Source organism: Pseudomonas sp. NPDC086251, assembly GCF_044746405.1.
GTDB lineage: Bacteria > Pseudomonadota > Gammaproteobacteria > Pseudomonadales > Pseudomonadaceae > Aquipseudomonas.
Genome location: NZ_JBIVBY010000016.1, coordinates 1 through 168,200 on the forward strand (window position 1 = coordinate 1; position 168,200 = coordinate 168,200).

127 protein-coding genes and 2 pseudogenes are annotated in these 168,200 nt (G+C 61.5%); 60 read left to right on the forward strand and 69 right to left on the reverse strand.

The features are described 5' to 3' along the window. Window positions 1-149 precede the first annotated feature (149 nt). Complete coding sequence (hemB, locus tag ACIPL2_RS19365) at window positions 150-1,124, reverse strand: porphobilinogen synthase (protein ID WP_401358648.1); 975 nt, start codon at window positions 1,122-1,124, stop codon at window positions 150-152. A 243-nt stretch (window positions 1,125-1,367) separates the two neighbouring features. Further along, window positions 1,368-2,078, reverse strand: a complete 711-nt coding sequence (locus tag ACIPL2_RS19370) for a glutathione binding-like protein (protein WP_401358649.1) — start codon at window positions 2,076-2,078, stop codon at window positions 1,368-1,370. 356 nt (window positions 2,079-2,434) lie between these two features. Between ACIPL2_RS19370 and ACIPL2_RS19375 the strand changes: the two genes are divergently transcribed. Next, a complete protein-coding gene (locus ACIPL2_RS19375; protein ID WP_401358651.1) occupies window positions 2,435-3,109 on the forward strand; it encodes a histidine phosphatase family protein in 675 nt (224 codons plus the stop codon). A 113-nt stretch (window positions 3,110-3,222) separates the two neighbouring features. Here the strand turns inward: ACIPL2_RS19375 and mnmH are convergent, their stop codons facing one another. From mnmH to ACIPL2_RS19400, 5 genes are all read right to left on the reverse strand, one after another. Continuing rightward, window positions 3,223-4,326 (reverse strand): tRNA 2-selenouridine(34) synthase MnmH, encoded by a 1,104-nt coding sequence (mnmH, locus tag ACIPL2_RS19380; RefSeq protein WP_401358653.1) that lies wholly within the window; start codon window positions 4,324-4,326, stop codon window positions 3,223-3,225. Further along, window positions 4,326-5,360, reverse strand: a complete 1,035-nt coding sequence (selD, locus tag ACIPL2_RS19385) for a selenide, water dikinase SelD (RefSeq protein WP_401358654.1) — start codon at window positions 5,358-5,360, stop codon at window positions 4,326-4,328. The genes mnmH and selD overlap by 1 nt, the downstream gene beginning before the upstream one ends. A gap of 236 nt (window positions 5,361-5,596) precedes the next feature. Then, on the reverse strand, window positions 5,597-6,553 hold the full coding sequence (locus ACIPL2_RS19390; protein ID WP_401358656.1) for a zinc-binding alcohol dehydrogenase family protein: 957 nt from the start codon (window positions 6,551-6,553) through the stop codon (window positions 5,597-5,599). Between the two features lie 43 nt (window positions 6,554-6,596). After that, window positions 6,597-6,770, reverse strand: a complete 174-nt coding sequence (locus tag ACIPL2_RS19395; RefSeq protein WP_401358657.1) for a DUF1427 family protein — start codon at window positions 6,768-6,770, stop codon at window positions 6,597-6,599. 178 nt (window positions 6,771-6,948) lie between these two features. Next, window positions 6,949-7,728 (reverse strand): AraC family transcriptional regulator, encoded by a 780-nt coding sequence (locus tag ACIPL2_RS19400; protein WP_401358659.1) that lies wholly within the window; start codon window positions 7,726-7,728, stop codon window positions 6,949-6,951. Window positions 7,729-7,873: 145 nt separating this feature from the next. On the opposite strand from ACIPL2_RS19400, the gene ACIPL2_RS19405 reads away from it, so the two are divergent. Further along, window positions 7,874-8,101, forward strand: coding sequence for a DUF6555 family protein (locus tag ACIPL2_RS19405; RefSeq protein WP_059405408.1), 228 nt, complete (start codon window positions 7,874-7,876; stop codon window positions 8,099-8,101). A gap of 68 nt (window positions 8,102-8,169) precedes the next feature. Here the strand turns inward: ACIPL2_RS19405 and ACIPL2_RS19410 are convergent, their stop codons facing one another. From ACIPL2_RS19410 to ACIPL2_RS19420, 3 genes are all read right to left on the reverse strand, one after another. Then, window positions 8,170-8,337 (reverse strand): metallothionein, encoded by a 168-nt coding sequence (locus tag ACIPL2_RS19410; protein WP_150766720.1) that lies wholly within the window; start codon window positions 8,335-8,337, stop codon window positions 8,170-8,172. Window positions 8,338-8,579: 242 nt separating this feature from the next. Then, window positions 8,580-9,032, reverse strand: a complete 453-nt coding sequence (locus ACIPL2_RS19415; protein WP_401358661.1) for a DMT family transporter — start codon at window positions 9,030-9,032, stop codon at window positions 8,580-8,582. A gap of 2 nt (window positions 9,033-9,034) precedes the next feature. After that, window positions 9,035-9,529, reverse strand: a complete 495-nt coding sequence (locus ACIPL2_RS19420; RefSeq protein WP_401358662.1) for a DMT family transporter — start codon at window positions 9,527-9,529, stop codon at window positions 9,035-9,037. Between the two features lie 221 nt (window positions 9,530-9,750). Between ACIPL2_RS19420 and ACIPL2_RS19425 the strand changes: the two genes are divergently transcribed. Next, window positions 9,751-10,689, forward strand: a complete 939-nt coding sequence (locus tag ACIPL2_RS19425) for a LysR family transcriptional regulator (protein ID WP_401358663.1) — start codon at window positions 9,751-9,753, stop codon at window positions 10,687-10,689. Between the two features lie 122 nt (window positions 10,690-10,811). Here ACIPL2_RS19425 and ACIPL2_RS19430 read toward each other — a convergent pair whose 3' ends face one another. The 3 genes and pseudogenes from ACIPL2_RS19430 to ACIPL2_RS19440 all read right to left on the reverse strand — a co-directional run bounded on the left by ACIPL2_RS19430 (window position 10,812) and on the right by ACIPL2_RS19440 (window position 14,002). Continuing rightward, the gene (locus ACIPL2_RS19430; protein ID WP_401358807.1) at window positions 10,812-11,633 is read right to left on the reverse strand and encodes a methyl-accepting chemotaxis protein; all 822 of its coding nucleotides are present in this window, start codon (window positions 11,631-11,633) and stop codon (window positions 10,812-10,814) included. Window positions 11,634-11,717: 84 nt separating this feature from the next. Then, window positions 11,718-12,494, reverse strand: a pseudogene (locus tag ACIPL2_RS19435) (cache domain-containing protein); the annotation flags it as partial. 191 nt (window positions 12,495-12,685) lie between these two features. Further along, a complete protein-coding gene (locus ACIPL2_RS19440) occupies window positions 12,686-14,002 on the reverse strand; it encodes a Na+/H+ antiporter family protein (protein WP_401358809.1) in 1,317 nt (438 codons plus the stop codon). A 1,512-nt stretch (window positions 14,003-15,514) separates the two neighbouring features. On the opposite strand from ACIPL2_RS19440, the pseudogene ACIPL2_RS19445 reads away from it, so the two are divergent. Next, a pseudogene (locus ACIPL2_RS19445) lies at window positions 15,515-15,661 on the forward strand (HAMP domain-containing protein); the annotation flags it as partial. Window positions 15,662-15,763: 102 nt separating this feature from the next. Beyond that, on the forward strand, window positions 15,764-16,519 hold the full coding sequence (locus ACIPL2_RS19450; RefSeq protein ID WP_401358811.1) for a methyl-accepting chemotaxis protein: 756 nt from the start codon (window positions 15,764-15,766) through the stop codon (window positions 16,517-16,519). Window positions 16,520-16,655: 136 nt separating this feature from the next. Here ACIPL2_RS19450 and ACIPL2_RS19455 read toward each other — a convergent pair whose 3' ends face one another. From ACIPL2_RS19455 to ACIPL2_RS19470, 4 genes are read right to left on the reverse strand one after another with little or no spacing between them, the layout of a single operon-like run. Then, window positions 16,656-17,969, reverse strand: a complete 1,314-nt coding sequence (locus ACIPL2_RS19455; RefSeq protein ID WP_401358665.1) for a sensor histidine kinase — start codon at window positions 17,967-17,969, stop codon at window positions 16,656-16,658. After that, window positions 17,966-18,634: a response regulator transcription factor gene (locus tag ACIPL2_RS19460; protein WP_401358666.1), complete on the reverse strand. Its 669-nt coding sequence runs from the start codon at window positions 18,632-18,634 to the stop codon at window positions 17,966-17,968. Before ACIPL2_RS19460 ends, ACIPL2_RS19455 begins: the two co-directional genes overlap by 4 nt. A 3-nt stretch (window positions 18,635-18,637) precedes the next feature. Further along, on the reverse strand, window positions 18,638-18,943 hold the full coding sequence (locus tag ACIPL2_RS19465) for a PepSY domain-containing protein (protein WP_059405417.1): 306 nt from the start codon (window positions 18,941-18,943) through the stop codon (window positions 18,638-18,640). Further along, window positions 18,943-19,251 (reverse strand): PepSY domain-containing protein, encoded by a 309-nt coding sequence (locus tag ACIPL2_RS19470; RefSeq protein ID WP_401358667.1) that lies wholly within the window; start codon window positions 19,249-19,251, stop codon window positions 18,943-18,945. The genes ACIPL2_RS19465 and ACIPL2_RS19470 overlap by 1 nt, the downstream gene beginning before the upstream one ends. 262 nt (window positions 19,252-19,513) lie before the next feature. Here ACIPL2_RS19470 and ACIPL2_RS19475 point away from each other — a divergent pair, with 262 nt between their 5' ends. The 5 genes from ACIPL2_RS19475 to codA all read left to right on the forward strand — a co-directional run bounded on the left by ACIPL2_RS19475 (window position 19,514) and on the right by codA (window position 24,844). Continuing rightward, window positions 19,514-20,593 (forward strand): patatin-like phospholipase family protein, encoded by a 1,080-nt coding sequence (locus ACIPL2_RS19475; RefSeq protein ID WP_401358669.1) that lies wholly within the window; start codon window positions 19,514-19,516, stop codon window positions 20,591-20,593. Window positions 20,594-20,687: 94 nt separating this feature from the next. Next, window positions 20,688-21,044, forward strand: a complete 357-nt coding sequence (gene queD, locus ACIPL2_RS19480; RefSeq protein WP_059405420.1) for a 6-carboxytetrahydropterin synthase QueD — start codon at window positions 20,688-20,690, stop codon at window positions 21,042-21,044. 198 nt (window positions 21,045-21,242) lie between these two features. Then, the gene (locus ACIPL2_RS19485; RefSeq protein ID WP_401358671.1) at window positions 21,243-22,073 is read left to right on the forward strand and encodes an alpha/beta fold hydrolase; all 831 of its coding nucleotides are present in this window, start codon (window positions 21,243-21,245) and stop codon (window positions 22,071-22,073) included. A gap of 238 nt (window positions 22,074-22,311) precedes the next feature. Further along, a complete protein-coding gene (gene codB / locus ACIPL2_RS19490) occupies window positions 22,312-23,583 on the forward strand; it encodes a cytosine permease (protein ID WP_401358672.1) in 1,272 nt (423 codons plus the stop codon). Between the two features lie 13 nt (window positions 23,584-23,596). Continuing rightward, a complete protein-coding gene (codA, locus tag ACIPL2_RS19495) occupies window positions 23,597-24,844 on the forward strand; it encodes a cytosine deaminase (protein WP_401358674.1) in 1,248 nt (415 codons plus the stop codon). Window positions 24,845-24,954: 110 nt separating this feature from the next. Here the strand turns inward: codA and ACIPL2_RS19500 are convergent, their stop codons facing one another. Next, window positions 24,955-25,947 (reverse strand): diaminopimelate epimerase, encoded by a 993-nt coding sequence (locus ACIPL2_RS19500; RefSeq protein WP_401358675.1) that lies wholly within the window; start codon window positions 25,945-25,947, stop codon window positions 24,955-24,957. Window positions 25,948-26,153: 206 nt separating this feature from the next. Here ACIPL2_RS19500 and ACIPL2_RS19505 point away from each other — a divergent pair, with 206 nt between their 5' ends. Together ACIPL2_RS19505 and ACIPL2_RS19510 are read left to right on the forward strand one after the other, a co-directional pair. Continuing rightward, complete coding sequence (locus ACIPL2_RS19505; RefSeq protein ID WP_401358676.1) at window positions 26,154-26,402, forward strand: hypothetical protein; 249 nt, start codon at window positions 26,154-26,156, stop codon at window positions 26,400-26,402. Window positions 26,403-26,529: 127 nt separating this feature from the next. Further along, window positions 26,530-27,675, forward strand: a complete 1,146-nt coding sequence (locus ACIPL2_RS19510; RefSeq protein WP_401358678.1) for an MFS transporter — start codon at window positions 26,530-26,532, stop codon at window positions 27,673-27,675. A 252-nt stretch (window positions 27,676-27,927) separates the two neighbouring features. On the opposite strand, the gene ACIPL2_RS19515 is transcribed toward ACIPL2_RS19510, so the two are convergent. The 3 genes from ACIPL2_RS19515 to ACIPL2_RS19525 all read right to left on the reverse strand — a co-directional run bounded on the left by ACIPL2_RS19515 (window position 27,928) and on the right by ACIPL2_RS19525 (window position 31,976). After that, entirely contained in the window at window positions 27,928-30,354 is a 2,427-nt protein-coding gene (locus ACIPL2_RS19515) for a TonB-dependent siderophore receptor (protein WP_401358680.1), read from the reverse strand. Between the two features lie 97 nt (window positions 30,355-30,451). Beyond that, window positions 30,452-31,435, reverse strand: coding sequence for a FecR family protein (locus ACIPL2_RS19520; protein ID WP_401358682.1), 984 nt, complete (start codon window positions 31,433-31,435; stop codon window positions 30,452-30,454). 40 nt (window positions 31,436-31,475) lie between these two features. After that, window positions 31,476-31,976, reverse strand: a complete 501-nt coding sequence (locus tag ACIPL2_RS19525) for a sigma-70 family RNA polymerase sigma factor (RefSeq protein ID WP_401358683.1) — start codon at window positions 31,974-31,976, stop codon at window positions 31,476-31,478. Window positions 31,977-32,199: 223 nt separating this feature from the next. Between ACIPL2_RS19525 and tynA the strand changes: the two genes are divergently transcribed. Continuing rightward, on the forward strand, window positions 32,200-34,476 hold the full coding sequence (tynA, locus tag ACIPL2_RS19530; protein ID WP_401358684.1) for a primary-amine oxidase: 2,277 nt from the start codon (window positions 32,200-32,202) through the stop codon (window positions 34,474-34,476). A gap of 112 nt (window positions 34,477-34,588) precedes the next feature. Here the strand turns inward: tynA and feaR are convergent, their stop codons facing one another. The 3 genes from feaR to paaY form a co-directional block, all read right to left on the reverse strand. Continuing rightward, complete coding sequence (gene feaR / locus ACIPL2_RS19535) at window positions 34,589-35,503, reverse strand: transcriptional regulator FeaR (protein WP_401358685.1); 915 nt, start codon at window positions 35,501-35,503, stop codon at window positions 34,589-34,591. Between the two features lie 84 nt (window positions 35,504-35,587). Further along, the gene (paaX, locus tag ACIPL2_RS19540; protein ID WP_401358687.1) at window positions 35,588-36,511 is read right to left on the reverse strand and encodes a phenylacetic acid degradation operon negative regulatory protein PaaX; all 924 of its coding nucleotides are present in this window, start codon (window positions 36,509-36,511) and stop codon (window positions 35,588-35,590) included. Window positions 36,512-36,718: 207 nt separating this feature from the next. Next, window positions 36,719-37,315, reverse strand: coding sequence for a phenylacetic acid degradation protein PaaY (gene paaY, locus ACIPL2_RS19545; RefSeq protein ID WP_401358688.1), 597 nt, complete (start codon window positions 37,313-37,315; stop codon window positions 36,719-36,721). A 353-nt stretch (window positions 37,316-37,668) separates the two neighbouring features. Between paaY and paaF the strand changes: the two genes are divergently transcribed. The 15 genes from paaF to paaZ all read left to right on the forward strand — a co-directional run bounded on the left by paaF (window position 37,669) and on the right by paaZ (window position 53,453). After that, entirely contained in the window at window positions 37,669-38,442 is a 774-nt protein-coding gene (paaF, locus tag ACIPL2_RS19550) for a 2,3-dehydroadipyl-CoA hydratase PaaF (RefSeq protein ID WP_401358690.1), read from the forward strand. 50 nt (window positions 38,443-38,492) lie between these two features. Continuing rightward, window positions 38,493-39,284, forward strand: a complete 792-nt coding sequence (gene paaG / locus ACIPL2_RS19555) for a 2-(1,2-epoxy-1,2-dihydrophenyl)acetyl-CoA isomerase PaaG (RefSeq protein ID WP_401358813.1) — start codon at window positions 38,493-38,495, stop codon at window positions 39,282-39,284. 3 nt (window positions 39,285-39,287) lie between these two features. After that, a complete protein-coding gene (paaH, locus tag ACIPL2_RS19560; RefSeq protein WP_401358692.1) occupies window positions 39,288-40,811 on the forward strand; it encodes a 3-hydroxyacyl-CoA dehydrogenase PaaH in 1,524 nt (507 codons plus the stop codon). Then, window positions 40,798-41,247 carry a hydroxyphenylacetyl-CoA thioesterase PaaI gene (gene paaI / locus ACIPL2_RS19565; RefSeq protein ID WP_401358694.1) on the forward strand — a complete coding sequence of 150 codons (450 nt, stop codon included), beginning with the start codon at window positions 40,798-40,800 and terminating at the stop codon, window positions 41,245-41,247. Before paaH ends, paaI begins: the two co-directional genes overlap by 14 nt. Next, the gene (gene pcaF / locus ACIPL2_RS19570) at window positions 41,240-42,451 is read left to right on the forward strand and encodes a 3-oxoadipyl-CoA thiolase (protein WP_401358696.1); all 1,212 of its coding nucleotides are present in this window, start codon (window positions 41,240-41,242) and stop codon (window positions 42,449-42,451) included. The genes paaI and pcaF overlap by 8 nt, the downstream gene beginning before the upstream one ends. Before the next feature lie 99 nt (window positions 42,452-42,550). Then, window positions 42,551-43,876 (forward strand): phenylacetate--CoA ligase PaaK, encoded by a 1,326-nt coding sequence (paaK, locus tag ACIPL2_RS19575; RefSeq protein WP_401358697.1) that lies wholly within the window; start codon window positions 42,551-42,553, stop codon window positions 43,874-43,876. A gap of 364 nt (window positions 43,877-44,240) precedes the next feature. After that, window positions 44,241-45,230 carry a 1,2-phenylacetyl-CoA epoxidase subunit PaaA gene (gene paaA, locus ACIPL2_RS19580; protein WP_008032385.1) on the forward strand — a complete coding sequence of 330 codons (990 nt, stop codon included), beginning with the start codon at window positions 44,241-44,243 and terminating at the stop codon, window positions 45,228-45,230. Between the two features lie 27 nt (window positions 45,231-45,257). Beyond that, window positions 45,258-45,539, forward strand: a complete 282-nt coding sequence (gene paaB, locus ACIPL2_RS19585; RefSeq protein ID WP_003208899.1) for a 1,2-phenylacetyl-CoA epoxidase subunit PaaB — start codon at window positions 45,258-45,260, stop codon at window positions 45,537-45,539. A gap of 8 nt (window positions 45,540-45,547) precedes the next feature. After that, a complete protein-coding gene (paaC, locus tag ACIPL2_RS19590; RefSeq protein WP_401358698.1) occupies window positions 45,548-46,309 on the forward strand; it encodes a 1,2-phenylacetyl-CoA epoxidase subunit PaaC in 762 nt (253 codons plus the stop codon). Continuing rightward, window positions 46,296-46,829 (forward strand): 1,2-phenylacetyl-CoA epoxidase subunit PaaD, encoded by a 534-nt coding sequence (gene paaD, locus ACIPL2_RS19595; protein WP_401358699.1) that lies wholly within the window; start codon window positions 46,296-46,298, stop codon window positions 46,827-46,829. The genes paaC and paaD overlap by 14 nt, the downstream gene beginning before the upstream one ends. 33 nt (window positions 46,830-46,862) lie before the next feature. Then, window positions 46,863-47,939 carry a 1,2-phenylacetyl-CoA epoxidase subunit PaaE gene (gene paaE / locus ACIPL2_RS19600; RefSeq protein ID WP_401358700.1) on the forward strand — a complete coding sequence of 359 codons (1,077 nt, stop codon included), beginning with the start codon at window positions 46,863-46,865 and terminating at the stop codon, window positions 47,937-47,939. 165 nt (window positions 47,940-48,104) lie between these two features. Beyond that, a complete protein-coding gene (locus ACIPL2_RS19605; RefSeq protein ID WP_247293358.1) occupies window positions 48,105-48,413 on the forward strand; it encodes a DUF485 domain-containing protein in 309 nt (102 codons plus the stop codon). Continuing rightward, entirely contained in the window at window positions 48,410-50,056 is a 1,647-nt protein-coding gene (locus ACIPL2_RS19610) for a cation acetate symporter (protein ID WP_401358701.1), read from the forward strand. The genes ACIPL2_RS19605 and ACIPL2_RS19610 overlap by 4 nt, the downstream gene beginning before the upstream one ends. Window positions 50,057-50,087: 31 nt before the next feature. Further along, on the forward strand, window positions 50,088-51,341 hold the full coding sequence (locus tag ACIPL2_RS19615; protein ID WP_401358703.1) for an OprD family porin: 1,254 nt from the start codon (window positions 50,088-50,090) through the stop codon (window positions 51,339-51,341). Between the two features lie 57 nt (window positions 51,342-51,398). Then, on the forward strand, window positions 51,399-53,453 hold the full coding sequence (paaZ, locus tag ACIPL2_RS19620; protein ID WP_401358704.1) for a phenylacetic acid degradation bifunctional protein PaaZ: 2,055 nt from the start codon (window positions 51,399-51,401) through the stop codon (window positions 53,451-53,453). A gap of 227 nt (window positions 53,454-53,680) precedes the next feature. On the opposite strand, the gene ACIPL2_RS19625 is transcribed toward paaZ, so the two are convergent. Genes ACIPL2_RS19625 through ACIPL2_RS19635 form a run of 3 tightly spaced genes read right to left on the reverse strand, consistent with a single transcriptional unit; the run spans window position 53,681 to window position 57,138 of the window. Further along, entirely contained in the window at window positions 53,681-54,589 is a 909-nt protein-coding gene (locus tag ACIPL2_RS19625; RefSeq protein ID WP_401358706.1) for a helix-turn-helix transcriptional regulator, read from the reverse strand. Further along, a complete protein-coding gene (locus ACIPL2_RS19630; protein ID WP_401358707.1) occupies window positions 54,586-56,004 on the reverse strand; it encodes an aminotransferase in 1,419 nt (472 codons plus the stop codon). Before ACIPL2_RS19630 ends, ACIPL2_RS19625 begins: the two co-directional genes overlap by 4 nt. A gap of 30 nt (window positions 56,005-56,034) precedes the next feature. Continuing rightward, complete coding sequence (locus ACIPL2_RS19635) at window positions 56,035-57,138, reverse strand: polyamine ABC transporter substrate-binding protein (protein ID WP_401358709.1); 1,104 nt, start codon at window positions 57,136-57,138, stop codon at window positions 56,035-56,037. A 250-nt stretch (window positions 57,139-57,388) separates the two neighbouring features. Here ACIPL2_RS19635 and ACIPL2_RS19640 point away from each other — a divergent pair, with 250 nt between their 5' ends. The 3 genes from ACIPL2_RS19640 (at window position 57,389) to ACIPL2_RS19650 (ending at window position 61,448) form a co-directional block, all read left to right on the forward strand. Continuing rightward, window positions 57,389-58,558: an aromatic ring-hydroxylating dioxygenase subunit alpha gene (locus ACIPL2_RS19640; protein ID WP_401358710.1), complete on the forward strand. Its 1,170-nt coding sequence runs from the start codon at window positions 57,389-57,391 to the stop codon at window positions 58,556-58,558. 154 nt (window positions 58,559-58,712) lie between these two features. Next, a complete protein-coding gene (locus ACIPL2_RS19645) occupies window positions 58,713-60,374 on the forward strand; it encodes a choline dehydrogenase (RefSeq protein WP_401358712.1) in 1,662 nt (553 codons plus the stop codon). Window positions 60,375-60,383: 9 nt separating this feature from the next. Further along, window positions 60,384-61,448, forward strand: coding sequence for a GlxA family transcriptional regulator (locus ACIPL2_RS19650; RefSeq protein ID WP_401358713.1), 1,065 nt, complete (start codon window positions 60,384-60,386; stop codon window positions 61,446-61,448). Between the two features lie 2 nt (window positions 61,449-61,450). Here the strand turns inward: ACIPL2_RS19650 and ACIPL2_RS19655 are convergent, their stop codons facing one another. Then, entirely contained in the window at window positions 61,451-62,179 is a 729-nt protein-coding gene (locus tag ACIPL2_RS19655) for a class II aldolase and adducin N-terminal domain-containing protein (protein ID WP_401358714.1), read from the reverse strand. 203 nt (window positions 62,180-62,382) lie between these two features. Here ACIPL2_RS19655 and ACIPL2_RS19660 point away from each other — a divergent pair, with 203 nt between their 5' ends. Next, window positions 62,383-63,858, forward strand: a complete 1,476-nt coding sequence (locus ACIPL2_RS19660) for an aldehyde dehydrogenase family protein (protein ID WP_401358715.1) — start codon at window positions 62,383-62,385, stop codon at window positions 63,856-63,858. A 105-nt stretch (window positions 63,859-63,963) separates the two neighbouring features. Beyond that, window positions 63,964-64,899: a choline ABC transporter substrate-binding protein gene (locus ACIPL2_RS19665; protein ID WP_401358716.1), complete on the forward strand. Its 936-nt coding sequence runs from the start codon at window positions 63,964-63,966 to the stop codon at window positions 64,897-64,899. Between the two features lie 266 nt (window positions 64,900-65,165). Here ACIPL2_RS19665 and ACIPL2_RS19670 read toward each other — a convergent pair whose 3' ends face one another. Continuing rightward, the gene (locus ACIPL2_RS19670; protein WP_401358717.1) at window positions 65,166-65,483 is read right to left on the reverse strand and encodes a hypothetical protein; all 318 of its coding nucleotides are present in this window, start codon (window positions 65,481-65,483) and stop codon (window positions 65,166-65,168) included. A gap of 448 nt (window positions 65,484-65,931) precedes the next feature. Between ACIPL2_RS19670 and ACIPL2_RS19675 the strand changes: the two genes are divergently transcribed. Beyond that, complete coding sequence (locus ACIPL2_RS19675; protein WP_401358718.1) at window positions 65,932-67,053, forward strand: HlyD family secretion protein; 1,122 nt, start codon at window positions 65,932-65,934, stop codon at window positions 67,051-67,053. Beyond that, window positions 67,050-68,642: a DHA2 family efflux MFS transporter permease subunit gene (locus tag ACIPL2_RS19680; protein WP_401358719.1), complete on the forward strand. Its 1,593-nt coding sequence runs from the start codon at window positions 67,050-67,052 to the stop codon at window positions 68,640-68,642. The genes ACIPL2_RS19675 and ACIPL2_RS19680 overlap by 4 nt, the downstream gene beginning before the upstream one ends. Here the strand turns inward: ACIPL2_RS19680 and ACIPL2_RS19685 are convergent, their stop codons facing one another. Then, window positions 68,643-69,083: a carboxymuconolactone decarboxylase family protein gene (locus tag ACIPL2_RS19685; protein ID WP_401358720.1), complete on the reverse strand. Its 441-nt coding sequence runs from the start codon at window positions 69,081-69,083 to the stop codon at window positions 68,643-68,645. Window positions 69,084-69,295: 212 nt separating this feature from the next. Here ACIPL2_RS19685 and ACIPL2_RS19690 point away from each other — a divergent pair, with 212 nt between their 5' ends. From ACIPL2_RS19690 to ACIPL2_RS19700, 3 genes are all read left to right on the forward strand, one after another. After that, entirely contained in the window at window positions 69,296-69,802 is a 507-nt protein-coding gene (locus ACIPL2_RS19690) for a sigma-70 family RNA polymerase sigma factor (protein WP_401358721.1), read from the forward strand. Continuing rightward, the gene (locus ACIPL2_RS19695; RefSeq protein ID WP_401358723.1) at window positions 69,802-70,761 is read left to right on the forward strand and encodes a FecR domain-containing protein; all 960 of its coding nucleotides are present in this window, start codon (window positions 69,802-69,804) and stop codon (window positions 70,759-70,761) included. Before ACIPL2_RS19690 ends, ACIPL2_RS19695 begins: the two co-directional genes overlap by 1 nt. A 100-nt stretch (window positions 70,762-70,861) precedes the next feature. Continuing rightward, complete coding sequence (locus ACIPL2_RS19700; RefSeq protein WP_401358725.1) at window positions 70,862-73,279, forward strand: TonB-dependent siderophore receptor; 2,418 nt, start codon at window positions 70,862-70,864, stop codon at window positions 73,277-73,279. Window positions 73,280-73,396: 117 nt separating this feature from the next. Here ACIPL2_RS19700 and ACIPL2_RS19705 read toward each other — a convergent pair whose 3' ends face one another. The 3 genes from ACIPL2_RS19705 to ACIPL2_RS19715 form a co-directional block, all read right to left on the reverse strand. Next, window positions 73,397-74,839, reverse strand: a complete 1,443-nt coding sequence (locus tag ACIPL2_RS19705; protein WP_401358726.1) for a mechanosensitive ion channel domain-containing protein — start codon at window positions 74,837-74,839, stop codon at window positions 73,397-73,399. 200 nt (window positions 74,840-75,039) lie between these two features. Then, the gene (gene ycaC / locus ACIPL2_RS19710; RefSeq protein WP_348128206.1) at window positions 75,040-75,666 is read right to left on the reverse strand and encodes an isochorismate family cysteine hydrolase YcaC; all 627 of its coding nucleotides are present in this window, start codon (window positions 75,664-75,666) and stop codon (window positions 75,040-75,042) included. Between the two features lie 128 nt (window positions 75,667-75,794). Continuing rightward, complete coding sequence (locus ACIPL2_RS19715; protein WP_401358728.1) at window positions 75,795-76,661, reverse strand: pirin family protein; 867 nt, start codon at window positions 76,659-76,661, stop codon at window positions 75,795-75,797. A gap of 104 nt (window positions 76,662-76,765) precedes the next feature. Here ACIPL2_RS19715 and ACIPL2_RS19720 point away from each other — a divergent pair, with 104 nt between their 5' ends. The 3 genes from ACIPL2_RS19720 to dkgB all read left to right on the forward strand — a co-directional run bounded on the left by ACIPL2_RS19720 (window position 76,766) and on the right by dkgB (window position 79,357). After that, on the forward strand, window positions 76,766-77,674 hold the full coding sequence (locus ACIPL2_RS19720) for a LysR substrate-binding domain-containing protein (RefSeq protein WP_401358730.1): 909 nt from the start codon (window positions 76,766-76,768) through the stop codon (window positions 77,672-77,674). A 108-nt stretch (window positions 77,675-77,782) separates the two neighbouring features. After that, on the forward strand, window positions 77,783-78,322 hold the full coding sequence (locus ACIPL2_RS19725; protein WP_401358731.1) for a PaaI family thioesterase: 540 nt from the start codon (window positions 77,783-77,785) through the stop codon (window positions 78,320-78,322). Window positions 78,323-78,553: 231 nt separating this feature from the next. Next, the gene (gene dkgB, locus ACIPL2_RS19730; protein ID WP_401358732.1) at window positions 78,554-79,357 is read left to right on the forward strand and encodes a 2,5-didehydrogluconate reductase DkgB; all 804 of its coding nucleotides are present in this window, start codon (window positions 78,554-78,556) and stop codon (window positions 79,355-79,357) included. Between the two features lie 3 nt (window positions 79,358-79,360). Here dkgB and ACIPL2_RS19735 read toward each other — a convergent pair whose 3' ends face one another. The 6 genes from ACIPL2_RS19735 to ACIPL2_RS19760 form a co-directional block, all read right to left on the reverse strand. Continuing rightward, window positions 79,361-82,600, reverse strand: coding sequence for a transporter substrate-binding domain-containing protein (locus ACIPL2_RS19735; RefSeq protein WP_401358733.1), 3,240 nt, complete (start codon window positions 82,598-82,600; stop codon window positions 79,361-79,363). Further along, entirely contained in the window at window positions 82,597-83,226 is a 630-nt protein-coding gene (locus ACIPL2_RS19740) for a response regulator (RefSeq protein WP_401358734.1), read from the reverse strand. The genes ACIPL2_RS19735 and ACIPL2_RS19740 overlap by 4 nt, the downstream gene beginning before the upstream one ends. A 111-nt stretch (window positions 83,227-83,337) precedes the next feature. Continuing rightward, window positions 83,338-83,742 carry a response regulator gene (locus tag ACIPL2_RS19745; RefSeq protein WP_401358735.1) on the reverse strand — a complete coding sequence of 135 codons (405 nt, stop codon included), beginning with the start codon at window positions 83,740-83,742 and terminating at the stop codon, window positions 83,338-83,340. A 146-nt stretch (window positions 83,743-83,888) separates the two neighbouring features. Beyond that, window positions 83,889-86,591 (reverse strand): magnesium-translocating P-type ATPase, encoded by a 2,703-nt coding sequence (gene mgtA / locus ACIPL2_RS19750; protein ID WP_401358815.1) that lies wholly within the window; start codon window positions 86,589-86,591, stop codon window positions 83,889-83,891. A gap of 479 nt (window positions 86,592-87,070) precedes the next feature. Beyond that, window positions 87,071-88,408, reverse strand: a complete 1,338-nt coding sequence (locus tag ACIPL2_RS19755; protein WP_401358736.1) for a lysine N(6)-hydroxylase/L-ornithine N(5)-oxygenase family protein — start codon at window positions 88,406-88,408, stop codon at window positions 87,071-87,073. 148 nt (window positions 88,409-88,556) lie between these two features. After that, window positions 88,557-89,039 carry a sigma-70 family RNA polymerase sigma factor gene (locus tag ACIPL2_RS19760; protein WP_401358737.1) on the reverse strand — a complete coding sequence of 161 codons (483 nt, stop codon included), beginning with the start codon at window positions 89,037-89,039 and terminating at the stop codon, window positions 88,557-88,559. 463 nt (window positions 89,040-89,502) lie between these two features. Here ACIPL2_RS19760 and ACIPL2_RS19765 point away from each other — a divergent pair, with 463 nt between their 5' ends. The 3 genes from ACIPL2_RS19765 to ACIPL2_RS19775 are packed head-to-tail and all read left to right on the forward strand — an operon-like array spanning window position 89,503 to window position 94,051. After that, a complete protein-coding gene (locus ACIPL2_RS19765; protein ID WP_401358738.1) occupies window positions 89,503-90,675 on the forward strand; it encodes an efflux RND transporter periplasmic adaptor subunit in 1,173 nt (390 codons plus the stop codon). After that, the gene (locus ACIPL2_RS19770) at window positions 90,676-92,649 is read left to right on the forward strand and encodes a MacB family efflux pump subunit (protein WP_401358739.1); all 1,974 of its coding nucleotides are present in this window, start codon (window positions 90,676-90,678) and stop codon (window positions 92,647-92,649) included. It abuts the gene before it with no gap. Between the two features lie 7 nt (window positions 92,650-92,656). Beyond that, window positions 92,657-94,051, forward strand: a complete 1,395-nt coding sequence (locus ACIPL2_RS19775) for an efflux transporter outer membrane subunit (RefSeq protein WP_401358741.1) — start codon at window positions 92,657-92,659, stop codon at window positions 94,049-94,051. A 242-nt stretch (window positions 94,052-94,293) separates the two neighbouring features. Here ACIPL2_RS19775 and ACIPL2_RS19780 read toward each other — a convergent pair whose 3' ends face one another. Beyond that, window positions 94,294-95,913: a PvdJ/PvdD/PvdP-like protein gene (locus ACIPL2_RS19780; protein ID WP_401358742.1), complete on the reverse strand. Its 1,620-nt coding sequence runs from the start codon at window positions 95,911-95,913 to the stop codon at window positions 94,294-94,296. Window positions 95,914-96,151: 238 nt separating this feature from the next. Here ACIPL2_RS19780 and pvdM point away from each other — a divergent pair, with 238 nt between their 5' ends. The 5 genes from pvdM to ACIPL2_RS19805 all read left to right on the forward strand — a co-directional run bounded on the left by pvdM (window position 96,152) and on the right by ACIPL2_RS19805 (window position 104,394). Then, complete coding sequence (gene pvdM / locus ACIPL2_RS19785; protein WP_401358743.1) at window positions 96,152-97,531, forward strand: pyoverdine-tailoring dipeptidase-like protein PvdM; 1,380 nt, start codon at window positions 96,152-96,154, stop codon at window positions 97,529-97,531. Beyond that, window positions 97,528-98,808 (forward strand): aminotransferase class V-fold PLP-dependent enzyme, encoded by a 1,281-nt coding sequence (locus tag ACIPL2_RS19790; RefSeq protein ID WP_401358744.1) that lies wholly within the window; start codon window positions 97,528-97,530, stop codon window positions 98,806-98,808. Before pvdM ends, ACIPL2_RS19790 begins: the two co-directional genes overlap by 4 nt. A 125-nt stretch (window positions 98,809-98,933) precedes the next feature. Further along, window positions 98,934-99,797, forward strand: a complete 864-nt coding sequence (locus ACIPL2_RS19795) for a formylglycine-generating enzyme family protein (protein WP_401358745.1) — start codon at window positions 98,934-98,936, stop codon at window positions 99,795-99,797. 247 nt (window positions 99,798-100,044) lie between these two features. Next, window positions 100,045-101,694 carry a cyclic peptide export ABC transporter gene (locus ACIPL2_RS19800; RefSeq protein WP_401358746.1) on the forward strand — a complete coding sequence of 550 codons (1,650 nt, stop codon included), beginning with the start codon at window positions 100,045-100,047 and terminating at the stop codon, window positions 101,692-101,694. A 222-nt stretch (window positions 101,695-101,916) separates the two neighbouring features. Beyond that, on the forward strand, window positions 101,917-104,394 hold the full coding sequence (locus ACIPL2_RS19805) for a TonB-dependent siderophore receptor (RefSeq protein ID WP_401358748.1): 2,478 nt from the start codon (window positions 101,917-101,919) through the stop codon (window positions 104,392-104,394). A 268-nt stretch (window positions 104,395-104,662) separates the two neighbouring features. Here the strand turns inward: ACIPL2_RS19805 and ACIPL2_RS19810 are convergent, their stop codons facing one another. The 5 genes from ACIPL2_RS19810 to ACIPL2_RS19830 all read right to left on the reverse strand — a co-directional run bounded on the left by ACIPL2_RS19810 (window position 104,663) and on the right by ACIPL2_RS19830 (window position 130,860). Next, the gene (locus tag ACIPL2_RS19810) at window positions 104,663-105,619 is read right to left on the reverse strand and encodes an alpha/beta hydrolase (RefSeq protein ID WP_401358750.1); all 957 of its coding nucleotides are present in this window, start codon (window positions 105,617-105,619) and stop codon (window positions 104,663-104,665) included. A gap of 178 nt (window positions 105,620-105,797) precedes the next feature. Then, on the reverse strand, window positions 105,798-117,560 hold the full coding sequence (locus tag ACIPL2_RS19815; RefSeq protein ID WP_401358752.1) for a non-ribosomal peptide synthase/polyketide synthase: 11,763 nt from the start codon (window positions 117,558-117,560) through the stop codon (window positions 105,798-105,800). Beyond that, window positions 117,560-128,545, reverse strand: coding sequence for an amino acid adenylation domain-containing protein (locus tag ACIPL2_RS19820; RefSeq protein ID WP_401358753.1), 10,986 nt, complete (start codon window positions 128,543-128,545; stop codon window positions 117,560-117,562). The genes ACIPL2_RS19815 and ACIPL2_RS19820 overlap by 1 nt, the downstream gene beginning before the upstream one ends. 238 nt (window positions 128,546-128,783) lie before the next feature. Continuing rightward, window positions 128,784-129,518, reverse strand: a complete 735-nt coding sequence (locus tag ACIPL2_RS19825) for a thioesterase II family protein (protein ID WP_401358755.1) — start codon at window positions 129,516-129,518, stop codon at window positions 128,784-128,786. Between the two features lie 169 nt (window positions 129,519-129,687). Further along, window positions 129,688-130,860, reverse strand: coding sequence for an MFS transporter (locus tag ACIPL2_RS19830; protein ID WP_401358756.1), 1,173 nt, complete (start codon window positions 130,858-130,860; stop codon window positions 129,688-129,690). A gap of 258 nt (window positions 130,861-131,118) precedes the next feature. On the opposite strand from ACIPL2_RS19830, the gene ACIPL2_RS19835 reads away from it, so the two are divergent. Both ACIPL2_RS19835 and ACIPL2_RS19840 read left to right on the forward strand, forming a co-directional pair. Beyond that, window positions 131,119-132,945 (forward strand): glycoside hydrolase family 15 protein, encoded by a 1,827-nt coding sequence (locus tag ACIPL2_RS19835; RefSeq protein ID WP_401358757.1) that lies wholly within the window; start codon window positions 131,119-131,121, stop codon window positions 132,943-132,945. A 308-nt stretch (window positions 132,946-133,253) separates the two neighbouring features. Beyond that, window positions 133,254-134,156: an alpha/beta fold hydrolase gene (locus ACIPL2_RS19840; protein WP_401358758.1), complete on the forward strand. Its 903-nt coding sequence runs from the start codon at window positions 133,254-133,256 to the stop codon at window positions 134,154-134,156. Here ACIPL2_RS19840 and ACIPL2_RS19845 read toward each other — a convergent pair. Further along, entirely contained in the window at window positions 134,125-135,108 is a 984-nt protein-coding gene (locus ACIPL2_RS19845) for a GlxA family transcriptional regulator (RefSeq protein WP_401358816.1), read from the reverse strand. The genes ACIPL2_RS19840 and ACIPL2_RS19845 overlap by 32 nt on opposite strands. A 90-nt stretch (window positions 135,109-135,198) precedes the next feature. Between ACIPL2_RS19845 and inhA the strand changes: the two genes are divergently transcribed. Beyond that, on the forward strand, window positions 135,199-135,885 hold the full coding sequence (gene inhA / locus ACIPL2_RS19850) for an isonitrile hydratase (protein WP_401358818.1): 687 nt from the start codon (window positions 135,199-135,201) through the stop codon (window positions 135,883-135,885). A gap of 56 nt (window positions 135,886-135,941) precedes the next feature. Here the strand turns inward: inhA and ACIPL2_RS19855 are convergent, their stop codons facing one another. Continuing rightward, complete coding sequence (locus tag ACIPL2_RS19855) at window positions 135,942-136,679, reverse strand: SDR family oxidoreductase (protein WP_401358760.1); 738 nt, start codon at window positions 136,677-136,679, stop codon at window positions 135,942-135,944. Window positions 136,680-136,870: 191 nt separating this feature from the next. Here ACIPL2_RS19855 and ACIPL2_RS19860 point away from each other — a divergent pair, with 191 nt between their 5' ends. Both ACIPL2_RS19860 and ACIPL2_RS19865 read left to right on the forward strand, forming a co-directional pair. Beyond that, the gene (locus ACIPL2_RS19860; protein WP_401358762.1) at window positions 136,871-137,791 is read left to right on the forward strand and encodes an AraC family transcriptional regulator N-terminal domain-containing protein; all 921 of its coding nucleotides are present in this window, start codon (window positions 136,871-136,873) and stop codon (window positions 137,789-137,791) included. Window positions 137,792-137,967: 176 nt separating this feature from the next. Further along, window positions 137,968-138,174 (forward strand): hypothetical protein, encoded by a 207-nt coding sequence (locus tag ACIPL2_RS19865; protein WP_401358764.1) that lies wholly within the window; start codon window positions 137,968-137,970, stop codon window positions 138,172-138,174. 206 nt (window positions 138,175-138,380) lie between these two features. Here the strand turns inward: ACIPL2_RS19865 and ACIPL2_RS19870 are convergent, their stop codons facing one another. Then, window positions 138,381-138,605 (reverse strand): hypothetical protein, encoded by a 225-nt coding sequence (locus ACIPL2_RS19870; RefSeq protein WP_401358766.1) that lies wholly within the window; start codon window positions 138,603-138,605, stop codon window positions 138,381-138,383. A gap of 295 nt (window positions 138,606-138,900) precedes the next feature. Then, window positions 138,901-139,389, reverse strand: coding sequence for an SRPBCC family protein (locus ACIPL2_RS19875; protein ID WP_401358767.1), 489 nt, complete (start codon window positions 139,387-139,389; stop codon window positions 138,901-138,903). A 222-nt stretch (window positions 139,390-139,611) separates the two neighbouring features. On the opposite strand from ACIPL2_RS19875, the gene ACIPL2_RS19880 reads away from it, so the two are divergent. After that, entirely contained in the window at window positions 139,612-140,013 is a 402-nt protein-coding gene (locus ACIPL2_RS19880) for a lysozyme inhibitor LprI family protein (RefSeq protein ID WP_401358768.1), read from the forward strand. Between the two features lie 223 nt (window positions 140,014-140,236). Here ACIPL2_RS19880 and peaD read toward each other — a convergent pair whose 3' ends face one another. From peaD to ACIPL2_RS19905, 5 genes are all read right to left on the reverse strand, one after another. After that, on the reverse strand, window positions 140,237-141,355 hold the full coding sequence (peaD, locus tag ACIPL2_RS19885) for a quinohemoprotein amine dehydrogenase subunit beta (RefSeq protein WP_401358770.1): 1,119 nt from the start codon (window positions 141,353-141,355) through the stop codon (window positions 140,237-140,239). Window positions 141,356-141,378: 23 nt separating this feature from the next. After that, entirely contained in the window at window positions 141,379-141,702 is a 324-nt protein-coding gene (gene qhpC, locus ACIPL2_RS19890) for a quinohemoprotein amine dehydrogenase subunit gamma (protein ID WP_008027961.1), read from the reverse strand. 1 nt (window position 141,703) lies between these two features. Then, a complete protein-coding gene (gene peaB, locus ACIPL2_RS19895; protein WP_059407018.1) occupies window positions 141,704-143,134 on the reverse strand; it encodes a quinohemoprotein amine dehydrogenase maturation protein in 1,431 nt (476 codons plus the stop codon). A gap of 82 nt (window positions 143,135-143,216) precedes the next feature. Next, a complete protein-coding gene (peaA, locus tag ACIPL2_RS19900; protein WP_401358772.1) occupies window positions 143,217-144,797 on the reverse strand; it encodes a quinohemoprotein amine dehydrogenase subunit alpha in 1,581 nt (526 codons plus the stop codon). Beyond that, window positions 144,797-145,153: a hypothetical protein gene (locus tag ACIPL2_RS19905; RefSeq protein ID WP_401358774.1), complete on the reverse strand. Its 357-nt coding sequence runs from the start codon at window positions 145,151-145,153 to the stop codon at window positions 144,797-144,799. Before ACIPL2_RS19905 ends, peaA begins: the two co-directional genes overlap by 1 nt. On the opposite strand from ACIPL2_RS19905, the gene ACIPL2_RS19910 reads away from it, so the two are divergent. Further along, window positions 145,143-145,499, forward strand: a complete 357-nt coding sequence (locus ACIPL2_RS19910; protein WP_401358775.1) for a hypothetical protein — start codon at window positions 145,143-145,145, stop codon at window positions 145,497-145,499. The genes ACIPL2_RS19905 and ACIPL2_RS19910 overlap by 11 nt on opposite strands. A gap of 47 nt (window positions 145,500-145,546) precedes the next feature. On the opposite strand, the gene ACIPL2_RS19915 is transcribed toward ACIPL2_RS19910, so the two are convergent. Beyond that, the gene (locus ACIPL2_RS19915; protein WP_401358776.1) at window positions 145,547-145,801 is read right to left on the reverse strand and encodes a DUF1652 domain-containing protein; all 255 of its coding nucleotides are present in this window, start codon (window positions 145,799-145,801) and stop codon (window positions 145,547-145,549) included. A gap of 274 nt (window positions 145,802-146,075) precedes the next feature. Here ACIPL2_RS19915 and ACIPL2_RS19920 point away from each other — a divergent pair, with 274 nt between their 5' ends. Then, entirely contained in the window at window positions 146,076-147,566 is a 1,491-nt protein-coding gene (locus ACIPL2_RS19920; RefSeq protein WP_401358777.1) for an aldehyde dehydrogenase family protein, read from the forward strand. Between the two features lie 114 nt (window positions 147,567-147,680). Here the strand turns inward: ACIPL2_RS19920 and ACIPL2_RS19925 are convergent, their stop codons facing one another. From ACIPL2_RS19925 to ACIPL2_RS19955, 7 genes are all read right to left on the reverse strand, one after another. Next, a complete protein-coding gene (locus tag ACIPL2_RS19925; protein ID WP_401358779.1) occupies window positions 147,681-148,970 on the reverse strand; it encodes an FAD-dependent monooxygenase in 1,290 nt (429 codons plus the stop codon). Then, window positions 148,967-149,644 (reverse strand): S8 family serine peptidase, encoded by a 678-nt coding sequence (locus tag ACIPL2_RS19930; protein ID WP_401358780.1) that lies wholly within the window; start codon window positions 149,642-149,644, stop codon window positions 148,967-148,969. Before ACIPL2_RS19930 ends, ACIPL2_RS19925 begins: the two co-directional genes overlap by 4 nt. After that, window positions 149,634-151,352: an ABC transporter ATP-binding protein gene (locus ACIPL2_RS19935; RefSeq protein WP_401358782.1), complete on the reverse strand. Its 1,719-nt coding sequence runs from the start codon at window positions 151,350-151,352 to the stop codon at window positions 149,634-149,636. Before ACIPL2_RS19935 ends, ACIPL2_RS19930 begins: the two co-directional genes overlap by 11 nt. Then, a complete protein-coding gene (locus tag ACIPL2_RS19940; RefSeq protein ID WP_401358784.1) occupies window positions 151,352-153,256 on the reverse strand; it encodes a sigma-54-dependent Fis family transcriptional regulator in 1,905 nt (634 codons plus the stop codon). The genes ACIPL2_RS19935 and ACIPL2_RS19940 overlap by 1 nt, the downstream gene beginning before the upstream one ends. A gap of 247 nt (window positions 153,257-153,503) precedes the next feature. Further along, on the reverse strand, window positions 153,504-154,529 hold the full coding sequence (locus ACIPL2_RS19945; RefSeq protein WP_401358786.1) for a histone deacetylase family protein: 1,026 nt from the start codon (window positions 154,527-154,529) through the stop codon (window positions 153,504-153,506). A gap of 136 nt (window positions 154,530-154,665) precedes the next feature. Beyond that, on the reverse strand, window positions 154,666-155,895 hold the full coding sequence (locus ACIPL2_RS19950) for a Zn-dependent hydrolase (protein ID WP_401358787.1): 1,230 nt from the start codon (window positions 155,893-155,895) through the stop codon (window positions 154,666-154,668). Window positions 155,896-155,918: 23 nt separating this feature from the next. Further along, window positions 155,919-157,229: an MFS transporter gene (locus ACIPL2_RS19955; protein ID WP_401358789.1), complete on the reverse strand. Its 1,311-nt coding sequence runs from the start codon at window positions 157,227-157,229 to the stop codon at window positions 155,919-155,921. 163 nt (window positions 157,230-157,392) lie between these two features. Here ACIPL2_RS19955 and ACIPL2_RS19960 point away from each other — a divergent pair, with 163 nt between their 5' ends. Continuing rightward, on the forward strand, window positions 157,393-158,325 hold the full coding sequence (locus ACIPL2_RS19960; protein ID WP_401358791.1) for a LysR family transcriptional regulator: 933 nt from the start codon (window positions 157,393-157,395) through the stop codon (window positions 158,323-158,325). Here ACIPL2_RS19960 and ACIPL2_RS19965 read toward each other — a convergent pair. From ACIPL2_RS19965 to ACIPL2_RS19990, 6 genes are all read right to left on the reverse strand, one after another. Next, entirely contained in the window at window positions 158,322-158,933 is a 612-nt protein-coding gene (locus tag ACIPL2_RS19965; protein ID WP_401358793.1) for an RraA family protein, read from the reverse strand. The genes ACIPL2_RS19960 and ACIPL2_RS19965 overlap by 4 nt on opposite strands. Further along, window positions 158,926-159,318, reverse strand: a complete 393-nt coding sequence (locus ACIPL2_RS19970) for a RidA family protein (protein WP_401358794.1) — start codon at window positions 159,316-159,318, stop codon at window positions 158,926-158,928. Before ACIPL2_RS19970 ends, ACIPL2_RS19965 begins: the two co-directional genes overlap by 8 nt. Window positions 159,319-159,336: 18 nt before the next feature. After that, window positions 159,337-160,716: an MFS transporter gene (locus tag ACIPL2_RS19975; protein ID WP_401358796.1), complete on the reverse strand. Its 1,380-nt coding sequence runs from the start codon at window positions 160,714-160,716 to the stop codon at window positions 159,337-159,339. Window positions 160,717-160,844: 128 nt separating this feature from the next. Next, the gene (locus ACIPL2_RS19980) at window positions 160,845-161,786 is read right to left on the reverse strand and encodes a 2-hydroxyacid dehydrogenase (RefSeq protein WP_401358797.1); all 942 of its coding nucleotides are present in this window, start codon (window positions 161,784-161,786) and stop codon (window positions 160,845-160,847) included. After that, window positions 161,783-162,538 (reverse strand): class II aldolase/adducin family protein, encoded by a 756-nt coding sequence (locus ACIPL2_RS19985; protein WP_401358799.1) that lies wholly within the window; start codon window positions 162,536-162,538, stop codon window positions 161,783-161,785. Before ACIPL2_RS19985 ends, ACIPL2_RS19980 begins: the two co-directional genes overlap by 4 nt. After that, window positions 162,535-163,836 carry an MFS transporter gene (locus ACIPL2_RS19990; RefSeq protein ID WP_401358801.1) on the reverse strand — a complete coding sequence of 434 codons (1,302 nt, stop codon included), beginning with the start codon at window positions 163,834-163,836 and terminating at the stop codon, window positions 162,535-162,537. Before ACIPL2_RS19990 ends, ACIPL2_RS19985 begins: the two co-directional genes overlap by 4 nt. Before the next feature lie 159 nt (window positions 163,837-163,995). Here ACIPL2_RS19990 and ACIPL2_RS19995 point away from each other — a divergent pair, with 159 nt between their 5' ends. Continuing rightward, window positions 163,996-164,955, forward strand: coding sequence for a LysR family transcriptional regulator (locus ACIPL2_RS19995; protein ID WP_401358803.1), 960 nt, complete (start codon window positions 163,996-163,998; stop codon window positions 164,953-164,955). Window positions 164,956-164,967: 12 nt separating this feature from the next. On the opposite strand, the gene mrdA is transcribed toward ACIPL2_RS19995, so the two are convergent. Continuing rightward, a complete protein-coding gene (gene mrdA, locus ACIPL2_RS20000) occupies window positions 164,968-166,860 on the reverse strand; it encodes a penicillin-binding protein 2 (protein WP_401358804.1) in 1,893 nt (630 codons plus the stop codon). 267 nt (window positions 166,861-167,127) lie between these two features. Here mrdA and ACIPL2_RS20005 point away from each other — a divergent pair, with 267 nt between their 5' ends. Next, on the forward strand, window positions 167,128-168,051 hold the full coding sequence (locus ACIPL2_RS20005; RefSeq protein ID WP_401358806.1) for a TIGR03571 family LLM class oxidoreductase: 924 nt from the start codon (window positions 167,128-167,130) through the stop codon (window positions 168,049-168,051). Window positions 168,052-168,200 lie beyond the last annotated feature (149 nt).

Consider the following 168,200-nt stretch of genomic DNA (forward strand, 5'->3'; position numbering starts at 1 on the left):
CGTCGGCCCCCCCGGCGCCCCCCCCCCCCCCCCCCGCCCCCCCCCACCCCCCCCCCCACCCCCCCCCCCCCCCCCCCCCCCCCCCCCCCCCCCCCCCCCCCCCCCCCCCCCCCCCCCCCCCCGCTCCCACATTGGTTTTGTGTTGGGGTTTAGATCCCGGCCAGGGCCAGGTCCATGGCGAAGTAGGTGAAGATCAGGTCCGCCCCGGCCCGCTTGATCGCACCAAGGCTCTCGCGCACCACGCGGTCCTCATCGATCGCCCCGGCCTGGGCGGCGAATTTGATCATCGCGTACTCGCCGCTCACCTGATACGCCGACAGCGGCAGGCGCGACACTTCGCGGATGTCGCGGATGATGTCCAGGTACGCGCCGGCCGGCTTGACCATCAACGCATCGGCGCCTTCCTGCTCGTCCAGCAGCGATTCGCGCACGGCTTCGCGGCGGTTCATCGGGTTCATCTGATAGCTTTTGCGGTCACCCTTGAGCGCGCTGCCGCCGGCCTCGCGGAACGGGCCGTAGAGTGCCGAGGCAAACTTGGTCGAATACGCCATGATCGCGGTCTGGCTGAAACCAGCGTCATCCAGCGCCCGGCGAATGGCCTGAACCTGCCCGTCCATGGCGGCTGACGGGGCGATCACATCGGCACCGGCTCGGGCCGCCGCCACGGCTTGTCTGCCAAGGTTGATCAGCGTCTGGTCGTTGTCGACTTCGTGGTTGTGCAGCACGCCGCAGTGGCCGTGGTCGGTGTATTCACAGAAACAGGTGTCGGACATGACGATCATGTCCGGCACCGCGTCCTTGGCGATGCGCGACATGCGCGACACCAGGCCGTTGTCGCTCCAGGTGTCACTGCCGCTGCTGTCCAGGTGGTGCGACACGCCGAAGGTCATCACCGACTTGATCCCGGCCCGGGCATAACGCTCGATCTCGCCGGCCAGTTTCCGCTCCGGAATACGCATCACACCGGGCATGCTCTTGATCGGCACGAAGTCGTCGATTTCTTCCTCGACGAAAATCGGCAGCACCAGGTCGTTCAAACTGAACTCGGTTTCCTGGAACAGGCTGCGCAGGCTCGCATTGCGGCGCAGACGGCGTGGACGTGCTTCGGGGAACTGACTGGACATTGGATATTCCTGAAAATCGGAGGACGAGACGAAAGTCGTAGAGGGGGCGAAAGCTTATGCCTTGAGCGTTGCGGGGCACAAACCCCGATCGCTGAAGACTGCGTTACTGGAATGGCAATAATCTTCAAGCCAACACAAACCCCTTGTGGGAGCGGGCTTGCTCGCGAAGGCGGTGTGTCAGTCAGCACTCATGTTGACTGATACACCGCCTTCGCGAGCAAGCCCGCTCCCACAGGATCCGCGTTAATTCGAGAGGGGTTTAGGGATCTCCAGCCCGCGGATCACCGCCGGCCGCGCCAGGAATTTTTCCAGCACCCGCGTGACGTTGCGGAAATCCTTGATGCCCACCAGATCACCCGCCTCGTAGAAACCGATCAGGTTGCGCACCCACGGGAACGTCGCGATGTCGGCAATGGTGTAACGCTCGCCCATGATCCAGTCACGCCCTTCCAGGCGTCCATCCAGCACGCTGAGCAGGCGTTTGCTTTCTTCGACATAGCGATCACGGGGCCGCTTGTCCTCGTAGTCCTTGCCGCCGAACTTATTGAAAAACCCCAGCTGGCCGAACATCGGCCCGATACCACCCATCTGAAACATCAGCCACTGAATCGTCTCGTAACGCGCAGCCGATTCCTGTGCCAGCAATTGCCCGCTCTTGTCGGCCAGGTAAATCAAAATCGCCCCGGACTCGAACAACGGCAACGGCTGGTCTCCCGGACCACGGGGGTCGAGGATCGCTGGAATCTTGTTGTTGGGGTTCAGGGACATGAATTCGGGCGACAGCTGATCATTACTCTCGAAGCCCACTCGATGGGGCTCGTACGGCAGGCCGATCTCTTCGAGCATGATCGACACCTTGACGCCATTGGGGGTCGGCAAGGAGTAAAGCTGAATCCACTCGGGGTACTGGGCCGGCCATTTCTGGGTGATGGGGAACTTGGACAAATCGGTCATGGGAGGATCCACGAGGAAATTGAGAATGACGATCTTAATGCAGGAGATCTGTTGCCGGTATCAATCTCACTGATGTTCAAGATCGAGAGATTGCAGCCTTCGTCAGCGCTACTACGTGTAACGTGTCCATAAATCCGCAACATCCTGTCGATAACCTGTGCTCCAACCCGTACAAGGTTACCGGTACATTGCTGCGCTCTTTGCCGGAATCGAACCAAACGGGCTTCAGAGGACTCTGAGCACTGCCTCCTTTGAAAACGGACCGGCTGAACGACAGGGAAAACACCCGACGCAGGAAATTCGCGGTGTAAAGGTTTGTCAGCCTTAACGAAATGCGCTGAAGAACCCTTAATCCAATGATGAACCCACTGAAATTCGCCCACCGCTTCAAACATCGCGCTTATTTGCTGCTGCCCGCGTTGCTGGCAGCCAGCGCATTGTTTCTGGTGCTGGAATCCAGCGAAAGCCGCGCCCAACCGGCGGACGGCACCCAGACGCTGGTGTTCCTGCGCCACGCGGAAAAACCTGCCGGCGGCCTTGGCCAACTCAATTGCCAAGGTCTGAACCGCGCGATCGACCTGGCCACCTTGTTGCCGGAAAAATTCGGCAAGGCCAACTACGTGTTTGCCGCCAACCCGACGCGCAATGTCGAGGAAGGCGAACTGGACAATTCCTACAGTTACATTCGCCCCCTGATGACCATCAGCCCCAGCGCGATCAAGCTCGGTTTGCCGGTGAACATCAACTTCTCGGCCAATGACACCAGCGACCTGGCGGATGAACTGCTGCACGACAAGTATCACAACTCGGTCATCTACACCGCCTGGTCCCACGGCTACCTGCCCGAGCTGATCAACAAGGTTGCCGGGGAAGCCGTTGGCAAGAAACAGAACATCACCGATGACTGGGAATCCAGCGACTACGACTCTCTGTATGTGCTCACGCTGACCTGGCACAACGGCAAGGCCAGCCTGGTGAGCCACAGCTATAAGCAGGGTCTGGATAATGGGCGGGAGACTTGTCCGACTTAAGTCGTGGGGTGTCTGGTCAGGCCTCTTCGCGGGCAAGCCTCGCTCCTACAAGGTTTGTATCCACACCTCTGTAGGAGCGAGGCTTGCCCGCGAAGAGGCCGGCAAAACCACCCTCACCCTCGCTGACTGACCCGCTCCCGAAGATACTCAAGCACCGCCCCACGCTCTCCGGCAAATTCGATCCGCGAGCCCTTCTTCTCTCGCTGAAAGGCGTACATCGGGTCGTAATACTCGCGCAGCAGCCCTTCGATCCAGCCCCGGTGCAAATCCACGGCACCGCTGTTCGCCTGCTCCGCCAGCGCCTCTTCCATCAAGATCAACATCCGCCGATGGCGTTCACCGCCCAAGCGCTTCTGCACGTTATTCAGGCTCTCCAGCAAACGCTCGGAGAACAGCGCAAAACCTTCATCGCCATGCACGCCAATGAACTCGGCGCACAAGTCGACCACGTAATCACGCAGGATCCGTTCGACCCGCCCTTCCAGGCTGTCTTCCAGCCAGACCATCGGGAACTGCTGCATGCCCTGAAACAGCGGCAACGGCAGGGCGCAGCTGCCGATCGCGCGGCTCTCGTCTTCCAGCACAAACTGTTCGATGCCGTGGTCGCGCTTTTTCAGCACATCCACCGCCAAGCGGTTTTCAAAGTCGATGTTGGAGGGTTGGCCCGTGGCGTGTTTGCCGAAACTGGAACCGCGATGGTTGGCGTGACCTTCCAGGTCCAGCCCGTTGCGCAGCTGGGTGAGCACCTCGGTCTTGCCGGTGCCGGTCATGCCGCCCAGCAGCACGAAATCGCACTGGGCCACCGCCGCATCGAGCGTATTCAGCAGGAAAGTGCGCATGGCTTTGTAGCCGCCACCGACCCTTGGATAGTCAATACCCGCCTCGTCCTTGAGCCACTGCTGGACGATCTGCGAGCGCAAGCCGCCGCGAAAACAATACAAATAGCCATCCGGATGGGCTCGGGCAAACGCCGCCCAGGCCTGGATGCGCTCGGCTTTGATCTCGCCGGACACCAATTGATGGCCCAGCGTAATGGCGGCTTGCTGGCCGTGTTGTTTGTAGCAGGTGCCAATCCGTTGCCGCTCGCTGTCGTTCATCAGCGGCAGGTTGACCACGCCGGGGAATGAGCCTTTGTGAAACTCGATCGGCGCGCGGGCATCCAGCATCGGCCGGTCGTTGAGAAAGATATCGCGGTAATCGGTGCAGTCGATAGACATCAAAACACCTCGACCGCGTTTGTCTGTCGCTCGACCAGTTCACCGATCGGCTCAAGGGCAAGGCCTAGTTCCGCAGCTACTTTGAGGAAGTGTTCGTTACCCTCAGGGGTGACCGCGACTAGCAGGCCGCCGCTGGTTTGTGGGTCGCAGAGCACGCGTTTGTGCATTTCCTGAAGCCGCCCGAGTTTGCTGGCGTAGCTGTCGAAATTGCGCAGCGTCCCGCCCGGCACGCAGCCCAGGTCGAGGTAATACTCGACACCCGGCAGGCGCGGCACGCGGTCGTACTCGATCCGGGCCGTTACGTTGCTGCCATCGGCCATTTCCACCAGATGCCCGAGCAAGCCAAAACCGGTGACGTCGGTCATCGCGGTCACGCCGTCGAGTTTGCCGAAGCGGCTGCCGGGTTTGTTCAGGGTGCACATCCAGTCGCGGGCCAGGCCGATGTCGGCGTGGCGCAGCTTGCCCTTCTTCTCGGCGGTGGTGAGGATGCCGATGCCCAAGGGTTTGGTGAGGTAAAGCAGGCAGCCGGCGGTGGCGGTGTCGTTGCGCTTCATGTGGCGCTTTTGCACCAGACCGGTGACCGCCAGGCCGAAGATCGGCTCCGGCGCGTCGATGGAATGCCCACCGGCCAACGGAATCCCCGCTTCATCACAGACTGAACGCCCGCCGCGAATCACTTCCCGGGCAATCTCTGGCGCCAGTACATTCACCGGCCAGCCGAGGATCGCAATCGCCATCAACGGATCGCCGCCCATGGCGTAGATATCGCTGATGGCATTGGTGGCGGCGATGCGGCCGAAATCGAACGGATCGTCGACGATCGGCATAAAGAAGTCGGTGGTCGAGACCACGCCGCGCTCGTCATCGATGGCGTACACCGCGGCGTCGTCGCGGGAAGCGTTGCCGACCCAGAGTTTCGGGTCCAGGTTCTGCGCGCCGCTGCCGGCCAGAATCACTTCCAGCACCTGGGGAGAAATCTTGCAGCCACACCCTGCGCCGTGGCTGTATTGGGTCAGACGAATCGGCTCGCTCATGGGGGTACCTCGTGGGATCAATGGCGCCGATTCTAGCAGACGACATTGATGTCGACTGTCAGGGCCTCATCGCGAGCAGGCTCGCTCCCACATGGGACCTATGGCGAACACAGAATTGGTGCCCACTGAAGATCGAGTGTGGGGAGCGGACTTGCTCGCGAAAGCGGTCTGGCAGTCACATCAATGCTGGATGTGCCACCGTCTTCGCGAGCAAGCCCGCTCCCACATGGATTAGGTTATGGCAATAAAATCACTTTCTCGCCCCCGCCCTGATTCACCTCGGCATACCGCTCCAGCCCTTCGGCCAACGGCGATTCAAGCAGTCCCTGGGGCAACGGCAACATGCCTTGATCGAAGAACTTGCCGAACTGCTCAAGCATCGCCGCACAGGCCTGAACCCCGTACAGCAAGGAATTGATCCCCACCACCGAACCACCCTTGCGATACAACGCCAGGGCAGGCAGCTGCACCAGGCCGTCCACCGGCGCGGCGATGATTGCGATGCGCCCGAACGCCGCCAATGCCGCGACCGACGCGGGCAGCCAGAAGCCGGTGGTATCGAAAATCACATCGGCACCGCCGGCGTACACGGCATTCACCTGAGCGCCGAGATCCTCGGGTTTATCCAGCTGCAGTGTCTGATAGCCCTGCGCCTGCAACGCCTTGACCTGCTCCGGCCGTCGCGCCGCCGCCAATACCTGAGCGCCACGCACCTTGGCCAACGCCAACGCGGCACTGCCGACCGCCCCGCCGCCGATCACCAGCAATCGGGTATCCGCTGTCACCAGGCTGCGTTCCAGTGCATCCCACGCCGTGGTGTAAGGCACACCGAGACTGGCCGCCTGGGCGAAGTCCAGGTGAGTGGGTTTGCGCGCCACGCCATTGGCCGGCAATTTGACGAATTGCGCATGGGTGCCGTCGGCGAAAAAGCCCAGCTCCCGCCCGGTGCCCCAGACTTCCTGACCGATCAGCGCCTGCGGGCCTTCGACGACGACACCGGCAAAATCACGCCCCGGAATTCGCGGCAACGTGGTGTAGGGAAAACGCCCCAAGACGTTCTTCACGTCGCTGGGGTTGAGACCGGCAGCCTTGATCTGCACCAGGACTTCATTGGCGCCGGGAACGGGCGTGGGAACCTCGACGTAGCGCAGGGCCGAGAGGTCGCCGGTTTTGTCGAATTGCAGTGCTTTCATGGGAGTGTCCATCGAATGAGTGAAAAGGCGCGTCACAAAGGACTCAGGAGATCCAGCCAGCCACCAGCTGCCGACCCATCGGCCACAACTGTTCGCCGGCCAGCATGCCGAGCAGACCGACCAGCGCGATGGCCGGTGGTGCGGGGGAACGAAAATCCAGAGCGCCGTAAAGCAGGCCGACGCCCAGGCCGATGGCGATTGAGATGAGGTAGTTCATGGCAAACTCCGCCTGTAGCTGAGGTAGGCGATGAGTCTAGGGAGACGCGCCGGCGAGCATCGGCCAAGTGCTTCTGAATTTCGGTCAAAGCGCGCTCGCTCGCGATGGACGTTAACGGTAACGCGTGCTGTCTGGGTTAAACGCGTTGGCTTGGCGTTTTTCGCGAGCGAGCTCGCTCCTACAGGGGGTCGTTTTGGCTGGAGTATTGCGAGGGTGCGACACCCAGTTCGCGACGGAACATGTCGCTGAAGCTGCTCGGCGAATAGCCCAGTTCCCGGGCAATCGCACTGACCGCCACGCCCTGGATCAACTCCGCCACCGCCGTTACCAATTGCACTTGCCGCCGCCACTCGGCGAAGCCCATGCCCAAACCGTCCTTGAACAGCCGCGCCAGGGTGCGCACGCTGGCGCCGGCGTTTTCGGCATGTTGTTCGAAAGGAATGTCCAGGGAGGGCGCTGCCATGACCGCCTGGCAGACATTCATCAGGCGCCGGTCGGAATCGTCCGGCAAGGGGATTTTCAGCAGCGAGCGCTTGGCCCGTTGGAGTTCCAGTAGCGCCAGGCCGACCAGCGCTTCGTAATACTCGGGAGCGCCATCGTCGCCCTGCTCCACCAACCCGACGATCAGTTCGCGCAGCAGACCACCGACTTCGATCACTTGCACCGTGTCGTCCAGGGTTGCCGCCAACGACGGGCGCAGGTAGATATTGCGCATCTGCAGGTCCGAAACCACGCGAATCCCGTGGGGCACGCCCGGTGGCAACCACACCGCTCGCTGCGGCGGCACCACCAGCGCCTCATGGGGCGTCTCGACCCACATCACCCCACTCATCGCGTACAGCAACTGCCCCCAGACATGCTCGTGCGGCTCGATGTACAACCCGCGCGGATAGGTCCGCGCCAGCGGTTGCACCGGCACGTCGGTATCACTCAGGTCTGGCGGCGCGGCAAGGGCCATGGGCAGTGTTCATTGGGCTTTTCAGAGATTGCATGGTAACCAGCCGCAACCCTTGTCGCCACTGGCGGCAACCGTCTGACAATCCAACTGAATTTTCCGTAACCCCAACGATCCCTGTATTACCACAGGGAGGAATACGGGCTATATGAACAACGCAAAACTTTTCGTCATTGAATACACCCTTCATGGCGCCCCCAAGTCTTTCATTATCCGCCTGGACAAAATGGACAATGCGGAGGCTTGGCATTGGGCAAGCTGCGACGCCGGCGTGGGAAGAATCCCGCGCTTTGGCCGTGAAAAGGTGCAGAAGACCAGCAAGCCGATGGCAGAGAAATTCGGGGTCGAGAATGTGACCTGGCGTCCGGCGAACTGACTATCAAGGAGGATTGGAGAAGTGAAACTGAAAGTGGAGCCCGAGCGGCTCCACTTGACCTGGATAAGTTACTTGGCGTGGGCGCACTTGCAGCCCTTGCTGGCACATTCTTCGCCATGTTCGTGGTGCTTGGCGCAGGCTTCACAGCAATAGTGCTTGCCGTGGCGCGCAATCGGATGTTCGCCCAGTTTGCAGGAGCATTTGGGGCAGTCGCAGATACTTTCACTGTCGATCATGAGTCTGACTCCAGGGTTGTGGTCGTCGCGTGCGCCCAATGCGCACCTCACACTCATTGTAGGAGCTGGCCAGGATTTGTATTTGTAGCAGCTGTCGAGCTTGCGAGGCTGCGTTCGGCTGCGCAGCAGTCGTAAACCCTGAGCTCGCGGTTTTCCTGATACACCGCATTGCCTGATTTCCCGACTGCTTCGCAGCCGAACGCAGCCTCGCAAGCTCGACAGCTGCTACAGGGGATCGCGCGTCAGGCGCTTTTGGTGTTGCTGCGATACATGAACAGTAACGCTAGCGCGAGACACACCATCGCCAGGATCCGGCTGCCGGACAGTTCGATCGGCGGATTGCCCAGCCAGCCGAAGTTATCGATCAGCATGCCCATGCCCAGTTGCCCGACAATCACCGCCACCGTCGCCACCGCCGTGCCGACTCGCGGCACCGCGCCGACCATCACCATCATGTACACCACCCCGAACAACGCCCCGCTGAGCTGCCATTTCGGCACATCCAGCAGGCTCACCGCATGCGCCGGTTCGAAAAACAGGATCAGCAACCCGGTGGTCACCGCGCCCACCACGAAGGTCAACAAGCTGCTGCGCAACACGCCGACCGTTTCGCCCAGCCGGCCATTGATCGCCGCCTGAACACTCAATACCGCACCGGCCGCCACGACCACCGCCAACAAAATAATCAGATTCATCATCAACCCCGAGCAATCAGAACAAGTGCCGCGACAATCAGCAGCAAGGCCAGCCAACGTTCACCGTTGACCTTTTTGCGGGTGGCACCGAACCAGCCGAAGTGGTCGATCAGCACGCTTTTGCCGACCTGTCCGGAAAGGATCGCGATCATGGTCATCGCGATCCCGATGTGCGGCGTGGCCAAGGTCAGCACCACCACATACATCGGCCCGAGAAAGCCACCGATCAATTGCCAGCGCGGCAATGTATTCAAGGCCGGTCCCCGTTGCGGGCCGCTGAACAGCAGCAACAAAAACAGAATCGCCGAACCGACGCCGAAGATGCTCAAGGTCGCCCACAAGTGACCGACCTGAACCCCGAGCGGCCCGAGCAAACCGGCCTCCACGGAAAGGCCCATGCCGGCCAGGATGACCAGCGGCAGCAGCAACAGCCGCAGCCCCGGTTTGCTGACAGGCGTCGCGATGACACCCGCTTGTTCATTTAACGCAGTTTGCATCAGTAGCTCCTCGCGCCCGCCCCGTAGGAGCTGTCGAGTGCAACGAGGCTGCGATCTTTTGATCTCGATCTTTAAAGATCGCAGCCTCGTTGCACTCGACAGCTCCTACGGGACAGGGTGCATTTCAGTTGGAATGGCGCGCATTATCGGGTGGCATTGCTGTGCGATAAATGGGAGCATCCTGACAACACTTTTGCGCAACTCGCACAGCAGGATTAACCATGCACGGCCTCAACGAACTGGGATTCAAGGCGCTTCGGCTGTTTGTCGCGGTGCTCGATCACGGCAGTTTTTCCGAAGTCGCCCGCCGCGAGGGGCTGGCGCCCTCCTCGATTTCCCGGCAGATCCAGTTGATGGAACAGGCCTTGAGCCAACAATTGCTCTACCGCCACACCCGCGCCGTCACGCCCACCGAGGCCGGGCGGATGCTCGGGCATCATGCGCGGCTGGTGCTGGTGCAACTGGAAGAAGCCGAGCAGGCCTTGCAGGAACAGCAAAGCGAGCCAAGTGGGTTGGTGCGGATCAACGCGCCGGTGGTGTTTGGCCAGCGGCATCTGACGCCGTGGCTGGGGGCGTTGTGCGAGCGTTACCCGAAACTGCAACTGGATATCCAGCAGACCGACAGCTACGTCGACCCGTTGCAGGAAGGTGCTGACTTACTGTTTCGCATCGGCCCGCTGCACGATTCAAGCATGCAGGCGCGGATTCTGGCGCCCCATCGCTTTCAAGTCGCCGCGAGCCCGGCCTATCTGGAACGCCACGGCACGCCGCAACATCCCGAAGACCTCGCGACCCATCAATGCCTGGCCTACAAGGGCGTGACCGGCCTCCAGCGCTGGTTTTTTCGCAAAGGCCAGCGGGACTGGACGCCTTACTCGGTGAAGGGTCCGATCACCGGCAACCACGCCGATACCCTGACCCAGGCGGCCGAGCAAGGCTTGGGATTGGTGATGTTTCCGTCGTGGCTGATTGGTGAAGCGGTGCGCAACGGCACGCTGGTGCCGGTGCTGGGGGAATATCAGGTGTCCAACAGCTTCGAACCGCAACAGATCGCCGTGCTCTGGCCCGGCAGCCGACGGTTGTCGGTGAAGGTCAGGACGGTAATCGATTTCTTTGTCGAATGCTTTGGCGAAGTGCCGTATTGGGACAGACCCAATTAAGGCCTGAACTGCACAATCCCTTGTGGGAGCGGGCTTGCTCGCGATGGCGGTGTATCAGTCGAAAGAGAGGTCGACTGACACTCAGCCTTCGCGAGCAAGCCCGCTCCCACAGGTTTGTGGTATCAAATGCGGAACTGTCCGACCAGTTTACCGAGGCGCTGGCCGAGGTCGGCGAGGCTGCGGGAGGTCTGGGCGCCGAGCTGGGTTTCGTCGGCAACGTTGTCCACCGCGACGGCAATCTGGTGCACGCTGCGGTTGATTTCTTCGGCCACGGCGGTCTGCTCTTCGGCGGCGCTGGCGATCTGCGCGTTCATCGAGTTGATGGTGGCGATCAGCTGAGCCATGGTGTCCAGCGACGCGCCGGCCTGGTTGGCCTGCGCGGAGGTACCGTCGCCGGCCTCGCTGGAACGGCGCATCGCTTCCACCGCCGATTGGGTGCCGGCCTGCAAGCGGTCGATCATGCCCTGGATTTCCTGCGTGCTGATTTGCGTGCGACTGGCCAGTGCCCGCACTTCGTCCGCCACCACCGCAAAACCACGGCCGGCCTCACCGGCGCGCGCCGCTTCGATGGCGGCGTTGAGCGCCAGCAGGTTGGTCTGCTCGGCAATCGAACGAATCACCCCAAGCACGCTGACAATCGACGACACGTCTTTTTGCAGGCTGTCGAGGGACACGCCGCTGCTGCGAATGTCATCCACCAAGGCATGAATCTTGACGATACTGCCGGCCACCACACGCTTGGCGGCCTGGCCTTCTTCGTCGGTCTGCTGGGCAGCCACCGCCGCGTTTTGCGCGCTTTTCGCCACTTCCTGAGCCGCCGCCGACATCTCGTTGATCGCCGTGGCTACCTGATCGGTTTCGTGACGCTGACGCTCCATGGCCTGATCCGAGCGCTGCGCCTGATCGGACACCTGATTCACCAGCCCGGTCAGTTGCGAGGTCATTTCGGTGATCTGACGCACCAGGCCGTGGATCTTGTCGACGAACCGGTTGAACGAGCCGGCCAGTTCACCGAGTTCGTCCTGGCTGGTGATGGTCAGGCGCCGGGTCAGGTCGCCCTCGCCTGCCGCGATGTCGTCGAGGTTGGCTTTCATCAGGTTCAGCGGGCGCAGGATGGCGTTGGCCAGCAACATGCCGACGGCGGCAATCACCAGCAGCACCAGCGCGGCGACGCCGATGATGCTCAGCACCACGCCTTCCATCCGTTCCTGGATCTTGGCCTGGACCAGCGCCACCTGGGCTTCGATGCCGTCGAGGTTGACCGAGGTGCCGACCGCCATGTCCCACTTCGGCAGGTATTCGGTGTAGCCCAGTTTTGGCACCTGCACCTGAGTGTTGCCGGGCAATGGCGAGCTGTATTGCAGGTAATGGGTGCCGTCCTTCGCGACTTTCACCAGGTCGCGGTTAACGTAGACGCCGTTCGAATCGCGGTTGTCCTTGAAGCTCTGGCCCACGCCATCGGGGCTGTTGGCCTTGAACAGGCGCACGGTGTTGGAGTCGTAGCCGAAGAAGTAGCCGTCCTTGCCGTAGGTGATGCTCGAGAGCAACTTGACCACCTGCGCCCGCGCCGCGTCATCGCCGGGAGCGGCAGCGTCGTAGAGCGGTTTGATCGCGGTCATGGCCACGGCGACGTAGCTTTGCAGGGTCGCCTTGGCATCGCTGAGCAGGCGCTGGCGCGTTTCCTCGACTTCCTTGTGAGCCTGTTCTTGCAGAATGAACAATGTGGTCAGGCTGATGACCAGCGCAAAGAGCAACACCGGGAGGACGGCAAGGGACAGGACTTTAGCCTTCAGGCTCATGCGCATGACGTTCACTCTTTTGATTTTGTTGGCGTGGTTAAAGGCTATAACGGCACGCCGGATCAAAAGTTGAATAACGGCCACCCCCAATCAAATTGTGGGAGCGGGCTTGCTCGCGAAAGCGGTCTGCCAGTCACATCAATGTTGGATGTGCCACCGCTTTCGCGAGCAAGCCCGCTCCCACATTTGATCTCGGGTTACAGGACCATCGCGGCCACCCAGCCGAATGCCAGCAGCGGCAGGTTGTAGTGCAGGAAGGTCGGGACCACGGTGTCCCAGATATGGTGATGCTGGCCGTCGATGTTCAGGCCGGAGGTCGGGCCGAGGGTCGAGTCCGAGGCGGGCGAACCGGCGTCCCCCAGAGCGCCAGCGGTGCCGACAATGCAAACGATCGCCAACGGGCTGAAGCCCAGTTGCACGCACAGCGGCACAAAAATCGCCGCCAGGATCGGCACGGTAGAAAACGACGAACCGATGCCCATGGTCACCAGCAGCCCGACCAGCAACATCAGCAACGCGCCGATGCCTTTGCTGTGACCGATCCACGAGGCCGACGCTTCGACCAGCGTTTGCACCTCGCCCGTGGCTTTCATCACTTCGGCAAACCCGGACGCGGCGATCATGATGAAGCCGATCATCGCCATCATTTTCATGCCTTCGGTGAACAGGTCGTCGGTGTCGCGCCATTTCACCACGCCTGACACCGAGAAAATCAGGAACCCGGCCAGCGCACCAATGATCATCGAATCCAGCAGCAGCTGAATGATGAACGCTGCGGCGATGGCCAGACCGGCCACCATCAGGCTCAGCGGGTTGTACTGCACCGCCACCTGTTCGACTTGCTCGATCTTTTCCAGGTCGTAGACGCGTTTCTTGCGGTAGCTGATAAACGCCGCCGCCAGCCCGACGACCATGCCCAACGCCGGGATGCCCATGGCTTGGGTGACGTTGATGCCACTGATGTCGACGCCGCTACGGGCGACATTGGCCAGCAGGATTTCATTGAGGAAGATGTTGCCGAAGCCCACCGGCAGGAACATGTACGGCGTGATCAGACCGAAGGTCATGACGCAGGCGATCAAGCGACGATCGAGTTGCAGCTTGGTCAGCACATAGAGCAGTGGCGGCACCAGCAACGGAATAAAGGCGATATGTATCGGCAGAATATTCTGCGAAGCGATGGCCACCACCCACAGCAAACCGATCAGCAGCCACTTGACCTGACCACCACCGCTCGCGTGCTGACGGTCGACCATCAGCAGGGCTTTGTCAGCCAAGGCATGGGCCAGGCCGGACTTGGCAATCGCCACCGCGAAAGCGCCGAGCAAGGCGTAGGACAACGCCACCGTCGCGCCGCCACCGAGCCCGCTGTTGAAGGCTTTTAATGTCGCGTCGATGCCCAGGCCACCGGTCAAGCCACCGACCAGCGCGCCGACGATCAGCGCGATCACCACATGCACGCGGGACAGGCTGAGGATCAGCATGACGCCGACCGCGGCAATTACTGCATTAATCATCACTACCTCAAGACAAACGGAAAGAGTCCGGCCGGCAGTCTGCGAAGCGCCGCCAGCGGATTAAAGAGAGGGTTTTATTAGAGGGCGCGCACTGTGCCGCAGCCACAACACCTTGTCAAAGCGAACCGGCCCTGTAGCAGCTGCCGAAGGCTGCGTTCGGCTGCGCAGCAGACGCGAATCCAGACGCCTCGGTGTTCCAGACGTACCGCGTGTGCAGGTTTTACGACTGCTTCGCAGCCGAACGCAGGCTTCGCCAGCTGCTACGGGTTTTGTGTGAGTTCTTATTTGTGGGTGCGGATAAAGAAAGCCAAATGGCGGCCGTTACAGTGCGGAGTCTCAGATATTTATCGAATAAAGGACGTCTCCATGTCGATCAGACAACTTTCCATTCAATGGAAGATCACCCTGCTGGCCGGGCTTTGCCTGGCGGGTATCGTGACCCTGCTGGTGGGTCTTTCGCTGTATCGCATGGAGCACAGCTCCGCGCTGGTGAAAGCCTCGAGCATGGAGATGCTCACCGAAGCCGCCCAGGCGCGGATTGAATCCCAGGGTGAAAACCAGGCGCTGGGGATTCGCCAGGCATTCATGGATGCCTACCAATATGGCCACGGCTTTTCGCGCCAGGTGCTGTTCCTGCGTGATCAGGCCGAGAAGCGCTTTCTCGATGCCTTCGACCTGCGCGAAGACCTGACCCGCCAGGTCAAGTCGGCCCTGCAAGCCAACCCGGACCTGCTCGGTCTGTCCCTGGTGTTCGAAGCCAATGCGCTGGACGGCAAGGACGAGCTGTTCGCCGGTCAAAGCGAAGTCGGCAGCAACGAAAAGGGCCGCTTTGCCTTGTACTGGTCGCAACCGACCCCGGGCCAGTTGACCTCGATGCCACTGCCTGAAAGCGACATGGCCGACACCCGCACCGGCCCCAGCGGCGAGCCGGCCAACGCCTGGTTCACCTGCCCGCGCACCACGCTAAAACCGTGTGTGATCGAACCCTATTTCTACGTGATCGACGGCCAGAAGGTGCTGATGACCAGCATCGTTTTCCCGCTGATGGTCAACGGCAAGGTCATCGCTTCGCTGTCGGTGGACATCAACCTCAACAGCCTGCAAGCGGTCAGCCAGGGCGCGAGCAAAAAGCTCTATGACGGCCAGACCAGCGTCAGCATCATCAGTCCGGTCGGTTTGCTCGCCGGCTACAGCCCGGACGCCAGCAAACTCAGCCAACGCCTGGACGCCGTGGACACCACCCATGGCGCCGAGTTGATCCGCCTGCTGGCCAACAGCAGCAAAACCGCCAGCCTGCACAGCAACCAGCAATTGAAAGTGCTGGCGCCGTTCCAGCCGATCCCCGGCGGCAAGTCCTGGGGCGTGTTGCTCGACGTGCCGGAGAAAGTCCTGGTCGGCCCTGCCGAAACGCTGAAAAAACAACTCGATGAAAGCAACCGGGCCGGTACGCTGGTCGAACTTGGCCTGGGCGTGCTGGCGGCGTTGATCGGCTTGATGCTGGTGTGGCTGATGGCGCGCAGCGTGACCAAGCCGATCCTCGGCGTGGCCCACATGCTGGAAGACATCGCCAGCGGCGAAGGCGACCTGACCCGGCGCCTGGCCTACGACAAGCAGGATGAACTGGGCCAATTGGCCGGCTGGTTCAACCGTTTCCTCGACAAGCTGCAACCGATCATCGCCGAGGTCAAACGCTCGGTGCAGGACGCGCGCAGCACCGCCGACCAATCCTCTGCGATCGCCACCCAGACCAGCGCCGGCATGGAACAGCAATACCGTCAGGTCGATCAGGTCGCGACCGCGTCCCACGAAATGAGCGCCACCGCCCAGGACGTCGCCCGCAGCGCCGCGCAAGCGGCACAGGCCGCGCGGGATGCGGATCAGGCGACTCGTCAGGGCCTGACCGTGATCGACCGCACCACCACCAGCATTGGCAACCTTGCCGCTGACATGAGCGCGGCGATGGTGCAAGTCGAAGGCCTGGCGGCCAACAGCGAGAAGATCGGCTCGGTGCTGGAAGTGATTCGCGCCATCGCCGAACAGACCAACCTGCTGGCCCTCAACGCCGCGATCGAAGCGGCCCGCGCCGGTGAAGCCGGACGTGGTTTTGCGGTGGTGGCGGATGAGGTGCGCAACCTGGCGCGGCGGACTCAAGAATCTGTCGAAGAAACCCGCCTGGTGATCGAGCAGTTGCAGAGCGGTACCCAGGATGTGGTGGGTTCGATGAACAACAGCCATCGTCAGGCGCAGGGCAGCGTCGACCAGGTGGGTCAGGCGGTGACAGCGCTGCGCCAGATTGGCGAGGCGGTCACGGTGATCAGCGACATGAACCTGCAGATCGCCAGCGCGGCGGAAGAACAAAGCGCGGTGGCCGAGGAGATCAACAACAACGTGGCGACGATTCGTGATGTGACTGAATCGTTGTCGGGACAGGCGAATGAATCGGCACGGGTGAGCCAGTCGCTCAACAGCCTGGCGAATCAGCAGCAGCGCCTGATGGACCAGTTCCGCGTCTGAGTGCCCACTGCAGATCCAATGTGGGAGCGGGCTTGCTCGCGATGGCGGTGTGTCATTCAGCACAAATGTTGACTGATACACCGCCTTCGCGAGCAAGCCCGCTCCCACAGGTTGCTAGGTGGTCTTTAGACCGGTGTCAGCGTTTGGGTAATTCGATGACAACCCTTAGCCCGCCCCACTCGCTCTCTTCCAGTCGCAACACCCCGCCCCAGGTGTCGACGATGTCGCGCACGATGCCCAGTCCCAACCCATGCCCGTCAGTCTGCTCATCCAGACGAGTCCCGCGGCTGAACACCTGATCACGCTGATCCGGGGGAATCCCCGGCCCATCGTCTTCCACGCTCAACTGAAAACCTTCCGCCGTCTCGACCACACTCAACCGCACCTCGGCATCCGCCCATTTGCAGGCGTTGTCCAGCAGGTTGCCGAGCAGTTCCAGCAAATCTTCGCGGTCCCACGGCAATTGCAATCCGGGCGGCGCTGCATAGCTGAGTTCAAGATGTTCGCCATGAATCATGTTCAACGTGGCCAGTAATCCCGGCAGTTCCGCATCGCAATCAAACAACGCCCCCGGCAGCGCATCGCCGGACAACCGCGCGCGATTGAGTTCGCGATTGAGCCGTTGTTGCACCTGTTCAAGTTGCGCCTGAATCACTTTACGCAGCTCCGGCTGAGCATCGAGTTTTTCGCTTGAAGCCAGGCTCCACAACACCGCCAGCGGGGTTTTCAAGGCATGGCCAAGGTTGCCCAGCGCATTGCGCGAACGCTTGAGGCTGTCTTCGGTGTGGGCCAGCAAATGGTTGATCTGCGCCACCAGCGGCTCCAGCTCCACCGGCACCTGATCGTCGAGTTGCGAGCGCTGGCCCTGCTGCAACTGGGCAATCTGTTCGCGGGCCTTTTCCAGTGGCCGCAAGGCGCGGCGCACGGTGATCCGTTGCAGCAGCAGAATCAACAACAGCCCCGCCAACCCCAAGCCCAAACCGACCTGTTGCATGCGCAAAAAGCTTTCGCGCACCGGGGTGTAATCCTGGGCCACGCTGATCGAAATCGACTGGCCCAAGCGGCGATAGTCCGAGCGCAATACCAGCAACTGCTGACCTTCCGGGCCCAATTGCAGGTTGCTGTGCAGCCCGGGGTGATCGAGTGGCGGCATTTCCTGATCCCACAGCGAACGGGAACGCCAATGGCTGTCGGCAAAATCGATACGGAAGTAGTGCCCGGAAAACGGTCGCTGATAGGCCGGTGACAGATGTCGCTCATCCAGCTGCAAGCCTTGTGGCCCACGCACCAGCGCCACCAGCAGGCTTTCGCTGTCGTTGCGCAGCCCGGCTTCGAGGTAGCGCTGCAAGCCCATTTCAAACAACCACAAACTGGTTTGCGCCAACACCAGGCCGACGATCACCATCACGCTGATCAGCCCCAGGCTCAAGCGGCGCTGGATCGACCTCACTGGGCTTGCCCGCCGAACAGGTAACCCTGGCCGCGACGGGTTTCGATCACGCTACGGCCGAGCTTGCGCCGCAGGTGGTTGACATGGACTTCCAGCACATTGGAATCGCGCTCGGTTTCACCGTCGTAGAGGTGTTCGGCGAGGTGGCTTTTGGAGAGGATCTGTTCGGGGTGCAGCATGAAATAACGCAGCAGGCGAAACTCGGCGGCGGTGAGCTGGATGTCGGCGCCATCGCGGGTCACGCATTGCCGACCTTCGTCCAGGTGCAGGCCGGCAGCCTTGAGCGTCGGCTGATTGGCCTGGCCGTGGGAGCGGCGCAACAGCGCCTGGACCCGCAAGTGCAGCTCTTCCGGGTGAAAGGGTTTGGTCAGGTAATCGTCGGCGCCGGCCTTGAGGCCTTCGATGCGTTCGGCCCAGGAGCCGCGTGCGGTGAGGATCAGCACGGGCGTCGCCAGGCCGCCGGCTCGCCATTGGTTCAGCACTTCAAGCCCCGGCAAACCTGGCAAACCAAGGTCGAGGATGATCAGGTCATAGGGTTCGCTGCTGCCCTGGTAGACCGCGTCGCGACCGTCGGCCAGCCAATCCACGGCATAGCCCTGACGGTTCAAACCGGCCATCAGTTCGTCGGCCAGGGGCACGTGGTCTTCCACCAGGAGCAAACGCATCGGTCAATCTTCCTTGTCTTTCAGTAGTCGGCCAGTGGCGGCTTCGATGTCCAGTTCGCGGACCACGCCTTCGGTGGTCAGCAGCTCGACCTCATAAATGTAGACGTCATGTTTTTCTTCGAGCTCGGCTTCCAGCAGTTTGGAGCCGGGGTAGCGGTCCAGCGCCTGTTGCAGCAGTTGCTCCAGCGGCAGGATCACGCCCTGCTGACGCAGGCGCAGGGCTTCGTCCTGGTCGAGGTCGCGGGCCATGACGACCGAGCAAAACGCCAGCAGCACCAGCGCCATGCGTGAAACTGAAAACACCTTCATTACGTATCCTGATGATCCTTGAGAACCTGCCCGCTGACAGCGTCTAATTCCAGATCCCACTCAATGCCTTGTGAGTCACGCAGTTCAACCTGGTAGATGTACTTGCCGTACTCTTCTTCCAGCTCGGTTTCGGTGATTTTGGCACCGGGGTGTTTGGCCAAAGCAGTGGCGTTGAGCTTCTCGAACGACACAATGGTACCAGCGTCGCGCAGCCGCAGGGCTTCGTCGGGGCCCAGGTCACGAGCGTGGGCGAGGCTGACGGTCATGCCGATCAGGGCGGCGGTGAACAGGGCAGTCAAGGTTTTCATGGGGTGTCTCCGTATTTTTATGTGTTGCCTACGGGAGCCACCTTAGCGAGCTGAACTTAACTGAAGCTGAATTGCCATCATTGGATATGACGTACACATAACCTGTAGGAGTCAGGCTTGCCGGCGAAGGCGTCCTTCAAACCGCCTTCGCCGGCAAGCCTGGCTCCTACAGGATCGTGGCGCAGCATCCAATGCAGCGTGTTGCCGCGCGCGTCGTTAACACGCGTTTATAATCCCCCGCTTGCCCGACATCGAGACCGGTATGACCGCTATCCACATCAAGTTCCCTTCCCTGACCCTCAAGGCCGGCCCGCGTGCGTTTGCGCGCATTCGTGCCAACGGCTTGAGCGCCGCTGACGTGGGCACGCTGCCCGGAGCCGCCGGTGGTCCCAAGGCGTTGGGGATTCAAGGTCTGGACCTGGCGTTGTTCGGCGAGTGGTTGCCGGCCGCACCACGGGAGCGTTCATTGATCGGTGCGTCGGTGGGTTCCTGGCGCTTCGCCAGCGCGTGCCTGCCGGACGCCGTCGAGGGCATCCGCCGCCTCGGCCATCTGTATACCGAGCAGAATTTCGCCAAAGGCGTGACCATGGCGCAGATCAGCCAGAGCTCGCAACGCATGCTCGATGAGCTGCTCGACGGCCGCGATGCCTCTATCCTGAGCAATGCCGATTACCGACTGAACATCATGGTGGTCAAAAGCCACGGCCTGCTGGCGGACGATCATCGCGGTCGATTGGGGCTGGGCCTGTCATCGGTGATCGCCGACAACCTGCGCGGCCGCGCTCGGCTGTCGCGGCATTTCGAGCGGTTGATCATTCACGATCCGCGCCTCGCGCCGCCGGTCCATGCACTGAACGACTTCCCGTCGCGCTTCGTTGCGCTGGACGCCGGCAACCTGCGCCAGGCCTTGCTGGCATCGGGCTCGATCCCGATGGTGATGGAAGGCGTGCGTGACCTGCCGGGTGCCGGCGCCGGCACCTTCCGCGATGGCGGTCTGCTGGACTATCACCTCGACCTGCCCTACAGCGGCAACGACATCGTGCTCTATCCGCACTTCACCGACCGGGTGATTCCCGGCTGGTTCGACAAGACCTTGCCATGGCGTCGCGCCTGTACGACGCGTTTGCAGGATGTTCTGCTGCTGGCGCCCTCGAAGGACTACCTGGCGCGCCTGCCCTACGGCAAACTGCCGGACCGTAACGACTTCAAGCGCTTCATGGGCGATGCGCCAAGCCGGCAGAAGTACTGGCGCACCACGATGGATGAAAGCCGTCGGCTGGGTGATGAGTTTCTCGAACTGGCCGCTAATGGTCGTCTAGGCGAGCGCTTACTGACCCTTTAGTCAGTGTTTTCCCGCAAGCCCAAACGCAAACTGTTAAACTCGCCGCCTGCCCACATCGCCGCGGCGATCGCCACCTGACAGAGCTGAAACCACTGTGGAAATCTTCAAAGAATTTACCTTCGAATCCGCCCACCGCCTGCCCCACGTGCCGGACGGCCACAAGTGCGGTCGCCTGCACGGTCACTCGTTCAAAGTGGCAATTCACCTGAGCGGTGATCTGGATCCGCACACCGGCTGGATCCGCGACTTCTCGGAAATCAAGGCGATCTTCAAGCCGCTCTACGAGCGCCTGGACCACAACTACCTGAACGACATTCCCGGTCTGGAAAACCCGACCAGTGAAGTGCTGGCCAAATTCATCTGGAAGGAATTGAAGCCCCTGCTGCCGGAACTCAGCGCGATCCGCATCCACGAGACCTGCACCAGCGGTTGCATCTATCACGGCGAGTAACCAGATCTAATGTGGGAGCGGGCTTGCTCGCGAAAGCGGTCTGACATTCAACATTGATGGTGACTGACACGACTTATTCGCGAGCAAGCCCGCTCCCACAAATAAATTGCGTTTCGTCAGTGATACAGAAAACAGCCTTTTATGGCTGTTTTTTTATGCCTATGCTTTTTGGCTCCCACACGCCAAGAGGGCACACCCATGACTGACTGGCCGCTGGCTCAAACCTATCGCTTCAACGGGCACTCCGTTCGCTACGCCGTCCGTGGAGACGGCCCGCCCCTGCTGTTCGTGCATGGCACGCCCTTCTCTTCTTATGTGTGGCACCGGATTGCGCCGCACTTCATCACCACACACCGCGTGCATTACTTCGACCTCCTGGGTTACGGCCAGTCCGAGCAACGCGACAGCGACGTGTCCCTGGGCGTGCAGAACGAGCTGATGGCGCAACTCCTTGAGCATTGGGGCCTGGATTGTCCGGACGTGGTGGCCCACGATTTCGGCGGCGCCACCGCGTTGCGCACGCATCTGTTGAACGGCAAGGATTTCCGCAGCCTGACGCTGATCGACCCGGTGGCGCTGACGCCCTGGGGTTCACCGTTCGTGCAGCATGTGCGCCAGCATGAGGCGGCGTTCAGCGGGCTGCCGGATTACATTCAGCGAGCGATTGTGCCGGCCTACATTCGGGGGGCGATCAAACGGGAAATCCCCGACGACGAGCTCGCACCTTATGTGCAGCCATGGTTGGGCGATCCGGGGCAAGCGGCGTTCTATCGGCAGATCGCGCAGATGGATGAACGCTATACCCGCGAGGCTGAAAAACTGTTCCCGACGATACGCTGCCCGGTGCAGATTCTTTGGGGCGAGGATGATCAGTGGATTCCCATCGAGCGGGGCCGCGCGCTGCATCAGATGATTGCGGGGTCGCAGTTTCACCCAATCGCCAATGCCGGGCATTTGGTTCAGGAAGATGCACCGGAAGCCATCATCGCGGCACTGCTGCGTTTTCTCCCCCTGCAAAAATCCCCCTGAACAAACCGAATCAAATGTGGGAGCGGGCTTGCTCGCGAAGGCGGTGGATCAGCAGACACTTGCATCGACTGACCCACCGCCTTCGCGAGCAAGCCCGCTCCCACATTGGGGCCGTGTCTCGTCAGTTGCACCGCTTTTGTGCCGCCCCCCTCGCTCGGCTATAAGTAATGACACCACCTCACGCTTGGCATGCCCCGTGCAACACCCCGTTCATCTCTCATCCAGCAAGGAACGCCACATGACGCAGAACGATCCGGGCAACGATTACCCCCTCAGCGAAGTGCCTATGCATGCGCGCAAGGGCCTGGCCTCGACGGCCATGGTGCTGCTGGGTTTCACCTTTTTTACCGCGACCATGTTTGCCGGCGGCAAGCTCGGGGTGGCGTTCAGTTTTGGCGAGATGATGGCGGTGATCATCGTCGGCAATCTGCTGCTGGGGATCTACGCTGCGGGACTTGGCTACATCGCCTTCAAAAGCGGCCTCAATTCGGTGCTGATGGGGCGGTTCTGCTTCGGTGAAATCGGCAGCAAACTCAGCGACCTGATCCTCGGTTTCACCCAGATCGGCTGGTACGCCTGGGGCACCGCCACGGCGGCCGTGGTGTTGGGCAAGTATTTCGAATTGAGCCAGGGCAGCGTGCTCGGCCTGATGGTGCTGTTCGGCCTGGTGTTCTGCGCCACCGCGTATGTCGGCTATCGCGGGTTGGAGATTCTGTCGTATATCGCGGTGCCGGCCATGATGGTGTTGCTGATGCTGTCGATGTGGGTGGCCACGGTGAAGGTCGGCGGGCTCGACGGATTGCTCGCGGTGGTCCCGACGGGAAGCCTGGACTGGTCGACCGCGATCACCCTGGTGTTTGGCACCTTCGTCAGCGGCGCCACCCAGGCGACCAACTGGACGCGCTTTTCCCGCTCGGCCCGGGTCGCGGTGCTGGCCAGCCTGATCGGTTTTTTCATCGGCAATGGCCTGATGGTGTTGATCGGCGCCTACGGGGCCATCGTCTATCAGCAACCGGACGTGGTCGAAGTGCTGCTGTTGCAAGGTTTCGCCATGGCGGCGATGGCGATGCTGCTGCTGAACATCTGGAGCACCCAGGACAACACCATCTACAACTTCGCGGTTGCCGGTTGCAACTTGCTGCGCACGGGCCGACGCAAGACCGTGACCCTGGCCGGCGCAGTGATCGGCACGCTGCTGGCGTTGCTGGGCATGTACGACTTGCTGGTGCCGTACCTGATTCTGCTGGGCACGGTGATTCCGCCGATCGGTGGCGTGATCATGGCGGACTTTTTTTTCCGCTATCGTGGTCAATATCCACGACTGGCCGATGCCCGGTTGCCGGCATTCAATTGGTCGGGCTTGAGCGCTTACGCGGTCGGTACAGCGGCCGCTTTCAGTTCGCCGTGGGTCGCGCCGCTGGTAGGGATTGCGTCTGCCGCGTTAACGTATGTGTTACTGACTGGCCTATCGGGTACCCGCACCGCCAACGCAGCCTTACAAGATCTATAAAAGGATTCACCTGATGCACATCATCAACGCCCGCCTGCGCAACCAAGAAGGCCTGCATGAGTTGCACCTGGAAAACGGCCTGATCAGCAACATCGCCCGGCAGACCGAAGCGCCGACCCTGGGCCCCGACGATCTGGATGCCGCCGGTAACCTGGTGGTGCCGCCATTCGTCGAGCCGCACATCCATCTCGACGCGACGCTCACCGCTGGCGAACCGCGCTGGAACATGAGTGGCACGCTGTTCGAAGGCATCGAATGCTGGGGCGAGCGCAAGGCGACCATTACCCTGGAAGACACCAAGACCCGCGCAAGGAAAACCATCCAGACCCTCGCCGCCCATGGCATCCAGCATGTGCGCACCCACGTCGATGTCACCGACCCGACATTGGCGGCGCTCAAGGCGATGCTCGAACTGCGCGAAGAAAGCCGTCATCTGGTCGATATGCAAATCGTCGCGTTCCCTCAGGAAGGCATCGAGTCGTACCGCAACGGCCGGGAGTTGATGGAAGAAGCGATTCGCATGGGCGCCGATGTCGTCGGCGGGATTCCGCATTTTGAGTACACCCGCGATCAGGGCGTGAGTTCGGTGAAGTTCCTGATGGACCTGGCCGAACGCACGGGTTGCCTGGTGGACGTGCATTGCGATGAAACCGACGACCCGCATTCACGTTTCCTTGAGGTGCTGGCCGAAGAGGCCCGCAGCCGCGACATGGGTTCGCGGGTCACGGCCAGCCACACCACGGCCATGGGCTCTTACGACAACGCCTACTGCGCCAAACTGTTTCGCTTGCTCGGGCACTCGGGGATCAGTTTTGTTTCCTGCCCCACCGAAAGCATTCACCTGCAAGGGCGCTACGACAACTTCCCGAAACGCCGGGGCGTGACCCGGGTCAACGAGCTGCTCGAAGCGGGGATGAACGTGTGTTTCGGCCAGGACTCGATCGTCGACCCGTGGTATCCGCTGGGCAACGGCAACATCTTGCGGGTGCTTGAGGCCGGTCTGCACATCTGCCACATGCTCGGTTATCGCAACCTGCAAAGTGCGCTGGACCTGGTCACCGACAACAGCGCCAAGGCCATGGCCCTGGGTGATCGGTATGGACTGGAGCGCGGGCGCCCGGCGAATTTGCTGATTTTGTCGGCGGACAGCGATTATGAGGTGATTCGCAGCCAGGGCTTGCCGTTGTATTCGGTTCGCGGGGGCAAGGTGTTGATGAAAAGGACGATGCCGGTGGTGGAGTTTTTCGGCGATCAGGGCTGACATTTGCATTGATTTGACTGGCCCCTTCGCGAGCAAGCCCGCTCCCACATTGGTCCTGCGAACACAGGTCAAATGTGGGAGCGGGCTTGCTCGCGAAGGCTATCTGACAGTCAACCCATCAACCGAGCCGTACCAAACAGGCTAACCCGACTCAATTCGCCGTCCGATTCCTCCAGCAGAATCGGCGCCGTACCGCCGGGCATGACGACGTTCACTTCACCCGCCGCCACCCAACCCACCCGCCAAGCCGCACACGCCACTGCGCTAGCGCTGGTGCCCGACGACGCTGTCGGCCCTTCACCACGCTCGAACACCCGCGCCACCACTCGCCCTGCGGACTCAAGCAGCGCCCATTGCAGATTGATCCCCGCCGGGCATGGCCGCCCTGCCCCGGTCGGCATGGCATAGGCGATGCGCGTCAGCCCTTCGGCCAATCCCGCTTGGCGCATCTGCTCATTACTCGGCAAGGCACCCGCGTCATCCACCAGGGTGACGCAATGCGGGTTACCCACCCGCACGAACTGACTGCGCGCCCAAGCGGCATCCAGCAACGCCAACGGTTGCACGTGGCTGAGTTCGCGGCCGTTGAACGCCACGCTTTCAACCCCTTCGGCACTGACCGCACCGGGTCCGAAGGCAGGCTTGCCCAAATCCAGCCAGAAACCCGGCACGCCTTCGACTTGCGCCGGTTTCACCGATGTCTCGCCCGGGGAAACAACATCGGCCTTGTCGTGGTGGACCCTGAGCAGACACGCCTCGTCCTTTGGCCAGAGCCCAAGGTCACTCAGCGCCTGGGAGAAAATCGTCAGGCCGTTGCCGCTGCGCTCGGCCAGGGTGCCGTCGGTGTTCACGATCAACAGATCAAAAGGAGGCGACGCCTGAAACGGCCCCACCAACAAACCATCGCTGCAATGATCCTTGCTGCCCGGCGGTTGTGTACCGGGGGCCCAGCCACAGCACGCCTCGATAGCCGCCAACGCCCAGGTTTCGCGGGTTTGCGCGGCGTGACAGGCCTGATCGGGTATGTCGACTCCGTTGCGACGCAAGTCCTCGGGCGCCACAACCAGGTAGATATTGCCTCGTGCATCGTACATCCGCGCCATGGGTCAGTCCTGAGGTCAGCCTGGAAAAGAGCCTGTACTTTAGAGGTTGCCGAAAGCACACCGCAAACCCTCGCAACAACGATCCGGTTATTTAACCGCCCGGCTTTTATCGCAAAACAATGCCTGCGATCTGTCACAAGTGACAGCAGACAGCCCATCCAATACCGCCCAGAGTAAATCGACACCTCAAGCGTTCGGTGACGATCATGAAAAGAACTCACCTGGTGTCCCTGCTGATGGTCCTGGTAGTGGGCGGCGGCGAAGGCTACTTCTGGCACTCCTTTGATAAAAGCGGCAAAGGCTCAGGTGTAAAGGTGATCGACGACGTCGCGCCTGACCCCATGGCTGAAAACCCTCGCGACGAACCGCTGTTCCTCAGAGGCCGAAACGCCAATGCCGACAATCCGCACGTGTTCGAAACCTTCAACGCCGAATTCGTCAATCTGCGGCCTTGACCCGCAATCCGCAGGAAAAGCGCGGGATTGACTGTCACAAAAACCCTTCAAGGTCGCGATAGGCTGGCTGATATGCAAGGATGTTGCCTTTCAGATCATCAGTGCACCGCAACACCAAGGATTTTTCATGACGGTCATCAGCACCCCACCCCCTGTCGTTCCTGGACGCCTGGAACAGATGTCCACGCGCATCGCCTTTTTTATTGCCGGTTTCGGGATTGCCGCGTGGGCGCCGCTGGTGCCGTACGCCAAGGCGCGGGCCGGGCTGGATGAAGGGACGCTCGGTGTGTTGCTGTTGTGCCTGGGGGTCGGCTCGATCCTGGCGATGCCGTTGGCCGGGATTTTGTCCACGCGCTATGGCTGTCGCCGGGTAGCGACCGCCGGTACGCTGCTGATCTGCCTGGCCCTGCCGTTGCTGGCGACGGTGTCTTCGGTTCCGGCGCTGATCGTGGCGCTGTTCCTGTTTGGCGCCGGCCTCGGCACGGTGGATTCGACGGTGAACCTGCAAGCGGTGATCGTCGAGCGGGCCAGCGGCAAAACCATGATGTCGGGTTTCCACGGGATGTTCAGCCTCGGCGGGATCGTCGGTGCCGCCGGTGTCAGCGCCTTGCTCGGTTTGGAGGTTTCACCGCTGGGGGCGATGCTGGTGGTGAATGCTGTCCTGCTGATCGCGCTGTTTAAGGCTGCGCCACACCTGCTGCCGTATGGCAGCGAACGTTCGGGCCCGGCGTTTGCCGTTCCCCACGGCATTGTGCTGTTCATCGGCGGGATGTGTTTCATCGTGTTCCTGGCCGAAGGCGCGGCGCTCGACTGGAGCGCGGTGTTCCTGACACAGGAGCGCGGGATCGCCACGGCGTATGCGGGGCTGGGTTATGCGGCGTTCGCGCTGACCATGACGGTCGGGCGGTTGACCGGTGATTCGATCGTGCGGCGGTTAGGCGCCACCAAAGTGATTGTGTTCGGCGGGCTGACGGCGGCGGCCGGTCTGTTTCTGGCGACATTCGCACCGAGCTGGGAAGCGGCGCTGGTGGGTTATGCATTGCTCGGGGCTGGCTGCTCGAACATCGTGCCGGTGCTGTACACCGCGGTGGGCAAGCAGACCGTCATGCCGCAGAGCATCGCCGTGCCGGCCATTACCACCCTGGGTTATGCGGGAATTCTGGCGGGGCCTGCGGTGATCGGCTTTATTGCGCACGCCAGCAGCTTGAGTTTTGCCTTCGCGTTGATGGCGTTGTTGCTGGTGGCGGTGGCCATTGGCGGGAAGGTGTTGTAGGAGCGAGGCTTGCCCGCGAAGGCGGTGTGTCAGGCAATAACCCTGTCGAATGGGCCGGCCTCTTCGCGGGCAAGCCTCGCTCCTACAGGGATTTGTGAGTGCCGAAAATCCATTGTGGGAGCGAGCCTGCTCGCGAAGGCGGTGTGTCAGGCAATAACCCTGTCGAAGGGGCCGGCCTCTTCGCGGGCAAGCCTCGCTCCTACAGGGATTTGTGAGCGTCGCAAATCCACTGTGGGAGCGTGACTTGGTCTATCAGAACCCGACGCTGGCCTGCACGAAGAACGTGCGCGGTGCGCCGACGTACATGCCCGAGTTGTTGTCGCTGGAGCGGGTGAAGTACTGCTTGTCGAAGACGTTCTTGATCCCCGCCCCGACTTTCAGGTTCGACACCTGCGGACCAAAGTCATAGCCGCTACGCACGTTCCAGGTCACGTAGCCCGGAATGTCGCCGTACTGGCCGTCTGCGGTGCCTTCGGTGATGTAGTTGTTGGTGAAGCTGCCATCGGCATTCACCGCAACACCCGGCGAGCGCTGTTTGGACTGGGCGAAGGCATCGATGTTGTAGGTCCAGCGGTTGATGTCATAACGCAGGCCGGCAGTCGCCACCTGGCGCGAGTAGAACGGCAAGTCACGGCCCTTGAAACCCGGAATCTCGCCTTCATAAACAGCGCGGGTGTAGGTGAAACCGGCGTTGGCGGTCAGGCCGTCGAGGCGTGGGTCCAATGCCGCCATGTCGTAATGCACCGAGGCCTCGATGCCCTGGTGCGTGGTCGCGCCGAGGTTGGTCCAGCCCGCATCGTTGCTGATGTATTGCAGCTCTTTATCGAAGTCGATGTAGAACAGCGTCACTTCACCGCCCCACACATCATCGTTGTAGCGCGTGCCGACCTCGTAGGTCTTGGCCTTTTCCGGCTCCAGGCCATTGGCGGTGTTGTCACCGTCGCCCCCCTGGCCGAGCTGGAAATACTGCAGGCTGCCAAACGAGGTTTCGTAGTTGGCGAACAGCTTCCAGGCATCGGAGATGTGATACATCACGCTCAGGGCCGGCAGCGGCTCGTTGCTTTCAATGCTGCGGTTCTTTTCCGGCACCGGCTTGCCAGCGGTGTCGAGCACCGGGCGGTCGTGCCAGTCGGTGCTGATGTGTTCGAAACGGATGCCCGGCGTGACGGTCCAGTTGCCGACGTCGATCTTGTTGTCGACGTAGACCGAGTTGGCTTCAGTGCCGCCGGTGCGGTCCTGATAGACATGCCCGTCGGAACCCGGACGCACCACCGGTTCGTTGCTGCTGTTCAGTGCCAGGCGGCTGGCCGATTCGTGCATGCCTTCCTTGAGGTAGCGATAACCGACACTGACTTCCTGGGTCGTCGGGCCGACATCGAACACGTGCGACACGCGCGGCTCGATACCGAAGGTGTAGTAGGTGCGCGGGAACGAGCCGAGGGTCTTCTGATCGCGGGCGGCGATGTTGCTGCCACGGAAGCTGTCGGAATAGTAGGTCAGCACTTCGGCCTGGGTGCGGTCGTCGATCTGCCGGGCCCATTTGAACGACACGTCTTTGCGGCGACCGCTGAAGTTGTCGTTGTTGCGGTCGGACTGGAACGGGTCTTCGTCGTACTGCGCCTGGGTCAGGCCGCCGGGCATGTCGGCGCTGGCGTCGTAGTAGTGAAAATTGAGGCTGAAATCGTCGACATCGGTGGGTGCCCAGTGAGTCTTGAGGATCACGTCGTCGATGTCGTTGCCGTTGTTGCGCTCACGGTAACCGTTGCCGTTCACGCCGGAGTACAACAGCGCCACGCCGATGCCGTTGTCCGCAGTGCCGCCGACAAATGCCGTGTCGATGTGCTTCCAGCCGCCGTGCTGGGAAGTTTCCAGGGTCGAACCGATTTCAGCGGAGGCTTTTTCCGGGATCGCACGGGTCACGAAGTTGATCACGCCGCCGACGTTTTGTGGCCCATAACGCACGGAGCCGGCGCCACGGACCACGTCGATGCTGTCGAGGTTGCCGGAAGAAATCGGCGCCATCGACAGTTGCGGCTGGCCGTACGGGGCGAAGGCTGCCGGCACGCCGTCGATCAATACGGTGGAGCGTGGCGACAGACGCGACGTCAGGCCGCGCACGCCGACGTTCAAGGAAATATCGCTGCCACCGGTACCGTTGGCGTCCTGCACTTGCACACCAGGCACACGCTTGAGCACGTCGCCGACGTTCATCGCGCCCTGCTCGACCATCGCTTCGCGGCGGATCACGGTCCGCGCGCCAGGGTGGTTCTGCACCACGGCGGCATTCGCATCACCGAGCCAGTCGCCGACTACTTTGATGTCGGTCACGCCCAGCTCCAGCGGACCATTCGACGCCGAAGTCGGCGCCGGCATCAGGGTCACCGAACCTTGATCGATCTGATACTGCAGACCACTGCCTTGCAGCAACTGACGCAGGGCTTCCTCCGGCGAGAGGTTGCCGTCCACCGCCGGGGCCTGTTTGCCGGCCACCAGCTCAGGGCTGAAAAAAACCTGCAACGAGGTTTGCTGACCCAGCTGGCTCAAAGCCTGACCCAACGGCTGCGCCTGGATGTGAATGGCGTCGGCGGCGAATGCCTGGGGCAGTGCCGAGCTGACGGCCAGGGCCAGGGCGAGGCGCAACCAAGGGGATTTGTTGTTTTTAGCGGTGGATTTTTTCACGTCGAACGGAGTCCTGTGGATCGCAAGAGTGTGCGCTTGTTAATGCAAACCAGTTGCAGTTGGACAGGAAGACGATCAACTCGAAAAAAACCTGAATCTATTTTGAAATTATTTCCTGACTGCCGTCATCGAGGGTGCGCACGGCCACCGGCAGGATGCTCGGCAAGGCCTTGAGCAGTGCGTCGGTGTTGTCGGATTTGAACACGCTGGTCAGGCGCAGATTGCCCACTCTGTCGTTGCCGACCGTGAGTGGCTTTTCCCGGTAGCGCGAGACTTCAGCGGCGACCTCGGCCAGGCTGGCGTTGTTGAACACCAGTTTGCCGCTGCGCCAGGCCGTCAGTTCTGCCGGATTGACCGCGTAGGCGGCGGCCACGTTGCCTTGGGCATCGATGTGCGAGCCGAGGCCGGCAGTCAGGCTGACGAAATCACCGTCGGCGGCGCCAAGACGCTGGACCTTCACGGTGCCCTGCTCCACCGCGACACGGGTCTGGGCGCTGTCGCGGCGCACATCGAAGCGGGTGCCAGTGACCGTGACCTTACCGTTGCCCGCCTCGACCACGAAAGGCCGGCTGGTGTCATGCTCGACGCTGAACATCGCCTCGCCTTCCGTCAACTCGATGCCCCGGCGATTTTTTTCAAAGCGCACCTGCACCCGGCTGCGGCTGTTGAGGTCGATCACCGAGCCATCCGGCAACGCCACATGGCGACGCTCGCCCAACGCGGTGGCGAATTCGGCGGTGTACGTCGACGAGTGATTCAAGCCGCTGAACAGCCCCAACCCGAGCGCCACCGCCAACACACTGGCGGCCACCGCATAACGCACCAGCGGGCGCCGCTTACTGCGGGCCGGCGAAGTTTCGCACAAGGCTTTCAGTCGCGCGGCTGGCAGCAGATCGGCCGCCGTCCACAAGCCCTGGAGCAACTGAAATTCGTCACGATGCTGAGGGTGTTCGGCCAGCCAGGCTTCGAAGCGTCGATAGTCTTCGACCTCCACCGCCGGTTCCTGCAAACGCACAAACCAGCGCGCCGCATCGTCGCGAACCCTTGTTTGCCCGCACGCACAATCACGAGTATCCATCATGGAAGTTCCTGTTTGGCTGGGGGTGAGAAGGCGCGGCCGATCATGATTGCAATCCGTCCAGACGATCGCGCAAATGCCGCAGCGTGCGGATCATATACTTTTCCACCATGTTCTTGGACAGTCCCAGGCGTTCGGCGATTTCGGCCTGGGTCAGGCCTTCGATTTTCTGCCAGACAAACACCTTGCGGCAGTTGACTGGCAGCTCGGTGAGCGCCCGTTCGATGGAATCAGCCAACTGGATCGCATGCATGAAATGCTCCGGGTCGCCGGACGACGACGCACTGTGATCGATCGCCTCCGACTCCATGGCGCCCCGCCGATCCTCACGCCGATAACCATCCACCGCGATATTGCGGGCGGTCTGATGCAAATAGGCCCGGGGTTGCTCCACCGCCGCCGAATCGGACTCAAGCACCCGCACGAAGGTGTCGTGGGCCAGATCCTCGGCCTGCTGACGATTTCTCAGGCGACGGGTCCAGGTGCCAACCAACTCTTCGTAATGCTCGAAAAAGCCGTGTCTGCGGGGCAACTTGGGGGTCATTGCAGTGTGCTGTGGAGACGGGGCGTGAATAGTAATGCTTCCTATTAACTGGAAGCAACGGATTCCAGACCGGTGCCACACGTTTGCGCCGGAGGGGCCGGCGAGGGAAAAGTTGATTTAGGCACAGAGCCAAAGGATTCTGGCAGGGATCCAAAAGAAGCGATCCACAGGCTGTAGCAAAGTGCAGCAATGCCTGTCACCGGTTTTACCCAAGGAATTGCCAATGTTCATGTTTAAAAGAAGACCCCTGGCTCGACTCGCGCTGGCCATCACCTTGGGCACTCTCGGCTTGCCTTGCTGGATGTCCAGTGCCCATGCCCACGGCGGTCATGCCGAGATGGTGCCCTTGCAATCGACCCTTGAAGAGTTCGGGGCGACGGTCAAATGGGATGACTATTCCAACCTGTTCACCATTGCCAAGGACGGGGTTTACCTCAAGGTCAAGCCGGACAGCAAAGTCGCCGTGCTGAACGGCAAGCGGATGGAGCTGAGCGTGCCGGTGGTGTTCAAGAACAACACCGCGTTCATGTCCAAGGACTTCATCAACCAGGTGTTCCAGTCCGGCCTGGACAAAACCTACGTGGTTGAGACCCGCCCTAACCCGCTCAACCCGCTGAGCGCGGACGAAATCACCGCAGCGGTGAACATCGTCAAGCAGTCCGACCACTACAAGCCCGGTTTCCGCTTCACCGAAGTCTCCGTCAATGAGCCACCGAAGGACCAGGTCTGGAACTTCGTCTACACCGGCCAGAACGTCACCCAGCCGCGCCAGGCGAACATCGTGGTGCTCGATGGCAAGCACGTGATCGAGGCGCTGGTCGACCTCGACAGCAAGACCCTCACATCGTGGAAACCGGTCGAGGGCGCCCACGGCATGGTCTTGCTCGACGACTTCGCCACCGTGCAGTCGGCCATCGAGGCCAGCCCCGAATACGCCGAGGCGCTGGCCAAGCGTGGCATCACCGATGTGAAGAAAGTCGTGGCCACGCCGTTGACGGTCGGTTACTTCGACGGCAAGGACGGTCTGGCGCAGGATAAACGCCTGCTGAAAATCGTCAGTTACCTCAACACCGGCGACGGCAATTACTGGAGCCATCCGATCGAGGGCCTGGTGGCGATTGTCGACCTTGAGCAAAAGAAACTGATCAAGATCGAAGACGGCGCGGTCATTCCGGTGCCGATGAAGCCGACGCCGTATGACGGGCGTGGGCGCAAAGGCACACAGGTCAAGCCGCTGGAGATCATCGAGCCCGAGGGGAAAAACTACACCATCACCGGCAACAGCATTCATTGGCAGAACTGGGACTTCCACGTTCGCCTCGATTCGCGGGTCGGGCCGATCCTGTCGACAGTCACTTATGACGACAAGGGCAAGAAACGCAAAATCATGTACGAAGGCTCGCTGGGCGGGATGATCGTGCCGTACGGCGATCCCGACGGCGGCTGGTATTTCAAGGCTTACCTTGATTCCGGCGATTACGGCATGGGCACGTTGACCTCGCCCATCGCCCGCAGCAAAGACGCCCCGGAAAACGCCGTGCTGCTGGACGCCACGATTGCCGACTACACCGGCGCCCCGACGTCGATCCCACGCGCCATGGCCGTGTTCGAGCGCTACGCCGGCCCGGAATACAAACACCAGGAGATGGGCCAGCTGAACCTCAGCACCGAGCGCCGTGAATTGGTGGTGCGCTGGATCAGCACCGTCGGCAACTACGACTACATCTTCGACTGGGTCTTCCAGCAGAACGGGACGATCGGCATCGACGCCGGTGCCACCGGGATCGAAGCGGTCAAGGGCGTGCAATCGAAAACCATGCACGAGGCCACGGCCAAGGAAGACACGCGCTACGGCACCCTGCTCGACCACAACATCGTCGGCACCACCCACCAGCACATCTACAACTTCCGTCTGGACATGGATGTCGATGGGGAGAACAACTCACTGGTCGAAGTGAACCCGGTGGTGCTGCCCAACGACCGTGGCGGACCGCGCACCAGCACCATGCAGACTGAAAACACAGTGGTCAGCACCGAACAGCAGGCCGTACAGAAATTCGACCCGTCGACCGTGCGCCTGCTGACCAACTTCAGCAAGGAAAACAAGGTCGGCAACCCGGTGTCCTATCAGCTGATTCCGTATGCCGGCGGTACGCATCCGGTGGCCAAGGGCGCCAACTTCGGCAAGGACGAATGGCTCTATCACCGCTTGAGTTTCATGGACAAGCAACTGTGGGTGACGCGCTACAACCCAGATGAGAAGTACCCGGAAGGCAAGTACCCGAACCGCTCGGACAAAGACTCGGGGCTCGGGCAGTTCACCCACGATGACCAGTCCGTCGAAAACACCGACGACGTGGTCTGGCTGACTACCGGCACCACGCACATCGCAAGGGCCGAAGAGTGGCCGATCATGCCGACCGAGTGGGTGCACGTGCTGTTGAAGCCGTGGAATTTCTTCGATGAAACGCCGACGTTGAACCTTAACAGTCCGAAGTAAGGTAAAGATCAAGAGATCGCAGCCTCGTTTCACTCGACAGCTCCTACAGGATTACGCGATCCCCTGTAGGAGCTGTCGAGTGCAACGAGGCTGCGATCTGTTGATCCTCAGCTCAAGCGTGCTTCTTGCGGTACTCCCCCGGCGCAATCCCGAAGCGCGATTTGAACGCGGTCGAAAAATAGCTCGAATCGGAAAACCCCCACGAATACCCCAGCACCGACAACTTCTGCTCTGTGCCCGAGCGACGCAAGGATTCCGCACACAAATCCAGACGCCGGTTCTTGATGTAGCGCGCGACCACCAACCCCTTCCTGGCAAACATCCGATACAACCCACGGGTCGACATGCCCACTTCCCGCGCCAGCCATTCCGGGCAGAGTTCCTCCGAGCGGATGTGCTCATCGATAAAGCTCAAGGTCTTGCGGAAGAAACGTTCATGCACATCGCCGCCGTCGTCGGTCTGACTGATCGCCGGGCGCAGCAGGCTGACAATCGCCTCCAGGGTCGCTTCGCTTTCCTGGCGGCTGAGGTTTTGCTGGGAAGTGGCGTCGAGGATCAAGCGGTGGGACAGCATTGCGATGGGCGATGTCGCGGCAATCCGGTGACCGCATTTGACCTGATTGAAGCGCAGGGTTTGCTCGACCAACTGATACGGCAGAATCAGCGACAGCTGCCGCGAGTTTTCGCTGTAGGTGAAGTCGCTGGGGCGAGAAGCGTCGATCAGCGTGATGTCCCCGGCCGACAGTAAAACCTTGTTGTCGCCCTGGGCCATGCCGGCCGTGCCGTCGAGCTGGAACACCGCGAAGTATTTACCGCCCTCGCCGGCGGCGACTTCCTGAGGCGTGCGGTACAGCCGCGCCTGGCGGGCATCGACAAAACTGAGTTTCAGCGCGCCGTCCTGGTGCTCGCGGATCCGCCCGGCGAACTCTGCACCGAGGGGTTGTGCATTGAAGGCGCCACAGATCTGATTGATCTGATGGATCCACTGATCAAACCCATCATGGCGCTGTGCAGTTGACGAAATCATGTAGGGCCTCACGCAGGCTTATTTTTATTGTCTACGCCAATCCTCAGGTTCTCCGTAACCGCATCGCTCCTGGACAACGACGGGCTATTTCAGCCCGCCAAACCGCCGGTAGAAACTCTCGCCCACGTCCGGCAGCGGACCATCGGCGGTTTCCAGTGCACTGTTCAACCATTCCTCGGCTTTGGCGTAGATCAACCGATAAATGTTGCGGCACAACTGGCGCGCGGCACGGCCCTCCCAGTCACCGGGCAGCAACTCGTCCGGCAGTTGCGGGTCGCGCAGCAGCAATTTGCGGTACTCATGAATAAGCAGGACGCGTGCCAGGAAGCAGTCGGCCGGCTCCAGGTTCTCCTGCTCGCGAAGCGCTTGCCAGAGCGGTCGGAACAGTTGAATGAATTCGCTGTAATGGGTCGCCAGCTCCTCGATGTTCCAGCTCTCGCGCACTTGCAAACGCAGGGCCTTGGAGGCCAGTACGTCCTGGGCGGTGGTCTCGAAGACGATGGTCTCTTCCTGGGCGCCAAGGTCGAGCAAGGTGGCATTGAGGTCGGAACGGTCGCTGCGCGGACAGGCCAGCACGGCCGGCGAGATCGCACCAAAACCTTGCCATTCCAATTCTTCGCGCACTTGTTTGCGCTTGTCCTGGGTCAGTTGCGTCAGCATCACCAGGCACCAGGAACCATCCCACGCCGGCACGGTGGAGTTGTAGACCCGTTTGAACGCCTTGTCGAAACGCCGGCGACCGGTCCCGGTCAGGCTGTAATAGCTGCGACGCCCGACTTTCTCGGCGGTCAGCCAGCCTTCTTTGGTCAGACGGAAAATCGAGGTGCGGATCAGCCGCTCGTTGATGCCGATGGGCTCGAGCAATTGAATCAGGCTGCCCAGCCAGACCGTCCCGCCATGGGGTTCGATGGCATCGCCGTACAGGGTGATGATCAGGGAGCTGGCGCGGATCGGCGTCTGTTCCTGGAATCGGGTGATCAGATGGTTTAACGGTGTCAGGGACGACATGGGCGTACCGAGCTGAAAAAAAGAAAGGAATATACCGGTTTCATAACGCTCACACGTACCCGTGTAGCAGCTGCCGAAGGCTGCGTTCGGCTGCGAAGCAGTCGTAAAACCTGCGCATGCGGTGATTCAGATTGATTGAGTCGTCTGGATGGCGACCGCTTCGCGCTCGAACGCAGCCTTCGGCAGCTGCTACAGGGGATGCGTCGTTCATACGGTGCTGCCTTTGGGTCGCAGGCCGGTGTCGCTGATGCGTGGTCGGTCAGCTTCCGGTTCGCTCAGCGGTTCGCAGACTTGCATCTGCTCAAGGCAACGCTTGGCCAGTTGCTGGTATTCGCGGGTGCCGGCCTGCTTCCACGCCACTTCTTCATCGCTGAGCGTGCGCTTGACGCTGGCCGGGGCGCCCATGACCAGCGACTGCTCCGGGCATTCGAAGCCGGCTTTGACGAAGGCCGCCGCCGAGACGAATGAACGCGGGCCAATGCGCGCGTTGTCCATCACCACGGCATTCATGCCCACCAGCGCATCGGCGCCGATCCGGCAGCCGTGCAGCACGGCGCCATGGCCGATATGGCCGTTGCGCTCGACCACGGTGTCGCTGTCCGGGAAACCGTGCATCACGCAGGTGTCCTGCAGATTGGCGCCCTCTTCCAGCACGATCCGGCCAAAGTCCCCGCGCAAACTCGCTAGCGGCCCGACGTAGCAATGCGGGCCGATGATCACGTCGCCGATCAGCACGGCGGATGGATGCACGTAAGCAGTGGGATCAACCACCGGGGTCAAGCCATCGAGGCTGTAGCAGGTCATAGGACGTTCCTCTTTGCGCAAAGCGATGCCGATATTGATTCAATTTGTATCACATCACTTTTATCAGCACAAAGATAAAAAACCGTATCACTTAATCCGGCGCTGTCGAGAACGCTCGGCGATGGCGTTTGATTCGCCGTACAAGTCAATAAAACCGGGAGTGTATCGCTGAAAAGCGACTCCAAAAAACCAGTCACTCAAAACACACCGCCGATCAATAAGACACATTAAATCAGTTTTACTATTGTATTTGCGTATCACGTTATAGGTATACTCAGGCAAAACCGGCCCACCTGGCCGATCCAATAATTAATCGGCATCACCGCCGAGCGTGCACCGTGAGGACATCCGCCATGCCTCTAACCCTTGCTGTCGAGTTCCTCGAGCCGGGCGTTCGCCTGATTACGCTGCAACGCCCGCAAGCACTGAACGCGCTGACCACCGAATTGCTCGGTGAACTGGCGGATGAACTGAACGCTGCGCAAGCCGACCCCGACACCCGCGCCGTGGTCCTGACCGGCAGCCGCAAAGCCTTCGCAGCTGGCGCCGACATCAAGGAAATGGCCGAACGCAATCTGGTCGGCATCCTCGACGACCCGCGCCAGGCGTCATGGCAAACCCTCACCCGCTTCAACAAACCGCTGATTGCCGCCGTCAATGGCTTTGCCCTCGGCGGTGGCTGCGAGTTGGCGATGCACGCCGACATCATCATTGCCGGTGAAGACGCCCGCTTCGGTCAGCCGGAAATCAACCTGGGGATAATGCCCGGTGCCGGTGGCACTCAACGTCTGCTGCGCGCCGTCGGCAAATCCATGGCCATGCAGATGGTGCTGACCGGCGAGCCGATTGACGCCCGCCAAGCCCAACGCGCTGGGCTGGTCAGTGAAGTGACGCAACCGGAATTCACCGTCGATCGTGCTTTGCAGATCGCCCGCACCATTGCCGGCAAAGCACCGTTGGCCGTGCGCTTGGCCAAGGAATCATTGCTCAAGGCCATGGACACCGACCTGGCCAGCGGCCTGCGCTTCGAACGCCATGCCTTCACCGTGCTGGCCGGCACCCGTGACCGCGACGAAGGCATTCGAGCCTTTCAGGAAAAGCGGACGCCGACCTTTACCGGCGAATAGCGGCCGAAACGCCAACGAATTCGAACGACCTCTTAGAGAGCGCCATGACCATGAACTTCGAACACATCCTGTTTTCCATCGAGGCCGGCGTCGCCCTGCTCAGCCTCAATCGTCCGGACCAACTGAACAGCTTCAACGCGCAGATGCACGGCGAAGTGAAGGAAGCGTTGAAACAGGTCCGACAGCATCCAGACGTACGCGTCCTGCTGCTGACCGGTGAAGGCCGCGGCTTCTGCGCCGGGCAAGACCTCGGCGACCGCAATGTCGCGCCGGGCAGCGCCGTGCCGGACCTGGGTGAATCCATCGAGAAGTTCTACAACCCGCTGATCCGCCAATTGCGCGACCTGCCGCTGCCGGTGATCTGCGCGGTGAACGGCGTGGCGGCCGGGGCCGGCGCCAACATTCCGCTGGCCTGCGACCTGGTGTTGGCGGCGCGTTCGGCGAGTTTCATTCAGGCCTTCTGCAAGATCGGCCTGATTCCTGATTCCGGCGGCACTTGGACGCTGCCGCGCCTGGTCGGCATGGCCCGCGCCAAGGCGCTGGCCTTGCTCGGTAATCGCTTGAGTGCCGAGCAAGCCGAGCAATGGGGACTGATCTACCGTTGCGTGGACGATGCGGAACTGCGCACTGAAGCCCTGACGCTGGCCCGTCATTTGGCCACACAACCGACTTACGGTCTGGCGCTGATCAAACGCAGCCTCAACGCCAGCCTGAGCAACACCTTCGACGAGCAACTTGAGCTGGAAAAAGACCTGCAACGCCTGGCCGGGCGCAGCGAGGATTACCGTGAAGGCGTCAGCGCCTTCATGGAAAAACGCAGCCCAAGCTTCAAGGGGCGCTGAGCCATGACGGCACTGAACACCCACGCACGCATCGCAGTGATCGGCGCCGGGGCCATGGGCGCCGGCATTGCACAGGTCGCCGCACAGGCCGGCCATCCGGTGCTGTTGCTGGACAATCGTCCCGGCGCGGCTGCACAGGCGGTCGATGGCATTGACCGACAACTGGGCAAACGCGTCGAAAACGGCAAGCTCTCGGCCGCAGCACGCACTGCAACCATCGCCCGCCTGCAGACGGTGGAAGCCATCGAAATGTTGGCCGATTGCGAACTGATCATCGAAGCCATCGTCGAGAACCTCGAGGTCAAACGCGCCCTGTTCCGCCAGTTGGAAGGCATCTGCGGCGAGCACACTATTCTCGCCAGTAACACCTCGTCGCTGTCGATTACCAGCATCGCCGCGCAACTGAATCATCCGCAACGTTTGCTCGGCCTGCACTTCTTCAACCCGGCGCCGGTCATGGCGCTAGTGGAAATCGTCTCGGGCCTGGCCAGCAATCCAGCGTTGGCCGAGTGCCTATATGACACCGCCAAAACCTGGGGCAAAAAACCGGTGCACACCCGCTCCACGCCGGGCTTCATCGTCAACCGCGTGGCCCGGCCGTTCTACGCAGAGAGCCTGCGTCTGCTTCAGGAAGGCGCCGCCGATTGCCCGACCCTCGATGCGCTGATGCGCGATGCCGGTGGTTTTGCCATGGGCGCTTTCGAACTGACCGATCTGATCGGGCATGACGTCAACTATGCGGTGACCTGTTCGGTGTTCGACGCTTACTACGGCGACACCCGATTCCTGCCGTCGTTGATCCAGAAAGAGCTGGTCGACGCCGGGCGGCTGGGACGCAAAAGCGGTCAGGGCTTTTATCGCTACGCCGAAGGTGCCTCACGTGCCCAGCCCTCATCAATCAGCAGCGAACGCGCCGTTGAAACCTGCGTCGTGGAAGGCGATTTGGGCATTGCGCAGAACCTGATACCACGCTTGCGCGAACAGGGCGTCGACATCATCCAGCGCGATGGCCAAGGCCTGCTGCGGGTCGGCGATGCGGTGTTGGCGTTGAGCGACGGGCGCATGGTCAGTCAACGGGCCAACGAAGATGGCCTGCGCAACTTGATCCTGCTGGACCTGGCGTTCGACTACGGCAAGGCCAGTCGGATCGCCGTCAGTTGCTCGGCAGACATTGACCCATCCGCGTTCGAACAAGGTGTCGCCCTGCTTCAGCGGGCCGGCCTCACTGTCAGCCTGCTCAGCGACAGCCCGGCCCTCGCCGTGTTGCGCACCGTTGCCATGCTCGCCAATGAAGCCGCCGACGCCCTGCTGCAAGGCGTGGCCTCGGCCGCCGACATCGATCTGGCCATGCGCGCCGGGGTCAATTACCCCCAAGGCCCGCTGGCCTGGGCCGATGCCATCGGGTTGTCGCAGATCCTTACCGTGCTGGAAAACCTGCAAGCCAGCTACGGCGAAGAACGTTATCGACCGTCGCTGCTGTTGCGCCGTCGGGTTGCTGAAGGAAGGACATTCCATGACAAACCATGAAGCAATGAATCTGGCCAGCACCTGCGCGCAAACGATGTTCAAGCGCGACGCCGCCAGCCAGGCCATGGGCATGCGCCTGCTCTCGGCGGCGCCCGGCTGCGCCCGCGTGGGCATGAACGTGCGCGCCGAGATGATTCAGGGCCACGGCACGTGCCACGGCGGTTACCTGTTTGCCCTCGCAGACTCGGCGTTTGCCTTTGCCTGCAACAGCTACAACGAGGCCACGGTGGCCATCGGTTGCAGCATCGACTACATCGCTCCGGCCCGCCTGGGCGACACCTTGACGGCCGACTGCACCGAGCAAAGCCGTTCCGGTCGCACCGGCAACTATGACGTACGCATTGAAAACCAGCAGGGCCAGTTGATCGCCCTGTTCCATGGCAAATCCTACAAAGTGCGCGGCGCTGTGCTGACGCAGGAGAACCCGAATGAATGACGCCTTGATCATCGACGCGGTGCGGACCCCGATCGGCCGCTACGCCGGAGCCTTGAGCAGCGTGCGCGCCGACGACCTCGGCGCGGTGCCGCTGCGTGAACTGCTGCGCCGTCACCCACAGGTCGACTGGAATGCCGTGGATGACGTGATCTACGGCTGCGCCAACCAGGCCGGCGAAGACAACCGCAACGTCGCGCGCATGTCCGCACTGCTGGCCGGGTTGCCGGTCAGCGTGCCCGGCACCACGCTCAACCGGTTGTGTGGTTCCGGGCTGGATGCGATCGGCACGGCGGCACGGGCGATTCGCTGCGGCGAGGCCGGGCTGATGCTGGTCGGCGGCGTCGAATCGATGTCCCGCGCACCGCTGGTGATGGGCAAGGCCGAGCAAGCGTTTTCCCGCGACGCGCAGCTCTACGACACCACGATCGGCTGGCGCTTTGTCAATCCGCTGATGAAAAAAGCCTACGGCATTGACTCGATGCCGGAGACTGCCGAGAACGTCGCCGAGCAGTTCAACATCTCCCGCGCCGACCAGGACGCCTTTGCCCTGCGCAGTCAGCAACGCGCCGGTGCGGCCCAGGCCAGCGGGCGGTTGGCCAAGGAAATCGTCGCGGTGGAAATTCCCCAGCGCAAAGGCCCGGCCAAAGTCGTCGAGCAAGACGAGCACCCACGCGGCGACACCACGCTGGAGCAATTGCAAAAGCTCGGCACGCCGTTTCGCGAAGGCGGCAGCATCACCGCCGGCAATGCGTCCGGGGTCAATGACGGCGCTTGCGCGCTGCTGCTGGCGAGCCCGGAAGTCGCCAAACGCTATGGCCTGAAGGCCCGTGGCCGGGTCGTCGCCATGGCGACCGCAGGCGTCGAACCACGGATCATGGGCATCGGCCCGGTGCCGGCGACGCGCAAGGTGCTGGAGTTGGCCAACCTGAGCCTGGCCGACATGGACGTGATCGAACTCAACGAAGCCTTTGCCGCGCAAGGTTTGGCGGTGTTGCGCGAACTCGGCTTGAGCGACACCGATGCGCGGGTCAACCCCAACGGCGGCGCGATTGCCCTCGGTCACCCGCTGGGCATGAGCGGCGCACGGCTGGTGACCACCGCCCTGCATGAACTGGAAGAACGTCAGGGTCGCTACGCCTTGTGCACCATGTGCATCGGCGTCGGCCAGGGCATCGCGCTGATCATCGAGCGCCTTTGCGACTAAAGAACCGCGATTCCCGAGGAGCCGAGAGGTATCCTTGGGGCATGCACTCAAAGCCCTTGTGCAAAAGGGCTGGAACACAAAAATAATTCGAGTGAAGTTATGAACATGCCAATTGCCAACGCCGTGCTTGATCCCGTGCTGGACCCGCTGGAAACCGCCAGCATCGACGAACTCCGTCAGCACCAGCTGGAACGCCTGCGCTGGAGCCTGAACCACGCCTACAACAACGTGCCGCTGTACCGTCAACGCTTCGATGCGCTGGGCGTGCACCCGGATGACATCAAGTGCCTGGAAGACCTGGCGAAGTTTCCCTTCACCACCAAATCCGACCTGCGCGACAACTACCCTTACGGCATGTTTGCCGTGCCGATGCATGACGTGGTGCGCCTGCACGCGTCCAGCGGCACCACCGGCAAACCGACCGTCGTCGGCTATACCCAGAACGACATCGACACCTGGGCCAACGTGGTCGCGCGTTCGATCCGCGCGGCGGGCGGGCGGCGTGGCGACAAGGTGCATATTTCCTATGGCTACGGCCTGTTCACCGGTGGACTCGGCGCGCACTACGGTGCCGAACGCCTGGGGTGCACGGTGATTCCGATGTCTGGCGGCCAGACTGAAAAACAAGTTCAGCTGATCCGGGATTTCCAGCCGGACATCATCATGGTCACGCCGTCGTACATGCTCAACATCGCCGATGAAATCGAGCGCCAGGGCATTGATCCACACAAGCTGGCCCTGCGTTTGGGCATCTTTGGCGCCGAGCCGTGGACCGCTGAACTGCGCAGCGCCATCGAGAATCGTTTGGGCATTACTGCGCTGGACATCTATGGCCTCTCGGAAATCATGGGGCCGGGTGTCGCCATGGAATGCGCGGAAACCAAGGACGGGCCGACGATTTGGGAAGATCACTTCTATCCGGAAATCATTGACCCGGTCACCGGCGAAGTGCTGCCGGACGGGCAGATGGGTGAACTGGTGTTCACCTCACTGAGCAAAGAAGCGTTGCCGATGATTCGCTATCGCACCCGTGACCTGACGCGGTTGCTGCCGGGGACTGCGCGGCCGATGCGGCGGATCGACAAGATCACCGGGCGCAGCGATGACATGCTGATCATTCGCGGGGTCAATGTGTTTCCGACGCAGATTGAGGAGCAGGTGCTAAAAATCAAACAGCTTTCAGAGTGTTATGAGATTCATCTGTATCGCAATGGGAACCTGGACAGTGTGGATGTGCATGTGGAGTTGAAGGCTGAGCACCAGCACCTGAACGATGAACAGCAGAAGGCTGTTTGTGGGGAATTGAGCAAACACATCAAGACGTACATCGGGATCAGCTCGCGGATCGTCTTGCAGCCGTTCCATTCGATCAAACGCTCGGAAGGCAAGGCTTGCCACGTATTGGATAAACGCCCTAAAGCATGACTGCTGCACCCCTTGTGGCCCCGCTTTTGCGGGGCTTTTTTTTGCCTGGACTTACCGATTTTCAAGCCGAACCCGATCCCTGTGGGAGCCAGCCTGCTGGCGATGGACGTCAACGATGACGTGCCCTGCCTGAATGATCGCGGTATCCGGGCATTTTTCGCCAGCAGGCTGGCTCCCACAGGGAATGGGATACATCGCTGTGTAGAAACGGATACACACACCGATCTACCTCCTCCAGACACTGCCTTCCATCCAAAGCGATACAAAAAACAAATACGACACGTCATTTTGTGTTTGATATTAAATTCTGTATCGCTTATAAAGTTCTCCATGCCCTCGACAAGATTCAAGGCGGGAGACCCCCATGTACGCACAGCTCGTAGAAACCGGCGTAAAGCGCATCAAAGACCTCTCGGAGATGTCCGAGCAGGAACGCGCCTTCCAGGAAAAAATCGATTCAGAAATCAAGATCGAAGCCAAAAACTGGATGCCTGATGCCTATCGCCAAACCCTGATCCGGCAGATCTCCCAGCACGCCCACTCGGAAATCGTCGGCATGCTGCCCGAAGGCAACTGGGTCACCCGTGCGCCGTCGCTCAAACGCAAACTGCAATTGATGGCGAAGATTCAGGACGAAGCCGGCCACGGCCTGTACCTGTACAGCGCCATGGAAACCCTCGGTGCCGACCGCGACGAAGAAATCGCCAAGCTGCACAGCGGCAAGGCCAAGTACTCGAGCATTTTCAATTACCCGACGTTGAACTGGGCCGACATGGGCGCGGTGGGCTGGCTGGTGGACGGTGCGGCGATCGTCAATCAGGTGGTGCTGCAGCGCACGTCTTATGGCCCCTACTCCCGGGCCATGGTGCGGATCTGCAAGGAAGAAAGTTTCCACCAGCGCCAGGGCTACGAAATCCTCCTGACCATGATGCGTCACGGCAATCAGGCGCAAAAAGACATGGTCCAGGACGCGATCAACCGCCTGTGGTGGCCGTCGCTGATGATGTTCGGCCCGAGCGATGAACACTCGCCGAACAGCGCCCAATCCATGGCCTGGAAAATCAAGCGCCAGAGCAATGACGAACTGCGCCAGCGCTTCATCGACCAGACCATCCCGCAACTGGAGTTGCTGGGCTGCACCTGCCCCGACCCGGACCTGAAGTGGAACGCCGAACGCGGTCACTACGACTTCGGCGAAATCCAGTGGAGCGAATTCTACGAAGTGCTCAAGGGCAACGGTCCGTGCAACCAGGAACGTGTGGCCACCCGCCGCAAAGCCATTGAAGACGGTGCCTGGGTCCGCGAAGCCGCGGTCGCCCACGCGCGTAAAAAACAGAACAAGAACGCCGCCTGATCGGCCACCTGATGTGGAGTCACTGCAATGTCTGAATGGACCCTTTTTGAAGTCTTCGTGCGCAGCAAGCACGGCCTCAACCACAAGCATGTCGGCAGCGTGCATGCCGCCGACACCACCATGGCCATCGAGAACGCGCGCGAGTTGTACACCCGCCGCAGCGAAGGCGTGAGCCTGTGGGTGGTGCCTTCGGCTCTGATCACTGCCTCCTCCCCGGATGAAAAAGACCCGCTGTTCGACCCGGCGGACGACAAGGTTTATCGCCACGCCAGCTTCTACGAACTGCCGGCCGAAGTCGGGCACATGTGAGGTCGACCATGAACACTAAGACTGATCTGATCGAATACCTGCTGCGCCTCGGCGACAGCGCCCTGATCCAGGGCCAGCGCCTGTGCCAATGGTGCGGCAAGGCCCCGGCGCTGGAAGAAGAACTGGCGCTGATGAACGTCGGCCTCGACCTCGTCGGCCAGGCGCGCAACTGGCTGGACTACGCCGCTGAACTGCTGGACGACGGTCGCGACGCTGATCACCTGGCGTTCCGCCGCGATGAGCGCGCCTATCGCAACTTGCTGCTGGTAGAACAACCCAACGGCGATTACGCGGTGACCCTTCTCAAGCAATTCCTCTACGACGCCTGGCACCTGCAAGTGCTCAGCGGCCTGAGCCAGTCCAGCGATGAACGCATTGCCGGGATTGCCGCCAAGGCAGTAAAGGAAGTCACCTATCACCTGCGCCGCTCCGGTGAGTGGGTCGAGCGCCTGGGTGACGGCACCGAGGAAAGCCACAAACGCATGCTCGCGGCCATCCCCGAGGTCTGGCGTTTCACCGTCGAACTGACCAGCGCCGACGACAGCGAACAACGCCTGTGCGAGGCCGGCATCACCCCGGATACCGCGCAAGTCGCCGCAGCCTGGCAAGCCAAGGTCAGCGATATTTTCGCCAGCGCAACGCTACCCGTGCCCGCCGCGCCAAGCTATTTCTACCTGAATGCACGCAAGGGCCTGCACACCGAACACTTGGGTATTTTGCTGGCCGAGATGCAATTCCTGCCCCGAGCGTACCCCGATGCAACCTGGTGAGTTGATCGCCAGCGACCAGGGCGCACGGCCGGCACAACCGACCGACCTGGCCGCCGCGTGGGCGACCCTGGCGCAGGTCATGGACCCGGAAGTGCCGGTGGTCAGCGTGGTCGACCTCGGCATCGTTCGCGATCTCGACTGGCAGGCCGGGCACTTGCACGTGGTGGTCACGCCGACCTACTCCGGTTGCCCCGCCACCGAAGTGATCGAAAGCGATATCCGCGACGCGCTGGAACTCGCCGGGTTCAGGGCGCCGCAACTGGAGCGCAAATTGACCCCAGCCTGGACCACCGACTGGATCACCGACAGGGGCCGCGAACGCCTGCGCGCCTATGGTATCGCACCGCCCGACGGCAGCACCAGCAAACGCAGCCTGCTCGGCGAAAGCCCGGTGATCGCCTGCCCGCAATGCGGCAGCACGCACACCGAAGTGCTCAGCGAGTTCGGCTCCACCGCCTGCAAGGCGTTGTACCGCTGCGTCGATTGCCGGGAACCGTTCGACTATTTCAAGTGCATCTGAGCGGCGATCGGCCGTCCCAGCTGGAGAATAAAAATGAGTAAATTTCACAGCCTGACCATCAAGGACGTGCGCCCCGAGACCCGTGACGCGGTGTCCATCGCCTTCGAGATTCCGCAGCACCTGCAAGACAGTTTTCACTTCACCCAGGGCCAGCACCTGGTGATGCGCACGCAGATGGACGGCGAAGAAGTGCGCCGCTCGTATTCGATCTGCACCGGGGTCAATGACGGTGAACTGCGCATCGCCATCAAGCGCGTGGTCGGCGGGCGTTTTTCCGCGTTTGCCAACGAACAGCTGAAGGCCGGGCACAGCCTGGAAGTGATGCCGCCGGCCGGGCATTTTCATGTCGAACTCGACCCGACTCGCCATGGCAACTACCTGGCGGTCGCAGCGGGCAGCGGCATCACGCCGATCCTGTCGATCATCAAGACCACCCTGCAAACCGAACCGCACAGCCGCGTCACGCTGCTGTATGGCAACCGCTCAAGCTCCGGCGCGTTGTTCCGCGAACAACTCGAAGACTTGAAAAACCGCTACTTGCAGCGCTTGAACCTGATCTTCGTGTTCAGCCGCGAGCAGCAGGATGTCGACCTGTACAACGGGCGGATCAACGCCGAGAAGTGCGAACAATTGTTCAGTCGCTGGCTCGACGTCAAAGCCCTTGACGCCGCGTTCATCTGCGGCCCGCAGGAGATGACCGAAACCGTTTGCGACAGCCTGAAAGCCAAAGGCATGCCGGCAGAGCGCATCCACTTCGAACTGTTTGCTGCGGCCGGCAGCCCGCAAAAACGCCAAGCCCGTGAGGCCGCTCGCCAGGTGGATGCCGCCGTCAGCCAGATCACCGTGATCAGCGACGGCCGCGCCCTGGCCTTCGACCTGCCGCGTAACACCCAGAGCATCCTCGATGCCGGCAATGCGCAAGGCGCCGAACTGCCCTACTCGTGCAAGGCCGGCGTGTGCTCGACCTGCAAATGCAAGGTCATCGAAGGCGAAGTGGACATGGACAGCAACCACGCCCTGGAAGACTACGAAGTGGCCGCCGGCTATGTGCTGTCGTGCCAGGCGTTCCCGATCAGCGACAAGGTCGTACTGGATTTCGACCAGCTCTAACCAATCCCTGTAGGAGCGAGGCTTGCCCGCGAAGAGGCCATCAGATTCACCCTCGGTGTCGCCTGATACTCCGCTTTCGCGGGCAAGCCTCGCTCCTACAGGGGCCGGGGCATTACCCAGAACCTGCTTCACCCCACAACAAAAACAACAAAACGAGAGCGCGCCATGACCCCCAAAGACGTAGAACTCATCCGCCAGCACCCCGACTTCATCCAGTTGGTTCGCCGCAAACAGAACCTGTACTGGTCGCTGTCGCTGATCATGCTGGTGATCTATTTCGGTTTCGTCCTGCTGGTGGCGTTCTCCCCCAGCACCCTCGGCCAATCCCTGAGTGGCGGCGTGACCAGCGTGGGCATGCTGGTCGGTGTGGTGATCGTGGTGCTGGCGTTCGCGCTGACCGGTTTCTACGTCTATCGCGCCAACAACGTGATCGACCCGCTCAACGAAAAGCTGAAACAGGAGTGCGCCCGATGAGCCGGCTTCTTGGGTATTTCCTGCTGCCTCTGGCCTTCGTCGCCGACTTTGCGCTCGCCGCCGACGGTGCATCTCGCCCGCTGAACTGGAACGCGATCGGCATGTTCCTGGTGTTCGTCCTGTTCACCCTCGGCGTCACGCGCTGGGCTGCGTTGCGCACCCGTTCCGCCAGCGATTTCTACACCGCCGGCGGTGGCATGACCGGGTTCCAGAACGGTCTGGCGATTGCCGGCGACATGATCTCCGCAGCGTCCTTCCTCGGCATCTCGGCGATGATGTTCCTCAATGGTTATGACGGCTTGCTCTACGCCCTGGGCGTATTGGCAGGCTGGCCGATCATTCTGTTCCTGATCGCCGAACGCCTGCGCAACCTCGGCAAATACACCTTCGCCGACGTGGTCTCCTATCGCCTCGAACAAACCCCGGTGCGCCTGACCTCGGCCTTCGGCACCCTGACCGTGGCGTTGATGTACCTGGTGGCGCAGATGGTCGGCGCCGGCAAGTTGATCGAGTTGCTGTTCGGCATCGATTACCTCTACGCGGTGATGCTGGTCGGCGTGTTGATGGTGTTCTACGTGACCTTCGGCGGCATGCTTGCAACCACCTGGGTACAGATCATCAAAGCCGTGATGCTGCTGTTCGGTACCACCTTCATGGCGTTCATGGTGCTCAAGCATTTCGGCTTCAGCACCGAAGCGATGTTCGCCGGCGCCACCGCCGTGCACGCCAAGGGCAACGCGATCATGGCGCCCGGTGGTTTGCTGTCGAACCCGATCGATGCGATTTCTTTGGGGCTGGGCATGATGTTCGGCACGGCCGGCCTGCCGCATATCCTGATGCGTTTCTTCACGGTCAGCGATGCCAAGGAAGCGCGGAAAAGCGTGTTCTACGCCACCGGTTTCATCGGCTACTTCTACTTGCTGCTGATCATCGTCGGCTTCGGCGCCATCGTCATGGTCGGCACCGATCCCGCGTTCCGCGATGCCAGCGGCGCGATCATCGGCGGCGGCAACATGATCGCCGTGCACCTGGCGCAAGCCGTCGGCGGCAACCTGTTCCTCGGCTTTATCTCGGCAGTGGCCTTCGCGACCATTCTGGCGGTGGTGGCCGGGCTGGCGTTGTCCGGCGCTTCGGCGGTGTCCCACGATTTGTATGCCTGCGTGATGCGCAAGGGCCAGGCCTCCGAGCAGCAGGAAATACGCGTCTCGCGGATTGCCACGCTGTGCATCGGCGTGCTGGCGATCATCCTCGGCCTGTTGTTCGAATCGCAGAACATCGCCTTCCTCTCCGGGCTGGTCCTGGCCATCGCCGCTTCGGTGAATTTCCCGGTGCTGTTCCTCTCGATGTACTGGAAAGGCCTGACCACTCGCGGCGCAGTGACCGGCAGTCTGGCGGGTCTGGTTTCGGCGATTGTCCTGCTGGTGCTGAGCCCGGCGGTGTGGGTCAACGTGCTGCATCACGACAAAGCCCTGTTTCCCTACTCCAACCCGGCGCTGTTCTCCATGAGCCTGGCGTTCTTCAGCGCCTGGGTGTTTTCCGTCACCGACACCTCGCCCCGTGCAGCCCTTGAGCGTGGCCGTTATCTGGCGCAGTTCATCCGTTCGATGACCGGCATCGGTGCCTCCGGCGCCAGCAAGCACTAAACAACGACGATCAAGGCAGGGAATAAAAACAATGAAGCCCGCACGTACCGCCCCTTACGAATCACTGTTTTCGTTAGCCGCCGCATTGAGTCTGCCCATGGTCGCACCCTGCGCCATGGCCGACTTCATCGACGACAGCAAGGCCCGTATTGAAATGCGCAACCACTACATCAATCGCGATTTCCGCCAGGACAACGCGCCGCAATCCAAGGCCGAGGAATGGGCGCAGGGCTTTACCGCGCGCATCGAGTCGGGGTTCACCGATGGCACCTTCGGCTTCGGTCTGGACGCGCTGGGCGAGCTGGGATTGAAACTCGATTCCAGCGCGGATCGCCGTGGCACCGGGCTGCTGCCGTTTGGCCCGAACAGCCATGAGCCGGCGGACGAGTTCAGCGAATTGGGGCTGACCGGCAAGCTGCGGGTGTCCAAAAGCGTATTAAAACTCGGCACCCTGCAACCGTTGCTACCGGTAGCGACCTACAACGACACCCGCCTGCTGGGGTCGACTTTTGAGGGCGGCTTGCTCACCAGCCAGGAAATCAGCGGCCTGACGGTCAACGCCGGGCGCCTGACCAAGGCCAACCTGCGGGACTCCTCCAGCAACGATGACATTGGTTTCGGCGCCGCCAGCAGCGATCACTTCGACTTCGCCGGCGGCAGCTACGCCTTCAGTCCGCAACTGAACCTGAGCTACTACTACGGCAAGCTCGATCAGATCTATCGCCAGCAGTTCGTCGGGCTGGTGCATACCCAGCCGCTGGGCAACGGGTTCAACCTGCGCAGCGACATTCGCTATTTCGACAGTCGCGGCGATGGCACCGAGCGTGCCGGGCGCATCGACAACCGCAACTTCAACAGCCTGTTCAGCGTGTCCCACGGTGCCCACAAGGTCAGTGCCACGTACCAGCAGTTGTCCGGCGACAGCGCCTTTCCGTTCCTCAACGGCGGCGATCCGTACGTGGTCAACCTGGTGACCTTCAACACCTACACCCGCGCCGACGAGGACTCCTGGCAGCTGCGTTACGACTATGACTTCGCGGCGCAAGGCATTCCCGGCCTGACCTTCATGACCCGTTACACCGACGGCAACCACGTCAAGGCCGGCAGCGTCGACAACGGCCGCGAGCGGGAACGCGACACCGACATCAGTTACGTGATCCAGAGCGGCGTGTTCAAGGACGTCAGCCTGCGCTGGCGCAACGTGACCTTCCGTTCCGGCAATGGCTTGACCACCGACCTCGACGAGAACCGGCTGATAGTCGGTTACACCCTGGCACTTTGGTAATCCTGCATGGCGCGGTCACGGTCGCGCCAAAACCTTTCACAACCAGGAGCAATCGTGATGCCTCACGCCCCTACCCTGCAAAGTTTCATCGCCGGTCGCTGGATCGGTCAACACGGTGCCCAGGTGCTGCGCAGCGCCATCGACGGCCATGAGATTGCGCGTACCCACGAAGAACGCCCGGACTTCGCCGAAGCCATCGAGCACGGTCGCCGCCAAGGCGTCAGCGGGCTGATGGCGCTGGACTTCCAGCAACGGGCCCAGCGTCTCAAGGCCCTGGCCTTGTACCTGAGCGAACGCAAAGAACAGCTGTACGCGATCTCCCACCACAGCGGCGCCACCCGCGCTGACAGCTGGATCGACATCGAGGGCGGCAACAGCACGTTGTTCACCTACGCCAGCCTTGGCTCGCGGGAATTGCCCTCGGGCAACATCGTCCACGAAGGCCCGGCGATGCAATTGAGCAAACTCGGCACCTTCGCCGGCACCCACATTCTGGTGCCACGCGGCGGTCTGGCGGTGCACATCAACGCGTTCAACTTCCCGATCTGGGGCATGCTGGAAAAATTCGCCCCGAGCTTTCTCGCCGGCATGCCGTGCATCGTCAAACCGGCCAGCGCCACCAGCTACCTGACCGAAGCCGTGGTGCGACTGATGGACGAATCCGGTTTGCTCCCGGCGGGCAGCCTGCAATTGATCATCGGCAGCACCGGTGATTTGCTCGATCGCCTGCAAGGCCAGGACGTAGTGACCTTCACCGGTTCCGCCGACACCGCCGCCAAGCTGCGCGTCAACCCGAACCTGATCCGCAATTCGGTGCCGTTCAACGCTGAAGCCGACTCGCTGAACTGCGCAATCCTCGCCCCGGACGTGACCCCGGACGACGAAGAGTTTGAGCTGTTCATCAAGGAAGTCGCCCGCGAGATGACCACCAAGGCCGGGCAGAAATGCACCGCCATCCGCCGCGCGATTGTCCCGGCCAAATACATTGATGCAGTCGCCACTCGCTTGCGCGATCGCCTGAAAAAAGTCGTGGTCGGCGACCCATCGGTGGAAGGCGTGCGCATGGGCCCATTGGCCTCCCACGATCAACAAACAGACGTCGCCGAGCGCCTGGAAAGCCTGTTGCAGAGCAGCGATCTGTTGTTCGGCGCCCGCGACGGTTTCGAACCGCGCGGTGAAAACGTCAGCCAGGGTGCGTTCTTCGCGCCGACTCTGTTGCAGGCTCGCGACCCACACGCCGAAGGTGGCGCGCACGACATCGAAGCGTTTGGTCCGGTCAGCACCTTGATGGCTTACGACGACCTGGACGAAGCACTGGTTCTGGCCGCTCGCGGCAAGGGCAGCCTGGTGGCCAGTCTGATCACCAAAGACCCACAAATCGCCGCCAAGGCCATCCCGGTCGCCGCGGCCTGGCACGGTCGCTTGCTGGTACTGGATCGCGAATCCGCCGCCGAATCCACCGGCCACGGCTCGCCCCTGCCACAACTCAAGCACGGCGGCCCGGGCCGTGCCGGCGGCGGTGAAGAACTCGGCGGCTTGCGCGCGGTGAAACACTACCTGCAACGCGCCGCGGTGCAAGGCTCGCCGACCATGCTCGCCGCCGTCACCGGTGAACACGTGCGCGGCGCCAAAGTCATCGAAACCGAAGTGCACCCGTTCCGCCGCTTCTTCCAGGATTTGCAGATCGGCGAATCGCTGCTCACCCACCGCCGCACCGTGACCGAGGCCGACCTGGTGAACTTCGGTTGCCTGTCCGGCGACCACTTCTACATGCACTTCGACGACATCGCCGCCAAGGAATCGCAATTCGGCAAACGCATCGCCCACGGCTACTTCGTGCTCTCGGCCGCAGCCGGGCTGTTCGTGTCCCCGGCGCCCGGCCCGGTCCTGGCCAACTACGGCCTCGACACCTTGCGCTTCATCAACCCGGTGGGCATCGGCGACACCATCCAGGCACGCCTGACCTGCAAACGCAAAATCGACCAGGGCAAAAAGAGCCCGCAAGGGATTCCGCAAGGCGTGGTGGCGTGGGACGTGGAAGTCACTAACCAGCTGGGCGAGCTGGTCGCCAGCTACGATATTCTGACCCTGGTGGTGAAGCGCGAGGACTAACGCAAAGCGGCTGATCGTTCCCACACTGTAGGAGCGAGCTTGCTCGCGATGGACCTGAGGACGACGCGTTTATCCAGAAAACACGCGTAATCGTTAACTTCCATCGCGAGCAAGCTCGCTCCTACAGGGGGTATCCGTTCGCTTGACTGACCGGTAACAACTTGATGACCTTCTAATCCCCGCAATCTCTACTGAGCTGCCGCAGGCTGCGATCTTTTGACATTGATTCAATGCCTGCGCAACCACTCGATAAACAAAGCAAACAACTCCGCCTGCGAACCGACGTTCAGTTTCAAATACAGGTTCTTGCGGTGCATGCGCACCGTCTCCGGCGAGATGTTCAGCTGGCTGGCTGTGGATTTCACCGAGTGCCCGCGCAGCACCATGTGCGCCACTTCCCGCTCGCGTTCGGTCAGCAAGTCGCTGCCAAAATGCTCGAAAGCCGATTGCACTCGTTGCTTGAGATCGTCACGCCCGCTCGCGTCGTGATCGCTCTGGATCTCCGAACGATGCTGCAGGCCACGCTGGCCGAATTCGGCAATGAACTCGCGCACCAGCGGTTCAACGGCCCGCAACAGGTTCAGTTGTTCGACCCGCAGGCTCTCACCGCCGAAGCCTTGAAAGAGGCTCACGGAAATCTGCGTGTCATTGCCGGTATTCACCAGGTAAAAACTGTCCTCCGAACTGCCCGCCTTCAAGTAGTAAGTCTTGTAGTACTCACTGTCGAAGAAGTTGTCCGGGGCAATTTCCTCCAGGTGATAAAAGCCTTCCGCCAATCCCTGCTCCACCGCCAGGCAAAACGGGTCGAGCAGGTAGCCCCCGGAAAAATAGCGTTCGAGCAACGACACCCGATACTGCTCCGCGATGCCTTGCTGATACAGCAACTGTGGCGCACGGTCCTTGTGCTCCAGGCTGATCATCACCGATTCGATCGACACCAGATGCCCGAACGCCGACGCCAGATAGCGCAGCGCGTCGGGTTCATCGATGTGGGCGAATGCCTCGCGCAGATCACCATGCCATTTGTGCAAGGCGCCGAAGGGCAAGGCGATCAAGGTGTCGTCGTTGGGTTTGCTCATGCCCCGCAGTCTAGCGGGAGAACCGAGACCTCGTAAGCGCCCGCTGATCGAACTCATTGGCCGAAGTACTGGCCGCTCTGTTCAAGCTCGGCCGCCACCTCAAGAATGCACACCCGCAAGGTCTCGACGATTTCATCCACCTGGGCGCACGTCAGGATCAGCGGCGGCGACATCACGTTAAGGTGCATGATCGGCCGCACCAGCAACCCTCGGGCCTGCGCCCGCGAATGAATCCGCTCGCCAATGTTGATCTCGTCGGCAAACAGCGCCTTGGTGCGCTTGTCGGCCACGAACTCCACGCACGCCATGAATTTCAGGCAGCGTACATCGCCCACCAGCGGCAAATCACTGAGCGTCGCCAAGCGTTCTTCCAGATAAGCGCCCACCCCATCGACATGCGCCAGCAGGTTTTCCCGCTCGATGATTTCGATGTTCTTCAGCGCCGCGGTGCAGCACACCGGATGACCGCTGTAGGTGAAACCGTGGGTAAAGCAGCGGCCCTTGCCCGGCTCGGCGATCACTTTCCAGATTCGGTCGGAAAAGATACAGGCCCCCAGCGGCAGATAAGCAGACGTCAGCCCTTTGGCCGTGGTGATGATGTCGGGCTGCACGTCGAACACCTCATAGGACGCGAAAAACTTGCCCAGCCGGCCGAAGGACGTCACCACTTCATCGGCGACGAACAGAATGTCGTAGCGCTGGCAGACTTCCCACATGCGTTTCAGGTAGCCCTTGGGCGGAATGATCACGCCGCCGGAGCCCATGACCGGCTCGGCAAAAAAGCCCGCGACCTTGTCCGCGCCGATGGCCAGGATCTTGTCCTCAAACTCCTGCACCAGAAACTCGAGGAACTGCGTTTCGTCCATGCCGGCCGGCGCGCGGTAAGGGTTCGGGTTGGACACGTGGTGAATGAGGTCGTTGGCATAATCGAACTCCGGCACACGGTCGGCCGCCTTGTTACCTATCGACATCGTCAGCGTGGTCGAGCCGTGATAGGCATTGAAGCGCGCGATGACGTGCTTCTTGTCCGGTTTGCCGCGGCAGTTCTGGTAGTACTGAATCAACCGGTACGCCGTGTCCACGGCGGTGGAGCCGCCCGTGGTCAGGAACACATGATCGAGATCTCCTGGCGCCAGGCTGGCGAGCTTCTCGCACAGTTGGATGGCGACGTTGTTGGACATGTCGGAGAACGGGTTCGAATACGCCAGTCGCCGCACCTGATCGGCAATCGCCAACGCCATCTCTTCACGGCCCAGACCAATGTTCGTGCACCACATGCCACCGACGGCGTCCAGGAAACGGTTGCCCTGGGTGTCGTAGATATAGGCGCCGTCACCGGCCACAATGTTCAACGAACCCTGTTCGGCATGCTCGTCGAACATGTGATAGCCGTGCATGTAGTGAGCCTTATCGGCTTTGACCAAGTGCGACTCATCAACGGCGGACACTACTTTTCTGGTGGGCGTAGCCATATGAAAACCTCGAACCGAATAGTTGAATGATCAGATCCCGCTTTTCACCGTGCTCCAGACACGGGTCATGGCGCGCATGTCTTTCGCGTCCTGGGTCTTTTGCGGAAACAGGCGCTGGCGGGTTTCTTCATCGGGATAAATGGCGGGGTTGTTGCGCACATCGGCACTCAGCAACGGCGTCGCGGCCGCGTTACTGTTGGCGTAGTGGATGTAATCCGTCACATCGGCCATCACCTGCGGCTGCATCAGGTAATCGAGAAACTTGTGTGCGTTGGCGACATGCGGGGCATCGGCTGGAATGTACATATTGTCAAACCAGATCAACGAGCCTTCCGAAGGAATGAAATAGGACAGCTTGATGTTCAGCTTGGCTTCTTCGGCACGGGCCATGGCCGTCGCATAATCGCCGGACCAGGTCATGGCCATGCACACATCGCCATTGGGCAGGCTGGTCAGGTAGTTGACCGAATCGAATTTGCGGATGTAAGGCCGCACGGACAACAGCAACTCTTGCGCAGCTTTCAAGTCTGCCGGCGCGGCACTTCTCGGGTCTCGACCAAGGTAATTCAGCGCCAGCGGGATAACTTCCGTGGGTGCATCGACCAAGGTCACGCCGCAGTCGGCGAAGCGCGAAACGATTTTCGGATCGAAGATCATCGCCAATGAGCCGATCGGCGCATCCGGCATGCGCTCCTTGATCTTGTCGACGTTGTACGTGATGCCGTTACTGCCCCAGGTATAAGGCGCGGAGTACAGGGTACCGGCATCGAAGCCTTGCATGTCCTGCAGGACTTTAGGGTCGAGGTTGGTCCAGCGCGGCAGCAACTTTTTATCCAGGGGCTGGAACACTTTGGCTTTGATCAACGGCGGAGCGAGGGAGGCGTTCAGTACCACCAGGTCATAACCGGAGTGCCCGGTGAGCAACTTGGCCTGGACAGTTTCATAGGCATCGAAGGTGTCGTAGATGACTTTGATACCCGTGGCTTTTTCAAAATCAGCCAGGGTTTTTTCACCGATGTAATCCGCCCAGTTATAGAGCCGCAGCGTATGGCTGTCGTCCACCTCGGCGGCCTGGGCATGGGTTAGAAAGGGCACGAAAAACAAGCTGGAAATCACCGTGAGGGCCTTGCGCATAGCAAATTCACCTTATCAAGCGAGTTCGGCTCTGGATGAGCGGACAAGCCTACTATTGGGTGGTTTGGCGAGTGGCGCCATACCCCGAATGGGTGTGTGGATTAGGTGGTGATCATCACGCGCCCACGGGGTTGATGATTTGCTCACGCAACTGGTCGCAATCCATCAATCCAGTCCCTTCCCCGCGCCCTAGATTAACGCCCAGAACACGTCGTCGTGCCGTGCGGCCAGTCACTGTGGAGATCGCCCCATGCAAAACTTCCAAACCCGCAAACAGCAAAGCCCCGTAGAGGGTTGGGACCATCAGGATCCGGAAGAAGCCTTCACCCTGCCCTCGCGTTATTTTTTTGACGAGACGCTGTTCAAGGCTGAGCGCGACAATATTTTCATGCATGCCTGGCATGTGGCCGGGCACGTCAGCGAGTTCGCCGAGCCGGGGCAGTATGTGGTGACGGATCTGTTCGACCAGAGCGTGGTGGTGGCGAAAAATCGTCAGGGCCAGATCCATGCGTTCCACAACGTTTGCCAGCATCGCGGCAATCGCTTGCTCGAAGCGCGTCGCGGCACCACGGGCGGCGTGGTCCGCTGCGCCTATCACTCGTGGTGCTACGAAATGGACGGCAGCCTGCGCAGCGCACCCCGTTGCGAGAAGATGAAGAACTTCGAGTTGCAGCAGTTCAACATTCCGCAAATTCGCACGGAGGAACTGGGCGGTTTCATCTACTTCAACCTCGACCCGGCAGCGCCGTCGTTGCGGGACTTGTTCCCCGGTGCCGATGAGGAGATGCGCCGGGTGTTTCCGGATCTGGAGAACATGCACCTGATCGAGGAGCAGGACGTGATCGTGCCGGCCAACTGGAAGGTGATCATGGACAATTCCATCGAGGGCTATCACTTCAAGTTGTCCGGGCCGTGCCATATCGACCTGGCCAAACTGATCGACTTCAAGGGCTATCAGTTGACCAAACGCGACAACTGGTGGACCTACGTCGCCCCGGCCAACCTCACGGCAACCGAAGCCTACGGTGTGCCGCTGAAAAGCGAGGTGAACCCGGACGAATGCTTTTTCAACATCGGCATGTGGCCGAACAACACCTTCTATACCTTCCCGTTCTCGGAGTTTCTCGGCTCGTTCATCATGATTCCGCTGGACGCCGAACGCTCGCTGCTGCGCTTTGGGTATTACTCCACCAACAGCGAAACGGCGGCGGTCACCGCGTCCTGCATGAAGTGGATGAATGAGGATCTGGGGCCGGAAGACATCGCGCTGAACATCTCGGTGCAGAAAGGCCTGCATTCCCTCGGCTACGACCAGGGCCGCTACATGATCGACGCCCAGCGCAGCAACGAAAGCGAGCACTTGGTGCATCACTTCCATCGGTTGGTGTTCAACGGAATTCACGGGCCGTCGGCAGCCTGAGACCGTCAGTTCAACACGGTCAAATGTGGGAGCGGGCTTGCTCGCGAAAGCGATGTGTCAGCCAACATAGATGTTGGATGTTATGGCCCCTTCGCGAGCAAGCCCGCTCCCACAGGTTTTGTACCGACCTTTCATTGATGGAGCACAGCGAACCATGACCGACCATGAGTTTGATTACCTGATTGTGGGCGCAGGGTCAGCAGGCTGCGTGCTGGCCAACCGTTTGGGCGAAGACCCGGCGGTGCAGATCCTGCTGCTGGAAGCCGGCCCGGCAGACAAGAGCTGGACCATCGACATGCCGTCCGCCGTGGGCATCGTCGTCGGCGGGACGCGCTACAACTGGAGCTACAGCTCCGAGCCGGAACCGTATCTGGACGGACGCCGGATCGGCACTCCGCGAGGCCGGACGCTGGGCGGTTCGTCGTCGATCAATGGCATGGTTTACATCCGTGGCCATGCCCGGGATTACGACGGCTGGGCCGAGCAAGGCTGCGACGGCTGGGGTTATCAGGACGTGTTGCCGTACTTCAAACGAGCGCAAACCCATGCCGATGGCGCCGACGACTATCGAGGCGCGACCGGGCATCTGCACGTCACGCCCGGCGATACGCAAACGCCGCTGTGTGCGGCATTCCTGGCGGCGGGCACCGAGGCCGGGTATGGCTTGAGCGATGACTTGAATGGCTATCGTCAGGAGGCGTTCGGGCCGGTGGATCGCACTACCCGCAACGGCCGTCGCTGGAGTACGTCGCGCGGTTATCTGAGCGAAGCACTGGCGCGTGGCAATGTGCGGGTGGCCACCGATGCACTGGCGTTGCGCATTCTGTTTGATGGGAAACGCGCCATCGGGATCGAGTACGAACAGAGCGGTGAAATCCTTCAAGTACACGCCCGGCGCGAAGTATTGCTGACCGCCGGGGCGATCAATTCGCCGCAGCTGTTATTGCTCTCGGGCATCGGACCGGCGGCTGAATTGCGTGACGTGGGGATTAACGTAAAACTTGACCTGCCCGGTGTCGGGCGGCGGCTCAACGATCATCCGGACACCGTCGTGCAGTACCTGTGCAAGCAACCGGTGTCGTTGTATCCCTGGACCACCGCGCCGGGTAAATGGTGGATCGGTGCGCGGTGGTTCGCCACCCATGATGGCTTGGCGGCGAGCAATCATTTCGAAGCCGGGGCGTTCATCCGTTCCCGGGCCGGGGTCGAGCATCCCGACTTGCAGCTGACTTTCATGCCGCTGGCGGTGCAACCCGGCAGCGTCGACCTGGTGCCGGGCCATGCGTTCCAGGTCCACATCGACCTGATGCGCCCCACCAGCCTGGGCAGCGTTACCCTGAACAGTGCCGACCCTCGACAGCCGCCACGCATCCTGTTCAATTACCTGAAAACCGAGCAGGATCGAGCTGACATGCGCGCGGGTGCGCGGCTGGTGCGCGAAATCATCAATCAACACGCCATGGCCGCGTTCAAAGGTGAAGAATTGGTCCCCGGCCCTGCCGCACAGAGCGACGAAGCGCTGGATGCCTGGGCCAGGCAGGTCACGGAAACCGGCTACCATGCCAGCGGCACCTGCAAGATGGGGCCGGCGGGCGACGCGGAAGCGGTGGTCGATCCGCAGTTGCGGGTGCATGGCCTCGACGGCTTGCGGGTGGTGGACGCTTCGATCATGCCGGTGATTGTCAGCGGCAACACCAACGCGCCAACGGTGATGATCGCGGAAAAGGCCAGTGACATGATTCGCGGATTGACGCCTATGACGGCTGCCGAGGCGCCGGTATGGATTCATCCGCAGTGGCAGACACGGCAACGGTAGAGATCACTGATGAGTCATCAATCGTCCAATAATGCAGACACCCGTTTCACCTGGCAGCGTGGCGATGTTGCGCCGCTGCGGGTGGCGGTGCTGCTGTTGCCGTCGTTTTCCAACTTCGGCCTGGCCGCCGTGCTGGAACCGCTGGCCATCGCCAATTGGCTGACCCAACGCCAATTGTTCGAGTGGTCGCTGTTGTCGCTGGACGGCGAACCGGTTCAGGCCAGCAATGGCCTGAGCACCGTGGCCAACGACGGGCTGCGCGCCGACCAGGGTTTCGATGTGTGCCTGGTGATCGCCAGTTTCGATGTGCACAAACACAGCCGCAACCTGGCGCTCAAGAGCTGGCTGCGCAAACAGGCACTGTTCGGCGCGGTGCTGATGGGCGTCGAAACCGGCACCGAATTGCTCGCAGCGGCCGGTGTGCTCGACGGTTATGAAGCGGCCGTGCATTGGGACAACCTGCAAGGGTTTCAGGAAAGCTATCCCCGCGTTCACGCCAAGCCGCAGCTCTACACGCTGGAGCGTCAGCGCATGACCTGCGCCGGCGCAACGACCACGCTGGACATGCTGCTCGGCTGGATCGGCCAAAGCATCGACAGCGATCTGGCGCGGGAAATCGGCATGCACCTGCTGATGGGCAACGTACGCGCGCCGGCGGACAATCAACTCGATAACGGCCTGACCCATAACGGCCTGTACGGCAGCAAGATTCGCCGTGCGGTGCAGTTGATGGAAAAGGCCTTGGAAGAACCGCTCGACTGCGAAGCGATTGCCAGCCAGGTCGGCCTCTCGCGCCGGCAACTCGAGCGGCAGTTCAAGCATCAAACCGGCCTGTCACCGCTCAAGTACTACATCACTTTACGGTTGGCCAAGGCCCACAGCCTGTTGCAGCAAACCCGCCTGAGCGTCGCACAAGTGGCGGCCTGTTCAGGGTTTGGTTCACTGGAACATTTCTCCCGGACCTATCGCGCGCGTTTCGGTTGCCCACCCAGCGAGGATCGCAGCCAGGTCTGGAGCGCCCCGGTGATGCGCCAGCCGTTGCGCAAGGAGCATCGGCCGGCCGAAGCGGATTGATCTTACCGCCGGTAGCCCGGTTCTTCTTCGTCGAGAATCCCCATCAGCGCGTTGAAATGCTTGTCGGCAAAACCCGGATAATCGAGCCACTGCCGGCAAGTCTTACGCGCGATCTCATCGCTGGCGATGCGCAACGCGCGACCGGTTGAAAGTGCGGTGATGTAGGTCTCGCAGGCCCGCTCGAAGTAGTACAGATCATCGAACGCCTGGGCGATGGTGGGCGCCGCGACCAGCAGGCCATGGTTGCCCATCAGCAGAATCGGTTTGTCGCCCAACAGATGGCTGACGCGCTCGGCCTCGTCGCCCAATCCCATGCCGTTGAACCCGTCGTCGATGGCCACCCGCTCGAAAAAGCGCATGCAGTTCTGCTCGATTGGCGGCAGCCGCGAATCCGTCAGGCAAGCCAGCGCCGTCGCGTATTTCGAATGGGTATGCAGGATGCAACGGGCGTGGGGCTGGTTGCGGTGCAAGGCGCTGTGCAAGGCCCATGCGGTGATGTCCGGCGCGTCCGGCCGGTCGAGACTGGCCGGGTCATCGGCATTCACCAGCAGCAAGTCGCTGGCCTTGATCCGCGAGAAATGCTTGCCGTAGGGGTTGATCAAAAACGCCCGCCCGTCCCCCGACACCGCGACGCTGAAGTGATTGGCAATCGACTCGTGCAGGTTCAGCCGCGCGGCCCAGCGAAAGGCGCAGGCCAGGCGGATTCTCAGTTGCTCGACAGGTTGATTCATCGCGTCCCCCACAGTTCGCTTATCGGATGGTTGGCAGTGTAGAGAGACGCCGTGCGCGTACTTGACGGGAAACGACATTGGCTGCCGTTATCTCGCGGCGTTGCAACCGTGGGAAAACGGCGTGGTTATGCCGCGATTGATCAAGAGCAGCGCTGCCAACGCCGCCATAGTGACCGCCACGACCCACTTGGCTGGAGACGCACATGCTGCAGATTCCATTATTCATCGCAGGTAGTTGGCAGGCGCCAGAGACGGCGCGTTACCGCGACGTCATCAACCCCGCGACCGAAGACGTATTGGCGCACGTCGCCGTGGCCGCGGCCGTCGACGCGCAACGGGCAATCAGTGCCGCGCGCGAAGCATTTGATGCCGGGCCGTGGCCGACGATGGCAGTGACCGAGCGTGCCCAACTCATGCAACGGATCGCCGATTTGATCGAACAGGACGCGTCGAATCTCGCTCGTTTGGAAACGCTCAACGCCGGCAAGACCCTTGGCGAAAGTCTGGGCGATGTCGGCAATGTGGTGGCGACGTTCCGTTATTACGCCGCATTGCTGGAAGCCGACAGCGCCAGCGTCAACAGTCATGCCCCAGCCCATGTCATCAGCTTCAACCAACGCGAACCAGTGGGCGTGTGCGCCTTGATTGCGCCGTGGAATTACCCGTTGCTGCAAGCGGTATGGAAGATCGCCCCGGCCCTGGCCGCCGGCAACACCGTGGTGTTCAAACCCAGCAGTCTGACGCCGATGACGGCCCATCGTTTGACTGAGTTGTTGGACGAAGCCGGCTTGCCGGACGGTGTGTTCAACCTGCTCTGCGGTCCGGGTGACGTCGGTGAATTGCTCGCCGCCAGCCATGCAGTGGACCTCGTGTCGCTGACCGGTGGCGCCGGTGCCGGCGGCAAGGTGATGCGCGCGGCCAGCGGCAACTTCAAGCGGGTGGCGCTGGAACTCGGTGGCAAGAACCCGAACATCGTGTTCGCCGATGCTGACTTTGAGGTAGCGCTGGATCAGGCGCTGAACGCGGTGTTTTTCAATGCCGGGCAGATTTGTTCCGCCGGTTCCCGGTTGCTGGTGGAGGACGGGATTCACGATCGTTTCGTCGCGGCGTTGCAGCAACGCATCCTGAAGATTCGCTTGGGCGATGGTCTCGATCCGTTGACGCAAATGGGGCCGCTGATTTCTGCCAGCCAGCGTGATCAGATCCTCACCATGATTGCCGGTGCCGTCGAACAAGGTGCGACCTTGCTGGCCGGCGGGACGATTCCCGAGCAGTTCGAACGCGGCTTCTGGTTGCGACCGACCTTGCTCGGCAATATCACCGCCGACATGCGCATCGCCCAGGAAGAAGTGTTCGGCCCGGTGATCACCGTCGAGCGTTTCAGTGGCGAAGCCCAGGCGCTGCAACTGGCCAACGACACGCCATACGGTCTGGCGGCGGGCGTCTGGACCCGGGACATCGGCAAGGCATATCGCATGGCCAAGCGGCTGCGGGTCGGCACCTTGTGGATCAACGACTACAACGCCGCGTTCCCGCAGGCGCCGTGGGGCGGCTACAAGTCCAGCGGCATCGGCCGTGAACTGTCACGGGCCGGGCTGGATGAGTTCACCGAACTCAAGCACATCTACCTCAATACCGAACCGGCGGCGTTGAACTGGTTCGGTATCGATCAACCCTGACCCGGCCTGGGTCAACGCGTTAAAGCAGGTTTTGCTGCACCTCTAACAACAAGAAAACCGCACACCCCGAACCGCTGCCGACGTTTACCTTTGAGGAGTTGATCCATGAAAGCCTTGGTCTTGCTTGCATCCCTCAGCCTGCCGTTACTGGCCCAGGCCGCGGAACCGGCGTCCTGCGCCACGGTACGTTTTTCCGATGTCGGCTGGACCGACATCACCGTCACCACAGCCATCGCCAGCGAAGTGCTGGAATCCCTCGGTTACACAACCAAAACCACCTTGTTGTCGATCCCCGTAACCTACCGCGCCCTGGCCTCTGGCAAAGACCTGGACGTGTTCCTCGGCAACTGGATGCCCACCACCGAAAACGACATCAAACCCTTTCGCGACGCCGGCACCGTGGAAACCGTGCGCGCCAACCTGCACGGCGCCAAATACACCCTGGCGGTGCCCGACTATGTCTACGACGCGGGGCTGCACGACTTCGCCGACATTGCCAAATTCAAGGACAAACTCAACGCTCAGCTCTACGGCATCGAACCGGGCAACGACGGCAATCGCCTGATCCAGAGCATGATCGACAAGGACGCCTTCGGCCTGAAGGACTTCAAAGTGGTGGAATCCAGCGAAGCCGCCATGCTCTCGCAACTCAAGCGCGCCACACGCAAGCACGAATGGATGGTGTTCCTCGGCTGGGAACCGCACCCGATGAACACGCGCAACAAGATGAAGTACCTCAGTGGCGGCGATGACTACTTCGGCCCGAACTTCGGCCAGGCGACGGTCTACACCAACGTGCGCAAGGACTACCTGAAGGAGTGCAGCAACGTCGGCAAATTGCTGCAAAACATGGAGTTCAGCCTGGCGATGGAGAACCAGTTGATGGACGCGGTGTTGAATCAGAATCAGAAACCGAGGGCGGCGGCCAAGGCGTGGTTGAAGGCGAATCCGGCGGTGTTGGAGGCTTGGCTTGTCGGGGTTAGCAGTCGGGATGGGCAGGATGGAGTGAAAGTCGCCAGCGCGCGATTAGCCGGCCAATAACCGGATCTGCTGAAACAAGTCCTGGTCACAATGCCTTCAGCATATGTTGAATAGCTTTGTGGCCGGACTTGGGAGCATCTGTAAAGAAATCTGCAATACGTGACGCGAACTGTTGGGTATTCAGGAAAGACTCATTCATTGTCAAAGCAGTATCGTTAATCGACACCATGACATAAGCACTCTGACCGTTACCTATAAAACCGATAGAGGCGTGATCGCTGCCATGATGCAAGATCACTAAAAGTGAGTCCCGGGTAATCGGGTACTTATATCAGACCTGTCTCTTCAGCCCCCGTTGGAAGATCAAAGCAAAGATCATCCATGACCAATGACCTTGAGGACCGATCAAACGGCGAACCATCATTTACCCTGTTAACGTCCAACCGCTCTGAATACCCATCATCAAACTGCTCCAGCGATGCAACGAGCTGATCTCGCTGAACTGGGTCAGCCATTAGTTCAAAGAGCAACGCAGCGGATGCTTCGTAACCATTTTTTGTTTTCAGATCGGCATTGAACCCCTTCACCTCGCGAAGCACGTAGGCAAGCTCGGTCTTTGAAAGGTGGGGGCTGGCATCAGTCATAAAATTCACTCTAGATAAGGCTGAACCTTTTCATGCCATTGTTTTGCCAACGCTTTAGTCATCGGTACAACCCAGACTTTCACCTGAAAGGGATTTCCAAAGGTGTCATAGGCCGGTATGGAGGAAATGGGCCGTTGTAGCGGCATAATCGAGCTTCCTGGCGCGTTTTATTGTTGAATTCCTTGAGGATCAATTTGAACCGCCATTGGCAAAATTCCAGTTTTGCGCACGTTTCCAATCTGCGATTGAAGCTAGCACAGGCAGCAAAAGTCCGTGCCCACACGCTTTTTTCCGGATGTTTCTCAGACCATGAAATGCGCCCGCCATCGCACCTTCCAGACGTGCGACTAGACACCTGACGACCGGCAAAAAAAATCAATTGCTACCAAATATGACATGCGTCATATTACACACGTAATTAAACGCCGTTTCCCACAGGTATTCCTTCATGACCAGCATGCCCAGCCTCGACTCCGACCTTGCTGTCCCGGTGAGCACACCCAAGCCTCCCCTGCTCAAGCGGTTGATCTTGCTGACTGCGGTCATCGCGGCCGTGGTGTTCGCCGGGCTGTATGCGACTCACTGGTGGGCCGCTGGCCGCTTCATTGAAGAAACCGACGACGCCTACATCGGTGGCGACGTGACGGTGATCGGGCCGAAGGTGGCGGGTTACATCGATGAAGTGCTGGTCACCGACAATCAGAAGGTCAGGGCCGGGGATGTGTTGATTCGCCTTGATTCCCGCGATTACCGCGCCAACCTGGCCAAGGCCGAAGGCGCGGTGGCCGCTGAAGAGGCGCTGCTGGCTAACCTCGACGCTACCGAACAGCTGCAACACGCCGTTATCGGCCAGGCCCGCGCCGGGATTGATGCCACCAACGCCGAAACCACTCGTTCACGGGACGACAATGCCCGCTATAAACGCCTGGTCAGCACCAACGCCGTCTCGGTGGAAAGTGCCCAACGCGTCGACGCCACGTTCAAGACGGCGCAAGCCCAAGGTGCCCGTGCCCAGGCTGAACTGCTGGCGGCACAACGGCAATTGAACGTGATCGCCACCCAGAAACAGCAAGCCCGCGCCGCGCTGATCCAGGCCAAGGCCGAGCGCGATCTGGCGCAATTGAACGTGGCTTACACCGAATTGAAAGCACCGGTGGACGGTGTGATCGGCAATCGCCGAGCGCGGGTCGGCGCTTATGCCCAGGCTGGTTCGCAACTGCTGTCGGTGGTGCCGTCCAGCGGTCTGTGGGTCGACGCCAACTTCAAGGAAGATCAACTGTCGCGCATGACGCCCGGCCAACGGGTGGTCATTCATGCCGATGTGCTCTCCGGGCAGGAATTCCACGGTCACCTGGACAGCCTCGCCCCAGCCAGTGGTTCGCAGTTCAGCGTGCTGCCACCGGAAAACGCCACCGGCAACTTCACCAAAATCGTCCAGCGGGTGCCGGTGCGGATCCTGCTCGACCCGGCCGATGGCGTACTCGGCCATCTGCGTCCGGGCTTGTCGGTCACAGCGGAAGTCGACACGCGCAAGGAGCCTGAAACCCCAGCCGTGGCCAGCGCGCCATGAGCCGAGCCCTCGCCGCCCCCGCGCCACCGTTCAATGCCGCGAGCATGGCGACGGCGACCAAGGTCTTCGCCTTCGCCAGCATGTGCATCGGCATGTTCATTGCGCTGCTGGATATCCAGATCGTTTCGGCGTCGTTGCGTGACATCGGCGGCGGGCTCTCGGCCGGCACCGACGAAACTGCGTGGGTGCAGACCAGTTACCTGATCGCTGAAATCATCGTGATCCCGCTGTCCGGTTGGTTGTCCCGGGTGTTCTCGACGCGCTGGCTGTTCTGCGCATCAGCCGTAGGATTTACCCTGGCCAGCCTGCTGTGCGGCGCGGCCTGGAACATACAGAGCATGATCGCCTTCCGCGCCCTGCAAGGGTTTCTCGGCGGTTCGATGATTCCGCTGGTGTTCACCACCGCGTTCTTTTTCTTCACCGGTAAACAACGAGTGATTGCCGCCGCGACCATCGGCGCCGTGGCTTCATTAGCGCCCACCCTGGGACCGGTGATCGGTGGCTGGATCACCGATGTGTCGTCCTGGCACTGGCTGTTCTACATCAACCTGGTGCCGGGGATTTTCGTCGCCGTGGCGGTGCCGATGCTGGTGAAGATCGATCAACCGGAACTCTCACTGCTCAAGGGCGCCGATTACCTGAGCATGGTGTTCATGGCGCTGTTTCTCGGCTGCCTGGAATACACCCTCGAAGAAGGCCCGCGCTGGAACTGGTTCAGCGACAGCACGATCCTGACCACCGCGTGGATCAGCGGTCTGGCCGGCCTGGCCTTCATCGGCCGGACGTTGCACGTGGCCAACCCGATCGTTGATTTACGCGCCTTGAAAGACCGCAACTTCGCCCTCGGCTGCTTCTTTTCGTTTGTCACCGGGATTGGCCTGTTCGCGACTATTTACCTGACGCCGCTGTTTCTCGGCCGGGTGCGCGGCTATGGCGCGCTGGACATTGGTCTGGCGGTTTTTTCCACCGGGGTGTTCCAGATCATGGCGATTCCGCTGTACGCCTTTCTGGCCAACCGCGTCGATCTGCGCTGGATCATGATGACCGGCCTTGGGCTGTTCGCGCTGTCGATGTGGGATTTCAGCCCGATCACCCATGACTGGGGGGCTAAAGAGTTGATGCTGCCGCAAGCCCTGCGCGGGATTGCCCAGCAATTGGCGGTGCCGCCAGCGGTGACCCTGACCCTCGGTGGGCTGGCGCCAGCGCGGCTCAAACATGCCTCGGGGTTGTTCAACTTGATGCGAAACCTGGGCGGAGCCATCGGCATCGCCGCCTGCGCGACCATCCTCAACGACCGCACCAACCTGCACTTCACACGGTTGGCGGAAAACCTCAACAGCAGCAACGAAGCGCTCAATCAGTGGCTGTCCCAGGTCGGCAACAACTTCGCCGCCCTTGGCCAGAGCGGCGATGCCGGCGTCACCGCCAGCCTGCATCAGCTATGGCTGCTGACCTACCGCGAAGCCCAGACGCAAACCTATGGCGATGCGTTCCTGATGATCGGGGTGTGCTTCGTCATCGCCACGGCGATGGTGCCCTTGATGCGCAAGGTGCAACCACCGGCCGCGCCGTCAGCTGACGCTCATTGATCAGGCTTGGGGCATTTTACGGAAGCCCACAGCCAGGCGGTTCCAGGCGTTGATGGTGGTAATGGCCACGGTCAGGTCGACCAATTCCTTGGGGCTGAACTCGGACGCCGCCAGTTCGTAATCCTCATCCGGCGCATGCGTCTGGCTCAGCAGCGTCAAGGACTCGGTCCACGTCAGCGCCGCACGTTCACGCGGGGTGAAGAACGGCGTTTCACGCCAGGCCGACAGCGTATGCAGGCGGCGCGGGTCTTCACCGCCCTTGAGGGCATCGGCGCTGTGCATATCGAGGCAGAACGCGCAGCCGTTGATTTGCGAAGTGCGCAGCTTGACCAGTTCGATCAGGTTTTTTTCCAGCGGCAACTTCGACACAGCGGTTTCCAGCGCGATCATCGCTTTGAGGGCGTCAGGGGAAGCGGTGTAGAAATCGATACGAGGTTTCATGGTGGGTTCCAGTGCAAGTGGGTGTGGGGGATACGTTAGTCCCGCTGACCCATTGCACAAATAGCCAATATTTCAGAAGTCGAGGAGGCCATTGGCGGGCGCCCCAAAAGAAAGTGTGATTTGAGAATTGCCAGCGCTCGGTCTGCGCCACTAGAATGCGATCAATTCTTAATTGCACTCACGCCAGGATGGCCACCGAGTATCTGCCTCTCATGTCATCCGCCGACCAGCCTTTAAACCAGCAGATCCATCACCTTTACAGCGAACATCACGGTTGGCTGCAGGGTTGGTTGCACCGCAAACTCGGTGATCGCTGCGATGCGGCTGACCTGGCCCACGATACGTTCCTGCGCCTGTTGACCCGGCAAGTCGTCAAACCCTGGGGCAGCGAACCCCGAGCCTTGCTGACGCACATCGCCAAAGGCCTGGTGATCGACCGCTGGCGGCGCCAGGACGTCGAGCGCGCCTACCTCGACACCATTGCGCATCTGCCGGTCGCTGAAGTGCCGTCGCCGGAAACCCGCTTGCTGATACTGGAAACCCTGTGGCGCATCGAAGCGCTGCTGCGCGAATTGCCGGCGCAAACCCGTGACACGTTCTTGCTGTCGCAGATCGAAGGGCTGACCTACGGCCAGATCGCCACGCGCCTGAGTGTGTCGCTGATCACCGTCAAACGGCACATGCGCGCCGCGTTCATTGCCTGCCTGAGTGTCGCCTGATGAATTCGTCGATGATCAACCCACAAATTCTCGGCGAGGCCGCCGACTGGCTGGTGCAGCTGCATTCAGGCACCGCGACGCCGTCCGATCACCAGGCGATCGCCCAGTGGCGCAGCCGCAGCGCCGAGCATGCCCAGGCCTGGCAACGGGCCGAAGCGCTGCTCGGTGAGTTTCGCAGCGTACCGGCCAACCTGGCCATCCAGACCTTGCAACGGGCCGCACGCAAGGACGGTCTCAGTCGTCGCCAGACCCTCACCCGCTTGGGCTTGCTGCTGATGGCCGGACCGCTGGGCATCGCCTCGCAACATGTGCCGTGGCAGCAATGGACGGCCGATCAACGCACGGCGGTCGGCGAACAGAAAAACCTGCAACTGCCCGACGGCAGTCAGGTGCTGCTCAACACGGAAAGTGCGGTCGACATCGCCTTCAATCGGCATGAGCGTCGACTGGTGTTGCTGAATGGCGAAGTCATGATCAACACCGCCAAGGACCCCGGCGCCCGGCCCTTTATTGTCGAAACGCCCCAGGGCATCGCCCATGCGCTGGGCACCCGCTTTTGTGTTCGCATCAACGGCTCCAGAAGCCTGGTCTCCGTTCTCGAAGGGCAAGTGGAGATCACGCCAGAACTGCTGCAACAGGCCACCACCCTCAATGCCGGCGAGCGCCAGAGCTTCAAACTGAACCGCTTCGACGCTCCGGAAAGTTTCGACAGCAGCGCGCTGGCCTGGGACAAGGGCATGTTGCTGGCGAACAACATGCGCCTGGATGAATTGCTCGGTGAATTGAGCCGCTACCGCCCCGGCGTATTGCGCTGCCATGCCGATGTCGCGGGTTTGCGGGTGTCGGGGGCCTTTTCCCTACGCGACACCGACGCCAGCCTGCGCCTGCTCAGCGATACCCTGCCGTTGAAAATCAGCAGCCTGACCCGTTATTGGTTGTCGGTCGAACCGAAGGTCTGACCGCGCTGCGAATTATTTTAATGTCCCCTGATACCTTCCCGCGTTTCGTTCGGTGTGTGGATAGACCTCTTCAATTCCACGCGCTCGACAGGAACGCCGAATGACTTCAACACCGCTGCACCGCCCCGCCGATTTCCCGCTCAAGGCCTTGAGCCTGAGTGTTGCCCTGGCTTTCACCGCGCTGCTGCCACTAAACGGCCAGGCCGCCGACGCCATCAACGAAAGTGCCAGCCGCACCGTCAACATCGGCCCGGGTTTGCTCAGCCAGACGCTGGCGCAATTCGCCGTGGCTGCCGGGGTGCCGCTGTCGTTCGATCCGGCGCAGCTGGGCGATCGCCAGAGTCCGGGATTGCGCGGCAGCTACAGCGTGCAATCGGGTTTCGCAGAGCTGCTGGAAGGTAGCGGTTTCGAGCTGATGAGCACGGCTGGCGGCTACACGCTGGCGCCGAAAGTCGCGGCCAACGGTGCGCTGGAACTGGGCGCCACCAGCGTCAGCGCCCTGCGCGACGACAACGCCGAGACTTACGGCGGCGGCCAGGTCGCCAAAGTCGCGCAGCTCGGCATGCTCGGCAACCAGCTGTTGAAAGACCTGCCCTTCAGTGTCACCAGCTACACCGCCAAGACCATCGCCGACCAGCAAGCCCAGACCGTCGGCGATGTATTGCTCAACGATGCCTCGGTGCGCCAGTCCGCCGGTTTCGGCAACTTCTCCCAGGTCTTCATGATTCGTGGCTTGCCGCTGGCCTCCGATGACATTTCCTATAACGGCCTGTACGGCGTCTTGCCCCGGCAGATTATCGCCACCGAAGCGTTGGAACGGGTCGAGTTGTTCAAGGGACCGAACGCGTTCATCAACGGCGTGACGCCCAGCGGCAGCGGCATTGGTGGCGGCGTCAACCTGCAACCCAAGCGAGCCGGCGATGTGCCGACCCGCAGCGTCACCCTGGATTACAGCGCCGACAGTCGCGTGGGTGGGCACCTCGATCTGGGCCAGCGTTTCGGTGAAGACAACCGCTTCGGTGCCCGCATCAACCTGCTGCAACGCGAAGGCGATACCGCCGTCGACGACGAAGACCAGCGCTCGTCGCTGATCAGCCTGGGCCTGGACTATCGCGGTGAGCGTCTGCGGGTGTCGGCCGACCTCGGCTACCAGAAACAGGTGATCAACCAAGGCCGCTCGGTGGTTTACGTCGACTCCGCCCTGCAGAAAGTGCCCAAGGTGCCGGACGCCAACGCCGGCTATGCGCAGAGCTGGAGCTACTCGCAACTGGAAGACACGTTCGGCATGGCCCGCGCCGAGTACGACCTCAGCGATAACTGGACCGCGTATGTTGCGGGCGGCGCCAAGCACACCCGGGAAAACGGCGTGTACTCGTCGTTGACCCTCACCGATCTCAACGGCAACGCCCGTGGCGGCATGCTTTACCCGCCTCACGATGAGGACAATAAAAGCCTGATGGCCGGCCTCAATGGTCGCCTGAACACCGGCCCGGTCAGCCATCAACTGAACCTCGGACTGGCAGGCATCTGGGGCCAGCAGCGCTCGGCCTTCGAAACCATCGGCACGGCGGGGCGTTACAGCACCAACATCTATGACGTCACCGATAAGCCACGGCCGCCGGCGACTTCGTTCGGCAGCGACATTCATGACCCACGGATTGTCGGCAAAAACACCTTGCGCAGCGCAGCGGTGTCCGACACGTTGGGCTTCATCGACGATCGCGTGTTGCTGACCCTCGGCGTGCGGCGCCAAACGTTGAACGTCGACGGGTGGAACACCACCACCGGCGCACGCACCTCCAGTTACGAAGAGTCGATTACCACGCCGGTCTACGGGCTGGTGATCAAACCCTGGGAACACGTGTCGTTCTACGCCAACCGCATCGAAGGCCTGGCCAAGGGCCCGACACCGCCGACCAGCGCAATCAACCGTGACGAAACGTTCGCCCCGGTGCGCAGCAAGCAGATCGAGGCAGGCGTGCGCCTGGACATGGACAGCTACGGCGCCAGCCTGGGCGTGTATCGCATCGAGCAGCCGTCGAGCTACACCCAGGACGGGATCTTTCGGGTCGACGGCCAGCAACAAAACAAAGGCGTGGAGTTGAATATCTACGGCGAACCGCTCGATGGCCTGCGCCTGCTCAGCGGCGCGACGCTGATGAAGACCGAAATCGAAGGCAGTGTCAACGACGGCAACCGTGCCGTCGGTGTACCGCGATTTCAGCTCAACGTGGGGGCCGACTGGGACGTTCCGGGGATTGAAGGCGCGGCACTCAGTGCGCGGATGTTGCGCACGGGCGGGCAGTACCTGAACGCCGCCAACACCCAAAGCATTCCGGCGTGGAACCGGTTTGATGTGGGTTCGCGGTATGCCTTCAGGGTTGATAAGAAGGACATCACCTTGCGCGCCAATCTGGAGAACGTGGCGAACAAGGCTTATTGGGCGTCGGCGAAAGGGGGTTATCTGACGCAGGGTACGCCGCGGACGTTAAAGGTTTCGGCGACTGTGGATTTCTGATTGTGTGGCATGGCCGCTGCGCGGTTCGCGGGCAAGCCTCGCTCCTACAAGGTTTGCACACCCCTGTAGGAGCGAGGCTTGCCCGCGAACCGCACAGCGGCCATTCACCACCGAACGCTAAGCCCGCTTACGCAACCACTGCAAAAACCCCCTCTTCTCCACCACCTTCGGCACTTCCTGAGTCAAGGTCTGCGCCTTGTTCAAGCGGAAATCCAGCAACGCCTTCATCGCCTCACTGATGTCATGCCGCGCATCCAGGCACGGTTTGAGGTATTCCTTCTCGATCCGGTACAAGCTGCAGAACGTCTTGGCGCTGAAGTCTGCCGGCAGCGCCGTATCGGACAATATCCCGCCCTCGCCGATCACCTCGCCCGGCCCCATGCGCCCGGATTCGAACTTGACCCCGCCACGGCTCAGTTCCACCGACACCACGCCTGATTCGATGATGAACAAATGATCGCTGACCTCTCCCGCCGGCAAGATCATCTCGCCCGCGCGGAAGGTTTGCAGGGTCATGTTCTGGCTAAAGGTTTCTTTCTCTTCCTGGCGCAGGGTCGAGAAAATGCTCGAGGCGTCGAGCAATGCCCGTGACCGCGACAGGCCGGCTGGTGTGTTGGGTTCGACGCTCGACAACAGGGTCACGCCGGAAGCCTGCAAGTGCCGGTACGCCAGGTCGAACAGCAGATTGCGCACCATGCGTTTCTGGTCCATGGAGACCACGAAGCCACTGATTTCGTATTCCACGCCGGTGGCGCTGGAGCTTTTCAGCGCGACGCACGGCGCCGGTTTGTTCAATAGATAGCGGCAACCCTGCATCGCCCGTTCCAGCGCGTCGATTACCGTTTGCGGGCGCGCGTGCGGGCTCACTTGCAGGCTGATCGAGACGCCGAAAATATCGCTGGGCCGACTGAAGTTGATGATTTTGGCCTTGGCCGCCAGCGAGTTGGGAATCACCGCCATGCTGCCCTGGGACGTTTGCAGGCGCGTGGCGCGCCAGTCGATGTCGATCACCCGGCCTTCGGTGCCGTCGATGGAGATCCAGTCATCCAGTTGATAGGGTTTGGTGGTGTTGAGGACGATCCCGGAGAACACGTCGCTGAGGGTGCTTTGCAAGGCCAGGCCGACGATGATCGCCAGTGCACCGGACGTTGCCAGCACGCCTTTGACCGGCAGATCGAGCACGTACGCCAGGGCGGCAATGACCGCGATCAGGAAGATCACCGCGCCAAGCAAATCCTGCAACAGGCGCCCGGTGTGCCCAACCCGTTGCATCATCACTGCGCCGATCAGCACCGTCAGGGTGCGCGCGCCGAACAGCCACCAGCCGATCTGCAAACCGGTGGCGGCAAGGTGCAGCGGAACGTTGTCAGGCCAGGGGGCTGTTTCCAGAGGGTTCAAGCCTTCGTTGAACAGCAGGACGCTGAACAACGAGAAAATCACCAGCCGCACCAACAGCTTCCAGTTGCTGCCACTGGCTGTGATCAAGCGCCACAACACCAGATCGATCAGGATCAAGGCCAGCGCGCATACCAATGGGTGATCGGTGAGCAATGACAGCATCAAGCAACTCCAGCAAGGGCCATTGGCGCGAAGATCGCACAGATTGGGCACAGTGTAGGAGGATTTGATGACTTCAGAACAACACAAAACACTGTGGGAGCGGGCTTGCTCGCGAAGGCTGCTTAACATTCAACGAATGAGTTGACTGTTAGTCCGCTTTCGCGAGCAAGCCCGCTCCCACATTAGATTTTTATCGCCGGTTACTTGCTGTTGGTCAGGGCGTTGTAGCTGGTAAACAGGTTGCGATAGTCCGGGATGTGGTTGGAGAACAACGTGCCGAGGCCTTCCACATCGTTGCGCCAGTCGCGATGCAGTTCACAGGCCAGGCCGAACCAGGTCATCAGTTGCGCGCCGGAGGCCGACATGCGGTCCCAGGCCGATTGGCGGGTCAGCTCGTTGAACGTGCCGGAAGCGTCGGTCACCACGAACACATCAAAGCCTTCCGCCAATGCCGACAGCGCCGGGAATGCCACGCACACTTCAGTCACCACGCCTGCGATGATCAGTTGTTTCTTGCCCGTGGCCTTGATCGCCTTGACGAAGTCTTCGTTGTCCCAGGCGTTGATCTGCCCAGGACGAGCGATGTACGGCGCATCCGGGAACAGCGCTTTGAGCTCGGGCACCAGCGGGCCGTTGGGGCCGGTTTCGAAACTGGTGGTGAGGATGGTCGGCAACTTGAAGTACTTGGCCAGGTCGGCCAGCGCCAGCACGTTGTTCTTGAAACGGTCCGGTTCGATGTCGCGCACCAGAGACAGCAGGCCCGCCTGATGATCAACCAACAGAACGGCGGCGTTATCCTTGTCGAGACGTTTGTAAGAAGTAGTCATTGCAGTAGTCCTCGCGTGTTATCGATGCCGAACGGGTCGGCGTGAGTGAAATCCGATGTTTCGTTAAATCGCGGCCAGGCAAGCGTAGTCGCCCAAGCCCGGCACGCCACAGCAGCACAACAACTCATTCAGCCGTGGATCCGGCCGAACCGGCCCGACTGGAAATCGGCGAACGCCTGGTGAATCTCTTGCTCGCTGTTCATCACGAACGGGCCATGGCCGACGATCGGTTCGTCGATCGGCTCGCCACTGAGCAGCAACACGACGGCGTCGTTATTGGCTTCCAGGCTGATCTGCTGGCCACCGCGTTCGAGCAATACCAACTGCCCTTCGCGCACGAGTTCCAGACCGTTGACTTGAACCGTGCCGCGCAGCACCACCAGGGCGGTGTTGCGGCCTTCATGCAGATCCAGGGTCAACAACTTGCCGCCATTGAGGCGCAGATCCCACACGTCAATCGGGGTAAACGTGTGCGCCGGGCCGCGGTGGCCGTCGAACTCGCCGGCGATCAAGCGCAGGCTGCCGGCATTGTCCTTGAGCGGGAGGCTCGGGATGTCAGCGTCGAGAATCGTCTGGTAGCCGGCATCGGCCATTTTGTCCTTGGCCGGCAGGTTGACCCACAGCTGCACCATTTCCAGGGTGCCACCGGTTTTGGCGAAGCCTTCGGAGTGGAACTCCTCATGGAGAATCCCCGAGGCGGCGGTCATCCATTGCACGTCGCCGGGGCCGATCTTGCCGCCACTGCCGGTGGAGTCGCGGTGCTCCACTTCGCCCTTATAAACGATAGTCACGGTTTCAAACCCGCGGTGCGGATGCTGACCAACGCCACGACGCTCGGTGGTCGGGGTGAATTCAGCGGGACCAGCGTGATCCAGGAGCAAAAACGGGCTGATGTGTTTGCCCAGGTTGTCGTAGGAAAACAGCGTGCGAACCGGAAAACCGTCGCCGACCCAATGAGTCCGTGGGCTGGTGTAGATACCGATGATGTTTTTCATGGTTCCTCCGAATCAGGTAATTGACGCGATGGACAAAGCTTAAAACTGAACCCTTTGATGCACTAGACTGCAAAAATCAGCCTTAGCGTTCTATTTGGAGAACGATGGTGGAAGACCTCAACACCCTTTACTACTTCACCCAAGTGGTGGAACACCACGGTTTCGCTGCGGCCGGGCGGGCACTGGACATGCCCAAATCGAAGTTGAGCCGGCGCATCGCCGAGCTCGAAGAACGCCTCGGCGTGCGCCTGCTGCACCGCACCAGCCGGCAGTGTTCGTTGACGGAAATCGGCCAGGCGTACTACCAGCGTTGCCTGGCCATGCGCGTCGAAGCGGAAAGCGCCGCCGAACTGATCGAACGCAACCGCTCCGAGCCCCAGGGCCTGGTGCGCATCAGTTGCCCGACCGCGCTGCTGAACACCTGGGTCGGGCCGATGCTGACCCGCTACATGCTCAAGTACCCGCTGGTGGAGTTGTTCATCGAGAGCACCAACCGTCGGGTCGACCTGATCCACGAAGGTTTCGACATCGCCTTGCGGGTGCGTTTTCCGCCGCTGGAAAACACCGACATGGTGATGAAGGTGCTGAGCAACAGCACCCAGAGCCTGGTAGGCAGCCCGGCGTTTGTGCCGCGTCTGTCGTCCCCGGCCACCCCGGCCGACCTCAGCGGTTTGCCGAGCCTGCACTGGGGCGCGGCGCAGCGTGAATATCAGTGGGAACTGTTCGGGGCGGACGGCGCCAGCGCGGTGATTCGCCACGCACCGCGAATGGTCACCGACGACTTGCTGGCATTGCGTCATGCGGTCCTCGCCGGGATCGGCATCGCCCATCTGCCCACTGTGGTGGTGCGCGACGACATCGCCGCCGGACGCCTGGTTGAACTGGTGCCGGGCTGGGCGCCGAAATGCGGGATCGTCCACGCGATCTTCCCTTCGCGTCGTGGGCTGCTGCCGTCGGTGCGAACGCTGATCGACTTCCTGGGCGACGAATTCAGCCAAAGCGATATCGCTTAGGGATTACGCATCCTTTGCGTCACGACAGGGCTAGCGGAGTTTTTATTTCGGACATAATATTGGGCGAGATTACAACCATAATATCCGCTCCCGCCCGAGGACATGATCATGCAAAGCCCATCCCGCGACGCCACGCTCGCCCAATGGATCGCCCAGGAACAGGCCATGCGCGCCCGCCTTGCCGGGCCGGGCAGTTTGTCCATGGCCGAGGTCAGCGCCCTGTCGCCCGCCGAGTTTTTCGAAGGCATCGGCAACGGCGAACTGCCCTCGCCGCCCATTGGCACGCTGATGGATTTCATCCCTATCGAATGGTCGGCCGGGCTGTTCATCTTCCAGGGCACGCCGGATTCGCGGCACTACAACCCGCTGGGCAGCGTGCACGGCGGCTATGCCGCGACGCTGCTGGATTCGTGCATGGGCTGTGCGATCCATACGCAGCTGAAAAAGGGTCAGGGCTATACGACGCTGGATTTACGCATCAGCTATGTCCGCGCGTTGACCGGCGCCAGCGGACCGGTGCGGGCCGAGGGCAAAATTGTGCATCTGGGGCGCTCGACGGCGTTGGCCGAGGGGCGGATTTATGACGTGGATGGGCGGTTATATGCGACCGGCTCGACCACCTGCATGATTCTTGAGGCTCGTGGGTAATTTGCGAAACCGAGTTGCGGCCTTCGCGGGCAAGCCTCGCTCCTACAGGGGTGATGGTGTTTGGTAGGAGCGAGGCTTGCCCGCGAAGGCGTCGGAGCAAACACCAACAATGCCGCTGACACCCACCATTCATGACTTTCGGTAAACATTGCTTTGCCCCACCAGCGGTTTTTCTCACGGATGCAGGCGCGGATACTGCCGCCCATTCCCACTGCAACCCTGGAGTCATTGATGTCTATTCCGGCATTCGGTCTTGGTACGTTTCGCTTGCAAGGCCAGGTGGTCATCGATTCGGTGAGCACTGGCCTTGAGCTCGGCTACCGCGCCATCGACACCGCGCAAATCTACGAAAACGAAGCCGACGTCGGCGAAGCCATCGCCGCCAGCGGCATTGCCCGTGAAGACCTGTTCATCACCAGCAAGATCTGGGTCGCCAACTTCGCCAAGGACCGCCTGATCGACAGCCTCAAGGAAAGCCTGCAGAAACTGCAGACCGACTACCTCGACCTGACCCTGATCCACTGGCCATCCCCGGAAGACCAGGTGCCGGTCGAAGCATTCATGGGCGCCCTGCTTGAAGCCAAACACCTGGGCCTGACCCGGCAGATCGGTGTGTCCAACTTCACCATCGACCTGATGAAACAGGCGATCGCCGCCGTCGGTGCCGAGAACATCGCCACCAACCAGATCGAACTGCACCCGTACCTGCAAAACCGCAAAGTCGTCGAGTTCGCGCAGAGCCAGGGCATCCAGATCACCTCGTACATGACCCTGGCCTACGGCGAAGTGCTGGAAGATCCGGTCATCCAGAAAATCGCCGATCGCCTTCAGGCAACCCCGGCCCACGTCACCCTGGCCTGGGCCATGCAAATGGGTTACGCGGTGATCCCTTCGTCCACCAAGCGCGCCAACCTCGCCAGCAACCTCAAAGCCTGCGCCATGAAGTTGAGCGAGGCCGACATGGCGTTGATTGCCGGTCTTGATCGCGGCCATCGGTTGACCAGCCCCAAAGGCATCGCCCCGCACTGGGATTAAGCGTCAGCCCTGCCCAAGGTGATGGTCCAGGCGTGTCATGGCTTGCTGCAACTGATCGACGGCTTCGTCGATCAGTGCCGCACGGCCCTCAGCGCACGCGCGCTCAAGTTGCTCGCAACATTCGATCAGGCTGACCGCCCGGACCATCAGCGCCCCGCCCTTGATGCGATGCGCCAGCACGTTAAGCACCTGTTGATCGCCACGGGAATGTGCCTGAAGCAGTTCATCCCGGTCACTGAGGTTAGTCATGGCCAGGTCGCGCAACAACTCATCGATCAACGCACGGTCCGCCCCGACGTATCGTTCCAGACCGCTCAGGTCGATCTCAGCGATTGAAGGGTGTTCCAACGCGACGGGCGTTTCGCTGACAAATCGCGCTGCCAACCATGTGCTCAGGTCCGCCAGGCGGATGGGTTTGAACAGGCAATCGTCCATGCCCGCCTCAAGGCAACGAAGCTTCTCCTCGGGCTGCGCATTGGCGGTAAACCCCAGGATCAGCGTCGGCGACGCGCCGTCGAAATGCTCTGCATCGCGGATCGCACCTGCCAGTTCATAGCCACTGACCACCGGCATGTTGCAGTCTGTAATGACCAAGTCGAACGCATGCTCGTGCCACTGCGCAAGCCCTTGCTCGCCATCCTCAGCCTCAATCACACGATGCCCCAGGTAGCTCAGCTGCCGTGAGAGCAACAAGCGATTGGCCGGGTAATCGTCGACCACCAAAATCGTCAAGGCTCGGCTCGGCACCGGCCATTCGCCGGCCGGTGAGTCGCTGGAGATCACCGGTTGCAACGCGATCAGCTCAAGGCTGACGTCAACCTGCGTACCCCGTCCGAGGACGCTGCCCAGCTGCAATCGGCCGCCCATCATTTCGCACAGCGTGCGGCTGATCACCAGCCCCAGCCCGGACCCGCTCCGGCCTGATTGCTGACTTTTGCCGGCCTGAACGAACGGGCTGAACAGGCGCTGCTGATCGACTTCGCTGATGCCGATGCCGCTGTCTTCGACGCACACACTGACGGCCAAGTGGCCCGACAGACCGGGTTCTACCCGCAGCGTCAGCCTCACCTCGCCTTCACGGGTGAACTTGATCGCGTTGCTCAACAGATTGGACAGCACCTGCTTGAAACGCGTCGGGTCGATCAACACGTCGCAGTCGCTGTGCTCGTCCAGCTCGATTCGCCACTGCAACTGTTTCTGCCGTGCCAGCCCTTCGAACACCCGGCACACCGATTCGACCAGCACCCGCAGATTGGCCCGTTCAGGCATCAGCGATAAATGCCCGGACTCGATGCGCGCGATGTCCAGAATGTCGCCGATCAACGCCAGCAACTGCTGCCCGGCATTAGCCGCCACCTCGATGGCGGAACGGTCGGTGACGCCCTCGTCCGCGCGTTTCTGTGCCAGTTCGAGCATGCCGAGCAAGGCGTTCATCGGCGTGCGGATCTCGTGACTCATGGTCGCCAGAAATGTGGTCTTGGCCCGGTTGGCGTCGTCGGCGGCGTCCTTGGCGTCCTGCAATTGGCCCAGCAAGTGCTGGCGCAGCCGGATCTGCCGGCGCTGATAGGCGATCCAGCCCAGCGCGAGCAACAGCAAGGCGCCGGCCGCCGCGAAGGCCTGGAAAATCTCCTGACGGTGACGCAGCCAATAGCTTTGCTCCACCATCCGGTCATTGCGCCAATACTGGGTTATCTCATCGATTTCATCGGGTGCCAGGCTGAGCAAAGCCTTGTCCAGGATCGAGTGCAACTCAGGCGCGTCACGACTGGTCGCCAGGGTACTGCGGGCGGGGTCAGTGCCGACCGTGCTGGTGACTTGCAACCGATCCCGGTATTGCCGGGAAATCATGTAGCGCGCGCCGATCAATGAGTTGATGCCACCGTGTGCCTTGCCTTGGGCGACCATGTCCATGGCCTCTGCCGTCAGCGGTGCATTGACCAGCCTGATCTGTGGGTAATGCTGGCGAATGTATTCGCCGGCACTGTTGCCCTGGGTGACCGCCAGGGTTTTACCGGCCATTTCGTCCAGGGTCGTGGGGCTGTCCGGCGCTACACGAGTCACCAGCACATTCGGGCTGGTGAGGAACGGCCGGGTGAAACGCAACTCGGCTTCACGCTCGATACTGGGGCTTATCCCGGCCACCAGGTCGACTTGCCCGGTCCTGATCCACTCCAGCATCTCGGCGACTGATTTTGTCGGCCGAATGTCGAATTTCAATCCGGTGCGCAGGCTGATTCTCTCCAGTACATCAGCGCTGATCCCGCGAAATTGGCCTTCTGTGTCGAAGAACGAAATCGGCATCAAATTTTCGTTGATCGCCACCCTCAGGCGCGGATGTTGATCGAGCCACTGCTGCTCGGCCACGCTGAAATGCAGCGGTAACGCGCCCGCGATGGACGTACCGCTGGCCCCCCATCGACGCAGAATGTTCATGTGCTCGTTGGTCGTTATCGCCGCCAGCGCCCGGTTGACGATCCGCTGCAATTGTCGGTTATCGCGGGCCATGGCAAACGCGAAGCGACCGGGCTCCATGCGCGAAAAATCGGCCAGCTGGACGTTGTTGAGGTAGTTTTTACTGATCAGGTAATGGGCGCTGATGGCATCGCCCAGATAGACATCGGCCTTACGAAAGGCGACAGCCCCGACGGCCCCCAGCGTCGACGCAAACAGTTGAACGTCAGCCTGTGGATAAAACTGCTGCACGTTCTGTTCTGGTAAATAGTGGTACAGCATTGCCACTCGCTTGCCAGACAAATCCGGTGTGAGCACCTGAAGAGAATCGGTGCGTGTCACCAGGACCGGTTGATCAATGGCATAGCCACTGGACAGGCACAACTCCGGGTCTTCAGCCTCGTAACTGTTGGCCGTTCCCAGCAGGTCCGCCGTCCCTTGTTTGATCGCGTGTACCGCGTCCTTTCGCGATGGATAGCGTTGAACGTCAATCTCCACGTTCAGCAGCTGCTGGAGCAGACCGGCATAGTCCGCCGTCAGCCCCTCGAACGCGTCACCCGAGGTGGTGATGTCGAACGGTGGATAATCCGGAGCAGAAACAGCGAGCACCAATCGGCCCTTTTGTTGCAGCCAGTGTGCGTCGGCGACCAACAGACTGGCGTGATAACCCTCCACACTGGAACGTCCCAGCAACGTCAGGGCTTGCGGCTGGGCGCAGACGCTCGATACCCAGAGGCAAAGCCCCGGCAACAGCCACATTGTCAGGCTGCGCAGGCCTGCGACGATGTTCATTCAATCAGGTGATTGCGCAGGGCGAAATCCCTCAAGTGCACCGCAGACTTCACTTTGAGTTTGTCGATCACGCGGGTCTTGTAGGTGCTGACGGTCTTGTGGCTCAGGTTCATGGTCTCACCAATCAACTTGTTACTGATGCCACGGGCCAGGTACTGCAGGATGGTCAATTCGCGGTCGGAGAGCGTGTCGACCATTTGCTTTTCGCTGCGTTGCAGCGCGTTCAACGACACCGAGCTCGAGGGCAACTGGGCAAAATAGGTATAACCGGCCATGACCGCGTGCACGGCCTTGTGCAGATGTTCCAGGTCATTGGTTTTGGACACATAGGCGGCGGCGTGGGCACGCATGCAACGCTCCTGAAAAAACATCGGCTCCTGGGATGTAAAGACCAGGACCCGGCACGGCATGTCACTGCTTGCGATGCGTGCCAGTACATCAAGCCCATCCAGCGAAGGCATGACCAGATCCAGCACCACCAGGTCCGGCGAATGTTCGCGGATCATCGGCAGGACCTCGTTCCCGCAGGACGCTTGGTATATCCGCTTGAACCCCTCCTGCATGAGTACGAGCTTGACTGCGGCGCGAACCACCGGATGATCGTCCGCAATCAGCACTGACTTCATGGCAACTCCCTGTGCATAAGCACGACGTTCGGGCGAACAAATGCCCATGGGCCTGACCCAGGTTAGACGCAGCAGCTGCGCGAAGACTCTTGCATGGAAATCCGGGCGGATCTACCTGACAGAAATGACAGTGCCGACGAACGGTAGACCGGGATCAATGATTGCAATGAGCCGCTGGATACTCGGCAAATCAGGCAGCGCCCCATGGCTCACCTCGACGTTCTGTTCAACACGGATCGGCAGTCGAGCCTGTTGTCCATGGTAGATCAAGGCGTGACGAACCTGCGGGTGATCGCGCAGGAACTCGAGCAGGTCCAACGCCTCGCCTCCGAGCGATGCATTGATGACCACTGCATCGAATGGCTTACTACCGTAGTCGACCAGCGTCAGCAGCTCTTCGAGACTGTTGACCGGTGCTATCCGAAAGTAGCCGAGGTGGTTGAACAGTCGCTCGACCTTCATTCGGTGAAAATGCTGCTCGTCGGCGATCAGGATACGTAAGGCTTTGTTCGACAACGTGGGCCCCCAGCAGGGTGTCGGATTCGTAGGGGCGCAAGGCTACGGAAGACGTACCGGGCTTGATGTAGGACATTTCCTAAAAACCCCGTTCTTTTATCCGCAGGCACGTGGGATGTAGGAGCCGCGTTCGCTTAACTACCGGTTTATTGCCAGCCAAACCGGCGGATGTAGACCCCCTTCACCGCCTGGGTCAGTGCCATGTACGCCAGCAGAATCACCGGCAGGAACACGAAGTACAGCGACGGCAGCGCCTGCAATTTGAAGTAATGCGCCAGCGGCCCCATTGGCAGGAAAATCCCCACGGCCATGATGATTCCAGTCATCACCATCAGCGGCATCGCCGCGCGGCTTTGCAGGAACGGGATCTTCGGTGTGCGGATCATGTGCACGATCAGCGTCTGGGTCAGCAGCCCGACCACGAACCAGCCGGACTGGAACAACGTCTGGTGGTCCGGAGTGTTGGCGTCGAACACGTACCACATCAAGGCAAACGTGGTGATGTCGAAGATCGAACTGATCGGCCCGAAAAACAGCATGAAGCGCCCGACATCCGCCGGCTGCCAGCGCTGGGGTTGCTTGAGCATTTCTTCGTCGACGTTATCGAACGGGATGGCGATCTGCGAAATGTCGTAGAGCAGGTTTTGCACCAGCAGGTGCATCGGCAGCATCGGCAGGAACGGGATGAACGCGCTGGCCACCAGCACCGAGAACACATTGCCGAAGTTCGAACTGGCGGTCATCTTGATGTACTTGAGCATGTTGGCGAAGGTCCGCCGCCCTTCCAGAACGCCCTCCTCCAGCACCATCAGGCTTTTTTCCAGGAGGATGATGTCCGCCGCCTCCTTGGCGATGTCCACCGCGCTGTCCACCGAAATGCCGATGTCGGCGGTGCGCAAGGCCGGCGCGTCGTTGATGCCGTCGCCCATAAAGCCGACCACATGGCCGTTGGCTTTAAGCAGACGGACGATGCGCTCCTTGTGCGACGGCGTGAGTTTGGCAAAGACGTTGGTGGTCTCCACCGCCACTGCCAGCTGAGCGTCACTCATGCGCTCGATGTCATTGCCCATCAGCAGGCCTTGTTGGTCGAGGCCGACTTCGCGGCAGATCTTCGCGGTGACCAGTTCGTTGTCGCCGGTCAGCACTTTTACCGCCACGCCGTGCGCGGCCAATGCCTTGAGGGCCGGCGCGGTACTTTCTTTCGGTGGGTCGAGAAACGCCACGTAGCCAATCAACGTCAGTGCCTGTTCATCCGCCAGGCTGTAAGTCTCGCGGCCCTCGATCATCGGCCGCGCAGCCACGGCAACCACCCGCAGGCCTTCGGCGTTGAAGGTGGCGGTGACCTGACGAATACGCGCCAGCAGTTCATCGGTCAGCACTTCATCGACAACGCCGTGGCGCACTCGTGTGCACACCGCCAGCACTTCTTCCACCGCGCCTTTGCAGATCAACAGATGCGACTGGTCGCGCTCGGCCACCACCACTGACATGCGCCGCCGGGTGAAGTCGAACGGGATTTCGTCGACCTTGCGAAACGCCGTGCCGACTTTCAGTTCGCGGTGGATTTCCACGTGTTCGAGCACGGCGACGTCCAGCAGGTTCTTCAGACCGGTCTGGTAGTAGCTGTTGAGGTAGGCCATTTCCAGCACGTCGTCGGAGTCGTTGCCCCAGACGTCGACGTTGCGCGCCAGGAAAATCCTGTCCTGGGTCAGGGTACCGGTCTTGTCGGTGCACAGCACGTCCATGGCGCCGAAGTTCTGGATCGCATCGAGGCGTTTGACGATGACTTTTTTGCGCGACAGGAACACCGCGCCCTTGGCCAGCGTCGAGGTGACGATCATCGGCAGCATTTCCGGGGTCAGGCCCACGGCAATCGACAGTGCGAACAGCAGCGCTTCGGTCCAGTCGCCCTTGGTGAAACCGTTGATGAACAACACCAGCGGCGCCATCACGAACATGAAGCGGATCAGCAGCCAGCTGACTTTGTTGACCCCGGTCTGGAACGAGGTGGGCGCACGATCGGTGGCACCGACCCGCTGGGCCAGGGCACCGAAATAGGTGCTGTTGCCCGTGGTCAGAATCACCGCCGACGCCGTGCCGGACACCACGTTAGTGCCCATGAACAGGATGTTGTCGAGGTCCAGCGGGTTATGGGTGTCGTTATCTTGCTGGCGGGGGAATTTTTCCACCGGCATCGATTCACCGGTCATGGCGGCCTGGCTGACGAACAGGTCCTTGGCGCTGAGCACCCGGCAATCGGCGGGGATCATGTCGCCGGCCGAGAGCACGATCAGGTCGCCCGGCACCAGTTGCTTGATCGGCAATTCGATACGCTGCGCCTCCCGACGCATCACCGTGGCGGTGTTGCTGACCATGGCCTTGAGCGCGTCGGCGGCCTGGTTGGATTTGGTTTCCTGCCAGAAGCGCAGCAAGGTCGAGAGCACCACCATCGAGAAAATCACGATGGCGGCTTTCATGTCTTCGGTCAGCCAGGAGATGACCGCGAGTAACGTCAGCAGCAGGTTGAACGGGTTTTTGTAGCAGTGCCACAGATGGGTCCACCACGGCAGCGGCTGTTCGTGCTCGACTTCGTTGAGGCCGAATTGCGCGCGCAAGGAATCGGCTTCGAGCTCGCTCAAGCCGTCGGTGTGGCTGCCGAGGGTGTCCAGCAGTTGGCCGGTGTCGCTGTTGGCGGCGCGCACCAATGTTTGCGCCAGGGTGGGCGGCACTTCACGGCTGACCGTGGTGTCGGTGAAGTTTTCCAGCAACGCCAGGCGACGGAAGTGTCGGGCGATGTGGCGGGTGCGCAGGAATCCGGCGAAGAATTCCTTGAGCAGGGTCAGGTTCATGGCAGTTCCCCCAGGGTCAGCCGGGAAACCGTCGAGCAGGCGTGTCGGTGCGCCGCGATGACGACCAAAAAAGTCGAACATCACGCACGGTTCAGCGTCGATGAGAGGGACGTCGGGACACGGACCAGGACTGGCCGCGATCGGGATGCCGCTGCTCGCTATGCGGCGAGACAACGGCACAAAAGGCTGCGCGTTATCTTGCCGGGATGGTGCCGGTTATCGAAACCGGCCGACGACTGTCACTCGAACAAGTACCCACTGTGGGTCTCCGCTATTGATTGATTTCTGGAGAATAAACGAAGAAAGGGCAGGTAATGGGGGAATCGCGGGGTTCTTCAGGGAGGGTTCAGCTTTCAGGTTTTGTGGTGCTTTTCAGGGCCCCTTCGCGAGCAAGCCCGCTCCCACATTTGACCCGTGTTCGCAGGACTAATGTGGGAGCGGGCTTGCTCGCGAAGGCGGCCTCACAGCCGCCAAAAATCTTAACTGGCCGTCGCCAACAACAAATCCATCACCGAACGCCCATGCCCCCGCGCCTTGCCATGCTCATACAACGAACCGGCAATCTCATCCGCGCGAATCGGCAGGATCGACAGCAACGTATCGCTCAAGCCATGGCTCGCCTGGCAGAAGCCCTGCATATAGATGCCGGCCTTGCAGCGCTCGTCGGTGATCAGCTTGTAGTTGCGATCCACCTCGAAATCGCCCAGGTACTGCTCCAGTGGCGCCAGCAATTTGCGGTGCATCTGACGCTCGTAACCGGTGGCGAGCACCACGGCGTCGTAATGACGAACCGTGACTTCACCGTTGGCGTTATTGCGCACCGCCAGTTCGATGCCGCGCTCGGTGGCGGTGGCTTTTTCAATCGTGGTCAGGGTGCGGAACGCGTGGCGCGCGATGCCCGAGACTTTCTGCCGGTAGAAGATCCCGTAGATGCGTTCGATCAGGTCGATGTCCACCACCGAATAGTTGGTGTTGTGGTACTCGTTGACCAGACGCTCGCGCTCGCTGCTCGCCTGCTGGAACACCAGGTCGGTGAACTCCGGCGAGAACACTTCGTTGACGAACGGGCTGTCGTCCGCCGGCTTCAGCGCCGAACCGCGCAGGATCATGTCGACCTGCACCGACGGGAAGCTGTCGTTCAAATCGATGAAGGCTTCCGCCGCGCTCTGCCCGCCGCCGATGATCGCAATGCTCATCGGCTGGTTGTTCACGCACGGCTGCTGGGCCATCTGCGCCAGGTACTGGGAGTGGTGGAACACTCGGCTGTCACCCTTCAGCGCCTTGAACGCTTCGGGAATGCGCGGCGTGCCGCCGGCACTGACCACCACCGAACGGGTGGTGCGCACGTGCTGCTGACCGTGGCTATCACGGGAAATCACCCGCAGCGCTTCGACCTGCTGGTTGTGCAGCACCGGTTCGATGGTCAGCACTTCTTCGCCGTAACGGCTCTGCGCTTCAAATTGCCCGGCAACCCAACGCAGGTAGTCGTTGTACTCCATGCGGCACGGATAGAAGGTGCCGAGGTTGATGAAGTCCACCAGACGGCCGTGGTGCTTGAGGTAATTGACGAACGAGTAAGGACTGGTCGGGTTGCGCAGGGTCACCAGGTCCTTGAGGAAAGAGATCTGCAACTCGCTCTGGGTCACCAGGGTGTTGCCGTGCCAGCGGTAGTCGGCCTGCTTATCGAGAAACAGTACATCCAGTTCGCCCTGGCTCGGCCCGCGCTCTTGCAGGGCGATGGCCAGCGCCAGGTTCGAAGGGCCGAAACCGACGCCGATCAAGTCGTGAACGAATGGCGATGCAATTGCCTGTGTCATTTCCAGTGTCCTCTGGATGAACCCCCGAGCAACGGGGCGTAAGCCTAAGTGACCTGACCGGCCTTGAGCAGGACAGCAGATCGTCTGTTGCTATGGAACGAGGACAATGAAACAAAATTTAATACTGTTTTTTACGAAGCAGAACCGGTCAATGCGCATCCCATTGCCGCATCCGCACCCGGCAATGCTTCATCGCATTGACGATGTGCTTCTCCACCAAGGCCTTGGAAATGCCCAGGCGTTCGGCGATTTCCGGGTGCGACAAGCCATCGATCTTGCGCAGCAGGAAACTCTCGCGGCACAGCTTTGGCAGTTCCGCCAAGGCACGCTGGAGCATTTCCAGGCGCTGGCCGTGATCGAGACTGTGATGCGGCGATGGAGTGAAGTAGCGCTCTTCGTTGTCGAGCACTTCCAGCGATTCGACCTGACGCAAGGCATTGCGCCGATGGTCGTCGATCACCAGGTTGAGCGCGGTGCGATAAAGGAAGGCCCGGGGTTGCTCGATCGGCGTGTCGCTGGAACGCTCCAGTACCCGCAAATAAGCGTCATGCACCACATCTTCGGCCACCTGACGGTTGCCCAGCTTGGCGTTCAAAAAACACACCAGCTCGCGATAGTAGTTTTCCAACATGACTCCCGGCCGCACGGGTGCGGTTTCAATCCTTGAGCCACCTGAACAACCGCCGAAATAGGCAGTGGCACGATAGTGGCAGTTCGAGGCGCGTAATTTATAGTAATTCTCATATAGATTTAAAGTGTTGCTTTGGCTTACCCGATAAATAGTCAGGTTCAAGACACCATTTCACGTGTTAGACGTGTTGGACCTGTAGGAGCTGTCGAGAGAAACGAGGCTGCGATCTTTCGATCTTGGCATCCCTAAAAATCAAAAGATCGCAGCCTCGTTTCACTCGACAGCTCCTACGGGTGTTGCAGGTGATACGGTGGTTGCAGGGGTTACGAGGGTTGCAGGTGTTACGCCGTATTTCCGGGGCTAAATTCCCCATTCCTTTCCTCGTTTACAGGACAGCTCCCCGTCTCTGCCCGGACTACCCGCCGCTGAACGACGGGCCGATATTCATTGGCCGGAACCCTGCATGAAACGTCCCCGACAGACCCGACGCGCCCTGCTTGTAGCACTTTGTCTGATCCCTGTTATCGCCGTCGCCGCCTGGCAGATCATCCTGCCGGGCCGGGATCAGTTCGCCACCGTGCAGGTCACCCGCGCCGACATCGAAAGCAGTGTCACCGCGCTGGGCACCCTGCAACCGCGACGTTATGTCGACGTCGGTGCCCAGGCGTCCGGGCAGATCCACAAGATCCACGTGGAAGTCGGTGATGGGGTCAAGGAAGGCCAGCTGCTGGTGGAAATCGATCCGTCGACGCAACAGGCCAAACTCGACGCCGGGCGTTTTTCCATCGAAAACCTCAAGGCGCAGCTCCAGGAGCAACGGGCGCAGCACGACCTGGCCAAGCAGAAGTACCAACGCCAACAGAACCTCAAGGCCGGTGGCGCCACCCGCGAAGAAGATGTGCAGACCGCCGAGGCCGAACTGCGCGCGACCCAGGCGCGCATCGACATGTTCCAGGCGCAGATCCGCCAGGCTCAGGCCAGCCTGCGCAGCGATCAGGCGGAACTGGGTTACACGCGGATTTACGCGCCGATGTCCGGCACCGTGGTCGCACTCGACGCCCGGGAAGGCCAGACGCTCAACGCCCAGCAGCAAACACCGCTGATTCTGCGCATCGCCAAATTGTCGCCCATGACCGTCTGGGCCGAGGTGTCCGAGGCGGACATCGGCCACGTCAAACCCGGCATGAGCGCCTGGTTCACCACCCTCAGTGGCGGCAACCGGCGCTGGAACAGCACCGTACGGCAAATTCTGCCGGTGCCGCCCAAGCCCCTCGACCAGACCAGCCAGGGCGGCGGCAGCCCGGCCAGTTCGAGTAAAAGCGGCAGCGCCCGCGTGGTGCTGTACACCGTGTTGCTCGACGTCGATAACGCCGACAACGCGCTGATGGCGGAAATGACCACGCAAGTCTTCTTCGTCGCCGATCAAGCGAAAAACGTTCTCACCGCGCCGATCGCCGCCTTGCAAACCGGCACGCAAGCCAATAGCCAGATCGCCCAGGTCGTCGCCAAAAACGGCAATATCGAGCAACGCGACGTGCGCACCGGCATCAGCGATCGCTTGCGGGTGCAGATCCTCGAGGGCTTGCAGGAAGGCGAGCACTTGCTGATCGGCCCGGCCGACGGGAGTGGCGGCTGAATGCTGACGCCCCTGATCGACCTGCAGGACATCCGCAAAGCCTACGGCGGTGGCGACGCCCCTGAAGTTCACGTGTTGCGCGGCATCGACCTGTCGATCCACGCCGGGGAATTCGTGGCGATTGTCGGCGCGTCCGGCTCCGGCAAGTCGACGCTGATGAACATCCTCGGCTGCCTCGACCGCCCGACGTCGGGCGAATACCGCTTCGCCGGGGAAAACGTCGCCGCCCTCGACAGTGACGAACTGGCCTGGCTGCGCCGCGAAGCCTTTGGTTTTGTGTTCCAGGGCTATCACTTGATCCCGTCCGGCTCGGCCCAGGAAAACGTCGAGATGCCGGCCATCTACGCAGGCTTGCCGGCGGCCGAACGCCACGCCCGCGCCGCCGCCCTGCTCGATCGTCTCGGGCTGGCTTCGCGCACCGGCAATCGTCCGCAACAACTTTCCGGCGGCCAGCAACAACGGGTATCGATCGCCCGCGCCTTGATGAACGGCGGCCACATCATCCTCGCCGACGAACCCACCGGCGCGCTCGACAGCCACAGCGGCGCCGAGGTCATGACCCTGCTCGACGAATTGGCGAGCCAGGGTCACGTGGTGATCCTCATCACCCACGACCGCGAAGTCGCGGCCCGGGCCAAACGCATCATCGAAATTCGTGACGGGCTGATCATCAGCGACAGCGCCCGAGACAACCCCGACGTACAAACTTCAGCCAATCCCGGCGCGCTGCAAGCGGTGGACCTGCGCAAACGCCTGATCGAAGGCGCTGAAGCCACCGGTGCCTGGAAAGGCGAACTGGTCGATGCCGTGCAAGCGGCCTGGCGGGTGATGTGGATCAACAAGTTTCGTACCGCGCTGACCCTGCTCGGGATCATCATCGGTGTTGCGTCGGTGGTGGTGATGCTCGCCGTCGGTGAAGGCAGCAAGCGCCAGGTCATGGCACAGATGGGCGCGTTCGGCTCCAACATCATTTACCTCAGCGGCTCGTCACCAAACCCGCGCACGCCGCTGGGGATCGTGTCCCTGGACGACGTCGCGGCGGTGGCGAGTTTGCCGCAGGTGATGCGCATCATGCCGGTCAACGGCCAGGAAGCCGGGGTGCGTTTCGGCAACCTCGACCACTTGAGCTACGTGGGCGGCAACGACACCAATTTCCCGGCGATCTTCAACTGGCCGGTGGTGCAAGGCAGCTATTTCACCCAGGACGATGAACGCAACGCCGCCGCCGTCGCAGTGATCGGGCACAAGGTGCGGACCAAGTTGCTCAAGGACGTGGCCAACCCGATCGGCCAATACATCCTCATCGAGAACGTGCCGTTCCAAGTGGTCGGCGTCCTCGCCGAGAAAGGCGCCAGCTCCGGTGATTCCGACAGCGACGACCGCATCGCCATCCCCTATTCCGCCGCCAGTGTTCGGTTGTTCGGCACGCACAATCCCGAATACGTGGCCATCGCCGCCGCCGATGCGCGCAAGGTCAAAGAGACGGAAAAAGCCATCGAACAGTTGATGCTGCGCCTGCACAACGGCAAGAAGGATTTCGAACTGACCAACAACGCCGCGATGATCCAGGCCGAAGCGCGCACGCAAAATACCCTGTCGCTGATGCTCGGCTCGATTGCCGCGATTTCGCTGCTGGTGGGCGGCATCGGCGTGATGAACATCATGCTCATGACCGTGCGCGAACGCACCCGCGAGATCGGCATCCGCATGGCCACCGGTGCCCGCCAACGGGACATCCTCCGCCAGTTTCTCACCGAAGCGGTGATGCTCTCGGTGGTCGGCGGGCTTGCCGGGATTGCCCTGGCATTGATCGTCGGCGGCGTGCTGATCCTCAGCGAAGTCGCCGTCGCGTTCTCCTTGATGGCGGTGCTCGGTGCCTTCGGCTGCGCCTTGGTCACCGGTGTTGTCTTCGGCTTCATGCCGGCCCGCAAAGCTGCCCGACTCGACCCGGTCACGGCCCTTACCAGTGAATGATCTCTTGATGAAGCCGCAACTGAGTTTGCTGACCCTTTGCCTGTTGCTCGGCGCCTGCGGCAGTCCCGCACAGCGCCCGGACAGCGGGATTCAACCGCCCTCCTCCTGGCAATCGCCGCACACTGAAAACGCCACCCGCAGCAACCTGCAATGGTGGACGCACTTCGGCAGCTCGCAGCTTGATCAATTGATCGAACAGGCGCGGGTCGGCAGTTATGACCTGGCCGCCGCAATCGCCCGGGTCCGCCAGGCGCAGGCCGACACGGTGATTGCCGGCGGCTCGCAACTGCCGGAGGTCACCGCCGCTTTAAATGCCAACCGCCAGAAACTGCTGCGCGGCAACGGTTACAGCCAACTCGATGCCGACAGCAGCAACAAGGCGGTGGATTACTTCGACGCCAACCTCAGCGCCAGTTACGAAATCGATTTCTGGGGCGGCCAGCGCGCCTCCCGCGACAGTGCGCAATTCGGCTTGCAAGCCAGCGAGTTCGATCAGGCGACGGTTGAGTTGACGTTGCTCAGCGGCGTCGCCAACACCTATGCGCAAACCCTGTCGCTGCAGGAGCAGAGTCGCATTGCCGGGTTGAATCTGGCCAATGCGCAGAACGTTCTGAAACTGGTGCAGACCCGTTTCGACTCGGGCTCGGCGACGGCGCTGGAACTGGCCCAGCAAAAAAGCCTGGTGGCCGCGCAACAACGGCAATTGCCGCTGGTGCAACAACAGGCTCAGGATGCTTTGATCGGCCTCGCTGCCCTGCTCGGTCGACCCGTTCAGGCATTGCGCCTGGGTGACGAGCGCTTTGAGCAGCTGTCGTGGCCAACCATCGCCGCCGGTGTGCCCAGCGAATTGCTCAGCCGCCGCCCGGACATCGCCCGTGCCGAAGCGCAACTGGCGGCGGCGAAAGCCGACGTCACCGTCGCCCGCACGGCCATGTTGCCGACCGTGACCTTGACCGCCGACATCGGCTCCGGCGCCGATCGCGCCGGTGACATCTTGCGCAGTCCGTTCTACAACCTCACGGCCGGACTGCTCGCGCCGGTGTTCAACAATGGACGCTTGGGCGCTGAACGCGACAAAGCCACGGCGCGCCAGGAAGAACTGCTGGAAGCCTACCGTGGGGCGATCATCAACGGTTTCGCCGACGTCGAAAAAGCCCTCAACAGCATTCGCGGGCTCGATGAACAGCGCCAGTGGCAAGGTGAAGAACTGAACCAGGCGCAGACCGCATTCAACATTGCGCAAAGCCGTTATCAGGCCGGGGCCGAGGATTTGCTCACGGTGCTGGAAACCCAGCGCACGCTGTATGCAGCGCAGGATTTGAATGTGCAGCTGCGGTTGTCGCGGCTGCAGGCGAGTATTGCGTTGTACAAGGCGCTGGGTGGCGGGTGGCAGGTTTTGTAATGTCGGTGCCTGTGCCGGCCCCTTCGCGAGCAGGCTCGCTCCCACATGGGAATGCGACCCACTGTGGGAGCGAGCCTGCTCGCGATGAGGCCGGCACATTCAACATCAATATCGCCTGTCAGATCGCCTTCGCGGGCAAGCCTCGCTCCTACAGGATTGATGTGTTTCGCATTGCTCGGGAACAACACAAAACCTGTAGGAGCGAGGCTTGCCCGCGAAGAACGATAACGCGGTTTCCCTGATTAACTCGTAATCGTCTTGGCCTTCAAATGCCGCGCATACCAAGGCCGTTGCGGCACCTTGCGGAACAGATCCGCCAGCTTCTTCTCGTCCTCGCCAAAGGTAATCCGCAACGCCAGCTTCATGGTTTCCGGGTCCATTTCCACCGACTTGCCGGCCTGCAATCCCGGCGTGGTGGCGCAACCATGAGTACTCGGGCCGAGCCACGGGTCATCGATCTCAACCCAACGCCCCGGCGCAAACCACGCGACACCATTGACCTCCAGCCGACTGACCTCCCCCGGATGAAAGCGCTCATGCGCGCGGAACCAGTCTTCCAGGCGATCATCGATCCAGCCATGAAAGTGCCAGAACACTGGGTTCACATGGGAGGAAAACGGGTCGCCAAGAAAATCGTTTTCCGGCGCAAACCAGCGCGCGGAAAAGTCAGCCGGATCCCGGGCGAAGGGCACCGGATGGCCGTTCGATGGATCGCGCGGCACCGACGCCCAGCGCATGTGCAGCCAGTCATGCAAGCCCAATTCGACCTCTGAACCGAACTGCCCCAAGGTCAGCTTCGACAAATAACGCGGATCGCGGTACTGCGATTCCCAGACCTGGAAATTACTGTGATAGGTCTCGGCGGTCTTGATGTCGCTGACCCATTGCGAGTACTCGGCATCGTCGTCGGCCAGCCAGGTCGGTGGCAGCGACGTACCGTCGTGGTTGTCGAAGTAACGCGCAAACCCGACACGATCCCGCGCCAGTTCCGGCTGCGGCAATGGAAAATGCGGCCACGACGGCAAGTCCTGCATCGAACGCGCCTTGCCGAGCATGTGCCGGTGCATGAAGAAAAAATCCACCCCCGAACCGTTGCGATCCTTGCGTGCACCCCGGGCATCACGCTCCTTGTCCCTCGGGCCGGGCTGCCAGCCGATACCGCGCAGGGCGCCGCGCTTGTCTTCGGACAAGGTGTGCCATTTATCCCGAGAAGCGTGCCAGAGCTGGTGAAACAGCCGATGCTCGGGAGACACCAGCCAGCCCAGCAGCGTCGGATTGAGCCCGGTGCGCTCTCGGGCTTCGGGGAACACACGTTTGACGGCAACGAAGCGATTGTCCTGCGCGGTCAACATCAGCGGACGATCCAGGTTCAACACCCGACCGCTGAGCGTGCCGCTGCCAGCGTTGCCGAAACCGGCCCAGACTTCGTCCAGTGCCATGCTGAATTCATAATCGGGCGTGCCGTTGACGCTGAGCAACCGCCAGCTCAATTGCGCCGGGTTGGCCCCGGCCAGGTCGCCGAGCACCCGGTAACGCGGCGCGTCGGTCGAACGCAAACGCTCGGCGGTGTCGAGGAACCCGCACACACCGCGTCCTTTGTGGCCGATGTCGAGAAACACCTCCAACCCGTTCAGTGGCAGGCCTTCGATACCGGCGTCGCGCCCTTCGAAGCGAATCTGCCAGACACCACGCAAGGTGTTCGCCAAGTGCTGTCCGGGCACATCCGCGACATCGAACGAGGCTTCGCCGGGGGTGATCGTCGGATCCGCTTTCGTCCATTGGCGATGCCCATAAAAAGCCGCAGGCACGGCGGCGCCGGTCAGCGCCAGGCCTGCCATGAACCATCGTCGAGAAATCGTCATTGCCCTACCTGTGTCAGCCATGAAGCAGGCTTTATCCAAGCTAGAACGTTTGTTACCCCTGAAAATTTAGAAGCTTCCCGGGCAAGCCTCGCTCCTACGGGTTAGCGCAAAACCTGTAGGAGCGAGGCTTGCCCGCGAAGAGGCCCTCAGCCCCACCCTAAATTTCCAACCGGATCACTCGTCCATCCCAGATAGCAAAGCCCCCCACACCGGGGCAACGAACCTGACTGAGATGAACATGACAAAACCACGTTCGAAAAAGGCGCTTTACCTCGGCCTGGCGCTGGCGATCAGCGCCGGTGCAGGCTTTGCGGCTTGGGGTTACTGGTTCAAGGACAACCCAGGCTACCCGGTCAAGGTGATGAAACAGGCCGATGAACTGCACGAGCGCATGTTGTCCTTCGACAGCCACGTCACCGTCCCGCTGGACTTCGGCACCGCCGGCAATGAAGCGGACAAAGACGGCACCGGCCAGTTCGACCTGGTCAAGAGCGGCCGCGGACGCCTCTCCGGCGCAGCCCTGACGATTTTCGGCTGGCCGGAAATCTGGAACGGCGCCAACGCCCCGCACCGCCCCACCGCCGGCTTCGTCGACGAGGCACGGTTCGAGCAGGAAACCCGCTACAAAATCATCAGCACCCTGGTGCGCGACTTCCCCAATCAGGTCGCCATCGCCTACACCCCCGACGATTTCCGCCGCCTGCACGGTGAAGGAAAGTTCGCGATCTTCATGAGCATGCTCAACGCCTACCCGCTGGGCAACGACCTGAACGCCCTGGACAAGTGGGCTGCCCGGGGCATGCGCATGTTCGGCTTCAGTTACGTCGGCAACAACGCCTGGGCCGACTCGTCGCGCCCGCTGCCGTTCTTCAATGATTCGCGAGACGCCCTCGGCGGCCTGTCGGAGATCGGCAAGCAAGCCGTGCATCGCCTCAACGACCTCGGCGTGATCATCGATGTCTCGCAGATGTCGACCAAGGCCCTGGAGCAAGTCGCCCAGTTGAGCCGCACCCCGTTGGTCGCCTCCCACTCGGCCCCGCGCGGGCTGGTGGACATTCCGCGCAACCTCAGCGACCAGGAAATGCAGCTGATCAAGAACAGTGGCGGCGTGGTGCAGATTGTCGGTTTCCCGACGTACATCCGCCCATTGAGCCAGGCGACCCAGGACAAACTCAACGCCCTGCGTGCACGCTTCGACCTGCAACCGCTGCAAGGCCTGGAAATGGCATTGATGCCGGGGGATCCGATCATCACCGTCTGGTCCGAGCAGCGTTTCGGCGAATACGCCAGCCAGCTCTACGCCATCGTCGATGAAGAACCGAAGGCCACGCTCAAGGACTACGGCGACGCGATCGACTATGCGGTGAAGAAGATCGGTATCGACCATGTCGGCATCAGCTCCGACTTCAACGATGGCGGCGGCCTTGATGGCTGGAAGGACGTCAGCGAAGCACGCAACGTGACCGCCGAGCTGATCAGCCGCGGCTACAGTGAAGCCGATATCGCCAAGCTCTGGGGCGGCAATTTCCTGCGGGTCTGGGACCAGGTGCAGCAGTCGTCCAAACCTGTGGCGAAAACTGATCCCCACTTTTTTTGCAAAAGCGAATCGAGCTCATGACCAACCGTCGTTCATTCCTCAAGCAGGCCGGCATTCTCGCCGCCGGCCTGCCCCTGAGCAGCGCTGTGAACCTGCCGACGCTGGCCGCCACTGCGCCAGCACTGCCGCGGGACAAGTGGGCGCAACTGCGCCAGCTGTTCAATCAGGACCCGGACTACCTGCACTTCGCCAATTTCCTGGTGACCTCGCACCCGAAACCCGTGCGGGATGCAATCGAAATGCACCGCGCCAACCTCGACCGCAACCCCGGACGGGCCATGGACTGGGACCTGGGGGAAACCGAAAAACGCGAGCAGGCCGTACGCGTCTGGGCCGGTCGTTATCTCAAGGCGCAGCCTGAACAGATCGCCCTCACCGGCAGCACCACCGAAGGTCTTTCGCTGATCTACGGCGGCATTCATGTGCGCCCCGACCAGGAAATCCTCACCAGCGAACACGAACACTACGCCACCAATTACGCCCTGGATTACCGCCAGCAAAAGGACGGGGTGAAGATTCGCAAGCTGAAGCTGTTCGAGAACAGTCGCGATATGTCGGTGGATGAGGTACTCGGCACGATCGCCAAAGGCATCCGCCCGAACACCCGCGTGCTCGGCATGACCTGGGTGCAATCCGGCAGCGGCGTGAAGCTGCCGATCGGTGAAATTGGCAAACTGGTGGAGGAAAAGAACCGCAATCGTGAGGACAAGGAGCGCATTCTTTATGTGGTCGACGGCGTGCACGGCTTCGGCGTGGAGGACCTCGACTTCCCCGACATGCACTGCGATTTCTTCATTGCCGGCACCCACAAATGGATGTTCGGCCCACGCGGTACCGGGATCATCTGCGCTCGGTCAGCCGAGCTCAAGGACGTGACGCCGACCATTCCGACCTTCTCCGAAGCGACCTCATTCTCGACCATCATGACCCCGGGCGGTTATCACAGCTTCGAACATCGCTGGGCCCTGGACGAAGCCTTCAAGTTGCACCTGGAACTGGGCAAAGCCGAGGTGCAGGCGCGCATTCACGCCCTCAACACCTATGCGAAGAATCGCCTGCTGGAACAGCCACAGATCGAATTGGTGACGCCAAAGAGCCCTGACGTGTCCGCCGGTTTCACTTTCTTCCGGATCAAGGACCGCGACTGCGAAAAAGTCGCCGCCCAGTTGATGGCGAACCGCGTGGTCTGCGACTCGGTGGACCGCGACGTCGGCCCGGTGATTCGCATCGCCCCCGGCCTGCTGAACACCGAGAACGATATCGACCGCTTCATGGCCCTGCTAAACAAAACCACCTGACACAAACCCGCTTTTTGTAGGAGCGAGGCTTGCCCGCGAAGGCGCTCCCAAGGACGCCTTCGCCGGCAAGCCGGGCTCCTACAGGTTTCGTTTTCGCCCGGATTTTTCTTTAATCGAGACAACTCATGAACAGTCATCTGCTGACCCTCGCCTTGTCCGCCCTCCTGACCGGCCTGCTGCCGACCGCCGCACAAGCCGCCACTCCCCCGCCAGCGGGCAACGTGTTCAAGGACTGCCGCGACTGCCCGGAAATGGTCGTGCTGCCCGCGGGCACTTTCACCATGGGCACGCCCGATGATGAAGTCGGACGCGAACCTGATGAAGGCCCGATGCACGAAGTGACCTTCGCCAAACCGTTCGCCATGAGCCGCTTCCAGGTCACCGCCGGTGAATGGGACGCCTACGTGCGCGAGAGCGGCGTGACCATCGCCAACGGTGACACCCGGCCGGGCCGCGAGTGCGTCGCGAGCAAGCCGCGTTATCCGCAAAGTCCGCGCCAGCCAGCGGTGTGCATGAACTTCGACGACGTCAAACACTATGTCGCCTGGTTGTCGAAAAAGACCGGACAGACCTACAAAATGGTCAGCGAGGCGCAACGCGAGTACGCCGCACGCGGCGGCAGCAAAGGTCCGTTCCCCTTCCCGTTCGATGAAGGCAAGGAATACAGCATCGCCAAGCACGCCAACACTTATGGCCCGGCGGACGGCTACAGCTTCAGCTCGCCGGTGGGCAGCTACCCGCCCAACGCCTTCGGTATGTACGACATGCACGGCAACGTCTACGAGTGGGTCGAAGACTGCGAACACCCGGACTACGTCAGCGCGCCCACCGATGGCAGCGCCTGGGTCGAGCCCAACTGCGAAGCCGTGCGCATTCGCGGCAATGACTGGGGTGAAGCCCCGGTGTTCTCCCGCTCCGGCAACCGCAACAGCCAGTACCCGCAAGCGCGTGGTGACTGGATGGGTTTCCGTATCGTGCGTGACCTTTAAGCCTGGCAGAAACACCGTGTGATCGTTCTTCGCGAGCAAGCCCGCTCCCACATTCGACCGCATTCCCCTTAAAGAAACACGGTCGAATGTGGGAGCGGGCTTGCTCGCGAAGGCGGACCAGCAGCCAGTATCGCCATCAACAGGCACACCGCTATCGGGTTGCCGCCAGTCGGCGACCTTCTAAATTAAGCCCCCGACCAGACGTTCTACTGGGTATCTGCCTTTACGACCCTAGGAACTGTCTTCCATGACCCAGCCAACCCGTGGCGCCATCGGCGAATTGTTCGCCCTGTTGAAACCCTTTCGGCTCATTGTCGCCGCGTCGATCTTCCTGGGCATGGTCGGCGGCCTGAGCGTCACGGTGTTGCTGGCGACCATCAACACCGCCCTGCATTCGGAAACCGGCCTGACCCAAGGCGTCGTCGCGTTGTTCGCCGGCCTGTGCCTGTTGGCCCTGGCCAGTTCGATCTGCTCGGACATCGGCACCAACTACGTCGGCCAGCACATCATCGCCAAGCTGCGTAAACAGCTGGGCGAAAAAGTCCTGTCGGCCCCCATCGAACAGATCGAGCGCTACCGCAGCCATCGCCTGATTCCGGTGCTGACCCACGACGTCGACACCATCAGCGACTTCGCCTTCGCCTTCGCGCCCCTGGCGATTTCCCTCACCGTGACCCTCGGTTGCATGGGCTACCTGGCGATTCTGTCGTGGCCGATGTTCCTGATCATGGTCGCGGCGATCCTGATTGGCACCGCGATCCAGGCCTACGCCCAAAGCAAAGGCGTGCAAGGTTTCATGGCCGCCCGTGATGCCGAAGACGAGCTGCAAAAGCACTACAACGCGATTGCCGAAGGTGCCAAGGAATTGCGCATCCACCGGCCACGCCGCCAGCGCATGTTCGTCTCGGGCATCAAGGCCACTGCCGAGTTCATCTGCAACACCCAGGTGAGCTCGATCAACACCTTCGTCATCGCCAAGACTTTTGGCTCGATGCTGTTCTTCGTCGTGATCGGCCTCGCGTTGGCATTGCAAACCTACTGGCCCAGCGCCGACAAAACCGTGATGAGCGGCTTCGTGCTGGTGCTGCTGTACATGAAGGGCCCGCTCGAACACTTGATCAGCACCCTGCCGATCGTCAGCCGCGCACAAATCGCCTTCCGCCGGATCGCCGAACTGTCCGAGCAGTTTTCGACGCCGGAACCTCATCTGCTGCTCAGCGATCAGGGCAACGTCAAGCAAGCCGTACACGAGCTGAAACTGGCTGACGTGCGCTTCAGTTTCCCGGCGGCCGAAGGTGCCGCGCCGTTCCAGTTGGGGCCGGTGAACCTGACGATCAAGCACGGCGACATCACGTTCATCGTCGGCGAGAACGGTTGTGGCAAGACCACGCTGATCAAATTGCTGCTGGGCCTGTACACGCCGCAGCAAGGGGAAATCCGCGTCAACGGCGAGGCCATCGACGCGCAGAATCGCGATGACTATCGCCAGTTGTTCACCACGATTTTTGCCGATTACTACCTGTTCGACGATGTGGTCCAGGGCGATACGCACATCCCCGAGGACGCCAACAAATACCTGCAACGGCTGGAGATCGCGCACAAGGTCAGCGTCAAGGACGGCAATTTCACCACCACCGACCTCTCCACCGGCCAGCGCAAACGCCTGGCGTTGGTCAATGCCTGGCTGGAGGAACGCCCGGTGCTGGTGTTCGACGAATGGGCGGCCGATCAGGACCCGACCTTCCGCCGCATCTTCTACACCGAGCTGCTGCCGGACCTGAAGCGCCTGGGCAAGACCATCATCGTGATCTCCCACGATGACCGTTACTTCGACGTCGCGGACCAACTGGTGCGCATGGACAGCGGCCGCGTCATCACCGAACTCGCCCCGGCCTGAAACACCGTCCTGTAGGAGCCAGGCTTGCCGGCGAAGGCGATCTTGAGTACGCCTTCGCCGGCAAGCCTGGCTCCTACAAAAACGCGACCACATCCCCCTTCTTCCATCACTCACTAATTTATTTTTCCGGTTTCTTTCCGGTTTCTCGTTTGTGCCGCGTCTAATAATCATTCTTATTAACAAAAACTCTGCACACCACTTTTTCAGGAGCTCAGGTAAGTAATGCGACCTCAAACCCGCCGCACACCTCTCGCGTTGGCCGTACAGCGCCCGACTTTGCATCGCACCCTGTTCACCAGCGTACTGCTGACCGCCACCTTGCTGGGGAGCTCGATGGCCAATGCTGCACCTGTAAAAGTGAATATCCCTGTTCAGCCGCTTTCCAACGCGTTGACCGAACTGGGCATGCAGACCAACCTGCAAATCCTGTACAGCCCGGACCAGGTGGCCGGGATCAAGTCCCGCGCGGTGTCCGGTTCCCTGGAGCCGTCCGACGCCCTCAAGGCCCTGCTGCAAGGCACCGGCATTTCATTCCAGATCAACGGCAACAGCGTGACGCTGGTATCCGGCGGCGGTTCGAGCCTGCAACTGGGCGCGACCACTATTTCCGGGCAGGCCCTGGGCCTGACCACCGAAGACACCGGTTCCTACACCACCGGCGCCACCACCACGGCCACCAAGCTGCCGCTGACCATTCGCGAAACCCCGCAATCAGTGACTGTGGTCACCCGCCAGCAAATGGACGATCAGGGTGTCACCAGCGTCGCCGACGCCTTGCGCAACACCCCGGGCGTCTCGACACAGAAGTACGACAGCGACCGTACCGAGTTTTCCGCCCGTGGCTTTGCCATCACCAACTTTCAGTACGACGGCGTCAACATTCCCTACGACGGTGTTTACGGGGAAAACCCGAACAACAGCGACGACGCCGCCAGCCTCGACCGCATCGAAGTCATCAAAGGCGCGACCGGCCTGATGACCGGCGCAGGCGACCCGTCTGCCACCGTCAACCTGGTGCGCAAGAAACCGACCAAGGATTTCAAGGCTTCGGTCAGCGCCACCGCCGGCTCCTGGGACAACTACCGCACCGTCGGCGACATCTCCGGTTCGCTGACCGATTCGGGCAACGTACGCGGCCGCTTCGTCGGCGCCTACCAGGACAGAGATTCGTACATCGACCACTACAGCCAAAAGAAAGACGTCTTTTACGGCATCCTCGAAGCCGACCTGACCGACGACACGCTGTTTACTGTCGGCATCGACAAGTCCAGTGCCACCCCGCGCGGCAGTTCCTGGACCGGTAACGCGCCGTACTTCTCCGACGGTGGCCGTACCGATTTTTCCCGCAGTTTCAACCCGGGTGCCGACTGGAGCCGTCGTGATTTCGACAGCGTCACCTACTTCTCGTCGCTGGAACACGCACTGGCCAATGGCTGGAAATTCAAGGCCAGCTTCGATCAGAAAACCACCGATCACGATACGCAACTGGCCTCGGCCAGCGGCGGTTACCCGGACCGCGTCACCGGCGAAGGCATGTTCTTTTACTGGGGTCGCTGGGAAGGCCATCGCGTGCAGAACACCGCTGACGTCAACGTCTCCGGCCCGTTCAGCCTGGGCGGTCGCGAGCATGAACTGGTGGCAGGTTTCATGACTTCCCACTCCCGTCAGACCGGCGCGACCTACGACTCCACCGCCTTCGGTGAAGTGACGGGCAACATCTTCGATTGGGAAGGCCACCTGGCGAAACAGGACTTCCCGAAAAACGGCAAGTACGAGCGCACCCAGAGCCAGAACGGCGCTTACCTGGCCACGCGCCTGCGTCCGACCGACGACCTGTCGTTCATCCTCGGTGGCCGTGTCAGCACCTACAAGTACAACGAGGATTACTCCTACTATCCGGGCACGGGCGTCGCCGACACCCACGCCAGCTACAAGGAACATGGCGTTATCACGCCGTACGCCGGCGTGGTCTACGACCTGGACGATACGTACTCGGTCTACGCCAGCTACACCAGCATCTACCAGCCACAGATCTACAAGGACGCCAGCGGCAAGACCCTGGAGCCGGTTGAAGGCAACAGCTACGAGACCGGTCTGAAAGCCGCCTACTTCGAAGGCAGACTGAACGCCAGCCTGGCTTTCTTCCGCATCGAGCAGGATAACGTCGCCCAATACGTCACCACCGACACGGACACCGGCCAGGACGTCTACAAGCCCATCTCCGGCGCGACCACCAACGGCGTGGAACTGGAAATGGCCGGTGAACTGGCAGAAGGCTGGAACCTGTCGGCCGGTTACACCTACGCCCGTACGCGTGACGAGGACGAACAACGCATCTTCGGCTTCCCGCTGGCCACCAGCAAACCGGAACACGTCGTACGTACCTTCACCACTTACCGCCTGCCCGGCGCGCTGGACCAGTTCACCGTCGGTGGCGGTGTCAGCTGGCAGAGCGCTTTCTACGGCCAGAGCTTCAGCCCCAACGTGGGCGGCGGCGAAGGCGGTAGCACCATGCTCAAGCAAGGTGGCTACACCCTCGTGGACCTGATGACCCGCTTTCAGTACGACGAACACCTGAGCTTCACCGCCAATGCCTACAACGTCTTCGACAAGAAGTACCTGACGGGCCTGGGCAACTTCGGCACCACGTTCTACGGTGAGCCGCGTAACCTGCAGATCACCGCGAAGTATGATTTCTGAGCGCCAGGCTGAAATGAACAATGCCCGTGTCGTGAGATGCGGGCATTTTTTTGTGGGCGAGGGATTTGGGTTGAATGTGATGCCGTCTTCGCGGGCAAGCCTCGCTCCTACAGGTTTGGTGTCGACCATTTGATCCTGGCTCGACACATCCTTGTAGGAGCGAGGCTTGCCCGCGAAGGCGATAGTGGCCTCACCCACAATCCCCTTACCCGGCACAAAAAAGCCCTCCATCCCCTTTCGCAGAGATGGCGGGCTCGTTCATTTTATTTCACAACCGCGAACGCACCCACCCCGCCACTTCCGCATGAATCCCCGCCACTTCGCTCAGCAACCCACCCATGCGCATAAAGTCATGGGTCATGCCCGGTTGCTCCAGCAACGTCACGTCATTACCGGCCGCACGCAAGCGCTCGGCATACGCCAGCCCTTCGTCATGCAACGGGTCATGCCCGGCCAGGTACACCAGCGCCGGGGCCACGCCGGACAGGTCCTTCGCCAGCAACGGCGAACAGCGCCAATCCGCCAGGTCCGCTGTCGTTCGTGCGTAGTGGGCGTAGAACCAATCCAGCGTCGGCGTTTCCAGCAGATAGCCTTCGGCAAAATCCCGGTGCGAGGCACGTTTTGTCGTGGCGTCCGTCACCGGGTACACCAGCAATTGCGCCTTGGGTTTCAACGCCAGTTCCTCAGGTTCACGCAGCGCCATGATCGACAACACCGTGGCCAATGTCGCCCCCACGCTGTCACCGGCCACGGCCACCCGAGTCGCATCCAGACCACGCGTCGCGCCCTCGCGGACCAGCCAGTTGCCGGCATCGCAGGCGTCCTGCACCGGGGTCGGGAAACGCCACTCCGGCGCCAGGCGATAATCCACCGTCAACAAGGCAAAACCACCCTGTGCCGCCAGCCGCCGGCACAACGCATCATGGGAATCGAGGCTGCCCACCACGTAACCGCCGCCATGGAAATACAGCACCACCGGTTGCAACCCGGAGACCGAATTCCCGTCGCGATACAGCCTTGCCGACAAGCTATGGCCATCCCGCGCGGCAATCGTGAAGTCTTCACAGAAAACACTGTCCAGCGGCACATCGAGAAACCCCGAGGAGGCTTCGAAATCGATCCGCGCCTGTTGCGGAGTCTGTTCATGCATCGCACGGCTTTTGCCGGTCAGGCGGCCGAACTCGGCGAGTTCGAGAAAAGCTTCAAGTTCTGGCAACACAGCCATGGGACGAATCCTTTTACACAAAGAGGTGAATACAAAATCCTGAAACGAACGACACTTGTGTAGGAGCTGTCGAGAGAAACGAGGCTGCGATCTTTTGATCTTGATCTTAAAAAAAGGTCAAGAGATCGCAGCCTCGTTTTACTCGACAGCTCCTACGGGGGGGCCTATGGGGCTGCGGTTAGGCGATGGCCAATTGGCGGTCCAGCAAAGCTTCCAGCTCGTCGAGCAACTCGTCACCGCGCAGCAACTCGTAATGCCCGCCGGCCAACAAGCGATCAACGCCCTGACTGCCGACCTGCGCCTCGAACACCCGGCGCTCGTCGTCGCGCCCGGCCACCCACCAGCGATGTGCCGTGACCTGAACCTTCGGCAGTTGTCGATGGGCCAACGCCAATTGCTTGAGCGATGAGCCCGTGGCGAAAATCTGCGTGAGTTCGCCCGCGCCCAACGCCGCATGGCCATTGGCACCGTGCATGGCGGCCTCGATCACGGCGGCGGCACCTTCGCGCTCGTTCAAGTCAGCGGCTTTTAGTGCGATCAGCGCTTGAGCCTCATCCGCCGGCAGACCCAGGACAAACGTCAGGAAGTCCCGCAGGTCTTCGCGCCAGTCCCCCGCTTCCGCCGTGCCCGCCACATAACTGTCGACCAACCCGGCAAACGCGACGGTCTCACCCTGCCGCTCCAGTTCATGCGCGACCAATTGCGTCAACGCGCCACCCAATGACCAGCCCAGCAAGTAATACGGACCATCAGCCTGCTGCGCGCGAATCCGTTGCGCATAGGCCTGAGCCATCGCCAGCAACGACGCATCCTGCCAGTGCGGATCAAGCAGCATCCGGCATTGCAAACCGTACACTGTGCGCCGTCCTTCCAGACGCCGCGCCAGCGGTTCGTAGTCGAACACCGTGCCGAAACCGGCGTGCAGGCAGAACAGCGCCGGCACGTTAGGGGTGCGCGCATTCAGCGCCAATAACGGGTCCGGCGCAGACGCCGGTTCGGCAGCCTGATAACCACTGAGTTCGGCGATGCACGGTCTCTGCATCAAGTCCCGCAGTTTCAGTTCGAAGCCCAGTTGCGGCTGGCTGCGTACCCGCGAGATGACTTTGAGCACTTGCAACGAGTCGCCACCGAGTTCGAAGAAGTTGTCGTCGATGCCCACTTGCGGCACGCCGAGCACCTCTTGCCAGATCGCCGTCAGCGCCGTTTCCAGTGCGTTGCGCGGCGCGCGATAACCGCCGAGCGCCCATTCAGGTTCCGGCAGTGCGCGACGATCAAGCTTGCCGTTGGCCGACAGCGGGAAGCGTTCCAGCACCATGATCCGCGCCGGCACCATGTAGTCCGGCAGTTGCGCTTGCAGTTCAGCCTTGAGTCGGCGATCCAGCCCGGTCGTACCCGCCGCCACCACATAACCGACCAACTGCTTGCCGGTCGGCGTGTCGTGCACCACCACGGCAGCATCCTGCACCCCGACGCAGTCGCGCAGACGCGCTTCGATTTCGCCCAGCTCAATGCGGAAACCACGGATCTTCACTTGCTGGTCAAGCCGCCCCAGGTAGTCGATCAACCCGCACTCGCGCTGGCGCACCAGGTCGCCGGTGCGGTACATGCGGCCACCCGCTTCGAACGGATCGGGAATGAAGCGTTCGGCACTCATGCCCGGGCGCTGGTGATAACCACGGGCCAGGCATTCACCGCCCAGGTACAGCTCACCGCTGACACCGACCGGCAACGGGTTGAGGTCGGCATCCAGCACGTACAACCCACGCCCGGCCACACCACGCCCGATCGGCGCATACGCCGCGTCGCAGGTTTCGCTGATTTCAGCACGCCACAACAGCGGCGTGACCACGGTTTCGGTCGGGCCGTAACCATTGACCAGACGCTGCGGACGCAAGGCGCGTTTGACCTGTTCGAAACTGGCCTCCGGTACCGCGTCACCGCCAAAGCAATACACCTCGACCGCCGGCGGATTGCCCAGGCGTTCCGCCACTTCGGCCATTTGTTGCAGGTACGCTGGCGGGAAGCAGGCCACGGTGACGTGGTGGCGATGCAGCACTTCCAGGGTTTGCTCCGGGGTCCACAGACGGTCATCGCGGATCACCAGGCTGCCGCCCGCCAACATCACACTCAGCCAACGCTCCTGAGCACCGTCGAAGGCAAACGACATGAAGTGCAACTCGCGGCTGCTCGGTGCCAGTTCGTAGAGTTCGATGATGCCGCGGCAATGCCGGGCAATCGATCCGCGTGCCACGGCCACGCCTTTGGGTTGGCCGGTGGAACCGGAGGTGTAGATCAGGTACGCGAGGTGCCCCGGCAGCGGATTGGAAACCGGGCACTCGACACGGTCATCAATGGACAGTTGATCGAGCAACAAGCGTGGCGGGCTGTCAGGCAGGGTCAATCGCTCGCCCAGATCGCTGTCGCACAGCAACAGGCTGGCCGCCGAATCGTTGAGCATGTAGGCCAGTCGCTCGGCCGGGTACGCCAAGTCCAGAGGCAGATACGCCGCGCCGGCTTTTAGCACCGCAAGGAACGCAATGAGGGTGCGCTCGGAACGCGGCAACGCCACCACCACCAGACTTTCCGCACCGATACCGCGACCGATCAATTGCTGCGCCAGCCCGTTGGCCTGTGCCTCTAGCTCGGCATAACTGACGTGCCGATCTTCACAGAACAAGGCGATTTTCTGCGGCTGCGTGCGCACATGCTGATTGAACGCGTGCAGCAAATCGGCGTTATCGTCGGACGCTTGAGGCAGGCTGATTAGCGCTTCAGGCAAGCCAATGTTGCCGAGCAGGCACGTCGCATCCTCAGGCAACGCCCGCAGCAAACCTTCCAGCTGCGCACGAATCCGCTGCACGTCCACGTCACTGAAGCGATCACGCAGGAACAGGTATTCGACCTCCAGCCCTTCCTCGTTGGCGCTGACCATCAAGTCCATCGGGAAGTTGGTCACCCCGCCGCTGCCGACTTCGGCGAAGCGCAGCTCACCCTCCTCGCCTCCTTTCAAGGCGCGGTCCACCGGATGGTTTTCAAACACGATGATGCTGTCGAACAAGCCCTGGCCACCTTGCCCGGCCCAGCGCTGAATGTCCGACAGCGGCGTGTGTTCGTAGTCGCGGACCATCAGGTTGTAATCCTGCAATTGGCGCAACCACTCGCCCAACGGCTGTTGCGGATCAAGCGTCTGGATCACCGGCAAGGTGTTGATGAACAGACCGAGCATGTCCTGGGCACCGGCCAACCCGGTCGGACGCCCCGCCACCGTGGCGCCGAACGCGACGCAGCGTTGGCCGCTGTGGCGTTGCAACAGCAGCAGCCACGCGCCTTGCACCAGGGTGTTGAGCGTCACGCGCTGACGCTTCGCGAACGTGTGCAGTTTGCGCGTCGCCTCGGCGTCGAGGTGGCTGTACATCACGCCATGACCGGAGCCTTCGGCACCCGAAGCCTTGGCCAGAATGGTCGGTTCTTCAAGCAAGGCCAGGCGCTCGCGCCAGAAACCTTCGGCCTGCGCGCCGTCCTGGCGTTGCAGCCAGGCGATGTAATCGGCGTAACGACCGGTCAGGGTCGGCAGGCTGTCGTCGTGGTACAGGCGCAGCATGTCGCCCAACAGACGCGAGGCGCTCCAGCCGTCGAGCAACAGGTGATGGTAGATCCAGATCATCTGGTAACGGTTGTCACCCAGGCGCACCAGGATGAAACGCATCAACGGCGGGCAACTGAGGTCGAAGCCCTTGGCCTGTTCCGCCGCCGCCAGTTCACTCAGCGCCTGTTCGGTGTCGGCACGCTCGCGCCAATCAAGTTCTTCGATCAGCAACTCGACGTCGGCGAACACCGCTTGCAGCGGATCGGCCAAACCATCGCGCCAGCGGAACGCCGCGCGCAGCACTTCATGACGCTCTAGCAAGGTTTGCCAAGCGGCGCGGAAACGCGGCACCTGCAAACCGTCTACCGCCACGCTCAGCTGGTTGACGTAGGGATTGAGCTCCGGTGAATCGAGGCAATGGAACAGCATGCCTTGCTGCATCGGCGACAGCGGATACAAGTCTTGCAGACCCTCGCGGGCGGCGATGTCGATGTGCGGCACCAGGGCAAACGCCTCGATTTTCGGCGCTTCAACCAGCGCCGCTTCACGGCTGCTGGCCACTGCGGCGAGGGCACGGATGGTTTGCTGCTCGAACAGTTGCTTCGGACTGAACACCAACCCGCGCTGGCCGGCACGGCTTACCGCTTGCAGCGAGATGATCGAGTCACCGCCCAGTTCGAAGAAGTTTTCGGTGACGCCCACCGACTCCAGCCCCAGCAATTCCTGCCAGATCTCCACCAGCAGCGCTTCGGCCGGTGACGCGGCGGCGACTTGATCGTGGTTCTGCCGAGAGGCTTCAGGTGCTGGCAGGCCTTGGCGATCAAGCTTGCCGTTCGGCGTCAGCGGCAATGCGGCCAGGCACATCAAGTGCGCCGGCAGCATGTGCGCCGGCAGACGGCTGCGCAGGTGCAACGTCAACGCTTCACGCAAATCCTGTTCGCCGGCGAGCGGATCACGCGGCACCACGTAGCCGACCAACTGGCGGCTCACCGGGCCTTCGCGGTCGATGACAAAGGCTTCACGCACGCCTTCATGCTCCAGCAGGCAGGCTTCGATTTCGCCGAGTTCGATACGGAACCCACGAATCTTCACTTGCTGGTCGATACGCCCGAGGTATTCCACGACGCCGTCGGCACGGAAGCGTGCAAGGTCGCCACTGCGATACAAGCGCGCGCCCGGCACGAACGGGTCCGGTACGAAGCGTTCGGCGGTCAGGTCCGGTCGCTGATGGTAACCCCGCGCCACGCCCTCGCCACCCAGGTACAACTCGCCCGCCACGCCGACCGGCAACGGCTGCAAGCCGCCGTCCAGGATGTAGGCGCTGCGGTTGCCGACCGGTCGACCAATCGGCATGAACGCCGAGTCGAATTCGGTCTCCGGATACGCCAGCCAGATCAGCGGCGTGATCACCGTTTCGGTCGGGCCATAGCCATTGATCAGGCGCTTGGGTTGCAGTACTTGCTGGACTTCATCGAACGCATGTTTGGCCATGCCTTCACCGCACGGCGTGTAGGAACGGATCGGCAGATCGCGCCCTGCTTCACCCATGAAATCGGCGATCTGCACCAGGTAGCTCGGGGTGAAGCAGGCGATGGTGATGCCGTGCTTTTCGATCTCGGCGCAGGTGCGCTCCACGCTCCACAACTCGTCGTCGCGCGGCATCACCGCCGAACCGAACACCAGCGGCGTCAGCCAACGTTCATGGGCGCCGTCGAAGCTGATCGAGGCAAATTGCAGTTCGCGGTCGTCCGGGGTCATGCCGTACAACTCGCCGATCGACAGGCAATGCATGGCCAGCGGACCGTGGGCCACGCTGACGCCTTTTGGGCGGCCGGTGGAACCCGAGGTGTAGATCAGGTACGCGAGGTTTTCACCACAGGTGAGGTTGACCGGGTTGGTCTCGGCCATGAACTCCAGTGGCTCACGATCCACTTCCAGCACTTGCAAACCTTCCGGCAAGGGCAGTTTTTCCCGCAGCCACGATTGACTGAGCAGCAGCGAAATCCCGCTGTCCTCCATCAGATAGCGCAGGCGTTCCGCCGGGTAGGCCGGGTCCAGCGGCACGTAGGTGCCGCCGGCCTTGAGGATCGCCAGCAGGCCAATGATCATGTCCGGCGAACGTTGCATCGCCAGGCCGACCCGCATTTCCGGGCCGATGCCGAGTGCACGCAGGTGATGGGCCAAACGGTTGGCGCGACGGTTGAGCTCGTCGAAGCTGAGTTCCAGGTCGTTGAAGATCAGCGCCGTGGCGTGCGGTCGGGCAACCGCCTGGGCCTCGATCAACTGATGCACGCACAGCGGGTTTTCCGCCGCGGTGAACGGGGGGTTCCATTCCAGCAACTGCTGCGCGCGTTCCGGCGCGGTCAGCAGGTCCAGTTCACTCAATGCAGCGCGGGGCGCGGCGACCATCGCCGCCAGCAACGCGGCCAGATGCTCGCTCATGCGGACAATGGCTTCGCCGCTGAAGTGCGCGCACTGGTAGCTCCAGTTCAGGCTCAATTGAGCTTCAGCAGTGGCCGCCAGGGTCAGCGGGAAATTGGCGCGTTCGTGGTTCTGCGGGATCGAAAAACTCAAACCGGCCGGCGCGCCTTGTTGCAACGCTGCGGCCACCGGGAAGTTTTCGAACACCAGCAGGCTGTCGAACAGCGGCTCGCCGGCACGACCGGCCCAACGCTGAATATCGCCGAGAGCGGTGAATTCGTGTTCGCGCAGTTCCAGGTTCTGTGCCTGCAAACGAGTCAGCCACTGGCCGACGCTTTCGACCGCGTCCGGGCTGCTGATCACCGGCAAGGTGTTGATGAACAGACCGAGCTGGCTTTCAGCCCCCGGCAAGTCCACCGGCCGCCCGGCCACGGTCGCGCCGAACGCGACGCTGCGTTGGCCGCTGTAGCGTTGCAGCAGCAGGGCCCAGGCACCTTGCACCAAGGTGTTGAGCGTGACTTTTTGCTGACGGGCAAACTCGCTGAAGCGTTGGCTGGTGGCGACGTCGAAGGTCTGGCGATGGTCGGCAAACCCCGTCGTCGACAGGTTTTTACTGTCGCCATGGGCCAGGCTCTGCGCCAACAGGGTCGGGTTGTCGAGGGTCGCGAGTTGTTCGCGCCAGAACAGTTCGTCAGCCTGCGCATCCTGACGTTGCAGCCAACCGATGTAATCGGCGAAACGGCCGGTCGGCGCCTGCACGTCCTGTCCGGCATAACGCTGCAGGACTTCGCTCAACAGCAGCGAATTACTCCAGCCATCGAGCAACAGGTGATGGTGGGTGTAGATCAGTTGCTGACGCTCATCGTCGAGGCGCACCAGAGTCAGCCGCATCAAGGGCGCCTGGGTCGAATCGAGTTGCAGGCGCTCGCTGTCGATCAGCTGCGCCAGCGCTTCGGCCTGATCGCTGCGGTTGCGCCAGTCGAGGCAGGTCATCGGCAAATTCAGATGACGATGGACCAATTGCACCGGTGCTTCGAAGCCATCCGGGAAGTGGAAACTGCTGCGCAGGATTGGATGAGTGTCGAGTACTGCTTGCCACGCGCGGCCCAGCCGTTCGGCGTCGAGCCCGCGAGCTTCGACGCTGAGTTGGTTTACGTACGCGCCGGAATCCGATTCATAGAGGCTGTGGAACAACAAACCGGCCTGCATCGGCGACAGCGGATACAGGTCCTCGATCTGCGCCGGCGGTACCGGCAGACCATCGAGTTGCGCCTGAGTCAGACGCGCCAACGGGAAGTCCGCCGGGGTCACGCCGCCCGCGCCATCGCTCTGGCAATGGGCGATCAGCGCCAGCAATTCACTGCGGAAATCCGCCGCCAGCGCTTCGATCTCGCGCAGGTCGAAGCATTCGCGGCTGAAGGTCCAGTCGAGTTTCAGCTCGCCGCCATAGACTTGGCCGTCCACCGACAGCCAGTTTGGCAACGGTGCGTCCGCCGATTGCGCGGCACCGCTGGACTCAACTGCTGGTGTGAACAGTGAATCCTCGGCAAAGCTCTGGTCGAACTGCCCGAGGTAATTGAAGGTGACCCGCGCTTGCGGCAATGCAGCCAACGCGGCTTGGGTCGCGGCATCGCCCATGTAGCGCAACAAGCCGAAACCCAGGCCTTTGCCGGGGATTTCGCGCAGTTGCTGTTTGACGGCCTTGATCGAACCGCCGAGGTCGGCGGTTGGCGTCAGGCGCACCGGGAACAGGCTGGAAAACCAACCGACCGTGCGGGTCAGGTCGATGTCGTCGAACAGCGCTTCGCGGCCGTGGCCTTCGAGCTGGATCAACGCCGAGTCGTGTCCGGTCCAGCGGCTGAGGGTGCGAGCCAGTGCGGTCAGCAGCAAATCGTTGACGTGCGTGCGGTAGATCGCCGGCGCCTGTTGTAGCAGTTGACGGGTTTGCTCGCGGTCCAGACCGATGCTGACGCCTTGGCGCAGATGCCCCGCTTGACTGGCCTCAGCATTCGCCGCAGGTAGCGAATCATTGGCGAGACTGAGTTGCGCCTGCCACCCGTTCAATTCGCTAGCGGCCGCTTCGGAGCGTGCATACGCATCGAGTTTGTCAGCCCAGGCCTGGAAGGCGCTGGTCTTCGGCGGCAGGTCCTGGCCCTGATAAGCAGCCTGCAAATCTTCCAGCAACACCCGCCAGGAAACACCGTCCACGGCCAAATGGTGGATGACCAACAGCAAACGCTGCGAGCCATCGGCCTGAGTGATCAACGCCACCCGCAGCAACGGCCCATCTTGCAAACTGAGGCTGCGCTGCGCCTCATCGCACACCGACTCCAGCGAGGCATCGCTGGCCACGCGAGCGGTCCAGAGCATGTCGATGACGTCGGCGCTGTCGGCCCCGACATACCGCGCCGACCACTGGCCATCAACCTGGCTGAAGCGCAGACGCAGCGCATCGTGCTGCTTGAGCAAACGTTGCAACGCGGCTTGCAGGCGCGGCAATTCGAGGGTTTCACGCGGCACCAGCAGCACCGCCTGGTTCCAGTGCGCACGCTGCGCAATCGGCTCGTCGAAGAACCAGCGCTGGATCGGCGTGAGTTTTTGCAACCCGTCCACCGGCCCTTGTTGCGCCAGCGGTGCCGCCTGCTCTTTCACAACAGCAGCCAATGCTTGCAGAGTCTGCTGCTGGAACAGATCACGCGGTTGCAGGCTCAAACCGGCACGACGGGCACGGCTGACCACCTGAATCGAAATGATCGAATCGCCGCCCAGTTCGAAGAAGTTGTCCTGACGCCCGACCTGTTCCACGCCTAACACGTCCTGCCAAATCTGCGCCAGCACCTGCTCGTGTTCGCTGCGTGGCGCTTCGAACGCGCGCTGGCTGACCTGCGCGGTTGGCGCGGGCAGGCGTTTACGGTCGAGCTTGCCGTTGGGGCTCAGGGGCATGTGCTCGATCAGCACGGTCTGCGCCGGCACCATGTAGTCCGGCAGGCTGGCGAGCAAATGGCTTTTCAGGGTTTCACGCCACATGCCTTGTTGCCCGGCATCGACGTCCAACAGGGCGCGATCCTGCGGCACGATGTACGCGACCAATTGCTTGCCGCTCGGACCATCGAGGGCCAACACCACGGCCTCCTGAACGTCGGCATGCTCTTGCAGGCGCGCTTCGATTTCGCCCAGTTCGATGCGCAAACCACGGATCTTCACTTGATGGTCAATACGCCCGCAGTAGTCGATGGCGCCGTCGGCGCGATAGCGTGCCAGGTCACCGGTGCGGTACAGGCGCTCGCCGCTGCCGAACGGGTCGACCACGAAACGCTCGGCGGTCAGCGCACCACGACGGTGATAACCACGGGCCAGACCGATACCGCCAAGGTACAACTCGCCCACCGCGCCCAGCGGCAACGGTTGCAGTTCGCTGTCGAGGATGCAGGTACGCAGGTTGGCGATCGGGCGGCCGATCGGCACGCTGTCGCGGCCTTCTTCGACGCAGGTCCAATGGGTGACGTCGATGGCCGCTTCGGTCGGGCCATAGAGGTTGTAGAGATGGGCTTGCGGCAGACTGCGCAAGGTCTGGCGTTGCAGTTCCATCGGCAGCGCTTCGCCACTGCAAATGATCCGTTGCAACGACGTGCAAGCGAGCGCCTCGTCGGCAGCGATAAACGCCGAAAGCATCGACGGCACGAAGTGCAGCGTGGTGATCGCCTGCTCGACGATCAACGCGGCAAGGCGTTGCGGATCGCGATGCTCGCCGGGCGCGGCGATGACCAGCGTAGCGCCCTTCATCAGCGGCCAGAAAAACTCCCACACCGACACGTCGAAACTGAACGGTGTTTTTTGCAGCACGCGGTCGCTCGGCAGCAAGTTGTAGGCTTGCTGCATCCACTCCAGACGGTTGTGCAGCGCCACATGGCGGTTGCCCGCGCCTTTGGGTTTGCCGGTGGAACCGGAGGTGTAAATCACATAGGCAAGATTTTCTGCGACGGCCAGGTTGGGCAGATCAGTCCCCGGCAGATCGCTCAGCCAGTCAGCCTCGGCGTGCAGGCACAAGGTGCGCACGTTGTCCGGCGTCGGCAGTTGTGCCAGCAAATGTTCCTGGGTCAGCAACAGCGAAATGCCGCTGTCTTCGATCATGTAGCTCAGGCGATCAACGGGGTACTCCGGGTCCAGCGGCACGTAGGCGCCACCGGCCTTGAGAATCGCTAACAGGCCGACGACCATTTCAAACGAACGGTCGCAGGCAATCCCCACCAGCCCTTCCGGGCCGACACCCTGCGCACGCAGATGATGGGCCAAGCGATTGGCGCGCAGGTTCAGCTCGGCGTAACTCAGGCTCCGGCCCTGGAACACCAGCGCGGTCGCCTCACCGTTTTCAATCACGCGTTCTTCGAAATGCCGCTGAACGCAGACTTCGCCCGGATAGGCCTGAGCGGTGTCGTTGAGGTCATCCAGAATGCGCAGGCGCTCGTCGGCATCCAACAGCGGCAACTCGGCGAGCGGGCATTGCGGATTCGCCAGCACCCCAGCCAGCAAGTTGCGCCAATGTCGAGCGAGGTGCTCGATACGCTCGGCGTCGAACAGGTCGGTGGCGTAAGTCAGGCTGGCGAACAGCTTGTCGCCCTCTTCCTGCGTATCCAGTTGCAAATCGAACTGCGTGGTGTGCGCCGTGGCATTCAACGCTTCAACGCGCAGGCCGGCGAGTAAGCCACTGACCGCCGCCGGTCTGGCTTGCTGGTGGTTGAACATCACCTGGAACAATGGGCTGTGGCTCAGGCTGCGTTCACCTTGCAACGCCTGCACCAGACGCTCGAACGGTAGGTCCTGATAACCCTGGGCATCCAGCGACGCGGCGCGGGTCTGGTCGAGCAACTGGCTGAACGGCAGACGTCCATCGAGCTCGGCGCGCATCACCTGAGTGTTGACGAAAAAGCCGATCAGACCTTTGGTTTCCGCACGATTACGGTTGGCAATCGGCACGCCGATGCGCAGGTCGGACTGACCGCTGTAGCGATAGAGCAACGCCTGGAAGCTCGCCAGCAACAGCATGAACGGCGTGACGCCGCGCTGTTTGGCCAGGTTCATCAGGCCGCTGGCCAGTTTTGCATCGAGGGCAAAATCCAGACGCGCACCGCGCTGGCTCGGTTGCGCCGGGCGCGGACGGTCGGTGGGCAATTCGAGCAGCGGTTGTTCGCTGCCCAGCGTGTCACGCCACCAGTTGAGTTGACGTTCCAGCTCGCCCGCTTCCATCCAGCGGCGTTGCCACAAGGCGTAGTCGGAATACTGAATCGGCAACGCTTGCAGCGCCGCGCTCTGTCCTTGGCAATGGGCGGCATAGAGCCGGGAAAATTCCTCGACCAACACGCCCATCGACCAACCATCAGTAACGATGTGGTGCAAGGTCAGCAACAGCACATGATCGTCGGCATCGAGCTGCAACAGGCTGACCCGCAACAGCGGACCGTGCTGCAGATCGAACGGTCGGGCGATGTCCTGCTCGACGGTTTTCATCGCGAGATCGAGGCGCTGATCCTGAGGCTCGGCACGCAGGTCGACCTGCTCAATCGGCAGCGAAGTGAATTCGGCCAATGTCTGCAGCACCTGACCGTCATCTTCGACAAAACGGCTGCGCAAACTTTGATGACGCTCCAGCAGCGCATCGAAACTCTGCTGCAACGCCGCGCCATTCAGCGGCCCGTGCAAACGCAGGGCGGCCGGAATGTTGTACGCCGAGCTCTGCGGATCAAGCTGCCAGAGGAACCATTGGCGCTGCTGCGCATACGACAGTTCGAAGCTCGCTTGCGCCTCGGCGGCGGGCGGAATCGGCAGCTGGCCGAAGCTCACGCCCTGCTCTTGCATGCGTTGCAGAAACTCGCGGCGCTTGTCAGCCGGCAGGCCGGCGAAGCGGCTGGCGATACGCTGGGCAGTGGTGTGTTCCATCAGTTGATCTCCATCTCGTCGAGAAGCGACTCAAGCGCATCAAGACGTGCATCGTTGTCAGCCGGGGCGTGTTGCCCGGCCATGGCGGCATAAGCCTGAAGGTCGGTGGATTCGAACAGCGCGCGCAGCGGCAGCTCGATGCCCAGTTCCAGTTCCACGCGGGCACTGGCCTGGGCGGCGAGCAACGAATGCCCGCCCAATTCGAAGAAGTTGTCGCGCCGGCCGATCTGCGCCACGCCCAGCACGTCGGCCCAGATGACTGCCAGTTGCCGTTCGAGATCGCCTTCGGGGGCTTCGAACGGTCGTTGCCAGTCCTCGGCATCGGGCAGCGGCAAGGCCTTGCGGTCGAGCTTGCCGTTGCCGGTCAGCGGCAAGGCATCCAGCAGCAGCCAGTGGCTCGGCACCATGTAATCCGGCAGATCGACCTTGAGCGCGGCGCGCAGGTGGTCGCGCCAGGCAATCGGGTCGTGCGGGGTCTGTTCGGCGACGACATAGGCGCACAGCTGCGGCCCGCCCTCGCTGGAATGCACGCTCAACACCGCTTGGCGCACACCCGGCTGGGCCAGCAACGCGGCTTCGATTTCGCCCAGTTCGATGCGGAAACCGCGGATCTTCACTTGCTGATCGATCCGCCCGAGGTAGTCGATGCTGCCGTCGGCACGCTGGCGCGCCAGGTCGCCACTGCGATAGAGACGCTGCGCGGCGTCGAACGGGCTCGGCACAAAGCGCTCGGCGGTCAGGCCGAATCGCCCGTGATAACCCCGCGCCAAACCGGCGCCGACGATGTACAACTCACCCGCCACGCCCACCGGCACCGGTTGCAACTGGCTGTCGAGCAAGTACCAGCGCAGGTCGCGGATCGGCAGGCCGATCGGGCTTTGCGCCTTGCCGTCGAGGTCGGCCAGACGGATGGCGCGGTAGGTCACGTGCACCGTGGTTTCGGTGATGCCGTACATGTTCACAAGCGTTGGCTGCTGATCGCCGAAGCGTTCGAACCATGGACGCAGGCTCGCCACTTCCAGCGCTTCGCCGCCGAAAATCACCTGACGCAGCGCCAGGCTTCGCTCGCTGGCGCAGGCAATCGGCAACAACTGGCGGAACGCGCTCGGGGTCTGGTTCAACACCGTCACGCCTTCATCACAGAGCAAACGGTAAAACGCTTGCGGCTCGCGGCTGATGTCATACGGCACGATCACCAGGCGCCCGCCGGTGCACAGCGAACCAAACAGCTCCCACACCGAGAAGTCGAACGCGTAGGAGTGGAACAGCGTCCAGACATCGTCTGGACCGAAGTTGAACTCGGCAGCGGTGGCCGTGAGCAAACGCCCGACGTTGCCATGGCTGAGCAAGGCGCCTTTCGGCCGACCGGTGGAACCGGAGGTGTAGATCACGTACGCGAGGTTGTCCGGGGTCGCCAGCGCTGGCAGGTTGTCGGCGCTGTAAGCGTCCAGCGGCAACGACTCCAGGCTCAGCACTTGTACGCCGTCGCGGGCCGGCAAACCGTCGATCAAGTGTTGTTGGGTCAGCAGCAACGTAATGCCGCTGTCTTCGATCATGTAGCTCAGGCGTTCGGCCGGGTATTGCGGGTCCAGCGGCACGTAGGCGCCGCCCGCCTTGAGAATCGCCAGCAAGCCGATCACCAGCGGCATTGCCCGCTCGGTGGCGATGCCGACCCGCACCTCGGGGCCGACGCCCTGCTCGCGCAGTTTGCGCGCCAGTCGGTTGGCCTGAGCGTTGAGCGCGGCGTAAGTCAGTTGCTCGCCTTGGTAGACCAGCGCAACGCTGTTCGGCTGTTGAGCGGCTTGAAGCTCGAACAACTGATGCAGGGTTGGCGATGGCGCTTGCGCCTGGAACGCCGGGTTCCAATGCTCGATCAACGCAGCCTTTTGCGGCGCTTGCAGCAACGGCAATTCAGCGACCCGTTGCTGTGGATCCTCGACCACGGCGCGCAGCAGGTTCAGCCATTGGTCGGCAAGGCGCTGCATGGACGCTGCGTCGTACAGATCCGTGGCGTAGGTCAGGCTGGCATCGAGTGCTTCGCCCTGCTCCTGAGTGTCGAGCACCAGGTCGAACTGGGTGGTGTGTTGCTGCCAGTGCAGACGCTCGACCTGCATACCCGCGACGGTGCGTTCAACGCTGCCGCCCAACTGCTGCTGATGGTTGTAGAGCACCTGGAACAATGGGCTGTGATTCAGGCTGCGATCAGGCTGCAACGCGTCGACCAGTTGCTCGAACGGCAAGTCCTGATGGGCCTGTGCCGCCAATGCCACTTGTTTGACCTGTTGCAGCAAGGTGCTGAAGGATTGCTGCCCGTCGATCTCGGCGCGCAGCACTTGGGTGTTGATGAAGAAACCGATCAGGCCTTCGGTTTCAATCCGCGAACGGCCGGCGCTCGGCACGCCGACGCTGATGCTCGACTGCCCGCTCTGGCGATGCAGCAAGGTCTGGAAACTCGCCAGCAACAGCATGAACAGCGTCACCTGTTGTTCCTGGGCACGCTGACGCAAACCGGCCAGCAACGCGCGATCAACGTTCAGCACCAGGCTGGCCCCGCGCTCGGTTCGACGGGCCGGGCGGGTCAGTTCACTGGGCAATTCAAGCGGGGTTTGGTTGCCCGCCAGTTGCTCGCGCCACCACGTCAGTTGACGCGCGCCCTCGCCCGCCTCCAGCCAATCGCGCTGCCAGCGGGCGTAGTCGCTGTAGTTCACCGGCAGAGTGACAAGGTTCGCCGCTTTGCCATCGACCGCCGCCTGATACAGCGCGCTGAACTCATCGACCATCACCTGCATCGACCAGCCATCGGCGGCGATGTGGTGCACGGTGAGCACCAGCACCTGTTCGTTGGCGCTGACTTGCAGCAGCAACACCCGCCACAACGGGCCGTTGCGCAGGTCGAACGGCTGGGCGATTTCTTCGGCCACGGCGTTGTTGATCGATGACTCATCGACTGGCCGCTCACTCAACTGCAACGGCATCTCGGCATGGACACGCGGACGCGCTTGTTGGCCATCCTGTTCGAAGGTTGTGCGCAGGGTTTCGTGACGGGCCTGCAACTGGGCGAAGGCTTCACGCAAGGCTTGGCGGTTCAGCGGACCTTTGAGGCGCAGCGCAGCGGGAATGTTGTAGGCCGAACTCTGTGGGTCCAGCTGCCAGAGAATCCACTGACGCTGCTGGGCGTAGGAAAGAATCCGTGGTTGATCGGCCGCAGCCCGTTGCAGCGCCGGTTGACCGCTGATCTTCGCCAGCGCGGCACGCTCGGCAAATGCCGCCAGATTCGCGGCGGAAAACAGGCTGCTCACGGACAGTTCAAGGTGCAGTTGCTGACGCACGCGGGAGATCACCTGCAACACCAGAAGCGAATGCCCGCCCAACTCGAAGAAGTTGTCGTCGCGGCCTACTGGCTCAAGCTGCAGCACTTCCTGCCAGATCAGCGCCAGTTGCGTTTCCAGCCCCTCGGCCGGCGCCACGAATGCACGTTGAGCCTCAATGGCTTCAGCACGCGGCAAGGCTTTGCGGTCAAGTTTGCCGTTGTTGTTGAGCGGCAGTTTGGCCAGCAGCACCAGATGGCTGGGCACCATGTATTCCGGCAGAGACTGGCGCAGAACGGCTTTGAGGTTTTCGAAATAGCCGGCCTGAGAATCCATTGCACTGCTGGCCACGATGTACGCCACCAGTTGCGTCCCGTCCTGAGCGACGACAGCCGCTTCATGCACCTCCTCCCGCGCTTGCAGGCAGGCTTCAATCTCGCCCATCTCGATGCGGAAACCGCGAATCTTCACTTGATGGTCGATACGGCCAACGTATTCCAGATCGCCCTCGGCGTTGTAACGCGCCAGGTCACCACTGCGGTACAAACGCGCGCCCGGCTCACGGGCAAACGGGTCTGGCAGGAAGCGTTCGGCGGTCAGCGCCGGACGATCGAAGTAGCTTTGCGCCAGGCTCGACGGCGCGCCGATGCACAGTTCACCGACGCCACCGTTTGGCAGCAGTTGACCAGCCGAGTCCAGCACATACAACGCGCGGCCCGCGATGGCGCGCCCGATCGGGATGCCGAACGCGTCGCTGGCATCGAGCAATCGGCACTCGTGAACGCTGGACACCACCGTCGCTTCGGTCGGCCCGTAGGTGTTGAGCAAACGCACGTGGCTCAAACCGGCTTGATGCCACAAGCGCAAGCCTTCGACCGACATCGCTTCGCCGCCGACGTGAACCTGGCGCAACTGGCCCAGGCTACCCACGGCGCCGCTCGCACATTCACGGGCGAGCAAGTACCAGTAGGCGGCCGGCAAGTCCGCCACGGTCACGCCTTGAGCGACGATTTCGACGGCCAGTCGGCCGGCATCCCACAGCTCATCGCCGCGCATGACCAACGCCGCACCGACGCACAGCGCCGGGAAGCACTGCTCGACGAAGCCATCGAAACTGAACGTCGCGAACTGCAACACGCGGTCGGAGGCCGACAGCCGCGAATAGTCAGCGGCGCCCTGGCAGAACTCGCGCAGCGCGGCATGGGCGATGGCCACGCCTTTGGGTTGGCCGGTGGAACCGGAGGTGTAGATGATGTAGGCAAGATTTTCGGCGACCGCGTGATTGTGCGGATCGTGGTCGGGATAGCCGAGCGACTCGTCCAGGCTTAACAGACGCCGTTCCACCGGCAGCGGTAAATCGTCCAGCAAACCGGATTCGCACAGCAGCACGCTGAGGCGGCTGTCGTCGATCATGTAGCTCAGGCGTTCGGCCGGGTAGTTCGGGTCCAGCGGCACATAGGCGGCGCCGCTTTTCAGTACTGCCAGCAGGCTGACGATCAACTGCGGACCACGCCGCACCGCCAGGCCGACACGCTTGCCGGGCCCGGCGCCGTTGTCGATCAGCCGATGTGCCAGACGGTTGGCCTGGGCGTTCAACTGGCCGTAGCTCAAGGTTTGACCGTCGACCTGTAATGCCAGTGTATGCGGGAGGGCGGCAGCCTTAACCGCGATTTGCTCGTGCACCAACAGCGTTGTGGATAACTCAACCGTGGCCGTTTGACTGATCGCCAGCACTGCGTTTTTGCCGTCGACATCAACCAGTTCCAGCGAACCCAATGCCGCGTTCGGCAGCGCCACCAGTTGCGTCAGCAGGTGCTGCAGGTTCGCCGACAACTGCGCGACCTGAGCCGCACTGAACCGCGCCGCGTCGTAGCTGAACTCCAGGCTCAAGCCTTCGCCCAACTCAATGCCCAGGGTCAGCGGATAGTGGGTGCGCTCGTGGTTGTGCAGGTTGGCGAACGACAGCCCGGCCGGCGCGCCTTGTTTCAGCGCTTCGGCCACCGGGAAGTTTTCAAACACCAGCAGGCTGTCGAACAGCGCCGAACCTTGCTGCCCTGCCCACCCTTGAATGTCGTAAAGCGGCACGTGCTCGAACTCGCGCATGTCCAGGTTCAGGCCTTGCAACTCGCCCAGCCACTGGCTGACGGTTTGATCCGGCTTCATCGCGCACACCAGCGGTAGCGTGTTGATGAACAGCCCGAGCTGCTCTTCGATCCCCGGCAGCGGTGCCGACCGCCCGGCTACCGTGGCGCCAAACACCACGCAATCCTGGCCGGTGTAGCGTTGCAGCAACAGGCTCCAGGCCGCTTGCAGCACCGTGTTGAGGGTGACTTTCTGTTGGCGGGCGAACTCGGCCAGACGCTGGGTCGCGCTGGTGTCGAGGTTGACGCGGTGTTCTTCGGTGCCCTCGGCGCCAACTGGTGGCCTTAAGGCTTCGGCCAGTAGCGTTGGTGCTTCGAGCGGTGCCAAGGCGGCTTTCCAGAATTGCTCGCCAGCCGCTGCCGATTGCTGCTGCAACCAGCCAAGGTAATCGCGGTACTGCCCCGACGGCGCCGGCAGCGTCTGCCGGTTGGCGTAATGCTGGATCACTTCGGCGAGCAACTGCGCGTTGCTCCAGCCGTCCATCAAGATGTGGTGGCTGGTGTAGATCAGGTGCCAGTCGTCAGCGCCCGTTCGCACCAGCTTCAAACGAAACAGCGGTGCGGTTCCCAGTTGGAAACCCTGGACGCGTTCGGCATCGGCCAGCGCATCGGTATCGGTCGCTTCAAGCACTTCAAGCGGCAACGCCACCTGACGCACAATCGCCTGGTGTGCGGTGTCGAGCCCCTGCCAGTGGAAGCTGCTGCGCAGAATGTCGTGGCGCGCCACGGCCGCTTGCCAGGCTTCAGCGAATCGCAAAGGATCGAGCCCCTGGATGTCCAGGCGCAACTGGCTGATGTAGGCGCCCACTTCCGGTTCGTACAGGGTGTGGAACAGCATGCCCTGTTGCATCGGCGACAGTGGATAAAGGTCTTCGAGGGTCGAGACGGCGACCGGCAATGCATCGAGTTGCGCCTGATCGATCCGCGCCAACGGGAAGTCCGACGGTGTCGCTTGCGGTGCTTCAAGGGCGCAGCAATGTTCGATCAGCGCCTTCAATTCTTGCGCGTAGTCGTCGGCCAGACGCTGGATGGTCGCGGTGTCGAACATCTCACGGCTGAAGCCCCAGCTCAGGGACAACTCGCCGCCGTAGACCTGGCCTTCGACGGTCAGCCAGTTGCCCAGCGGCGCCGATGGGTCCTGCGCCACGCCGTTGCCTTCGGTGGACGGGACGAACAGCGCTGCGTCGTCGAATTGCCGGTCAAACTGCCCCAGATAATTGAAGGTGATCCGCGGTTGCGGCAGCGCGGCCAGTTCGGCACGGATCGCCGGGCTGCCGAGGTAGCGCAGTGCGCCATAGCCCAGGCCTTTGTCCGGCACGGCGCGCAGTTGTTCCTTGATGGTTTTGATCGACGCGCCGAGGTCGCTCTCCGGGATCAGGTTGACCGGGAACAGGCTGGTGAACCAGCCGACGGTGCGGGTCAGGTCGATGTCGTCGAACAGGTCTTCGCGGCCATGGCCTTCCAGCTGAATCAGCGTGCTGCCCTGCCCGCTCCAGCGGCAAACGGCACGCGCCAGCGCGGTCAGCAGCAGGTCGTTGACCTGGGTGCGATAGGCCGCCGGGGCTTGTTGCAACAGCTTGCGGGTTTGCTCGGCGTCGAGTTTGAGTTCGAGTTTCTGTTCGAAGCGGTTTTCCAGTGCGCCGTTCGGGCGGTCGCATGGCAGATTATTCGGTGCTTCACGCAGTTGAGTCTGCCAGTGATCAAGGCTGTTTTCGAAGACTGGAACATGCGCTTGCAGACGTGCGACCCAGCGCTGGTAGGTGCTGGTTTTCGCCATCGCCACGACGTCGCCGCGACTGTAGAACTGCTGAAGACCTTCCAGCAGTACGCGCCAGGACACACCGTCCACCGCCAAGTGATGAATGACCAGCAGCAGGCGTTGGCTGCCGTCGGCCATCGCTACGAGCAGCGCGCGCATCAACGGGCCGTTCTGCAGATCGAGGCTGCGTTGGGCTTCGTCGCACAGGGCGTTGAGTCTTTCGACCGATTGCGCCTGGCGCTGCCATAAGACCGATTCGGTGGTCGGCGCCGCGTAGGCTTGCTGCCAGCCTTCGGGCGTCTGTACGTATCGCAGACGCAAACTGTCGTGCTGGGTGAGTAACTTCACCAAGGCTTGATCCAGCGCCTCGACGTTCAACGCCTCGCGCGGCACCAGCAACAGCGACTGGTTCCAGTGCTGACGCTGAGGAATGGCGTGTTCGAAAAACCACTGCTGCACCGGCGCCAGCGCCACCGTGCCCACCGCCGGGCCTTGGTCGATCAGCTGTTGCTCGCCGCTGCGAGCCGCTTGCGCCAGGCTGCGGATGGTCTGGTGCTGGAACAGATCCTTGGGGCTCAGCACGATCCCGGCCTGACGCGCGCGGCTGACCACTTGCATGGAAACGATGGAGTCGCCGCCGAGTTCGAAGAAGTTGTCTTCCAGGCCGACGTTATCGATGGCCAACACGTCCTGCCAGACCGCGGCGAGGGATTTCTCCAGCGCACTGCGTGGCGCGACGTGTTCGCGTGGTTGTTGAATGCCGTCGATGGCCGGCAAGGCCTTGCGGTCGAGCTTGCCGTTGGGGGTCAGCGGCAGCTGGGCGAGGAACAGCAGAAACGCCGGGACCATGTAATCCGGCAAGTGCTGACGCAGTGCCGCTTTCAGAGTTTCACGCAGGCGCGCTTGCGCGTCGATATCGTCCAGCAACGCCGAATCGGTCGGCACGAGGTAGGCGACCAGTTGCTGGCCGTTGACGCCGTCCTGCGCCAGCACCGCCAGTTCGCGCACGGCGTCCTGCTGCAACAGCCGCGCTTCGATTTCACCGAGTTCGATGCGGAAGCCACGGACCTTGACCTGATGGTCGATGCGCCCGACGTATTGCAGCGTGCCGTCGGCCTGATAACGGGTCAGGTCGCCGGTGCGGTACAGGCGTTCGCCCGTACTGGAGAACGGGTTCGGCACGTATTTTTCGGCGGTCAGGCTAGGGCGCATCAGGTAACCGCGCGTGATACCGGCGCCGCTCAGGTACAGCTCGGCGGACACGCCTTGCGGCACGGGTTGCAGATCGGCGTCCAGCACATAACTGGCGGTGTGTTTGAGCGGACGGCCGATATTCGCGCGGCCACCGGCCTCGCGCCGGGTCCAGGTCGAATACGTGGTGTCTTCCGACGGGCCGTACAGATCGAAGACGTGCTCGACGCTCGACTGCTCGTACAGCACGTCCACCAGGCTTTGCTTCAGCGGCTCACCGGCCAGGTTGATGGTGCGCACACTCAGCGGGATCTGCCCGTCGCGCTGCAACGCATTGATCGCCGACGGCACGGTGTTGATCAGGCGCACCTGATCCCGCGCCGGCAGCTGCGGCAACTCCAGGGCATTGCGGGCGATGATTACCGAGCCACCGTTGGCCAGGGTCACGAACAGCTCCCACACCGACAGGTCGAAACACACCGAGGTCGAGGCCAGCACGCCCTGGATGTCGTCGCGGCTGTACACCGATTTCGACCAGTCGATCAGCGCCAGCACGTTGCGATGGGCGATGGCCACGCCTTTGGGTTTGCCGGTGGAACCGGAGGTGTAGATCACGTAGGCCAGGTTGTCCGGCCTGACACGGGTGATCGGGGCGCTGCTCGGGTAAGCGGCCAGCGCGATGTTGTCCATCAGCAACACTTGGGTGTCGGCCGGCACGCTCAATGTAGCCGCCACAGCTTGCTCGGTCAGCAGCACCAAAGCGCGGCTGTCTTCAAGCATGTAGGCGACGCGTTCGGCCGGGTAATCCGGGTCCAGCGGCACGTAGGCGCCGCCGGCCTTGAGCACCGCGAGCAATGCCACCAACAGGTTTTCCGAGCGCTGCATCGCCACGCCGACCCGGACTTCCGGACCTACGCCGAGTTCGATCAGCTTGTGCGCCAGACGGTTGGCTTGAACATCGAGTTCACGGTAAGTCAGCTGTTGGGTGGCGAAGGTGACCGCCCGTGCATCCGGGGTCGCGGCGACTTGTCGGGCGATCAGCTCATGAATGCACAGGTCCTGCGGGAAGTTTTCATCAGCGCGATTCCAGTCATGGACGATGCGCTGATACTCGGCTTTTTCCAGCAGCGGCAAATCACTGATGCGTTGCTGCGAATCACCGACCATGCCGTGCAGCAGGTGCGTCCAATGCTGCGCCATGCGCGCGATGGTGGCGGCGTCGAACAGGTCGTTGGCGTAGGTCAGCGCGGCGTGCAGCTTGCCGCCCTTCTCGTAGGTGTCGAGGGTCAGGTCGAACTGGGTGGTGCGCCCTTCCCACTCGATCACGCCCAGCGCCAGGCCGGAGGCGGTGGTCACGGTGGAAATGTCCGCGACCTGCGGCTGGTGGTTGTACATCACCTGGAACAGCGGCGTGTGGCTGAGGCTGCGCTCGAGTTTCAGCGCTTCGACCAGGCGCTCGAACGGCAAGTCCTGATGGGCTTGTGCGCCGAGGGCGGTTTCCTTGATCGCGCGCAGCAGATCGTCGACGCGGGTCTGGCCATCGAGCCGGGTGCGCAGCACCTGGGTGTTGACGAAGAAGCCGATCAGCCCTTCGATTTCTGCGCGGTTGCGGTTGGCGATTGGCACGCCGACGCGCAGGTCGGTCTGCCCGGTGTAGCGGTGCAGCAGCACGTTGAACGCGCCGAGCAAGAGCATGAACAAGGTGATGTTGTGCTGCTGCGCGGTGGCGCGCAGTTGCTCGGCCAGTTGCCCGTCGACGGCGAATTCATAACGGGTGCCGCGATAGCTCGGCATTGCCGGGCGCGGGTGATCGGTGGGCAGCTCCAACACCGGATGCTCGGCGCCCAGTTGCGCTTGCCAGTAGTCGAGTTGCCGCGTCTGCTCACCGGCCTCCAGCCAACGGCGCTGCCACAGTGCGTAGTCGCTGTACTGGATCGGCAAGGGCGCGAGTTGCGGGTGTGCATCGGCATCAAAAGCGTCGTAGCAACGGATGAATTCGTCGATCAGCACGTTCATCGACCAGCCATCGGACACGATGTGGTGCAAGGTCAGCAGGAGGACGTGTTCCTGCTCGGCGAGCTTGAGCAAGGTGACGCGCAGCAGCGGGCCTGTTTCCAGGTCGAACGGCTGCACCGATTGTTGCTCGGCCGCTTGGGCGACCGCCTGTTCGCGTTCCTTGGCGGGTAGTGCGCTGAAATCCACATGATCGATCACCAGCGGCGCCGAGGCCGGCACTTGCAGCAGAGTGTCGTCGGCCTGGCGCTGGAACACTGTACGCAGGGTTTCGTGACGGGCGACGAGGCTGGCGAAGGCCTGTTCCAGCGCAGCCAAGTTCAGCCGCCCGGTCAACCGCACCGCGCCCGGCAGGTTATACGCGCCGCTGTGCGGGTCCAGCTGCCAGAGAAACCACATGCGTTGCTGGGCGTACGACAGCGCCTGACGATCCTCGGCTTCGACATCGGCAGGAATCGGAAAACGGGCGAAATCCACGCCCTCCTTGTGCAAGGCCGCAAGGAACATCTGGCGCTTTTCCAGGGGCAACCCGATAAACCGGCGAGCAAGTTTCAAGGAGTCTTCAGCATTCATTTCTTAGCATCCGGATCGTTGGCAGGAAGCACAAAGGCACGTCGTCCCTATAAAACGAATGCAGACCGGAAAAATTAGCGAATGAGAACAAGTATCAGAAAGGAGGCAGAACGCGGAGTGTGAGGGTGACAAAAATCCCTGTGGGAGCGGGCTTGCTCGCGAATGCGGTGGGTCAGCCAACATCAATGTTGAATGATCAACCGCATTCGCGAGCAAGCCCGCTCCCACAGGGATTGCGTCAGGCGCTGGCGGCCATGGCGTGGCGCCGATGATGAACCTCAAGCTGATCCTTGATCACCCGCAGCACCTTGGCTTCATGTTCATGGATAAAGAAGTGCCCGCCCGCGAGCATGTCCACGGAGAAACTGCCGTGGGTTTCCTTGCTCCAGCCGATCAACTGCTCGGTGGTCGCGCGGTCAGCCTTGCCGCCGAGCACATGCACCGGGCACTTGAGCAAGGGCCGCTGCTGCGGTTCGAAACGCCCGCACAGCAGAAAATCCGCGCGCAGCACCGGCAGCGTCAGGCTCATCAGCTCTTCGTTGGCCAGCACTTCTTCACTGGTGCCGTTAAGGGTGCGCAATTGCTCGATCAGTTCGGCGTCGGTTTTCGGCTCGGCGAAACCCCGGTCGTAGTCGGCACGCAGCGTCGGCGCGGCCGTGCCCGAGGCAAACAGCGCCACCGGTTCCGGGCAACCCAAGGCGCGAAACGCATGAGCCATTTCACAGGCGAGCAACGCGCCCAGGCTATGGCCGAACAACGCGTACGGTGCCTTGAGCGTGGCTTTTTGTTCATGGGCCAGTTGTAGCGCCAGACGCCGCATGTCGGTGTGCAATGGTTCGCCAAACCGCGCGCCACGGCCCGGCAATTCCACCGGCTGCAGCTTGAGCCACTCCGGCAGTTTGCGCCGCCAGCGGCTGTAGACCATGGCACTCGCGCCCGAATAGGGCAGGCAGAGCAATGTCAGCTGGGTCACCGGGATTACCTCGAAAGTTGTCTGTAATAGAGAACGGACGAGTAAGGTCTTGAATTAGTCGACGATCAAAATGTGGGAGCGGGCTTGCTCGCGAAGGCGGAGTGTCAGTCAACATCAATGCTGAATGATGAACCGCCTTCGCGAGCAAGCCCGCTCCCACATTCATTCTCTATTTCAAATGGCGATAGCTTTGCAGGGCGGAACCGAGGACCACGGCCCCGGCGGCAATCGCCACCCAAAACCCGCTGCGCGCGCCGAACGCGTCTATCAGCCACCCGGAGCTCGCAGCGCCGATCGCCACGCCGATGCTCAACCCGGTGACCAGCCAGGTCAGGCCTTCGGTGAGTTTGGCCGGCGGGACGATTTGCTCCACCAGCGCCATTGCCACGATCAACGTCGGCGCAAAAAACAGCCCGGCAACGAATACCGCCAGCGACAGCCCGAGAATGTTCGCCGCCAGCAGCAACGGCAAGGTGGTCACCGCCGTCGCCACGCCGCCGTACAAAAACAATCGCGGCAGCGGCACTTTCGAGCGTAATGCGCCGAACGCCAGCCCGGCCAGGCACGAGCCGATGGCGTACACCGACAGCACAATGCTCGCCGCCGCCGGTTGCCCCTGCTGCTGGGCGAACGCCACGCTGACCACATCCACCACGCCGACGATGGTGCCCATGGCGACCATCAACAGCATCAGCAACTGAATCTCGACCGAACGAATGATCGAGCGTTGATGGTGTTCTTCATGGGGATGCACCGGTGGCTCGGTGCCGCGCTGCAGCACAAACCAGGTGACGCCGATTGCCAGCATCAGCAACGCCGCCAACGGCCCGGCCTCGGGGAATGCGACCACGCACAAGCCCACCGACAGCGGTGGCCCGACGATGAAGCACACCTCGTCGAGCACCGATTCCAGCGCATAGGCGGTTTGCAGTTGAGGTTGGCCGCGATACACCTCGGTCCAGCGCGCCCGCACCATCGCCGACATGCTCGGCATGCAACCGGCCAGTGCGGCGAAGACAAACAATGTCCAAGTCGGCGCTTGCAAGCGCGTGCAGAGCAACACCATCAGCAACGCCCCGCCGCCCAGCAGCGCCGAGGCCGGCAAAATCCGCCGCTGGCCAAAACGATCGACCAGCCGGGAAACCTGCGGTGCGCAGAATGCCGTGGCCAGGGCAAACGTCGCCGCCACTGCACCGGCCAATCCGTAGCCCCCCTGTAACTGCGAGAGCATGGTGATCAGGCCTATGCCGGTCATGGAGATGGGCATGCGCGCGATCATCCCGGCCAGCACAAAAGCGCCACTGCCTGGGGCGTTGAATAATTCGCGGTAGGGGTTTGCCATGGGGTGTGGGTCTAATCAGGGGCCTGCACGTTGCCATAAATGCTGATCGAGGGGAAAGCCGGTAATTGTTGGTTGAATGTGAAGGCCCCTTCGCGAGCAAGCCCGCTCCCACATTTGATGTGTGTACACAGTTCAATGTGGGAGCGGGCTTGCTCGCGAAGAGGCCGGAACAGCCACCGACCTTATTCCGATAAATGAACTCTCAACCGCCCAAACCAGTCAGCTGATTAGACTCTCAGTTTCCGGACTTTCGCGATAATGGCTGATCATCACCCCGAACGGCAAAGCGCCATCGACGCCCACGGCATCATCGGTGACATGCGCAGCGCGGCACTGGTCAACGACAAGGGCAGCGTGGACTTTTTCTGCTGGCCCGAATTCGATAGCCCGTCGATTTTCTGCTCGCTGCTGGACACGCCCGAGGCCGGCATTTTCCAACTGTCGCCGGACTTGCCCGACGCCCGCCGTGAACAGATTTACCTGCCCGACACCAATGTCCTGCAAACCCGCTGGCTCAGTGATCGCGCGGTGGTCGAGATCACTGACCTGCTGCCCATCGGCGACACCGAGGATGATTTGCCGATGCTGATCCGCCGGGTGCGCGTGGTCAGCGGCCAGGCGACATTTCGCATGCGCTGCGCCGTGCGCCATGACTATGCGCGCGCCAAGACCCGTGCACGCCTGGATGACAAGGACGTGACCTTCGCGGCCCCCGATCAGCCATCCCTGCGCCTGTCTTCGGATCAGCCCTTGAGCATCGACGGCAACGCGGCGGTTGCCGAGTTCACCCTCGGCCAAGACCAGAGCGCCGAGTTCCTGCTCGGCGGCATCGACGACCCACGCTTCAAGGAAGGCGCCGCTACGCTGTGCATGGAGCGCACGCTGAAGTTCTGGCGCGACTGGATCGGCCAGTCCAACTATCGCGGACGCTGGCGGGAAATGGTCAATCGTTCGGCCCTGGCCCTGAAGCTGCTGACTTCGCGCAAACACGGTGCGATCCTCGCCGCCGCGACCTTCGGCCTGCCGGAAACCCCGGGCGGTGAACGCAACTGGGATTACCGCTACACCTGGATCCGCGACGCCTCGTTCACCGTCTACGCCTTCATGCGCCTGGGCTTCGTCGAGGAAGCCAACGCCTACATGCGCTGGCTGCGCGGACGGGTCAGCGACTGCCACGGCAAATCGATGAAACTGAACATCCTCTACGCCATCGACGGCCGCCAGGAATTGCCGGAAACCGAACTGCCGCACCTGTCCGGCCATGGCGGCGCGACACCGGTGCGCATCGGTAATCAGGCGTACGATCAGATCCAGCTCGACATCTTTGGCGAGCTGATGGACGCGGTGTATCTGGTCAACAAGTACGGTGAAGCCATCTCCCATGAAGGCTGGAAACATGCGGTGGAAGTGGTCGACCAGGTCTGCGAAACCTGGGAGCAAAAGGACGTCGGCATCTGGGAGATGCGCGGGGAGCAGCATGATTTCCTGCACTCGCGCCTGATGTGCTGGGTCGCCGTGGACCGGGCCATTCGCCTGGCGTCGAAACGTTCATTGCCCGCGCCTTTCGCCCGCTGGGACCAGACGCGGCAGGCGATTTACGTCGATATCTGGGAAAACTTCTGGAACGAAGAGCGCGGGCATTTCGTCCAGTACAAAGGCGGCACCGCCCTCGACGGCTCGATGTTGTTGATGCCGCTGGTGCGCTTCGTCAGTGCCAAGGATCCGCGCTGGCTGGCCACTCTGGAGGCCATCGAAAAAACCCTGGTGCGCGACGGCATGGTGTACCGCTATCGCAACGATGACACCCGGATCGACGGCCTGCCCGGCACCGAAGGCGCCTTTGCCGCCTGTTCGTTCTGGTACGTCGAATGCCTGGCCCGGGCGGGTCAGGTGGAAAAGGCTCATCTGGAGTTTGAACAACTGCTGAGGTACGCCAACCCGCTGGGGCTGTACGCCGAAGAGCTCGACAGCCATGCTCGGCATCTGGGGAATACGCCGCAGGCGCTGACGCATCTGGCACTGATCAGCGCGGCGAGTTTTCTCGATCGGAAATTGAGCGGGGAGAAGAATTTCTGGCAGCCGTGAAACCGCGTTGCCCCTTTCGCGAGCAAGCCCGCTCCCACATTTGATCTCTGTCTTACACAAGATTTGTGTCCACCAGAGATCAAATGTGGGAGCGGGCTTGCTCGCGAAGAGGCCATCAGCCACCCACAAGACCAATAAGCTGAATCTCTACCTAAAAAGTACAGTGCGTGGGGAGTATCTGGATGTTGATTTGGATAAAGGTCACGCCCTGACATATTTGCGTACCAAAATGGTGGTGACCTTTACGCCGGATCGATCGAAGTACTTCAATCGGAGGGCAGAAGTGGAATCCTGGGAGAAAGTGTCGAATGAACAATCAAGCGTTGATCCAATATGTCCTGACCCCGAACCTGAATCTCGCCTACGAAGAACACGGCCCCGCCACCGGCGACCCGATCATCCTGCTCCACGGTTTCCCCTACTCTCCCCGCGCCTACGATGAAATCGCGCCAGTCCTCGCCGCCAGGGGCTACCGCGTCATCGTCCCGTACCTGCGCGGTTACGGCCCGACCCGGTTCAACAGCCCCGACACCCTGCGTTCCGGCCAGCAAGCCGCCCTCGCCCAGGATTTGCTCGACCTGATGGACGCTCTCTCCATCCCGCAAGCCGCCCTCTGTGGTTATGACTGGGGTGGCCGGGCGGCGTGCATCGTCGCGGCGCTGTGGCCGGAGCGCGTTCGTTGCCTGGTGACTGGCGACGGCTATAACCTGCAGAACATTCCCACATCAACCCAGCCGCGAGACCCGGAAACCGAGCATCGCCTCTGGTATCAGTTCTATTTCCACACGCCACGCGGGGTCGAAGGCCTGACGAACAATCGCCGAGCCTTGTGCGAATTGCTGTGGACGTTGTGGTCGCCCACCTGGGCCAAGGGGCCTGAGTTGTATCCGCTTAGCGCTCCGGCTTTCGACAACCCGGATTTCGTCGACGTGGTGATCCAGTCCTATCGCCACCGGTTCATGTATGCGCCCGGCGATCCGGCGCTGGAGTGGATGGAAGCAGCGCTCACCCAACAACCGCCGATCAGCGTGCCAACGATTTCCCTGTGCGGTGCCGACGATGGCGTTGGACCCGCTGCCGAAATCGACGACGACATCGAGCATTTCACCGGCCCTTATGAGCGCCGGGTGCTGGCGGGCGTCGGGCATAACATTCCCGAGGAAGCCCCGGTGGCGACGGTCAAAGCGTTGCTGGATCTGCTGGAGGGTTGACGGAAAACCGCTCGCGATAGGCTTGCGGCGTCACGCCCATGGCCCGCAGAAAACTGCGTCGCAGGGTTTCTTCGCTGCCGAATCCGCATTGCATGGCCACCCGTTTGATCGGCACGCCGGTATCGCTGAGCAACCGGCGCGCCGTCTCGACCCGAATCAGCTCGATGGCCCGCGCCGGGGTCTGGCCGGTGTCGGCGCGGTAGTGGCGGACGAAGCTGCGTTCGCTCATGCCAGCCTGCAAGGCCAGGGTCGGGATGCCCAAATCCATGGTGAGGTGTTCGCTGATCCAGGCATGCAGATCGTCGAAACGATCACCTTCTTTCTGCAACGACAGGGTCACGCTGAACTGCGACTGGCCGCCAGGCCGCTTGAGGAAAACCACCAGTTGCCGGGCCACCTCCAGGGCCATGCTGCGGCCGAGGTCTTCTTCGACCATGGCCAGCGCCAGGTCAATACCGGCGGTGACCCCGGCCGAGGTCCACACCGGGCCGTCGTTGATGAAAATCGGGTTGGGTTCGACCTGCAGTTTTGGATGCTTCTGCGCCAACTGATCGCAACGGGTCCAGTGCGTGACCACCCGCCGCCCATCGAGCCAGCCACTGGCTGCCAGCAAAAACGCCCCGGTGCACACCGACGCCACTCGCCGGCAGCCCGTCGCATGTTCACGCACCCACGCCACCAGCGACTGATCGTCCGCCGCCGTATAGACACCCCAGCCACCGGCGATGATCAAGGTGTCGCTGCCCGCCTCGGGCAACGGTTCGGCCAGCAGCGCCAGCCCCGCCGACGACATCACCGCCCCGCCACCGCTGGCAATCACCGTCGGTGCATAAGGCAGCGCCAGCCCTTGCTGGCGTGAGATATCGTTGGCCGAGGCGAACACTTGCAACGGTCCGGTCACATCGAGCAGTTGCACATTGGCAAACGCGAGCACGTGAATCGTTTTCGGCATCATTGGCGTAATTCGTGGGGATATTGGCGTATGCGCCAAATCCTACGGGCCTACAGTGAAGCCGTCCACCCACTTCATGAGAAAAAAGCCATGACGTTGCAGATCGGTTTTCTGTTGTTTCCTCAGGTTCAGCAACTGGACCTGACCGGCCCTTACGACGTACTGGCCTCGCTGCCGGACGTGAACGTGCATTTGATCTGGAAGGACCTGGTACCGGTCACCGCAAGCACGGGACTGGTGCTGAAACCCACCATGACTTTCGCCGATTGCCCGGCGCTGGATGTGATCTGCGTGCCCGGCGGCAGTGGCGTAGGCCCGTTGATGGAAGATGACGAGACACTGGCCTTCATCAAGGCTCAGGCAGCCAATGCGCGCTATGTCACCTCAGTCTGCACCGGTGCACTGGTGCTCGGCGCGGCGGGCCTGCTGAAGGGCAAACGCGCCACCACGCATTGGGCCTATCACGAACTGTTGGCGCCGTTGGGGGCGACACCGGTGAAGGATCGGGTGGTGCGCGACGGCAATCTGCTGACGGGAGGCGGAATTACCGCAGGGATCGATTTTGCCCTGACCCTGGCCGCAGAGTTGTTCGACAAGGACACGGCTGAACTGGTGCAGTTGCAGCTGGAATACGCGCCGGCGCCGCCGTTTGCTTCGGGCAGCCCCGAGACAGCGCCGGTCAGCGTGTTGGAGGAAGCGCGCAAACGTGCGGCCGGCTCGTTGAAATTGCGCTCGGCAATCACCGAGCGTGTTGCAGCGAAACTCTACCGCCAATAAACGGCATGGCTGCGGGGATCACCCCCGCAGCCGCTTAGTCAGACTGGAAAAACCGATTAGAACGGACTGGCCGTCGGCCGCACGATCAGTTCGCTGACGTCGACATCCGCCGGTTGATCGATGGCGTAGGCAATGGCCCGGGCAATCGCGACAGCAGGAATCGAAATCTTGCGGAATTCGCGCATTTCGGCCCGGCCACCGGCATCGGAAATGCTCTCGGCCAGATCGGATTCGGTCACCCCCGGAGAAATCACCGTCACCCGCACATCACCACCGACTTCCTGGCGCAACCCTTCAGAAATCGCCCGCACGGCGAATTTGGTGGCGCAATACACCGCGGCCGTCGGGCTGACGGCGTAGGCACCGATGGACGCGATGTTGATGAACTGACCGGAACGCTGGGCCTGCATCAGCGGCAAACCGGCGGCGATGCCGTGAAGGACGCCGCGAATATTGACGTCGATCATCCGGTCCCACTCATCGACCTTCAGCGCTTCGAGTTTCGACAAGGGCATGACCCCGGCGTTGTTGACGATCACATCGACCCGACCAAAACGCTCGACGGCAAAATCGATGAACGCCTGAACGTCATCGCGACGGGTGACATCGACCGCTCTGAACGCCGCGCTCTGGCCGGCCGCATCAAGCTCTGCGACCAGTGTTTCCAGGCGATCGACGCGCCGGGCACCGAGCACGACGCGGGCGCCCTGACTGGCCAGAAGACGTGCGGTGGCTTCGCCGATTCCGCTGCTGGCGCCGGTAATGACAACGACTTTGCCTTGAATGCTGGACATGATTGTTTTCCTTGATCTGGGGGTAAGGATGTTGCGACAGGTCCAGATTAGGGACGGTTTGAAGCGCCCCGTTAGCCGATTCCTCCTGGGTTCTTGCACGATCCTGTAGAGGCGAATAGCGGCGCTGGTCGCCTCACGCACAATCGGTTTTACTAGCCCGACCCCCTTATTGGCCTGGGAGAGTGATCAGCATGTCAGCATCTGTTTCCGCGAATGCCCTCGATCTGCGTCGTACCGAACTGGCGAGCCTGATGAAACGGTTTGCGCCGCAGTACGGCGTCCACGCCACGGCGATCAAGGACTTGCACCTGATCCGCAGCGATCACCCCACCGAAGACTTGCACACGGTGCACAAGCCAGGCCTGTGCGTGATCGTCGACGGGCGCAAGGAGGTGCGTCTGGCCGCCGAAAGCTACGTGTATGACCCGCTGAATTACCTGGTGGTGTCGGTCACCCTGCCCCTGGCCGGCAGGGTGATCGAGGCCAGCCCGGAACGCCCCTATTTGTGCCTGCGCCTGGACATCGACCCGGCACAGATCTGCCGCTTGATCGCCGATGTCAGTCCGATCGGTGTTCCTGCGCCACGAAACAGCGGACGCGGGCTGTTTCTGGACCGGATCGACGCGCCGCTGCTCGACGCCGTGTTGCGCTTGCTGCGGTTGCTGGAAACCCCGGACGACATCGCGCACCTTGCGCCCTTGGCACAGCAGGAAATTTTCTATCGGTTACTGCGCGGCGAGCAGGGCCAGCGCTTGCATGAAATCGCCATCCCCGACACCCAGACCCACCGCATCAGCCGCGCCATCGAATGGCTGAACAGCCATTACGCCGAACCCCTGAGCATCGAAAACCTGGCGCAGATGATCAACCTCAGCACCTCGGCGTTGCATCACCGCTTCAAATCGGTGACGGCCATGAGCCCGTTGCAGTACCAGAAACAGTTGCGATTACAGGAAGCGCGGCGACTGTTGTTGTTGGAGAGCAGCGACGTTTCGTCAATCGGCTACAAGATGGGCTACGAAAGCCCTTCGCAGTTCAGCCGTGAATACAGCCGTCTGTTTGGCGCCTCGCCGAGCAAGGACATCGCCCGACTGCGGGCACAGGCGCTCTAGCGGTTTTGTGCACGCAAACAGGATCGGGCAAATCAAGGGCAGTAATCGTCTAACGCCAGCACCCGCCCCGGCCCTAATCTGAACCCATGCAGAAAGACACCTGCAACGGGTTCACCAGATCACGACTGTCTGCGCGACCCGGCACTCAACCCTTGATTACGACCGGAGTCACCGCCATGAAAACGCTCAGCCAATTGATCGCCCTTGCCACTTTTGCCCTCAGCGCCAGCGCATTCGCTGTACCGAGTCATCAGGAAGATCGTTTCTTCACCCAGGTTACCGAACAGCAACAGTCAGTTGCGGCGGATGGTTCGGACCGTACACCCGGCATGCAAGTGGCCGCCGACGGTTCCGACCGCACACCCGGCCAGCGCCTCGCATGAAAACCCTTTGCATAAAAAAAGCCCGGCCAATGTGCCGGGCATTTTTTTGACCGGGCTTTTATGCCAGACGAAAAAAAACCCGCCTAAGCGGGTTTCTCAAGACCATTGCGACATCCTGTCAGCAGCCATCCTGGCCTATGGTCGATCATCCGTGATCCTGAGTGCATCCTGCGACTCAGTTGATGGATCCAGATTAACCACGTCGGTTAAGGGTAAACAGAGGACATACCATCGCCCCAGCGTAAGCCTTTGACCATTTCAGCCACAAAGCCTCTGCCTGGGGCTTTTCGATAGGCAAAAAAAAACCCGCCGAAGCGGGTTTTTCCCAAGACCAAGTCGACTCCCTGTCGATAGCGTTCCTTGCTGATGGCCGATCGTCCGTGATCCTGAAACACTTCCTGTGCTTCAGTTGATGAGGCTAGATTACGCATCGGATCCAATCTGTAACAGGCGACATAGTTACCAACGCGTGTAAGACATTCGCTATACCCGCCCTTCCGAAAACCCTTAGGCATGTCAGTCATCGAGCGTGGAAGCCGCGAGTTTCGCGACCTGCAGCTGACTTTCGGCGGCCAGCGCGATTGCCGAACGTTTCTTCGGCATCAACGGCGATCTTCAGCATTGTCGGCACGTTACCGCTGCGCACCGGCAGCAAGCGACTGCCGGGCGTGATGATCGGCTGGCACCAGCTTCCAGCGCTTTAACCAAGGCTCAACCACGCAGCGATCACTCCTCCTGACGCTCGCGGGCCTTGGCGCTGGTTTTCAGAAACTCTTCGATATTGTTCATCTGCTCATCCCAGCCCCGGCTGTCCATGCGGAATGCCTTGAGACGGCGCGTCTGCGGAATGTGATCGAAACCGGACTCGGTGACCTTGAGTAAAGTGCCGTTGTCCATGTCTTCAAGCTCGAACAGCACCAGCGTGGTGGGCTCCTGGGAGTAGTCCATGTCCGGCTCCACCGCATACGGATGCCAGCGAAACGAAAACACCCGCTCCGGCTCGACCCGCTCAACCAGTACATTCCACAGCAAATGCTCATAACCGGGGTACGTTATCTGCCCCTGGGTCCACTCACCGGCGACAAAACGCTTGCCCTCCAGTGCCACGCCAAACCACTGCCCGAAGGCTTCGGCATTGGCCAGCACGCGCCAGACATGCGAACGCGGCGCTTTTAACAGGATCTTCCTTTCGATGCGATCTGATGCTGGGTTCATATGTCACCTCCTGTAATGAACAGTAGGCCTGTAAGACCACAAGACCCACCCTAAAGTTGAATCAATCGGGCTTCGCAATCAACCCTGTGCGAAATATTAGGCTGCATTTCTGACCATAAACCTCTGGTTTGAGGACAAGAGAAAGCAGACTGAAGCTGCTCACGGCTGCAAACCTGACCGCTACACTGCAAGTCACTTTTCAATGTCACTGCGAGAATCCCAATGCACCCACGCTTTCTCCTGGCGCTGACGCCTCTGCTGTTCACCACCCTCGCCCAGGCCGTGGACTGCGACAACGCCACCGATCAGACCACGATGAATCAGTGCGCGGCGCAGCAGAACCAGGCCGCCGACAAGGAGTTGAATGCGCTGTACCAGCAGATCACCACGCGGTTGAAGAGCAACCCCGACAGCAAGAAGCTGCTGATCGGCGCACAGCGAGCGTGGGTGGCGTTTCGGGATGCCGAGTGCAAGTTCTCAAGCGCCGGGGTGGAGGGCGGGAGTGTGTATCCGCTGATCTACAGCAATTGCATCACTGAATTGACCAAGGCGCGGGTTGAGACGTTCAAGAATTACTTGAAGTGCCAGGAAGGGGATTTGAGTTGCCCGGTGCCCGGGGCTTGATGCTTTGGTGTGCTTGAGGGCCTCTTCGCGGGCAAGCCTCGCTCCTACAGGGTACGACCGAAACCTGTAGGAGCGAGGCTTGCCCGCGAAGGCGTTCTGTCAGGCGCCGAGACTACCGAACAAATATCTGCGCAGTCGTGATCGCCATATCCCCCCAGGCAAATCGCCGAGCTCCCTGTAGGAGCGAGGCTTGCCCGCGAAGGCGTCCTGTCAGGCGCCGAGATTACCGAACAAATATCTGCGCAGTGGTAATCGCCATATCCCCACCCGGCAATTTGATGCTGCCGATCTGCTTCATGCTCTCCGGATCAAAGATCGCCACGTCATTAAACGTCCCGGCCAGGTAGATCTTGCTGCCGTCCTTGTTGAAGGAAATGCAGTAGTAGGAATGATCCAGCGTCGCTGCCTGGAGCATTTTTTTCTGCTTGATATCGTATTTGGCCAGGCGGTTGAGCACGCCGAACATCAGGTTCGGATCTTTGGGTGAGCGCATGCCGCTGAAGTAGATTTCCGTCAACGGGCCGAAGTCGGTGGTTTCGGTCTTGCCGGTTTTCAGGTCGATGCTGAACAGCCCGTAGAGGTACTCGGCGGTCAACGGGTCCTGCTTCTTGTCCTTGAATTTCGCGGTGGTGTAGAGCAGCGAGAAGTCATGGCGATAGGTTTGCTGGTTCCACACGTAGAGCACGTCCGGCGCGCTGTAGTTCGGGCGTTTCCAGTGGCGGCTGGGGATCAGTACGTCGAACTTTCCGGTTTTCACATCAACCTTGTAGACATCCGCCCCCGCCACATACAGCGTGCCGTCGTCGCCACTCTGCATGATGGTCAGCTGCCGTGGCGCCGGGAAACTGCGCACGGGTTTGGCGTTCATGCCGGCGTCGGTGGCGTAGACATCCAGTCGAGGCTGCTGCACTTCGTAACGGTCGTTGAGCATCAACGTCGGGTTGGCGATGGCAAACAGTTCCTTGCCGTCATGACTGAGGGTGAAAGCGAACATCGACTTCGCTTTCTCCCCCGGTTTCTGGGTGATGCTGGCGTGGAATACCTGTTTGCAGCTGTCCAGCTCGACGCCGTAGACATCCGCGTAGTGGTTGTTCAACACATAGGCGGTTTTACGATCCGGCGATAACTGCACGGTGCCGGGACCAAAGGCGTCCGGCATCTTGCAGGTCTTCAACAAGGTGTCAGTGGCCAGGTCGAGCACGTGCAGGTTGTTCGGGTAATTGGTGGTCACCATGTACTCGTGACCGTCTTGCAACGCAGTGTTTTCATCGGCCTGAACGTTGAGTGAACAGACGCTCAGGACGGCAAACGCGGCCAAGCCGCAGGCTTTAACAGTCAGCATGCTGAAATCCTTCTGAAATCCGATCACTTGTCTTTTGGAAAGACAGTCCCGAGGTTGCGCCAGTTGTCGTTGGACGCCTGGGCATCCTTATTCCAGTCCGGGTAGGTGCTCATCATGTCGGGCACCTGGGCCGGCCACCAGCAAGGGTCGGAGCAGCCATACAGGTCAGCTTCCATCGGCTGGCACAGCGACGACACCCCGCCAAACGCATCGATCTCCCAACCCGGGTCGGTGGTCGAGGCACAGCCCGCGACGGAGCTCATCGCCACCACTTCTTCGATACGGTTTTCGGCCGCGGCCTCATCGAGTTTCAACGCTTTATTATTGATTGCCTTGAGATGTTTCATATCAGTGAGCCTTGCGCGGAGTGATGTAGCTGCTGATAAACGCAGGGTTGTGGGCCATGATCCGGGTGTAGACCTCGATGCCGAAGTCGACCCAGTCACGCATCAGTTCGCAGTAGTGATAGGTCGGGTGGGTCGGGTCGCCGTAACGGGCGTAGCTCTCGTGGTAGCAGCCGCCGGAGCACAGGTTGCGGATCTGGCAGTCCTCGCAGCCAGTATTGGTGCGGTCCAGGCGCTGGGACAGGAAGTCGTTCAACTCGACCTGTTTCACACCGCTGTGCACATTTCCGAAAGTCGGCAGCGAAGAACCGGTAAAGCGGTGGCACAGGTTCAACTCACCTTTGTGGTCGACCGCCAGCATCTTCAGGCCCGCGCCGCAGGGCAGGGCTTTTTTGTGGCCTTCGTGGATGTCGGTGATCAGCTGGTGCAGGTTGGAGAACCCGATGTTGCGGTGCTCCAGCGCCGCTTCCAGGTAACGCCGACCGAGTCTCTTCATGCTGGCGAAGACTTCGATCAGTTCGTCGCTGGACAGGTTGAAGGTGCTGATGTCGCCAGAGGTCACCGGGGCAAAGCCGACTTCGGCAAAACCCAGTTCGTTGAACAAGTGGTCCCAGATGGTTTCGACGTCGGTGACGCCGGTGGTCAGGGTCACCCGCGCGCCCACCGGACGGCTGTTGTAGCGCGACAGCAGCATCTCGGCCTTGCGCCGCACCACGTCATACGTGCCCTGTCCGCCCACGGTGATGCGGTTGCGGTCGTGCACGGTTTTCGGCCCGTCGATACTCACCGAGAGCCCGAAACGGTGGGCATTCAGGTAGTCCACGGTCTCTTCGGTGAGCAGCGTGGCGTTGGTGGTCATGACGAATTCGACGAACTTGCCGGCCTCGCGGAAACGCTTCTCGCAATAGTCGACCATGTACTCGATGAGCTTGCGATTGCTCAGCGGCTCTCCGCCAAAAAACACCACGGTGAAACGCTCTTCATCCGGCGATTCGCGCAGCAGCATCTCTACCGAGGCGACCGCCGTCTCGACGTCCATTTTCTTGCCGGCCGACGGTTTGTCGAGGTCTTCCTTGTAGCAGTAGGTGCAGCTCAGGTTGCAGCCAGTGTTGACGTTCAGCACCACGGTATTGATCGCCGTGCGCTCGACGCGCTTGGTGCCGATGTCCGGGGTCAACGGCGAGCCGTCGCTGACCAGTTCCAGGGACATCAACTCGCGCAGGGTCTCGGTGATTTCTTCACCGTTGAAACGCGCGGACAAACGCTGGATCAGGTCGTCCGAGGAACAACCGGGACCGCGCAAAGTATCAATGATGGTGCCCGTCAGTTCATCGCTGGCGAACAGCGAACTGCTGGGAATGTGAAACAGCATGCGGTCGGCATCGACGTGCACTTCGTGCAGGTTCCGTTCAACCAGATTCAAAATAGCGCCCATTGCAACCTCCTGTGCAAACCCCGTTTTACGGGGCCTGCGGTCATTCCAAAAAGATGTCTGAAACCGTGAGAGATCAGTCAACTCATGGAATGGGTGGATTGTTCCAGCGTTGCACCGTGACGATCATATGGCCCTCGCCGGTCAGGGATTTCCCTGCGTCGTCGACGGCGGCGATCACCTTGAGGTTGCCGGCATTGTTGGTGGACATTTTGCGTTGTGGGTTCGGCCCGGCATCGCCCGGTGTGAACACCCCGCTGTCAGCCTGCATGGTGCCGGCGAACTTGACGTCCTCGTCTTCCTTGGCGCGGTCGTCGAAGGCTTCGACCGACCATTGCGCCGGGAACACGCCGATGCGATACGGCTTGCCATCCGCGCCCTTGCCCCAGGCTTCGGCGTCGAAACGGCCCTGGACTTTCGGCGTCGAACCACCACCCTCGCCGATTCGCGCCACGGAGAATTCCGGTACGACTTTGACTTCGGCGATTTTGCTGTAGACCGACAAGGTCGGGCCTTTCAGCGTCCCGACGGTGACAGTGCGCAGGCCCGGTTGGGCATTCGCTGCGGCCTTGAGCCTGACCTTGATCCGCTCAGGGCTTTGTTCGACGACGGCGACCACTTCCACGCCTTTGCCGAAGTTCGGTTTGCCGGTGAGACCACTACCGATCAGGGTCACTTCAGTTTCGGCACCCGCCTTCAAGTACCCCGGCTGCACCGCCAGCAAACGGCTGCTGCCCTGTTTGGCGGCGACGAAGTCCAGACCGCGTTCGTCATGCTCGGCCTCGAACATCCGGCCTTGCATCGCGTTGCCTTGAGCGGCGAAGACCTGGCGCATCGTCACGCCGTCGATGGTCACGTTGCCGCGCCATTCGTAGCCGGTGTAGAGAATCGCACTGCCGTCGCCGTTGAACGGACTGCCGTCGGCGTATTGGCCTTTGACGCTGACCTTGAAGGTGTCGCTGCCGTCGGCCGTAACGCTCATCACACCGGCCACTTCGCCTTTGCCGGGCAAGTGGCCGCTGAAGCTCCAGTCGCCGACCAGCGCGTCGGCTTTCGGCGCGCTGCTCAGCCATTTTTTCCAGGCCGGGTTGTCCAGCGGATAACGCTTGGCCAGCAGGGGCACCATGTCTTTTCGGGCGAGGTCGAACCAGTCGCGGTCGCGCGCCAGGGCCTGGTATTCCAGCGACGGCCATTGGCCGAGGTGGAAGTTCACCAGGCGTTCCCACTCCTGGGCCGGACGGCGTTGCAGGGCGACTCGCGCACCGGAGTGGCAGCGGCCGCACATCTGGCTGGTCTGGTCGTCGAATTTCTCGACGGTATTGAGCCGGCGCTCCAACGCGTAACGCACGCCATCCGTTTCGCTTGGCGCCAGGCCTTGGGTGTCGGCCAGGTATTTGACCAGGGTACGGCGGTCGTCATCGCTGATCTGCAAACCGTGCATGGTTTGCATGCGGGCGATGCTCATCAGCCAGCCTTCCGGGGTTTTGCGCTGGTGACTGATACGGCTCAGGGCGTTATCGGCTTCAGGGGTGTGACAGCCCTGACAGGTTTCCTTGAGGATGGTCTGGGCGTCGCGGGCTGCCAGGCTGTCAGGCGAATGCAGCGCCACACAAGCGGCCACGGCCAGCAGACTGGCGCTCAGGCCTGATCGGAGTTTTCTCTTCATCAACGTCGAACCTCGCACGGTGCTTTCTTATTTTTGTGGCTTATCGTTTTTATGGTTTCTGCCGTCGGCGGCGCACCGCTGACGGAGGCAAGAGAAACGTCTGCCATGAGCAATACACGGAGCGTGCCAGCTTGCCGATAAGCTTTTGAATCAAGGAGTTGCGTGAAGATGACTGCGTAAATGCCGGTCTGGACCCGATCGCCTGCGTCTAATATCGCGACAGCTGTTGCAGTCTGAGACAAGCATAGATGCCCCGGCCGAAACAGCTCATCGCCCGACGATTGACGGCTGTTCCTTGCACGTGCGAAATGGTTGTTCACCGATTGCCAGTAGAGGATAGAAAAAATGGCAAGCATCACTGTCCTGGCGGGGGACTTTCTGCAGGGTGACGGAGAGTACAGAGACGGCGTTTTCACCCTCAGAACGCCGCTTCACCCGTGGCCGGGCATCACCCTTCCACTCTCATCGTTCAAGCGCCTGGAAGTCGCCAACCAGGAGTCGATCAACAACATCAAGGACGCCATCGGCTTCGGCGTGGCCGGGGCCATGCTGCTGGGTCCGATCGGGGCGATCGCCGGATTCATGTTGGCGGGCAAGGAAACTGAAGTGACCTTTCTCGCGACACTGGACGATGACCGAAAGCTGTTAGCCGCCGTAGATGGCGCCACGTTCGAAGAAATTTCGCGAAAAATTGCGTCTTGAATAATTGGCGCGAGCCGCACCACCTCCGTGGTGCGGCTGACGCCGGTTCAGATGTAAAAGGTCGGCTGAACGCCTTTATGAGCTTCGATTTCCTGCCGCATATCGGCCACCAGCGAGGCAATGGCGTGGGGGCTGTCCAGCGTCCACAGGGGGACATGGGTCGCCACCAGGTCCACTTTGCCAGTCATGCAGTCGCAGACCCGAATCGTCAGGGATTGGTCTGCTTCGACGCTGCACGTGCACACGGCGGGCAACATTTTGTGCTCAATGATGCTTTGTATTTCCAGGGTTGAAAGGAACATCGCTACCTCCCTCGGGCCAGAGGTGTGACGGGGTAAATGCTCCGTCATTCACCCACCGAGCCAGAAAATTCTAGTCCTCAATAGTGGGGGGCTCAAGGTCGCAACCCGGTTGCTCGTCGTCTCAGTGCTGTCGCGATTTGCGACAATCCGTGCCCGGCAGCGATGTCATTCGGCGCCCAAAAAACCCACCGGCAAAGGGCTGTCGGGCCCTTTCGAGCACTTGGCACAGCCATTGCGAAACCCCCTGTTCTCACGAACAACAAGAGGTTTCGCCATGCCCCTGCCTTATTTGCTTCCCGCCACCTCGGCGTTTATCCAGCGCGCGCCGCGCATGCTGATCGGCGCCGAATGGGTCGAGGCTGCCGACGGCCAGACCATGCCGCTGCACAATCCGGCCACCGGTGAAGTGTTGTGCGTGGTGCCACGGGCCACGCCCGACGATGTCGACCGCGCGGTACTCGCCGCCCGCCAGGCCTTCGATGATTCCGCCTGGACCCGCACCCGTCCCCGGGAGCGGCAGAACCTGCTGTGGAAACTCGCCGACCTGATGGAGCGAGATGCCGAACTGCTGGCGCAACTGGAATGCCTGAACAACGGCAAAAGTGCCGCGGTTGCCCAGGTGATGGACGTGCAACTGTCCATCGACTTCCTGCGCTACATGGCCGGCTGGGCCACCAAGATCGAAGGCTCCAGCGTTGAAGTGTCGATGCCGCTGATGCCCAACGATCAGTTTCACAGCTTTATTCGTCGCGAAGCGGTGGGCGTGGTGGGCGCCATCGTCGCCTGGAACTTCCCGCTGTTGCTGGCCTGCTGGAAACTCGGCCCGGCCCTGGCCACCGGCTGCACCGTGGTGCTCAAACCCGCCGACCAAACCCCGCTGACCGCGCTGAAACTCGCCGAACTGGTGCTGGAAGCCGGTTACCCGGAAGGCGTGTTCAACGTGGTCACCGGCACCGGCATCACCGCAGGCTCGGCCCTGACCCACAACCCGCTGGTGGACAAGCTGACCTTCACCGGCTCCACCGCCGTGGGCAAGCAGATCGGCAAGATCGCCATGGATTCCATGACCCGCGTCACCCTGGAACTGGGCGGCAAATCACCGACCATCGTCATGGCCGATGCCGACTTGAAGTCCGCCGCAGCCGGTGCCGCCAGCGCGATTTTCTTCAATCAGGGGCAAGTCTGCTGTGCGGGTTCGCGGCTGTATGTGCAGCGCAAGCATTTCGACAATGTGGTGGCGGACATCGCCGACATCGCCAACGCGATGAAGCTCGGCAACGGGCTGGACCCGAGTGTCGAGATGGGGCCGCTGATCTCGGCACGCCAGCAGGAGCGGGTTTACGGGTACATCGAAAAGGGCCGGGAAAGTGGTGCGACCATCGCCTGCGGCGGCGAGCAGTTCGGGCCGGGGTTCTTCGTCAAACCGACGGTGATTGTGGATGTCGACCAGAAGCATTCACTGGTGCAGGAAGAAATCTTCGGCCCGGTGCTGGTGGCGATTCCGTTCGATGACGAAGCCGATGCGTTGCGCATGGCCAACGACAGTCCTTATGGGTTGGGGGCCAGCGTCTGGTCCAATGACCTGGCGGCGGTGCACCGGATGATTCCACGCATCAAGTCGGGTTCGGTGTGGGTCAACTGCCACAGCGCCCTGGACCCGGCCCTGCCGTTTGGCGGGTACAAGATGTCGGGGGTTGGGCGCGAGATGGGGTACGCGGCGATCGAGCATTACACCGAGTTGAAGTCGGTGTTGATCAAGCTTTGATTATTGGCGTTCTTTAGGCCGCCTTCGCGGGCAAGCCTCGCTCCTACAGGGGGTTGCGATAACCTGTAGGAGCGAGGCTTGCCCGCGAAGAGGCCAGGCCAGCCAACACAAATATCAGGGCTTAAACCCTTGAGCCAACAACCAACTCCGAACCACCCGCCCCTGCTCCACCGTCAACCCGGCCAACGCCTGCTCCGCAGGCTCGCTACGCAATCTGCGCACCAACGGCGCCAGCTCAACTCCCTGAACATGCCAAATCCCCAGCGGCTGATCCGCCGTAATCACCACCTCAACCTCATCGACAAACCCATCCTTCAGCACCGGCGCCCGCTCTATCCTCAGCGACGCAAAATCCGCCTCGGCATGCGCCACCTGCGCATCCGGCCAGCATCGTCGCGCCTGCCAGAACGGCCGATCCAGCCACCGCTGTTCATCCGCATAAAAATCCCGCCCGATCCGCGCGAAGCGCAAAAACAACTGGTCCACCCGCTGCTGATGAAAGCGCTGCGCCAGCGCCGCGCGTTCGGGTTTGCGCAGCAGCGTGTTGATCACCGTCGGCGCCTGTAACGCCGAGGACAACGATTGAAAGATGCCATTGCCCGACAACGGGTCCACTGCCATCGCCGCATCGCCGACCCGAATCCAGTGATCGCCACACACCTGCGGGCACAAAATGGCGGTGCTGCTGCGCGCATGCAAATGCAGATCCGTTTCCGGCCCGTCCGCGAAAAACGCCCGAGTTAACGCCGAGCCCTGGCGTCGCTGGCGACAGTAATCAAGCAACATCGCCTTGCCCGGCAACTCAGCGCTGGCCACGTCCACCGTCCATTGCCAGTAACACTGACCGTCGGCCCGCCGCGCCATCCACGCCCATCCGTCCTCAAGGCTTTCCACCGCGCTGGCGGTGCTGCCCGGTGTGCCTTGCCAGCGATTGAGCAGGCTGACGGTCTCTGGCCCGCGCAAGCCTTTGCCGAGGGTCGGCGCCTGACGGCCACGGGCTTCCACCAGAAAATCCGCGGACAGTGTTTCGCGTCCTTCGATCTCGACTCGGTGGCCCGAAGCGGACGTTTGAACAGTCAGCACCCGACCTTCGATCAGCTCGACGCCGGCAACACGCAGGTCCTCGCGCAAGCCTCGATCGAAGCTCGGGCGATCCAATAGGAATTCGATGTTTTGTGCATGCTGCTGGCCGTTCCACGACACCTGCCGCTGGGAAGGCAACGCCGCACCCGCCAGCGCTTGATGCAGGCCGGCACCGCGCAACGCCTCCAGCACCCGCACGGAAACGCCCTCCAGCGCGGCAAACCGGCGCCACTCACTGACCAGTGTCACGGGGTAACCGAGCCGCCGCAAACCCAAGGCCACCGCTGCGCCCGCCGGCCCTGCGCCAAGAATCAGAATCATGGTGCGAAACGCCGTTCAGGCCCCCGATATCGAGCGTTCTCCCGCAGCCACTCAATCACCTGTTCGTTGCTCGCTTCGGGGTGTTCAGCGAGAAAACCGGCAATGTGCCCGCTCAACGCCGCACAACCGAGACTGGCGCCGGACTGCCCCGGATACGTCCCATGCACGCACGCCGCGAAATCCGCCTGGGCGCTGTTGAGCCACGACCATTCCTGTTCGGCGCAACGGGCATCGCCGGTCACCCGCAGCACCTGCGGATAATTGGCCGGAAACACGCCCTCGCCCTGGGCCGGGCTGGATGCACAGAGCAAAACGCCCCGCGCCACAGCAGCCGCACAGGCTTCACGCAGCAGGCTGCGGTCCTGACGCAAGCCGAGGCTCAAATTGATCAGCCGCACGTCCTGCGCCACCAGCCAGTCAATCGCCGTAGCGATCTGCAACGCACTGGTAACGCCACGTTGGTCGAACACCTGGGCGACGCAAAACACCGCCGAAGGTGCGCGCCGGCCGATGGCCTCGATCACCGCGCTGCCGTGGCCCAGCGGATCGTCGCGCAGGTCACTTTCGGCCAGCCCATCCGCCAGCAACGAGAAACGTCGCCCGGCTATCACCTGCACCCGTTGCGCCGCCGAGTGACCGCTGTCCACCACGCCAATCCGTAACTCAGGCTTCATGCAGCACCGTTTTTGAAATGAGCACACCGTCGAGCAATTCAAAGCGCAGATCGGCATCGGCCAGGGTGGAAGGTCGGTGGCTGATCAAAATCCGCGTGCGCCCGGCAAACAGGCGGTCGATGGCCTCGATCACTTCACGCTCAGTGGCTTCATCGACCGCCGAAGTGGCTTCGTCCAGCACCAGAATCAATGGGTCCTGCAACAGCGCCCGGGCGATGGCGATGCGCTGTTTCTGCCCACCGGATAGCTGCTGACCGCGTTCGCCCAAGGGGCTGTCGAGGCCTTCGGGCAAGGAGGCGATCAGGCTGTCGAGTTGCGCCAACCGCGCCACTTCGGCAATCGCCTCGCGGCTGGCGTCCGGTACGGCGTAGGCCAGGTTGTCGGCGAGGCTGCCGCGAAACAGCACGATGTCCTGACTGACCACGGCGATCCGCCGACGCAGCTGGAACAGGTCCAGTTCGCGCAAGTCGACGTCACCCAGCAACACCCGGCCAGACTGTGGATCGTGGTGCCGTTGCAGCAGATCAATCAGGGTCGATTTACCCACCCCGGAACCGCCGCTCAGGGCGACTTTCAAGCCGTAGGGAATCCGCGCTTCGATGCCGCGCAAGGTGGTCGGGCGCCCCGGATGGCTGAAATGCACGTCGTCGAAACGCAGCTCGCCGGAGGTCGGCATCGGCTGCGGCGAAACCGGCGTGAGCACGGTCGGTTCCTCGCCGCGCAATTCCATCACGCGCCCGAGGCTGACGGTCATCCGCTGAATCGCCACATACAGCCCAAGCAAACTTTGAACCGGTCCGACGGCCATGCCCAAATACGTGGAAAACGCGATCAGTGCGCCGAGTTGCCAGGTGCCCTGCACCACCCAATAACCGCCAATCAAAAACGCACAGGCACGGGACAGGGACGTCAGCGTGCCCGGCACGGCCTGGGTGAAAAACTCGGTGACTTGCAAGCGCAGTAACTGGCTCATGTAGCCGTGGCCCAAGGTCTCCAGCCGCCGTGCTTCACGCTGTTGCTGGCCGGCGGACTGGATGAATTTCATCACCGGCAGCGTCTCGACCATGAACGAGGACATGTCCGCCGAACGCTCGCGCAATTGCCGTACATCGCGCTCGACCTTGCGCCGCATCCAGCGCAGCCAGAGCACGTCGAGGGGAATCAGCACCAGCGCCAGCAACGACAACTTCCACGACAGGGTCAACAACATCGCCACCGCGACCACCAGGCCGATCACGCTCGACACCGCCGAGAACAGCGAGTCCACGGCAAAGCGCTGGATCTCGGCGACGTCGCCATCCAGGCGTGACATCAGGTCACCGATGCGCCGCTGGCCGTAGAAGCTCGGCGACAAGGTTTGCAAATGCCGATAAAGGTCGTCGCGCAGGCTGAACAGAATCCGCCCGGACAACCGCGTGTGCAGGTAGCGATTGACGCCCGACAGCAGCGTGCCGAGCAATCCGGCGACTATCATCAGCCCTGCGATCAGCACCAGCATCGGAAAGTTGCGCGCCAGCAGGCCGTCGTCGATCAGCAGTTTGGTCAGCCACGGTTGCACCAGCACCAGCGCTGAAGCACAGGCCGACAAACCGAGCAGCCCGGCAATCGCCAGCCGATGGGGCCGCACAAAGCTGTAGAGCCAACGCAACGCCACGTGCAGGGCTTCGGGGTTCTGGCTGTGGATCAGCCGCACGATCAAGCGCTGCATCACGAGCGCAACTGTTTGAGCTTGCGATACAAGGTCGCGCGGCTGATGCCCAAGGCGTCGGCAGCCGCCGAGACGTTGCCCTGATGACTGTCCAGGGATTGGCGAATCAGCTCCAGTTCATTTTCACGAATGCTCCCGGCCTGAGGGCGTTCGCTAGCGGTCAGTTCGTCGAGCATGCTGTCGGGCAAGTGGTCGAGGGTGAGCACGGTATCGCCCGGTTCGCGCATGGCCAGCGCAGTACGCAGGACCATCTCCAACTGGCGGATGTTGCCTGGCCAGTGATAGTTGCCGAGCAAGCGACTCAAATCGTCGTGCAGGACGGCGGTCGGTGCGTCGAGCTTGGTCAGAAGGCGAGCGACCAAGGCGCTGAAATCGTCGCGTTCGCGCAGGGCCGGGAGCATCACGCTGATGCCGTTGACCCGGTAGAACAGGTCCTCGCGAAAGTGCTTTTCTTCCACCAGACGCTTGAGGTCGCGGTGGGTGGCGCAGATTAGCGCGACGTCGATGTCCTGTTCTTCGCCAGCCCCCAGCGGCGCGACTTTGCGGTCCTGCAGCACCCGCAACAGACGTGCCTGCAAGGCCAGCGGCATGTCGCCGATTTCATCGAGAAACAAGGTGCCGCCATGGGCCTGTTGCAGGCGGCCGATCATGCCGCCGCGCCGGGAGCCGGTGAAGGCGCCTTCACGGTAGCCGAACAGTTCCGACTCGATCAGGCCTTCGGGAATCGCCGCGCAGTTCACCGCGACGAAGGGTTTGTCGCAGCGCGTGCCGGCCATGTGCAGGGCGCGGGCGATGACTTCTTTACCGGTGCCGGTTTCGCCCAGCAGCAACACCGGCAATTCATTGGCCAGGCCTTGTCGGGCCATGCGCAAGGCTCGGGCATAACGAACATTGCTACCGGCCAGGGCATCCAGGTCCGGTTGAGGTTTGGCGGTTTTGATGGTGCTGCGCGCAGGTGTACTGACGTTGATCGAGCGCTGTGGCGCACGCAGGGTTTTGTAGAAAAATTCACCTTTGGCGGTTTGCAGGCTGCCGATGCCACCCTGATGCAGGCGCGATAACAATTGCAGGCCATCGACGCCGAGGAATTCTTCGCAACGTCGGCCGACCAACGCCGAGCGCTCGGCATGCAGCAACTGGCAGGCCTGGGCGCTGACCGCGAGGATCTGCCCGCCGAGGCTCACCGCCAGCAAGCCTTGCCACGGCGACTCGAGGTACTGCCGACGGCTGTGGAAAGCCAGGACGATCTGGTCCGGATAACTGGCGTTGAACACCCGGCTTTCAATCTGGCTGACGGCCATGGCCAGTAATGCAGTGCTGTCGTGGACGCGGCCGAGCGGGCCTTCGCGGGTCAAATCAAGTACGCCGAGGATGTCGCCCTGCGGGCAATGGATCGGTACCGAGGTGCAGGAGAAATCGGTCAGGCGATCAAGGTAATGTTCGCCGCAATCGATCATCGTTGGCCGGGCTTCGACCAGCGCGGTGCCCAGCGCATTGGTGCCGCGAGCGGCTTCGCTCCAGCAGGCACCAAGGGTGATGTCTTGCAGGCCGCTGCCCTTGAGGCGGTCGGCGCGACCTTCGACGGCGAGAATGGTCGCGTCGGAGTTGGCGAGGATGATCAGGCCTTCCTTGCCCTGGCGTTCGGCCAGGTAATCAATGGCCGGCATGGCCGCGTCGATCAGCAGCCGATTGCTCGACAGCAGCACGTCGAGCGTCGCGCTCGATTCCAGTGCCAGCTCATGCTTGCCGTTGAAATGCACGCCATGGCTGAGGCTGCGCCGCCACGACGCATCGATTTCCGCGCGCAACACGCCATCGGGGACTTCGCCCTCGAGATGGAGTTTTTCCCGGGCCAGCCTGGCTTCGCGGTGCAGTTTGGGTGGAGTTGTTTTTATTAGCGTCATCAAGCGCTCCGGATCGGTCCGCTTTGCGCCTTTCAAAATCAGCGCCCTGGCGCAATCTTTACGTTAACGTCAGGGGGATGGCAAGTGCCGTAGAGCGCTTGTGTTCTGTCAGGTGGACCGGGTGATCGTTCTTCGCGGGCAAGCCTCGCTCCTACAGGGATCGGGGCGAACCGTGGATTTTCGCCCACCCCTGCCCTTGTAGGTGCGAGGCTTGCCCGCGAAGGCGGCCTTCCGGACACCCCACATCTCAGAGTTGCCACACCTCGGCATTCACAAAAAACGCCCGGGCATTATCCTCCAGGCTCTCCAGGTGATACCCGCCCTCCTGCACGATCAGACACGGCAACCCCAAACTGCGAATCCGCTCGCCCAGCCGCGCAAACCCGTCCCGCGTCACCGCCACTTTGCTTTGCGGGTCCAGCTCGAAAATATCGAACCCCAATGACAGCACCAACACCTCGGCGCCGAAATCCTGCACCGCCACCAACGCGACATCCAGTTGACCAAGGAAATCCGACTCGCTCGCACCGTGCGCCATCGGCAAGTTGAGGTTGAAGCCCTCGCCCTTCCCGACCCCACGCTCTTCGGCAAACCCGGCCACCCCCGGATAGAAATTGGTCGGGTCGCCATGCACCGAGACATACAGCACGTCATCGCGGTCGTAAAAAATCTCCTGAATTCCCTGCCCATGGTGCATGTCGGTATCGAGCACCGCGACACGCGCAAACCCGCCGCGCAACACCTGCGCCGCCACCGCCGCGTTGTTCACATAACAGAAACCACCCGCCGCTTCGGCCCGGGCGTGGTGCCCCGGTGGACGGCACAAGGCATATGCGGCCGGCTCGCCATCGAGCAACGCCTGGGCCCCGGCAATTGCGCTTTGCGCCGACCAATAGGCCGAGCGCCAGGTCTGTTCGCCCACCGGGCAACTGCCGTCCGCCAGGTAGCGTGCGGCCTGGGCGAGAATCCCGCGCAAGGCGTTGGGCTCGCGGACGAAGATGTTCGACATCACTTCGTCGCCCCAATCCTCGGGGATTTCCTTCCAGCGCTGATGTGCTTCCTCAAGGAATGCCAGATACGGCGCACCATGGACCGCCAGCAACGGCTCAAGCCCGGCATCGGTCGGTTGCTCAACGGTAAAACCCAATGAGTGCGACGCCTGCACCAGGCGCTGCGCGCGCTCCGGCACTTCCTGCGGCGTGCGCATCTGCCCACGGGAGTAGTAGCTGCGTGGATGGTGGAGCAATTGTTCAGGATGGAAAAAACTGCGCATGGGGTAAACACCTGTCAGTTGATCTTGGTACGCCTGTAGGAGCGAGGCTTGCCCGCGAAGGCGGTGTGTCAGGCAACGTCGATGCTGAATGTGCTGACGCCTTCGCGGGCAAGCCTCGCTCCTACAGGGATTGTGTTTATTCGACTTGGCCGGCGCGGGACAGCACGGCGTTGAGCAGCACATCAGTGCCCTGACGCACGTCTTCAGGCAGCACATCTTCGGCTTCGTTATGGCTCAAACCGCCGACGCATGGGATGAACACCATGGCCGTCGGGCAGAACCGCGCCAGGTGAATCGCGTCATGCCCGGCACCGCTGACAATCGATTGCTGAGCGTAGCCCAGCCCGTCGACCGCCTGCTGCACCGCCGCCACGCAATCGACATCGAACGGCGTCGCCGGGCTGATCCAGTGCGCAGTGATCGTCACGTTCAAGCCGCGACCGTCGGCAATCGCCTGGAGGCGTGCACGCACCTGCTGCTCCATCGCATCAATGGCTTCGTCACGGTGGTGACGCAGGTCGACGGTGAAATTCACCAAACCCGGAATGGTGTTGCGCGATGACTTGTTGATGCTCAACTCGCCCACTGTGGTCAGGCCTTCGGGAGCGAAATCAGTGGCCAGCCCTTCGATCGCCTGAATCATCCGCGCCACGCCGTACAAGGCGTCCTTACGCAACGGCATCGGCGTGGTGCCGGCGTGCGCCGCCATGCCTTCGACCCGCACGTCGAGCCAGCGAATCGCCTGGCCACCGCTGACCACGCCGATGCTTTTGGCGTTGTCTTCGAGAATCGGACCCTGTTCGATGTGCGCTTCAAAGTACGCGTCCACCGCGCCGCCCAACGGCCGCTCGCCGGCATAACCGGTGCGCTGCAACGCCTCGGCAACGCTGATGCCATCGATGTCGCGCACCGCCAGCGCCGCGTCCAGTGGCATGATCCCGGTGAACACCGCCGAGCCGATCATCGCCGGGGTAAAACGCGCGCCTTCTTCGTTGGTCCATACCGCGACTTCCAGCGGCTTGCGGGTCTGGATGCCCAGATCGTTCAGGCAACGCACCACTTCCAGACCGGCGAGTACGCCGTACACACCGTCAAAACGCCCGCCTTCGGGTTGCGTGTCGAGGTGGCTGCCCATCATCACCGGCGCGGCATCGGGATCGGTGCCAGCACGGCGGGCGAACAGGTTGCCGATGGCGTCCACGCTCAGGGTCATGCCGGCTTCGCGGCACCAGTGGGAAAACAGTTCACGACCGGCCTGGTCTTCATCACTCAGGGCCAGGCGGCAGCTACCGCCGCGTGCCGTCGCGCCGATTTCGGCCATGGCCATCAGACTCGCCCACAGGCGTTCACCATTAATCTTCAACATAAGTTACTCCTGGAAAACGGGGATTAAGCGTTGGCCAATTCGATGCGCTCAGCGCGGGCATGGCGACGGGCAAGGGACAGGACACAGATCAGCGACGTCGCGGCAATCAGGCTGTAGAACACCGCCATCGGCCACCATTGACCGGCGTATTTGTGCGCCAGCATCGTGCCGATCAACGGCGTCAGGCCACCGGCCAGGGCACCGCAAATTTGATAAGCCAGAGAGATCGCGGTGTAGCGCACGCGGGTCTCGAACATGCCGCTGACGTAGCCGGCGATCACCGCGTAGAACGAGGCCATGCACACCACCGCCAGGGCGATGCCGAGGATGATCAGCGGCGCCTGGGCGGAGCTGACCAGCACGAACATCGGGTACGGCGAGGCCATCGCCAGCAGCGACACCAGGCACAGGAAACGCGTCGCGCCGATTTTCTCGGCGACCCACGCCGCCAGCGGCTGGATGCAGAACTGGATGATCGCCACCACAAACAGGCACTCAAGGATCAGCGAGCGCGGCAGTTCGAGTTGCTGAGTGGTGTAGGCGATCATGAAGGTGTTGGTGAAATACACCCCGGCAATCCCGAGGGTGTTGGCGCCGATGCACAGCAGCAGCGGACGCCACGCGGTACGCAGGACTTCCATCACTGGCGCCTGCTCCTTGCGTGTGCTTTTGCTGGCCAGTTCGCGGCTGGCGAGGAATTCCGGCGACTCATTCACGCCCAATCGAATCGCCAGGCCCACCAGCAGCAACAACGAACTGGCGAGGAACGGCAGGCGCCAGCCCCAGCTCATCAAGTCTTCTTCCGGCAAACGCGTGACCGCGCTGAACGCCAGCAACGACAGGATCAAACCGGCCGGACTGCCCAGTTGCGCAAAGGAAGCGAAGAAATTGCGTCGACCTTTCGGCGCATGCTCGCCCGCCATCAACACCGCCCCGCCCCACTCGCCACCGACGGCAATGCCCTGGACGATGCGCAGCAGAATCAGCAGCACCGGCGCCGCTGCGCCGATTTGTGCGTAAGTCGGCAGCAAGCCGATGCACACCGTGACCACGCCCATCATCAGCAAGGTGATGATCAGCGACTTCTTGCGCCCGATCCGGTCGCCGATATGGCCGAAGATAATCCCGCCCAACGGCCGCGCAAAGAAGCCCACGGCGAAGGTGCCGAACGCAGCCATGGTGCTGAACAGTTTGTCGTCGGAGGGGAAGAACAGCGCGCCGAACACCAGCGCGGCGGCGGTGGCGTAGATGTAAAAGTCGTACCACTCGATCATGGTGCCGATGAAGGCGGCGGCTGCCGCACGGCGCGGCTGGGACGAAGCTTGAGGCTTCATGGGTCGGGCTCCTTTGTTTATTTTTTTGGCAGGAGAGAAACAGCAAATCCGAGGCACTCTGGTGGCGCCTGTCTTGGGAGTGATTTTTCGTCCCGGGGCTATGATTAGTCAATTTTCTATTTATTATGCGAAGTATTACGCCACCTTATAATCGGGAGTCGCCATGGCCGAACGCGATGTGCAACGCCTGCTCAACGACCGCCTGGACTGGAACCTGCTGCGCACCTTTCGGGTGATCGGCCAGGAGCTGAGCATCAGCCGTGCCGCCGCGCGCCTGCACCTGACACAACCGGCGGTGAGCCAGGCGTTAAAGCGTCTGGAGGAGCAACTGGGCCGGCAACTGATCGCCCGTCGCGGGCCACGGTTTGCCCTGACCGAAGTCGGCGAACAGATTTTCGAACTGGCCGGGGAAATTTACGGGCAGATGTCTCAGGTCAGCAGCGTGCTGGAGCAGCCCGCCGACGAAGTGATCGGCAAGGTTCGGCTGTTGATCATCAGCCGGATTTTCTCGGACCGCTTCGATGACTTCCTCGCGGACTTCCATCGGCAGCATCCGCGCGTGGATCTGGAAGTGGATGTGATGCGCAGTTCCGACATCGTCAGCGCCTTGCAGGAAAAGACCGCGACCCTCGGCCTGAGCCTCAATCGCCGCCCGCAGCCGCGTCTGGAACAGCGGCTGTTCCTGCGTCAGCGCTATGCGTTTTTCTGCGGCAAGCACCATGCAATGTTCGGCCGGCAGAACGTGGTCGAAGGGGATTTGCAGCGCGAGAATTTCGTCAGTTTCACCAGCGACCAGATTGGCGGCATGCTCTCGCCGCTGACGATTTTTCGTGACCAGCAGGGTTTCAGCGGACGGATCGTTGCCTCGTCACCGAGCCTGGAAGAAGTCCGGCGACTGGTGATCGCCGGGTTCGGCATTGGCTGTTTACCCGAACACGTGGTGGCGGCGGACGTCGAAGCGGGTTTGCTCTGGCGCCTGCCGCCCCACGAAGGGATTGCCGATGTCGACATTCATTTGCTGTGGAACCGCGAGCAGCGCATGAGCCGGGCCGAGACGATCTTCCTTGAAAGTCTGCAACAACGGCTGACGGACTAAACGTTCAATACCTGCGCCACCGGCTCCCCGGCGCGTAAACGTTCAAGTAAGCGTGGCTCGGCGCGGTCCGATGCCAGCGCGCGCTCAATGACGTTTTGCGCGGTGACCGGGTCGAGAAACAGCACGCCGTTGTCGTCCGCCAGCACCAGATCCCCGGGGCGCACCGTGACGCCGGCACACTGAATCGGCTGATTGATCTGGCTGTCGCCACGGCCATGCAGCTTGGTGGTCAGCAGACTGGTGCCGCGGGCGAAGACGGGTAACCCGGCCTCACGCAGCTCCAGCAGATCGGTGACTACGCCGTCGACGACAATGCCCACCGCACCGGCACAACTCGCGGCGCAACTGGTGACGGCGCCGACCGGGGCATGTTGCCAATCACCGTCGGTGTCGATGACCAATACATCGCCCGGTTTTATCAGCGCCAACGCTTGGTTGACGGCGATGGCATCGGCGCCGACCAGTTTCAGGGTCAGCGCGCGGCCGACGATTTTCACACTGGGCACCATGGCTCTAAGCTGCGAGTCGGCAAAGCCCTCCTCGAGAAAATGCCCCAAGGTTGGAAAACTCACTGCGTTGAGCTGCTCGATCAGCTGCGACTCATGCATGTTGCGGCTCCTTGGCGATCAGTTCGGCCACACAATCGATTTCCAGTGACACGCCCCACAGCGCTACACACACTGTGGTTCGCGCCGGCGGCGCATGGCCGAGAAACTCGCGATACACCGCATTGAACGGCTCCAGTTGCGCCGGATCGGTGAGGTAGGCGTTGACCTTGATCACGTGGCTGAAATCGGACCCGGCTTCAATCAGGATCGCCTCCAGGTTGCGCAAGGTTTGCCGCACTTGTTCGGTGAAATGAGCGGGCTGGTCATCGAGATTGCTCTGGGCCGGAATCTGCCCGGCGGTGAACACCAGATGACCGCTGACCACCGCTTGGGAGTAAGGGCCGACCGGGCCGATGAAGCCCGGGGCCGATTGAATTCTGCGCATTTTGGTGAACTCCGTTTATCAGGCAGCGGCCGATTTGATGGATTTTCCGAGGATGGGATCAGCGGCCGGCACTGCGGTCGGGATTTCGCTGATGTCTCGCTTGAAGGTCTCGGTCAGCAGCAACAACGCCACCAGCGAAATCAGCGCCGCGCCGATCATGTACCAGGCCACCGAAGAGCCTTTGCCGGTCGCAGCGAGTAATGCGGTGGTGACGATGGGCGTCGCGGCACTGCCGAGCAGACCGGACAACATGTAACTGATCGACAACCCGGAATAACGCACCCGCGTGCCAAACAGTTCGGCGAGGAAGGTCGCAATCGGTCCGTAGTTGGCCGCGAACGCGGTCATCAACAACAAGTAGCCGAAGATCACCAGCGGCAGTTCTTTGGTGTCCATCAACCAGAACAGCGGGAACGCCACCAACGCTTCGGCGACGATGCCAGCGACGATGATCGGCTTGCGTCCGTAGCGGTCCGACAGCGCGCCGAACACCGGCAACATGACGATGCACCAGGCGCAGGACAGCAACACCACGCCGAGCATCACGCTGCGGCTGAACCCGAGATTCTGCGTGCCGTAGGTCAAACCGAACGCGACGATGATATTGAACGAGGCACCGGTCGACATGGTGGCAATACCGCCCAGCACCACTTGTTTCCAGTACTTGCGAAAGACTTCAGCCAGCGGCATTTTGACCTGGACTTCGGCTTCCTTGACCTTGTTGAAGGCCGGGGTTTCCGAGATGTTCAAGCGGATGTACAAACCCACGGCGATCAACAGCACGCTGGCCAGGAACGGGATACGCCAGCCCCACGCCAACAGGTCTTCCGGGGACAGCCATGCCGCGATCAACAGGAACGCCAGGTTGGCAATCATGGTCCCGGCCGGCACGCCGATCTGCACCCAAGAACCGTACAGTCCGCGCTTATTGGCCGGCGCATGCTCCACCGCCATCAACACCGCCCCGCCCCACTCGCCGCCCAGCGCCAGGCCTTGAATCACCCTGAGTAGCAGCAACAGGATCGGCGCCCAGATACCAATGGCTGCATAGTTGGGTAATAACCCGATGGCGAACGTGGCCGCGCCCATGGTCAGCAGCGACACCAACAACATCGACTTGCGTCCCAAGCGGTCACCGAAATGACCAAACAGCGCCGCGCCGACAATCCGCGCCAGGTACGCCGAAGCAAACGTACCGAACGCCAGTAAGGTACCGATCAACGGATCGAAATCTGGGAAGAATACTTTGTTGAACACCAGCGCCGACGCTGTGGCGAACACAAACAGGTCGTACCATTCCACGGTGGTGCCGATCACACTGGCCACGGCGACTTTTTTCATGCTGATTGCAACTTCCGGAGGTGCGCCGGACTTTTCTACAGGCGATAGATCGCTCATTACTGTCTCCAGGAGTTCATCAAGAACTCGTATTTAATTGTTTTAACTGGCAGTAAAACGTTCGAGGTGAGAGTTTTGTTGTTATAGATCGCCCAACTTAATGGGCGACTGTGCAAGGCGCTTACTTATTAATAACCGAGTGTTCTATCCGCACAATTCAATAGCGGTTCATCGGCATTCAATCGGCGGAAGTTCTCCGCTACTTGTTCGGCAATACAATCGTGGGAGGCTGCCGAGGCCATGTGTGGGGTAATAGTGACGCCAGGCATGTTCCAAAGACGATGGTCGACCGGCAGCGGTTCCTGTTCGAAAACATCCAGTAGCGCGCCGCTTAATTTTCCTCCGTTCAGTGCTTGTTCCAGATCGTCGATATTGAGATGCCCGCCTCGACCGCAATTCACGATGGCAGCGCCATTGGCGAGGTGCTCGAATGTTGCACTGCCGAGGATGCCGCGGGTTTCACTGGTGAGTGGCAACAAGTTGATCAGCAACTCCAGGCCTTCGAGAAACGGGTTGAGATTTTCCGCTCCGGCGAAGGTCTGCACGCCCGCTAAATCCTTGCTACGGCGCGCCCAGCCACGGACGTCGTACCCGGCCGCAGCCAGGTCGAGGGCAATCGCGCTGCCCAACGACCCGAGGCCCATGACCCCGACCTTGAACTGCCCCGCAGCCCGTTGCAGCGGACGCTCCCAGTGCTGTTTCTGTTGCTGTAACAACACTTGATCGAAGCCGCGGTGATAGTGAATCACCGCCCAGCGCACGTACTCGGTCATCCCTTGGCGGTGGCCGGGGTCGACGACCCGACACACGGGCAAGTCCGGGCACGACGGGTCGTGTTCCAGGTGATCGATGCCGGCGGCCACTGAGTGGATGACCTGCAAGTTGGGCAGCGCCGCGAGGCTGCCCGGCAAGGGAAACCAGCATGCGGCGATCTGCGCGTTCCTGGCCAGCGGATCATCCGCCAGCACGGTGGTGAGCTGCGGCGCGCTGCGGGCAAACGCGGCTTGCAGTTGCTTGAGCAGCAGAGAGTCGCGGGAGAGCAGGACCACGGTGTTGATGACTGTTTTCAAGATAAATAGGACTCGCGCTGGGATTCGATCAGGGTTAAAGCGGCCTCCCAGGCCAGGTCGATGATGTTGTCCTGTTCATCGCGGTCAAACTGTTCGGCGGTGTGTGCGCAGACTTCCGGGGACGGGTAATGCAACGCCGAACCACCTGCCAGCGCCGCCACCTGCGCCTGACAGGCACGCTCCAGAAAGTGGATTTCCTGGAACGCCTGGGCCACGCCCGAGCCACCGACCAGCAACCCGTGATTGCGCAGGATCATCGCCCGATGCGGCCCCAGGTCGGCAATCAAACGCTCGCGCTCATCCAGCGACAGGGCGATGCCTTCATAGGTGTGATACGCCAACTTGCCGTAGAACTTCAACGCGTGCTGAGTGATCGGCAGTAAACCTTGCTTCTGCGCAGCGACCGCCATACCGGCAGCGGTGTGGGTGTGAATCACACAGTTCAGATCAGGGCGGGCCATGTGGATCGCCGAGTGAATGACGAAGCCGGCGGCGTTGACCCGATGACCTGCATATTCCGGATCGACCACTCGCCCTTCCTGATCGATACGCACCAGGTCCGAAGCGCGCATGCGGTCGAAAATCACCCCGTAGCGGTTGATCAGAAAGTGATGCTCCGGCCCTGGAATCCGCAGGGTAATGTGCGTGTCGATCAAGTCGGTCATGCGAAAGTGCGCGACCAGTCGATACAGCGCAGCCAGTTCGCAACGGGCTTGCCATTCAACCGGGCCGATGTGTTCAGGTTTACTCACGAATACACCTCTTTAGCAGCGTGGGTGACGACCGGGTTGGCGCGCAGGCGTGCCAGGCCGCAAACACCGATCAGGGACAGGGCCGAGAGCAAGGTGAAGAACACCGCCAGCGGCAACCATTGTCCGGAAAACTTGCTCGCCAGCAGCGTGCCGATCAACGGCGTGGTGCCGCCGGCCAGTGCACAACTCAACTGGTAAGCGATGGAAATGCCCGAGTAGCGCAGGTGCACCGGGAACGCCTGGGTCATGTAGCCGGCGATCACCGCGTACAGCGCCGAGAGAATCACTACCGCGAGGGCGATGCCGACGGTCATCAGCACGATGTTCTGCGTGCCTACCAACAGGAACATCGGATACGGCGTGACCATGCACAGCAGCGTGACCAGTTTGAGGAAGCGACCTTCGCCGATGCGCTCGGCGAGCAATGCCGAGAGCGGTTGCGAGAGCAACTGAATGACGGTCACCAGAAACAGGCAATCGAGAATCGTCGAGCGAGCGATGCCCTGATATTGGGTGACGTAAGTGATCATGAAGGTGTTGGTGAAAAAGAACCCGGCCGAACCGATGGTCACCGCAGCGGCGGCGAACAGGATCTGCCGCCAGCAGGTGCGGATCACATCTTTCACCGGGTATTTGGCGGTCTCGTTGTTGTCCCGCGCCTTGGCAAATTCCGGCGACTCGTGAACGCCGGAGCGGATCATCAGGCCAACCATCATCAGCACACCACTGGCCAGAAACGGCAGACGCCAGCCCCAGGCGAGGAAGTCTTCCGGTTCAAGGGAGGTCACCAGACGAAAGGCGATCAATGCCAACAGCAAACCGGCCGGGCTGCCCAGTTGGGCGAACGATGCGTAGAAGGTTTTGCGCTTGGCCGGTGCGTGCTCGCTGGCCATCAGCACCGCCCCGCCCCACTCGCCACCGACTGAAATACCCTGGATCAACCGCAGCACGATCAGACCGACCGGGGCCCAGATGCCGACACTGGCATAGCTCGGCAACAGGCCGATGCCGGCGGTGGCCAGGCCCATCAGCGCCATGGTCACCAGCAGCATTTTCTTGCGGCCGAGGCGATCACCCAGATGACCGAATACCATGCCGGCCATTGGGCGAGCGATGAAGCCGACGGCGAAACTGCCGAACGCTGCGAGGGTGCTCATCACCGGGTCGCTGCTGGGAAAGAACACTTGCCCTAGCACCAGCGCCGCGGCCGTGGCGTAGATGTAAAAATCGTAGAACTCAATGGTCGTGCCAATGAAGGCGGCGGCCGCGGCTCGACGCGGTTGAGGGGTAGTGTGCATGCAAGGACCCTGTGTATTTATAGTTTTGGGCAGGTACTGAGAAGGCGGTTTACGGTTTGCACTCTGTGGCGCTTGTTAGCTTTATCGCTTCCGTGCCAGGATTAGTCAATTTTCATATTCTTATCTTTACTATTAGCACTGCTACTACCTGGGATCTTTATGCCGGTAACTTCTAACCCTTGGGTTGGCCGCCGCTTTCTGAACGACCGCCTCGACTGGAACCTGTTGCGCACCTATCTGGTGATCGGCCAGGAAGGCAGCATGAGCCGGGCCGCCGCGCGTTTGCACATCACGCAATCGGCCGTGAGCCAGGCACTGAAACGCCTTGAAGAACAGTTGGAATGTGTGTTGATTGCCCGCAGCGGTCGGCGGTTTGATCTGACGGAAACCGGAGAGGAAGTCCTGCGCATCGCGGCGGACATCTACGGTGATATTTCACGTTTGGGCACAGTGGTTGAGAGTCGTAACGACGACGTGGTCGGCAAGATTCGCATCCTCACCGTCAGTGGCGTGCAGGCGCGGCACTACGACGAGTTCCTTGCCGACTTCCATGAAACTCACCCGAAAATCGAGTTTGAAGTCGAGGTGATGGGCAGCTCGAACATCATCAGTTCGTTGCTGCAAAAGACCGCGACTATTGGCGTCGGCCTGTGTCGTTTACCGCAGCCGCGACTGGAGCAGCGGGTGCTGTTTCGCGAGCGGTATGCGTACTTCTGCGGGCAGCGTCACCGCTTGTTCGGGCAGGAAAATCTGACGCTGGAGCAGCTTGCTGCGGAGAACTTTGTCAGCTTCACCAGTGACCAGCTCGGCGGCAACCTTTCCCCGCTGACGCTGTTTCGCGACGAGCAGGGTTTCACCGGCAAAATTGTCGCGTCGTCGACCAGTTTCGAAGAAATTTACCGCTTGATCTGCTCGGGGTTTGGTATTGGCTGTTTGCCGACACACTTGGTGCGCAGGGATGTCGAGCAAGGTCTGCTTTGGCGTTTGCCGCCGGAAGATGGGGTGGTGGATTTCGATATCCAGCTGTTGTGGAATCGCGAGCAGAAGATGAGTCAGGCCGAGACGGTGTTCCTCGAAAGCTTCCAGCACATGCTCAGTATTCGTGAGCCTGTGCTGTGAAGCCTTGATCGATTACACGTGAGGATCGCCGGGCGCTTTCGCGGGCGTCGCGTATTGCGGTTTGAGGTGGCCGTCCTGATCGAGTAACCAGGCATCCATGATCTGCCGCACCACAGGACCGGCGACGCGACCACCGGCCTCGCCGTTTTCGATCATCACCGAAATGACAATCTTCGGATGCTCAGCCGGGGCGAAACCGACGAACAAGGCGTTGTCGCGGTTACGTTCCAGGGTCTTCGCCCGGTTGTAGCGCTCACCCTGCTTGATCGCCACCACTTGCGCGGTACCACTCTTGCCGGCGATGCGGTATTGAGCCCCCTGCGCCGCCGCTCGGGCAATCCCGCGAGCGTCGTGCATGACCATCTGCATGCCGTGGTTGACCTGTTCCCAGTCATGCGGATTCTTCAACAGGATGTTCGGCATCGGATGCTCATCCACTGGCGCTACACCGTCGACGGTCTTGGCCAGGTGCGGGCGGTTCCATACACCTTTGTTGGCAATCAGCGCCGTGGCCTGGGCCAGCTGCAGCGGCGTGACCTGCATGTAGCCCTGACCGATGCCGAGGATCACCGTCTCGCCGGGGAACCAGGCCTGACGGCGGGTAGCGCGTTTCCAGGCCTGGGAGGGCATCAGGCCGGCAGACTCTTCGAACATGTCCAGCGAGACCTTCTCACCGAGGCCGAACATCGCCATGTAGTCGTGCAAGCGATCGATGCCCAGCTTGTGGGCGAGGTCGTAGAAGTAGGTGTCGTTGGAGCGCATGATCGCCGCGTCCATGTCCACCCAACCGTCGCCGCTGTGGTTCCAGTTGCGGTATTTGTGATCGTAGTCCGGGAGTTGGTAATAACCCGGGTCGAAGACGCGGGTCTGCGGGGTGACCACGCCCGCATCGAGGCCGGCGATCGCCACTTCCGGCTTGATGGTCGAACCCGGCGCGTAGAGACCGCGCAGGACGCGGTTGAACAGCGGCCGGTCGATGGAGTCGTGCAGCGCCGCGTATTCCTTGAAGCTGATACCGGTGACGAACAGGTTCGGGTCGAAGCTCGGTTTGCTGACCATGGCCAGCACTTCGCCGGTCGACGGATCGAGCGCAACCACCGAGCCACGGCGATCGCCCAAGGCTTCCTCGGCGGCTTCCTGAAGTTTGACGTCGAGGCTCAGGACGATGTTTTTGCCGGGGATCGGATCAGTGTGCTTGAGCACTCGCAGCACTCGGCCCTGGGCATTGGTTTCGACTTCTTCGTACCCGACCTGGCCGTGTAGCTCGGACTCGTAGAACTTCTCGATGCCGGTCTTGCCGATAGATTGGGTGCCTCGGTATTCCACGGTATCCAGCGCTTTGGATTCTTTCTCGTTGATACGACCGACGTAGCCGATCGAATGCGCAAAATGTGCGCCCAACGGGTAGTGGCGAACGAACTGTGGCTCGACGTCGATCCCCGGCAGACGGAACTCGTTTACCGCGAGCACGGCGATCTGCTCTTCGCTGAGTTCATAGAACAGGGTGACGGGTACGAACGGATGCCGCGCCTGCTTCATTGCCTTGTCGAACAGCGTACGGTCTTCAGTCGGCAAATGCAGGAGAGTGACGACCTCATCCAGCTCTTCTTTGACATCTGAGGCGCGTTCGCGGGTGATCGTCAGGTTGAAGCTGGGCCGGTTGTCCGCCAGAACCACGCCATTGCGGTCGTAGATCAAACCGCGAGTTGGGGTGATCGGCAGGACGTGGACCCGGTTGTTTTCGGAGATCGTCGAGTGATAGTCGAATTCGACCACCTGCAGGACATACATGCGCACCACCAGCGCGCAGGTGATCGCGACGACGAAGAGCGCGCACGCCATCAGTCTTTTATTGACCAGGCGCGTCTCGACTTCATGGTCCTTGATCGGTATGGGTTCGGGCATTTCTGCAGCAGCTCTTTGACTGAAAAGGGGGCACCGATCCGTGGGCTTGAAATCAGTCCGTTAAAAAACGAGCTGCACCATACCAAAAACAGCGCGATCACTTTAGTGCGATTTCCTCGAACGGTTGTCCTTGAGGGCCAAATCGACGGTCGGCCTTTTTTCTGAATCGTGCGTTTTACGCAAGATTGATATTCCCATTCATGCATTTTTCTTGCACAAGGGCCTATAGATACTGGGTGCATGTCATTGCCTTTTTTGGAGTATTTCATGCACCCACGTTTTCAACGATTGCTTGGCTCGAATGGATTTTCCATCGGACTGGAACTGCCACTGGATAACGATTGGTCCAGCGATGGCCAGCGCCTGAGGATGGCCGAGGGTAGACCATTTGGTGTACCCGATCTGAAGCAGCACGCGGCGATGGCCCGCCTGGCTGACAAGGCAGGTTTCAGCGCACTCTGGGTGCGCGACGTGCCGGTCTACGACCCTCACTTCGGTGATGCCGCTCAGGTGTTCGAAACCTTTTCTTATCTTGGCTACCTGGCGGGGATCACCGACAACATCATGCTGGGTACGGCGGCAGTGGTGTTGCCGCTACGTCAGCCTTGGTTAACGCTGAAGGCGGCCAACAGTGTCGACGAGTTGAGCGATGGCCGGTTGCTCCTTGGCGTGGCCAGCGGCGACCGCCCGATGGAATATCAGTTGTTTGGCGTCGACTACGATCAGCGCGGCGAGATCTTTCGCGACACGGTCGAGTTGCTGCGCAGCCAAGGCGAAGGACGACTGCCTGAAGGCGCTCGGTTGCTTCCGGAGCGCGATCAACCGATACCGTTATTGGTGGCGGGTCTTGGGCAGCAATCGCCGGCCTGGATCGGCGAACACATGGATGGCTGGCTCGCCTACCCCGGTACTCCGGACGAACATCGGCGTCGAGTGGGATTGTGGCGGGAGGTCGGTGGCGATAAACCCTACATCAGCTTCGTTCATCTGGATCTGGCGGACAATCCTCATGCACCGATGCGACGCGTGCGCTTCGGCGGCAGTTGTGGGCGGTTGGCGTTAATCGACGAACTTCAGGCATTGCGTGAGGCGGGTGTACAGCACGTCGGCTTGCACCTGCGTCGTAGTGAGCGTCCGGTGGCTGAGGTGATTGAAGAGATTGCTGAACACGTTCTGCCGAAGTTCCACTAACGATGTTGCTGCAACCAGGGATAGCCGTTGGGCTGTCCCTTTTTTACAGCCCACTTTCCTGCGGGCAAAACAAAACCCCTACCTGCATTCGCAGATAGGGGTTTCGGAATTTAATCTTGACGATGACCTACTCTCACATGGGGAAACCC

Bases quoted from the DNA above. Each gene is read 5' to 3' on its own strand.
- ACIPL2_RS19705 (WP_401358726.1), bottom strand. From the start codon at position 74,839: ATGCTGTCATTGCTCACCGATCACCCATTGGTATGCGCGCTGGCCTTG.
- selD (WP_401358654.1), bottom strand. From the start codon at position 5,360: ATGAGCGAGCCGATTCGTCTGACCCAATACAGCCACGGCGCAGGGTGT.
- ACIPL2_RS19735 (WP_401358733.1), bottom strand. From the start codon at position 82,600: ATGAACATCGTCGCAGGCCTGCGCAGCCTGACAATGTGGCTGTTGCCG.
- ACIPL2_RS19790 (WP_401358744.1), top strand. From the start codon at position 97,528: ATGACCAACCGTCGTTCATTCCTCAAGCAGGCCGGCATTCTCGCCGCC.
- hemB (WP_401358648.1), bottom strand. From the start codon at position 1,124: ATGTCCAGTCAGTTCCCCGAAGCACGTCCACGCCGTCTGCGCCGCAAT.
- ACIPL2_RS19820 (WP_401358753.1), bottom strand. From the start codon at position 128,545: ATGAATGCTGAAGACTCCTTGAAACTTGCTCGCCGGTTTATCGGGTTG.
- ACIPL2_RS19680 (WP_401358719.1), top strand. From the start codon at position 67,050: ATGAGCCGAGCCCTCGCCGCCCCCGCGCCACCGTTCAATGCCGCGAGC.
- ACIPL2_RS19830 (WP_401358756.1), bottom strand. From the start codon at position 130,860: ATGGCAAACCCCTACCGCGAATTATTCAACGCCCCAGGCAGTGGCGCT.
- ACIPL2_RS19470 (WP_401358667.1), bottom strand. From the start codon at position 19,251: ATGAAAACCTTGACTGCCCTGTTCACCGCCGCCCTGATCGGCATGACC.
- ACIPL2_RS19635 (WP_401358709.1), bottom strand. From the start codon at position 57,138: ATGCGCAAGGCCCTCACGGTGATTTCCAGCTTGTTTTTCGTGCCCTTT.
- ACIPL2_RS19760 (WP_401358737.1), bottom strand. From the start codon at position 89,039: ATGTTGGAAAACTACTATCGCGAGCTGGTGTGTTTTTTGAACGCCAAG.
- ACIPL2_RS19865 (WP_401358764.1), top strand. From the start codon at position 137,968: ATGAAAACGCTCAGCCAATTGATCGCCCTTGCCACTTTTGCCCTCAGC.
- ACIPL2_RS19425 (WP_401358663.1), top strand. From the start codon at position 9,751: ATGCACGGCCTCAACGAACTGGGATTCAAGGCGCTTCGGCTGTTTGTC.
- ACIPL2_RS19460 (WP_401358666.1), bottom strand. From the start codon at position 18,634: ATGCGTTTGCTCCTGGTGGAAGACCACGTGCCCCTGGCCGACGAACTG.
- ACIPL2_RS19805 (WP_401358748.1), top strand. From the start codon at position 101,917: ATGCGACCTCAAACCCGCCGCACACCTCTCGCGTTGGCCGTACAGCGC.
- qhpC (WP_008027961.1), bottom strand. From the start codon at position 141,702: ATGAAACATCTCAAGGCAATCAATAATAAAGCGTTGAAACTCGATGAG.
- paaA (WP_008032385.1), top strand. From the start codon at position 44,241: ATGTACGCACAGCTCGTAGAAACCGGCGTAAAGCGCATCAAAGACCTC.
- ACIPL2_RS19645 (WP_401358712.1), top strand. From the start codon at position 58,713: ATGACCGACCATGAGTTTGATTACCTGATTGTGGGCGCAGGGTCAGCA.
- ACIPL2_RS19930 (WP_401358780.1), bottom strand. From the start codon at position 149,644: ATGAAGCCTGAGTTACGGATTGGCGTGGTGGACAGCGGTCACTCGGCG.
- ACIPL2_RS19685 (WP_401358720.1), bottom strand. From the start codon at position 69,083: ATGAAACCTCGTATCGATTTCTACACCGCTTCCCCTGACGCCCTCAAA.
- ACIPL2_RS19845 (WP_401358816.1), bottom strand. From the start codon at position 135,108: ATGCCGAAAACGATTCACGTGCTCGCGTTTGCCAATGTGCAACTGCTC.
- ACIPL2_RS19650 (WP_401358713.1), top strand. From the start codon at position 60,384: ATGAGTCATCAATCGTCCAATAATGCAGACACCCGTTTCACCTGGCAG.
- ACIPL2_RS20005 (WP_401358806.1), top strand. From the start codon at position 167,128: ATGCACCCACGTTTTCAACGATTGCTTGGCTCGAATGGATTTTCCATC.
- ACIPL2_RS19920 (WP_401358777.1), top strand. From the start codon at position 146,076: ATGCCCCTGCCTTATTTGCTTCCCGCCACCTCGGCGTTTATCCAGCGC.
- ACIPL2_RS19390 (WP_401358656.1), bottom strand. From the start codon at position 6,553: ATGAAAGCACTGCAATTCGACAAAACCGGCGACCTCTCGGCCCTGCGC.
- ACIPL2_RS19815 (WP_401358752.1), bottom strand. From the start codon at position 117,560: ATGGAACACACCACTGCCCAGCGTATCGCCAGCCGCTTCGCCGGCCTG.
- ACIPL2_RS19430 (WP_401358807.1), bottom strand. From the start codon at position 11,633: ATGACCTCGCAACTGACCGGGCTGGTGAATCAGGTGTCCGATCAGGCG.
- ACIPL2_RS19770 (WP_401358739.1), top strand. From the start codon at position 90,676: ATGCTGACGCCCCTGATCGACCTGCAGGACATCCGCAAAGCCTACGGC.
- mnmH (WP_401358653.1), bottom strand. From the start codon at position 4,326: ATGTCTATCGACTGCACCGATTACCGCGATATCTTTCTCAACGACCGG.
- codA (WP_401358674.1), top strand. From the start codon at position 23,597: ATGCACATCATCAACGCCCGCCTGCGCAACCAAGAAGGCCTGCATGAG.
- ACIPL2_RS19780 (WP_401358742.1), bottom strand. From the start codon at position 95,913: ATGACGATTTCTCGACGATGGTTCATGGCAGGCCTGGCGCTGACCGGC.
- ACIPL2_RS19715 (WP_401358728.1), bottom strand. From the start codon at position 76,661: ATGAAAAACATCATCGGTATCTACACCAGCCCACGGACTCATTGGGTC.
- ACIPL2_RS19905 (WP_401358774.1), bottom strand. From the start codon at position 145,153: ATGCTTGCCATTTTTTCTATCCTCTACTGGCAATCGGTGAACAACCAT.
- ACIPL2_RS19970 (WP_401358794.1), bottom strand. From the start codon at position 159,318: ATGCGCAGAATTCAATCGGCCCCGGGCTTCATCGGCCCGGTCGGCCCT.
- pvdM (WP_401358743.1), top strand. From the start codon at position 96,152: ATGACAAAACCACGTTCGAAAAAGGCGCTTTACCTCGGCCTGGCGCTG.
- ACIPL2_RS19370 (WP_401358649.1), bottom strand. From the start codon at position 2,078: ATGACCGATTTGTCCAAGTTCCCCATCACCCAGAAATGGCCGGCCCAG.
- ACIPL2_RS19700 (WP_401358725.1), top strand. From the start codon at position 70,862: ATGACTTCAACACCGCTGCACCGCCCCGCCGATTTCCCGCTCAAGGCC.
- feaR (WP_401358685.1), bottom strand. From the start codon at position 35,503: ATGATTTCGTCAACTGCACAGCGCCATGATGGGTTTGATCAGTGGATC.
- paaF (WP_401358690.1), top strand. From the start codon at position 37,669: ATGCCTCTAACCCTTGCTGTCGAGTTCCTCGAGCCGGGCGTTCGCCTG.
- ACIPL2_RS19870 (WP_401358766.1), bottom strand. From the start codon at position 138,605: ATGCGTAATCTAGCCTCATCAACTGAAGCACAGGAAGTGTTTCAGGAT.
- ACIPL2_RS19660 (WP_401358715.1), top strand. From the start codon at position 62,383: ATGCTGCAGATTCCATTATTCATCGCAGGTAGTTGGCAGGCGCCAGAG.
- paaK (WP_401358697.1), top strand. From the start codon at position 42,551: ATGAACATGCCAATTGCCAACGCCGTGCTTGATCCCGTGCTGGACCCG.
- paaI (WP_401358694.1), top strand. From the start codon at position 40,798: ATGACAAACCATGAAGCAATGAATCTGGCCAGCACCTGCGCGCAAACG.
- ACIPL2_RS19625 (WP_401358706.1), bottom strand. From the start codon at position 54,589: ATGAGTTCGATCAGCGGGCGCTTACGAGGTCTCGGTTCTCCCGCTAGA.
- ACIPL2_RS19960 (WP_401358791.1), top strand. From the start codon at position 157,393: ATGGCCGAACGCGATGTGCAACGCCTGCTCAACGACCGCCTGGACTGG.
- ACIPL2_RS19725 (WP_401358731.1), top strand. From the start codon at position 77,783: ATGCAAAGCCCATCCCGCGACGCCACGCTCGCCCAATGGATCGCCCAG.
- peaD (WP_401358770.1), bottom strand. From the start codon at position 141,355: ATGCTGACTGTTAAAGCCTGCGGCTTGGCCGCGTTTGCCGTCCTGAGC.
- ACIPL2_RS19935 (WP_401358782.1), bottom strand. From the start codon at position 151,352: ATGCAGCGCTTGATCGTGCGGCTGATCCACAGCCAGAACCCCGAAGCC.
- inhA (WP_401358818.1), top strand. From the start codon at position 135,199: ATGACGTTGCAGATCGGTTTTCTGTTGTTTCCTCAGGTTCAGCAACTG.
- paaY (WP_401358688.1), bottom strand. From the start codon at position 37,315: ATGACCTGCTACAGCCTCGATGGCTTGACCCCGGTGGTTGATCCCACT.
- ACIPL2_RS19610 (WP_401358701.1), top strand. From the start codon at position 48,410: ATGAGCCGGCTTCTTGGGTATTTCCTGCTGCCTCTGGCCTTCGTCGCC.
- ACIPL2_RS19640 (WP_401358710.1), top strand. From the start codon at position 57,389: ATGCAAAACTTCCAAACCCGCAAACAGCAAAGCCCCGTAGAGGGTTGG.
- ACIPL2_RS19655 (WP_401358714.1), bottom strand. From the start codon at position 62,179: ATGAATCAACCTGTCGAGCAACTGAGAATCCGCCTGGCCTGCGCCTTT.
- ACIPL2_RS19485 (WP_401358671.1), top strand. From the start codon at position 21,243: ATGACTGACTGGCCGCTGGCTCAAACCTATCGCTTCAACGGGCACTCC.
- paaD (WP_401358699.1), top strand. From the start codon at position 46,296: ATGCAACCTGGTGAGTTGATCGCCAGCGACCAGGGCGCACGGCCGGCA.
- ACIPL2_RS19755 (WP_401358736.1), bottom strand. From the start codon at position 88,408: ATGACACAGGCAATTGCATCGCCATTCGTTCACGACTTGATCGGCGTC.
- ACIPL2_RS19795 (WP_401358745.1), top strand. From the start codon at position 98,934: ATGAACAGTCATCTGCTGACCCTCGCCTTGTCCGCCCTCCTGACCGGC.
- ACIPL2_RS19995 (WP_401358803.1), top strand. From the start codon at position 163,996: ATGCCGGTAACTTCTAACCCTTGGGTTGGCCGCCGCTTTCTGAACGAC.
- ACIPL2_RS19720 (WP_401358730.1), top strand. From the start codon at position 76,766: ATGGTGGAAGACCTCAACACCCTTTACTACTTCACCCAAGTGGTGGAA.
- ACIPL2_RS19420 (WP_401358662.1), bottom strand. From the start codon at position 9,529: ATGCAAACTGCGTTAAATGAACAAGCGGGTGTCATCGCGACGCCTGTC.
- ACIPL2_RS19410 (WP_150766720.1), bottom strand. From the start codon at position 8,337: ATGATCGACAGTGAAAGTATCTGCGACTGCCCCAAATGCTCCTGCAAA.
- ACIPL2_RS19630 (WP_401358707.1), bottom strand. From the start codon at position 56,004: ATGGCTACGCCCACCAGAAAAGTAGTGTCCGCCGTTGATGAGTCGCAC.
- mrdA (WP_401358804.1), bottom strand. From the start codon at position 166,860: ATGCCCGAACCCATACCGATCAAGGACCATGAAGTCGAGACGCGCCTG.
- paaB (WP_003208899.1), top strand. From the start codon at position 45,258: ATGTCTGAATGGACCCTTTTTGAAGTCTTCGTGCGCAGCAAGCACGGC.
- peaB (WP_059407018.1), bottom strand. From the start codon at position 143,134: ATGGGCGCTATTTTGAATCTGGTTGAACGGAACCTGCACGAAGTGCAC.
- ACIPL2_RS19450 (WP_401358811.1), top strand. From the start codon at position 15,764: ATGGAACAGCAATACCGTCAGGTCGATCAGGTCGCGACCGCGTCCCAC.
- ACIPL2_RS19395 (WP_401358657.1), bottom strand. From the start codon at position 6,770: ATGAACTACCTCATCTCAATCGCCATCGGCCTGGGCGTCGGCCTGCTT.
- ACIPL2_RS19880 (WP_401358768.1), top strand. From the start codon at position 139,612: ATGCACCCACGCTTTCTCCTGGCGCTGACGCCTCTGCTGTTCACCACC.
- ACIPL2_RS19400 (WP_401358659.1), bottom strand. From the start codon at position 7,728: ATGGCCCTTGCCGCGCCGCCAGACCTGAGTGATACCGACGTGCCGGTG.
- tynA (WP_401358684.1), top strand. From the start codon at position 32,200: ATGTTCATGTTTAAAAGAAGACCCCTGGCTCGACTCGCGCTGGCCATC.
- paaH (WP_401358692.1), top strand. From the start codon at position 39,288: ATGACGGCACTGAACACCCACGCACGCATCGCAGTGATCGGCGCCGGG.
- ACIPL2_RS19695 (WP_401358723.1), top strand. From the start codon at position 69,802: ATGAATTCGTCGATGATCAACCCACAAATTCTCGGCGAGGCCGCCGAC.
- ACIPL2_RS19875 (WP_401358767.1), bottom strand. From the start codon at position 139,389: ATGAACCCAGCATCAGATCGCATCGAAAGGAAGATCCTGTTAAAAGCG.
- mgtA (WP_401358815.1), bottom strand. From the start codon at position 86,591: ATGAACCTGACCCTGCTCAAGGAATTCTTCGCCGGATTCCTGCGCACC.
- ACIPL2_RS19775 (WP_401358741.1), top strand. From the start codon at position 92,657: ATGAAGCCGCAACTGAGTTTGCTGACCCTTTGCCTGTTGCTCGGCGCC.
- ACIPL2_RS19840 (WP_401358758.1), top strand. From the start codon at position 133,254: ATGAACAATCAAGCGTTGATCCAATATGTCCTGACCCCGAACCTGAAT.
- ACIPL2_RS19375 (WP_401358651.1), top strand. From the start codon at position 2,435: ATGATGAACCCACTGAAATTCGCCCACCGCTTCAAACATCGCGCTTAT.
- ACIPL2_RS19505 (WP_401358676.1), top strand. From the start codon at position 26,154: ATGAAAAGAACTCACCTGGTGTCCCTGCTGATGGTCCTGGTAGTGGGC.
- paaG (WP_401358813.1), top strand. From the start codon at position 38,493: ATGAACTTCGAACACATCCTGTTTTCCATCGAGGCCGGCGTCGCCCTG.
- pcaF (WP_401358696.1), top strand. From the start codon at position 41,240: ATGAATGACGCCTTGATCATCGACGCGGTGCGGACCCCGATCGGCCGC.
- ACIPL2_RS19910 (WP_401358775.1), top strand. From the start codon at position 145,143: ATGGCAAGCATCACTGTCCTGGCGGGGGACTTTCTGCAGGGTGACGGA.
- ACIPL2_RS19665 (WP_401358716.1), top strand. From the start codon at position 63,964: ATGAAAGCCTTGGTCTTGCTTGCATCCCTCAGCCTGCCGTTACTGGCC.
- ACIPL2_RS19855 (WP_401358760.1), bottom strand. From the start codon at position 136,679: ATGTCCAGCATTCAAGGCAAAGTCGTTGTCATTACCGGCGCCAGCAGC.
- ACIPL2_RS19520 (WP_401358682.1), bottom strand. From the start codon at position 31,435: ATGATGGATACTCGTGATTGTGCGTGCGGGCAAACAAGGGTTCGCGAC.
- ACIPL2_RS19860 (WP_401358762.1), top strand. From the start codon at position 136,871: ATGTCAGCATCTGTTTCCGCGAATGCCCTCGATCTGCGTCGTACCGAA.
- ACIPL2_RS19670 (WP_401358717.1), bottom strand. From the start codon at position 65,483: ATGACTGATGCCAGCCCCCACCTTTCAAAGACCGAGCTTGCCTACGTG.
- ACIPL2_RS19955 (WP_401358789.1), bottom strand. From the start codon at position 157,229: ATGAAGCCTCAAGCTTCGTCCCAGCCGCGCCGTGCGGCAGCCGCCGCC.
- ACIPL2_RS19975 (WP_401358796.1), bottom strand. From the start codon at position 160,716: ATGAGCGATCTATCGCCTGTAGAAAAGTCCGGCGCACCTCCGGAAGTT.
- ACIPL2_RS19465 (WP_059405417.1), bottom strand. From the start codon at position 18,943: ATGAAGGTGTTTTCAGTTTCACGCATGGCGCTGGTGCTGCTGGCGTTT.
- ACIPL2_RS19925 (WP_401358779.1), bottom strand. From the start codon at position 148,970: ATGATTCTGATTCTTGGCGCAGGGCCGGCGGGCGCAGCGGTGGCCTTG.
- ACIPL2_RS19810 (WP_401358750.1), bottom strand. From the start codon at position 105,619: ATGGCTGTGTTGCCAGAACTTGAAGCTTTTCTCGAACTCGCCGAGTTC.
- ACIPL2_RS19800 (WP_401358746.1), top strand. From the start codon at position 100,045: ATGACCCAGCCAACCCGTGGCGCCATCGGCGAATTGTTCGCCCTGTTG.
- ACIPL2_RS19675 (WP_401358718.1), top strand. From the start codon at position 65,932: ATGACCAGCATGCCCAGCCTCGACTCCGACCTTGCTGTCCCGGTGAGC.
- ACIPL2_RS19835 (WP_401358757.1), top strand. From the start codon at position 131,119: ATGGCTGATCATCACCCCGAACGGCAAAGCGCCATCGACGCCCACGGC.
- ACIPL2_RS19740 (WP_401358734.1), bottom strand. From the start codon at position 83,226: ATGAAGTCAGTGCTGATTGCGGACGATCATCCGGTGGTTCGCGCCGCA.
- ACIPL2_RS19475 (WP_401358669.1), top strand. From the start codon at position 19,514: ATGACCGCTATCCACATCAAGTTCCCTTCCCTGACCCTCAAGGCCGGC.
- peaA (WP_401358772.1), bottom strand. From the start codon at position 144,797: ATGAAGAGAAAACTCCGATCAGGCCTGAGCGCCAGTCTGCTGGCCGTG.
- ACIPL2_RS19415 (WP_401358661.1), bottom strand. From the start codon at position 9,032: ATGAATCTGATTATTTTGTTGGCGGTGGTCGTGGCGGCCGGTGCGGTA.
- ACIPL2_RS19615 (WP_401358703.1), top strand. From the start codon at position 50,088: ATGAAGCCCGCACGTACCGCCCCTTACGAATCACTGTTTTCGTTAGCC.
- ACIPL2_RS19605 (WP_247293358.1), top strand. From the start codon at position 48,105: ATGACCCCCAAAGACGTAGAACTCATCCGCCAGCACCCCGACTTCATC.
- ACIPL2_RS19990 (WP_401358801.1), bottom strand. From the start codon at position 163,836: ATGCACACTACCCCTCAACCGCGTCGAGCCGCGGCCGCCGCCTTCATT.
- ACIPL2_RS19525 (WP_401358683.1), bottom strand. From the start codon at position 31,976: ATGACCCCCAAGTTGCCCCGCAGACACGGCTTTTTCGAGCATTACGAA.
- ACIPL2_RS19510 (WP_401358678.1), top strand. From the start codon at position 26,530: ATGACGGTCATCAGCACCCCACCCCCTGTCGTTCCTGGACGCCTGGAA.
- ACIPL2_RS19765 (WP_401358738.1), top strand. From the start codon at position 89,503: ATGAAACGTCCCCGACAGACCCGACGCGCCCTGCTTGTAGCACTTTGT.
- ACIPL2_RS19950 (WP_401358787.1), bottom strand. From the start codon at position 155,895: ATGTTGAAGATTAATGGTGAACGCCTGTGGGCGAGTCTGATGGCCATG.
- codB (WP_401358672.1), top strand. From the start codon at position 22,312: ATGACGCAGAACGATCCGGGCAACGATTACCCCCTCAGCGAAGTGCCT.
- ACIPL2_RS19500 (WP_401358675.1), bottom strand. From the start codon at position 25,947: ATGGCGCGGATGTACGATGCACGAGGCAATATCTACCTGGTTGTGGCG.
- ACIPL2_RS19915 (WP_401358776.1), bottom strand. From the start codon at position 145,801: ATGTTCCTTTCAACCCTGGAAATACAAAGCATCATTGAGCACAAAATG.
- ACIPL2_RS19940 (WP_401358784.1), bottom strand. From the start codon at position 153,256: ATGACGCTAATAAAAACAACTCCACCCAAACTGCACCGCGAAGCCAGG.
- ACIPL2_RS19945 (WP_401358786.1), bottom strand. From the start codon at position 154,529: ATGCGCAGTTTTTTCCATCCTGAACAATTGCTCCACCATCCACGCAGC.
- ycaC (WP_348128206.1), bottom strand. From the start codon at position 75,666: ATGACTACTTCTTACAAACGTCTCGACAAGGATAACGCCGCCGTTCTG.
- ACIPL2_RS19690 (WP_401358721.1), top strand. From the start codon at position 69,296: ATGTCATCCGCCGACCAGCCTTTAAACCAGCAGATCCATCACCTTTAC.
- paaE (WP_401358700.1), top strand. From the start codon at position 46,863: ATGAGTAAATTTCACAGCCTGACCATCAAGGACGTGCGCCCCGAGACC.
- paaX (WP_401358687.1), bottom strand. From the start codon at position 36,511: ATGTCGTCCCTGACACCGTTAAACCATCTGATCACCCGATTCCAGGAA.
- paaZ (WP_401358704.1), top strand. From the start codon at position 51,399: ATGCCTCACGCCCCTACCCTGCAAAGTTTCATCGCCGGTCGCTGGATC.
- paaC (WP_401358698.1), top strand. From the start codon at position 45,548: ATGAACACTAAGACTGATCTGATCGAATACCTGCTGCGCCTCGGCGAC.
- ACIPL2_RS19965 (WP_401358793.1), bottom strand. From the start codon at position 158,933: ATGCATGAGTCGCAGCTGATCGAGCAGCTCAACGCAGTGAGTTTTCCA.
- dkgB (WP_401358732.1), top strand. From the start codon at position 78,554: ATGTCTATTCCGGCATTCGGTCTTGGTACGTTTCGCTTGCAAGGCCAG.
- ACIPL2_RS19405 (WP_059405408.1), top strand. From the start codon at position 7,874: ATGAACAACGCAAAACTTTTCGTCATTGAATACACCCTTCATGGCGCC.